Here is a 179266-nt window from a genome sequence, read left to right as displayed (position 1 = left end):
CTATAGTAACCTGAATTTTGCAGTTGAATTGATGAAAAAACAGCCTTGAATCTATGTGAATACTGGTTTCTTGGCTGTTTCTGTTTGTCATAAAGTTGTTGTGTTTTCTACCCCTTTTTGACCTCACCTAAAATTTTTTTAATTTCCCCTAGAGACATGTATTTCTTCCCAAAATCTAAATTTAATTCTTTTCCAATAGCTGCAAGTATTTCGTCATAATGATCAAACAGATAGTAATTTTCCTGGATATGGCTACACGATGCCTTTTTCAGGCTTTCTATTATAGCTGTAATGGAATGTTTTCCTTTCAGGCGATGTTCCAGTACCCGTGCAATTACGAGTGATACGAAACAAGTAAGGAAATGGGCTTCAATATGTTCCGGTCTTGATAGGTATACCGGTCGGCTTTCCAAATCGCTTTTAGTCACTCTGAATGATTCTTCTATTTTCCAGAGACCTCTATATATTTCAATGATTCGCTCATCCGATTCTTCAAACTCACTGGTTATGATGGCATAATAACCGTCAAATGCTTCTTCCTTTCTTAGCTTTTCTTCATCAAGAAGCAGTGCCTCTTTGGCATCTTTCAGTATCTCGCCTGTTTTCTTGTCAAAGGTCAAATTTTTCACGTATTTGGCAGCACCAACAGATGTCGCCTTATTAAACCTAGAAGGAGAATCGATAAGATCTTTCGCCTTTTTCAGCGCAGGAGCACGATCTGCTTTTGCTTTCTGTGCATATTTTTCGCTATAGAAAATAACTTGTTTTTCATCGACTCTTTTCTTCAGTTTCTTCCCATTTCTTGATGTGACGGTAATCTCTCGTGGATAGAGCCTTGATTTGATTTTGAAACCTTTACCAATAGTGCGGTAATTATTCTGATCAAGGACATAATCTTTGAATTTCTTATTGGCACCACGGACAGAATAACTAAGGACGTATCCATTTTTGGCCGAAAGGGTGTACCAAATATTGTCACCAGTAGTCATTCCTTTATCTGCCACTACAATTGTCCGACCAAGTGAGAAATGACGTTGGATATTTCCAAGCATCGGGATTAACGTTTGTTTGTCAAGCATGTTTCCTGGATGAAGACCGTATGTAATGGGAATACCGTTCGTGTCTATAAATAATCCCATCTGAACAATTGGATCGGGGCGGTGTTCTTTAGAAACTCCCTTTTTTCGTAAATCATCAGGATCATCAATTTCAAAGTAATAATTTGTCACATCATAATAGACAAGGCTTGTATTTCGGTCATATTGTTCCTTTATCCGTTCATGAATCCATAATTGTAGTGCATCTTTATGTTTGTTGAAGAAGGGTAAGCACCGATAGACATCATCCAACGAGAAATTAGTATTTTCAAAGAACGTGTCCTTGTTTTCGTATGTTTTCTTTTTGGAGCCAGGATAAAGTAATCGGGCAAATACAAGAAGTTTCATAATGCTGTTCGCATCGTAGCCACTTTTGATATGGCGCTGACGATTTGTAAGAAAGGTATGGATGCCAAGCTCGTGATAGATCTTACTTAACGCGGCATAGCCAAAGTTCTTTCGGTTGGATTCATCCTTTTCGAGCCTATCCTCATTACTGACGCGAAAGGTCATCGTGAACTTATCTTCATTTTGTTGTTGATTCATCTGTTTTACCTTTGTTTCAAAAAAGGCAATTGGATCATCGTACTTTTTTTCCAATTCATCAAGATACCCAAGGGATTCAATCGTTTTGGACTTTGATTTTTTGGTAACCTTGTCACGATAGCCATGAACAATGGACAAATAAGTACGACCCGTTCTTTTGTTTTTCACTTTTTTGAGAAACATCCACGCACCTCCTTCTTGTCGATTCCTTATGTATACTACCATTATATCGTTATATACAACCATAGTCAACATAAATATGACAATAAAATAAAATAAAAACACCCGTAATCATCAATAAAATCAATGATTACGGGTTAGCGATTGATTAGAGGTTCTGCAAAACTAGGGTGTAATCTTAGAAGAGCAAAATTAACTTGCTTTACTTTACACCATATTGCCATCTGTTATAATAAAATAATCGAATGGTCAGACCACTGTGTGTTGAAATGATTTACAATACTTGTGCTAAGGGAGCGGATGATCTGTGGCGAATTTGAGAGAAGAAGCATTACATATGCATAAAAAAAATAAGGGGAAATTGTCCACGCAATCCAAGGTACCGGTGCGTAATGCAAGAGATTTAAGCTTGGCGTATTCACCATGGGTTGCCGAACCTTGTAAAGAAATACATGACCGGAAAGAGTCAGTCTATGATTATACGATGAAGGGGAATATGGTTGCAGTTGTTAGTGATGGCTCGGCTGTGTTAGGGCTTGGCAATATTGGACCCGAGGCAGCATTGCCTGTTATGGAAGGAAAATCTGTTTTGTTTAAAACATTCGCCGGTGTTGATTCATTTCCAATTTGTTTGGATACGAATAAAATTGACGAAATTGTACAAACAGTAAAACTGATGGAACCAACATTTGGCGGCGTTAATTTAGAAGATATTGCTGCCCCGAATTGCTTTATTATTGAAGAAAAGCTGAAAAAAGAAACGAGTATCCCAATTTTTCATGATGATCAGCACGGCACAGCGATTGTCACCGTTGCCGGGTTGATTAATGCTTTAAAATTGGTAGGGAAATCATTTTCGGAAATTAGAGTTGTGGCAAATGGTGCAGGTGCAGCGGGTATTGCGATTATAAAACTGCTGTATCATTTTGGTGTGCGAGAAATGATCATGTGCGACTCGAAAGGTGCTATTTTTGAAGGACGATCATACGGGATGAATGAAGTGAAAGATCGAGTTGCAAAAATGACAAATAAAGATAAAAAAGAAGGAAAATTGGAAGAAGTGCTGGAAGGTGCAGACGTCTTTATTGGTGTTTCCGTTGGTGGTCTATTATCAAAAGAAATGGTAGCGAAGATGAATGAGGATCCAATTATTTTTGCGATGGCTAACCCGGAACCGGAAATAATGCCGGAAGATGCAAAAGCGGCTGGTGCAAAAGTGATTGGTACGGGAAGATCTGATTTCCCCAACCAAGTGAATAATGTTTTGGCTTTCCCTGGTATTTTCCGTGGCGCACTTGATGTACGAGCTACCAGAATAAACGAAAAGATGAAAGTAGCAGCAGCGGAGGCAATTGCATCCTTAATTACAGGTGATGAATTAAATGCTGATTATGTTATTCCAGCCCCGTTCGACGGTCGTGTTGCACCGTTAGTGGCGTCCAGTGTTGCTAAAGCTGCAATGGAATCCGGTGTTGCCAGAATCCAGGTTGACCCGGAAGCGGTTGCCGAAAGAACAAGAAAACTGACAAAAATTGATGCTGATTGATGGTAGAAAGGATATTGAAAAGGTCTGGTATATTGTTTTTGATCCTATAGGAGTATAACAGGGTTGTGTAAGAATCACGAATACAAAAAGCATATCAAGTGTATTGCAGGAAATTGGCAGGTTTATTTCGCATCAACGTACGGTAATACCCTAGCCTCTAAGCGTAAGTATACCGAAAACATGAAAGTAGGGGATAACAGCCCGTTTTAGGAACAAAGGCGCTGGAGCCGGACGTGGCCTACCCTCACATGAGCGGAATAGAGCCTGGATTCTTATACTTTCTTACCTAGGAACAAAGACTAAAAACGCCACGTCCTTATGTCTTCGTCTTTGTGACGCACATCGTGTAGGCTTCAACTAAGATTTAGTGGGGGGTCCTACACTGAATGAAGTTTCACTTTATTTGCTCAGGTATCTAATTTTGGAAATAGTAAATAATTGAAATCGACGACTTATGACACCTTTTTTATTTCAACGTTATTATACTATATTAGATTGGTAACAAAACTACCAATGGTTAGGAAAAGGGCGCTTTTGGTGTCAAAAGGGGGAATAAACCTTGCTTAAAGATTTTTTTGGCAAGAAAAAGAAATATGCAACCATTCCAAGTGAACAAGGAAAACTGGATGTTCCAGAAGGTTTAATGAAAAAATGTGATAGCTGTCATAAAATTTATTACCGCAAAGAGATGAAAAAAAATAATAATGTTTGTCCGAATTGCGGATATCATCACCCGTTAACTGCATGGGAACGGATCGACAGTTTGTTTGATGAGGGAACCTTTCAGGAATGGGACAAGCAGCTGACTTCAGGCAATCCGCTAGAATTTCCAGGTTACGAAGAAAAGCTGGAAAAGGATCGTATTAAAACAGGATTGAATGAGGGTGTCGTAACCGGAAAGGGCATGATAGACGGACAAGGTACTGCGTTTAGTGTCATGGATTCAAGTTTTAGAATGGGTAGTATGGGATCTGTGATGGGAGAAAAAATTACCCGAGCGATTGAAAACGCCCAGCAGGAAGCATTGCCATTTATCATTTTCACCGCTTCTGGTGGTGCCAGAATGCAAGAAGGCGTATTAAGCTTAATGCAAATGGCCAAAACATCTGTTGCGATCAAACGATTCAGTGATGCGGGAGGGCTGATGATTTCCATTATGACGCATCCAACAACTGGTGGTGTCTCGGCCAGTTTTGCATCAATCGGAGATTATACTTTTGCCGAACCAGGTGCCTTAATCGGATTTGCTGGAAGACGCATTATTGAACAGACCATCCGTGAGAAACTGCCGGATGATTTCCAAACGGCCGAGTTTCTATTCAAGCATGGGCAATTGGATCAGGTTGTTCATCGGCACGATTTGAAACAATTGCTGGCAGCATTGCTGATGATGCATCAAAAAGGTGGGAATAACACGTGAAACAGGTGCTGGAATTTGAAAAACCAATTGTAAATCTAAAAGAAAAAATAGCGGAACTTAAAAAATTCACAAAGGATAGTGAAATAGATTTATCAGAGGAAATCAGGACACTGGAACAAAGGCTGGCAACGTTGGAAGAAGATATATATGCTAACCTGCAACCGTGGGATCGTGTGCAAATGGCACGCCATCGGGAACGTCCGACGTCACTCGATTATATTGATGAACTATTCACAAACTTTATCGAATTTCATGGTGACCGCTATTATGGTGATGATGAGGCAATTGTAGCCGGTATTGCGTACTACAAGGATAAACCCGTTACCGTCATCGGCCATCAGCGTGGGAAAGATACGAAAGAAAATATTCGCAGAAACTTTGGCATGCCGCATCCGGAGGGTTACCGCAAGGCACTAAGGCATATGAAGCAGGCAGAGAAATTTAATCGGCCGATTATTTGTTTAATTGATACAAAGGGTGCTTACCCTGGTAAAGCAGCAGAAGAACGTGGACAAAGTGAAGCAATTGCCAAAAATCTAATGGAAATGGCAGGTTTGACCGTACCAATCGTTTGTATTGTTATTGGGGAAGGTGGAAGTGGCGGTGCATTGGCATTAGGCGTTGGCGATCATATACATATGCTCGAAAACGCAACCTATTCGGTTATCTCGCCTGAAGGGGCAGCGGCATTACTATGGAAAGACGCTAACCTTGCTCAAAAAGCAGCAGAAACAATGAAAATTACTTCATACGATTTAAAACAGCTTGGTGTAGTGGACAATATTATTCCGGAACCTAGAGGTGGTGCACACCGGGATATTAAACAGCAGGCAGTTAATATTGATAAGGTTCTAAAGGCTTCATTGGATCGTCTGACAAGCCTGTCTGTTGATGATTTATTAGAAAAAAGATGGGAAAAATATAAACGTATCGGTGACTACACAAAGATGGAATAGACGTATTACTAATCTTGAGATTGACTGTTGTCAATCTCAAGATCGTTTTTGGGGAATGATTAGCATAAAAGAAGTTCGATAAAAGTCAGACATTGATGTTCTATTGGCCCTGTTTCTAAACTCCTGACGAGTATTATCACGTTTCCTCTGTACGATGCATATCCAGAGATGCTTTCCTTTGTGTTCCAACTGTACCGCCGTGAACTTCAACATACAGGACATGCTATTGCAGGCGTTATCACAGGACGTGACGGTTTTAGCCTGCTCTTCTCCCCTCCTTCCCGTTTTTGGTTACTCACGTATAGTGGCGGGATATTACAGCCCGTTAATGCATGATAAAATCTAATAATTGATATTTTGGGTTATTAGGATTATCTTTATAGTAGGAATGACAGTAATAATATTAATTTTGTACATCCTGAGGTGAAGAAATGGAAAAGATAGGAGTATTAACAAGTGGCGGCGACGCACCAGGCATGAACGCAGCAATTCGCGCAGTGGTTAGAAAGGCTATTTACCATGGTGTCGACGTCTATGGAATAAAAAATGGTTATCAAGGGTTAATTGATGGCAATATGGAAAAGATGGAAATTGGCTCTGTTGGCGATATCATTCAACGGGGAGGTACCATATTACGCTCTGCCAGATGTGATGAATTTAAAACAGATGAGGGACAGGAAAAAGGGATCGCTCAATTGAAAAAATTTGGTATTGATGGGCTGATCGTTATTGGCGGAGATGGCAGCTTTCGTGGGGCTCAAAAACTGACGGAAAAAGGGTATCCGTGTGTTGGGGTTCCAGGTACAATTGATAATGATATTTCTGGCACAGATTTTACGATTGGCTTTGATACCGCGCTAAATACCATTATTGAAGCAATTGATAAAATCAGGGATACAGCAACATCGCATGAACGCACGTATGTTATTGAGGTAATGGGCAGAGATGCCGGGGATTTGGCTTTATGGGCAGGTCTTGCTGATGGAGCGGAAAGCATATTGATCCCTGAGAAGTCCGATGACTTTTCAGAGGTTATTGACCGGCTGACGCGTGGCCATGAACGTGGGAAAAAACACAGTATTATCGTTTTAGCTGAAGGTGTTGGCAGCGGCTTTTCTTATGGTCAACGTATTCAGGAAGCGACGAATCTGGAAACACGTGTTACTGTTTTAGGGCATATCCAGCGCGGCGGATCACCAACCGCTCAAGATCGTGTTCTGGCTAGTCGATTAGGAGCCCAGGCGGTAGATATATTGCTATCAGAGAAAGCAGGCCGTATGGTTGGTATAGAAAATAATATGCTGGTTGACCACGATATACAGGAAGTGCTATCAAGCAAGCACCACATTAATTTTGATATGTACAAACTATCAAAAGAGCTATCAATTTAAATTGAAATGAATAATGGAGGAGCTTTTTTATGAGAAAAACAAAAATCATATGTACAATTGGACCTGCTTCCGAATCGGTTGAAACGTTGGAACAATTGATTGAATCAGGTATGAATGTTGCCCGCTTGAATTTTTCTCACGGTGATTTTGCCGAACATGGCAGCCGGATTAAAAACATTAGAGAAGCTGCGGAGAAAAAGGGACAGACGGTTGCCATTCTTTTGGATACAAAAGGGCCGGAAATTAGGACTGGTACGTTTGAAAATGGTGAAGCAGAACTACTCGAAGGGAACACTGTATATGTGTCAATGGAAGAAGTGGAGGGTACTGCTGAACGTTTTTCTATTACATACCCCGGTTTAATTGACGATGTGCATAAAGGATCAAAGATTTTACTTGATGACGGGCTAATTGAATTGGAAGTAACAGAAATTGACAAAGAGCAAAATGAACTGAAAACGAAGGCATTAAATTCCGGTACAATCAAAAATAAAAAAGGCGTTAATGTGCCGAATGTTAAGGTGAATTTGCCTGGGATAACAGAAAAGGATGCGAAAGATATTGAATTTGGCATTCAGGAGGGTATTGATTTTATTGCCGCATCATTTGTCCGCAGACCGTCAGATGTATTTGAAATAAGGGAATTGCTGGAGAAGCATAATGCAACCCACATTCAAATCATTCCTAAAATCGAAAACCAGGAAGGTGTTGACAATATTGACGGTATCCTGGAGGTATCTGATGGTATCATGGTTGCACGCGGTGATTTAGGTGTCGAAATACCTGCTGAAGATGTTCCACTTGTACAAAAAGAATTGATTCATAAATGTAACACTGCAGGTAAACCAGTTATTACGGCAACACAAATGCTTGATTCGATGCAGCGTAATCCACGTCCGACACGGGCAGAATCATCAGATGTGGCGAATGCGATATTCGATGGTACGGACGCGATTATGTTATCTGGTGAAACAGCAGCGGGTCATTATCCGGTTGAATCGGTAGCAACGATGAGCTGTATCGCATTAAAGGCAGAGACCGCATTAGATCACAAGATGATTTTAACAAATCGCTCGAAATCGGTTGATATGACGATTACGGATGCAATCAGCCAATCGGTAACACATACAGCAATGAATTTGTCCGTTAGTGCGATTATTACTCCGACAGAAAGCGGTCATACAGCAAGGATGATCTCAAAATACCGTCCGAAAGCTCCAATTGTTGCTGTTACATTCGCAGAACGGGTGAACCGCCAGTTAGCATTAGTATGGGGTGTTTATGCCGTTATGGGTGGAAAGGCGCACTCTACTGATGAAATGCTTGATGTTGCAATTGATCGTGGCTTAAGTACCAATTTGTTTAAGCGCGGCAGCAGGGTAATTATTACGGCAGGTGTTCCCGTCGGAGAATCCGGTACGACGAATTTGATGAAAGTGCATGTAATTGGTGATGTGGTTGCCAAAGGACAAGGCCTTGGCCGCCGCAGTGCATATGGAAAAGTTGTGGTAGCTAAAAATGCCAAAGAAGCTTTAGAAAAGGTTGATGAGGATGATATAATTGTAACTTATGGTACGGATCGAGATATGATGCCTGCAATTGAAAAAGCCGGTGGGATCATTACCGAAGAAGGTGGGTTAACCTCACATGCTGCAGTGGTTGGGCTTAGTCTCGGTATCCCAGTTATCGTCGGTGTGAAAAATGTATTTGATTTACTAAAAGATGGGGAAGATATTACAATCGATGCTGCGAAAGGTGACATATATAGAGGACATGCAAGTGTATTGTAAAAATGGAGGGGAATTCCCTTCATTTTTTTACAAAAGTTTGGAAAGGGTGAACGATCTTGCGCTGGATATTACTTGCATTATTAATTATCCCCGCAATGGAAATAGGTGTATTCGTCTGGGCAGGCGGTATCATTGGACCATGGTGGGTTGTTTTTATCATCTTAGTAACCGGGATTGTTGGAGTTACGATCGCTAAACAACAAGGGATGGAAACATGGAGACGCGCCCGGAAGTTAGTGAGTCAGGGGCAAGCACCTACCTCAGAAATTGTTGACGGAATTTGCATTTTTATTGGGGCAGTGTTTTTGTTTACTCCCGGTTTTATTACGGATACAATTGGTTTCCTGCTGGTGCTGCCGTGGACCAGAACCCCATTCAGGAACTGGCTGCAACGTTTCATTAAGGACAAAATGAACAAAGGCACGATTATCTATCGCAAGTGGTAAAAGTTACCCTTTAATAAACAAGCCTAATTGCCGGAAAACCCCTGATTGCTGAAGTGCATTCAATAATACTAACACGATTGGGGCAATGATAAGTCCAAATACCCCCCATACCTGCATTCCAAGAAAAACTGCAATAAGTACTGCTAACGGATTAACGCCTATAGAAGCAGATAATAATTTAGGCTCCAGAAATTGGCGACCAACGATAATAACCATATAAAGTATCGATAAACTGATAGTCATCGAATAATTTTCAGTTAAAAATAGATAAATAATCCATGGAATAAATATGATACCAGTTCCAATGTATGGAAATAAATCTACAGCAGCAGCGATGAAGGCAATCGTCAAGGCATGGTCAATACGTATCAATTGCAGACCAACGAAAATGGTGATTCCCGTGATCGTGATAAGAATGATTTGTGCCTTGAAAAAACCGGAAAGTGCATGTTTTAAATGATTCCATACTTCCCTGCCTGAGTCACGTGCATTTAACGGAATTAATTTCTGGAATGTTTGCTTTAAAGAAAACCAATCCTTTGTAATAAAAAATGTTGCTAATACAATAAATGTTAATATGGCAAATGATGTTGGCAGCATCCGTAAAGCGGCTGGTATTTTTAGCAGTAAATGCTGGAGTATGGCAGTGCCGGATGAAGCAATTTCGCTTGCTAGTTGCTGGATGTTTTGCTGGATTGCCTGTTGCTGATCTGGATCCAATGTATGAAAAAAGGATGCAATTTTATGATAAAGTGGCAGAACTTCGGTTTCTAAAAAATTCTCTATATAAGTAATGAATGTTATAAAGTGGGCAGGAATAATTTCTGCCAAATAGGTAGTCCCTTGGATAATTTCGGTAATGATAAGAATAATACTACTAATAATAACCGTAAAAAATCCAATCATCACTGCAGCCACAGCAATTGCCCGTGGAAGCCTCCCCTTTTTTTCCATAAAGGTAACAACCGGATTAAACATAAATGAAAGAATGATGGCAACAATAATTGGATACAGATACACCATTGTGTATTTTAAAAAGAAATATGCAGAAAGAATCACCGCAACAACAAGGAAAAGCCGCATTACCTGAAAGATTCGCTGCTTGTACACTTTTTCACCTCATTACAATCGATTACCACCTGTACTTATTTATTTATGTGTCGGGAACAAAAAATAGACTGGAAATGTACAAGTAATTCCAAAAAGTTGTTAACAAATGGTTTGCCAACCGTAATTTTGTGTAAAAGAAGACCAACTGATAAGCGGCGAACGCTGGAATTGGCCCACGTCTTGTGCAACGTGCAGGCAAGGCGCTCGGGATCTACGCCACCTCAACCTTCAAGCACAGATTCGGCGACTTTTGAACACACATTAAAATGAACGTTTTGTGAAAAATTTTGCGGATTTCAATCGCTTTCGATTCACAATAGTTTCGGAATACTTTATAATTGTGCATGGGGGATAACAATGTTGTATTTTTATAAGGGATGCTGTCAAAAATATTTCATAACTATTTGTCATAAGCAGCAAATTATAGAAAAGGAGAGGGTTTGTTATGACAACAACGAAAGGTCTTGAAGGGGTTGTAGCAACTCAATCGTCAATTAGTTCCATTATAGATGATCAACTTACATATGTTGGTTATAGAATTGATGATCTAGCCGAGCATTCCAGTTTTGAAGAGGTAGTTTATTTGTTATGGAATTTAAAACTCCCGACAAAATCGGAATTGGACGCATTCAAAGCAGACCTTGCAGCAAATATGGAACTTCCGGAAGCAGTTATTGCCCATTTGCGCTCATATGATTTATCTACTGTCCATCCAATGGCTGCACTACGGACGGCTGTATCTTTATTAGGATTATATGACGATGAAGCAGATGTAATGGAAGAAGCTGCAAACAAGCGTAAAGCAGTTCGTCTGCAGGCGAAAATGGCTACAATTGTGACGGCCTTGGCCCGGATTCGCCAAGGGAAGAATCCGGTTGGACCGAAGAAGGAATTAGGATTCGCCGCCAATTTCCTCTATATGCTGAATGGGGAAGAAGCAAACGATATCGAAGTGGAGGCCATCAACAAAGCACTTGTATTACATGCAGACCATGAGTTAAATGCATCCACATTCACTGCCCGCGTTTGCGTTGCAACATTGTCCGATATTTATTCTGGTGTGACCGCTGCGATCGGCGCTTTAAAAGGGCCACTTCATGGTGGTGCGAATGAACGTGTGATGAAAATGCTAACGGAAATTGGCGAAGAAGAAAATGCTATTCCGTACATTAAAGAAAAGATTGCCAACAAAGAAAAAATTATGGGGATGGGACACCGAGTATACCGTAATGGCGATCCACGTGCAAAACATTTAAAACGGATGTCAAAAGAATTGACAAAAATTACTGGTCAGGCAAAGTGGTATAACATGTCGGTGAAAATTGAAGATTATATTAAAGAAAATAAAGGCCTTCCAGCAAATGTGGATTTCTATTCTGCATCGGTTTATCACAGCCTGGGTATTGATCATGATCTTTTCACACCGATTTTTGCAACTAGCCGTGTTTCCGGATGGTTAGCACATATTCTTGAGCAATACGACAACAACCGGCTGATTCGCCCACGCGCGGAATATATCGGACCTAAAACACAGGAATACGTTGCAATTGAAAATCGCTAAGCTGTGTAACTTAGGGGGCAATTATCATGCGCTTTTTTGCACGTTGAGAATGAAGTTTTTCTAAAAATCCTGCTACCCTAATCTTATCGGAAATCCTGAATGTAGCCGGTTTCTGCCGGCTATTATCACGTTTAGATTTAAATATGATAGAATAGAAATGTATGAAGATGAACTAGGAGGTTTTTTTATGTCACAGGGAGAAAAAATTACTGTCGAAAATGGGAGAATGAACGTACCGGATCGTCCGATTATTCCATTTATTGAAGGAGACGGAATTGGGCCGGATATTTGGTCTGCCGCAAGTAAAGTGATCGAAGCGGCAGTAGAAAAGGCATACAATGGTAAAAAATCCATTGAATGGAAAGAAGTATATGCAGGTCAAAAAGCATTCGATAAAACGGGGGAATGGCTGCCGGACGAAACACTTAAAACAATTGACGAATATAAAATCGCAATTAAAGGACCACTTACAACACCAATTGGCGGCGGCATCCGTTCACTAAATGTAGCATTGCGTCAACAACTGGATCTATTCACATGCCTTCGTCCGGTCCGCTATTTTAATGGCGTACCATCGCCGGTAAAACGCCCGGAAGAAGTGGATATGGTTATTTTCCGTGAAAACACAGAAGATATCTATGCAGGAATTGAATGGCAAAAAGGTACTCCAGAAGTGAAAAAAGTGATTGAATTTCTTAAAAAAGAAATGGATGTACATAATATCCGCTTTCCGGAAACTTCCGGTATCGGTATTAAACCAATTTCTGAGGAAGGTACAAAACGCCTTGTCCGTGCAAGCATTCAATATGCGCTAAATGAAGGGCGTAAAAGTGTCACACTTGTTCATAAAGGAAACATCATGAAATTCACTGAAGGTGCTTTTAAGGCTTGGGGTTATGAGGTTGCAGAACAAGAATTTGGTGACAAGGTATTTACATGGGCTGAATATGACCGTCTTGTCGAAAAAGATGGAAAGGAAGCAGCTAACCAAGCTCAAGATGCAGCAGTTGCTGCTGGCAAAATCATCGTGAAAGATGCGATTGCCGATATCTTCCTGCAACAAATCCTGACTCGACCTAGTGAGTTTGATGTTGTGGCAACAATGAACCTGAATGGGGACTACATTTCTGATGCACTTGCAGCACAGGTTGGCGGAATTGGTATTGCACCTGGAGCTAATATTAACTATGATACCGGCCATGCCATTTTTGAAGCGACACACGGTACTGCACCAAAGTATGCCGGACTTGATAAAGTGAATCCATCATCAGTTATTCTCTCAGCTGTATTAATGCTGGAACACTTGGAATGGAGAGAAGCTGCAGATTTAATCGCCAAGGCAATGGATAAAACAATTGCGTCTAAAGTAGTAACCTATGACTTTGCCCGCTTAATGGACGGAGCAAAAGAAGTAAAATGCTCCGAATTTGGCGAAGAGCTAATTAAAAATATGGAATAAGTACAAAAACGGGAGCCCCGTTTTCAGGGAGACTTGTTAAAACCAACACGTCCTGTGCCAGGTGCATATGCATGCTGCGTATGGGCTATACCCTGGAGCTGGACGTGGCTCCATTCTGCTATTCAGATAGGAATTGTTTTCATTCTGTCAGATGTAAGGAAGGGGATTATAATGGCTATTAAACGTAATAAAATTTCTGTGATCGGTTCTGGTTTCACTGGTGCTACAACTGCACTGATGCTTGCCCAAAAGGAACTTGGGGATGTTGTGCTTGTAGACATTCCAAACATGGAAGATCCGACAAAGGGAAAAGCATTGGACATGTTTGAAGCGAGCCCTGTACAAGGCTTCGATGCGAAAATCACCGGTACTTCAAACTACGAGGATACAAAAGATTCAGATTTGGTTATTATTACAGCTGGTGTGGCACGTAAACCGGGTATGAGTCGTGATGACTTGGTAAATACAAATGCAAAAATCATGAAAACTGTAGCAAAAGATGTTGCAAAATATTCACCACACTGTCTGATCGTTGTATTATCAAATCCGGTTGATGCGATGACGTACACAGCATTCAAGGAATCAGGATTTCCGAAAGAACGGGTTATTGGGCAATCCGGTGTGCTTGATACAGCACGGTTCCGCTCATTTATCGCTGAGGAATTGAACCTGTCTGTCAAGGATATTACCGGATTCGTTCTAGGTGGCCATGGGGATAACATGGTTCCGTTAATCCGTTATTCATATGCTGGTGGTATTCCATTAGAAAAATTAATTTCCAAGGACCGCTTAGACGAAATTGTTGCGCGTACTCGCACAGGCGGAGGAGAAATCGTCAGCCTTTTGGGCAATGGCAGTGCCTACTACGCTCCAGCAGCATCGCTTACGGTCATGGCTGAAGCAATTCTAAAAGATCAACGTCGTGTGATCCCTGCAATTGCATATCTTGAAGGGGAATACGGCTATTCTGATATTTATCTTGGAGTACCAACGATTCTTGGTGCGAACGGTATCGAAGAAATCATTGAATTAGATTTAACAGACGAAGAAAAAGCTGCATTAGATAAATCAGCAGATTCAGTGAAGAACGTATTGAAAGTTTTGCAATAAGGATTTTAACAAAGGCGCAAGCACCCGTTTAGCGACGTATGGACTGCGCCCGCGCAATGCGGGTGGTTCGGTGTTGCCGCGCAAAGCGGCGGTTTTAACCGAACATTCCTACCGTAGGAGATAAAGGAAACATGCCCCTGCAAAAGGGGTAGACGTGAGTTGGGCGCAAAGCCCGTTCTTAGTCGGCCTTCCTTCTTACCCGAACCGATGTTGACTTATCGTACGGAGGTGAGGGAAGTCCACTACAGCTTTAGCGCTGGAGCCGGACGTGGCTTACCCTGCTTAGAGCAGAATAGCGCCTAAATTATATACCTTCTTATCTTATAGCAAAGGCTCCTGTTTACGGAAGGAATGGTAAACAGGAGCCTTTTCCGTATCGTCAATGTGTTTGAGTGGGCTTTCTCCCATGTCATCGGTTATGCTTACTATAGAAAAATAGGATAAGATCTGTTATAATAGTAAACGCTTACATATACATTGGAGGTGGGGAAGGTGATTGATAAAAAGAGGCGTCTGGGCAAAAGAATTAACGAGTTGCAAATTGGCGATTCCTATACAGCTGAACATATAGTAGAAGATCGTGATTTATTGTTATATTTAGGGTTAACGGACGACGCTAATCCATTGTACATTCAACATGATTATGCAACGCAAACACCATATAAGCGGCCAATCGTTCCATCTGTTATGTTATTTGGCATGGTTTCTTCAATTATTTCCATGCATTTGCCTGGCCCCGGCAGCCATATCGTTCAACACGAAATGGCCTTTCCTAAACCTGTTTATCATCATTCAGAAGTGAAATTTACAACTGAAGTTATTGCAATCGATTATGACAACCATCATATAACATTATCCGTAATCGGTTATGATGTTGATGGCGATCAAGTGCTTAACGGTAAATTACTTGTCTGCCCTGCCTATAAACCAAAATCAATTACCGCAAGTTCGCTTGAGAATTTTTTCTAATTGATTAGTGCCGTTATAGACGGTGACATTTCCCCAAGGGAGAAAATATTCACTTGGGGAACAAGAATACCAGCTTACATTCACTTTGTAAAAAAATCTTTACGTTTCCACCTGTTCACATTTCGAGCACTTCACGATAAGATAAACTTATCACAGGTTATTCACCGGAATGGAGACTGTTTAATGGCAAAAAGAATTTTGATTGTCGATGATGAACAATCGATTGTCACGTTACTAAAATTTAATATTGAACAGGCAGGGTTTCAAACGGAGGTTGCTTATGATGGTGTTACAGCTGTCCAAAAGGCAGGAAAGAATGCATTTGATCTTATCGTGCTTGATCTAATGCTGCCTGGAATGGACGGAATGGAAGTCTGCGCATTTTTACGGGAAAATCAAGTGGACACCCCGATTTTAATGTTAACAGCAAGAGATGATGAAGTAGATAAAATATCTGGCCTTGAATCCGGCGCAGATGATTATTTAACAAAACCATTCAGCCCCAAAGAAGTAGTAGCAAGGATTAAGGCGATACTCAGGAGGACGGCAAAAGACAACAATTCCTATCAATCCTTTATCAAAGTGGGGGATCTGCTTATTTTTCCAGAACGATATGAAGCCGAAATGAATCAGGAGACTTTAACATTTACCCGCAAAGAATTTGAGCTCCTGCACTATTTAGCCAGTCATAAAGGAAAAGTACTATCGAGGGATCAGCTGTTAAGTGCGGTCTGGAACTATGATTTTGTTGGGGATACACGAATTGTTGATGTCCATGTCAGCCATTTACGTGAAAAAATTGAACCGGATTCCAAACGTCCAATCTATATCAAAACGATAAGAGGCCTGGGATATAAAATGGAGGAGCCACAGTGAAAAAATCGCTTTTTTCCAAACCGCTGATTTCGTACATAATTGGAATTTTTTTAATCATCTTTGCAACCGGTGCTGTGATTAGTCAATTAACATCAGAGTATATTATCCTGTTTTCTGTGCTTATCATTGAATTTATTGTGTTAATAATTATGCTGCTGCATGTTTTTGAGAAATACGTGAAGCCAATTAAAGCGGCTACGAAGACGGTCGACAAGCTTGTGAAAGGGAATTACCGGGCACGTATTCACCACCCGGAAATTGGCAGTGTTGGAGAATTAAGCAGAAAAATAAATATATTGGCCCGTAACCTAAGTGAGTTGTCGTTTCAGGAAGAGATGCAGGAGAAACAGCTGGTTACCGTAATTGATAATACGCAGAGCGGTTTGGTACTAATCGATGAAAAGGGATATGTACACCTGGTAAACCGGAAATTCATCTCCATGTTTGGCAAAAATCCGCGAGACTATGTCGGTTATCTCTATTATGACGTTTTAGAAAACGAGAGAATTCATCAGACCGTACAACAAACATTTCTTTATGAAAAAACAGTTAAAACATCGATAACGCAAACGAAAGAGCTTGAAAAAAAATATATTGAAATTGTTGGTGCACCTATTTTTAATGAAAAAAAAATGCTTAAGGGCGCCGTACTCGTGTTTTATGATATTACAGAATTAAAGAAATTGGAGATCATGCGGAAAGATTTCGTTGCTAATGTTTCCCATGAGCTGAAGACACCGATAACATCAATTAAAGGGTTTGCCGAAACGTTATTGGATGGTGCTGCAAAGGAACAGGAAACAAGAGAAAAATTTTTAGCGATTATTTTTGAAGAAAGTAAGCGATTAAATTTATTGATAGATGATTTATTGACGTTATCGAAATTGGAAAAGGATGAGTTTCGCCTGCATGTAACCGAAGTAAATGCTGCGGAATTGCTTCGTGATATTATTCCTATGTTTAAACAGCGCGCGGAAAATAAGCAAATTCAATTATCCGTAAATGTAGAACAAGGATTATCGATGAAGGTGGATGCCGATCGTTTCAAACAAGTAATCATTAATTTACTGGCAAATGCAATCAGTTATACACCCGAACATGGCGAAATAACGGTAACGATGGACGAAACAGACCAATCTATCCATGTTTCGGTTGCAGATACCGGGATCGGAATTCCACAGGATGCATTGCCTAGAATATTTGAACGTTTTTACCGGGTTGACAAGACCCGGAGCAGAAATACAGGCGGAACCGGTTTGGGACTGGCAATTGTCAAACATATTATGGAAGTACACGGCGGGAAAATCACGGTTGACAGTGAGCTGAACAAAGGTACAACTTTTCATGTTTATTTCCCAAAAGCTTAAATCTGGGCTATCTTTATAGAAGATAGCCTTTTTATATTAAAAAGCTAAACGAAACTGGTATAATAAAACTAACTGTTGTTGATGGGAACTGTTCCATTATTGTAATGGATGGGTTAGGAATCATTATTATCTTCATTGTATAGTTACCGATTATATTAATTTGTAAAAGTGTATCCGTCCGTACCGTGTGAATAAATTATAGTAGCGCTTGTAATCGAACAATAGTAAATAAAAATAAGGGAGGCATTATCCGTGTCCAAAAAACTAGTATTAATTGATGGTAACAGTATTATTTATCGTGCTTTCTTTGCTTTACCATTACTAAATAATGATAAAGGTGTATATACAAACGCAGTATATGGATTTACAACGATGTTATTAAAAATTTTAGAAGATGAAAAACCTACCCATATGCTGGTGGCGTTTGATGCAGGGAAAACTACTTTTCGCCATCAGACCTATCAGGAGTATAAAGGCGGCAGGCAAAAGACCCCGCCCGAGCTGTCTGAACAGTTTCCTGTTTTAAAAGAATTGCTTGATGCATTTCATATTCCCCATTACCAGCTTGACCAATATGAAGCGGATGATATTATTGGTACATTATCGAAAAAAGGCAATGAGGAAAATTGGGATGTTACTGTTATTTCTGGAGATAAGGATTTGTTACAGCTTGTTTCCGATAACGTTACCGTAAATTTGACGAAGAAGGGGATTAGTGATGTGGACTCCTATACCCCAGCTTTTATGATGGAAAAAATGGAAATCAATCCGGAACAGATTATTGATTTAAAGGCGCTAATGGGCGACAGTTCCGATAATGTTCCAGGTGTCCCTGGTGTAGGGCAAAAAACTGCAACAAAATTAATCAAGCAATATAAGACAATAGAAGAAGTATATGCGCATATCGATGAGATCAGTGGAAAAAAGCTAAAGGAAAATCTAGCAAACCATAAAAAAGACGCCTTTATGAGTAAAGAGCTTGTTACGATAAATTGTGATTCACCAATTGAAGTCACGGTTCATGATATTACGTATGATGGTTATGAACAGAGTAAGGTAAGTGCCATTTTTAAGGATCTTGGATTCCAATCCTTATTAAATAAACTGGCCGGTGAATCAGATGAAGCGGCAGAAACGGCAGAGCTTTCGGCGATTGATTATTCAATAGTCAACGAAATAAACCCGGACATGTTTACGGGAAATGAGGCAATTGTTGTAGAGATGCTCAGTGATAACTATCATCAGGCACCAATTGAGGGAATTGGCATCGTTAACGAAGAAAATAACTATTTTATTCCGACCGATATCGCTGTCCAATCGGAAATTTTTAAAGAATGGGCAGAGGACAGCTTGAAGAAAAAGTATGTGTTTGATGCAAAGAAAACATTAGTTGCTTTATTGAACCATGATATAAAGGTAAACGGGATCGTATTTGATATGCTCCTTGCTTCCTATTTGCTTAATCCTGCCGAAAATCATCACGATATACCGGCAATTGGACATCGAATGGGACATACAGCTATTTTATTTGATGAAGAAGTATATGGAAAAGGTGCAAAAATAAAAGTACCCGAACAAGAGAAAGTAGCAAACCATGTTGTTCGTAAAACGAGTCTATTATTTCAAGTGAAAGAAAAGATGGAAGACGAACTAAAGCAAAACGAGCAATACGAATTACTGAAAGAACTGGAAATGCCGCTTGCGCTTATTCTTGGCGAAATGGAGCATACCGGGGTCCAGGTCGATATCAGACGCTTGGAGGATATGGGGGCCGAGTTAAAACAACGGTTAGCTGAAATTGAGAATGAAGTGTACACACTGGCCGGTGAAACGTTTAATTTAAATTCACCAAAACAATTGGGCCCGGTTCTGTTCGAGAAGCTAGGACTGCCTGTCATTAAGAAAACCAAGACAGGTTACTCCACTGCAGCAGATGTTTTGGAACAGCTTCGCGATGAACACGAAATCATACCCAAACTACTGTTATACCGGCAATTAGGCAAGCTGCAATCCACCTATGTGGAAGGGCTATTAAAGGTAGTCGATCAGGACACTCATAAAATTCATACACGGTTTAATCAGGCTCTTACGCAAACAGGCCGGTTAAGCTCGATTGATCCAAATCTGCAAAATATCCCGATTCGCTTGGAAGAAGGAAGAAAAATTCGTCAGGCTTTTGTGCCAGCGAAAGAAGATTGGATTATGTTTGCTGCTGATTATTCGCAAATCGAACTGCGCGTCCTGGCCCATATTGCGAAGGACGATAAATTGATCGATGCATTTCAGCATGACACGGACATCCATACGCAAACGGCAATGGAAGTATTTCATACTGGAAAGGATGTTATTACCGCAAATATGCGGCGGCATGCGAAAGCTGTTAACTTTGGCATTGTTTATGGCATAAGTGACTATGGACTTTCGCAAAGCCTGGGGATCACTCGAAAAGAAGCACAGCAATTTATCGACCGTTATTTGGAAAGCTACCCGGGTGTAAAAAATTACATGGAGGAAATTGTTCAGGATGCAAAACATAAGGGCTTTGTAACAACGTTGATGAATCGCCGGAGGTATTTGCCCGATATTACAAGCAGAAATTTTAATAAACGAAGCTTTGCCGAACGAACGGCTATGAATACACCAATTCAGGGAAGTGCAGCGGATATTATTAAAAAGGCAATGATCGATCTTCATCAAACATTAATCGATGAAAATCTGGAGGCAAGAATGCTGCTGCAAGTACACGATGAACTTATACTTGAAGCGCCAAAAGAAGAAGTGGAAAAGCTGAAGGAAATTGTACCAGCCACAATGGAGCACACTGTCGAGCTTGACGTACCACTCAGGGTGGAGTATCAATATGGAAAAAGCTGGTTTGATGCAAAATAAGATCAAAAACCTGGAAGCGGTAGATGGACTGTACCCGTGCAACACGGCTAGTTCCGATGTACCTGATATATGGATGCTGATGCTGTCCTTCAGGTGCCGGAGCTAGCTGATCAAAAACAGAAGTGCCCCTATCTGTAAGGAGAAAAGAAAAAATGCCAGAATTACCAGAAGTAGAAACCGTAAAAAATACCTTAAAACGTTTTGTAATGGAAAAAACAATTGAGCATATCGATGTTTTTTGGCCAAATATTATTAAACTGCCAGATGATGTCGAACAGTTTAAACATATTTTAGCTGGTCAAACGATTCATGATATAACACGGAAAGGGAAATTTTTATTATTCCAGCTTGACGAATATGTACTTGTTTCTCATTTGCGGATGGAAGGGAAATACAGTGTACACCATCACTCGGAGCCCCGCAAAAAACATACACATGTCATCTTTACTTTTTCTGATGGGGAAGAACTGCGCTACAATGATGTTCGCAAATTTGGGACGATGCATGTGTTTAAAAAAGGAGAAGAATTTGAACAGAAGCCACTTGATCAACTAGGCCCTGATCCATTTGATAAAAGCTTTACATTTGATTATTTTTATAAAAAATTAAAGAAAACGGAGCGCAGTATAAAGGCTGCATTGCTTGATCAGACAATCGTTGCCGGTTTGGGTAATATATATGTTGATGAAACGTTATTTAAGTCGGGTGTCCATCCGCTAAAGAAAGCCAGTAAACTAACGAAAAAAGAGATTAAAGCGATTCAAAAGGCGTCGATTACGACATTAAAAGAAGCCGTTGCCCAAGGTGGAACAACTATCCGCTCTTATGTAAACGGACAAGGGGAAATGGGGATGTTTCAGCAAGAACTGTTTGTTTACGGACAGGAAAACAAGGCATGTAAAAATTGCGGCAAACCGATTGTGAAAATGAAAGTCGGCGGAAGAGGTACACACCTTTGTGTCTCTTGCCAGAAATAGAATTTATCAAATTGAAAATAAGCAGGCGCCTGAGTTATCACGCATTAACGGGCTGTAATACCCTCTACTGAATGAAGTTTCACTTTATCATTTAGTGGCTAATGGAACAGCCCTATGAAAGGAGATGCTGCTAATATGGCATTAATCATTGGTCTGACCGGGAGCATTGCAAGTGGAAAGAGTACCGTTTCCTTAATGTTTGATGATTATCAGATCCCGGTAGTTGATGCAGACAAGCTGGCACGTGAGGTTGTACGTCCAGGGGAGAAGGCGTATGAAAAAATAATTGAAGCATTCGGTCAGGATGTCTTACGGGATAACCAAACAATTGACCGCAAAAAATTGGGAACCATTATTTTTGCTGATGAAGCGAAGCGGGATCAATTAAACGGGATTGTCCATCCGGCTGTTCGGGAAAAAATGCTTAAGCAAAGGGATGCATTACAAGAAGCAGGAGCTACCTGTGTTGTATTGGATATACCGTTGCTTTTTGAAAGTAAACTAACTCATTTTGTGGATAAGACACTGGTTGTATTTGTTGATGAAGAGGTACAATTGGAACGGCTCATGAAACGAGATAATTATTCAGAGGAAGAAGCAAAACAGCGGATCGCAGCCCAGATTCCAGTTAAGAAGAAGGCAGCAATGGCTGATGCCGTTATTAATAACAATGGGACAAAATATCAGTCGTATGCGCAATTGGAGAAAATACTTAAAGAATGGAATGCGATATAATAGCCTTGGGTACTCGCCCAAAGGTTTTTTTATGTAATAAATAATCACATTTCTGCATAAATGTGTTATACTATTTACAACAATTAAGTTAATGAGTATAACATATTGGGAGGACTACAAATGGACAAAACCCGAATTGCTATTAACGGATTTGGTCGTATTGGACGGATGGTATTCCGTCAGGCGATTAAGGATGAACAATTAGATGTTGTTGCGATCAATGCAAATTATCCTCCAGAAACACTTGCGCATTTAATTAAATATGATAGTGTTCATGGAATTTTTGACGGGGAAGTGAAAGCGTTTCATGACAAGCTTGAAGTAGATGGGAAAAAGGTATTGCTGGTCAATTCCCGTGAACCGGAAAAGCTTCCATGGCATGAATTGAACATTGATATTGTTATTGAAGCAACTGGCAAGTTTAACTCAAAAGAAGGAGCAGGATTGCATCTTTTGGCAGGGGCTAGAAAAGTCGTCATCACTGCACCGGGCAAACAAGTCGATAAAACGATTGTCATGGGGGTAAACCACGACACCTATGACCCTGATAGAGATCATGTTATTTCGAATGCCTCCTGTACAACAAATTGTTTAGCACCGGTTGTAAAAGTACTGGACGATCAGTTTGGCATACAAAATGGTCTAATGACAACCGTTCACGCCTTTACAAATGATCAGAAGAATATTGACAATCCGCATAAAGATTTACGCAGAGCCAGGGGCTGCACACAGTCAATTATTCCAACTTCGACAGGTGCAGCGAAAGCTCTGGGTGAGGTGCTGCCACATTTAAACGGAAAATTGCATGGGATGGCATTAAGGGTCCCAACACCAGACGTCTCTTTGGTAGATTTAGTGGTCGATTTGCAGCAAGCGGTTACAGTAGATAAAGTCAATAGTGTATTTATAAATGCAGCAGATCAGGAGCTTGCCGGAATTATTAAATACAGCAGAGAACCACTTGTTTCGGTTGATTATACGACAACAGATTATTCTGCCATTATTGACGGACTTTCAACGATGGTGATGGATGATAATAAGGTAAAAGTATTAGCCTGGTATGATAATGAATGGGGTTATTCACATCGGGTAGTGGATCTGGCAAAATACGCCGGAAGCTACATGCATCAAAAGCAAATGAAAATATCCTGATGGTATTTGTGCACAAAGGCGCAAGCGCCCGGTTAGCGACGTATTAACTGGACTGAACCGCAGGAGATAAAGGAAACATGCCCCTGCAAAAGGGGTATGCCGACGTTGGGCGCAAAGCCCGCTTTTAGTCGGCCTTCCTTCCTACCCGAGCCGATGTTGACTTATCGTACGGAGGTGAAGGAAGTTTACTAGTCGCTGGGTGCTGGAGCCGGACGTGGCCTGCTCTGCTGCACGCATAATAGCGCCTCAAATTCTATACTTTCTTTACATACGTAGAACAAAGGCGCTTGCACCTTTATTCACATTCTCTAATACTTTCCCCCACTAAAACTGATCATGATAGATGTATGATCAGTTTTTGTGTTGATTTTCAGAAGAGCCGGCCATGAATTAAATTTGTTTGTAGCATTAGTGGAATTACTAAAAACATGTTAAAATGAAAGATATAATATTTTTGCGTATTTAATACATAAATGATTTTTCGGGTGGGGAAATGGATGTCATTAAAAAATATAATCGTAAAGTATTTTAACAATCATGCGGAAACAAGCGAAAATCATCATGATACAACATTACAAACCCATTATTATAAAACAACAAAGGATAAAGGATTGCAGATGGTTGAGGAGTACTTCAGTAAATCTGGTGCTTATCAGGTGAATTCGGTTTCCAAAGAACACGGAGAAATAAGTGCTTATGTAAAAAAGGGAAGAAAAGCATTTATAATCGTAACGATTATCATGGTAAGACCTTATCAAACGGCGATTGATTTTTCGGTAACAACAGAGTCATTATTGCCATTTGACTTTGGATACAGCACGAAGTTAATTCAGCGCTTGTATAACGAATTCAACAAAACATTTCCATTAATTGATTAGGCCAAACATACTAATCAAAATGAACGGAGTTGAATACATGCGGTGTTCAAATTGTCCAAGTAAAAATACGAAGGTTCTGGATTCAAGACCAATTGAGGAAGGACGCACGATCCGCCGGCGCAGGGAATGTGAACAATGCGGGTTCAGGTTTACTACATTTGAACGGATTGAAGAGGTTCCACTAATCGTTGTAAAAAAAGATGGAGCGAGACAGGAATTCAGCAGAGAAAAACTGATTCGCGGTTTAATAAAGGCATGTGAGAAGCGACCGGTGCCACTGGAGAAAATCGAAGGAATTGCTGCGGATGTTGAAAAAGAACTGCGTAATGGCGGCGTCTCGGAAATCCCTAGTAACGAAATCGGTGAAATGGTGATGGATCGACTATCAGATGTCGATGAGGTTGCCTATGTCCGATTTGCATCAGTTTACCGCCAATTTAAGGATATTAGTGTTTTCCTGGACGAGTTAAAGGAGCTAATCAATACAGATAAGAAATAATAACAGGAACTTATAGTGCGTGTTCAAAAAGTCGTGCTTATCATTTGGTGACGTTTTGAACACCCTCTTATAGTGTTTTCATGCGTAATTTGAGGTGAAACGAATGAATTTTATAGGAAAGCTTTTGCCTGTAGAGGGGTATATGGTCGTGCAGAAGGGTAATCTGCCAGAAGGGTATATGCGGTCATTAACTCATTTGTACCAGCCGTTAATCGGGATAACTGCTGTTATGTTATACCAGACGCTATTGCATGAAATTGAATTGCAGCAAGCTAATGAACCACAGACCCATCATACGTTAATGAACTATTTGAATTTGCCCCTGGATGATATTTACCGGGCAAGACTTAAGCTGGAAGGAATCGGTCTGTTGAATACATACAAACATCAGACAGATAAAAACGATTATTATACGTACGAATTATTGGAACCATTTGCCCCTGGAGATTTTTTTGAGGATGCGATGCTTACACAGTTATTGTACCATCATGTAGGCGATGAGAAGTTTACTGTTTTAAAGAATCATTACGTAACTAAACCTCGGCTGCATGGCGGGAACAACGTAACTGCTGCATTCCATGATGTTTTCCAAACATTTCAACCGCAAATGGAACCATCTGATCCTGTTAAAGCATCACATGAGGAAAGTAATGTACAGATTGATTTTACCTGGATGAAACAAATGCTAAAACAACGAATGATCCCAGAAAAATATATTTTAACCGCCGACAACCGTAAATTAATTTCACAAATGATGGTCTTATATGATTTAGCGGAACATGAAATCGAAAAAGCGGTAATGTGGGCACTTACTGCGGAAAACAAGCTGGATACAGATGAATTTAAAGTAGCCTGCCATGATCTATTCAAGTCCACTCACCAGCAGTCAGTCATTAAGTTAACTGATATAATAGCCAAGCAGGGTAAAACTCAAGTGAAAACAAAACCAGCTACGAAAGAAGAGCAGTTGATTTATGAACTGGAAACAATTTCGCCAAAACAACTGCTGGAGGATCTGTCAAGTGGAAACCATGCGTCTGAACAGGATATGAAAATCATCCGGGATGTTATGACAACACAAGGGCTGCCATCTCCGGTTATGAATGTACTGATTCATTATGTATTGCTGCAATCGAATATGAAACTGTCTAAAGCTTATTTAGAGAAAATCGCCAGTCATTGGTCACGAGCCAATTTACAAACGGCAAAAGAAGCGATGGAATTTGCCAAAAAAGAGAAAGCGAAGTCGCAAGCAGGATATGTAAAAAAACAAAATTACCGGAAGCCTGCTGCCAATGAAGTAGTACCTGATTGGTTTAAAGATCGGAAAAAGAAGCCGGCACAACCGGCAACAACAATAAATCACACAGAAACAGAAGAGGAAAAAGCGGAATTTGAAGCACTTTTACGTGAATTTACAAGTAAAAATAATCATTTGCAAGGATGATTTTTGATGGAACCAATCAAATCGACATTAAAAAAATGGATGCAGGATAATAAGAATTTCAAGGAAAATTACCTGTCTATCAAACAGCAGGTTCTTCACGATCCCGAGATAGCTGAATTTCTTGCCTTGCATCCGCAATTAACAGAAAACGAAATCGATAAGAATCTGATAAAGTTATACGAGTATACAACCCAATCAAAGCAATGCGAAAAATGCGCCTCATTTGGCAAGTGCATCAATATGATTCAAGGATATTCTCCAATATTAAAAGCAGATAATAATGAATTACATTTAACATATGAAAAATGCCATAGTCGTGTAGCATATGAAAAACAGAAAGAACAGGAAAATTTGATTAACAGCCTGTACATGCCCAAGGATATATTACATGCGAATCTGGACAGTTTGGATATAGATGATACGAGAAGGCAAATTGTCCGGGAATTGATGCTTTTTTTAAAACAGGCACAAACCGAATTACCAGCGAAAGGGTTTTATTTTTCCGGCCCCTTTGGTGTTGGGAAAACCTATCTTCTTGGGGCGATCGCCAATGAACTAAAGAAATTGCACATTTCATCCATGCTTATTTATATGCCGGAATTTGTCCGTGAAATGAAAGGGTCAATCAAGGATGATTCTATCAACAGGAAAATAGATTATTTTAAGAAAACAGAAGTTCTGATGTTGGATGATATTGGTGCAGAAACACAGTCTGCCTGGTTCCGTGATGAAATCCTCGGATCAATTTTGCAGTACCGCATGATGGAACGATTGCCTGTCTTTTTTACTTCCAATTATAGTTTGGAGCAATTGGAGGAGCAGTTAGCTATATCAAATCGCGGTGGCGTTGAAAAAGTAAAAGCCGGCAGAATTATTGAGCGAATTAAACAAGTAAGTAAAGAGTTTCTCATGTATGGGGAGAACCGACGCAACTAAATAAGGAAGCTAACAGGATTAGTGCTATTCTGTTAGCTTCTTTTTAAACTTTCGGAAGTGTCGGTTTTACTATTGTTGGTAGTTTATCCGGATCATACATTTTTTCACCCTTTTGTCCATATAATGTAACAGTTTGGTTCTGGATGAGGGTGATATTTGTTGCTGGAAGTTTATTTTAGTTCTGACAAAGAAGTGATCAGTTTTTGTGAGTATTTATTTCGTTATAACAAGCAAATTGAATTGCATTGGAAAACAGATGAGGATTGGGGGAATCTACTACAACTGCAATACCAACTGCCAGGCAACAAGACGATGGATTCAATTGCAAAGGCGATGACCGATGTGTTTATCAATCATCGATTAACCAATATGATCAAACATATTATGGAAGAATACTATTACTATACGAATACGGATGAGATGGAACGCATCCTGGATTTAACGCATTGGATTTTTTCTGGTGAGGATGATGACAGCCTCCAAGTAAGAAAAAACAAGGATCCCAATCAATTATTGCAGTCCTTGTTCATTGCTAATATTAAAAACACAACAACGATCCATTATGATTCAATCGTTAAGTTTCGCCTGAAGGTTTTTAAAGATCAATTAATCCATTACGTTGGACTGGCAATCGACGAATTTAAACGGGAAGAGGATCATCAGGCATTTGTAAACATGTTGCGTGAATACATTGCAAAAAAAGAACCAACCTATAATCTGATTCATGTATTGCAAGGAAGTACATTTTCATTTTTTAAAGAAAATGGCAAGCCGTTTTCAAAAATGGAATTACGGATGCTGATGCAGAAAGAACCGTTATATATTGTCGGACTGGATAAAGATGAATTAAATTTGGCACCTTTAGTCGCGATGGCACCGAAGAAAATAAAAATTTATGGTGACCATCCGTCAGAACCGAAAACGTTAACCGTGATTAATGTTTTCGAGGAAAAAGTGGAGTTCGAAGCCTATAAAAATTTTCCATTTGCTTATTATTTGAAAAATCAATGAGAAAAGGCTTGATTTTCATATCGTGAGAGGCTATAATACGACTTATATTATTATTTATTAGGATAATAAGTAAGGATAAGGACAAGATCATTTGCCTATTGTATAAACAAGAGATGGAAGCCCGCTGGCTGAAAGCTTCCAATATACAACCGGATGATTACCACCTTTGAACTCTGCTGTCGAACAGATCCAGTAGACAGTAGCGTACCATCTGCGTTAAAGATGATGAGCCGTAATAATGATTTACGGGAATTAGGGTGGAACCACGTGTTAAGCGCTCGTCCCTTTGCATAGATGCAGAGGGGTGGGTGTTTTTAATTTTTTTAAAAATGGTTTTAATAAATGATAAGGAGCGATAATCATGGCAGCAGACATTGCAATTATTTTCCCTGACGGTGCTGAAAAAGGATTTCCTTTTGGGACAACTGGAGAGGATATAGCAGCAACTATTTCCCCCGGATTAAAAAAGCAGGCACTTGCCATTAAGCTTGATGGCAAGCTGTACGATTTAAAGCGAGAATTACCTCATGGTGGGGCAATTGAAATTATTACGTATAAAAACAAAGAAGGCATTGACATTGAACGGCATTCCGCAGCGCACTTAATGGCACAGGCGATTAAACGTTTGTACGGAAAGGTTCAATTTGGTGTTGGCCCGGTCATCGAAGAAGGGTTTTATTACGACATGGACATGGAGCATACGATTACCCCAGAAGACCTGCCAAAAATTGAAAAAGAAATGCGCAAGATTGTCGATGAGAACCTGGAAATTGAGCGAATCGAGGTTACCCGTCAAGAAGCGAAGGATATGTTCCGGGGAATTGGTGATGAGCTGAAGCTCGAATTGATTGATGCCATTCCGGAAGATGAACAGGTAACGATCTACAAGCAAGGAGAGTTTTTTGATCTTTGCCGGGGTGTACATGTTCCATCGACAAGCAAAATCAAGGCATTTAAATTATTGACTATCTCGGGAGCGTATTGGCGTGGAGACAGCAATAATCAGCAACTGCAGCGGATTTATGGAACTGCTTTTGAAAAACAAAGCCAGGTGGACGACTATTTGCGGATATTGGAAGAGCGAAAAGAACGCGATCATCGTAAACTTGGAAAAGAATTAGGGATTTTTACCGTTTCCCAAAAGGTTGGTCAAGGACTGCCGTTATGGCTGCCAAAAGGCGCGACGATTCGCCGCCAAATTGAGCGTTATATCGTTGATTTGGAAGAGCGGTTGGGCTATAACCATGTATATACACCGGTATTGGGCAGTATCGATTTATATAAAACGAGTGGACATCTGGATCATTATGATGACGACATGTTTCCGGTAATGGAAATGGACAACGAAGATTTGGTTCTCCGTCCAATGAACTGCCCGCACCATATGATGGTATATAAAAATCAGTTGTATAGCTATCGGAATTTGCCAGTCAGGATTGCGGAGCTTGGTACAATGCATCGGTATGAAATGTCCGGGGCTTTGGCAGGTCTGCAACGTGTGCGGGCAATGACGCTGAATGATGCCCATATCTTTGCCCGTCCAGATCAGTTAAAGGACGAATTTATTCGTGTAGTTGAACTTGTTCAAAAAGTGTATCAAGATTTCGGTATTGAAGACTATTACTTCCGCCTCTCATACCGTGATCCGGAAGATAAAGAAAAGTATATCGATAATGATGAGATGTGGGAAAAAGCCCAATCCATGCTGAAGGAAACGATGGAGGAGATGGGCGTCGACTATGTGGAAGCAATTGGAGAGGCAGCTTTTTATGGTCCAAAGCTTGACGTACAGGTAAAAACAGCCATTGGTAAAGACGAAACATTGTCGACTGTTCAGATTGATTATCAGCTACCGGAACGCTTTGACTTGACCTATATTGGTGAGGATGGAAAAGAACATCGCCCAGTTGTCATCCATCGTGGTGTCGTTTCCACAATGGAACGATTTGTTGCCTTTCTTCTTGAGGAATACAAAGGTGCCTTTCCAACATGGCTGGCACCAGTACAGGCAAAAGTTATTCCAGTTTCTCCACAGGCACATTTGGACTATGCGAAAAGGGTTGCGGATAAGCTGAGACTTAGCGGTGTCCGGGTTGAAGTAGACGAGCGCGATGAGAAGATTGGCTACAAAATCCGTGAAGCCCAAACACAAAAGATTCCATTTTCCTTAGTATTAGGTGATAAGGAAATGAATGATGACGCTGTTAATGTAAGGAGATATGGGGAAAAACAGTCCGAGACGATGTCTTATGAAGCGTTTGAACAAATGATAACGGAAGAAATTACCGAGAAGAAATTGCGGAAATAATAATGATACCCTCTTTCCAAGTGAATAGGTTAGCGTATTTACTTGGAAGGGGGAAGCTATGTATTGACATATACATTATTCGATGTTATTCTATAAAAGCTGAATCAAAACTTAATGATCGATAGACAAGTAGAAGCACCCGCTTCTCACCTGTTCGACGCTTTATGCTGTTGACTGGTCCGATAATTTTCAAATAGACTATTGGGAACGTGTGGGTGCATCTGTGTACCGACACATTTTTTATGTAAATGAATCAACTTGTCAACGATTATAGTTAAAAAATTTTGGAGGTGGCTGGCTATTAGCAAAGATATGAACGTTAATGAGAAAATTCGTGCTCGAGAAGTGCGATTAATTGATTCGAATGGTGATCAACTTGGAGTGAAATCACGTAATGAAGCATTGGATATTGCTGCAAAACGGAATTTGGATTTAGTTCTGGTTGCTCCAAATGCGAAACCACCAGTGTGCCGAATCATGGATTACGGGAAATACCGCTATGAACAACAGAAGAAAGACAAAGAAGCACGTAAAAAACAAAAAATTATTAACGTAAAAGAAGTTCGCTTTACACCAGGAATCGGTGATCATGATTTTAATACCAAATTAAAAAATGCTCGTAAATTCCTTGAAAAAGGCGACAAAGTAAAGGCTTCGGTTCGCTTTCGCGGTCGTGCCATTACGCACAAGGAGCTTGGCCAAGAGGTTTTAGATCGTTTAGCTGAAGAGGTGAAAGATATTTCAACAGTGGAATCCAAGGCTAAAATGGAAGGCCGTAACATGTTTATCATGCTTGCTCCAATTAACGATAAATAATTCTGGGAGGAAATTTACATGCCTAAAATGAAAACCCACAAAGGTTCACAAAAACGCTTTAAACGAACAGGTTCTGGAAAACTGAAACGTTCACATGCATATACAAGTCATATGTTTGCCCATAAATCACAAAAACAAAAACGCAAATTACGTAAATCTGCACTTGTATCCTCTGGAGACTATAAGCGGATTAAATCAATGCTTCCGTATAAATAAGGGAGCCGGACGTGGCCTACTCTGCCGAGAGCAGAACACAGCCTAAAGTTGTATATTTTCTTAGCTTGTGAAAAGCGTGCAATTAAACTATTTGAGATACAGGTACTTGTATTAGGAGGGAATTATTATGCCACGTGTAAAAGGTGGAACGGTTACGCGCAAACGTCGTAAACGCGTATTAAAATTAGCTAAAGGTTATTATGGTTCAAAAAGAACGTTATTTAAAACAGCAAAACAGCAAGTAATCAAATCAGGTCAATATGCATATCGTGACCGCAGACAAAAGAAACGTGAATTCCGCAAGCTTTGGATTGCACGTATTAATGCTGCAGCACGTATGAATGACATTTCATACAGCAAACTAATGCATGGTCTAAAAGTAGCTGGTATTGAAGTAAACCGTAAAATGCTGTCAGATCTTGCTATCAATGATGAACAAGCATTTACACAACTTGCTGATAAAGCAAAAGCAGCATTAAAATAGATTGGAAAATGATGGCCAAATCCAAAACGGGTTTGGTCATTTATTTAAAGTAAAGAAAGTATATAATTTTAGCGATATTAATTCACGATCAAGAAAGGCCATGTCCAGCTCCAGCGCCCAGCAACTAGCAAACTTCACACTCCTTCACTACGATAAGTCAACATCGGTTCGCTTCCAGCTCACCGTGTTTCCTTTATCTCATTGCGGAGTGCTCCAGTTTGTACGTTGCTAAACGGGCGCTTGCGCTTTTCTTATTACGTACTGGAGGAAATGCAATGCATATATCTATTTTGTATTTAACCCTAATAAATGTAATCGGGTTTGTACTGATGGGAACGGATAAGCAAAGGGCGATAAAGCATAAATGGCGGATTTCTGAAAAAACATTGTGGATTACCGCGATTATTGGTGGAGCTCTCGGTTCATATGCCGGAATGAAGACGTTTCATCACAAAACAAAACACCGGAAGTTTCAAATAGGTATGCCATTGATTTTGTCCCTTCAGGCAGTACTATTTATCTTTCTTACAGTGTCATAAAGGCTCGTCTCTTGTCATATACATGTACTAATCGTTATGAACAAAGGCGGAAGCGCCCGTTTAGAGGCGTATGTGCTGGATTGAACCGTAGGAGATAAAGGAAACACGGTGAGCTGGAAGCGAACCGATGTTGACTTATCGTACGGAGGTGAAGGAAGCACACTAGCCTCTGGGCGCTGGAGCCGGACGTGGCATTTTCTGGTAAAGACTTCATATAACTATAAATTATATACTTTCTTTACAATGGAAAGAGTTTGCCCACAGACACTAGCTAAGAAGGAGGAATATCATGGAACTGTTTGGTAATTATCTCATGACGATTATCGAAACAGGTGGATTATTTGCACCAATTTTATTTATTAGCTTTCATTTATTACGCCCATTATTCTTTCTTCCTGTTGTATTTATTTGTGTATCCGGAGGTATTTTATTTGGGACAGTGGCTGGTACCTTGTATTCCCTTATTGGTATTACATTATCCAGTGTACTGTTTTATGGAATTATTCGCTGGATGCCAAAAACGTACAACCGACTTGTCAGCATGAAGCAGAAGATTATTGGGAAACAAACCGATTTTACGACCTCACAAATCGCCGTATTAAGACTTGTGCCATTTATTCATTTTCATCTGTTATCGTTATGTTTAATCCAAATAACTGCAGGTTTTAAAGATTATGCGAAGTCATCATTATTCTCAAACATTCCATTGGCGTTTGTCTACACGTCCATCGGTCAATGGATTGCAAGCTTGTCCCCTATCTATATCTCCATGTTTTTAATCGCATTATTGCCGCTTATCTATCTGCTTAGGAGAAAAGAAATTATTATTAAATGGCAGGACTTTTTCCAGGCAAGTACATGAACAAAAGCGGAAGTGCCCGGTTAGCGGCTAGAGGACTCTCGCCCTGCCAAGCAGGGTGGTTCGGTGTTGCTGCGCAAAGCAGCGGTTTTAACCGAACATTCCTACGTAGGAGATAAAGGAAACATGCCCCTTCATAGGGGTAGACGTGAGTTGGACGCAAAGTCCGTTTTTAGTCGGCCTTCCTCCTTCCTCGAACGAGGGGATGTTCGACTAAGAACGCCACGTCCTGTGGCAACGCCGAACTGACCTACATCCTGTAGGCCCGACTTATCGTACGGAGGCGGGTGTTGTCCACTAGCCGCTGGGCGCTGGAGCTGGACGTGGAACAAAAGCTCTATTGGACGGAAAAGACGCTCATCTTAAATGAAGGTGAGCGTTTTCACTTAACAGGCGTTATCAACAACTTGTTAATCGGGTGTTTCCATTCGATTTGCGCATACGGGTAGCGAATTAATAGTTCTTTTTCCAGAAAATATAAATCATCTCGTGTCAATCCACGCAAATCAAGTGGCTCTGGAGCAGTGATTTGAATGGTAACTACTTCAAATGACTGCTCAGTTGTTCCCAAATATTTTTCTCCTTCAAATAAACATCCTTTATAAACAAATTGTAAATTCTTCTTACTATTTTGTTCCTCATCCAGTAAGAAGAATTCCATTTGTTCCTTGGCAATCTGTAATTTTCGCCGCGGATTCCGAAAGTATTGAAATATTGTATATAGAATGCAGGCAAGCGCAATGAAAATCAGCACACGAAACAATAATACAATCATGTTAAACCGTCTCCCCGAAACTTGTTATTCCCTTATACGTATTACAATTCATTTAGGTTTCACTATATTTCATTTTTTCATGGTACAATCGTAGTAAAACAAAAAGGAGTATTACCAGTGTGTGTTATTAGAGGCTAAAACTTTCCTTCATGCTTGTGAAAAAGTTATAATAATAGTGAGATAAATAGAAGGAGGCATTCATACATATGGCAAAGTTGGATGAAACATTAACAATGCTAAAAGATTTAACTGATGCCAGGGGAATTCCAGGCAACGAAAAAGAAGTGCGAGACGTGATGGAAGGGTATATTAAGCCGTTTGCCGATGAGGTTTTCACAGATAATCTGGGAAGTCTAATTGCGAAAAAAACGGGGGACGAAAACGGACCGAAAATCATGATTGCGGGTCATTTGGATGAAGTTGGCTTTATGGTAACCCGAATCGACGACAATGGCTATGTTTATTTTCAAACTACTGGCGGCTGGTGGAGCCAAGTTATGCTTGCTCAACGTGTTACCATTATGACGGCAAAAGGCGATGTTACCGGAATCATTGGTTCAAAACCACCACATATTTTATCTGCCGAAGCACGAAAAAAGCCGGTGGAAATAAAAGATATGTTCATTGATATTGGTGCAAAGAGCAAAGAGGAGGCGACTGATTTTGGTGTTCGTCCAGGTAATTCGATTGTACCTTACTTTGAATTTACCCCATTAAAAAATGAAAAAATGCTGTTAGCGAAGGCCTGGGACAACAGGATTGGTTGTGCAATTGCCATTGAAGTACTTAAGCAGTTAAAAGATGTCGATCATCCAAATGTTGTATACGGGGTCGGTACGATTCAGGAAGAGGTTGGCCTGCGTGGTGCACGTACAGCAGCACATAAAATCAAGCCTGATATTGGTTTCGGTGTGGATGTTGGTATTGCTGGAGATATGCCAGGTATTTCGGATAAGGAAGCAGACAGCAAGCTTGGAGATGGTCCGCAAATTGTTTTATATGATGCATCAATGGTTTCACATAAAGGAGTTCGTGATTTTATTGTTGATACAGCGGAAGAACACCATATTCCATATCAGTTCACTACTATACCAGGTGGCGGGACAGACTCGGGTTCCATTCATCTGACCGCGAGTGGTGTGCCATCCCTTTCCATTACGATTGCAACCCGGTATATCCATTCCCATGCAGCTATTTTACACCGGGATGATTTCGAAAACGCTGTAAAATTAATTGTAGAAGCAGTTAAAAAATTAGATCGGGATAAAGCGAATGAGATTATTTTTGCTTGAATAAGTAAAAAGCGGCAGCAGTTACAATACTGCTGCCGCTTTTTAATCGTCTAGGAAATTACACTAGCGTTGCATAAAAAATAAAAGATCTAGTCAACCATTTTGATTTGTAACTTATTTACATTTATCAATTATAAAGAATATTCAGTCTCACCTTCTTCGTGAATCAGAGAAAAAAAGATAATAGGGCTATAAAGGTAGTCCTTCATCCATTTTTTGGAATTCATTAGTTATTTAAACGAGTGGATCGTACGTTAGATCATCTAAATGTAAAACATCTCCTGATTCATATTGTGCTAAGGTTTCTTCAAATATTCGCTGATGCTGCATCTTTCGGCGTCCGTTGGATGTTCGATCCGGTTTTTTGAAAAGTTCTTTTATGAAGCTCGAAAGACTTTTAGACCAAAAATCACTTACCCAATTGAACATTTCCAGTAATGTACCTTTATATCCTAATTTGTTTTTCATTAACAGATTTAAGCAGAATGTAATCATCGCGATGTAAATCTGGTTGAATACGGCATTTTCGCTTTGTCCGTAAAATTTTATCAAGACCAAATGCTGCTTTATCCATTTGAAAAACAATTCGATTTGCCAACGTGTACGGTAGAGGTCACTAATTTCTTGCGCGCTCACTTTTGCATCATTGCATACAATCGAAATGAGGTTGCCTTTACTATCCAATGTTTCTACCAAATGTAAAGGATGTTTCATATTTCCGATTTTCACCATCGCATCACGAATGATTGCAGAGGATGGATCTACAGGTAGTTCCTCTATCACGTGAACGATCGTATTTGCTTTAATTCTGGTGACAAATCGAATTCCGTTTGCACAATAATACTCAAATTTGCCAAAGTCGAAATAGCCGCGGTCGAATACGTGAAGCGCATCTTTACCCAAAATTAATGGGTCTAACTGTGTGACATCTGCTGGCTTTGCAGGAGTAAGAATCACGTCATTTGGATAAGAAACACCATCACAAAAATTGACGGAAGTATGTAGCTTTATTCCAGCTTTTGTCTCTCGGAAAACGGCCCATTCATATTGGCTAAGGCACATCGAGATCGTTGATGAATCGATTAAATGTATCTTTCCAAGTGCCTTATCTGCTTGCTTGGAACCGAGTTCTTGATGCAATTTTTGAACCAGATGATGCAGGATAACCTGAAAAATTTCAGGCGGTATTTCACCCAGCTTTCGTGAAAGCTGAGATTTACTAATACGCTTTATGCCAACAAGTCTTTGTACCATTTTCTTGCGTTTTACATTATCGCTTATCCGCCCAAGACTCTTTAATTCTTTCAGCTGAGCATAAATGAAAGTTCTGATAAACGTGAGTACACCAAGCTTTTTTACATATTTATCGATTTGGGCATGGTCAATCATTTTTTGTATAACTTTTGTATCCAGTGGATGAATGTATTCCTTAAATACATGTTTTATGGTATTATTGTCCATGTTAGCTCCTTATAGTTAGGGATTTGGACTGGACTACCATACCCTAATTATAAGGCTTTTTTTATGACTTTTAAAGGTTAAATTGCCATTATTGCCAAATTTCACATAAAATATATTTCTTGACTTTTATATTTTATTTTCCTGCAACGCTAGTGAGGAAATTATAAAATTTTGCGGCTGTGGATAACTTAATAACCGGATAAGCCACGTCCGGCTCCAGCGCCCAGCGGCTAGTATGCAACACCCGCCTCCGTACGATAAGTCAACATCGGTTCGGGTAAGAAGGAAGGCCGACTAAGAACGGGCTTTGCGCCCAACGTCGGCATACCCCTTTTGCAGGGGCATGTTTCCTTTATCTCCTACGGCTCAGTCCAGCATATACGCCGCTAACCGGGCGCTTCCGCCTTTGTTCTTTATTTGTTTTGCAAGATTCGCCACATGCAAGCTTTTCTAGGCTAAATATGTATTCATCACTTTCTGTACATACTTTTTTGTTTCGGCAAATGGCGGGATTCCTTGATATTTATCAACATTTCCGGGTCCTGCATTATAGGCAGCAATCGCTAATTCCAAATTGCCATCATAGCGGTTAAGCATTTGACTTAAGTATTTTGTACCGCCTTCAATATTTTGTTGTGGGTCATATGGATTTGTCACTCCTAGACCACGGGCAGTTGCTGGCATCAGTTGCATCAGCCCCAGTGCGCCAGCATAACTTTTAGCATTCGTATTGTAATTTGATTCTGCTTTGATAACCGAATGAATAAGCCTTGGATCAATACCAAATTTTTCCGCAGCATTGGAGATGATTGCTGTAAAACCTTCATCCATTTTTTTACGTGTGTTTGCTGTATTCGTATGCATGTATGGTGCGGGATGACCAGCCGGCTTACTGGATAGCTGTCCCTCGTTGTTTAATGATGCTGCTTGATTTATTTTTTCCTGCAGCATTTGCTTGAATGCTAAATCAACGATAGGGGAGTTATCAGAAAATGAATTATCCGTTGACGTTAAAATCGACATTGCCTGATATTGGATCATCGTTTGTAAATCTTTTATCTCCATTGGAAATCTCCCCCTTCTCTCTCCAGTATTAGTTTACCCGTAAATGGCTGTTATGGCAATAGCTTCCTAGAGTTTGAATACTTCTTTTCCGGATTCCTGTAATACCTCCTGATAAAACGGGTCATTACCAATACAGAAAACACGGTCACATAAACTGATAATTTCATCCATATCATGCGAAGTATAAAGAATCATCATGCCTTCTTTTTTTGCTCGCCTGTATAAATAGGAACCAATTTCTTTCCGCGACTTTAAATCGATGCCAACAGTCGGCTCGTCCAGTAATAATAGCAGGGGGTCATGGATAAGCGTGATCGCCAAATTTAATTTTCGTTTCATTCCCCCTGATAAGGTTTTTACCGAGTCCTGCCAAATTTCCAATTTCATATCCAGGCAAAGCTGTTTTAATTCTTCTTTGCTTTTTTTCTTCCATGCCAGCTTTTCAAAGAAGACCATGTTCTCCTCTACGGTGAATTCATCCCATAATGCGATATCCTGGGGGACAAATCCGACCAGTTTGCGAACCTTTTTCCGATTTTCTTTATATGTCAGATTATTTAATGCAATGGATCCATCTGTTGGATGTAATAGGGTTGCCAGTATTTTCAGCATAGTTGATTTACCTGCGCCATTTTCCCCCACGAGCCCAACAATTTCACCCGGTTTTACGGAAAATGAAATGTCCTTTAAGATTTCTTTTTTGCCATAATGTCTTGATAGAGAATTGATGTTAAGCATGGATCTCCTCCTTCCTGAAATACCAAATTATGGAAAACAACATAATGATGCATGTGGCCAGGTTTGCGCTTCCACCTGACAGAAATGGCTGAAGCGGATTAAGCATATCCACCCAAGGCCATTTTTGTATCATCCCAGTATTTGGGATAATTGCCCCGCTGGCAACCGCCATAATTAAGGCGATGGCGAATGCAGTGGTATAGTAAAGAAATTGCCTTCTAAACAGGTTTGCCATTAAAAAAGCCGCTATGCTTAGGGTTAGCCGAAAACTTGTTAGACTCCAGATGGATATTTGCTCCTGGAAAATAATTGAAAATATACTAACACTCAGTAAATCCACTATAAAGCACAAAACAGTATAAATAATAAAATTAAAAACGAGATAGTGTTTGAACGAATAGCGCATAAAAGCAAATCGCACGTTGACACTGGCGTGTTTTTCATGAATTATCCAGTCAAACAGCAGCAGGGTTGATAAAAGGGAGAAGATCGCCCACAACCCCCATATATGGAACAATTGCGCGTCATTATTCTGTGACGAATTTTCTGTATCACCGAAAGAAAAAGATGTTTTCAGCAAATCTTGCTCCGATTGAATCTCCTTCGATTTTGCAACGATTTCATCCCATGTCCATTGTTTAGTTGACTGGTAGTGGCCGATTAGCTCCTGAACGGTATATGCCGCTTTCGACCGCCCAGTTTCTTGCTGGATATAGGATAATATCATTTCTTTTACCGGTGTATACGCGAATGAAAGGTCTGATCGATAACTTGTGAGTAATCGGTTACGGCTGCCTTCACGAATTTCTTCCTCATAGCCATCATGGATAACAAAGACACTATCCAGTTGATGCTTCTTTAACCGATATAAAGCAACATCCTCTTCAAGCTGGTAGACCCGAATGAATGGTGTTGACTTGATCTCGTTTCGCAATTCGCTTGCTGCATCTGATTCGTCTTCCATAACAATACCAACAGGTACTTTGCTATCATCGGTAACGGCATTGGCTGCTTTTGCAATCCCGATTGTTGCGATCAATGGAATCAACAGCCAGAACAGGAGACTTGGCCAGTGTCTTTTCCAATGGAGAAATCGTGTTTCTATAATATATTTCACGATCGGGCACGCTCCTTCCACAATGAAAAACCCGCAAAGATAAAAAATATAGCACTAGAAAGTAGGATAAGTGGCAGGTAGTCCGCATAAAACCGTTCATTTAAAATGATCTCCTGCAGCCAATGGAATGCTTGATTGGCAAAACTGTAAGGCAAAAATGCCTGCACATACATCGGAAAATATAATACTGGTATAATTGCTCCACTTATCAACAATAGGAGCAGGGTAAATAGCGATTGAATAAGTAAGCGCAATTTTTGCGATCGGAAAATCGTTTCGATAATGGCTAACACTCCCAAAAAGCTAAACCCGTATAATAACGTAATGATCGCAATCCGCCCATAGTCCACCCCATACAGTGGTATAGCTGTAATTTTTTGAAATAGAACCAAGGCAAATCCAGAAAGAAACATGGTAACGGAAAGAGACACTATTATTTTTGCCAGGATTTGCTGGAGCTCGATAACACCGTAAAGCCGCATCCGCTGCTCCATCCGTTGATGTTCATCGTTTGTTAATAATGAATAGAAAGCAATCAGCCAAATGGTGACGATAATAAACCAAGCTGCAAGTGTATAATAGTGGATCGGTGAACTTGTAGCATTGTTCATTATCGTTTCCTCATCCAGGATTTTGTCCTTGCCAATTGTATAAAAGATAAAGCTGGTAAATTGGTCAAATAACAGGTCATTTCTTTCATCAGTTGCAATCGGTAATTGCTTGGCAAAGTAATTAATCGTTAAAATATTTGCTTGTGCTGCCCGGATATGCCGGGAAATGCTGTCCAATAGTTCTTTGATGAGATAGCTTTCCGTTTGCTTTGCCGGATTTCCGGCAATATGTAATGTAACTGAATTTCCATTATATAAATCACTGGTAAATCCTGCTGGAAAGGTTATATACCCACTAATCTTACTCCGCTTCAGCTGCTCAAGGGCCTTGTCCTCGGGTAATGCATGGATCGTTATATAGCTGCCCAATTGGGATGACTCCTCAATTAATTTCACGACCAGCTGTGTTTCTTTTGATTGATCTAAATCGACTAATCCTACTTGAATCGCTTCGTGTTCATCTTGATCTGTAAATGTAATCATAAGTATGGCGCTTAATGCAATAATGATAATTGGAAAAAGCAAAAGAAGAGGAAGTGATGGCCACTTCCTCCAAAGTTTCTTCGCATCATTTCGGATAAATAGAATGATGTGTTTCATAAAAGACATGCTGTCACTTCCTTGTAGCTAGGAAAATTGGCCAAATCATATCGTATTCTTTATAGGCCGTTCAGATCTCCACCGCCGCCAGCTCCAAGAATGCCCATTAACCATTGCTGATATTGGGGCGCTACATCTGTTTCAAAATAATTCATAATCTCATTTACAGACATGCTGCCAATATCTTTTACGTTAGAATCATCAGGTGTGTTAACCTTTTTAATTGTTTTGGCGTCTTTCTTAACGTGAAGGCTGGCCATATCTTGGGTAACATTAAGAGCAGGTGCATCAATTGCAAATGTATTTTCCGAATTCATTTTATCTTTGTCATAGGATGCTTTGCCTGACCAATTGAAGCTAATGTCTCCACCTGGTTCCGATACGGAAAATACTCGTTCATAATCACGTCTGTCATCCTTTAATGTCTCGGTACCTTCATATGAATACTCGACATCTTCAATTGCAAGTTTAATAGAGTCATTTGCTTTATTATCTTTCCATGATAAATCACCTGTGAATGTCACGGTTCCTTTGTTGATAGAATCATCAGCGGTTATCTCGTAATCGAATTTTTGAGTTGTGTCATTCAATAGGTGGGTACCCTTTATTGTAAGTGTATTAATCTCATCTTTGCTTCCGCCTGCACCAATCGAGAAATCGCGTTGTACAATCAAGTTGTTTTTCACCCAAATAATGGATGTTAAACCGTTTGGAATATGCGAATCTTTTATGTCCTTAATCAGTTTATCAAGATCCTCTCCAAATAGTTTATCGATATCTTCGTTAAAATTGAGATCCATTGCTTCTGGGCTAATTCCAAATAGGCGAAGTTCCATTTGTTCCTTGAAAAGCTTTTGCAATTTCTTATCATCTTGCATTTTCTCCAGAATAGATACGAATAAATCCTTCGTCTCCTGCTCTGAGAGATGCATGGTTATTTTTTCTGTATCAAAATTTTTGTTATCAACCTTGATTGTTTCTTTTGCTGAATCAAAGGCATCACCAGGAATTTCATCGAAAATTTTCGTTGCATATTCTTCTTTTAAGTAGTTTAGATCTTCTTCCGGCAGCCCTTTTACAAGCTCAAAGAATGTATTGAAATCAATTGTTTCTCCTTCAGGAAAAGATGGATCTGCTTCATGCAACAGTTTTCCAATGTCCTTATCTTTTATTTGTAAGGATTCTTTCAGAAATGGAAGTCCAAGTAATAATTTATCAGCATCAATGTAAAATTTCATATCTTTCATTTCCATTTCTCCAAAGTTCGCTTGGATGTCTGTTACAAGCTGTTTTTCCTTCAGATCGGTTTGTGATGTTAATGTAAGTGTTGCGTTATTGATGATTTCCTGCGGGTCCATCATCCCGTATCCACCACCATAGGGATCATTGTATTCCCCCGATAATTTAAAAGTAGTTTCAATTGGATTCTCTTCCGTTTGTTCCCGCCATGCCAACTCAGGTTCATAGCGCTCTGTGATTTTATCCTTCATAAAATCAATTGTGTTTTTCTCTGCTTTGAAATATTGCGCCTTATCGGAACCTGTTACCGTTACGTATGCTGCAACACCACCACCTACAAGCAATACAGCAACTACGATAATGGCAATAAGCTTTTTGGATAAGCCTTTTTTTGTCTGCTCTCCGTTTTGCGTTTCATCCATCTTGCAAATCTCCTCTCAGTCTAAGTCTTTTTAAAAGATATGTATTATTAAGAAACAAGCTTAATAACAACAATGTCACGAATAATTATATATCATCCACAGAAAAAATAGTCAAATGGTTATAAGAACTTTAAAATTTATTTAATTCTATATACCTATATTTATTCTTAATTAAAAATAGATTAATGGGTATATATACATTTAAATAAGGCAAAAAATGGTTTATGGTTTATGTATATTTCGATTTAAAGCGAGAAAAGCAACGTGTGAGTGAATTATACAGGACTTATTAATTATTTTATTGCATAAAAAAGATAGATGCTTGTTTATGCATCTATCCTTCGTAATGCTTCGGGCTTGTTATAGTGAGGTTGTTGCTTTTTTTACCCCTTGCTCCAGACTATTGACCATTTCCTGTTTTTCCTGTTCATCGGACTGTTTCCAGATTAATTCAAAAAGCACCCCTAACCCGGGCAGCATTTTTTCTTCGCCATTTTGAATAGCATCGACAATCGTTGCTTCCAATTGCTCCTGATCATTTGCTGCAATATTCGTTACTATAGCTTTCCGCAAATTTAAATCCAAGCAGATCACCTCTTCGTATATAGTAGGATTAACGTTAGTTTGACCGGAACAGGGGGAAATATGTATGATGGAACAAGATAAAATGAACCCGAGGATGTGTGCTTATGATTACTTCTATTCAAAATGATAAAGCAAAACAATGGCATAAACTAAAAAAGAAAAAAGAACGCGTACGATCAAAAACCTTTTTAATAGAAGGCTTTCACTTAATTGAGGAGGCACACGCAAGTAATTGGAAAATTGAAGAGTTCATTTTACAGGAAGGAAGCGATGCACCTGGTTTTTCAACGGATTATCCGGTTTTTATCGTTTCCCCCTCCGTTTTTAATCATATATCCGAAACGAAAACACCACAGGGAATTGCAGCAGTTGTCCGTATGAAGGCTTCTGTGTGGGAATCATTCGAAAAAGTGCTGCTTGTTGATGCCGTGCAGGATCCGGGTAATTTGGGAACAATGATCCGAACGGCTGATGCTGCTGGGTTTGATGCCGTCATTCTTGGGGAGAATACGGTCGATATGTACAATAATAAGGTAGTTCGTTCTACACAGGGATCCCTTTTTCATATTCCGGTTTTTCAGGAAAGCTTATTGGCAAAAATTCCTGTGTTAAAGGATGAAGGATTCACCGTTTGGGCATCAGCATTAATGAATTCAGTCCCTTTTACGGCAATTACCCCTGACAGAAAGGTAGCATTAATTATCGGGAATGAAGGTGCAGGTATTACGGAAGAAATCATCCATTTAGCAGACCATTGTGTAAAGATCCCGATTTATGGAAAGGCAGAATCATTAAACGCCAGTGTTGCCGCCGGAATATTAATGTATTATATCAAAGCAAAGGCGTAAGTGCCCGGTTAGCGGCGTATGGACTGCGCCCTGCCATGCAGGGTGGTTCGGTGTTGCTGCCGGGAGCAGCGGTCTTAACCGAACATTCCTGCCGTAGGAGATAAAGGAAACATGCCCCTGCAAAAGGGGTAGACGTGAGTTGGACGCAAAGTCTGTTCTTAGTCGGCCTTCCTCCTTCCCCGAACCGATGTTGACTTATCGTACGGAGGCGGGTGTTGTCCATTAGCCGCTGGGCGCTGGAGCCGGACGTGGCCAATCCTGGTGTAAGTTAAATAGAGCTAGAATTTTTTTGATTTCTTTCTTGAAGGGCTAACTATTGCAACATGTCACGATTTTATCTATAATAGAAGCAATTTCTATAGTATGCTATGAAAGAGACGATTAGCAATATAAAAGTGGCCAAGGGAGGAAATGTCCTGGACTGAAAGCATTTCTGCCACGTCATTGTTAATTTTTCACTCTGGAGCCGACACTTGGACCTTGGGTAACAGAAATGTATGATGTTGAATTCTTCTGCTATTGCAAGTAAAGGTGTTCCGGATTTTTCCGTTATCAAGTTTAAGCAGGACACAGAATAATTGTGTCAACAAGGGTGGTACCGCGACTCGAAAGCCTCGTCCCTTATTTAGGGGATAAGGCTTTTTTTGTATTTCATAAAGGAGGTTTATTAATGAAGGAGCAATTGGAGGCACTAAAAGCAGAAGCGTTAGCACGTATTGCCGAAACAAATGACAGAAAAGAGCTGCAGACGATCCGTGTTGCCTATTTAGGGAAAAAAGGATCGATTACCGGGATTTTAAAAGGTATGGGAAAGCTGCCCAAGGAAGAACGACCAGTAATAGGTGAGGTTGCCAACCATGTCAGAGAATCGATTACCGAAGCAATCGAACAAAAAAATGAAACACTTGAACAACAGGCATTGGAACAGCAGCTCATGAACGAAACGATCGATGTGACATTGCCAGGACGCCCTGTTCCAAAGGGAGGAGCGCATTTATTAACGAAGATCGTGGAAGAAATTGAAGACCTGTTTATCGGCATGGGGTTTGAAGTAAGAGAAGGCCCAGAGGTCGAAACAGACTATTACAACTTTGAGGCATTAAATTTACCGAAACATCACCCTGCACGGGATATGCAGGACACATTTTATATTACAAATGAACTGTTATTACGGACACACACATCCCCGGTTCAGGCCCGAACAATGCGAGAGTATGAAGGAAACAAGAGTGTAAAGATGATCTGTCCAGGGAAGGTTTACCGCCGTGATACAGATGATGCAACCCATTCCCATCAATTTACACAAATTGAAGGTCTATATGTCGATAAAGATGTGCGCATGAGTGATTTAAAAGGAATATTGGACGTATTTGCGAAAAAATTGTTCGGTATTGATCGGGAAATTCGTCTGCGACCAAGCTTTTTCCCGTTTACTGAACCGTCAGTTGAAATGGATATTTCGTGCAAGGTTTGTCATGGAAAGGGATGCTCGGTATGTAAGGGAACAGGCTGGATCGAAATTCTTGGTGCCGGTATGGTACATCCCAATGTATTGTCCATGGCAGGTTACGACCCGGAAGTGTACACGGGATTTGCTTTTGGCATGGGTCCCGAACGGATTGCGATGCTGAAATACGGTGTTGATGATATTCGTCAATTTTACACAAATGATAAGCGGTTTTTGAAGCAATTTCATACGATTTAAGTTAAGGGGGTATAGAAACAGTGTTAGTTTCTTTAAATTGGCTAAAAAACTATGTTGATCTTGGAAATATTTCACCTGAAGCACTTGCTGAGAAAATAACGAAGAGCGGTATTGAGGTGGATGGAATTGAATATATTGCGGAACAGAGTAAGGATGTCGTTGTCGGGCTTGTTACAGAATGTGACAAACATCCGAATGCCGACAAATTAAATCTTTGCCAGGTGGCCATTGGTGAAGATGAGACGTTGCAAATTATTTGCGGAGCACCGAATATTAAACAGGGGCAAAAAGTAGCTGTTGCCAAGCCAGGTGCAGTATTACCGGGGAATTTTAAAATAAAAAAGGTAAAATTACGGGGAATCGAATCGAATGGCATGATCTGTTCGCTTCAGGAATTGGGGATTCAAGATAAGTATGTGCCAAAAGATGTAGCGGATGGAATATTCGTTTTCCCGGATGATGTTGAAGTTGGTCAGGATGTGACACCACTCCTGAACCTCGATGATGCCATTTTGGAATTTGACCTGACACCTAACAGGGCTGATTGTTTAAGTATGTTAGGAGTTGCTTACGAGGTGGCAGCAATCCTTGATCAAGCACTAAATTTACCAGAAGAAAAGGTTACACCAGCCAGTGAAAATACTGCTGATTATATATCTGTTCAAGTAGAGGACAAGAATTTAAATCCATTTTACGGTGCTTTTATCGTAAAAGATATACAAGTTGGGCCATCACCATTGTGGATGCGCAATTATTTGATGGCAGCAGGAATTCGCCCAATTAATAATGTGGTTGATATTACCAATTACGTGTTGCTTGAATATGGTCAGCCATTACATGCGTTTGATTATGATCGCCTGCAATCAAAGGAAATTGTTACGCGTCGTGCTGATGAGAACGAAACAATTGTCACTTTGGATGGCCAGGAACGTCAATTGTCAAACCACAATCTGGTTATTACAAATGGAGAAGAACCGGTTGCACTTGCCGGTGTAATGGGTGGTGCCAATACAGAAGTTCATGACGGAACACGTACAATTATGCTTGAAGCTGCTTATTTTGATCCGTCCTCCGTCAGAAGAACGGTAAAAGATACCGGATTGCGTAGCGAGTCAAGCACGCGATTTGAAAAGGGCATTGACCCAAATCGTGTAAAGCATGCCGGAGAAAGAGCATGTCAGCTACTTGAGAAATATGCCAATGGAAAAGTTTTAACTAACCCGGTTGTTGTGGATGTACTCAATTATACGGAAAGAGAAGTTACCGTTAATCGAGACGAGATTAACAAACGGCTTGGCACGGAAATCACAACAGCAGAGATTGCCGATATTTTAACAAAATTACGTTTTCAATACGAAGAAACGGATGATAAATTCCATGTACAAGTTCCAACGAGGCGTGGCGATATTGCCATTTTTGAAGATATGCTGGAGGAAGTGGCGCGAATATATGGTTATGACAATTTACCATATACGCTGCCAGCAGGAGCCTCGCAAGCTGGTGCCCTTACAGAGCGACAATTACTAAAGCGTGAAGTTAAAAGCTTTATGCAGGGAGCTGGACTTTTGGAAACGATCACTTATTCTCTGACGCGTGAAGCTTATATTGCAAAGCTGATCAGTCCAGAGGTAAAGTGTGATAATTTGTCGCCGGTAAAGCTTTTTATGCCTATGAGTGAAGATCATAAATATTTACGATTAAGCATCCTTCCAGAATTGCTGCATGTTGCATCGTATAACCAGGCTCGAAATCAGGAGGATATTGCTTATTATGAGCTAGGCTCCATATTCGTTTCCCATGAAAAACAATTAACAAAGCAGCCTGATGAGCGATTACGCTTGGCTGGTGTATTATCAGGAAACTGGCTGGTACATGAATGGCAGCAGGAAAAGAAAGCAGTTGACTTTTATGTTGCAAAAGGAATTGTTGAAGGGTTATTTGATCTTTTGGAAATTCCTGTTACATTTAAGCAAGCGGTACTACCTGACATGCATCCGGGCAGATGTGCCACCATTTCGATTGATGGGGAGATCATTGGGTTTACCGGACAGGTTCACCCATTACTTGCAAAGCAGCTTGACTTGAACGAGACATATATCTTTGATATCAACATGGAAAAAGTATTTGCTGCACACAAAAATGTTCCAAGCTACAAGCAAATTCCGAAATACCCATCGATTGTACGTGATATCGCGTTTGTTCTGGATGAACACGTGCAAGCAGGGGATGTCAAGCGAGTTATCCAGCAAACTGGAGAAGACCTTGTTAAGGATATTCAAATTTTTGATGTTTATATAGGTGACCATTTACCTGAAGGAAAGAAATCAGTTGCATATAGACTGCTTTATCAGGATCCTTCGCGAACGTTACAGGACGAAGAGGTGGAGGAGTCGTATCAAGCGATCATTTCAGCCGTAAATGAAACGTTTCATGCATATGTAAGGTCATAATTGAAATCCCTGTTCCCCAGGAGTGTTTCCTGGAACAGGGATTTTTTATAGTGTTTTAGACGCCAGTAGGGAGAGAAGGAACCATTATCATCAACCGGAGAGTGAGGAATATCGGCTCGAGAGTAGAAACATCAACCGGAGAACGAGGAACATCGACGGGAGGGGGGAACATCAACCAGAGAGCGGGAACATCAGCCGGAGAGGAAAAACATCGCCCCGAGCTCGGGAACATCAGCCGGAGAGGAAAAACATCGCCCCGAGCTCGAGAACATCAACCGGAGAGCAAAAATATCGCCCCGAGATCAAGAACATCAACTGAAGAGTCTCTATGCGCGAGTAAACAACAAGCGTGCAGGTGGGGAATAAACAGCCAGTAGATTCCTGATTTTAGGAATAAAGACTAAAACTGTCACGTCCGCATGCCTTCGCCTGTACTAACACGTCCTGTGCGTCGGAATCCCCCTACTGAATGAAGTTTCACTTTATAAATATTTCTCCGCCTTCTTCGTATTAACAAAATGTGTTTTTGCACAGGTATTTAATATTGTTTTCCCCTTCATGTTGATTATTTTAGCGATTGCTTGATCAACCAAGTTGGAAGCTCCTTTTGGCAGGGTTATTCCCAGCCGATCAGAAAGCAGATCCATTTCGTTTAAAAAACTTGTCCGGGCAAGTATAGATGCCGCAGCAACAGCGATGGAATAGCTTTCAGCTTTTGTCATGAAATAAGTCTTTTCCGCGATCTTTTCCTGCTCACTGGCCAGATATTTGTTATACAATCCTGGTTCACAAAACTGGTCCACTATAATCCCTTCAATTGCTTTCGGATCAAGCTTTTTCAAGACGTTGTTAATTGCGTGATGGTGCAGCATCGCCTTCATTTTCCCTTGCGACCAGCCTTGATTTTTCAGTACATTATATTTTTCATTACGTAATACTAATAGCGAATAGGTAATATCAAAATCTGCTATTTTTTTAGATAGATGCCGGATTGTAGTATCTGTAAGATTTTTAGAATCCTGAACACCTATTTGCTTCAATGTTTGTATTTGTTCTGCTTTTACATATGCACAGGCGACAGTAACCGGTCCAAAGTAATCTCCAGTTCCCGCCTCATCCGAGCCTAGATGTGAATTATTAAATAAATTGGCTGGCGGCGTGTACTGGTGCTTAGCATTTGTGACCGGCTTCTTTTTTAATAGGGGCCGTTCACCGGTATTTTCTTTTAACCATTTTGCTGCTTCTTTTTCAGGTGACTTTCCTTGAAATAGCACTTTTCCCGAACGGTATGCTGTTATCACGGCATCGGCTGTTTTTGCTCGAAAAATTGCGCCCTGTGGGGTGGGCGTTGTAAAATCTGCATAATATTGGTGCATTTCCTTTATTATCGAAGCCGGTATAACATGAACACGCTGTGGCATTAGTATCTCTCCTATCATTCGTTATTTCTACTATAGCAAAGGATTTACCATTTAAAAAGGTTAATAATTACAGTTTCCTAATTAACATCTTCATGTTAAGATAAAGGGAAGAGCAAAAGCGGAAGCGTCCGGTTAGCGGAGCTACTGGGGGCTGGAGCTGGACATTGCTGATGCAGATGTTCAGTTATCCTTAGGTTTCAAGTATGATACTTTCCTAGATAACAATTTTTTGAGGGGGTAGCCGTGTGACCCAGAATGGTAAAACACGAATAACGGTTGAAATACATAATAAATCCTATACAATTGTTGGAACGGAACCAGCTCATCACGTTCGTCTCGTTGCAAGTCTGGTTGATCAGAAAATGCATGAAATCCAGGAAGCAAATAAAGACCTGGATACAACAAAATTAGCGGTTTTAACAGCCGTAAATTCCATGAATGATTATTTAAAATTAAAAGAAGACTACGCAAAATTGCTAGGTTCAATAAATAAGAAAGAGGACAAATAACGTATGGTTGATTTAATTATCATTGTTTTATTGCTTTTTGGTTTTTTAATGGGGTTAAAGAGAGGTTTTATCCTGCAGGTGTTTCATTTAATTGGTTTTATTGCAGCATTTATTGTTGCTGTCATTTACTACGACAATCTGGCAGCAAAATTAGCACTTTGGATCCCATACCCGGACTTGTCAGGTGACAGCTCATGGGCCGTTTTTCTGCAATCACTTCCGCTTGAGACGGCTTTTTATAATGCCATTGCCTTTGCGATTATCTTTTTCGCGACGAAAATTATTTTACAAATCATTGCATCTATGCTGGACTTTGTAGCTGAATTACCGATTTTGCATTCAGTTAATCGTATTCTGGGCGCAGTATTGGGGTTCGTTGAAGTTTATCTGCTCCTGTTCGTGATTTTGTATATTTTAGCGCTGACACCTTTAGGCAATGTACAGACATGGATAGGTGATTCATCCTTTGCCCAGCTGATCATTGAACATACACCAATATTGTCTGCCAAGTTGAAAGATTTATGGTTTACAAATCCGGAAAGTTTACTTGATATGTAGTGTCTGACTGATTCAAACGAGTAGAGTATACCTTGTATCTCGTGTACAATAGGTATCAGCTTGCACGAATCAGTCTTTTTATTAAGTAAAGTAAAATATTTGAGGCGCTATTATAATTACAGTAGAGTAGGCCACGTCCGGCTCCAGCGCCCAGCGGCTAGTGTGCAACACCCGCCTCCGTACGATAAGTCAACATCGGTTCGGGGAAGGAGGAAGGCCGACTAAGAACAGACTTTGCGTCCAACTCACGTCTACCCCTTTTGCAGGGGCATGTTTCCTTTATCTCCTACGGCAGGAATGTTCGGTTAAGACCGCTGCTTTGCGCAGCAACACCGAACCACCCTGCATGGCAGGGCGCAGTCCATACGCCACTAACCGGGCGCTTACGCCTTTGTTCTTGAATAGGTTAAGGAAAGTCGAGTGAGTCGATGATGACAATAAATAAAAAAGATGTTTTAACATTACTGGAAAAAATTGCAGTTTATTTGGAATTAAAAGGGGAAAACCCCTTCAAAGTTTCTGCTTATCGTAAAGCTGCACAAGCACTTGAACGTGATGACCGCTCATTATCCGAGATGGACGATTTTACGAAAATAAAAGGGATTGGCAAGGGCACGGGAGCAGTTATTAATGAATTTTTGCAAAATGGTGAGTCGGATACACTAAAGCAATTGGAAAAGGAAGTTCCTCCAGGTTTGATTCCGTTACTAAATCTTCCGGGACTTGGTGGAAAAAAACTGGCGAAGTTATACCAGGAACTAGGTGTAACGGATGCCGCTTCGTTACAAACTGCATGTAATAGCGGGGCAGTTGAAAATCTGGCTGGCTTTGGGAAAAAATCAGCTGAGAAAATAGTAAAGGCCATAAACGACGCAAATAAACGGCCGGAGCGATTACCGATCGCCACCATGTTACCGTTGGCCGAAAAAATAGAGGCATCATTAGCGGAAATCCCTGCAATTAAATCCTTTTCACGTGCTGGGAGCTTACGGCGAATGCGTGAAACAATCAAAGATTTGGACTTTATTATCGCAACGGAAGCCCCCGTTGAAGTTCGGGATGCGCTTTTACAACTGGAGCATATTAAAGAAGTGATTGCCAGCGGAGAAACAAAAGTATCGGTGACTCTGGATGATATTTTCGCTATCAATGTCGATTTCCGGATTGTCAAACCAGAGGAGTTTGCTGTAGCCTTACATCATTTCACAGGGTCAAAGGAACATAATGTTGCGATGAGGCAGCTTGCCAAAACCCAGGGTGAGAAGATTAATGAATACGGAATTGAAATCGACGAAACAGGTGAAACACTAACGTTTGATAATGAGGAGAAGTTTTTTAAGCATTTCGGTTTAACTTACATTTCCCCGGAAGTAAGGGAAAATACCGGTGAAGTAGAGGCATTTAAAAGTGCAACCGAGCTTGTGCAATTACAGGATATCCGTGGCGATTTGCACATGCATACAACATGGAGTGATGGGGCACAGTCCATTGAAGAGATGATAAAACAGGCTCGGGGTAAAGGGTATGAGTATATTGCCATTACCGATCATTCTAAATTTTTACGTGTTGCCAACGGGTTAAATGAAACAAGACTGAGGAAGCAGCGTGAAGAAATTGCCAGATTGAATGAAAAGTATTCGGATATTCATATTTTTGCTGGTGTGGAAATGGATATTTTACCAGATGCAACACTTGATTTTAATCATGAATTTTTACAGGAGATGGATTTTGTAATTGGCGCGATTCATTCCAGTTTCAGCCAGTCAAAAGATAAAATAATGAAACGATTGTACACTGCATTGGAGTGTCCATACGTAACGCTTATTGCCCATCCAACCGGCAGGTTGATCGGACGGCGCGATGGTTATGCAATCGATGTTGATCAATTAATTGAGCGAGCTGGTGAAACGGGAACAGCTTTAGAAATAAATGCGAATCCCAACCGGCTGGATTTATCAGCAGAATGGGTTCGAAAAGCACAAGATGCAGGAGTCGCCATTGCCATCAATACAGATGCCCACAGCTTCCAAATGCTTGAACATATGGTTTATGGAGTAGGTACCGCTAGAAGAGGCTGGCTAAGGAAAGAAACGATTTTAAATACATGGGAAAAAGCGAAACTTATTGAGTTTATCAACCGTAAAAGGTAGTAATACGGGTTTACTGCCATCTATATCCCCGGAACTTCGTAAATCTTTGCAGCAACTAAGAGAAGTTCCATTTAATGATAAAGGAGCAAGAAGGTATGAATGAACGGATTCTTCGTGTACTGGAATACAATAAAATAGTGGAACAATTAACGAAACAGGCAGCAACATCCTTGGGTAAGGAGCTTGCCTCTTCCTTAAATCCAGCTACTGATTTAGCGACGGTAAAGGTACTTCAACAGGAGACTGACGAAGCGGGACTGGTAGAACGGCTAAATTTATCCATCCCGCTCGGCGGCATTTCCGATATTAGGGCAAGTGTAAAGCGAAGTGTAATTGGCGGAGTTTTAAACACCAGTGAATGCCTTGATATTGCCAATACTATATATGGCGGCAGACAGGTAAAAGATTTTATTGAGAAGCTGGAAGAAGATGTTCCGATACTAAGAGCACTTGTGCAGCGGATTACACCACTCCGTGAATTGGAACGCCGAGTTAAAAGCTGTATCGATGATCACGGACAAGTGATGGACAGTGCATCTGAAAAATTGCGGGGGATAAGGTCCCGGATCCGTACATGTGAATCAAGAGTCCGTGATAAACTGGACAATTACATTAAAACAAAAAGTAATATGCTTTCCGATGCACTTATTACGATCCGGAATGACCGGTACGTTCTGCCAGTAAAGCAGGAGTATCGCGGATCAGTTGGCGGAATTGTTCATGACCAATCTGCTTCAGGGCAAACATTATTCATGGAACCGAAAGCAGTAGTTGACGTCAACAATCAGCTACAGGAAGCAAGAGCAAGTGAAACCCAGGAAATCGAACGTATTTTACGGGATTTAAGTGCACAAATAGCCGGTGCTGAAACCTTTTTACTTGAAAATACGACCGTTTTAGCAAAAATCGATTTTATGTTTGCCCGTGCCAAATTAGGCAAACAAATGAAAGCAGCGATGCCAAAAATGAATGATCAAGGTCTGATCAAAATGAAGCAGGCACGCCATCCACTAATACCGGAAGATGAAGTTGTTGCGAATGATATCGAAATTGGGGAATCATTTACATCCATCGTCATCACCGGACCGAATACCGGGGGCAAAACTGTGACATTGAAGATGGTTGGTTTATGCACCTTAATGGCACAATCCGGTCTGCAAATACCAGCATTTGATGGCTGTGAACTGGCTGTTTTTGAACAGGTTTTTGCCGATATTGGTGATGAACAATCGATCGAACAAAATTTAAGTACCTTTTCATCGCATATGACAAATATCGTCAACATTATGAAACACGTCGATGATAAAACATTAGTACTATTTGACGAGCTTGGGGCAGGAACCGATCCACAAGAGGGTGCAGCACTGGCCATGGCGATTTTGGATGAGGTTGTTTCCCGAAATGCACGGGTTATTGCAACAACACACTATCCGGAATTAAAGGCATATGGCTATAACCGGGAAAATGTGATCAACGCCTCTGTCGAATTTAATGTTGAAACATTACAGCCGACATACAGATTATTGATTGGTGTGCCAGGGCGGAGCAATGCCTTTGAGATTTCAAAACGGCTAGGGTTGAACGAGTCCATCATCGAACATGCGAAAGACCACATTGGGGTAGATTCTAAAAGTGTTGAGAACATGATCGCCTCCTTGGAGCAATCACAAGTTCAGGCAGAAAAGGATTATGAAGAAGCGCATCAGATTTTACTTGCAAGTGAAAAGTTGCGCAATGACCTGCAAAAAGAATGGCGGCAGTTTGCAGAGAAACGCGAAACATTATACAAAAAGGCTGAAGAAAAGGCGGAAAAGGCATTACAAAGAGCGCGCGACGAAGCAGAAAAAATCATTGATGAAATCCGTTCAATGAAATCTGCCGCCAATCTGAAAGAACATGAGTGGATTGAGGCAAAGAAAATGCTGGAGGATGCGAAGCCGAATCTGTCTTCCAAAAAAAATAAGGAATTTCCACATGAAGCGAAACAAGCGAAAAAAGAACTTCATCCGGGTGATGAAATAAAATTATTAACTGTAAACCAGCAAGGAACTGTTTTAGAAAAAATAAGCGAAGAGGAATACCTTGTCCAGGTTGGCATAATGAAAGTGAAAGTAAAGCGTGGTGACCTAATGGCACTTAAAAAGCAAAAACAAGTAACAGACAAGCCATTAGCAATGGTCAAAGGATCAAGCTATCATGTCAGTCCTGAGCTTGATTTGCGTGGGGAGCGTTATGAGGATGCGTTACTTCGCTTGGAAAAATATATTGACGATGCATTACTGGCTGGTTATCCGAAAGTATCGATCATTCATGGGAAAGGAACCGGAGCGTTAAGATCAGGTGTAAAAGAATTTGTCAAGAAACATCCGCGGATTAAAGACAGTCATCAAGGTGCAATGGGTGAAGGTGGAAGCGGCGTAACAATAATTGAGCTGCAGTAAGGAAATGCAAACGTGTATTTCCAAAAGAGCGGTTAGCGGTTGGACGAAAGAGCCGGTTTTCTGTATTAGATCCATAAGAACTGAAAGCTTGGGAGATGGGGTGTCATGAAAATGGGAGCTTTTTGGGAAAATATCTTTGTCGAAACAGCCGCACATTATAGTGTAGTTATCTTATGTACGATCGTATTCTTAGCCATTTTTGAGCTAGTCACATCGTATAAAAACTGGGAGGAGATTAAAAAGGGAAATTTTGCAGTGGCAATGGCTACAGGAGGGAAAATCTTTGGAATTGCTACGATTTTCCGCTATTCCATCGAACACAATGATACATTGCTGCAGAGTATCGGCTGGGGCGTGTTTGGTTTTGTTTTGCTATTAGCAGGCTATTTTATTTTCGAGTTTTTAACACCAACGATAAAAATTGATAAAGAAATCGGTAGTGGAAATAAAGCGGTTGGATTTATTTCCATGCTGATATCAGTAGGATTATCTTTTGTAATTGGGGCAAGTATAAGATAAGGGGAGAACAAGAGTGGAAACGCTAGCGAAAGTACTAATTGTTGTCGCAATCATTTTTGTCATTGTTGGCATTGTTTATCTAATTTAATTAGCAATTTCTCCCCTGATTTAATCATAAATATTTCAAAAAATAAAAATAAACCTTATAATGGGAAGTAACAAGGTAGTGAGGAGGAGATTAGATGGGGGAAGAAAAACGGTGGCATGCTCATTATCCAAAAGAAATACCTGCAAGCATAGCCTATGATGAAAAGCCATTACATGCTTTTTTGATGGAGGGTGCCAAACGTTACAAGGAAAAGAAAGCGCTTCACTTTATGGGGAAGGAACTGTCATTTGAAGAAGTATGTGTGCAGGCAAAAAAAATGGCCTGCTACATGCAAGCATTAGGGCTGAAAAAAGGGGATCGTGTTGCTGTTATGTTACCCAACAGTCCACAATCCGTTATCAGCTATTATGGTGCCCTAATGGCAGGTGCGACAGTTGTACAAACAAATCCCTTGTACAAAGAGCGTGAATTGGAATATCAGCTGAATGATTCCGGTGCAACGTTCATCGTCTGTCTGGATATTCTTTTGCCAACAGTAACAAATGTACGGGAATCGACAGCTGTCAGACACACTATTGTTACCGGTATTAAAGATTACTTGCCATTTCCCAAAAACCTTATTTACCCGTTTATTCAAAAGAAACAATATAAAATGGTTGTTAAACCTGAACAAACGGATGATACCCATATATGGTCCCGGATTATGGCAAATACGTCAGATAACTACACCGAAATTGACGTTAATCCCAAGGAAGATCTGGCATTATTACAATACACCGGCGGCACTACAGGATTTCCAAAAGGCGTAATGCTGACCCATTACAATCTTGTCGCCAATGTACAAATGTCTCAGGCCTGGCTGTATAAAGCAGAACGAGGCAAAGAGGTTGTCTTAGGTGTATTGCCGTTTTTCCACGTTTACGGGATGACAACCGTCATGAATATGTCCATTATGTTTGGAGCAAAAATGGTGCTGCTGCCAAAATTTGATGCAGAAGAGGTATTAAAAACGATTCAAAAACAAAAAGCAACGTTATTTCCGGGAGCACCAACAATCTATGTTGGTCTATTAAACCATCCCAACTTAAAAAAATATGATCTAGCTTCAATTGAGGCATGTATCAGCGGCTCTGCTCCTTTGCCAGTTGAGGTACAAGAGCAGTTTGAAAAAGTAACAAATGGCCGTTTGGTGGAAGGATACGGTTTAACCGAATCATCTCCGGTAACCCATGCCAATTTCGTTTGGGAAAAACGGGTGAATGGAAGTATTGGAGTTCCGTGGCCGGATACAGATGCTAAAATTCTCTCGCCCGATTCCTTAGAGGAAGCAGATATAGGTGAGGTTGGCGAACTTGCAGTTAAAGGGCCGCAAGTGATGAAGGGATACTGGAATAAGCCGGATGAGACGGAGAGTGTACTGAAGGATGGCTGGTTACTAACAGGTGATCTGGGGTATATGGATGAACAAGGCTATTTTTATATTGTTGACCGGAAAAAGGATATGATCATTGCCGGAGGATATAACATTTATCCTCGTGAGGTTGAAGAAGTCCTTTATGAACATGAAGGCGTGCAAGAAGCTGTTGTTGCCGGCATACCGGATGCATATCGCGGGGAAACGGTAAAGGCTTATATTGTATTAAAATCCGGCTATCAGCCAGATGAAAAAGAATTAAACAAATATTGCCGGAAACATCTGGCGGCATATAAGGTACCACGCATATATGAATTCCGTGATGAATTGCCAAAGACAGCAGTTGGGAAAATCTTAAGAAGAAAATTAGTTGAAGAAGAAAAAGAGAAAAACACGGATAACAGCAAAACCGTTTGAGCAGCTCGCTCTCTTTTACCTGCTTAGTGGACAAGTACAATATTGACAGAATCCATTTGTCCCGGTACAATAAATATGAATGATTATTCATTCATTTTATTAATGGGTAGCACTAAGGGGATAGACATGAACAAAAATAAACCGAAATTCAAACAAATTATTGAAGCAGCTGTTGAAGTGATTGCAGAAAACGGCTATCATGCTTCACAGGTCTCTAAAATTGCCAAAAAAGCTGGTGTCGCTGACGGAACAATCTACTTATATTTTACCAATAAGGAAGATATTCTTGTCTCGTTATTCGAGGAGAAAATGGGACAGTTTATCGATCAAATTGCAAATAGCATTCACAAGAAACAAAATGCCAGTGAAAAATTGTTTACATTAATTGAAATGCACTTTCGTCAACTGGCAGATGATCATCATTTGGCAATTGTGACTCAACTCGAATTGCGCCAGTCAAACAAGGATTTGCGTTTAAAGATTAATAATGTCCTTAAGCCTTACTTAGCTGTTATTGATCACCTCATTTTAGAGGGGATTGAGGAAAAACTCTTCCGTGAGGACTTAAATCTTCCGCTGGTGCGGCAAATGATTTTCGGAACTTTGGATGAAATTGTGACAAATTGGGTAATGAAAGATCAGAAGTATGATTTATTGGATCAGGCTTCACAAGTACACACATTACTAGTTAATGGATTAAGTATGAAATAGGAAAAGCGCTTACACGTTTTTCTAGTTACCTGTTCCATTTTCTGCTATTATATTGATATAGAGGGGGTAATAAATTGTGGGAACGTTATCGTATGAGGCGGCAAATCATGTTGCGACTCTGACTATTCAAAGTCCGCCGGCAAATGCTCTATCCAGTGCGTTATTACAAGATTTATCCGAAAAATTGGATGAGATTGAAAAGAATGAAACAATCAAAGCTGTCATTTTAAAAGGAGAGGGAAGGTTCTTCTCAGCTGGTGCTGACATCAAAGAGTTTACATCCTTGCAAAAGGCTTCCGATTATCAATCGCTTTCGGAAAAAGGACAGCAATTATTTGCGCGTGTTGAACATTTTCCTATACCGGTAATTGCTGCAATCCATGGTGCTGCACTGGGCGGCGGATTGGAACTGGCAATGTCATGCCATATCCGTATCGTCGCTGAAAACGCTAAACTGGGTTTGCCGGAATTAACACTGGGAATTATTCCAGGATTTGCAGGAACCCAGCGCCTGCCACGTTATGTCGGTACTGCAAAGGCTTACGAGATGATACTAAGTGGTGAACCGATCAGTGGAAAAGAGGCAAGCGGTTTAGGGCTTGCTAATCAGGCGGTCGCGGAGGCTGACGTTTTATCAGAAGCTACTAAACTAGCAGAAAAAATTGCTGCTAAAAGTAAACCATCGATTACCCGTGTAATGAATTTAGTTCCGTATGCCATTACAGATCAGTTTACAGCCGGAGTGAAAGCAGAAGCAGCTGCATTTGGCGAAGTTTTTGGCTCAGAGGATGCAAAGGAAGGCGTACAGGCGTTTATTGAGAAGCGTAAGCCTGATTTTCAAGATAAATAGACGAGGAGGATTTTACATGAATATCTATGTATTACTAAAAAAGACGTTTGATACCGAAGAAAAAATTGCTGTCTCAAACGGACAAATTGAAGATGATGGTGCAGAATATATCATTAATCCCTATGATGAATATGCAGTTGAAGAAGCGATCAACCAGCGCGATGCCCATGGTGGAGAAGTAACAGTAGTGACGATTGGGGATGAAGATTCAGAGAAACAGCTGCGCACAGCACTTGCAATGGGGGCTGACAAGGCAGTTTTGATTAATACAGAAGATGATTTGGAAGATGGTGACCAGTTTACTACTGCAAAAATACTGGAAGCATTTTTTGATGAAAAGGATGTTGATTTAATTTTAGCTGGAAATGTTGCGATTGATGAAGCAAGTGGTCAGGTCGGTCCGCGACTGGCAGAGCGTCTGGACATTCCGTACGTCACGACCATTACCGGTCTGAAAATCGATGGTAATACCGTCTACATTGATAAAGACGTAGAAGGTGACCTTGAAAAAGTGGAAACAACCTTACCAGTGCTTGTCACTTGTCAGCAAGGATTAAATGAGCCGCGTTACCCTTCACTTCCGGGTATTATGAAAGCAAAGAAAAAACCGCTGGAAGAATTAGAGATTGATGATCTTGACTTGGATGGAGACGAATTAGAACCAAAAACAAAAACAATTGAGATATTCTTACCACCGGAAAAGGAAGCGGGAAGGGTGCTTGAAGGTGAACTGGATGCCCAAGTGAAGGAACTAGTTTCTTTGCTTAGAAATGAAGCAAAAGTACTGTAAACGTTTATGTGCGTGTTTAAAGAGCCGCTTATCATTTGGTGACTTTTTGAACATCATCTTAATGAAAGAAAGGGGAAATACTGATGAGTGATAAACTATTAGTTATTGGTGAAACAAGAGATGGTTCATTACGTAATGTGACATTTGAAGCAATCGCTGCGGCGAAAAAAATAAATGCTGATGGAGAAATTGTTGGTGTAATCTGTGGTGACGATGACCTGGAATCACAAGCGAACGAAATGATTCACTTTGGTGCTGACCGGGTTGTTACTGTTAAACACGACAATTTAAAAACGTATACATCTGAAGGCTATGGCCAGGCTGTACTGGCGGTGATGAATGAAGAATCCCCAGACGGAATTGTGATGGGCCATACGGCAATTGGAAAGGATTTAACACCGAAGCTTGCCAGCAAATTGGAAATTGGTCTGATTTCGGACGCGACAGAAATTGAAGCTGACGGTGATAAAGTCGTATTCACAAGACCAATTTATTCCGGGAAGGCGTTTGAAAAGAAAATCGTAACGGATGATGTTACGTTTGCTACGATTCGTCCAAATAATATTCCAGCGCTTGACCGTGATGAATCCAGGACTGGAGATATTACCGCAATGGACGTTGATGTAACAGATATTCGTACGGTTATTAAAGAAGTAATCCGAAAAGCATCTGAGGGTGTTGATTTATCTGAAGCGAAAGTCATCGTCTCTGGTGGTCGTGGCGTGAAAAGTGCGGATGGTTTTAAACCACTGCATGAGCTTGCAGACCTATTAGGCGGAGCAGTCGGTGCTTCACGTGGTGCGTGTGATGCAGAGTATTGTGATTACTCCTTGCAGATAGGTCAAACCGGTAAAGTTGTAACGCCGGATTTATATATTGCTTGTGGCATTTCTGGTGCAATCCAGCATCTGGCAGGAATGTCCAACTCAAAAGTAATTGTGGCAATTAACAAGGATCCGGAAGCAAATATATTTAATGTAGCCGATTATGGAGTTGTTGGTGATATATTTGAAGTTATTCCGCTATTAATTGAAGAGATTAAAAAAATGAAAGAAGAAGTTAAAGCGTAAAGTGTTTTCTGGTTGTGGCCAAACTAAAGCATAATTGTCTGAGGGCAGCCTGATCAATAAAAAGATCAGGCTGTTCCCAATATGTAATGAATAGGCTTCATGTTTTGTAAGCAGACTATTGGCTAGGAAAACGTAACGATGGTATACTCATTAAAAGCAGGATATGAGGAGGGAATAGAATGGCGATTGCACATGTAACAGATCAAAACTTTGCAAAAGAGACTGCTGAAGGTTTAGTTTTAGCTGATTTTTGGGCACCATGGTGTGGACCTTGCAAAATGATTGCTCCAGTTTTAGAAGAAATTGATGGAGAAATGAGCGATAAAGTACAAATCGTTAAACTGGATGTGGATGAAAACCAGGAAACAGCAGGTAAATTTGGTGTTATGAGTATTCCGACATTGTTATTGTTTAAAGATGGCAATGTTGTTGATCAAGTTATAGGTTTTCAGCCTAAAGAAGCTTTGGTTGAATTAATTAATAAACACGCTTAATTAGCGAATAGCGAGGTTACACTTATAATCAAAGATTATCCCTTGTTACTATTGTGACAAGGGATTATTTCTGGTTTATAATTAGTGTGGGGGAATGAATATGAATCAGACAATTAAAGAGAAATTAGCTGTACTCCCTGCGCTGCCAGGCTGCTATTTAATGAAAGATAAACATAATACGGTTATTTATGTTGGTAAATCGAAATTGTTAAAAAACAGGGTCAGATCCTATTTTACAGGTGCCAATGATCGTAAGACACAGCGTTTGGTTCAAGAAATTGAAAACTTTGAGTACATTGTTACATCTTCAGAAATCGAAGCACTTATTTTGGAAATGAATTTAATAAAAAAATATGACCCAAAATACAATGTATTGTTAAAAGATGATAAATCCTATCCGTATTTAAAAATAACGAATGAACGACATCCGCGTTTACTTATTACAAGACAAGTTAAAAAGGATAAGGGTAAATATTTTGGTCCATATCCGAACGTATTAGCGGCGAGAGAAACAAAAAAACTGCTTGATCGTTTATATCCACTAAGAAAATGTAATAATCCGCCAGGCCGCTTTTGTCTGTATTATCATATGGATCAATGCCTGGCATGCTCGGAAACACCCCCGTCAGAAGAAACGTATAAAGAAATTGTGCAGAGTATTACTTCGTTTTTAAATGGGGGACATAAAGAAATTAAAGCCGATCTCAAACGCAAAATGGCCGATGCCAGTGCAGAGCTGAATTTTGAACGGGCGAAAGAAATGCGTGACCAGATTCAGCATATTGAAGCGGTGATGGAGCAGCAGAAGATCACCTTAAATGATCAAGTGAACCGTGATATATTCGGGTACAGCTATGACAAGGGCTGGATGTGTATTCAAGTCTTTTTTGTCAGGCAGGGAAAACTTATTGAACGGGATGTAGCTATCTTTCCGTTTTTCGATGAGCCTGAGGAAACATTTGTTAGCTATATTGGCAGGTTTTATTTGCATCAACATCACCCGAAGCCAAAACAAATTCTTGTTCCGGTCGGCAGTAATGCAGAGCTATTACATCAGCTTTTGGAAATTGATGTCCATGTGCCACTAAGAGGACGGAAAAAGGAATTGGTTGAATTGGCAATGAAAAATGCTTCTATTTCACTGAAAGAGAAGTTCTCACTTATCGAGCAGGACGAGTCACGGACAATTAAGGCTGTTGAACAATTAGGGGAAGTATTGAACGTAGAAACGCCGCATCGCATTGAAGCATTTGATAATTCGAATATTCAAGGAACGGATCCAGTTTCAGCAATGGTTGTTTTTATTGATGGGCGTGCAAATAAAAAAGAATATCGAAAGTACAAAATAAAAGATGTCCAAGGTCCGGATGATTACGAGACAATGCGTGAAGTTATCCGCCGCCGCTATTCACGGGTATTGAAGGATCAGCTGCCACTTCCGGACTTAATTATCGTTGATGGTGGAAAGGGGCAAATGAGCGCTGCATTGGATGTGCTGGAAAATGAATTGGGTCTGGATATTCCCTTATGCGGATTAGCAAAGGATGACAAGCATAAAACAAGCGAACTGCTTTATGGATTCCCGCCAGCTATCATTCCTTTATCACGTAAATCCCAGGAATTTTACCTTGTTCAGCGCATTCAGGATGAGGTGCATCGGTTTGCAATATCGTTCCACAGACAACTACGCGGGAAAAATCTATTTCAATCTGAATTGGATAAAATACCTGGCGTCGGTCAAAAAAGGAGAAGGTTGTTATTGACTCATTTTAAATCGGTCGGAGAAATTAAACAGGCATCGATTGAGGATATAACGAAACTGGGCATTCCTAAAAATATCGCAGAACAGGTAATTACTTATTTAAACGAGGACAAAGATGAAGAAATTGGGGAATCTCCCGATTGAGCGTATTTAAAAAAAGGTACTGTCACTCTTCTTGAACAGTACCTTTTTATGCTGGTTATGTATAAATGACCGAAAATTCAACTTGGAAGATTTTTTTATGAATTTCTTCCAGACATTCGCAGGACACGCCCTTTACCAGCTGGAGGGATTCGGCCAGAAACCCTGCTTCAATCCGGAATTCTGCTGGAAACGGGGCATTTATTCGATTGGCTACGGGATCAGCCATCAGGTGAAAAATGAGTTCCTTTCTTTTTTCCTTTACCAATTCCAGTCGTCCCCACCCAAGCTTTTCAAAGGTATGATATACATCGTCAAGTGATGCAATATCCAGTTTTCTCGCAAGATTTCTCCCGATAAAATATAATAATGTGTCCGCCTCTGTTCCTAGTAATTCAGGTAAACTTATGTATCTGAGAACATCATAACCGGCACCAGTAGACTTTAGTTCGTCCAGCTTGGAAATGGATAATAATTTCGGCTCTTTTGCCATTGTATTCACACCCTTTCTATTAGAAAACAAAACAATCTACTACATTTGGATGTTAATAGACAGGTTAAGTCGGTTAGTTTTATTATCCATTTTCTTAAGCGGTTGTGCAATACCCATTTACGGTTTTTTTATTTCATTTCAAATTAAATACCATGCCTTTCTGCTTTTAACTTAATGGAAATAAAAACGGAGGGGTGTCACTATGTAAAAATTTCTAGCTTGTTTTCTTGACGCTAATTGTAGATAGAAGTACAATGAATGTGTCACAAATTGTACATTTTTAGGCAGTAAAGGGAACAACTAATGGATAATGGATTACTGTTTAGAAACCCGTGCAACTCACAAAATAATACAACATAAGTTAAGGGGGGTAATACATAGTGGAACATCGCGAATTTGGGTATCGCAGACTGCACTCGCTGTTAGGGGTAATTCCAATTGGTCTCTTTTTAATTGTACACTTGGTAGTGAATCATTTTGCTGTGTATGGGGAGGAGAACTTTAATAAAGCGTCAGAGTTCATGGAAAGCTTGCCGTTTTTGATTGTTTTGGAAGTATTGATCATCTATCTTCCCATTTTATTTCATGCGATTCTAGGCGTGTATATTGTCTTTGTTTCCAAAAATAACTATACAAAATATGGTTATTTCCGTAATTGGATGTATTTTTTTCAGCGTGTATCCGGAATCATCACGCTCGTTTTTATTGCTTGGCATGTATGGGAAACTCGTATTCAAATCTGGTTAGGCAATGCATCGCTGGATTTTGGACTAATGGAAGGTATCCTGACTAATCCATTTATGTTCTGGTTCTATATTGTAGGACTGATTTCAACTACATTCCATTTTGCCAATGGCCTGTGGAGTTTCTTAGTGTCCTGGGGATTCACACAATCACCAAGATCACAGAAAATAGCTACATATGCTACATTAATCGTGTTCCTGGCAATCAGCTATATCGGAGTTCGAGCAATCATTACATTTGCTTATGGAGTTTAAGATAATTATTTAGGGAGTGAGCATTAATCATGAGTAATCGCAAAGTTATTGTTGTCGGCGGGGGTCTTGCCGGTTTGATGGCAACAATCAAAGCAGCTGAAGCAGGTGTCCATGTAGACCTGTTTTCAATTGTGCCAGTAAAACGTTCTCACTCTGTATGTGCCCAAGGTGGTATTAATGGTGCAGTAAATACGAAAGGTGAAGGAGATTCACCTTGGAAACACTTTGACGATACAGTATACGGCGGTGACTTCTTGGCTAATCAGCCGCCGGTAAAAGCGATGTGTGAAGCAGCACCAGGTATTATAAATTTGATGGATCGTATGGGGGTTATGTTCAACCGTACTCCAGAAGGTTTACTTGACTTCCGCCGCTTTGGCGGTACCGATGTTCACCGTACAGCATATGCTGGGGCAACTACAGGACAACAATTGTTATATGCACTTGATGAACAGGTTCGGCGTTTTGAAGTAAATGGATTAGTAACAAAATATGAAGGCTGGGAATTTGTTGGTGCAATTATCGATGAGGAAGGCGCAGGCAAAGGTATTGTTGCACAAAATATCAAAACACACGAGATCAAATCGTTCCCATCTGATGCAACCATATTCTCAACCGGTGGACCCGGGATCATTTTTGGTAAATCAACTAACTCCATGATTAACACCGGTTCCGCAGCAAGTATCCTTTATCAGCAAGGTGTAAAATATGCGAACGGGGAGTTTATCCAAATTCATCCAACCGCAATTCCAGGGGATGATAAACTGCGTCTCATGAGTGAGTCCGCTCGTGGTGAAGGGGGCCGTATTTGGACTTACAAAGATGGTGAGCCTTGGTACTTCCTTGAGGAGAAATATCCTGCCTATGGAAACCTGGTTACCCGAGATATCGCAACTCGTGAAATTTTTGACGTGTGTGTGAACCAAAAACTTGGTATCAACGGTGAAAATATGGTTTACCTTGATTTGTCTCATAAAGATCCGAAAGAATTGGATGTTAAGCTTGGCGGTATCATTGAAATCTATGAAAAATTTGTCGGCGACGATCCGCGTAAAGTACCAATGAAAATTTTCCCTGCAGTACATTATTCCATGGGCGGTATGTGGGTTGATTACGATCAAATGACCAATATACCGGGAATATTCGCATGTGGTGAATGTGATTATACACAGCATGGCGGAAACCGTCTAGGTGCGAACTCGCTATTGTCAGCGATTTATGGTGGCTCTGTAGCAGGTCCAAACGCAATTAAATATATTGATGGTCTCGATAAACATGTTGCCGATTTATCCTCGAAAATGTTTGATGACAGAGAAAAAGAAGAACAAGAAAAATTTGAGAACATGATGAAGATGGATGGCGATGAAAATGCCTATCAGCTCCATCAGGAATTGGGTGAATGGATGACGGATAATGTCACCGTCGTGCGCTACAATGACAAGTTGCAGAAAACGGATGAGAAACTTCAGGAGCTTCAGGAACGCTGGGAAAATATTAATGTGGAAGATACATCACGCTGGAGTAACCAGGGGATTATGTTCACGAGGCAATTAAAGAATATGCTGCATTTAGCCCGTGTCATTACATTGGGTGCATACAACCGTAATGAAAGCCGCGGCGCCCACTATAAACCGGATTATCCGGATCGTAATGATGAGGAATGGCTAAAAACAACGATTGCTACGTTTGATGCAGAGAAAGATGCACCGGATATATCATATGAAGAGGTAGATACTTCTTTAATTAAACCAAGATTACGTGACTACACGAAAAAACACTGAGGAGAAGGGGATAACAATGGCTGAACAAAAAACAGTTACGTTTATTATAACACGTCAAGACAGCCCGGATTCTGCTCCTTATGAGGAAACATTTACTATTCCTTATAGACCAAATATGAACGTTATATCCGGGTTGATGGAAATACGGAAAAACCCAGTTAATGCAAAAGGCGAGAAAACAACACCGGTGCAATGGGATATGAACTGTCTGGAAGAGGTTTGCGGGGCTTGCTCGATGGTGATTAACGGTACAGCTCGGCAATCTTGTGCTGCACTGGTCGATAAGCTGGAACAGCCGATTCGTCTGGCACCAATGAGTACCTTTCCAGTAGTTCGCGACCTTATTGTTGATCGTGAGCAAATGTTTGATGCGTTGAAACGGATTAAAGCTTGGATTCCAATTGACGGTACGTATGACCTGGGGCCTGGGCCACGCATGCCGGAGAAAAAACGGCAATGGGCATATGAATTGTCAAAATGCATGACTTGTGGCGTGTGTGTAGAAGCATGTCCAAATGTAAACGATAAGTCAAACTTCATTGGACCATTCGCTCTTTCTCTGCCCCGGTTGTATAATGCGCACCCAACAGGTGAAATGAATAAAAGTGAACGTCTGGAAGCATTAATGGAGGATGGAGGAATCTCCGGATGCAGCAATGCGCAAAACTGTGTTCAGGTTTGTCCAAAAGGAATCCCGTTAACTACTTCAATTGCAGCAATGAATCGCGATACAAATATACAGGCATTTAAAAGTTTCTTTGGCAGTGACCACATATAGATTTTTACATTTGTATATAACGATAAATGGTCCTTACCCGTTTGTGGCAAGGACTATTTTTCACTTTAAGTGCGTGTTCAAAAAGTCGCCGAATGAGAAGCAAGAAGGTCGAGGCGGCGTAGCTTTGAGCACCGGAGTGTACATAAAAAAGGTACATGAGGAGCGGAAAAGCAAGCGGGCGACTCGATTCGCCGCTTATCATTTGGTGACATTTTGAACATCCTCTTTAAGAAGTTTACTCTGTTAAGTTATTCTAATCAAGGAGGTTATTTCATTTTCATGAAGAAAATAACGTATATCGATAATATGGAGAAATGGCAGAAGGAATTTTCCTTTTTCATCCCGATTAAAATCCGTTTTTCGGAAACGGATATGTATGGCCATGTAAACAATGTTTCACCATTTATTTACTTTGAGGAAGCACGTATCGAGTTTTTGAAGTCGGTCGGTCTATTCACCGATGCCAAGCGTGAAGATGGGATGCCAATCGTTGCGGATTTGCAATGTGATTACCATAAGCAAATGTTTTTTAATGATACATTAAAATTATATGTAAAGGCGAATCATGTTGGTAATACTTCAGTAGACATTCATTATATGGCTTTGAATGAAGCTGGGGACATAACGCTAACAGGGCGTGGCAGATTAGTACATATCAATCCATCAACTGGCAAACCAATTCTCCTTACGGATACAATGAAGGAGAAATTGTCCAGAAATGGATAAAGTGAAACTTCATCAGTGGGGGTTTCCGACACATAGGAAGTTCTAGTGCAGGTGTTATCACAGGACGTGGCATTTTAGTCTTTGTTCTCGTCTAGGAAATTATAAAATTTTGCGGCTGTGGATAACTTAATAACCGGATAAGCCACGTCCGGCTCCAGCGCCAGCGGCTAGTGTGCTTCCTTCACCTCCGTACGATAAGTCAACATCGACTCGGGTAAGAAGGAAGGCCGACTAAAAGCGGACTTTGCGTCCAACTCACGTCTACCCCTTTTGCAGGGGCATGTTTCCTTTATCTCCTACGGTAGGAATGTTCGGTTAAAACCGCTGCTTTGCGCAGCAACACCGAACCACCCTGCTTGGCAGGGCGCAGCACATACGCCGCTAAACGGGCGCTTGCGCCTTTGGCGTGCCCAGCACGCTGTTAATTGCGAGTTGGTGAAAGTCCAACCCAAGTAAGTACCAAGACGCTTGGTAGCTGACAAGTGACTGGTGGAGAAATCCTAAGGTTGAAGCCTTGTGACAAAGCACACTCAGTAGTGCGAGCAACCTAACAGGTCGTAACATAAAAGTGAATCCTGCCGCCTCGTCAGCAGACCCACACGTGGACAAGGAGAAGTCGATCCTGGCAAAGGAAGGAGAAGACCATGGAAGGTGTCAAGAACTTGGAAGAGCAGCACTGAAGAATCTCTCGGGGTAAGGGGAGCGACATGTTAGGAAAGTAATTAACGGAACTGGGGATACCCTCCTCGGTCACTCTACGGAGTAAAACAGAAACCTATAAGCCGATGGTGAAGTGGTGGAAGGGCTGAGAGGGAGTCGGAGGGGGTCATAGTACCGATGATGACGATGACAACACAACATTGTCTAGGGAAGGACGGCATAAGCCAATACCCTACTTCGTTCACAAGTTTGAAAGGAGGTACGAGTAAGTGAATGCCGGAAAACTGGCTAACTACACCAATGGAAAAGCTCAACGACTCCGATCAACTTTATATCTTTGTGCCAAGGAAAGTCCTACGAGACGATTTCACGCACTATATGATAAGATCTATCGTCCTGATATACTGGCGGAAGCATGGAAAAGAGTCAAATCCAAGAATGGAAGTGGTGGAATCGACAGGCAAACAATCGATGAGATTGTATATGACTATGGGGAAAGGGAATTCTTAAATGAGTTATACCTTGAACTAAAGGAAAATCAATTCCGTCCAAATCCAGTCAGAAGAACCTATATTTCAAAAGGAAATGGGAAAACAAGACCACTGGGAATCCCAACCATTAAGGACAGAGTGGCACAGATGGCAACAAAACTGGTACTAGAACCCATATTCGAAACAGATTTTCAAGATTGCTCGTATGGATTCAGACCAAAACGCAATGCCCATCAAGCCATAGCGAAAATCAAGAAAGCCAGTAAGAAGTCTGCTTGGGTGGTAGATGCCGATATTAAAGGGTATTTTGATAACATCAACCAAGATAAACTGATGAGGCTAGTGAAAATGAGAATTAGCGATAGAAGAGTACTAAAACTCATTCGCAAATGGTTGCGAGCAGGAATCATGGAAGATGGCCATTTTCGTGATTCTGTAACCGGGGTTCCGCAGGGTGGTGTGATCTCGCCACTATTATCGAACATCTATCTAAATGTATTGGACTCACTCTGGAATAAGAAGTTTGCACACCTGGGGCAAATTGTTCGCTATGCAGACGACTTTGTTATTATGTGCTCTACGAAGCAACAAGCGTTGGAAAGTATTCAGGTATTAAGAGGTATCATGAAGAAACTGAACCTTACACTTAGTCCTGAGAAATCAAGGCTTGTCAATATATGGGATAATACAGATGGATTTGACTTCTTGGGACTTCATCACAGAAAATTCCCTATTCTTATTAAAGGCGGTTACAAAATACATGTGATGTCGCACATACCGAGTAAAAAGGCAATGAAGAAAATGCGAGAGAAGATCAAGGAATATGTGGGAAAGAACAATAAATTGTCCCTAGACATAGAAGATCTCATAATAGGGCTGAATCGAAAGCTGCAAGGGTTTAAGAACTACTATCTTACTTCCCCGATAGCTAAGAAATGGCTTAATCGTATCGACTGGTATGTACTTGAACGACTTACAATATTTTGGAACAGGAAACGAAATAAACGCCACAAACACAGTAAAATGGGCGAGGTAATAGAAATGACCAAATATAAATTAGTGAAATTGGCGAGTTAGACAAGTACGTAATGCCAAAGAAAGAAGAACGTCGGAAAGCCGTATGAGGGAAAACCTCATGTACGGTTTGATGAGGGGGAACAGGAAGAGGAATTGCCCTCAAGTCTGGCTTAGTAAGGTGGAAAACCCTGAAACCCGAGGACAAGAAGGCAATATCTAACTCCTGTTTTCTACTCTACTTCCTAAAATCAGGAATTTATGGTTGTTTATTCCCGGCCTTCACGTTTTTTTACTCGCGCTCAGTGGTGAGGTATTACAGCCCGTTAATGTCTGACAAAGCAGAAAACCGACTTTCAAGGAATGAAAGTCGGTTTTCGTTAGAGCTTTAATTCCCCCATACGAAGGAGCTCTACTACTGCTTGTGATCGCCCCTTGACTCCTAATTTTTGCATAGCATTTGAAATATGGTTACGGACAGTCTTCTCAGATATAAACAATTCCTGGGCAATTTCTTTTGTTGTTTTGTCTTGTACTAAGAGTTCAAATACTTCTTTTTCCCTTTTTGTTAATAATTGCTTCGGTTTATACTCGTTGTCCTTCAAATGTTAACCCCTCCTTACTGTCATAGAGATGCAGAACGAAGGGAAATTATTTAGTCACTATAGCTTATGAAAGTAGAGTAAATCGGTGAGTACAAAATCAGTAGAGGAGATCAATTTGAATAATGCATACAAAAGTAATGATCAGCCAATAACCAATAAAGCTTAAATGAAATATCCATTTTACTTTAGTATTGTATTTACAAAAAAATACATTTATCAGAGATTCACTTTGTAATGTCATTTTTATGTTCGCTATTAGTACCATAGCATTTAAAAATATGGTTACGGACAGCCGGTTCAGAAATAAACCATTTCTAAACCGCAAAGGCAAATAAAGAAACACCTGAATATACTATGAAAAGGAAACTATATAGGAGCAAAATGTGACAAAAAGGTTACAATCAGACAAGGATTGACAGTAAAGGTGAGATATCTCGACTGATTCTGTGTTAAAATAAGCTGAGGGAATAGAGGATATCATGGGAGGTTGCCCACTTGGAAAACGAAATCTCAGCAGAATCAATAGCCGATTTAGAAAAAAGACTACGTTATATATCGGGAATAATCAAACAAAACGGACGTAAAATATTGGAAAATTATCCAATTACCGCACCACAATTTATTGCACTGCAGTGGTTAGTTGAAGAAGGTGATTTGACGATCGGAGAGCTTTCCAAAAAAAATGGTTTAGCATTCAGTACAACTACTGATTTGGTCGATCGGATGGAAAAAAATAAACTTGTGGAACGGGTACGTGATGTAAACGATCGCCGTGTTGTTCGCATCCATGTATTAAAAAAAGGCCGAAGTATTATTGAAGAAGTAATAACAAAACGGCAGGAGTATTTAGGTGAGATATTGCAAAGCTTCTCACTGGAGCAGACAAGTACGTTAAATGAATTATTGTCTTTACTTCACAAGCAAATGAAGAGCTTTCATGATAAATAACAGCAAAGAAGAGGCGATTTTTTTGGATTCAGCAATTGGGGTCATTGATTCAGGGGTTGGCGGTCTGACAGTAGCACATGAACTTATTAGACAACTGCCAAAGGAGCACTTGATTTACCTTGGGGATACACTAAGATGCCCATACGGACCACGGTCAAAAGAAGAGGTAAGGAAATTCACCTGGGAAATGGTGGAATACCTACTACGAAAAAAGATAAAAATGCTTGTTGTGGCGTGCAACACAGCTACCGCCTTTACGCTAACAGAACTACAGGAAGAATTGACGATTCCGGTTATCGGTGTTATTCAGCCAGGAGCACGGGCAGCAATAAAGAATACGAATAATGGCCATATCGGTGTAATTGGAACAGAGGGAACGATCAGCAGTAATGCCTACCCTGAAGCTTTAAAAGATATCAGATCGGATATTCATGTTAATGCCCAAGCCTGTCCAATGTTTGTACCAATGGTGGAGCAGGGGATATTATCCGGGGACGAGGCGAAACAGGTAGTGGAAGAAACCCTAAGGCCAATGAAAGAAAAAAATCATCTTGACACATTAATTCTGGGATGCACCCATTATCCATTAATTAAAGATACCATACAAGAGGTCATAGGCAGCCATGTCACCGTGATTTCTTCAAGCGAAGAGACTGCCCGCGAAACGAGTACTATTCTCGAATTTCATAATGCTTTATATAAAGGAAAACGGATACCTAACCATCAATTTTATGCGACTGGCGAGCTGGCAACATTTAGTAAAATTACCGAAGAGATTTTTAAGACTTCTACAGCCAATTTTCAAACGGTATCAATTGAAAAGGCAGTCATTTGCTAATAAGGTGTTCATAAATCGCCACTTGTCTTTTGCTCATTTTTTAAACATCCTCTTAGATCAGAATGACAGCATCCTGATATTTTTTTCTGCATTGGTTGGTCTAATTTTATGATGGGCTCGTATATATAGTAGTACAAACCATCGTAGGAGGGAATAACATGCAGAAGCGCGGTATATTACTTGTGACTGGGATCATGAGCATTTCCATTATATTGACAGGGTGTTTTGAGGGGGAGCAATCGTTAGAGGACAAAATGGATCCACCACAGGGGGCGGAAGAGGTAGACAACCTCGATAATTCAAAGTCCGGGGATAAAGCTGCTAATGAAAAAGCGAAGACTGATGAGGAAGAGGGTACGGCCGAGGAAACGGTGAAGCGGCAATTATTTTTAATTGATGCCAATGGAATGGTAGCACCGCAAACATTAGAAATACCAAAGGATGACTCGATGGAAGTAGCAGCCCAGGCTTTACAATATTTAGTAAAGGATGGACCGGTTCAGGATATTCTGCCAAATGGATTTCAGGCGGTACTCCCCGCTGGAACAGAAGTTTTAGGGCTTGATTTAGAAGATAATGGTACACTGGTCGTGGACGTTTCAAAGGAATTTGAAAATTACAAAGCAGAAAAAGAATTGAAAATCTTGCAGGCAATGACATACACACTAACACAATTTGATAGTGTCAACAAAATAAAATTACAAATAAATGGGTATCCACAAGATGAAATGCCGGTTAATGGCACTCCGATCGGGAACGGCTATTCAAGGACGAATGGGATTAATCTAACTGAAACAGATACGGTAGATCTGATTGACAGCAAAGCAGTGACAATGTATTATCCAACCGAATACAATGACACAAACTATTTTGTACCAGTTACCCAGCACATAAAAGCCGACGGCGAAGAAGTTTATGACTCGATTATCCAAGCGCTAGTCAATGGGCCGGGATATGATGTTAATGCAAAACAAGTTTTTAATTCCGATGTAGCGTTAGCAGCGGAACCAACGTTAAATAGTGGTGTGCTGGAATTAGTTTTCAATAAAGAGATATTAAAAGACGCGGATAAAACCACAATTTCCGACGATGTAATGGAAACGCTGGTTCGAACATTAACAGAACAAAAAGATGTGAAAGCTGTTAACGTCAAAGTAGAAAATGTGGAGAAATTGTTCAATGAGAATGGGAAAGAATATACAGAACCGGTAACTAGGGAAATGGTTACGAACACGGAAAAATTATAAACAGAGCGGCTGGATTGTACAGCCCCTCTTTTTGTTTGAAGGACTTTTTAGAATGATTTATACAGAGCTCAATGTATGAACGTGTTGCAATAGCGAAAAATATGTTACGATTAGGTTTGACATAAGGAGGAATTTAGAATGAGAAATGATCAACGTTCAACAAATAGTTTACGCCCCATTACGATTACCCCCAATTTTGTTAAACACCCTGAAGGATCTGTGTTAATTCAAGTTGGGGATACCAAAGTGATTTGTAATGCCAGCATTGAAGATAGAGTTCCTCCATTTATGCGTGGACAGGGAAAAGGATGGATAACAGCTGAGTATGCGATGTTGCCGCGTGCGACCGAGCAGCGAAATATTCGTGAATCGTCCAAAGGGAAAGTAAGCGGAAGAACGATGGAAATTCAGCGTTTGATCGGACGAGCATTACGAGCCGTAGTTGATTTGGACAAAATAGGCGAGCGTACCGTTTGGGTAGATTGTGATGTCATTCAAGCTGACGGCGGGACAAGAACAGCATCAATAACTGGAGCTTTTGTAGCGGTTGTACACGCTTTTGGGAAACTTTTGGAAAAAAAGGTATTATCGAAAATGCCAGTTACCGACTTTTTAGCTGCCACATCTGTTGGTGTCCTGCCAAATGGAACAGAGATATTGGATTTGAACTATGAGGAAGATTCCAAAGCACATGTTGATATGAATATTGTGATGACAGGTTCCGGTGAATTTGTTGAACTTCAGGGAACCGGTGAAGAGGCAACTTTTACAGCAAATCAGCTACAGACAATGCTTCAGCTTGCCAATGAAGGTATCGTAACTATAATTGACAAGCAAAAAGAATCGCTTGGTGATTTAGTGAACCGGATTGGAGAAACAATTCCCAGAAATTCTGTGGAGGAAAAAGGATGAATCAACTGATCATTGCAACAAAGAACCAAGGAAAAGCAAAAGAATTCAACGTTTTTTTCGGGCAGTTTCATATCAATACCATTTCTTTACTGGATTTATCCGAAACGATACCAGATATTGAAGAAACAGGGACAACCTTTGAAGAAAATGCCGCGATAAAGGCTGAAACAATCGCAAACAGAATGAGAATACCTGTTTTAGCGGATGATTCCGGTTTAATGATTGATGCATTGGACGGAAGACCAGGCGTCTATTCCGCACGATATGCAGGGGAACCCAAAAGTGACGAGGCCAATATAATGAAAGTGCTGGGCGAGCTGGAGGGTATTCCGGCTGAACAGCGACATGCGCGTTTTGTCTGCGTGCTCGCAATCGCTATACCGGAGCAGGAAACAACTTATTACAAGGGTTTCTGTGAAGGCAGTATTGTCGTTCAGCCCCGAGGAACACACGGTTTTGGTTATGATCCAGTCTTTATTCCTGATGGTTATACGAAAACAATGGCCGAACTTGCTCCAGCTGAAAAGAATAACATAAGCCATCGAAAAAACGCCATTTCCCGATTGGAAAAAGATTTACCTTATGTAATGGAACAGCTTGCAGATTAAACTATCATGTCAAGTTGTCTAATTTTTTGAGATCCCTTTTGCGGCTGATATAATGAATGAATAAACATCAAAAGAGGGGATTCCATTGCCTAAAGTATTAATTGTAAGTGATAGCCATGGTTTAACAGCTGAATTGGACCAAATTAAAGAAAAGCACCAGACAGACTACATGTTCCATTGTGGCGACGCTGAGCTGGATATGGATGCAGCCGAACTTGAGGGATTTATCAAGGTAGCCGGGAATTGTGATTTTGATACCCGATTCCCTGATGAGCAGCTGGCAGAAATGGAAGGGGTAAAATTCTTTATTACGCATGGTCATCTATACAACGTGAAGGCGAATCTGATGACTTTATCCTATCGGGCACAGGAGAACAATGCCCAGGTTGTCTGCTTTGGCCATACACACATTGCGGGTGCGAAGAAGATTGGCGATCTATTGTTTATTAATCCTGGCAGTATCCGTCTGCCAAGGAACAGGCCGGAAAGCACTTATGCAATTATGGACTGGAAAACGAAAGATGATGTTCATGTATTTTTCTATACGATGAATGGTGAGCAGGTAGACGAACTTACATACGATACATCATTATAAAGTGAAACTTCATTTAGTGGGATGGCCCTTTCTCCTCTCCCTAATGTTAGTTGAGGCCCTACGATGTGTCACAAAGACGATGACATAAGGATGTGGCGTTTTTAGTCTTTGTTCCTAAAATCGGACATTACGGCTGTTTATCCCCCACCTTCTGAGTTTTTGGTTTACTCACACATAGAGGTGGGGGTATTACAGCCCGTTTGAGTGATAAAAGTTGTACAGACCTTATCCATCAAGAACAGGTTTTGTACAATAATTTTTATTCTGGTATTGACAAAAAAATTCCTAATGACTATAATAATTGTTGTCTGTTAAAAAATGCATATTCGAATTACATAATGGCGACTTGCTCTCGCGGGTGTAGTTTAGTGGTAAAACCTCAGCCTTCCAAGCTGATGATGAGGGTTCGATTCCCTTCACCCGCTCCATATATATGTGCATGTCCCAGTAGCTCAGCTGGATAGAGCAACAGCCTTCTAAGCTGTGGGTCGCAGGTTCGAATCCTGCCTGGGACGCTAGATTCTGATAAGAAACCTATACCGAATGAAATAGGTTTCTTTTTTTACATACATGTTTGATTATTTTACATTGGGGGTATGTATTTCTTATGACAGATTACCATAGTAAATAATGAAAGGAGTTAAGAGATGAAGGATAATCATAATATTATTCTTTTTCCTAAATGGAAAACAGTACTCGAAGAAGAGAGTCTCGCAGCTCTCAAAGAAAAACGGTACGAAGAAGCATTGAAGAAATTAAACAAATTAATTAGTTATCACGTTCATAATCATGAAATAATGATCGGGAAGCTAATATGCTTAATGGAATTGGGCTATCATGACGAGGCACAGGATTTGTGTGAAACGTTACTTGTTGATAAAGATCAGAACTATTATCAATATCTACATATTTATTTAACGCTACTATTCCAGACAAGCCAATACGAATTATTAATGGAACAGGTAGATTATGAACTGCAAACGGGAAAAATACCGAGTCCATACAAGAAGCAGTTTGAACAGTTGTATAATATGAGCCGAAACATGCACGACCAACTGCAGGAAGAGAAGACGACAAAGTACATAAATGAATTACTCAAAGCAGTTGAAACCGAGGATCATACGAAGCAATGGTTTTTGATAGAAAAAATAAGAAAGATTAAAGCCAAGCCGCCATTGAAATTTGCGGATCCGCTTTTACACAATGAGCTGATCCATCCAGTTATAAAAACAGCAATTTTTCAATGGCTGCAGGAGATGAATGTTTCGGAACAGGTAGCTATACATAAATTAGATTTACGGTTAACCACTGATCCAACAAAAATAACGAAAATAACGGAACATGGGGTTGTTAAACAAACAAAACTATTAATTGGTGATCTGGAACAGGAAAATCCGACCTTATACCTGCTGTTGGAAAAAGTGTTTTATCGATATGCATATGTCCGTTATCCAATCATGCCACCAAGTGAGGATGTTACGGCAATTGCTGAAGCTTTAACTTCTGTTGGAAAAGAGTATTTAAATTTGTCCGCTGAAAATGAAATGGAAAGTGAAAAGGTCTTACATTATAAGAAAGAAATTAAAATGTGTGAAGCATTATATTTGTCCGTCATAGATGAGTAAAGCCCGGAAATGCTTGAAAGGGCTGTTAATTATGTTATAATAAGATGGTTGTAAATTTGCAGTACATCGTGCAGCATTCTGATAAATGAATGATTGTGAACAATTAATTTTAATGGAATTAATAGATTTTGGAGGGAATAGCATGACAGCAAAATGGGAAAAACAAGAAGGTAACGAAGGAGTTCTGACATTTAACGTCAGCTCAGATGATTTTGATCGTGCATTGGATCAAGCGTTTAAAAAAGTAGTAAAAAAGGTACAAATTCCTGGTTTTCGTAAAGGAAAGGTACCGCGTAAAATCTTTGAAAAACGTTTTGGTGTAGAATCTTTGTATCAGGATGCAGTTGACATTGTGCTGCCGGATGCATACATGAAAGCTGTCGAAGAAACGGGTATTGAGCCTGTTGATCAGCCGGCAATTGATATTGAAGAGATTGAACAAGGGAAAGATCTTGTTTTCACTGCAAACGTAACGGTTAAACCGGAAGTAACCCTCGGAGAATATAAGGGGCTTGAAGTAGAAGAACAGGATACGACAGTTACCGACGAAGATGTCGACCATGAAATCGAGCATCAAAGGGAGCACCATGCCGAGCTTATCGTTAAAGAGGATGGAAAAGTCGAGCAAGGTGACACCGTAGTGATGGATTTTGAAGGTTTTATTGATGGTGAGGCATTTGCTGGTGGAAAAGGTGAAAATCATTCATTGGAAATCGGTTCCGGACAATTTATTCCGGGATTTGAGGATGAACTGATCGGTAAAGAGTCCGGCGAGGAAACCGAAATTAAGGTAACTTTCCCGGAAGATTATCATGCCGAGGAATTAGCTGGCAAGGATGCGACATTTAAAGTAACAATCCATGAAATTAAAACAAAAGAATTACCAGAACTTGATGATGAATTTGCCAAAGATGTCGATGAAGAAGTCGAAACACTGGATGAACTAAAGGCAAAGAAAAAAGAACAATTGGCAGCACAAAAGAAACAAGATGCTGAGAATCAAAAACGTGAAACATTAGTTGAAAAAGCATCGGAAAATGCGGAAGTTGATATTCCATCTGCAATGGTTGAGACGGAATTGGATCGCATGGTAAAAGAATTTGAGCAGCGTCTGCAAATGCAAGGCATGACAATGGAAATGTACTCTCAATTTTCTGGACAGGATGAAGCAGCGTTGCGCGAACAAATGAAAGAGGATGCGGAAAAGCGTGTCAAAACAAATCTTGTTTTAGAAGCAATTTTCCATGAAGAGGATTTGGAAGTAACTGATGAGGATGCAGATGCAGAACTGGAAAACATGGCGTCCATGTACGGCAGCGACGTTGACCAGATTAAGCAAATGCTTGGTGGAAATACGGATGCTATCAAAGAAGATCTCAAATTTAGAAAAGCAATCGATTTTCTGGTTGAGCAGAGTAAAACTGCATAATCTGGGGTTTGGGGTTTATTTATAACCGAATATGGTAACGACTAACAAGGTGCGATGTGTTCGCGCCTTGTTTTGCTAACGTAACTTTCTGCTTTAATAGCGATTTTTCAGGTGGGTTTGATCATACACTAATAATGGCCATTCAAATACATGAGCTAATAGTTATGATTTGACTTTTTTATTAATTTCTCCATAATAAAAAAATAAGCTAAAATGAAGGTGGAAACACATGAAAAGAGATATTGTTTTGTTTTCCATTTATGTTTTGATATGATGGGCATGAAAGTTGAAAACAAAGTATGTCTATCATAGATGTAAAGTGAAGTGAATTTTTTAGGGGTGAAAATATAATGTTTAAATTTAACGAAGAAAAAGGGCAATTAAAATGTTCATTTTGTGGAAAGAGTCAGGATCAAGTTCGAAAGCTTGTGGCTGGGCCTGGTGTTTATATATGTGATGAATGTATTGATCTTTGTACAGAAATAGTCGAAGAGGAACTTGGTACAGAAGAAGAAACAGAGTTTAAAGAAGTGCCAAAGCCGAAAGAAATCTGTGAAATTCTTGATGATTATGTAATTGGGCAGGAAAAGGCAAAAAAGAACTTGTCAGTCGCTGTTTACAACCATTATAAACGTATTAATGCACCAAAGAATGCGGATGATGTTGAATTATCCAAAAGTAACATTGCGATGATTGGTCCTACAGGGAGTGGTAAAACATTACTCGCACAAACATTAGCGAGAATCCTTAATGTACCATTTGCTATTGCAGATGCTACATCGTTAACCGAAGCTGGATATGTTGGTGAAGATGTGGAAAACATTTTACTTAAGCTGATTCAGGCGGCTGACTATGATGTAGAGAAAGCGGAGAAGGGGATTATTTATATCGATGAAATAGATAAAGTTGCCCGCAAATCCGAAAACCCGTCCATTACCCGTGATGTTTCCGGTGAAGGGGTGCAACAAGCTTTGCTGAAAATTCTTGAGGGCACGGTCGCAAGTGTGCCTCCTCAAGGTGGCCGTAAACATCCACATCAGGAGTTTATCCAAATTGATACAACTAATGTGTTATTTATTTGTGGTGGTGCTTTTGACGGGATTGATCAAATTATCAAACGGCGCCTCGGCAAAAAGGTTATCGGCTTTGGAGCTAATGAGAAACAAGAAGATTTGGAGATGGGTCAATTATTGTCCAAAGTATTGCCTGAGGATCTATTGCGCTATGGTCTCATTCCTGAGTTTATCGGAAGACTGCCGGTTATCGGGGCATTGGAACCATTAGATGAAGATGCATTAGTAGAAATTTTGACAAAACCGAAAAATGCCCTAGTTAAACAATATGAAAAACTGTTCCGCATGGATAACGTTGAACTGGAGTTTGAGGAAGATGCACTAGTTGAAATTGCCAAAAATGCGATTGAACGAAAAACAGGTGCACGTGGCTTACGATCCATTATCGAAACGATCATGCTTGATGTTCAGTTTGAATTACCATCACGCGAAGATATTGAAAAATGTGTCATCACAAAAGATACAGTAGAACAGGAAAATGCCAGTCCTAAACTTGTATTCAGAGATGGGACTGTTACAGAGGGGAATGAAAAATTCCCAAAAGAGAGTGCATAACGGATAAAGGGAACTTTGATTCAACCGGGGTTCATCATCCCTGTGTTTTCCACCTGTATAGAGATACGGGAAATTAATTTGAGACTAGCTTAAAAGCCCATCCCCCTTTATGATGAAAACGAACTTGCGGGAGTATGGAGCTTTTTTGCTGGTCTCTTTTTAACAATTAATGTGGTGTCGAAAGCACAGGAAAGCCTCCTCTTTGATTTGCATGATTGTAAAACGAAAGGCCATACTAAATTACAGCAAATATCGTAATTCGTTTACAAATGGGTAAGTTTTCTATAAAATTTAAGGATATAAAAAGCATTACATAGCAGGAACATTTAAGAAAATATGGAGGTACATATTAATGACAAACGAAACAAAACAGCTCCCCCTCCTACCGTTACGTGGATTACTGGTTTTTCCATCAATGGTGCTCCACCTTGATGTTGGCAGAGATAAATCGGTTGCAGCGCTGGAAAAAGCAATGATGGGTGACCAGACTATTTTTCTTGCTGCCCAGAAAAAGGTAAGTATCGATGACCCGGATCCCGCCGATATTTATCGGGTCGGAACACTGGCAAAAGTAAATCAGATGCTGAAGCTTCCGAATGGAACAATCCGTGTTCTGGTTGAGGGATTATATCGTGGTGAAATAATCCGTTTTGTCGAGGAAGAAGATGATTTTTTAGTTGAAATAAATAAGCTGGAAGAGATAAGTGGAAAAACGACCGAAGAAGAAGCATTAATGCGGTCGCTGTTAGCGCAATTTGAACAATACACAAAGGTTTCAAGAAAGATAACAAAAGAAACGTTTGCGACTGTCTCGGATATTGATGAACCCGGTCGGCTGGCTGACATTATTGCCTCACATCTTTCCTTAAAGCTGAAGGACAAGCAGGAATTACTGGAAATGGAAAACGTTAAAAGCCGTTTGCAGCATTTAATAAAGCTGATTTCCAACGAGAAAAAAGTCCTTGATTTAGAAAAGAAAATTGGGCAGCGTGTAAAAACATCGATGGAAAAGACACAAAAAGAGTATTATTTACGGGAACAATTAAAAGCAATACAAAACGAACTTGGTGAAAAAGATGGAAAAACAGGTGAGGTAAGTGAATTAAGGGAGAAGATTGATAATGCTAATATGCCGGAGCGAATTAACGAAGTTGCATTAAAGGAATTGGACCGGTATGAAAAAGTACCGCAAAGTTCTGCTGAAAGCTCTGTTATCCGCAATTATTTGGAGTGGCTGCTTGCTTTGCCATGGACAAACAAAACAAAGGATACAATTGAAATTGCCAAAGCACAACATGTGTTGGATAATGATCATTATGGTCTAGATAAAGTAAAGGAACGGATTCTGGAATATTTGGCCGTGCAAAAGCTGACACAATCCATTAAGGGACCAATCCTATGTCTTGTTGGACCACCAGGTGTTGGGAAAACATCATTGGCGAAGTCTATTGCCAAATCGGTTAATCGTAATTTTGTCCGGATATCACTTGGGGGTATCCGGGATGAGGCGGAAATAAGGGGACATCGCAGGACATATATTGGTGCTATGCCGGGGAGAATTATTCAAGGTATGAAAAAGGCCGGAACCATTAACCCGGTATTTCTTTTGGATGAAATTGATAAAATGTCGAATGATTTTCGCGGGGATCCTTCTTCCGCGATGCTTGAAGTACTTGATCCGGAACAAAACAGTAATTTCAGCGATCATTTTATTGAAGAGACATATGATTTATCAAATGTTTTGTTTATCGCGACAGCAAATTATATTAATAACATACCCGGTCCGTTATTGGATCGTATGGAACTAATTTCAATTGCAGGTTATACCGAAATCGAAAAGCTGCATATTGCGAAGGAACATTTATTGCCGAAACAATTGAAAGAGAACGGACTAAAAAAAAGAAATCTGCAAATCCGTGATGAGGCCCTCCTTAAATTAATCCGCCGGTATACGCGTGAAGCCGGTGTACGGGGACTGGAAAGGCAAATTGCCAAATTATGCAGAAAGGCCGCTAAAGTTATCATTTCCGAGAATAAAAAACGGGTTGTTATCACCGTGAAGAACATAGAGGATATGCTTGGCAAACCGGTATTTCGTTACGGGCAAATGGAAGCAAATGATTTGGTTGGTGCTGCTACAGGTCTTGCTTATACAACAGCAGGTGGGGATACACTATCCATTGAGGTTTCCCATTATCCAGGAAAAGGAAAGCTGACACTTACCGGAAAGTTGGGAGATGTTATGCAGGAATCAGCCCAAGCAGCTTTCAGTTATATTCGGTCAAGAGCAGAAGAACTTGATATTGATCCGGATTTTTACGAAAAATATGATATTCATATCCATGTGCCAGAAGGAGCAACACCTAAGGATGGTCCATCTGCCGGGATTACGATGGCAACAGCACTTGTATCGGCATTGTCAGGCAAGGCGGTAAAAAGGGAAGTAGCGATGACTGGAGAAATAACATTGCGTGGCCGTGTCTTGCCGATTGGCGGGTTAAAAGAAAAATCATTAAGCGCTCATCGGGCTGGAATTACAACGATCATAATCCCGGAAGAAAACAAAAAGGACATTGACGATATTCCGGAAAGTGTCAGGGAGGATTTAACATTTATTCCAGTAAATCACTTAGATCAGGTATTAAAGCATGCACTTGTAGGGGAGAAACATAATGAAGGTAACAAACGCTGAGATTGTCATTAGCGCGGTAAGTAAAAAACAGTATCCAAACGACCGACTTCCTGAAATAGCTCTGGCTGGTCGTTCCAATGTCGGGAAATCATCGTTTATTAACAAACTAATCAACCGTAAAAATTTAGCCAGAACTTCATCAAAACCGGGAAAAACACAAACGTTAAACTTTTACAAAATTAACAATGCGTTTTATTTTGTTGATGTGCCCGGGTATGGTTATGCCAAAGTTTCCAAAAAGGAACGGGAAAAATGGGGCGGCATGATGGAAGAATATCTTCAATATCGGGATACATTGAAGGCAGTTCTGCTTATTACCGATCTTCGGCATGAGCCAACCAGGGATGATGTACAAATGTACGAGTTTTTAAAGTACTTCGAGCTCCCTGTAATCGTTATTGCTACAAAGCTTGATAAAATCCCGAAAAGTAAACGGGCAAACCATCTGAAACGGACGATTCAGACGCTTCACATCGAATCTAATGATCTTGTCCTGCCATTTTCTGCAGAAACAGGAGAAGGAAAAGAGGAAGCATGGGGCGTTTTGCAATCGTTTCTATGATGTTGAACACTATTAAGAGGAAAGCCTCCTGCCGAATGTGCAGGAGGCTTATTTTTTTCTTTTCAACAAAAAAATACCGATGATAATAATAGCAATTGGCCAGTACCTTTCCAAATAATCAACTATAATATAAATCCAGTTAAACCAGGCAGGCAATTGGATGGAAAAGATCAACAGCAGTGAACCGCCAATTAGAATCACACCTGGTAATAATCCTTTCTTTGTTTTAAGCGAACGTACGATAAAAGCAATTCCGACAATAAGCGGATAAACAGCCCAATGATCAATCCAAAAAGCATAATGATTCATACCATGAAAGTGAATACCCAGGCCTAAAATAATCGTTCCGACGAATAAGTTTTGATAATCTTTGGAACTATAGCTATGAATAAGTAAAGCTAAACCGATAATAATTAAAAGTGTTGTCCAGGAATAAAAATCAGTAATGATCGGTACCTTCAGTTCACGCAGCAGGAAATATCCTCCAATACCGATCAATAGATACCCGGCGAAAGAGTTTTGTTTCTTCATAAATGGCTTCCTTTCAAAAGGTTATTCTGATAGTGTCTAAACAGGTTGATTTCTTGCTTCCTATGTATCGTTGTGATAAAGTACTAACGAGTTCAATTCAAGTAAGGTGTTATTTTTACTTAAACATCCTATACGTCTTATCGTATCATATTGTTTCATAATCTGTTCACAATTTGAAAAAATAAGCGGGATTGTTCATGTTATAATGGGTGTTAGTATTAAGAAGTGTGGATAGTATATAGATAAGAACTAAGCGTATTGTTGGGTATCGTGGTTTGGCCACGTCCAGCTCCAGCGCCCAGCGGCTAGTGTGCTTCCCTCACCTCCGTACGATAAGTCAACATCGGTTCTGGGAAGGAGGAAGGCCGACTAAGAACGGGCTTTGCGCCCAACGTCGGCATACCCCTTTTGCAGGGGCATGTTTCCTTTATCTCCTGCGGTTGTTTGTTCGGTTAAAACCGCCGCTTTGGGCGGCAACACCGAACCACCCTGCTTGGCAGGGCGAGAGCACTCTAGCCGCTAACCGGGCACTTCCGCTTTTGAATTTTGGGGGTAAATACAGTGCATATTATAAAGGTTGGCTTCAATTATAAATCAGCCCCGGTGGAAATTAGGGAAAAACTGACATTTTCGGAACAGACGATTGATCATGCGATGGAACTTCTAAAGGAACGCAAGAGTATTCTCGAAAATGTCATTGTTTCGACTTGTAACCGCACGGAGATTTATGCGGTAGTTGATCAGATTCATACAGGTCGTTACTATATTAAACAATTTTTGGCAGATTGGTTTCAAGTGGGTAAAGATGAATTTACCTCCTACTTGCGAATTGTTGAAGGGGATGCCGCAATTGAACATCTTTTTCGTGTAGCATCAGGTCTGGATTCCATGATCCTTGGAGAAACACAAATACTTGGTCAGGTAAAACAAGCATTTCAAACGGCCCAAAGGAAGAAAACGACTGGAACTATTTTTAATGAGCTGTTTAAACAAGCGATTACCTTTGCTAAACGTGTGCATAAGGAAACAACAATTGGTGAACAGGCCGTATCGGTCAGTTATGCTGCTGTAGAGCTGGCAAAGAAAATATTCGGCGATTTGGAAAACAAACATGTGGCAATTCTTGGTGCTGGTAAAATGGGTACGTTAGCGGCCAAAAATCTTCATGGTTCAGGCGCAACACATATAACGGTAATGAACCGGACAATCGAAAAAGCCGAATTGCTTGCGGAAAAATTTCAGGCGAAAGCGGAACAGTCAGCTAATTTATTAGATGTCATGCACCATGCAGACATTCTGATCAGCTCAACCGGCTCGGATTCGGTTGTTTTGACAAAAGAAGAACTGGAACCGATCCAGAAAAAACGGAAAGGCAGTCCACTTTTTCTGGTGGATATTGCCGTACCAAGGGATTTAGATCCAAAAATTAGCGAGTTAGACAGTGTGTTTCTGTACGATATTGATGACTTGCAGCATATTGTGGATGAAAATTTAGCTACCCGAAAAAAAGCTGCCGAATCGATTGAAATCATGCTGGAAGCGGAAATTGTGGCATTCAATGAATGGCTGCAAACATTGGGTGTCGTCCCGGTTATCACGGCACTAAGAAAAAAGGCATTGGCAATTCAAGCCGAAACGATGAAAAGTATTGAACGAAAGATACCGGACTTAACGGTACGCGAGAAAAAAGTTTTAAATAAACATACGAAAAGTATTATCAATCAATTGTTAAAAGAGCCTGTTACCCAAGCGAAGGAATTGGCAGCGAGCGAGAAAGCTGATGAATTCTTGTCACTATTTATCGACATTTTCGGGATTGAAGATGAAGTGAAAACCGAATTGCAGGAACAGCAAAAGAAAAATATCAAAACCAACCAAATTAATAATGTATCCTTTCCCAAACTGGAAAACGTAAATTCAGTAAGATGAAAGGAACTTTCGTATGACAGAATCAAAATGGCTTTACGAAATTATTCTTATTATTTATGGTCTTAGTTTAGTCGGATACTTTATTGATTTTATTCAGCATAACCGGAGGGTAAATAAAATTGCCTTCTGGTTACTTAGTATGGTTTGGGTTATACAAACCGTATCTCTGTTAAGCGAAATACTTTTTAAAGCGACGTTTCCTGTATTTACAATCTATGACAGTCTTTTCTTTTATTCATGGGTGCTCGTCACTTTCTCGCTAGTAATTAATAAATTATTTTCCATACATTTCATTGTGTTTTTTACAAATGTATTCGGATTTTTTATCTTATTATTATACATTTCAACAAAAGCACAGGAATCAATCGGGCAGCGCGGAATTGAATTGGTTAACGAGCTTTTGATCGCCCACATTACGTTGGCAATCATATCGTACGGATTTTTTACAATTTCTTTTTTGTTATCGATCATGTATATTGTTCAATATCGGTTTTTAAAACAAAAGAAAGGGTTAAAGTGGATGTGGCGTTTTGGCGATTTAAAACGGCTTGACATCTATTCCTTTATGGCTGTCACATTGGGTGTACCGCTTCTCTTAATTGCAATAATATTAGGTTTTGTCTGGGCAAAGGTGGCGGGTGCCGAGTTTTACTGGTTAGATTTAAAAACGATCGGTTCGCTGTTTGTCCTGTTTATTTATATTCTCTATTTGCTTTTGCGGCTGATAAAAGGGTATCAAGGTAAAGCAATATCAGTTTATAATACCGCGGCCTTTTTGATATTATTAGTTAATTTCTTTCTGTCAAGTATCTTATCGAATTTTCATTTTGGATCATAGGAGGATATGATAATGCGTAAAATTGTTGTTGGGTCCAGAAAAAGTAATCTGGCGCTAACGCAGACGGAGTGGGTTATCGAGCAATTAAAAAAAACAGGTGTGCAAAATGAATTTGAAATCAGGAAAATCGTTACGCGAGGAGACCGTATTCTGGAGGTCACATTGTCAAAGGTTGGCGGCAAGGGCTTATTTGTAAAAGAAATTGAGCAAGCCATGTATGATAAGGAAATTGATTTTGCTGTTCATAGTATGAAGGACATGCCGGCTAAGCTTCCCGAGGGACTGATAATAGGTTCGATCCCGGTTCGTGAGGATCATCGGGATGCGTATATCGCAAAAAATCATCTCCCACTAACCGATTTACCAGAAGGTGCAATTGTTGGGACAAGCAGTTTACGCCGGGCCGCACAGGTTTTGGCAGTAAGACCGGATGTTACAATCAAATCGATACGAGGTAATATTGAAACACGCCTGCGTAAATTGGAAGAGGAAGATTACGATGCTATTATTCTGGCAGCAGCCGGACTGAAACGGATGGGCTGGAGCGAGGATTTGATCACCGAATATTTGGATCCCGATATGTGTGTACCGGCAGTAGGACAGGGTGCGCTGGCGATTGAGTGTCGGGAGGAGGATCAGGAAGTAAGAGATTTATTGCAAAAATTAAACGATGAATATACGACAAAAACAGTAACAGCAGAACGAACCTTTTTACATTTACTCGAGGGCGGCTGCCAAATACCAATTGCCGGTTATGCACATTTGGCAGGAGAGGAAGTAGTCTTAATTGCTTTAGTCGCTACAGCAAATGGCAAAACGGTTTTAAAAGAAGTTGTCCGTGGTACCGACCCAGTCGCAGTGGGCAAGGAAGCATCCGAAAGATTGATCAAACGGGGAGCAAAGGATATCGTTGAAGATGTAAAAGAGGAGCTTGACGAGTAATGCCTTTTTCATTGCATGGAAAACGTATTTTAATTACCCGGGAGAAAAATCAGGCGAAGGAGCTATCTGAAAAGGTTAGCCAATTTGGCGGGCAGCCGATTGAAGCCCCACTTTTAAAAATTACATGTAAAAAAGAAGCAGGACATATGGAAATGCTGGAAAATTTACCTATGTATCGCTGGATATTTTTCACCAGTGCAAATGGTGTGCGCTGCTTTTTTCAAATCATGAGCGAAAATAACGTTTCGTACAATCTGTTAGAAAAAACGAAGCTTGCAGTGGTCGGTCATAAAACAGAGGATGCACTGAAAAAGTACGGTTATGCGGCTGAATTCATTCCCTCCACCTATAATGCGGCTGTGATGGCGGAAGAGATCTTGACTCGTTTTCCTTCCATTAGTCCAGTTCTGCTTATCAGGGGGAACCGGTCACGTCAGGTGCTGCCAGAGCAATTGGCTGAAAACAATATTTCCTTTGATATAATAGAAGTGTATGAAACCATTTTTAATCAGACGATCAAAGATAGATTAAATGAATTGATCAGCAATCATCAATTTGACATGATTACATTCACAAGTCCCTCAACAGTGGAAGCATTTATCGAAATGAATGAGGCCCATAAAGAAGAAGTAAAAAAAGTTCCGTGTGCCTGCATTGGAACAACGACCGAACAAAAAGCGAAGTGGTACGGATTCACGAATACGATCGTACCGGAGCAATTCACGATCGAAGGTATGGTAGAAAAAATGTGTACGTATATTTCCCAGAAAGGATAGATTGACATGACTGAAACATTACAGTTTAAACGCCATCGCCGGCTGCGTTCGTCAAAAGCGATGCGTGATTTAGTAAGAGAAAACCAAGTAAATAAAGATGATTTAATATACCCGTTATTTGTTGTCGAAGGGGAGCATGTTAAAAACGAGGTACCGTCCATGCCCGGCGTTTTTCAGCTTTCCTTGGATTATCTGGCTGCTGAAATGGCTGAATTACAAGCGCTTGGCATTAAAGCCGTTATCCTCTTTGGTGTGCCAAATGAAAAAGATGAATCAGGTACAGGTGCATTCGTTGATCAAGGGATTGTCCAAAAGGCAATTCGCGAAATTAAAGATAAGGCACCGGAAATGCTTGTCATTGCTGATACATGTTTATGTGAATTCACTTCACATGGGCATTGTGGTGTTATCCATCATGAAGATGTTGCAAATGATGAATCACTTGAGTTATTGGCGAAAACAGCATTATCACAGGCAAAGGCAGGAGCGGATATTATTGCACCGTCTAATATGATGGATGGTTTTGTTGCGGCGATCCGGCGTGCATTGGATGAAGCAGGGTTCAAGAATATTCCGATCATGTCCTATGCAGTAAAATATGCCTCTGCATTTTATGGACCATTCCGTGATGCTGCAGACAGTGCCCCACAATTCGGTGACCGCAAAACTTATCAAATGGACCCGGCAAATCGACTGGAGGCATTAAGGGAAGCGGAATCGGATATGGAAGAGGGAGCAGACTTTCTTATCGTAAAACCGGCAATGTCCTACCTTGATATTGTCCGTGATGTCCGAAATCAATTTAATGCGCCAATTGTTGCATACAATGTCAGCGGGGAATATTCCATGGTTAAAGCGGCGGCACAAAATGGTTGGATTAATGAACGAGAATTAGTCATGGAAAAATTAACGGCGATGAAACGTGCTGGTGCGGATTTAATCATTACGTATTTTTCTAAAGATGTAGCGAAGTGGCTGGCTGAATAATACTATTTAGATGGGGTGATAAAATGAATTTTGATACGTCAATTGATGCCTACAAAGAAGCGGTTGACCTGATGCCTGGCGGAGTCAATTCCCCTGTTCGGGCCTTCAAGTCGGTTGGGATGTCCCCGATTTTTATGGATCGTGGCAAAGGATCGAAAATAATCGATATCGACGGTAATGAGTATATTGATTACGTCTTAAGCTGGGGCCCGCTCATTTTAGGACATGCAGATGATCGTGTTGTGGAAAAATTGAAGGAAACAGCTGAAAAAGGGACTAGTTTTGGTGCACCAACAGTGCTGGAAAATAAATTGGCCCAGCTGGTGATTGATCGTGTACCATCGATTGAAATGGTACGAATGGTGAACTCCGGTACTGAAGCAACGATGAGTGCATTACGACTTGCCAGAGGTTATACTGGCCGCGATAAAATTCTCAAATTTGAGGGTTGTTACCATGGGCATGGCGATTCTTTATTGATTAAAGCTGGGTCTGGTGTCGCTACGCTAGGATTACCTGATTCTCCCGGTGTTCCGGAGTCAATTGCGCAAAACACGATTACTGTTCCCTATAATGATGTAGAAAGTTTACGGTTGGCTTTTGCGAACTACGGTGATGAAATTGCCGCGGTAATCGTTGAACCTGTTTCCGGAAACATGGGTGTTGTGCCACCACAGGAAAACTTTTTACAAGAATTGAGAAAAATCACGGACGCCAATAGTACACTGCTAATCTTTGATGAAGTCATGACCGGCTTCCGGGTCGGCTACCATTGTGCACAAGGTTATTTTGGTGTTACTCCCGATTTAACCTGTCTAGGAAAAGTAATTGGCGGTGGCTTGCCAGTCGGTGCTTTCGGAGGAAAAAGAGAAATAATGGAAAGTATTGCACCTACAGGAACCATTTATCAAGCGGGAACGTTATCGGGTAACCCGTTAGCAATGACTGCTGGTTACGAGACATTAAATGCCATGAGCGAGAATGAATACGAAAAACTGAATCAGAAAATAGATCGTTTAGTCGAAGGATATAAACAAGCTGCGATTGACTTTTCGATTCCATTGCATATTAATCGTGCAGGATCAATGGTTGGCGTCTTCTTCACGAACGAACCAGTTATTAATTATGAAACTGCGAGGCTCTCCAATCTGGATTACTTTGCGCAATATTATCGTGCCATGGCTGAGGAAGGAATCTTTTTACCACCATCACAATTTGAAGGATTATTCCTTTCAACAGCACATACGGATCAAGATATTGAAAAAACGATCCTAGCAGTAAGGAATGCATTTGCAAAAATAAAAAAATGAGTTAAAGAGCTGCTCTTGAATGGGTAGCTCTTTTCTTTATGGCTCCCGTGCAGATTATCTCCGCTTTGCTTTTTCCCTCTTAACATCGCGCCAATGTTTTTCTTAGCATATCTTTATATCCTTTTTCATATAGTGAAGTAAGACATATTAGTAGATTGGATATATATGTTGAAGGGAGGAAGTCATTTGTCAAATGATCATGTTTTTAGTTTTGAGTTAAATGAGTCCCTTTATTTTGAAAGGGGACAGGAAGTCGCGGAGATGCGGGGGATTGCGTTAGATCCGGAAATTTCCATTCAAGCATTTAATGAGTATATTTCGATCAGGGGAGTTATCGAACTTCGTGGAGAATATGTCAAGACAGATAGTGTAACCCAGGATGATACAGTTGAATTTGAGGATGATTATCATGCGAGGCGTTTCGTAGAGCGGGTTGTTGATACAGAAGAGGGGGGGACTGAATTTTCCCATCGGTTTCCGGTAGAAATTTCCGTGCCGACTTATCGGGTAGATGATTTAGATGATGTAACGGTTAGTATTGATTCGTTTGATTATGAATTACCAAGCGAAAATCAGCTTAAATTTGTTTCAACCATTGCAATCCACGGTATTAGTGAGCAAGATGAGAGGCCAAGTGATAATTCGACGGAGACAGACTACCAATTTGTAGACTCGAACGATCATACATTTAATTTCGACATAAAAGAGAGTCCTGATTTGGAGCTTCCGGAGGAGTCAGAATCAATTGGTTATACCGACACGCCGATACTATCTGCCGGTCAGGATGAAACCGCATCACCCGATCGATGGAAAAGTAAAAAGTCGCAAAGCTTTACGGAATTTTTTAAAAAGGAGCCGGATCCCGAGCCGGATCCGTCGGTTGAGGAAAGCTCACATATGGAATCCAGTCATTATGCTTCAGTGGAATCTGCTAATTTTGTGGAGTCCAATGATGTTTATGAAAGTAGTCGGGAAAGCTCTCAAAGCTACGAAAGTCATGCAAGCTACGAAAGCCCTGAAAGTACAGTGATTGAAGAAAGCAGTAAAAGTACCGAAAGGCCGGAAATTCATGAGAGTGGGGAAAGCCGTGAAGATGAGGTAGCAGATGTTCGGTATTTATCTGACATGTTCCGTGATGACGAAGAGCATTTTTCCAGGATGCGGGTATGCATTGTTCAGGAAAAGGATACATTGGAAACAATTGCCGACCGGTACAAAATTACAACATTGCAATTAATAAAACAAAACCGGCTGCAGGATGAAACGCTATCAGAAGGGCAGGTATTATATATTCCAGTTAAGAAAAAGTAATGCGTGACATACCCCTTGCATATGGTGCCAAGGGGTCTAATTTTTTAATAGTGGAGCTGTTTTCAATGGATAGAGTTAAGAAGGTATTGGCGTCTTATCGAATTCATCCGGTTACGGTTGAACAAAAAACAGAAAATCTTTACCGGATATGGGATGGAAAACATTATTTTGCCCTTAAGGAAAGCAGGATGACAGACGAAACGATATCCGGCTGGGAAAATGTTTACCACCAGGCGTACAGACAAAATTTATCAGCGATTCTTCCGGTGTACGTAACCGAACAAGGAAGCCTATATAGTAAAGACGACCAATCGTTTTATTATATGACACCATGGCTTCCGATTAAAAATATAACGGAGCAGAAACAACAGATAGAGCGATTGTATCAAACTTCAGGAACCATTCATGCTATAACAAAACAGTCATTACCCATGGAGCAGGAGAAGGTCATGAACAACTTTAAGCGATACAGGACAAACCTTGCAAAAAACAGATCCGAATTATTGTCAACTGTGGAGAGGTTTGAAAAAAACCGTTATATGTCGCCTGTTGAATTGCTGGTTTGTACCCAATTCCGTGATCTTGATTTCGTGTTGCGGGTATTACAAGATCAGGTTGATCGATTTATCGATGACATAAAGCAAGAGTCCGATTGGCAATACAGTTTATGTCATGGCCAGCTTGACTTTTCCCATGTTATTTTTGCTCATCAAACCTATTTGCTAAACTGGGAAAGGGCGCACCACGATAATGCAACAAGTGATTTGGCAAACTTGTTTACTAATGTGGTGACCGATTATGATGATCCGATGGATGATCTTATTGAATTGTTTCCTGTCTATCTCAAAGAAAATAAGCTGACGGAGACCGAATTATCTTTGCTTGCCATTTATTTATTAGACCCAACGGAGTACATAACACGATTAGGGCAATATCGCAAAAACCCATCGGAATATCCACAGGTTGATCAGGTAGTGCAATTACAGCGTTGTCACCGGAAATTATCATTTGCAGTAAAATGGACGGAAAATGTTGATATATGGCTGGAATCAGATGATGAGCAGGAAAGCTAAATCCATTCTAAATAAAATGCGATAAATAACCCCACAATAATACCCAGCAGGAAAACATCGAACGTTGTCGGGAAGAACAGTGTACGACATAATTGAAAAATCAGGATAGGCAAGGTACATTTTTCAATCACAAACAAACAGTTTCGTGCCCATGGTGGAAGTCTGTAACGATAATAGCGAGCCATAGCAATCACCTCTTTTGAACACTTTTTCGATAGATAAGAAAGTATAAAAATCAGCTCTATTCTGTTCATACCAGAGTAGGCCACGTCCGGCTCCAGCGCCCAGCGGCTAGTATGCAACACCCGCCTCCGTACGATAAGTCAACATCGGTTCGGGGAAGGAGGAAGGCCGACTAAGAACGGACTTTGCGTCCAACTCACGTCTACCCCTTTTTTAGGGGCATGTTTCCTTTATCTCCTACGGTTGTTTGTTCGGTTAAAACCGCTGCTTTGCGCAGCAACACCGAACCACCCTGCTTGGCAGGGCGCAGCATATACGCGGGCCTGCAGGATGCAGGTCATGCCGACGTTGGCACAGGACGTGCCGGTTTTAGTCGGCCTTCCCTAACCGGGCGCTTGCGCCTTTGTTCTCAACTTTAATATAATATATGTATAATCCAAGCTGTTTTGTGCAATAGGTATAATTAATATTGCTTTTTTCGCCTTTTACCAGTAAAATAATGAATAACAAAATGAAATGCGATGATAGGGAAGAGTACAGGATAATCGCCTAAAAAGAGAGGGAAATAGTTAGCTGAGAATTTCCCAGGAAAGATTACCTGGAAGGTCGCCCTTGATGCAGCTTTTTTGAATTTGGGAACAAACGTGCACTAGCTTGATGCTGGATATGCCTTATAATCCAGGTGCATATATTTGTTTATTCCCCAAAATTAGAGAAAGCCGGATCTTGTCCGTTATCAAGGCCGAGTGTACAAGAGTTTGCTTGTAAACAAAGGTGGTACCACGGAAATCTATCCTTTTCGTCCTTTACTGGATGAAAGGGATTTTTTGTTTTCTGAAAAGGTCAGTTCAAAAGGAGGAGTAATTTATGAGTAAAGATCAAGGGTCATCATTACCACCGAAGTATAACCCGCAGGAAATTGAGAAGGGGCGTTACCAATTTTGGATTGATGGCAAGTTTTTTGAAGCAACCGGAGATGAAACGAAAGAACCGTATACGATCGTCATTCCGCCGCCTAACGTAACAGGAAAATTGCATTTGGGGCATGCGTGGGATACAACCATGCAGGACACGGTTTCGCGGATGAAACGGATGCAAGGCTATGATGTGTTATGGTTACCTGGGATGGACCATGCAGGAATTGCTACGCAGGCTAAGGTAGAGGCAAAGCTTAAGGAACAAGGGAAAAGCCGTTATGATTGTGGCCGTGAGAAATTCATCGAGACGGTATGGGAATGGAAGGAAGAATATGCTGATTTCATCCGAAAACAATGGGAAAAGCTTGGCCTTGGCCTTGATTATTCAAGGGAACGGTTCACAATGGATGATGGGTTATCAGATGCGGTTCGCGAAGTTTTCGTTACCCTTTATGAAAAAGGATTGATTTACCGGGGAGAATATATTATTAACTGGGACCCGCAAACGAAAACAGCACTTTCCGATATCGAGGTTATTTATCAGGAATTACAGGGACATTTTTATCATTTTCGTTACCCGTTGAAGGATAGCGACGAATCTATTGAGATTGCCACGACACGTCCGGAAACCATGCTTGGGGATACGGCTATTGCTGTTCATCCAGATGATGAACGTTATCAGCATTTGATCGGTCGGAAAGTAATTTTGCCTATTGTCGGTCGAGAAATCGAGATTGTAGCGGATGATTATGTAGATATGGAATTTGGTTCGGGAGCGGTAAAAATTACCCCGGCACATGACCCAAATGACTTTGAAGTAGGAAATCGCCATAACCTGGAACGCATTCTCGTGATGAACGAAGACGGAACAATGAATGAAAATGCAGGTAAATATGAAGGAATGGACCGTTTTGCATGCCGGAAGCAAATTGTAAAAGATCTGCAGGATTCTGGCGTTTTATTTAAGATTGAAGATCATACCCACCAGGTTGGCCATTCTGAGCGAAGTGGTGCTGTGGTTGAACCGTATTTGTCAACGCAATGGTTTGTCGATATGCAGCCACTAGCTGATGCAGCAGTTGCATTACAAAACAGTGAAGAAAAGGTCAATTTTGTACCAGAACGTTTTGAACGAACTTATTTGCATTGGATGGACAATATTCGTGATTGGTGTATCTCTCGTCAGCTATGGTGGGGCCACCGTATTCCAGCATGGTATCATAAAGAGACAGGGGAAGTATATGTTGGAAGAGAGGCACCTGAAGATGTAGAAAACTGGGATCAGGATGAGGATGTTCTAGATACTTGGTTTTCATCCGGGCTCTGGCCATTTTCAACCATGGGCTGGCCAGATACAGATTCGGAGGATTTTAAGCGTTATTTTCCTACCGATGTACTTGTAACTGGTTATGATATTATTTTCTTCTGGGTTGCACGCATGATTTTCCAATCAAAGGAGTTTACCGGGCATCGCCCATTTAAAGATGTGCTGATTCATGGCTTGATTCGTGATGCAGAAGGACGCAAGATGAGTAAATCGCTTGGTAATGGTGTCGATCCAATGGATGTTATCGACAAATACGGTGCCGACTCATTACGCTACTTTTTACTAACAGGCTCATCCCCAGGGCAGGATTTACGTTTTTATTGGGATAAAGTAGAGGCAACGTGGAACTTTGCCAATAAGGTATGGAATGCATCCCGTTTTTCGTTGATGAACATGGCGGACTTTTCGTATGAGGATATTGATTTAACTGGTGAATTGTCACTGGCTGATAAATGGATTCTAACCAGGCTGAATGAAACAATTGAACAGGTTACGAAAAACACCAACAAATATGAATTTGGTGAAGCCGGCCGTCATTTGTATAATTTTATATGGGATGAATTATGTGACTGGTATATTGAAATGGCAAAGATTCCACTATATGGTGATGATGAAGCGAAAAAGCAAACAACGAGATCGGTTCTTGCCTACGTTCTCGATAATACGATGCGGATGCTGCACCCGTATATGCCGTTTATAACAGAGGAAATCTGGCAGGCTCTGCCACATCAGGGTCCATCGATTACCGTAGCGAAATGGCCAGAATTCCGGGGTGATTTTCATGATGAAAAAGCATCGCAAGAGATGAAGCGGCTCGTATCGATTATTAAAGCAGTGCGAAATATTAGGGCAGAGGTGAATACACCGATGTCCAAACCAATCAGCTTGTACATTCAAACGGAGGATGAAGCTGTGTTAAAGGAATTGGAAAATGAACGTGAATACTTGCAGCGTTTCTGTAATCCAAGTGAACTTCTGATCGCTGGCAAAATAGATGTTCCGGAAAAAGCCATGTCGGCCGTTGTTACTGGTGCTGAACTGTTTTTGCCATTAGAAGGGTTAATCGACTTCGATAAGGAAATCAAGCGGCTGGAAAGTGAGTTGGACAAATGGAACAAAGAAGTGGAACGTGTCCAGAAAAAACTGGCTAACGAAGGTTTTGTAAAAAAAGCACCACAAATAGTTGTAGATGAAGAGAAGCAAAAAGAGCAGGATTATCTGGAAAAGCAGGCTAAGGTAAAAGCACGATTAAGTGAATTAAAAGGATAACGAAAAAGCGGAATTCCATCATAAAATGGAGTTCCGCTTATATTTGTTTCGTGCTAATCTGTTGTTTTATATGTTCCGTGTATTTTTCTAATATATTTATATCACTGACAGCACTTAGTGTACGTGAGCCGACGACATCCTCGATTTCATTAAAAAGCAGTTTTCCATTCTTATCTAGTAAAAAGTCAATCCCAACCATATCAAATTCAAAATGTTGCACGATCTTATTGATTATTGCTGTTTCCTCAGGCTTTAAGGAATACCATTTCGCTGAGCCACCAAGTTTATAGTTCGCCCGAAAATCGGTATTGCTTTCTCTAATTACGGCGCCAACAATTTCTTTGCCGACCACGAATACCCGAACATCTTTTCCGAGTGAAACATTACAGGCCTGAATAACGATGTCGGTTGCCGCAATGGCTGATTTTCGCTTGCCCCACTCCGCTTGATTACGAATGAGATAAACCTGCTTACCTCCTCTGCCAAGAGCCTCCTTTACCACAAGGGGATAGGTAATTGGCGGCTGTGATGGCAGATTATCGGTTTTTAGAAAAAAGGTATCTACCATCGGAATTCCAAGGGAATTGATATGATGATGGGTTAATGCTTTATTATTGCATATCACCGCAATCCTGGATGAATTAAACACGGGTACGCCGAGTGCTTCCAGATGCAGACTTAATAATGGCTCTATTGTCCGAATAACAGCGAAGTCCGGCAATTTTACTTGTTTCTTGTTGTACAGGACAGTTCGCTGATTGCTGGCAATACCGATTGTCAGATCTTCCCGGAAAATAAGCCTGAGTGACATATCTTTTTGCCCAGCTTCTTCGATAAACCACTGAATATATGCTTCATTCTGGACAGCATCTTTTTTACTGTATAGCAGCCAACCGCTATATTTCATCACGATCGCCCCTCATTCGTCAACGTTTCGCTAATATAGCGGATGATAAAATCGGCAGCATTAATGTGCGTACAGTCGTACATATTGCGGATATGAGCGTTCGAGTTAATTTCACAGATGATTGGTGTATGGTCCGGTCCGAATAATAGATCCACCCCGGCAAAATCGGCACCAATCGCTTTCGTTGCTGCTACGGCGATTTTCCGTTCGATCGCTGATGGCTGGTATGCCTCCATCGTACCGCCAGCTGTTACATTCGCCCGGAAATCATTCGAGGCATACCGGGTCATTGCTGCAACGACGTGATCACCAACAACTTGCAGCCGCATGTCTTTTCCTGAACTTGCTGCAATAAATTCCTGAAATACAAATGGTCGCTCCTGAATTTCCTTTACCTTATCCATCATCTCCTTTTCGGTATGAACCAAATAGACTTGTTCACCAAAAGATCCAAAGGCTTCCTTTATTATCATGGGAAATCCTAATTGATCAATGATAGAGCGAATATTTTCCAATTCAACGGTCGCTGATCCTGGGAAAATCTTGGGAGCAGCTATGGTCTTCGGGATTGGCAGATGATGCTGGGCTAAAACCTGATAAGTGGCAATTTTATCATCACTAATGGCAATCGCGTTTGCCGGATTAAATACACGAATCCCCAGCAATTCCAATTGTCTTGCCAAATAAATATCCTTGTCGGTAAAAATGACGAAATCGGGTAAACTATTTCCGCCTATTAGTGAAAGCCGCCGATCGTCAAGATATGTAAGTAAATCATTATTTTTGTACAAATTCGTTTCGATTCCTTGTTTTTGCGCAGCCTCATGGAACCATTCCGCAAAATCAAGGAACTTATTTCCAGATAAATGGCCATTATAAATAATCCATCCGTTTACGTTCACAAGTATGTTCCTTTCTATGTACCAGTTTAGTATTTTTCGGTCAATATTCCTGCTATAATAAGGGTATATTTTTTGCACTTTAAGAACTATAGATTTTTTAGGGTTATAGTATCAGAAAAACTTCAGCATCCGCTATTATGGACGAGGCGAATGCCAAGTTTTTTCAAGAAAAGCGGTGTACATATGTTTGACAATTTTCAGCAAGCGACAGTATTTTTTGCAAACAGGAAAATGTTCGGGATCAAACCGGGACTTGATCGAATGCACCGATTGTTGCAGTTGCTTGATTGCCCGCAACATAAGTTAAAAGCAGTCCATGTTGCCGGTACAAACGGAAAAGGATCAACTATTCATTATTTAAAAGCTGCATTACAAGCAAATGGCAATCGCGTTGGTGTCTTTACCTCTCCAAGCCCTATTGGGTTAACCGGTCATATATTATTCGATGACCAGCCGATCTCTGAGACAGCCTTTGTACATTTATTAAATGAGATGTATCCTGTCATCCAAAAACTCGATAGCATGAATAATCATCCTACTGAATTTGAAATTATTACAGCAATGGCCTTTGTTTATTTTGCTGATCAGGTCGATATAGCACTAATTGAAACGGGAATGGGTGGCAGGGAAGATACGACAAATTGCTTTACCCCCATTATCTCTATTATAACAAATGTAACACGGGATCATATGGCTTTTTTAGGAAATACCGTAAAAGAAATCGCCTTTCATAAAGCGGGAATTATTAAACAAGACAGACCTGTTGTCATTGGTGATATGAACCCGGAAGCATTTGCAGTTATCGAACAAGAGGCATATAGAAATAACGCCCGTATTTATCAATTCGCGCAAGATTTTACAACTACGAGTATGGGACAGGTAGAAAACAACCAACATTTTATGTGGTCCTGTGGCGGTAAAAAAATGACCGTTTCTTTAAAAATGAGGGGGAAACATCAGGAAATCAATGCATCGGTTGCAATAATGGCGTTATCGTTACTTAAGATGCATGGTTACCCCGTTTCCTGGGACAAAGCAATAGCCGCGATTGGCAGGTCACAGCTGGCAGGGCGGTTCGAGCTCATTTCTGACAATCCGTCCGTTATTATTGATGGAGCACATAATGTAGCTGGTATTCAGTCGTTCATTCGAACAGTTTTGCGTCATTATCCAGATCGGGAAAGACATCTGATTTTTGCGGGCTTTAAAGATAAAGAATTAACAATGATGCTGAATCTGTTATGTGACCACTTTGCATCGATCACAATTACAACATTCGATCATCCGAGAGCAATAAATGCGGAATCGTTATACCGGGCAGTCTCATGCAGGAATAAATTGCTAGAACCAGACTGGCATCATGCGGTTAAGCAAATTTGCAACGAAACGGCTCGGCGGGATAAAGTTTTTTTTATTACAGGGTCGTTGCATTTTATTCTGCAAGTCAGGAAATATTTTAGGGGAAAATAGGTATTATGGTCAGAGAGGAAATAAAGTCGCTGTTCATGAGGATTTACACACTATAACAATAGAAGATGGGTCCTTATTCTTTTTTCCATGTTATAGTACTTGTTCAAACTCTCGCCGCTTATCATTTGGTGACTTTTTGAACATCCTTGTACAGCCTTCACTTTTGACATTTCTTGAAAAATTATGTTGAACGTTTTTTTTACAAGAGTGACAAAACTCGTCTTACTTTGCAGTTTAGCTGTGCTAGAGTTAAAAAAAGAAGCAGCAAAGTGAGGGGAGAACGTGAGCAAAAAGAAACCAATAGTCATATGGATGAACGGAAAAAAAACAAAGATTGGACAAGATATGACCAATGAAAAAAGACCATTTCATGATGAACAGGCTTCAGCATTGGAGGATTCAGAAAAAAATGAACAGGTTCCAACTTTTGATCGTTATCACTCCCTGGATGACAAGTATGATCACTACGGAAAGGCTAAAAAAAGAACCGGAAACTATAAAACAATTATTATTTCTGCAGTATCGGCTGTACTGATCGGTATATGTCTAGGTATTATTATGTTGCATATGTTTGATGGAGTTGGTCACGAAGCAAACAGCGGAATGGATAACAGCGGACTGGCCGATACAAGCTCCGTGAGTAATAATACGGACGACAAGTCTGATCAGAATGGTTCCAGTTATTCGGTGGAACAATTAAACGCCTTTGTGTTGCAGGCTGGTATTTTTTCATCTAAGGAAAATGCCGCAGAATGGTCCGGGAAATTTAAAAATGCCGGGTTTCCAACGGTAATTTGGAAACGGGACGGTCAGTTTTTTCTTCTGGCAGGTATTGCCGATACAAAAGAACAAGCAGATCTGTTTTCTGCTGAATTCACCGATTTCGAAATTTACGCAAAGGAATGGAATACCAAAAAAACGGAAATAAAGGTAACTGCCAAAGAACATGAATGGCTCCAGTCCTTTACTGACCTGTGGCGTGATTCTGTTAAAAAAGTTGGTGCAGGTGAGGCGTTATCGGCCGACGCATGGCAAAAATTAGTCAATGGTTTTCCAAAAAAGGGAGAAGGCATAGCACCATTTCATAAGCAGTTAACGAAGTCGCTTCAGCAGATGGAAGAAGGAAATGCTGTGAGCGGTCAAGTATTCCTTTTGGAGCAATGGTCGCAATATGAAGAACTGATCCTGAGTAAATAAATACGGACGGTAGACGATAGCGTCAATAAGCCGTTTTGCTGCTATTATCGTAGATCAGAAAACAGGTATTTTGCAAATACCTGTTTTTACATTTTAACGATTAAATGAGGCCGCAAAATCCATTTTTCCTCTAAGAGAAAATTGGATTTTAGTAGAGAAAAAGCAGCTGAAAATACTATTTTACCAGTTTGTCGAAAAAGGCCATAACCGCTACTATGGAAATTACGAAAACAAGGAGGGGAAAATAATGGCAACATCATCCATCATGATTAAGGACGTGCCGAAAGCAGATCGGCCGCGCGAACGCTTATTAACGTTTGGAGCGGGCCATTTATCAAATCAAGAGCTGTTTGCAATTTTACTTGGAAGCGGCACGAAAGAGGAATCGGTTATGGCATTGTCACAACGTTTATTAACACATTTTGAAGGATTGAAGTTATTGAAGGATGCTACAATAGAGGAGCTTACAGCGATCAAGGGAATTGGCACCGCAAAGGGAGTTTTACTGCTATCGGCAATTGAACTGGGAAAGCGGATGAATCAGTATAAGCCGGACGATCGTTACATTATCCGTTCACCAGAAGATGGAGCGGATTACATTATGGAAGAGATGCGAGGGCTTAGCCAGGAGCACTTCGTTGTATTATTCCTCAACACCAAAAATCAGATTGTTCATCGGCAAACGATTTTTGTTGGCAGTTTGAATGCTTCCATTGTCCACCCTCGTGAAATCTACCGGGAAGCAGTAAAACGGTCAGCTGCATCAATCATCTGTGCCCATAATCATCCTTCAGGCGATCCTTCCCCATCACAGGAAGATATTCATGTAACAAGACGGTTAGTCGAGTCCGGGAAAATGATTGGCATTGAACTGTTGGATCATCTCGTTATCGGCGATCGTAAATTTGTATCACTGAAAGAAAAAGGTTATTTATAAGTGAAATCTCATTATAACACTATCTATTTTTTTATTTTTTTCGTATAATATGATAGACAACCGACAAATTGGCGCCATTTTTCAATCTGATTATTGAAATTGGCGCTTATTATAATTTGTAATAAGAAAAGCGCAAGCGCCCGTTTAGCAACGTACAAACTGGAGCGCTCCGCAATGAGATAAAGGAAACATGCCCCTGCAAAAGGGGTAGACGTGAGTTGGGCGCAAAGCCCGTTCTTAGTCGGCCTTCCTTCCTACCCGAACCGATGTTGACTTATCGTAGTGAAGGAGTGTGAAGTTTGCTAGTTGCTGGGCGCTGGAGCTGGACGTGGCCCCTTTCGACTATCCAGTTATCCACGGCGTATAAATTTTATAGTTTCCTAGTAGACAATAAAAAAAGCTACTTATGAAGGATAATAAATGTTAAAATATAAGGGTTGGATTACATTGCAATATGTAGAATAAATCGATATAGTTAAGCTACATACAACTTACGAGTGGTTATTTTGGAAAGGAAGATTTTTTTGGGAAGATTTAGCTTGTCACAAGATTTGGGAATAGACTTAGGCACTGCGAACACACTTGTTTTTGTTAAAGGTAAAGGCGTTGTTCTAAGGGAACCATCGGTCGTTGCGAAAAATGTTATTACCGGGGATGTTGAGGCGGTTGGGAGTTCAGCTCGAAATATGATTGGCAGAACGCCGGGGAATATTTCAGTTATTCGGCCAATGAAAGATGGCGTCATTGCTGATTATGATACGACGGCTGTAATGATGAAATATTATATCAAAAAGGCAATGCGTAAACGATCTGCATTTGCCAAGAAACCAAATGTGATGATCTGCGTTCCATCAGGGATTACAATGGTTGAGGAGCGGGCAGTGATCGATGCTACAAAGCAAGCGGGTGCAAAGGATGCATTTCCGATTGCAGAACCATTTGCAGCTGCAATCGGCTCAGGGCTGCCTGTTTGGGAACCGACGGGAAGCATGATTGTTGATATTGGCGGTGGTACCACAGAAGTAGCAGTCATTTCGTTAGGAGGCATCGTTACCAGCCAGTCTATTCGGATTGCTGGTGATAATATGGATGAGTCTATTACACAATATGTCCGAAAAACATATAATTTGATGATCGGTGAGCGATCAGCTGAATCGATTAAGTTGGATATTGGAACAGCTGGTGAGGTTGCAGAAAATGAAGAACTGGATATTCGTGGACGGGATATGCTGACAGGACTGCCCAAGACCATCACGATAACAGCGCAGGAGATTGCCGAATCACTGGCTGACACGGTGGAAGAAATAATCAATGCCGTGAAATACACGCTGGAAAAAACACCTCCAGAACTTGCAGCGGATATTATGGATCGTGGCATCGTCCTTACAGGTGGCGGTTCCCTTTTACGGAATATAGATCAAGTGATAAGTGATGAGACGAAGATGCCTGTATTTGTAGCTGAAGATGCGTTGGACAGTGTCGCAATCGGAACAGGTAAATCATTAGAATACATTCAGCATTTCCGCAACCATCCGAATGTATCGACTCGTCCTACTGTAGAATAAGGTTGTGTTTTTATGCAGTTTCGAAAAAAAAGGTTATTTATTATTCTAATTGGGTTTATCATCCTTGTTGCCTTGATTGGCTATTCACTCAGGGATAGGGAAAATTTATCTACCCCTGAACAATTTATTAAGGACTCTGTTGGATGGGTGCAGAGTGTGATACATGCCCCGGTTAAATTTATGACTGATATATTTACAAACATTGATGATTTAAAAAATACGTACGAGGAAAATCAACTGTTAAAAGAAAAGTTATCGGAATATAAAGGCTTGATTTATGAGGTTCAGGAAATTAAAGAAGAAAATGAGGAGCTTCGAAAAACATTAAAAAAGACAGAATCATTGCGGGATTTTAATCCTATACAAGCAACGGTTATGTCGCGTACACCGGAACGCTGGGTTGACCAGGTAACGATTAATAAAGGAATGCAAGCCGGTGTTAAACAAAATATGGCTGTAATAACCGGTGATGGAATGATTGGGAAAGTACAGTCTGTATCCCAGTTTTCATCAACCGTTCAACTGCTTACCGGGTTTGATCAGTTCAATCGTATTTCAGCAACCATTTCACGCAAGGACGGGAAAGATATTTTTGGATTAATTGAAGAATTTGATGAAGAAAGCAATTCACTATTGTTTAAAATTATCGAGGAATCGGATAAAGACCTAAAAAAAGGAGAATTGGTTGTTTCATCCGGGATGGGCGGCGTCTTTCCTGAAGGTCTGCCAATTGGAACGGTTAAGGAAGTAGTTCCGGATCAGTATGGGCTAACCCGTACAGCACTAATTAAACCGGCAGCCAATATGTATGAAATAAATCATGTAATAGTGGTGGATCGTGATCTTACTGACAGTGATGAAGCCAAAAGTGATCTGGAGGGTAAAGAATAATGAAGCGATTATTTTTGCCTCTGATTCTTTTTCTGATTGTGATTCTGGAAGGTGTATCACTGGAATTATTGCCGACCCGCCTAGTAACCGGAGAATTACTAATTATTCCGCACTGGCCCCTTGTCTTTTTAGTGTGTATCTCGATTTTTTATGATAAAGAGAATACATATACATCTGTCTTCTATGCGATTATATTTGGAATGCTGATTGACGTTGTGTATACAGGAATTCTCGGCGTCTACATGTTCACATATGCATTGGTTATTTACATTGTACGCGGATTGAAAAAACTATTGCATGCCAATTTTTATGTAACACTTTTATTGGGATTTCTTGGAATTGCGATGGCAGACTTTATCATTTATATCATTTTTTCAGTAATTGACCTGGCGGATATGACACTTGTTCATTACTTGGTTTACCGGTTACTACCAAGCATTTTGGCAAATCTGCTATTTTTACTGGTGTTGTATCCATTGGTAAGAAAACCACTTATAAAATGGGGCGATGAGCAATTGCACAGCTGATCAAATTGTCTTGTAAATGGGATTAATGAGGTGAACATATCGTGCGTGAGAATAAGCAATTGATAACGATTAAAGGGACAAGGGACGGTCTTACACTGTTTATCGACGACTCGTGCTCATTTGAAGATGCGTTCATCGAGTTAAACGAAAAACTTATTGAGCATCATGCAAGTAGGGAGGAGCCAAGGGTACCTGTGACGATAAAACTCGGCAACCGCTATTTGGATTTGGAACAGACAACACGCTTACAGGAATTAATTGAGCGAGATAGTCATTTTTATGCTCAGGAATTTGAATCAAATGTCATACAAAAGCAAGAAGCTCTTTTGTGGAAAGAAGAAAGTGAAGTAAAGGCTTTAACTAGAATAATAAGATCTGGACAAGTCCTGGAAGTAAAAGGTGATCTGCTTTTGGTTGGTGATGTAAACCCGGGAGGCAAGGTTGTCTCAACAGGCAATATTTACATTATGGGCAATCTGCGAGGTATTGCCCATGCCGGGTCAGATGGTGATCGAAATGCTATTATTGCGGCATCCTACATGAAGCCCAGCCAACTCCGAATAGCAGATTATATCAGCCGTGCCCCAGACTATGAATCTGATGGTGTGTACATGGAATGTGGTCTCATTGATGAAGAGAAGGATAAAATTGTTATTGATCGACTACAAGTTCTTTCACATAGACGAAAAGATTTAAGCGGGTTTGAAAGGAGAATGCTAAATGGGTGAGGCAATCGTCATTACTTCCGGTAAAGGCGGGGTTGGAAAAACGACTTCGACCGCCAATATTGGTACAGCCCTGGCTTTAATGGAGAAGAAGGTTTGTTTGATTGATACAGACATAGGCTTACGTAACCTTGACGTTGTGATGGGACTGGAAAATCGGATTATCTATGACATTGTCGATGTTATCGAAGGACGCTGTAAGTTAAAGCAGGCACTGATAAAGGATAAACGCTTTGATTGCTTAGCCTTGCTGCCAGCGTCACAGACAAGCGATAAGTCTGTAGGTACGACGGAACATATGAAAAAAATTATCACGGAATTAAAACAAGAATATGATTACATCATTATTGATTGTCCTGCAGGTATTGAACAAGGGTTTCAAAATGCTGTGGCAGGAGCTGATAAAGCAATCGTTATTACCACACCAGAAAAATCAAGTGTAAGAGATGCTGACCGGATTATCGGACTGCTGGAAAACAAAGAAATAGAAGATCCGAAATTAGTAATTAACCGCATTCGCAACCATATGATGAAAAGTGGTGACATGTATGACGTTGATGAAATTCTGCAAATTTTATCAATTGATTTAATCGGAATTGTGATTGACGATGATGAGGTAATTAAAGCTTCGCATAAAGGTGAACCTGTAGCATTTCATCCAAATTCAAAAGCCTCCATCAGCTACCGCAATATTGCTAGAAGAATTTTGGGTGAAACCGTTCCTTTACAATCGTTAGAGAATGAAAAAGGAGTGTTTCAAAAAGTTAAGAAATTCTTTGGCATCCGATCATAAACATCTGAAAAAATGCAATGGGATGATTATCTCCCGTTGCATTTTTAACATAACTTGTCCTTCCTTCACATACAATTGTAAAAAAAGTCTGATGAAGGAATGAGGATCATGGATAAAGGTGTTAAACAAGTTCGGAAATCGATCGCACAACGTAAAAATCAGCGTTTCCTGAACACCAAAGAGCTCCCCCGACAAAATCTGCACCCCAACTTACCACAAGAAGAGGAAAAGCACGGGTACTTCCCGGCCTTTCCAGATGATACCGGACAGAGTAATGATCCGAATCGGGGCAGGTTAATTTCCGGAATGATGTTGAAGGGTGTATTATCGGTCATATTATTTTTTGGTGCAGCATTTTTATTCCAGACTAATGCGGAAATTTTCCGTAAACCAGCAGAACTGGCAACCACTGCTTTAACCAAGGAGTTTCCCTTTGCGCGGGTTAACCAATGGTATCAGGAAACATTTGGATCTCCTTTGGCATTTGCACCAAAAGATAAGCAGAAAACAAGACATGATCAAGCATTGGCGCTTCCGGTTAACGGAAAACTTGCTGAGTCCTTTCAGGCGAATGGCTCAGGAATCATGATTGCACCACAGGACACGGCTGATGTATTTGTATTACGTGACGGGGTGGTTATTTTTGCCGGTAATGACCGGGAAACAGATAAAACAGTTGTGGTACAGCATGCTGACGGCAGCACATCAACATACGGCTACTTGGACTCCATTAATGTTCATTTATACCAATATGTTGAAGGCAATCAGCGACTTGGAGAATTTGTTCCGGATGAAGCTAATAAAACGGTATTTTTTGCTATTGAAAAGGATAACAAATACGTTGATCCCGTACAGGTAATTAAAGTCGATGACGGTCCATAAGTATTTGCCAGCCGTTCATATTCACCCAATTCTCCTGGTATTTATCGCAATTTCCTTCTTTACAGGTACATTTGTGGAATTATTTGTTATTTTATCGATTGTGTTATTACATGAGTTTGGCCATTATACGATGGCGCTGCTCTATAAATGGCGGATTAGAAGCATTATGTTATGGATATTTGGTGGCGTGATGGATACGGACGAGCATGGTAACAGGCCGTTACGGGAGGAAATGCTCGTTACAATTGCCGGGCCGTTTCAGAATATCATCCTCTATGGGATCATATTTGTCGTTTCTGCGGGTGAGGTACTCCCCCCGTCCATCATAACCATGCTATTACATTATAATACTTTGATTTTACTTTTTAATTTGTTGCCAATATGGCCGCTTGATGGCGGGAAATTTTTATTTCTATTGCTCTCATCCTTATTGCCATATCAGAAAGCATATCATTCCGTAATTATCGTATCCTTGCTTGCGTGTACAAGCCTTTTGCTGTTGCAGCTGTTCGTGTTTCCTTTTACCTTAAGTTCCTTCTTGCTCATTCTCTTTTTGCTAAAAGAAAATAGAATGGATTGGAAGCAGCGGTATTATGTGTTTATGCGTTTTTTATTAAATCGATATCAGGGGAGCGCGCCAGTAAAGGGGATACGTTCCATCGTTGTACCGTATGACTGTACATTAATGGATGTGTTTGCACATTTCCATCGGGAAAAGAGGCATTCCATCTATATTCAATTTCCGGAAAATCAACGAAAACTAATCGAAGAAAACGATTGTTTGCAGCGTTTTTTTTACGATAAGCAATATAATAAACCTATCGGTGAAATTGCCCGTTATAGTTGAAATACTTGATTTGGACACTTGACAACTAATAGGTAAACATGCTAACATCAATACGTTATTCATCGTAGCACCATTTGCTACAACCGCACAGAACAGGTTTTAAACTCATATTATAATTGCCCGTATCCTTCTTAACGATTGGTAGTTGGACGTGGCTTAAAAGAGTACCTGAATGGCGAGTCTGAGTCTATTAAGGAGGTGCAGGAAATGTACGCAATTATTGAAACAGGTGGTAAACAAATCAAGGTTACGGAAGGTCAGGAAATTTACGTAGAGAAAATAGCTGCAGAAGCAAATGATTCGGTGACATTTGATAAAGTACTTTTCGTTGGTGGCGACGATGTGAAAGTTGGCGCACCATATGTTGATGGTGCTAGTGTAACTGCAAAAGTTGAAAAACAAGGCCGTCAAAAGAAAATAACTGTTATTAAATTTAAGCCTAAGAAAAACTACCATCGTAAACAAGGTCATCGTCAACCGTATACGAAACTTGTAGTTGAGAAAATTAATGCATAAGGGTATATGCTATGATTGATGTAACGATATTCAGGTTAGGTGAGCAAATTGCGGCATTTGAAATTTCCGGACATGCTGGCAGTGGTCCATATGGATTTGATCTGGTATGTGCAGGTGTTTCAGCTGTATCCTTTGGTGCAGTTAATGCGGTACTTGAATTATGCCAAATTAACCTCGAAATTGAACAGGGGAATGAAGGTGGTTACCTTCATGTTGCACTTCCTGCCGATCTGGATGACAGATTAACGGCAAAAGTACAGCTCTTGTTTGCGGGCATGATCGTTTCATTAAAAACGATTGCAAGTGAATATAGTCAGTTTATTACAATAGTAAATAAGGAGGTGTAGTGACATGCTACGTCTGGATTTACAGTTTTTCTCACAGAAAAAAGGTGTTGGTAGTACCAAGAACGGTCGTGATTCTGAAGCAAAACGTCTTGGTGCAAAACGTGCAGACGGCCAGTTTGTGACAGGTGGATCAATTCTTTTCCGTCAACGCGGAACAAAAATTTATCCAGGTGAAAATGTCGGCCGCGGCGGAGACGACACACTTTTTGCCAAGACGGATGGTGTTGTGAAATTTGAACGCTACGGCCGTGATCGCAAAAAGGTAAGTGTTTACCCGGTGGCTCAAGAAGCGTAACACAAATTTCGGATGCAATAGAAGCAGGATTGAATTAACGGGAAATTTGATTTGTGCTTCAGCTTTTCATCTGGTTCAAAACCCTAGCCTGATTTATCGGCTGGGGTTTTTTATTTAGAATGAAATGAAGTTTTTCCTTATTTCTGCTATAATCTTGTTAATAATAGGGGGGCTTAAAGTTGGGCGAGAAAGAAATGGTGGATTTGCTTAGGCTATATCGGCATGACCTGATGAATGACTTGCAGATAGTCCAGGGATACGCATCTATGGGGAAATTGGATAAAGTCAAAACAAAAATTGCGGAATGTATGGATCGGTTTTATGAAGAAAGAAAACTAATGAGTCTTGGTGCTCCAAAATTTGCTCTCTGGCTGATTCAAGTTAATTCCATACATGCGAACATTAGATTGACATATTATATAAATATGGAAAATATTCATCTGCAGGCGATTGATGATACATTGGTAAAATATTGTCAATCGGCTATTGATCTGCTGGGGGAGCTGCTTGACAATATGGAATTATATAATGGGGAGCTTCACTTGGAAGCTACGCCATCAACTATCGATGCCCGCTTTTTGTTAGCTGGAAATTTTCCGAAAGAGCCAGTTTCCAAACTAAACAAAAAACATCCTAATAAAATGAGTTGCAGCAAAACGGATAACGGTGTAAGTTGTATCGTATCTATTCCGTTTTCCAGAATGAGGTGAGCAAGTAATGTTTGTAGATCAGGTTCGTGTATACATAAAAGCCGGTGACGGGGGTAATGGGCTTGTTGCCTACCGGCGCGAAAAGTATGTACCAAAAGGAGGTCCCGCCGGCGGAGATGGTGGAGATGGTGGAGATGTCGTTTTTGAAGTGGATGAAGGACTGAATACATTAATGGATTTTCGCTACAATCGCCATTTTAAAGCAAAACGCGGAGAAAACGGCATGAGTAAAAATCAGCATGGTAAAAATGCTGCACCGCTGATTGTGCCGGTTCCACCTGGGACAACTGTGATGGATGAGGATACGCAGGAAATAATCGCTGATTTAACATACCACGAACAGCGCGCAATCATCGCACACGGTGGGCGGGGCGGCCGTGGTAATTCCCGTTTTGCCACACCTCGCAATCCTGCACCAGAGTTTGCTGAAAATGGTGAACCAGGTCAGGAACGTAATGTAAAGGTGGAATTAAAACTGATTGCGGATGTCGGTCTTGTTGGTTTTCCAAGTGTAGGTAAATCTACATTTATTTCCGTAGTAAGTGCAGCAAAGCCAAAGATTGCTGATTATCATTTCACCACATTATCACCAAACCTGGGTGTAGTCGACACAAGTGATCATCGCAGCTTTGTTATGGCTGATTTACCTGGTTTAATTGAGGGTGCCCATTCAGGTGTCGGATTGGGGCATCAGTTTTTGCGGCATGTGGAGCGAACGAGAGTAATTGTCCATGTCATTGATATGGCGGGGACAGAGGGACGCGATCCATACGACGATTATGTAAAAATCAATCAAGAATTAAAAGAGTATGACCAAAAGCTTATGGACCGCCCGCAAATCATTGCGGCCAATAAAATGGACATGCCTGGTGCAGAGGAAAATTTACGATTGTTTAAGGGGAAACTGGAAGATGATTTCCCGGTTTTCCCAATTTCCACGTTGACAAAAGAAGGACTTCGCGATATTTTATTCGCAATTGCTGATGCATTGGATAGCATACCAAAGGCTGCGCCGAAAATGGAAGAAACGGAAGAAGCGGTTGTTTATCGTTATCAACGGCCACAAGCATCCTTTGCGATTTCCCGCGATGATGACGGTGCATTTGTGCTGTCAGGTGTTAAAATTGAAAAATTGTTTAAAATGACCGATTTTAATCGCGATGAGGCGGTACAACGGTTTGCCCGCCAGCTAAGAGGAATGGGTGTTGATGAGGCATTGCGCAAGCGTGGCGCCAAAGATGGCGATACGATAAGATTACTGGATTATGAGTTTGAATTTATTGAGTAATGATGCAAAGTTAAATTGATAAGGGAGTAGGTTTGATTGACGGTAAAGATAGGTTACTTGGGGCCAAAAGGAACATTTACCAAATTGGCCGTTGATGCTGCATTTAATGGGGAAGATAAACAAGCTTTTGACACGATACCAGCATGTATTGATGCCATTGATGGGGATGAAATTGATATTGGTGTTGTACCGCTGGAAAATTCTATTGAAGGGACCGTACATTTGACTGTCGATTATCTTGTCCATCAGGTGCGGCTGCCGATTGTTGCTGAAATCGTTGTGCCGATTCAGCAGCATCTGCTAGTTCGACCAGATTTTTCTGGTGATTTAGAAGAAATTAAGGAGATTCATTCACATAGACAAGCTATTGCACAGTGCCATCAATATATTCATGAATACATGCCAAAAGCATCGATTCACTATACTTCGTCTACAGGTAAGGCTGCCGAAATTGTCAGCACCCGTAATACAAGCATAGCAGCCATTGGTAATAAACTGGCAGCAGCAGAATTTGGTCTTTCGATCTATAGAGACAATATCCATGATTACCCGAATAACCATACACGGTTTGCAGTGTTAACGAAGGATAAACATAACATCCATATTCATCATGAGGTGAATGCAGAGAAAACAAGTCTTTTAATCACATTGCCGAGTGATTATGCTGGTGCCCTTCATCAGGTACTTTCAGCGTTTGCCTGGAGAAAAATGAATTTATCAAAAATTGAATCCAGACCAATGAAAACAGGACTTGGGAATTACTTCTTTATTGTGGACGTCAACCAGCCCTATGATGATGTACTATTCCCAAGTGTAAAGGCTGAATTAGAAGCATTGGGATGTAGTGTAACAATTTTAGGTACATATCCGGTCTACCAGTTGAATATATAAGAAAAATGGCGTTAGGAAATGGAGTGATGATTTTATTACGCATTAAACGTGTAATATGAAGTTTCACTATTTTACTATTGGTTTGCCATCAAACCGTCTATTATGATAGGCGGTTTTTAATTTAGTTTTCAACTTTTCCAAACTTCGTGCATATGTTGTAAATGAGTGATTAGCCCAATTGTAACTTTAAATGAAGGGAGTTTGGTTAAACTTGAAAATTCACGTTGTGCAAAAGGGTGATACATTGTGGGAATTAGCCAAAAAATATGGCGCTGATTTTGAAGAGTTAAAACAGCTTAATCCACAATTATCAAGCCCTGATATGATTATGCCGGGTATGAAAATAAAAATACCTGGTTCAACGAAGGCTGTACAAAAAGAAAGCATGAAACCGAAAGAGACACAAAAACCACTGGTCAATCAGCCATATAAAGAAATGTCACCAAAGCCAATGCCGGTTATTAAGGAAGATGTAAAGGAGAAACAGAAACCGATGCAGCCACAAATGCCGATGCAACCGCATATGCCAATGCAGCCGGAAGCATCCGTAAATCAAATACAACCGATCATCCAAATGCCAATTATGGAACAGGAAATGCAGAATTACACATCGATTAATTTTCCGGAAATGCCACATTATCCGGAGCCAAAGGAAAAGCCGGTAAAACATGAAAAGCCAATGCCACAGCCGCAACCAATGCCGCAGCCAGTAGCAATGGTGCCAATGTGCTGTCACGTTGTTCATCCGTGCCATCCGCCAATGCCGCATGATTATTTTCCAGTCATGGGAACTTTTGCTGGGGGACATATGCCATATCACCAGCCAATGAATTATGATCCAGCGGCGTATCCATCCTATCATCATCACGATCATCATGATCATGGCCATATGATGGAGTCACCAAGTATGGAGATGCCAGTTAAACCAGTTCAGACAAAAGGGGAAAAAGATTGTGGCTGCAAGGATAAAAAACCATTTCCGAAGCATTATCCAGGATATCAGATGAATCAGCCACCTGCATATGGCGGGTACCCAAACGATTTTCAGCCGTATCACGGATTTAACCCTAACCCACAACAAGCTTATGGAGAAAATCCAGCTTACGGGCAAATGTATCCACCACATATGACTCCAACCAATCAACCATTTCCTGCACCACCAGGGTACCCCGATTTTTCCGAATTTGATTACCGGTCCGACGAGGATGAATCTTCAGGTGAATAAGCTTAACCAAGGAGACGAGATGCGAATTGATCGCTTCTCTTCTTTTTTATATCAAAAGGGCAGGTTGGATTGTACGGAGATGAAGCCGGTCAAATCACATGTTTTCCGGATAAAAACCCCTAAAGAAGAGGAATATATTTTAAAAAAGCATGCTAAGCCAAAGATCCTGGAACAGCAATGGGATTTTTTTGAGCAATTGCCTGCGTCAGTCGTTGTTCCTTTCGTACGTTTTCCAAACGGCAGAAAGTATATAAAACATAACCAGTACTTCTGGACGCTTGCTCCATTTATTGATGGTGATAAGCTGAATTATGCGACAGCAGACGATCGCCAGGCAGCTTTGGTTACATTGCGCCAGTTTCATCAGGATGCGAAATCAATTACGGTGCAAAATCCGATTAAGCAGCAGCTTTTTTATATTCGCTGGTCCCGCAGGCTTTCAACATTTAAAAAAACGGAACATCATTTTCTGAAATATGGTTTTGAAACATTATTTCGCGATATTGTCCGAACAACAAAGCTGCATTTAGAACTCGTTAGTCAGTTGCCCTGGAGAGAAATAGAACAAAGGGCAGAAGAAAAAATGGAATGGGTACATGGTGATGTTGCCAGTCATAATTTTATTCGTAATTCAAGTGTCTATATGATCGATTTCGATTTGCTTTCACGCTCGCCTGTGCTTTATGATTATATTCAATTAGGTCAACGCTTTTTACCTTATTTGAATTGGGATTTTGACAAATTGCTGGCATATCAGATGGTGAGTGAGCGGCAATTGAAATTATGGATCAACGCTATCCTTGTTCCAACTGATGTATTGCGGGAATGGCTCCATTTTCTAAAACGGGGATCTGCTAATTCCGTTTATCATTACCTGTCCAGGATGGAAAGAGAATGGCTTATGCGGCATAGCTTTTTTAAAAAAGCGAAATTAATGCTAAAATCAATTTAGAAATGAATGCATATTAAATGGAGGAGCGATCATGATGCAGGAAACAGTAGACAAAATTGTACAGTGGTTACAACAACAGGTGAAAGAAACAGGTGTAAACGGGCTGCTGGTTGGAGTAAGCGGGGGAGTTGATTCAGCGGTTGTTGCCCATTTAATAAAGCGGGCCGTTCCACATCAATCGTTGGGAGTAATCATGCCTTGTAAAAGCAGTTCTGCTGATATAGAGCATGCCAAAGATGTAATTGAGAGCTGTGGTATTAATGCCCTGACGGTTGATCTGACGGAAACACACAATGTACTTTTTCAAACCATTCAACAACAAGTAACACATAAAAAAGAATGGCAGGAAAAAAATCATTCAATGGCGGATGCGAATTTGCGGGCCAGGTTACGGATGAGCACATTATATACCTTGGCGACGAATTATAACTATTTGGTTGTTGGGACAGATAACGCTGCCGAGTGGTATACAGGTTATTTTACAAAATATGGAGATGGTGGAGTGGACATCCTGCCAATAGTTGAATTTACGAAGCAGGAGGTCAGGGAAATGGCACGTTTTCTTGGTGTACCTGAACAAGTTGTTAATAAGAAGCCAAGTGCGGGCTTGTGGGAAGGGCAAACCGATGAAGCGGAAATGGGTATAAGCTATGCGGTCATCGATGCTTATTTGAGAGGTCAGGAAATCCCGGAGAAAGATAAGGAAACGATTGAAAGGCTTCATAAACGGACAGAACATAAACGGATCGGTGCAGAGCATTTCCAGGTTGATAAAGAAAGTATCTAATTGGAAATGGCCGTGCTACAGGCTTAAGAGAATGCATGCTTTTCCTGCTAAGGGATAATTTAACTGATTAAAAACACCTCTTTCATCCAAGCTAATTGGTAAGGAGGTGTTCTTTTATGAAACTTCGTGCAATCAGTAGTGCAGGTATTGGCTTCATGATGTTAGTTGGATGTTCGAATGTAAATACAAATAATGATGAAAACGCGCAAAATAATGCACCAAACCCCCAATCAATCCACTATGAGACCGACAATGAACATGCTGATCGATTAGGTGAGCGGGATAAATCGATTGGCGAACGTGGCGGTTATCCTCAAAGTGATCAAAGTGGTACGAATGCTTCAAATGGTCAGCAAGGTAATTTTACCGACAATTTTGTAAATGAAGAATCGGATAAGATCTACCAGCAGCTGATTAATTATCGGGAAATTAAACAGGCGCAAATCGCCATCACGGATGATAAAGTTATTGTAGCTTTAATGCTAAACGATTACCATGACCAAAATGTTCGTGATCTGGTTGTTAAGGAAGTTAAAAAAGTTGAACCGAATAAAGAAATTGTCATTTATACCGATGATATTCATTGGAATCGTGTAAAAAATATGAACTCGCGAGGATCAACCAATGGACATGCAAACCAACCGGGGGGAGAAAATGATTAACCTTTGCTTTACAGGCAGAGGTTTTTTTGATCACTTTGCGTATATTAACTTCTAGTAAACATCCACCAGCTAAAGCCAGCTATTACAATACTAACCATCAGTGGAAGCCCGCCACTGAATGAAGTTTTACTTTATATATAAGGAATTTTTTGTTATAGTAAGGAAGGAAATTTCTAGAGAGGAGAATGTCCTATGGCTGGTCATTCTAAGTGGAAAAATATACAACGCAGAAAAAATGCACAGGATGCAAAAAAAGGAAAAATTTTCATGCGCCATGCAAAGGATATTTATATGGCTGCTAAAGCAGGTGGTGGGGATCCGTCGACAAATGCAACACTCCGCTTGACTATAGATAAAGCAAAAGCTGACAATATGCCGAATGATAATATCGATCGTGCGATTAAAAAGGCAACAGGTTCACTTGATGGAGCGAACTATGAAGAATTCACATATGAAGGTTACGGCCCTGGGGGTGTAGCTGTTATCGTAAATATTTTAACAGACAACAAAAACCGTACTGCTGCTGAAGTCCGCCACGCTTTTAAAAAGAATGGCGGCAATTTAGGTGAAAATGGCAGTGTCTCGTTCATGTTTGATCGTAAGGGTTATATTGTTATTGAAAATGAAGATGGTTCTATTAGCGAAGATGAAATCACTTTGGAAGCGATAGAAGCAGGGGCAGATGATATCGTAGTTGAAGAAGGTGCCTATGAAATATATACTTCACCTGAAAACTTTACTGCCGTTTGTGAGCATTTGCGTAAAAATGATTACGAATTAGCGGACGCTGAAATCACCTTGATTCCCCAAACATACAGCAAGTTAGCTGCTGATGACGAACAGAAAATGCTGAATTTGATAGATGTGCTGGAGGATAATGAGGACGTTCAGGACATCTACCATAATTTAGAGGAATCAGAGTAATGTTTACTGATTCCAAGTAAAAACACCAATTGGGAACTCCCCTCTGTTGGTGTTTTTTTGTTTACGGGTATGAATGTGGTAAAATAGTGTCAGGACTTGCAGGAGGGGAAGATTCGAATGATCGCATACATAAAGGGGATTGTTGCATCTATTCATGAAGATTCTGTTATAATGGATGTTCAGGGGGTTGGGTACGAAATAATCTGTGCCAATCCTTTTGTGTTTCAGACATTGCTAAACAAGGAAGCATTTGTTTATACATATCATTATGTTCGGGAGGATACACAAGTATTGTATGGGTTTAAAAATCAGGACGAAAAATCGCTTTTTCAAAAGCTGCTTCAAGTGTCAGGTATCGGGCCTAAAGGGGCGCTTGCCATATTAAGTTCGGTAAATGTTGGGGACTTTGTCGCAGCAGTTGAGCGTGAAGATGATAAATTTTTAACAAGTTTTCCGGGAATAGGTAAAAAAACCGCAAGACAGGTTATATTAGATTTAAAAGGAAAATTGACAACGATGCTTTCATTGGAAGTACAACCAACCACGTTGGAAGTTATAGAAGCAACGGGAAAGGGATTAACGGATGCACAGGAAGCATTGAAAGCACTTGGCTATTCCGATCGGGAAATTAGAGCAATCATGCCAAAACTGCGAAATGAAGAAACAGAAAATACAGATGAACTCATTCGTAAAGCATTAGGATTATTAGTGAAAAGTTAAGGGGGGCTAAAGAATGGATGAGCGAATGGTAACAGGTGAGTTACAAGCGGAGGATTCGACTGTTGAGCTTAGTCTTCGCCCCACAACATTAAATCAATATATTGGTCAGCAGAAGGTAAAAGAAAATTTGCGTATTTTTATTCAGGCAGCAAAAATGCGTGAAGAACCACTTGATCATGTACTGCTGTATGGACCACCTGGTTTAGGAAAAACAACCCTCGCGGCAATTATTGCCAATGAAATGGGAGTACAATTTCGCTCAACATCAGGACCGGCAATTGAACGGGCGGGTGACCTTGCTGCTATTCTTTCGTCACTTGAACCTGGGGATGTGCTGTTTATTGATGAGGTTCATCGTTTGCCACGTTCGGTTGAGGAAGTATTGTACCCGGCAATGGAGGACTTTTTCCTTGATATCGTGATTGGTTCAGGACCAAGTGCAAGATCCGTTCGCATTGATTTGCCGCCCTTTACGTTGGTTGGGGCTACAACCCGTTCTGGCCTCCTGTCAGCACCGTTGCGTGACCGGTTTGGGGTACTCAGCAGATTGGAATACTATGAAACCAAGGATTTATGTGCGATTGTCGAACGGACGGCTGATATTTTTGAAACAATGATTACCAAAGATGCAGCTAATGAGGTGGCAAGAAGATCGCGGGGGACACCACGTATTGCCAACAGGCTGCTAAAACGAATTCGCGATATTTCCCAGGTAAAAGGGGAAGAAGCAATTCGTTTAGAAACAACGGATCTCGCTTTACAGATGCTGCAAGTTGATGATGTTGGGCTCGATCATATCGACCATAAACTGTTAAAAGGCATTATTGATGGCTTCCAGGGTGGTCCGGTCGGGCTGGATACGATTGCTGCAACAATCGGCGAAGAGGCACAAACAATTGAAGATGTCTATGAACCGTATTTATTACAAATTGGTTTTATTCAGCGTACACCAAGAGGAAGAGTAGTAACCCCGAAGGCCTACCAGCATTTCGGATTAAAAGGAAACGATAGCGAATGAATATGGGAAAACTATTTATTATTTTAGGGATTGCGTTTATTCTAATTGGTATTATTTGGACATTTATTGGAAAACTTCCCGGTGACATTAGTTTTAAAAGGGGAAATTTCTCCTTCCATTTCCCAATCATGACATCGATTGTCGTTAGTATTATTTTGTCGCTTATTTTTTATCTGTTGGGCAAATTTCGTTAAGAGAACAAAGGCGTAAGCGCCCGGTTAGCGGCGTATATGCTGGACTGAGCCGTAGGAGATAAAGGAAACACGACGACCGGAGGAAGTCGATGTTGACTTATCGTACGGAGGTGAAGGAAGTATACTAGCCGCTGGGTGCTGGAGCCGGACGTGGCCTACTCTGGTATGAGCAGAATAGAGCCTGGATTTATATACTTTCTTATCTATCAAGTAAGGAGCTTCATACACCATGAACATTGAAGATTTTGATTTTGATTTACCAGAAGAACTAATCGCGCAAACACCGTTGAAAGATCGGGCGGCTTCAAGGATGCTGGTGTTAAATCGTGACGCTAAAACTATTGAACACAAGCATTTTACCGATATTAAAGACTACCTGAGAAAAGGCGACTGTCTCGTTTTAAATGATACACGTGTCCTGCCTGCCAGATTGTATGGCATTAAAGAAGATACCGGGGCTAAAATTGAAATCCTGCTTTTGCACCAACAGGAGGGGGACAGCTGGGAAGTGCTCGCTAAACCAGCTAAAAAGGTAAAAGCAGGAACAAAGCTCATTTTCGGTGATGGAAAACTAACGGCGACGTGTTTGGATACGTTAGAGCATGGCGGCCGGATTTTACAATTTGCATACGATGGAATCTTTTATGAAGTTTTGGATGAACTTGGTGAAATGCCACTGCCACCCTATATAAAAGAACAATTGCCGGAAAAGGAACGGTATCAAACGGTATATGCAAAAGAGGAAGGTTCCGCGGCGGCACCGACGGCAGGTCTGCATTTTACCAATGAGCTTTTGGACGAGATCAGGGAAATGGGTGTTACTATTGCCTTTATTACATTACATGTTGGATTAGGTACATTTCGGCCCGTGAGTGTTGAAAAAATCGATGAGCATAAAATGCATTCCGAGTTTTATCACATGACAAAAGAAACAGCTGCAACATTGACAAACGTAAAAGAAAATAATGGCCGGATTATCTCGGTTGGTACCACATCAACGAGAACACTGGAAACGATTGTCCGTGACCACGGTAAATTCCAGGAGGCGAGCGGCTGGACCGATATTTTTATTTATCCACCATATCAGTTTCGGGCAATTGATGGACTCATTACCAACTTTCATTTGCCAAAGTCGACGCTAATTATGATGGTAAGTGCTTTAGCAGATCGGGTAACAATTATGCAGGCGTATCATGAGGCTGTAAAGGAACGATATCGTTTTTTTAGTTTTGGCGATGCGATGTTAATTATTTAGGAGGATGTTCAAAAAGTCACCAAAAGCGAACTCGGGCGCTTACTTGTTTCCCATTTGGCAACTTTTTGAACATAAACTATTTGTGAAGGACGAATATAATGACAGCAATAACATATGAATTAATAAAAACATGTAAACAGACCGGTGCTAGGCTTGGTAAGGTGCATACCCCGCACGGTTCATTTGATACACCAATGTTTATGCCGGTTGGGACACTGGCGACGGTAAAAACCATGAGCCCCGAAGAATTAACGGAAATGAATGCGAAAATTATTCTTTCCAATACGTATCATTTGTGGCTAAGACCAGGTGAGGATATTATTCGGGACGCTGGCGGGCTTCATGCGTTTATGAACTGGGATAAGGCCATTCTTACTGATTCAGGCGGGTTCCAGGTTTTCAGTTTAAGTGACATGCGTGAGATAAAGGAAGAGGGTGTTCATTTCCGCAACCATTTAAATGGCGAAAAGCTATTTCTTTCTCCGGAAAAATCAATGCAGATTCAAAACGCGCTTGGTTCCGATATTATGATGGCTTTTGATGAGTGCCCGCCATATCCGGCAACACATGACTACATGAAGGCATCTGTCGAGCGGACATCACGCTGGGCTGAACGCTGCTTGGAAGCACATAACCGAAAAAATGATCAAGGGCTATTTGGCATCATTCAAGGCGGTGAGTTTGAAGATTTACGTAAACAAAGTGCTGAGGATTTGGCGTCATTGGATTTTCCAGGATATGCGATCGGCGGTCTTTCGGTTGGTGAACCGAAAGAAGTGATGAATCGGATGCTTGAATATACAACACCGCTCATGCCGAGTACGAAGCCAAGGTACTTAATGGGAGTAGGGTCACCAGATTCATTAATCGATGGTGCAATACGTGGGATTGATATGTTTGATTGTGTATTGCCAACAAGAATTGCCCGGAATGGGACATGCATGACATCAGCCGGCAGACTTGTCGTTCGAAATGCTGCATATGCCCGTGATTTTGGGCCGATTGATGACCAGTGCGACTGTTATGTGTGTCAAAATTACACACGAAGCTATATCCGTCACTTAATAAAATGCAATGAAACATTTGGATTTAGACTTACTACTTACCATAATTTATATTTTCTGTTAGAATTAATGGAGAAAGTACGAAAAGCGATACGTGAAGATCGACTTGGCGACTTTAAGGAAGCATTCTTTGATCAATATGGTTTTAATCAACCGAATGCAAAAAACTTTTAAGGAAGGGAGGAATCCATAAATGGACATGCTTATACAATTGTCACCAATTATTTTAATGTTTGTTATCTTCTATTTCTTGCTTATCCGTCCACAGCAAAAGCGGCAAAAACAAGTAAGACAAATGCAGTCTGATTTGAAAAAGGGAGATAGTATTGTAACAATTGGCGGTTTCCATGGTTCGATTCACCAGATTGATGAAAACATCGTTGTGATTGAAGCGGGTGATGGTACAAAACTGTCATTTGACCGTTCAGCAATTCGTGAAGTTAAAAGTTAGACATTTTTTCAGTTGGATGAGCAATGGACTATTGTTGAATAGGTATATCTGCCGAGTCTATTGCTTAGGCCACCAATCTTTATACATAGCAGTATAAAAGAGGAAAAGCGCTGCGAAATCCGTCAGCGCTTTTTGCTTTTTGCCAGAAATTAGTAAACTATTTAATGATTGCAGAATCGCATCCGCACCAAACATAAATGGGAGCATTCGCCTATTTTTCATCTGCAACAACCATGTTCACCCCGATTACCCCACCAAAAAGGGCTGCTGCAATAAATCCTAAATGGTGAAGTGACTGCTCTAGCGAAAAAGTTTGTTCGTACCCCAAATATTGAACCAGAAACGTGAAAAGTGTAAAACCGAGTCCGGTCACAGAGCCGATTACCCAGCCTTTTTGTTTTCCCTTTGCCCCGGCAACAATTCCACCAGTAAATAATGCTAGTAAACCGACTACTAATGTTACCCAGGATAATGTGTTTTCATTCATACCGGTAAATCTTAGCAGTAGTCCCAAAATAAAACTTGTGACCAGAATAAGTCCGAGTATTACAATCCAGCCATACAGTAAAGCAATAAATTGTTGTTTTTTCACGACGTTTACCCCCTTGTCCAGTTACTGTCATTCTATTCATGGAATAAAAAAATAGACTGAAAATATTTTTCTTTTCTCTGGCATATATTTTTAGGAGAAATGAATCGTGTATGGGGGAAGTGTCAAATGAATGTCATACTCGCATCACTTATTTTTATTGTCAGTTATATTTTAATAATGACGGAGAAATTGAATCGTGCTATCGTTGCCTTATTTGGCGGTGTCTTATTATTGTTATCGGGTATTTATACAGCGGACGATGTTTTTATGAATTATATCGATTGGAATACGATTGCACTGTTGTTTTCGATGATGGTGCTGATCTCGATAACGGAGAAGACTGGACTATTTTCCTTTATTGCGATTCGTTTCGCCCAGCGGGTAAAAGGTGCACCGATTCCATTACTGATTGGGGCAAGTGTGTTAACCGCTGTCGGATCTGCGCTATTGGACAATGTTACGACTGTCCTAATTTTTGTACCGATTATCTTAAAGATAACCAGGTTGTTAAACCTCCCTTCGTTTCCATATCTACTGGCAATCATTTTTAGTTCCAATATAGGTGGTACAGCTACTATGATCGGTGACCCTCCTAATATAATGATCGGACAGGCAGTAGATCATTTGACATTTTTATCGTTTTTACAGCATTTGGCACCGGTAGCTTTGATTGTTTTTTTAGTCATGTTACTCGCCATTGTGCTTCTCTTCCGCCGCACATTACAACATGACAAAGCAAATGAAAAAAAACTAATGGAAATTGATGCTGCGGAACAATTGATCAAAACACCAATGCTGTATAAATCGATTGTTGTATTAGGTCTAACCATTACAGGTTTTTTGTTTCAGTCTCTTTTGCATATTGAGTTAACAGCGGTTGCTTTATCTGGTGCCATTTTATTGCTGCTGTTAACCGAAAACGAAATTTCTGCCGAACAAGTTTTCAAAAAAGTGGAATGGGTAACATTGCTTTTTTTTATTGGCCTGTTTACACTTGTTGGCGGATTGCAGGAGGTTGGAATTATTGACGAGCTAGCTAAAGCGATCATCGTGACGACGGAGGGGGACTTTTCCAAAACGGCACTTTTAATATTGTGGGTTTCCGGCCTGTTCTCTGGTATTGTGGATAATATTCCGTTTGTTGCCGCAATGATTCCGGTTATACGTGAGTTTGAGAGTTATGGGTTGGTGTATCTTGACCCGATTTGGTGGTCACTGGCTTTAGGAGCCTGCTTAGGGGGGAATGCCACACTTGTTGGTGCTTCTGCTAATGTGGTCGTAGCGGGACTCGCGGAGGGGGCAAAGGAAAAAATTCCATTTATCCGCTTTCTGCTTTACGGAATCCCGTTCGTATTATTCTCGTTGGTTATTTCATCTATCTACATTTATATCCGTTATTTAATTCCATATATGGGACAAGCATTTTAAGAAACCGGCTATTTCAGATGTCAGAGGTCAGAAGTCAGAAATCAAATCTGATCCCAGACCTCTGACTTTTGACCCTCTGAAGTGGCAGGTTTTTTATTATCTCTTCACCGGAACACTGAGGGGTGATTTAAACCCATTTCTGAAGGAACGGAATCTGTTTCAGTTCCTCCTTGGTAATAAACCTTAAAACAAATAACAGGACAATATAGATACATGTTAAGATAATGAAGATAGAAAGCAAACCAAAAATATTTGACTCCATTAAACCATATATGTTCTTAAAAAAGTCACCAATAACCCATGTGATGACAAGCAATAAGATCATTTTAACAAGGTCTTTCAGTGGGATTGTAAAACGTATTGCCTTTCTTAGTGAGGCTAAGTGCAGCAGTGTAACTAAAACTACACTGACAACCATTGCCAAGGCAACACCCATGATTCCAAAGTTTGGATTTGATGCCAATAAAATGAGTACAGTAAATTTGCAGATGGCGCCAATTAAACTGTTCCACATTGCAGGTCTCGCTAAATCCAATGCTTGTAATGCCGCCTGAAGCGGGGCTTGAATGTAAAGCAATAAGTAAAATGGCGCCATGAGTACTAAAAATTTACTTGCATTCCCTGTCCCATACATATATGTTAAAATCGGTACGGAAAAAAGGGTCAGGACAATTGTTGCAAGGGCTCCGGAGGCAAATGATATGCGAATGGATTGATGAATCCGATAATGAATTAACCGGTTATGTTTATTCGCTTCTGCCTCTGATATTGACGGGACCAAGGCGATAGATAAGGAATTTGTAATAAATGTTGGCAAAAATAATAATGGAAGGGCAAAGCCGGTCAGTTCTCCATATTGTTTTGTTGCCAAATTGCTTGAAATTCCGGCAATCGCCAAGCTTTGCGCAACCAAAATTGGTTCTAAAAAATTGGAAAATGAACCAATTAAACGACTGCCTGTACTAGGCAAGGCAATTGAAAACAATTCTTTAAGTGTATCTTTGCTTGCTTTTAAATACTTGAAAAACCGATAGCGAATTTTCACCGTTTTTTTTCGCTTGAAAATTTGAATTAACACGAGTAACGAGATAAATTCACCAAGAATAACACTGAACATTGCACCAGCTGCGGCATATTCGATACCATAAGGGAGAAGCAATTTGACAAAGAAGGCAACACTTGTGATCCGTACAACTTGTTCGATTACCAGTGTAAAGCTTTGCGGTTTCATGTTTTGTTTTCCTTGAAAATATCCTTTGAGCACTGCTGAAATTGCCGTAATCGGGATAATCGGACTGATTGCCAATAAAGGATAAAGTGTCCGTTTATCCGTTAATGATGAAATAAAGGGAGCGGAAATAATCATAGCAGTTGTAAAGATAACGCTTGATATCGCGGTAACAATTAACGATACAGTGAGAATTTTTTTGACTTTAACCCGATCATTTCGCGCTTCCGCTTCCGCAACACGTTTTGATATAGCGACTGGCAAACCTAATTGTGTCAATGTCATAACCAGAAAAAGTGTCGGCAATGCCATCATATACAGACCAACACCTTCTTCGCCCATGAATCGTGCGAGCACCATGCGATTTATAAAGCCGAGAAAACGGGTTATCATGCCGGCGATAATCAATATTAATGTCCCTTGCAGAAATGATTGTTTGGTCATTTCGTACGACCTGCCTTCTCAAAAAATAAAATTTCGTATACAATGATATATATGCTATCGAGTTGGCCAAGCATGACAAGAAAGCGAATTTAACATTTTACGAGGAAACCAGGGAGATGGGGAGTCATACATAGTGTTTGATACGGTAATGGTGTAGAATAATAATAAATCCTGAAGGGTAAACAGGAGGTTGGGGCTTGGAAACTTTACGAAATGTTGAAGAATGGAAGCCTATGATGAAACCGGCTTTGGACAGTAAAACAAGTGAATTTAAGCTGTTGGGGTATGCACAGGCGACAAACGATGATATTTGGAATTGCTTAGTCCAGAAAGTCTGGAAAGGGAATCCCTCAAAACGATTATACGAGGTAGCACAGGATATTTTTCATCTTGCAGCAAATATGTATATGAGTTATTTAACGCTTCACGCTTATCAGGATGATGATTTGATGGCATCAATTGCCGCGTTAACCGGAGGCAGTGAAGCGGAAAGAACGGATCAATAACAAGGTTTGAAAGAACGTTTTACCGCTATAAAAGGGAGGCAATTTGGTAGATGAAAAGTAGAGGCAGGATCGTTGCCTTTTTTCTAATCGTATTACTATTCGCAGGATTGATTGGGACAACGATTACCGGAATCACAAAAAATATTAATTTAGGCCTGGATCTGCAAGGCGGTTTCGAAGTTTTATATGACGTTAAACCGGTGGATAAGAGCCAGAAGATTGACCGGGATGCACTGGAAGCAACGGTACGTACATTAACTGAACGTGTTGACCGGCTAGGTATTAGTGAAGCGAACATTGATATTGAAGAGCCGAATCGCATCAGAGTTCAGCTTGCAGGTGTACAAAATCAGACAGAAGCGAGAGAAATGCTGTCTACATCCGCACGTCTATCATTTCGTGATGTTAACGATAATGAATTGTTAAACGGGGCAGATGTAAAGGAAGGAAGTGCCAAACAAGACTTCCATCCGGATACGAAACAGCCAATTGTAACGTTATCTTTGAAGGATGCGTCCAAATTCGGCAAAGTAACAAGTGAAATTAAACAAATGAATGACCCGGATACACCATATGATGATAATTTGCTTGTTATTTGGATGGACTATCAGGAAGGGGATTCATTTGCCGAGGAGACAAAAAAGGATGAGCCAAAATATATCTCCGCACCACAGGTATCAGAAACACTTAATACATCCAATGTAATGATCACAGGCAACTTTACAGCTGAATCAGCGCAGCGGTTAGCGGATATTATTAATTCCGGGTCACTCCCCGTTAATTTAACGGAAAAATACTCAACGTCTGTAGGCGCTCAATTCGGGGAACAAGCGCTGAATAAAACTATTCTTGCCGGCATCATCGGTATTGGCATTATCTTTTTGTTTATGATCGTTGTCTATCGTTTTCCAGGCTTAATTGCAGCGATCAATTTAAGTATTTACATTTACCTGATTTTATTATGCTTTGAACTGATGCATGGTGTTCTGACATTACCGGGTATTGCCGCATTAATCCTTGGTGTCGGGATGGCGGTCGATGCGAACGTCATTACATTTGAACGATTCAAGGAAGAGCTGCGTGAGGGCAAGTCGCTTCAAGCGGCATTTAAGGCAGGGACAAGTAATTCCTTACGGGCGATTATCGATGCCAATATAACAACGATATTAGCGGCTGCTGTTTTATTCGTATTTGGTACAAGTTCGATTAAAGGTTTTGCGACGATGCTGATTCTAAGTATCGTAATCAGCTTCCTTACGGCTGTTTACGGTTCGAGACTGTTATTACAATTATGGATCAAGGCGAAATTACTGAAAAACCGACCAGGCTGGTTTGGTGTGAAAAAGCAGGACATTCGCGATATCAGGGATAAAACAGAAGTGGAACCGACACTGTTTCATCATGAGGTCGACATTGTAAAACATCGGAAAAAGTTTTTTACTGCATCCATCATTATGGTCATTCTTGGTGCCATCTCACTTGCGATTTTTCAATTGAATCCGGGAATTGATTTCACCAGTGGATCAAGGATACAAATTATGGCCGACGATAGTTTGAATGCAGATGAAATCGTTCAGGATTTAGATGAATTAGGGATAAAGCCAAACGCTGAACCTGTTCTTTCAGGTGATAATAAAAATGTTGCGGTGATTCGCTATGATTCAGTAATAAATGAAGATAAAATCGCGGACCTGAAAGCATTCTTTAATGAGAAATATGGAGTTGAACCTAGTGTAAGTGTTGTGTCACCAATTGTTGGGCAGGAGCTTGTTAAAAATGCCTTGTACGCACTTGGAATTGCCTCTATTGGCATGATCATTTATGTCGCATTCCGGTTTGAGTTTTTCTTTGCGATCACAGCGATTATTGCGTTGATTCATGATGCGTTCTTTATATTGGCTGTCTTCAGTTTTACGAGGATTGAGTTTGATGTTACGATTGTTGCTGCTGTTCTGACCGTTATTGGGTATTCCATTAACGATACAATTGTAACGTTTGACCGGATCAGGGAGAACTTGCAGAGGAGAAGAAAACCAGTCAAATCAGTTAAGGAACTCGCTAAAATTGTCAATCGGAGTTTGGTGCAAACACTAACTCGCAGTATTAATACTTCCTTAACGACGATGATTGCCGTTCTGGCCTTCCTGTTTTTAGGTGCTGAATCGATAAGAGGATTTGCAATTGCTTTAGCGGTCGGTCTGACTATGGGAACCTATTCATCCATCTTCCTGGCGTCCCAGCTTTGGTTAGTCTGGCGCGGCAAAATGATCAAGAAAAAACCTGTAGTATTTGCGAAGAAGAAACGTACAGAAGGACCACAAGTTTAAGAAATGCCGTTTCAGGGAAGATTAGTGATAAAAAGACCCCCTTGTTACACAAACTGGTAACAAGGGGGTCTTTATGACAGGATTAGGGGAATGATATTGGAAGGAGGGGTTGTAATGCGTAGTCAAACGTATGTTATTTTTGCTATTATTTTTGTTATTATTGTTGCTGTATTTGCGGTAACAAATGTTGATGTGGTTGAAGTGAATTACTTGTTCTGGTCAGGTGAATCACCACTTATTTTAGTGATTTTGTTTTCTGTCCTGATGGGTGGAATCATCACCGCTGCTGCTGGAGTTGTCCGAATGTTTCGTTTGCAGCGGGAAATCCGTCTGCTAAAAACGGAAAACGAAGAAATGAGCAACTTACTAAAAAAACATGGGTTGGCAGATCAATTTCCTCTACATACGAATGGCAATGGTAAACGTAACGAAGCAGACGGAAAAAATCAATCGACAAAATAATTCTAATTGCGACCCCTGCCGCTATTTGTGTATAATAGGTGAGTCAGGGGTGAATTTATGTTACAAAGTAAGGCAAAATGGAAGTTTGCAACAAATAACGAATCTTTACAATGGATGGACGATACCATACAATTATCTCCTGTTACGAAAGAACTGCTATTACAACGAGGAATAACAACGGCAAATCAGGCAAGGGAATTTTTATCGCCCAGCCTGACAAATTTACATAGTCCGCATCACCTGGCATCAATTGAAAAGGCTTCTTTACGTGTACATAAGGCAATTGAACAAAATGAAAAGATTCTTATTTATGGGGATTATGATGCGGATGGCGTGAGCTCTACTACTGTTCTATTAATAGCATTACGGAAGCTTGGTGCTGCTTGTGATTATTATATTCCGAACCGGTTTACGGAAGGGTATGGACCGAATGAAGCTGCTTTCAGGAAAGCATATGAAGATGGATTCCGGTTGATCATTACCGTTGATAACGGAATAGCAGCTGTACATGAAGCGAACATAGCAAAAGAGCTTGGACTTGATTTGATTATCACTGATCACCATGAACCGCAGGAGCAATTACCGGATGCTTTTGCTATTATTCATCCAAAATGTTCACCTGATTATCTGTTCCAGGAGCTTGCAGGAGTTGGGGTCGCTTTTAAATTTGCTGAACAATTACTAGGTTATTTTCCCGAGCAGTTATTGGATTTGGTCGCGATTGGCACCATTGCCGATCTCGTACCGTTAGTTAACGAAAATCGTATCCTTGCCTATTATGGGCTTAGAAAACTCACGACAACAAATCGTCAAGGGCTAAAAGCATTGAAAAAATGGTGTAAAATAGAAGGAACCGTTACTGAAGAAGATATCGGGTTTCTGATTGGCCCTCGCTTAAACGCGGTTGGCCGGCTTCAGGATGCTGATTTAGCGGTCCAGCTTTTACTGACGGATGACCAGGAGGAAGCCGAAGAATTAGCCGAAATGGTAGAGCAGTTAAATCGGCAGCGCCAGCAAATTGTCGCCGATATTGTAAAAGAAGCAGAAGGCATGGTACAACCAGCAGATCAAAGTGGTGTGATTGTCGTTGCAAGGGAAGGTTGGAATGAAGGAGTCCTGGGGATTGTTGCATCAAGACTTGTACAAAAATATGACCGGCCTGCAATCGTGCTTGCTATTCATCCGGAGGAAGAAAGGATCAAAGGTTCCGCACGAAGTATTCCAGCTTTTGACCTGTTTAAAAATTGCATGCGGATCAGGGAACTATTTACGCATTTCGGTGGACATGCGCAAGCAGCGGGTATGACATTGCCACTGCACAATCTTCACGACCTTAAAAAGCATTTAAATGAATTAATCCACCAGCAGTTAACCGCTGAGGATTTTAAACAGGAAATTGTCATCAGCAAAACACTGAAAATATCGGAAGCGACCGAGTCCTTAGTGAATGAACTGGAGCAATTGGCGCCATTTGGCATGGCAAATCCAAAGCCAATTTTTCATATCAAACAAGTCCCTGCAGAAATACGCCAGCTTGGTAATAACAAGAAGCATTTAAAATTGCACTTTAGGGAGGACACGTGTCAGCTTGATGGCATTGGCTTTGGGTTAGGTGATTTGTATCCGAAGATTTCCCAGCAGGCAAATGTATCTCTTGTGGGGGAAATCGGAATTAATGAATGGAACGGGATGAGAAAACCGCAAATGGTTATCCGGGACTTAAGAATTGATGAATGGCAATTGTTTGATCATCGTGGGAAGAAGCAGCTGGATTTAACGCTATATGATTCAAATCCGGAAGTTGATTATGCAGTTTGCCGGCAGATTACCGAACGAATTCCAAAAGATCTCGGGATAGTTACGTATGACATGGATTTTGCAGCATTGGACAAAGTATCATCCTTGTTTATTTTTGATTTGCCACCCGATTTAGGAAAGCTGGAAGACCTGATCAAAAAAACAAAACCGGCAACAATACATGCATGTTTCAACGTAGAAAACAGCATGTATATGCAGGTGTTCCCCTCAAGGGACGATTTTAAATGGTTTTATGCACAAATTTTAAAACGGAAGACTATTGATTTGAACGGGGAACTGGAAATGCTTATGCGCGCAAGAGGGTGGACGAAAGATCGGATCGTTTTTATGTCAAAGGTGTTTTTTGAATTGGGATTTGTTAAAATAGATAATGGTGTTATCGATTATAATCCAACCCCAGTAAAAAGTGATTTACGGGATTCCAAGGTTTACCAGAAGCGATTAAGACAAGCTGATATTGAAAAGACATTATATTACTCCAATTATAAAGTGTTAAAAAAATGGTTTTCATTTTGTATGGCAGATGTGGAAGTACCCAAGGAGGAAGAAGTAACCCATGGAATATAAAAACTATATTAAAATAGTTGAGGACTGGCCAAAAGAGGGAGTACAATTTAAAGATATTACCCCACTGATGGATAATGGCAAAGCATTTAAATCTGCAGTTGACGAGATTGTTGATTACGCCAGAGCAAAGGATATCGATATTATTGTTGGGCCGGAAGCGCGGGGGTTCATCATTGGCTGTCCTGTTTCATATGCACTGGAAATCGGGTTTGCACCCGTACGTAAAGAAGGCAAACTTCCAAGGGAAGTGATCAAAGTTGATTACGGACTGGAATACGGCAAAAATGTTCTGACGATTCATAAGGATGCGATTAAACCTGGACAGCGTGTATTAATTACCGATGATTTACTTGCCACAGGTGGTACAATAGAGGCAACGATAAAATTGGTAGAAGAGCTTGGCGGAATTGTTGCCGGGTGTGCATTTTTAATCGAACTTTCTTATTTAAACGGCCGGGAAAAATTAAACGGTTATGATGTATTGACATTGATGCAATATTGATTGGCGAGTACTCAGGGAAAATATGATCAAGGGTCTGACGATGGAGGAAATGCTCGTCAGGCCTATTATTTATAATATAATTAGGAATTGGATAGCAGTCGAAATAAACTGGCGGTTTAGAGGTTTTTTCTTTACAATTGTACTAAAATTTTCGATACTAGTACAAAGGTAAAAGCGAACCGATTTGACTTATCCTACGGGCGGGCGTTGTCCACTGGTAACTTGGTGCTAGAGCTGGGCGCAGCCTGTTCTGGTATAGTGTTATACGATGTTTCAGTTTTATGTGTGTTTACTATAAAAAAGCTTATCTACTGAATTCTAAAGCAGCGAATAAAGGTGATTACATGGCAAAGGAAGCGATTATGACAGTTGAAGATGTGATAGACAAGGCAGAACAGTATCTGACTGAAGACGATACTGCGTTTATTCGCCGCGCATATGAATTTGCATATGAGGCACACCGTGATCAGTACCGGAAATCTGGTGAGCCTTATATTATTCATCCGGTTCAGGTTGCCGGGATATTGGTGGATCTTGAAATGGACCCGGAAACAATCGCCGGTGGATTTTTGCATGATGTCGTGGAGGATACAGATGTTACGCTAGAGCAAATCGAGGAACAATTTAATCATGAAGTAGCAATGCTCGTTGATGGTGTAACGAAGCTGGGTAAAATCAAATATAAGTCACAAGAGGCTATACAAGCAGAAAATCACCGTAAAATGTTCGTAGCGATGGCGAAGGATATACGTGTTATTTTAATAAAGCTTGCTGACCGTCTGCACAATATGCGGACATTAAAGCATTTAAGACCGGAAAAACAGCGGCGGATTTCAAATGAGACATTGGAGATTTTTGCGCCGCTCGCACACCGTTTAGGGATTTCAACCATTAAGTGGGAATTAGAGGATACAGCATTACGGTACTTAAATCCACAGCAGTATTACCGGATTGTTCAATTAATGAAGCAGAAAAGAGAACAGCGTGAAACCTATATTAAAGAGGTCATGGACGAGGTAAATGGACAGCTGGAGGAAGTAAACATCAAAGCAGACATCTCCGGAAGACCGAAGCATTTGTACAGTATTTACCGAAAAATGGTAAAGCAAAACAAACAATTTAATGAGATATACGATTTACTTGCTGTTCGGATTATTGTGCACAGCATTAAGGATTGCTATGCAGTACTCGGAATCATTCACACGTGCTGGAAGCCGATGCCGGGCAGGTTTAAAGACTATATCGCCATGCCCAAGCCAAACCTTTATCAATCCCTGCATACAACAGTAATTGGCCCAAAAGGTGATCCGCTTGAAGTGCAAATCCGGACAAAAGAGATGCATGACATTGCTGAATATGGAATCGCTGCCCATTGGGCTTATAAAGAAGGTAAGCAAGTAAATAAGGATAAGCGGTCGTTTGAGGAAAAATTGACATGGTTCAGGGAAATTCTGGAGTGGCAAAATGAAACGCATGACGCCGAAGAATTTATGGAATCCTTAAAGGTCGATTTGTTCTCCGATATGGTGTATGTTTTTACCCCGAAAGGTGATGTAATCGAATTGCCGTCCGGGTCTGTTCCACTTGATTTTGCGTATAAAATTCATACAGAAATCGGTAATCAGACGATTGGTGCAAAAATTAACGGAAAAATGGAACCACTTGATTATAAGCTCAAAAATGGTGACATTATTGAAATGATGACCTCGAAGCATTCGTATGGTCCATCACCAGATTGGCTGAACGTTACACAAACATCACAAGCAAAAAATAAAATTAAACAGTTTTTTAAAAAACAGCGTCGTGAAGAAAATATTGCCAAAGGGAAGGAATTGGTTGATAAAGAGATTAGGGCATTGTCGTTTGCACCTAAGGACGTGTTAACACAGGAAAATTTACAGCGTGTTTTCGAAAAATTTAATTTTACAAACGAAGATGATATGTACGCTGCAGTTGGTTATCAAGGGATAACAGCAGCCTTAATAGCAACACGTCTAACAGATAAAATCAGAAGAACGCAGCAAAAGGAACAGGAACTTGCGCAAACGCTTGAAGAAGTAAAGACGGAAGTGAATGAGAAAAAGTCACATAAGCGTGATTCCGGCGTAAAGGTAGAAGGGGTTGACAATCTGTTAGTTCGTTTATCCAAATGCTGCAACCCTGTTCCAGGTGATCGAATCGTTGGCTATATTACCAAGGGGCGTGGTGTCTCGGTTCATCGTGCTGACTGCCCAAATGTACAAACAGAAGAAGCGAAGCAGCGTTATTTAGAAGTGGAATGGGAAAATAACCAGACAGAAAGAAAACAATACCATGTTGATCTTGAAATATCCGGTTATGACAGAAGAGGACTATTAAATGAGGTATTACAGGCGGTAAATGAAACAAAGACGAATATTACCCAGGTGAACGGAAGATCGGATCGAAATAAAATGGCAATCATTAATATAACAATACTCATTCACAATACGAGTCATTTACGAAAAATCGTGGAACGAATTAAACAAATTAAAGATGTTTATACCGTAACGCGAACTTTGCAGTAAAGGGGTTTTATCATGAAAGCTGTTGTTCAGCGGGCACGTGATGCAAATGTAACTGTAAATGGAGAAATAATCGGTGAAATTGACCATGGTTTGGTTGTACTGCTTGGGGTCGCCCATGAGGATACAGAAGCTGATGCAGCATATTTGGTTAACAAAATTGTCAATTTGCGTATTTTTGAGGATAAAGATGAAAAAATGAATTTTTCATTGAAGGACGTTGGTGGCAGTTTGTTGTCCATATCGCAATTTACCTTGTATGGTGATACAAGAAAAGGAAGAAGGCCGAATTTTCTCCAGGCAGCAAAACCTGATGCAGCAGATAATTTATATCAATATTTTAATGAACTGGTAACACAGCAAGGCATTACAGTCGCTTCAGGAAAATTCGGTGCAATGATGGATATAACGTTAACCAATGTTGGCCCGGTTACAATTATAGTGGATAGTAAGGATAAATAAGCGTAAAGGAAGAAGTTCCCGTCCTGGTTTCTTCCCCTTTTACTCTTATTATTGTTCATGCGAAAAATATTTCGTTAATCCCGCAACAATGCCATTAACAAGCTGTTTTTGGTACCAATCAGTCCGGAGCAGTTGTTCTTTTTCATGATTTGAAATGAACCCTAATTCTACCAGTACTGCCGGCTTAAAATTTTGTCTGATTACTTGAAAATCCTCAAACGCTGCACCCCTATCGTTGGCTTGTGTTTCTTTGATCACCTCTTTTTGAATGTAGTTCGCTAAGCTTTTATTTCGATCATCATAATAATAGGTTCCAATCCCGGTAACATCAGGTAATTCCGGCACACTATTATAATGGATGCTGACAAAAGCATCTGTATTGGCAATGTTGGCTAGGCTTGTCCGGCTGGCTAAGGAAATATAGTCATCTTTTTCCCTGGTTAATATAACATTTGCTCCAAGTGTCGAAAGCTCCTGCTGTAATTCCAATGCCGTTTTATAGGTAAGATTTTTTTCATATATCCCTGTAGCGCCGATTGCTCCTGTATCTTTTCCACCATGCCCAGCATCGATGACAATTGTTTTGTTGTTCAGATTGTCATTTATCCCGGAATTATGTCTATCGATTAGTTGTTTAAAAACAAATCCTTTGATATCTTTACCCGAGATTTCATACCATTCGGTGTTTTCTGAGACCACTTTAAATACTGTACCTTTTTTAGCAAAATGAACGATTTCGTAATCAGTCGAAGGCCCATTGCGGATTTGCGTATTGTCGTATGAAATGGTGATGGTTTTTACCGTTTCTTTACTTGAATCATTCGTATTTGTTTTCTTATCCTGTTTAAGTGTAACAAATTCAGTCGTGATCCAGCCTGTTCCGTCAGTTAACTGTATTTCTACCCACTCACCTTGTTGTTGGATAACCGGATATGCTTCACCCGTGTTGACAGAACCGACTTTTTGGTAATCTGTTCCGGGACCAGTTCGTACGTTTAGCTGGTTTCCATCGATGATCGCTTCGTCAGCATGGACAGTTGTTAATAGAGTAAGCAATATGCTACAGCTAAGCAGAATCATTTTTAGAATATGCAACTATATTGTCCCTCCTTATTAGATACGTTTTATTTAGTTTAATAAAATTTTCCCAATAAGGCAAAACTAGGCTTATGGGAGGAATGATCAAATGCGATTTTCGGAAAAGCATTGGAATACGGCGCAAAATAAAGATATCTTTGGTGTCAATCTTCACCGTTTTATCGAACTGGAAAACGAAGCAACCCACATGGAAATAGCGCAGGAATTTGGAATTTCGTTAGGTGAAGTGAAAAAGTTGAAGAAAAAGATTACTCGCACTTGACTTTCCATTTTAGACCGATTATGATTATAATCATTCAATAATTTCGTAATTATACGTAAAACCGTTGAGGGAAAAAGTAGTTAGAACTCAGGTGGAAAGAGAGAAAATGTCATCGGCTGAGAACATTTTCACATTGTGACCTAATGAAAGACATTCCTGAGGGTTGAGACTGAACATAACAGAAGTTAGATGTCAGAGGTAAGAAGTCGTTGGAGTTTGCCGATTTCTGTTATCCGGCATCCGATGCAAATTTCTGCTAAAAGTAGGTCTTGACGTTTTGCAGGCGTTAACTGTGAAAGAGTGGATGTATTCTTTATACATCAATCAGGGTGGCAACGCGGGTTAACTCTCGTCCCTTTTTTACAGAAGGGACGGGAGTTTTTTATATTGAAAAAGGTATGGAGGGTTGACAATGAATATGAAGGCGCCACGGGGGACAAATGATGTTTTACCGGGAGAAGTGAAAAAATGGCAATATATTGAAAGTGTCATCAAAAACATTTGCGATCGATTTCATTATGAAGAAATCCGTACACCATTGTTTGAACATACCGAAGTGTTTCAACGTGGTGTGGGGGATTCGACCGATATCGTACAAAAAGAAATGTATACGTTTCAGGACCGGGGTGGAAGAAGCATTACGCTGCGCCCGGAAGGAACTGCTGCAGTTGTACGCGCTTTTGTGGAAAATAAGCTGTACGGTTCTCCAATCCAGCCGGTTAAATTATTTTATTTCATGCAAATGTTTCGTTATGAACGGCCGCAGCAGGGCCGGATGCGTCAACTAAATCAGTTTGGCGTCGAGGTATTGGGAAGTGCTGATCCCGCTGTGGATGCTGAAGCTATTGCACTAGCCATGACTGTTTATCAGGAGCTTGGACTGAAATCCTTGAAACTTGTTATCAACAGTTTAGGGGATAAGGAAAGCAGGAAAAGCTATCGACAGGCGTTGGTAGAGCATTTTTCACCACATAAAGACAAATTATGTACCGACTGTCAAACACGGCTTACGCAAAATCCGTTACGCATTCTTGATTGCAAAAAGGATCGTGATCACCCTGCAATGCAAACAGCTCCATCGATACTGGATTATTTGAACGAGGCGTCAGCACAATACTTTGAACAGGTGAAGGAATATTTAACGCTGATGGACATTCCATTTACTGTTGATAAAAATCTTGTCCGTGGTTTGGATTATTACAACCATACTTCATTTGAAATTATGAGTGATGCTGAGGGCTTTGGTGCCATAACGACATTGACTGGTGGTGGACGGTATAACGGTCTTACAGAAGAATTAGGCGGCCCGGATACCCCTGGAATTGGCTTTGGAATGGGGATAGAACGATTACTATTGGCATTGGAAGCGGAAAACATCGAAATTCCTGTGGATAACAATTTGGAATGTTATTTCGTTTCAGTTGGCGAAGAGGCAGATAAACAAGCTGTTCGTCTCGTTCATGATTTAAGGAAGCATGGGATCCAGGTGGATAAAGATTATCAGGGCAGGAAAATGAAAGCCCAATTTAAATCTGCTGACCGATTGCATGCCAAATTTGTTATCATTTTAGGTGAAGAAGAATTGGCAAAACAAGTCGCGACGATTAAATCAATGGAAACTGGTGACCAACATGAAACACCGCTTTCCCGATTGGTCGAACAAATGAAAGAATTGCTTCAGGGAGGAAATGCTTGATGGACAAACGAACACATGCTGGAACACTAACAGAAGAACATATTAATCAAGACGTTTTACTGAATGGATGGGTGCAAAAACGTCGTGATTTAGGCGGGTTAATTTTTATCGATTTACGGGATCGATCAGGTGTTGTTCAGGTTGTATTTAACCCGGCTATTTCGGCTGAGGCACTGGCCATTGCAGAGAGCGTCCGAAGTGAATATGTTGTAAAAATAAAGGGTAAGGTTGTCCGCCGTGATGATGCAACAGTTAACGAAGCAATGTCAACAGGCCATATCGAGGTTTTGGCTGAGGAACTTATTATTTTGAATAAGGCGAAAAATCCGCCGTTTATGATTCAGGATGTGACAGATGTCAGTGAGGATTTGCGGTTAAAATACCGGTATTTGGATCTCCGTCGCAGGACATTGCAGGAAACGTTTAAGCTTCGCCATCAAACTGTACAGGCAATAAGGAATTTCTTGAATGATGAGGGTTTTTTGGAAATGGAAACACCTATTTTGACAAAAAGTACACCAGAGGGTGCACGTGACTATCTTGTTCCCAGCCGAGTACATCCAGGTGAATTTTACGCGCTGCCACAGTCGCCGCAGCTGTTCAAACAGCTGATTATGATGTCAGGCTTTGAAAAGTATTACCAAATTGCCCGCTGTTTTCGTGATGAGGACTTGCGTGCAGACCGGCAGCCGGAATTCACGCAAATTGATATAGAAACATCATTTATGACAAGTAATGAAATTATGGAAATGACGGAAAATATGATGAAGCAGGTGATGAAGGAAGTCAAGGGTATTGATATTTCCTTGCCATTACCACGACTTACGTACGATGAAGCAATGAAACGGTATGGTTCAGATAAACCAGATACGCGATTTGCAATGGAACTGGTTCATGTATCGGATATTGTTGAAAATTCTTCCTTCAAAGTGTTTCAGGGAGCAATAGCAAACGGTGGTACGGTTTGCCTGTTAAATGTAAAACATCAGGCAGCAAGTTTTTCCAGAAAAGATATTGATAAGCTGACTGATTTTGTCAAAGTATATGGTGCGAAAGGTTTGGCATGGCTGAAACTGGAAAATGGAGAATTAAAGGGACCAATCGCCAAATTTTTGACAGATGATGAAAAGGCTGGGCTTATTCGGCGTACAGACGCTGCTGATGGGGATTTATTACTGTTTTGTGCAGATCAGACTTCGGTTGTTTACGATAGTCTTGGTGCGTTAAGATTAAAGCTTGGTAAGGAATTAAACTTGATTGACGAATCACAATTTCATTTTCTTTGGGTTACCGATTGGCCGTTATTGGAATATGACGAGGATGAGGACAGATATGTTGCTGCTCATCATCCATTTACAATGCCACGAGAGGAGGACTTGGATAAGTTGTCTACTGATCCTGCCAGTGTGCATGCAATTGCCTATGACCTTGTATTAAATGGTTATGAACTTGGGGGTGGATCGTTGCGTAATTATAAGCGAGATCAGCAGGATAAAATGTTTGAAGTATTAGGATTTACAAAAGAAAATGCCGAAGAACAATTTGGCTTTCTGCTTGATGCTTTGGAATATGGTGCGCCACCGCATGGAGGAATCGCATTTGGGCTGGATCGGATTATTATGCTGTTAGCTGGCCGTTCCAATTTACGCGATACCATTTTGTTCCCGAAAACCGCCTCTGCGTCTGACCTGTTAACCGATGCACCAAGTGAAGTGAGCTTAAATCAATTGGATGAGCTAGCTATTCAGCTCCAGGAAAAATATGAAGAAAAACGTGAATTGTAGTAAATCTGTAACAGATGTAACGTATTTTTCACATTGTTAAATATTGAAAAAATTAACTGCCTGTGATACGATTATTTTACAGTAAAAAAACGATTAGAGAATATGAATCACTTTTGCTTAACTATTCTGTTAACAATCCTGATGTGTACGTTTAGTATATTCGTTTTGACCGAACATTATATACTTGGGAGCTTGAAATGTTTCTATGTTGCGTGCATGCCTCTACTTACTTTTACCGGGGACGTACAAAGTTTAGAACAGGGCACCCACCTGCCAGGAGCGGGATCAAAACTGGAAATTAAACGGCACAATTGGGATTGTATGATACATAGCAAAATAAAAAAACTCTTCCATAATGGAAGAGTTTTTTTATTTTAGTATAATATTTTATTTATAAATATACGACTGGTAAGACAAGAAAAGCCACGTCCAGCTCCAGCGCCCAACGGCTAGTGGCCAACACCCGCCTTCGTACGATAAGTCTACATCGGTTCGCTTCCAGCTCACCGTGTTTCCTTTATCTCCTACGGTAGGAATGTTCGGTTAAGACCGCTGCTTTGCGCAGCAACACCGAACCACCCTGCTTGGCAGGGCGCATTCCATACGCTGCTACTCGGGCGCTTCCGCTTTTGCTTATTGATTCGAACTCTGGGCGATTTGCTGGAGGTTTCCGTTCTTATCCATTCGGAATGCTGGTGGCTTCATGTTGCCTTGATCTTCAAACACGGTCATTTTTCTGGCACGATCCATTATTTGCATAAATACTTGATAATCCTCCTGAATGCTAGCCAGTTGTTCCTCGGTTTTAGCTAATTTTTTTTCCAGTTCACTAACCTGATCCCTAAGTATCGTATTCTCTTTTTGTGTTTCTTCCAAGCTTTGTTTTGATTGATTGGAAGCATAATAGTCTTTTTTAACTTCCTTTAAATAGCGGATAACCATATCCATTGTAAGGGATGGTTCATCAGCATGTGCTTCTGCTGGAACAGTTTCTATAATCGTTTGCGTTTCCTCGTAGTTCTGTGGCAAAGATACCACAGTCTTCCTCTGTTGTTGCGGGTTTTTGGCCATAGCCCGTTTCTTTTCTTTCCGTTGTCTTTTTGCAAGATCGATTGCATGGTCATATTTTCTTCTTACCTCAGCGTTCCAGCGAAACCCGCATGCAGCTGACGTACGATTTAATTTATCACCAACTTCTTCAAATGCGTTCAGTTGGGTACTACCTTCGCGGATATGACGTAATACTGTTTCTGCCAATAGTAGATCATCTTCATGGGACCATGCATCCTGTCTAACTTTAACCAAATTGTTCATCTCCTTTTTCGATAACGCGGTTTACATTATTCCATAGATTCATTATCTAGTACCTATTGTGACCGCTCGAAAAAGGAATTATACCTGTCTGATTCGTTTAATTGCGTTCATTCCGGATTTTTTCATATACTTGCTTTAACGATTGTTCAAATTTACCCGAACTTTTCGGCTGGTAATAGTGTTTGTTTTTTATAGAATCAGGCAAGTACTGCTGGTTGACCCAGCCGTTATCATAGTTGTGCGGGTATTTGTATGCTACACCCCGGCCGAGTTTTTTGGCACCCTGGTAATGGGAATCCTTTAAATGTATTGGTATTTCGCCGCCTTTTCCACTGCGAATATCTGCTAAAGCTGCGTCCATTGCTTGATAAGCAGTGTTTGATTTCGGCGATAAAGCGAGCTCCACAATTGCAACCGAAAGCGGAATACGTGCTTCCGGAAAACCTACCCGTTCCGCAGCCTCCACCGCCGCAACCGCTCTGGGTCCTGCCTGTGGATTGGCAAGGCCAATATCCTCATAGGCACAGACAATCATTCTTCGTGCTATACTATCCAGATCGCCTGCTTCAATTAATCGGCCTAAATAATGCAGGGCCGCATCGACGTCACTTCCTCTGATGGATTTTTGAAAGGCAGACAGGACATCATAATGCGCATCTCCATCCTTATCGTGGGAGAAGCTTTTCTTTTGCATGCATTCTTCGGCAATCGCAAGTGTGATGATAATTTTGTTTTCGTTATTTTTCGGGGTTGATGATACGGCTAATTCTAACCCGTTTAACGCGGAACGCATATCCCCATTAGCCGAAAAAGCGAAATGTTCTAATGCCTCATCAGTTATCTCAATGTCTTGTTCACCCAACCCATTTATTTTATCGGCAGCAGCCCGGGTTAAGGCCGTCTTGATGTTTTTTGCTGTCAAACCATGCAATTCAAAAAGGTGACATCTGCTGCGGATCGCTGGATTAATAGAGTGGTATGGATTACTTGTTGTACAGCCAATTAAGGTTAGCAGATTGCTTTCCACATGAGGCAATAAAAAATCCTGTTTCGCTTTATCTAATCGATGAACCTCGTCAAGAATCAGGACAATTTGTCCCGTCATTTTTGCCTCTTCTACAACGATTTCCATATCTTTCTTTTTATCTACCACTGCATTAAGCATTTTGACGGGGATGCCTAGAGTTTTGGCTATTGCTACAGCCAATGATGTTTTCCCTGTGCCTGGGGGACCGAACAGGATCATTGAAGCAAGCTGCTCGGCATCTACCATCCGGCGTAAAATTTTACCCTCTCCAACGAGATGCTCCTGCCCAATGATGTCCTGAATATGTGTAGGGCGCATTCGGTATGCAAGTGGTTTCTGTTTCATTTTAATCTCCCTTTATATATAATAATGGTTTGTACTATAAGACTAATCATGAAGTTGCTAAAATGCAAGGATCAGCTTATTCATGCTATAATAGCATGTGGTAACTAATAGAGGATGTTCAAAAAGTCACCAAACGATAAGCGGCGAACCAAGTCGCTGGCAGCAGGTGATCTTCTGCTAAAACCGCCCACCACGTCAATTGCCAACAGGAGTCAGTACGTCCTGTGCAAGTCCGGCGGCAGGAGCTACAAAGCCGCGACTTCCAAGCCCCTATTCGGCAACTTTTTGAATACGTACTAGTTAAAATTATTTGAGGAAGTTCAAAGGTCAGCAAATAATAAACTCAAGCTCTGCGCTTGCTTGTTTCTAATTTGGCCGTCTTTTGAGCATACTATTTTTTAGATGAATTGATTTGAGGTGTCCAAAATGAAAATTTCTACAAAAGGCCGCTATGGCTTAACAATTATGATTGAGCTCGCTAAAAATTTCGGGGAAGGGCCAATATCATTGAAGCAAATTGCTCGTGAAAAAAACCTGTCAGAACATTACTTGGAACAGCTGGCATCACCACTTCGCAACGCCGGGTTAGTAAAAAGCGTCCGGGGAGCATACGGTGGTTATATTTTAGCTAGACTGCCGAAAGAAATTACTGCTGGTGATGTTATTCGTGTCTTAGAGGGACCGATTACTCTTGTTGAAGGTATTGAGGATGAGGAACCTGCGAAACAGGCATTATGGCTAAGGGTCAGAGACGCTGTCAAGGACGTATTGGACACAACAACATTAGACGACTTAAAAAACCATGATAATGATCAGCAGCAGGAGTCCTATATGTTTTATATTTAAACAACTAACCCATTGCGCACAGGAAGGAAAGGTAAAAATGGAACACATTTATTTGGACCATGCTGCCACAACCCCGGTTGCAAAAAGCGTTATGGAAGCAATGTATCCAATTTATGAGGAAGTGTTTGGCAACCCGTCCAGTGTCCATTCATTTGGCCGCAAAGCAAGGCACTATCTGGATGAAGCAAGACATGTTTTAGCAAAAAGTATCGGTGCAAATGAAAAAGAAATTGTTTTAACAAGTGGCGGGACAGAAGCGGATAACCTGGCTATCATTGGAACAGCGATGGCTAATCAGGATAAAGGAAATCATATCATTACAACTGCCCAGGAACACCATGCCACATTGCATACAGCAGAATATTTAGAGGGTAAGGGGTTTCGTGTAACGTATTTACCAGTCTATCAGGATGGAAAAATTGCCATAAACGATTTTAAAAATGCGCTGACGGATGATACGATTCTGGTGACAATGATGACGGTTAACAATGAAACAGGGATCATTCAGCCGATAGAAGAAGTTGGCAAGCTGCTTGATGGACATCAAGCCTATTTTCATACCGATGCAGTACAAGCTTTTGGATTATTGGAACTGTCGGTAAAAGAGCTTGGTGTTGATTTGCTGTCCGTTTCCGCCCATAAGATTAATGGTCCAAAAGGAATCGGTTTTTTATATGTACGAAATGGCGTTAACCTGAACCGGCTGCAATTTGGCGGTGAACAGGAAAGGAAACGGCGGGCAGGAACAGAAAATGTTATCAGTGCGGTTGGATTTCAGGCTGCGGTAAAACTGGCAATGGAAAACCGGGAAAACCGTCTTCAACAGTATCAGCATTTTAAACAGTTGTTTCTTGATACACTTCTTGATGAGGGAATTTCTTTTCAATTGAATGGTGACCAGGAATCGGCGATTGCATCGATTGTAAATATTAGTTTTCCCGGCACGAATGTTGAAGCACTACTAACCAATTTTGATCTGGCTGGAATCGCAGCATCAAGTGGCAGCGCATGTACCGCCGGGTCGATTGAGCCATCCCATGTGCTTTCTGCGATGTTCGGGAGTGAAAATGAGCGTACGAAAAATTCGATCCGATTCAGTTTTGGAGCGTTCAATACAACGGAAAATGTATCGGAAGCAGCCCAGCGTGTTGCAGCAATTGTTAAACGGTTAACGACTTGAACAAAGTCCACTAGCCGGTAGGCACTGGAGCCGGACGTGGCTCTTTCTGCCAAGGGCTCTAAATAGCACAAAATTTATACTTTCTTTACTGATAAAAAGGTGGTGAACAGCATGAAAAGAAAAGAGGATACCCGAGTAGTTGTCGGGATGAGTGGAGGCGTTGATTCATCTGTTGCTGCGCTGCTTTTAAAAGAGCAAGGCTATGATGTTGTCGGTATTTTTATGAAAAACTGGGACGACACAGATGAATTTGGTGTATGTACGGCAACAGAGGATTTTGATGATGTTGTCCGGGTGTGCAATCAAATTGGCATACCTTATTATGCGGTTAACTTTGAAAAACAATATTGGGATAAAGTGTTCACGTATTTCCTTGACGAATATAAAGCTGGGAGAACACCAAACCCTGATGTGATGTGTAACAAAGAAATAAAATTCAAAGCATTTCTTGACCACGCGATGTCACTCGGTGCTGATTATTTGGCAACAGGGCATTATGCACGGGTCCAATATCGGAATGGCCACTATGAAATGCTGCGTGGTGTTGATGACAATAAAGATCAAACGTATTTTCTTAATCAATTAACAGAAGACGTATTGGCTAAAGTTATGTTCCCGCTTGGGGACTTGCCAAAAGCGAAAGTCCGGGAAATTGCCAAACAACATGACTTAGCAACGGCAACGAAAAAAGATAGTACGGGTATATGCTTTATCGGCGAACGTAATTTCAAGGAATTTTTGAGTGAATATTTGCCTGCGCAGCCCGGGGAGATGCGGACGTTATCCGGTGTTGTCAAAGGGAAACATGATGGGTTGATGTATTATACAATCGGACAGCGGCAAGGCCTTGGAATAGGCGGTTCCGGTGATCCATGGTTTGTTGTTGGAAAGAATCTTGAAGACAATGTGCTCTATGTTGAGCAAGGCTTTGCGCATGATGCACTGTACTCAGACGGTCTGATCGCTTCAGGAGTTAATTGGATAAGCAAGGTTGATTTATCGGAGCCATTAACCTGTACAGCAAAGTTCCGTTATCGCCAAAAAGACAGTGGTGTAACGGTTAGATCGATCGGAAATGGCAAAGTCCGGGTTGAATTTGCTGAAGAGGAACGTGCGATAACTCCTGGACAATCGGTCGTTTTTTATCAAGGAGATGTTTGCCTTGGCGGTGGTACGATTGATGAAATTATAAAAGACGACCAATATCTTGATTACGTCGGCTAAATGGCAGATCAGAGCCGAATTTTGCAAAAGGGTGTTTGGAAATGGATAAAAATCAGCAAGCAATCGCATACATGAAAGAAGGAAAATACGAGGAGTCTGCGAAGCTTTTCAATAAACTGATTGAAGAAAACCCTCGGGATCCGGTCGGCTATATTAATTTCGGAAATGTACTGCTGCATATCAATGAACTAGCCCGGGCGAAGGTATTTTTTGAAAAAGCAATTGCGTTGGATGAATATGCTGCGACAGCATATTATGGGCTGGGGAATTTATATTTCGAACAATCTGTGTACGGAAAAGCACAGGAAAACTTTCAAAAAGCGATTGAATTAGGATTGGAAGAAGCAGATGTATACTATATGCTTGGGTTAACATTGCAAAAACAGGAACAATTCAAGCTGGCATTGCCCTATCTGCTCAGGGCGACAGAGCTAGATCAGGGGGATGACGAGCTGCTGTTTCAATACGGACTGTCCCTGGCACAAAGCAATCATATTACGGAAGCGGAAGCCATTTTTAAAAATGTATTAAAGCTTAACGCGAAACATAGTGATGCCCATTACAATTTAGGTGTGATCGATTTATACTATGATAAACCGGAAAAGGCTTTAACTCATTTTGATGATGCATTACAGATACAGCCGGAACATGTATTGGCGGCAAACGGCAAGAAAAAAGCAGAGGAGCTCATCAATCATAACGAAACGTAAGATAGTGAGGTAGTTGTGATGGCAAACGAAATGAAACCTGATCAAAACGGTGACCAAGGGTATATAACGGGTGAACTTTTATATACCATTTTTCATAATGAAGCAGAGCATTTTTCGATTGCAAAAATAAAAGTTCGGGATACAAATGAAGATTTTCGCGAAAAGGATGTCGTTGCTAAAGGATATTTTTCCAATCTAATGACCGGGAAAGACTATTGTTTTTATGGTCAATTTGAACGGCATGCCAAATTTGGTTTACAATATCGAGTTACCTCCTATCAAACGATTCTTCCCAATACGAAGGACGGTTTGATCACCTATTTGTCCAGTAATTTGTTTCATGGAATTGGTAAAAAGACCGCAAAAAAGATCATTCATCACTTAGGCGAAAATGCGATATCTTCCATTTTAAACAAGCCATCTGTGCTAGAGTCCATTCCCGGACTAAAAAAGGAAAATCGGGAAGCACTTGTAAAAAGCTTGCAGGAAAATGAGGGGTTTGAACATGTCGTCGTCCATTTGGCAAAATACGGTATTGGGTTGAAAATGGCCCAGAACATTTATCAGGTATATCAAGAAAATGCTGTCACACAGCTTCAGAAAGATCCTTATCAATATGTTTTTGATGTGGAAGGGTTTGGTTTTCAAAAAGCCGATGAAATCGCCCGGCAAAATGGGTTGTCTTTAACCCATCCGAATCGGATCGGTGCCGGGTGTATTTATGTCCTGCAAAAAAGCGTACAGGATGGTCATGTTTATTTGCCGCTGACTACTTGTGTACGACAGGTTATTCAGTTGCTGCATCATGCCAGCACCCCTTTATCAGAGGCTGATATTATAAACCGACTAGAAGGGCTGAACAAGGAAAAGAAACTCATTTTGTATAATGGAAATGTTTACTTGCCATCACTATATTATGCAGAGGATGGATTTGTTTCCCAGTTGAAACGGCTGATGGAAAAACCAATCGAGCATAAAACAACGCTGGCAGAGTTAATGAAAATTATTGGGGAGATTGAAGAAGAGGAAGTATTGAGCTATGGTAAAGAGCAATTTAATGCCATTAACCAGTCACTTGATGCAAAAATAACGATTGTCACCGGGGGGCCTGGTACAGGGAAGACAACAGTTATTAAAGGTATTTTGAAAGCATACGCAGCCATTTATGATGTTTCACTTCATCCGAAAGATTATGATAAAAAAGCGGATTTTCCATTTGTTTTAACCGCACCAACCGGGAGGGCAGCAAAACGTTTGAACGAGTCAACCGGCCTGCCAGCGGTAACGATTCATCGATTATTAGGATGGGATGGCAACAATGGATTTGAAAAAGGTCAGCACGACCCATTAACGGGCAAATTTATTATTATTGATGAGTTTTCCATGGTGGACATCTGGCTTGCCAATAGTCTGTTTAAGGCGATTCCGGACGATATGCAAGTATTGCTGGTTGGGGATGAGGATCAGCTTCCGTCGGTAGGGCCAGGCCAGGTGCTAAGTGATTTACTGGGAAGTACACTAATCCCTTTTGTTAGCTTAAACGAAGTATATCGCCAAAAAGAAGGCTCCAAGATTATTCAGCTTGCTCATCAAATTAAACGTGACACATGTACGAAAGCATCACTGGAAAAGGATAAAGATTTCAGTTTTATCCCTTGTAATGAACAGCAAATGATTGATTGTGTGGAGAAGATTTACAAAAAAGCAAGGGACAAAGGAATCGATTTGAAAAATATGCAAGTACTTGCACCAATGTATCGTTCACAGGCAGGAATAACGATAATTAACAAGCATTTGCAGCAATTGATCAATCCAAAAACAAAGCAGAAACGGGAAATAAAGGTTCAGGATGGTTTGTTTCGGACCGGCGATAAAGTCATTCAACTGGTGAATCAGCCGGAGGATCATGTGTTTAACGGCGATATCGGTGAAGTTGTAGCCATATTTGAGGAAGACGAAAATACGGAACATGTGGAACAGTTAGTTGTTTCCTATGATGGAAGAGAGGTTGTCTATGAACGAAAAGATTGCGTGAATATTATGCTAGCCTATTGTATTTCGATTCATAAGTCACAGGGGAGTGAATTTCCTGTCGTTATTTTACCTGTTGTGTCTGGATATCATCGCATGTTGCGGAAAAATCTGCTGTATACCGCAATAACACGAAGTAAGCAATCCCTCATTATCTGTGGCGAAGTCAACGCTTTTCTCCGCGGGATCCGTACATTGGATACAAATATCAGGTATACGTCACTAAAGGAACAAATGCAGGAAAGGCTAGCAAACCTTTCGGACAAGCAAATAGCGGAGGATGAGGCGAAAGAAATCACACCATACGATTTCATGTAGTATTTATGTATATTTTTGATTATTCGGGGTCATTCTAACGTAATAATGTTATTTTTGCCAGAGAGGTGCATTAGCTATGTTACAATGCCCGAATTGTAGAGGAAAAGATATTGGGAAAATTGGTTCACAGCAGTATTATTGCTGGAATTGTTTTATAGAACTATCGATCTCGGACAACAATGAATTGGCAGTACACCAGATTGAAGCGGATGGTTCATTGAGTTCCTTGAATGATTTATTTACCGATGATGAAAGAAGAATACAGTGGTAGTGCTTCGTTACAAATCCATTTTCATGCGAAGGAGCACAAACGATGTTTAAGGAAAAATCTCCACTGCCTTTTCTTTATTGGATCATCACCGGTATCTTTGTATTTTTATTCATCTATTTGCTTGTTAAACTGTTTCCGATCTATGGAGCCGTTTTCTCTTTTCTTTGGCATCTTCTTGCTCCTTTTATCATTTCCTGTTTCATCGCCTATCTTTTATATCCTGTTGTTAAAAAAATACACACTTATCGTGTCCCAAAGGGTATTGCCATTTTATTGATTTATCTATTATTTTTTGGCGGCGCAGGCTATTTGATTTATCGGGTATACCCTGCAGTCATTCATCAGCTTAATGATTTGACCGAACAGCTGCCAGAATTAACAAATATGTATCAGGATTTAATTTACCGGTTATACGAATATACATCTTTTTTGCCTGAAGTGGTACACGATAAGATGGATCAGTTAATCGCCGGTATCGAAGCATCAATGGAGAATTTGCTTGGGAGACTGGTTGCCGGGTTCACAAAGATCTTTGATATGATCATATTTCTTACGGTGATCCCTGTTTTAGTGTTTTACTTTTTAAAGGATTTCACGAAAATAAAAGCCTATGTGAAAAGATGGGTACCAGTAAAATATCATAAAGATACAAGTGTTGTATGCCATGCGATTGATAAAAGTCTGGGAAACTACATCCGCGGACAATTGATTGTTTGCTTATTTGTAAGTCTGGCGACGTTTGTCATTTTTCAGCTTTTACACATTAAATACGCCTTATTACTTGCCATTATTATGGGATTAACGAATATTATTCCATATTTTGGACCAATCATAGGGGCGATACCAGCAGTTGCCATCACCTTTACGATGTCTGCAAAATTAATTATTTTTGTATTACTGGCTATATTTGTGATCCAGCTGATTGAAAGCAATTTATTATCGCCTTACATTGTTGGAAAAAGTATTGCTATCCATCCAATCGCGATTATTTTTGCCCTGCTTTTAGGCGGCGAATTGGGTGGGGTAATCGGTATGATAGTAGCTGTACCGAGTCTAACGATTTTAAAGGTTATTGTAACCTATATTATCAGGGTAAAAGCACATCGTTGACATTTGCCTGGAATTTTTATATTATATGGTGACTACTTGTATAATAATGAACACGCTGAAAGTTCCAAGTACATGAAACCCGAATCTACAAGAGATGGATTCCATTAGCTGCGAGGAATCCTTGGAAGAGGCTCATGGAAGCTAAACTGGAGTGCGGGTAACCCCCGCCGGTACCCACGCCGTTATCGTGAAAAGTGATAAGCGAATAAATTCGTGTATTATAATCGTTTATAATTAGGGTGGTACCGCGAGCATCTCGTCCCTGCATCTGCAGAGATGGGATTTTTTGTTTTAATAAAAAGTTGGATACGGAGGAAAGTAAGATGAAACAATTAAAATCAGAGCAGGTACGTAAGCTTTTCCTGGATTTCTTTAAAGAAAAAGGGCATCGTATTGAACCAAGTGCTTCATTAGTTCCAAAAAATGATCCAACATTACTTTGGATCAATAGTGGAGTCGCAACATTAAAAAAATATTTTGATGGAAGTGTTATCCCGGATAATCCAAGAATTGTCAATGCACAAAAAGCAATCCGGACAAATGATATTGAAAACGTAGGGTTTACCGCAAGACATCATACGTTTTTTGAAATGCTTGGCAATTTCTCCATTGGGGATTACTTTAAAAAAGAAGCAATCGAGTGGGCATGGGAATTTTTAACCGCTGAAAAATGGATTGGGTTTGACCCGGAATTACTATCGGTAACCGTCCATCCGGAAGATGATGAAGCTTACGATATTTGGCTTCATGACATTAAACTTCCGAAAGAACGCATCATCCGTCTTGAGGAAAATTTTTGGGACATCGGCGAAGGACCGAGTGGACCGAATACCGAGATTTTCTATGATCGCGGAGAAAAGTACGGGAACGATCCAAGCGATCCTGAATTATATCCAGGCGGGGAAAATGACCGTTATTTGGAGGTTTGGAACTTGGTATTTTCCCAGTTTAATCATAATCCTGATGATACGTACACACCGCTTCCTAAAAAGAATATCGATACTGGAATGGGTCTGGAGCGGATGGTTTCCGTTATCCAGGACGCACCAACAAACTTTGAAACGGATTTGTTTATGCCGATTATAAACAAGATTGAAGAGCTGGCCAACATTCCATATGGCAAAGCCGAAGCAAGTGATACGGCTTATAAAGTTATTGCCGATCACATTCGGACAGTTGCTTTTGCAATCGGGGATAATGCTTTGCCATCCAATGAAGGAAGAGGATATGTTTTACGTCGATTGTTAAGAAGAGCAGTCCGGTTTGCCAAACAAATTGGCATTGATAAACCATTTATGTACAAGCTAGTAGCGACGGTCGGAAAAATTATGAAGGACTTCTATCCGGAGGTTTTACAACAAAAGGACTATATTGAGACAGTCATTAAAACGGAGGAAGAACGTTTTCACGAAACATTGCACGATGGCTTGGAAATCTTGACTGCCATTATCCAAAAAGAAAAGGAAAATGGCAGTACCGTATTTCCAGGTAAAGAAGTGTTCCGATTGTATGACACGTACGGCTTTCCTAAGGAACTAACCGAAGAGTACGTGGAAGAAGAAGGATTCACGATTGATGAAGCCGGTTTTCAGGAGGAAATGGACGGACAACGGGAACGGGCACGAAACGCCAGGCAAAAGGCAGATTCGATGCAAGTGCAGGATGAGATGTTAAGTAAAATAGATGTGGAAAGTGAATTTGTCGGATATGATCGATTAGCAACAGAAACGACGATCGAAACGATGATAAATGGAAATGCATTGATTGATACCGCAAAATCCGGCGAGAAAATCATGCTGTTTTTAAGAGAAACCCCTTTTTATGCGGAAAGTGGCGGACAGATAGCTGATAAGGGTTGGATTTATTCGGATCACGGCACGGCCTTTGTTGAGAATGTACAAAAAGCACCAAAAGGACAGCACCTTCATCGCGTTACGATAAAGGATGGAGAATTCTGCACAGGGGATAAGGTAAAGGCTGTAGTCGATACCGAGTTCCGCAACATGATTGTCAAAAATCATACCGCGACACATTTGCTGCACCAAGCCTTGAAAGATGTACTTGGTGGTCATGTGAATCAAGCTGGATCACTTGTAACACCGGAGCGGCTAAGATTTGATTTTTCCCATTTTGGCGCAATCAGTGAGGATGAACTGCAGAAGATTGAGCAAATCGTCAATGAGAAGGTATGGGAAGAGCTACAGGTCGTCGTCGATATTATGAAAATTTCTGAAGCAAAAGAAATGGGAGCAATGGCATTATTCGGTGAAAAATACGGTGATATCGTCCGCGTCGTCCAGGCGGGTGACTATAGCATCGAACTTTGTGGTGGCTGTCATGTTCGCAATACGGCAGAAATCGGGATGTTTAAAATTATTTCCGAAACAGGAATAGGTGCAGGGACACGGCGAATCGAGGCGGTAACAAGCAAGTATGCCTATTACTTTACAAAACAAAAGCTAACACTGCTGGATCATGCTGCACAGCTGTTAAAAACGACGGATGAAAAGATTCCTGAACGGATCGACGGATTGTATAAGGATATAAAAGCAATACAAAAAGAAAATGAATCATTAAGCTCGAAATTATCAAACATGGAAGCTTCGTCAATACTGGATAAGGTAGAAGAAGTGGAAGGAATTTCGCTACTAGCACAAAAGGTCAGTGTGAAGGACATGAATCAGCTGCGCAATATGGTTGACGATTTGAAGCAAAAGCTTGGCTCAGGAGTTATTTTACTTGCAGCTGAAAATAAACAAAAGGTACAATTGGCAGCAGGTGTTTCCAAAGATTTAATCGAAAGCGGGTTACATGCAGGAAACTTGATTAAACAGGCAGCAAAGGCTTGCGGCGGTGGTGGTGGCGGACGCCCCGACATGGCCCAGGCTGGCGGAAAAGATCCGCAAAAAATCGCTGATGCATTACAAACTGCAGCACGATATATTAGCGAAAATGTACAATAGGTAAACATCCCGTCTTCAATCTGTTAAAAAAGATATATTATTAACCGCAAACATGTTAGAATAATGATTAAGGTAAAACATGGAACGAGGTGTCACTATGAGCTCTATTGATAAAACGATGAAGTTTAATTTTTCGGAAGAACCATTTGATCAGGATATTAAAGAGATTTTGCTGACGGTTCATGGAGCACTGAAAGAAAAAGGGTATAATCCGATTAATCAAATTGTTGGTTATTTATTGTCCGGTGACCCTGCGTATATACCAAGGTATAACGATGCGCGAAATTTGATCCGAAAAGTCGAGCGCGATGAAGTAATTGAAGAATTGGTTAAATTTTATTTGGAACAGCATCAAGAGGCTGAATAGATGAAAATGATCGGCTTGGATGTCGGCTCCAAAACAATTGGTGTTGCTGTTAGCGATGCTTTCGGCTGGACAGCACAGGGATTGACTACGATTAGATGGAATGAAGAGGACATTGATTCAGCAGACGAGGAACTGGGCGCTATCATCCGTGAACATGAGGTTAATAAGGCAGTTATCGGATTGCCGAAAAATATGAATGGTACAATTGGTGAACGCGGAAAAGCATCTGAACTGTATGCAAAGCATGTTGAGAAGGTTCACCAAATACCTGCTGTGCTTTGGGACGAACGATTAACAACGATTGCTGCTGAGCGTGTGCTGCTGGAAGCAGATGTAAGCCGGAAAAAACGTAAGAAAGTAATCGATAAAATGGCTGCAGTAATGATTTTACAAGGGTATCTTGATCAAAGTAAATAAGGAGGGAAGACATGGCGCTGGAAGAAAAGGAACGAATTATTATTCCTGATGAAAACGGGGAAGAACACTTATTTGAAGTATTGTTCACTTTTGACGTTGATCAAACGAATCAATCCTATATTGCTGTTGTACCCGTTGAACAAAAAGATGATGATGAAGTGGAAGTATATGCATTTCGCTACGAAGAAAAGGATACTGACGAAAATGACCTGTCACTTTTTCCTATCGATTCTGATGAAGAATGGGATATGGTCGAGGAAATGCTGAATACATTGGCGGACGAAGAGGATGATCAATAGTAATTACAAGAGCTGATGTTTTAGAAAAAGACATCAGCTTTTCTATGCTTTCCCTTTTACTTTTGCCATTTTTTATCGAATCATGGCATATTTATATTTTTTTTAGTATAATATACCGGATGGGAAAGGGGGATACTGTATGTTCAGGAAAAAGAATAATGGTAAATATTCGGACAAGCTGATGGAACGCAGTGAAGAAGCGAGGACAGTCCGAAAAATCGTCGCCATAATTATTATCGCGATTGTTCTTATCCTTCTAGTCGGTGGTATCTCAGGGTATATGTATGTTAAATCAGCATTGAAACCGGTTAATCCAGATAGTGAAAAAGAAGTTAAGGTGCAAATTCCAATGGGTTCTTCCACTTCCGATATTGCATCGATACTTGAGGATAAAGGAATAATTAAAGATGCACGTGTATTCCGCTTTTACATAAAGTTTCAAAATGAATCAGATTTTCAGGCAGGGGATTATACTTTTTCGCCATCCATGACATTGGATGGTATTATAGAGTCATTAAAAAAAGGAAAAGTATTGAAAGAGGCAATTTATACAGTTACGATTCCAGAGGGGAAAACAATTGATCAAATTGCCGACATTTATGCTAAAAAACTGCCGATTTCTAAGAAAGATTTTCTAAAAAAAGTAAATGATCCCGACTATGTCAATCAATTAATCGATTTATATCCAGAGGTACTATCAGAGAAAATTTTGGACCCGGATATTCGAACACCTTTGGAAGGCTATTTATTTGCAGCAACCTATAATTTTTATGATGAGGAGCCAACTATCGACTCCGTTGTGCAAAAAATGCTGAAAACAACTGTCAAAGCTGTTTCACCTTATTTAAATGAAATTTCCGAGCAAGATTTTACCGTTCATCAAGCAATTACGATGGCGTCATTGGTGGAAAACGAGGCCCGAACAGAGGAGCAGCGAAAAAAAATTGCCGGGGTTTTCTATAACCGGTTAGATGCTGGAATGCCTCTGCAAACAGATCCGACTGTTTTATATGCACTTGGTAAACATAAGGATAAAGTATTACTGAAGGATCTGGAAGTTGAATCACCATATAACACGTATTATGTTGACACATTACCGATTGGTCCGATATCGAATTTTGCTGAAAGTTCATTAAAGGCTGCACTGGAACCAGAAAAATCGGATTATAAATATTTTTTGCATGATGGTAACGGACATATTTATTACGCTAAGACGCATGAAGAACATTTACAATTAAAAGAGAAATATATTAAGTAAAACTTCATTAGAGCGGGTCAATCGGGCCAGAGAGAAAGATACCAAGGAAATACCATACAGCGGAAGTGTGAACCCAGATTTCACATTTCCTGTTTTTTTACTGATAGAGGATGTTCAAAAAGTCACCAAATGATAAGCGGCGAATCGTGTCGTTGGCAGTGAAGGATCTTCTGCTAAGCAGAAGTCAGCACTTCCTGTGCAAGCCCGCTCTTCATGTACCTTTTTATGTACACTCCGGTGCCGGGAGCTACTCCGCCTCGACCTTCAAGACTCAGGTTCGGCGACTTTTTGAACACGCACTGATAGTAATTTATTAACAGGAATGGCGATACCAGCTCCAGCGCTCAGCGGCTAGTGTGCTTTTCTTGTTTGGAAATGAGGGTTTGGAATGATAAATGAGAACCTGACCAACTATTTAATACAATTATTACCTGCTCAAGAAAATTGGGTGGTCGAATTGGAACGGCAGGCAACAGAGGAACATGTTCCGATCATGGACCCGGTTAGCATGCACTTATTAACACAAATCATCCGGATACAAAAGCCGGAACGGATTCTGGAAATTGGAACCGCTATTGGCTATTCCGCATTACGGATGCTCCAAGCTAATTCTGAGGCAACGGTTGTTACAATCGAACGGGATTGGTCTCGTTATCGAAAGGCAATTGCCAATATAAAAAAATTGGAAAAACAGGATAAAATAGACGTTATTTTTGGAGATGCACTTGAAACAGCAGAGAATATAACAGCGAAAGGTCCATTTGATTTGTTGTTTATTGATGCTGCTAAGGGACAATACGAACGCTTTTTTACGTTATACAGTCAAACAGTTGCAAAAGGTGGCCTAATTATTACTGATAATGTATTATTTAAAGGGTATGTCGAAGAACCAAGCAAAGAACATCCCAGGTTTACAAAGCTTGGCCAGAAAATACGGCATTACAATGATTGGCTAATCAAAAACCCCGATTATATGACATCCATTGTTCCGATTGGTGATGGAGTTGCCATTAGCATTAAAAAATAGGAAGGGAGCATGTTAATCCATGCGTGAAAGACCAGTTGTTATCGGGGTTGCCGGGGGGAGCGGCAGCGGGAAAACCACTGTAACCCGTTCCATTTGCCAGCGCTTTTCCGATAAAACAATACTTGTTATTGAGCAGGATTATTATTATAAAGATCAAAGCCATCTGCCGTTCGAGGAACGTTTAAACACAAATTATGATCATCCGCTCGCATTTGATAATGACCTGCTTATTCAGCATATACACGATTTAATGAAGCAAAAGCCGATTGAAAAGCCTGTATATGATTACAAGCTCCATACCCGGTCCAATAAGGTAATACCGGTAGAACCGAAAGAAGTTATTATTTTAGAAGGTATTTTGATACTGGAAGATCCACGGTTGATTGACTTGATGGATATCAAAGTATTTGTTGATACAGATGCCGATGTCCGGATTATTCGTCGTCTCCTAAGGGATATTAAGGAACGGGGGCGAACACTGGATTCCGTTATTGATCAATATATTAACAACGTAAGACCGATGCATTTGCAATTTGTTGAGCCAACAAAGCGCTATGCTGACATTATTATTCCAGAGGGTGGCCAAAATCACGTTGCAATCGATATTATGGCTACCAAAATAGAAACGATTTTGTCGAGGAATCGTTTAAACAAACAAGGGAAAAGTATTGAAAATTTACATTAAATCTGCCATAGTAATGGTTAGCATATTATTTTAGATCAACTGGTAACTGCCAATAAGGCGTTAATACTTGTCCATTTCCAAACAGACAGGTAAACGGATGCGCATTATTCTGAAGCTTTACCCATATGGGTACACCAAACATATCTGTGTTACCGATTTTTCCATTGCAGAATAAAAAGGAGTGTTTTCAATGGCTATAGAGAAAAGTTATTACATGACACAAGAGGGGAAAGAGAAGTTAGAAGAGGAATTACATTATTTAAAAACGGAAAGAAGACAAGAGGTTGTCGAAAGGATCAAAGTAGCACGAGGTTTTGGCGATCTGTCGGAGAACTCTGAATATGACGCCGCGAAGGATGAGCAAGCATTTGTTGAATCCCGGATTACCCAGGTGGAAAAAATGATCCGTAATGCTGTAATTATTGAAAATGATAATGACAATCCGAATATCGTTTCATTAGGGAAATCTGTTACGTTTGTTGAATTGCCGAATGGCGAAGAAGAAACATACCAAATTGTTGGAAGTGCTGAAGCAGACCCGTTTGAAGGAAAAATTTCCAATGATTCGCCAATGGCAAAAAGCCTGCTTGGACACGAAATTGGCACAGAAGTTACCGTCTCAACCCCTGGAGGCGACATTCAGGTTAAGATTACTAAAGTTGAATAGGTGGAATATACAAAAGCGGGACAGCCCCGCTTTTCTTAAATTATCATATAAATTTCTCATACAAAATATGATATGATAGTAGGGATAAGTGTGGGAGGTTGAGTTTTTGGTTAACAGTAATAAATATTCACGGGTTAATAAATTTGAAAAACGGCGAAAAAATACGAAGCTGCTGTCCATTATGCTGGTCATTGGGGCATTATTAGTAATTGTGCTGATCGGCACGTTTATTTTTGGTGGCAACGATGAAGCGGAAGAGCCAAATGACAAGACTAATCAAACAAATGAGGAACAAGCGGACAAGCCTGGTGATAGCAGTGCAGATGATGAATCGAATACCGAGGAACAAAATCAGTCTGACGATGAGGAATCGGCTGCAGATGATTCAAATGAAAACGACTCGGATAATCAAAATGTTGAAACAGAACAAGTTGAAACGGATGATGAAAACGTAGTAAAAGCTTATACAGGTAATTGGCAGCCAATTGGCACGGAACAACAGGGTCCACATACAACAAATTATAATGAAGGAACTCAGGATCGAGCGGAGATGGAAGAAGCGGCCAGAGTAGCAACAGGTCTGGAAGAAGGAAATATGACGACATGGTGGCTGGAACGCGGTGGTGAACAGCAAGTCATTGCTACCGTTTCTGATAACGACGAAACGAAAACGTACCGTGTATATTTAACATGGGTTGATAATGAGGGCTGGCAGCCGACAAAGGTTGAAGAGTTAAAAGAAAATGATCAAAAACACCGATTTCAGTAAGCAGGAATCACCATTTTAAGCTTTGTTAAGTGGACATAATTAAAAAAACAGCCGACGATTAATAGGAGGTGTCCTGGTGACAATTGGTATCATCGGAGCAATGGAGGAAGAAATTGCGATTTTGCTGGGAAATATGGAGGATCAGAAAGAAATAACAGTTGCCAATTGCTTATTTATCGAAGGAAAATTATGTGGCAAAGACGTTGTTTTATTGAAGTCAGGAATTGGTAAGGTTAACGCTGCAATGGCGACTACCATTATGCATGAGCGCTTTCAGCCATCACATGTGATTAATACCGGATCGGCTGGTGGGTTTGCCAGTGATTTGGAAGTTGGTAACGTTGTTATTTCAACTCAGGTAGTACATCATGATGTTGATGTAACGGCATTTGACTATGCATATGGACAGGTTCCGGGGATGCCAGCGATGTTTGCTGCAGATACTGGATTGATCACATTAGCTGTAAAAGCAATGAATGACTTGGATATAAAAGCAAAAACGGGGATTATCGCGACTGGAGATTCATTCATGGACGATCCTGAGCGTGTTGCATTTGTAAATAAAAAATTTCCAACTATGATTGCTGCTGAAATGGAAGCCGCTGCAGTAGCACAGGTTTGTCATCAATATAAAAAACCATTTGTTATTATCCGGGCGTTATCAGATATTGCCGGAAAACAATCATCCATTTCTTTTGATGCTTTTTTGGAACAAGCTGCAAAGCATGCATCTAAATTAGTCATGATGATGGTTAGCCAGTTATAACGCAATCCATGATTTACCTCCCTTGTTCCCTATTAATCTATGTTATGATGCATAATAGAGGATGTTCAAGAATGCACCAATTGATAAGCGGTGACTTTTGAAAGGATAGGGTATAAAAACCGGCAGGTAGTAAATATTTAAATCGGCTACCTCGCCGATTTCTTTCAATCCGACCTCTGGCTTCTGACATCCAGAAAGACGCGTCAGTGTTTTTCTTACACGTACTAATAGGGAAGGGGAATGTATGATGGATCCTAAAATGAAAGAACTTGAAATAAAACTAAAAGACTATCGACGGTTTATTATGACACTGCTGATCGTAAGTATTTATTTATATATGGGTTCGGTAATGGATACGTATATTCAATCAAAAGGTGATGGTGCGATTTTAACCGGACTTTCCTTTGCAATGACAGCAGCCGCAACATTATTTGTTTTAAAATATCGAAAGCTGAAATTACAATTAGAGGATAATAAGCGCGTATGATTTTATGATCAACGCGCTTATATTATCGTCTTGAAGTTACAGCCAGGTGAGCTGTGGTACAAGCTCTGGCGAGAAAGAGATAGTCTGCGCAAAGTGGATGTGGAAGACTCTTTTATCCACGTCGTTCATTGCGGAAATATTCATGAAAGACTTTCATTAAGGCCCTCTTTTCAATCCGTGATACATAACTCCTCGATATATTTAATTTTTTTGCTATTTCCCTTTGCGTTAGTTCCTTATAGTCGTTAAGCCCATACCGATAAATGATCACTTCTTTTTCTCGGCCGGTGAGGATAGACAAGTAATCTTTCATTTTGTCAATCTCCATATTTAATTGAATATATTCAATAACGTCAGTATTTTCAGCTTCTAAAATGTCGATTAAGCTTATTTCATTTCCTTCTTTATCCTGGCCAATAGGATCGTGTAATGACACATCTTTTTTCACCTTTTTCAAAGCACGTAAATGCATCAAGATTTCATTCTCAATGCATCTCGCGGCATAGGTAGCAAGCTTTGTTCCCTTTTCTACAGAAAAACTTTCAATCCCTTTAATTAATCCAATTGTTCCGATTGAAATCAGATCCTCCATATCCTCGCCGGTATTTTCAAATTTCTTGACAATATGAGCAACCAGCCGTAAATTATGTTCAATTAATTTGTTTCTCGCATTTTCATCTCCATCTTGCATTTGTTTAATGTACTTCGCTTCGTCCTCTGGCGGAAGCGGTTGTGGAAAGGCATGATTTTTCACATAGGATACAAAAAATAGTGCCTCTTTAACAAGTAAAGCTAGCACACTCAGAATTCCTGACAAACACATGCACCTCCTAAAATGATGGCTGGGCTTTTGCCTATATAACATCCATATGAGGATTGCAGTTAAATAGTGTCTGTCCTTAAAGGAGAAAATTAAAAAGCGGCTTTCCAAAAAGCCGCTTACGATGTCCAGCTCCAGCGCTCAGCGGCTAGTGCAATATGGCCCAATTCACCAAACTACCTGCTTGGCAGGGCGAGAGTCCTCAAGCCGCTAAACGGACGCTTCCGCATTTCTTCACGAATGCTCCTTCTTAATTTGCTGGATAATTTCTTCATATGCATCATTTCGATTATGTGTAACTGGTTTTACCCCGTTATGGTGCGCAGCTCTTGATATCATATGTCCGGAAACCGGCGCCGTAATCAAGGTGAAAACAATCGCTAACAGCAGCTTGCCGCTGACAAGGGAATGGCTAACATACAGGAATATAAATGCTCCGATCAATATTCCGGCTATTCCGAGCGTTGATGCTTTTGTCGCTGCATGCAGGCGCGTATATACATCCGGAAACCGAATGACACCAATTGACCCTGACAGCATAAAAAAGGTGCCACTTAATAAAAGAAAAACGATAATAATATTTAAAATGATGTTAATCCACGTCTCGATCAATAATAACACCCTTCTCCAGATATTTGGCAATAGCCAGTGTTCCGATGAACAGCAGGATTCCAATTAACAATACAACATCATTCAATTTCGTTGTCACGATGATAACAGAAAGTAGTGCTGCAATCCCCATTAAATTAATTCCAATACCATCAAGAGCAACTGCCCGATCCGCATTGGACGGGCCAACCATAACCCGAATCAACAGCAAAAGCAGGGAAATAGATATGCCAATAGTACAGATAATTGCCGAGATGTTAACAAGCTTTTCGGTTATGTCCAGAAGGTTGTTCATCGTGTCACCTCCTTAATCGCCGTTTCAAATGTATCCTTAATGGACTTGATCGAGTCGTCAATTGTATCGATATCCATCGCATGTATATAAATATGGGAATGATCATTTGCAACCGCAACAGATAAGGTTCCTGGTGTTAACGTAATTAAATTTGCCAGGAGCGTAATTTCCCAATTGCTGTTTAGATCAATTGGCAATGCAAAAATGCCTGGTTCAAATTCGGGCTTTCGTTTATAGACCAATTTTACGATATCGATATTGGATGAAATCAGTTCCCTGATAAATAAAAGAACGAGCTTGCCGATTTTGTATAGCCGGTTCAAATAAAATGTATCGGGAACAAAACGGTTCAGCAACAGTAATAAAAGAATTCCCAGAATATAGCCTGCAATAAAACTTGTCGTGGAATAGGACTCACTTAGAAACATCCACATGAACGCGATAATAAAATTAATGACAATTTGAAAGGCCATCATCCACTACTCCTTTAAAACAGATTTTATATAAACTTCCGGATCAAGTAAATAGGTTGAAATCGATTCAATTGACGGATATATAAATTCAGCGCCTAAACCCAGAATAACAGAAAAGGCTAATAGGAATACAATTGGCCCAATTAATCCTTTTACAGGTTTTCTTTCAACAATAATAGACTCATCCTTTTTGCCCCAAAACCCGTTAATAAAGATTTTCATGATGGAATAAAGGATAAGTAGGCTTGAAAGCAAGGCCAAAATAACAATAGCTACTTCATTAGCCGACAATGCTCCTTTTAGTAACAGCAACTTGCCAATAAAACCACTGAATGGCGGTATTCCGGCGAGCACAAATGCGGAAACAAATACAAGCCAGCCAAGTAATGGATAATAGTGAATTAATCCGCTGAACTTGCGCAGATCCGATGTGCCTGCAACGTATGCAACTGTACCAACCAATAAGAACAGGGCACATTTTATTATCATATCGTGAACCAAATAATAAATAGAACCACTAATGCCATCTTGATTGAACACACCGATCCCCATCATAATAAACCCGATAGCTGGAATAATATTGTAGGCAACAATTAATTTTATATTCGAAGTTGACAAGGCGCCAATTATTCCGAATATCATGGATAAACCGGCTATCCAAATAAATGCCTGGTGGGTTAAATCCAGTTTATAGATGAAAATGAGCGAAAACACGCGCAGAATCGAATAGACTCCCACTTTTGTCAAGAGTGCACCAAACAGGGCAGAAATAACCGGGTTTGGCACAATATATGATTTTGGCATCCAATAATATAATGGAAACAGTGCTGCCTTCGTTGCAAAAACAAAGAAAAACAGAACCGCAATGGTTGTTAAAATACCTTTCTGATCAACATCCTGAACCCGCTCAGCAATATGAGCCATGTTTACTGTTCCAACGACCGAATAAAGAAAGGCAACAGATGTAACAAACAATACGGAAGAAAACAGATTAATCAATACATATTTAAGTGATTCACGCAATTGAACCTTTCCGCCCCCTAAAACGATCAGTGCATAGGAAGCCATTAATAATACTTCATAAAAGACAAATAAGTTAAATAAATCTCCTGTGATAAAGGCTCCGGATACCCCTGCAATTAACAAGAAGAAAAACGTATAAAAATAATGTGTTTCTTGCTTTAAATCCATGGAATGTGGAGTATAGAAAGCACATGCTGCAGCAATAATGTTTGTTGTTAACACAAGGGTTATTGCGAGCGGATCGGCAACTAGAACAATACCATATGGTGCTTTCCAGCCACCGGTTTCCAGGACAATCGTTCCATTGTGAAATACAAACCATGTAATGTAAGAGACAACACCAAGGTTAACCAGAATGAATACTCGGGTCAGCCAGCGTGCTGTGTTTACTTTATTATGGAAAAAAGCCAGAATTATCCCGGATATCAATGGGATGATGATTGGCAATACCGCTAAATTACTCATGTTCGTCACCCCTTAATTGTGCCATATCATCACTATTATTTTCATTAGCTGTCCGGTAAGCAAGAACTAATAGTAGACTTGTAACACCAAAGCTAATAACGATTGATGTCAAAATTAATGCTTGTGGTAAGGGATCAACATAATCCGAAATACCCTCCATTATGATTGGCGGCTGCCCGCGCTTTAATTTTCCCATGGTTAAAATAAATAAATGGGCGCCATGGGACAAGAGAGCAGTTCCAATAATTATGCGAAGTAACTGTTTTTGTAATAGGTTGTAAATTGCTGTTGCAAACAATATACCTGCCAAAATTAAGATGATAATTTCCACTTATTTTGCCCCCTTTTTCAGTTTGATGAGGCTATAGATAGCAAGTGCTGCTAAACCTAGTACGGTGATTTCAAATAGTGTATCAAAGCCACGCATATCGACCAGTATGACATTAACAATGTTGTGCCCACCGCCGAGTGGCTTAGATGTTTCGATAAAATAATCCGCAATCGAATCAAACCATTTGCTGCTGTGGGCGGAAATTCCAACTAATGTCAATAAAGCTCCAAAGCCGATCGAAATAATTAAATTAATCGTTTTCGTTCCAGCCGATTCATTACGTTTCCGTAATTTAGGCATATGATAGAAGCAAAGTAAAAACAAAACAACGGTAACAGTTTCGATTACGAGTTGCGTTAAAGCCAGGTCTGGTGCACGGTACAGGACAAAAAGAATGGCTACTCCATATCCGACAACGCCTAGAATTAATATCGCTGAAACATTGTTTTTTGCAACTATCGTTCCGAGTGCAGCAATCACCATAATCACCACTACAGAAACCTCAATCGCGGTCACATCGGCCAAATCATTAAATTGGATGTTGAAGCCGCCAGTTACAAGCATAACAATTGCCGTTACTACAAGCGTCGCCCCAATGATGATTGCGACGTACAGCCGTAATGATCCAGTCATATAAGATTGTGTTACATCTTTTGTCCAATCGTCCAGTTTATCCAATATGGCATTATACAATCTGTTTAAGCTTAATTTGCCAGGCAGGATATGATAAGCACCTGCCCATTTTTTTCGGGTCAAAACAAGTACAAGACCAAGTCCAACAACAATCAATGTCATTTGCAGTGGGGTGTAATTAAATCCATGCCAAAATGTAATATGTTTCTCAATCGATACACCTTTGATTGCTTCCGCAGCATGTGCCAGGAATGTTCCGTTTACGACATTTGGAAACAGACCGATTAAGATGACACCCAGTACAAGTATAATCGGAGAAACGAGCATGCCGAATGGTGCTTCATGTGGTTTTTTCGGCAGCTTGGCAAGGTCGGCTTTTCCTGCAAATGTTCCGAATAAGAAGTATAAGGAATAAACAAAAGTGAAAATACTTCCGAACACAGCAAGGTATGGAATTGCCTGTGCCAAAAGATCGGCAAATGTGCTGGCGCCTGCCAAATCAAGACTGGATTCAAAAAATAACTCTTTACTGTAAAAACCGTTTAAGAATGGCAATGGTATTCCTGCCATTGAGAACGTCCCAAACAAGGCGAGCGTGCCCGTGATTGGTAGAAATGTAATAAGTCCGCCAAGCTTACGAATGTCACGGGTTCCTGTTTCATGGTCAACGATACCCGCAACCATAAAAAGACTTCCTTTAAATGTTGCATGGTTTAAAATATGAAATACGGCAGCAAATACAGCGATTTCGGTACCAAATCCGAGCATTGCCATAATCATCCCCAACTGGCTGATCGTGGAAAATGCCAGGATTGCTTTCAAATCAGTTTGTCTTACAGCCATGTAGGAGCCCCAGCATAATGTCACAATCCCTACAAGACTAACAATAATGAAGAACCATTCATAGGTAGAGAAAACCGGTGAAAAACGCGCCACCAAAAATAGCCCTGCTTTTACCATCGTTGCTGAATGGAGATATGCACTAACTGGAGTCGGAGCTTCCATTGCATCCGGGAGCCAGATATGGAAAGGAAACTGTGCTGACTTTGTAAATGCGCCAAGCAAAATGAATCCTAAAATTAGTGGTAAATAAGTACTATTTAAGATTACATCTTTCTGTTCTATCATTGCTTGGATACTTGTTGTATCTGTAACGACTGTAAGCAGCACAAAACCACCAAACATGCTTAACCCGCCAAAAATAGTAATTAGCATCGATTTTAATGCCCCATAGCGGGACCGTTCGTTGAAGTGCCAGTAACCGATAAGCAAGAAGGAGGAAATTGATGTCAGCTCCCAAAATGTATACAGAACAAAAACATTATCGGATAAAACAACACCAAGCATGGCCGCCATAAACATTAACAAGTATACATAAAAATGCCCCAACCGCTCCGTTTTATTTAAATAATAAATCGAATATAAAACAACCAGAGCACCGATACCGCTTATTAACAAAGCAAATAAAAGGCTTAGCCCATCCAAATAAAAATCCAGGTTGATTCCAAGTGATGGTATCCATCTAAATGTTTGCCGGACTGGAGAAAAGTCATTGCCGACAAATTGGATAAAATAAAGAAAAATAATAAAAGGAATGAAAAACACAAAAACACCAGTATGTATTTTTTCTTTGATTTTGCTAAGTAATGGGATAAAACATGCAAGTATAAGTGGTATTAAAACTGTGAAAATCATCTAGTGGAAGTCCTCCTTTTCTAATTTAGCCTACCATCTAATTCTACACCGAAAGATACATTTGAGGATAGAAAAACCGTTGCGCGGGTGCGGCTAGTGGTTCCTGAATCAAGTCAAGCAGTAAGTAATCAGTAAGAAAATAGAACTGGGTCCTGTTTATGTATGGTATTCCAACGTTAGTTTATCATACTATCAGGTTCAGAAAAATAAAAAACCCCTATCATTCATAAAAATGACAAGAGTTAGCAAAAAGTTGCATATTATTCATGTTTTCATACTATTTATTAACTTGGACATTTTACTTTGTGCAGTAATGATCTTCTATGAATTTCCTGTTCAATTAAATGGATAAAATCAGGGCTTAAATTTAATTCATTTGCTTTGCGATAGGATTCCAGCAATAGCTCATCTGACAAATGCTCCATAAATACAGCCCTCCTGGTAAATTAGTAATACTTCCATTTTGAAGTTATTAATAATTTACCACGAATAATAGAGTTGGGCAAGGCGATAGTTATCTACAATCACCTGTAGATAACTTGTGCATAAAAGCAAAAAAGTATGCCTAAAATACCATTCTATAAATGTGGATAATGTTAGTAATGTTATCCACAAGGCGAAAAATGGAGGAATTTGTCGAACGGTTTTTGCAAGAAACTGTCTGAAATCAAGCATATCTTTAATAAATTGACATAAACATACAAAAATATTCAGAGAAGATGGAAAGAAGAACCCTTTTCGTTCCCCATTACACTTTCATATAACATAAACTAAGTGTATAATTTTTCTTTATTAATTCATTACCGAAAACGGCCATGTCCAGCTCCAGCGCCCAGCGGCTAGTGGACTTCCTTCACCTCCGTACGATAAGTCAACATCGGCTCGGGAGACGAAGGAAGGCCGACTAAGAACGGCCTTTGCGGCCAACGTCGGCATACCCCTTTTGCAGGGGCATGTTTCCTTTATCTCCTGCGGTTCAGTCCAGTCCATACGCCGCTAACCGGACGCTTCCGCTTTTCTTCTCTGGAAAGTTATTATAGGATTAAGGTATAATATAAACTTGCAGTAAGGGAATAGAGTAATGAGGTGTGACAGTTGCTGAAGAAGTTTTTACCGAATGAGCACGTGAAGAGTATATTTGATATTCATCCTGGCGTACTAAAGCAAAAAGGGATAAAGGGAATCATTACCGATTTGGATAATACGCTTGTCGCCTGGGATGTGAAAGACGCAACACCCGAAATTGTTCAATGGTTCAAATTGATGAAGGAACACGACATCAAGGTGACGATTATTTCGAATAATAACGAAGAACGAGTGAAAATTTTTTCAGAACCACTCGCTACACCATTCGTATATAGTGCCAGAAAACCGCTTGGACATGCATTTAAAACAGCTGCAAAGCAAATGAATTTAAAAAAAAATGAAATTGTTGTAGTCGGTGACCAGCTAATGACAGATGTTCTTGGTGGTAATTTTGCCGGATTTTATACGATATTAGTTGTGCCGATCGTCCAAACCGATGGAAAAATGACAAGGATAAACCGGAAAATTGAGCGACGTATCTTACATTATATGCGGAAAAAAGGAAAAATTACCTGGGAGGAATAGTAGTGGAAAAAATACGTTGTCAGGGCTGCGGCATTTCAATCCAAACGACAAGCCCGAAGAAACTAGGTTATACGCCGGAAACAGCATTACAAAAAGATACCACTTTATGCCAGCGTTGCTTTCGTTTAAAACATTATAATGAGGTACAACCGGTTTCGATTCGCGATGAGGACTTTTTAAATTTGGTTAGTCGAATCGGGGAAACAAGCGGACTTGTCGTTCACATTGTTGATATATTTGATGTTAGTGGAAGTCTTATTAAAAGCCTCCCACGGATTACTGGTAATAACCCGATCATTTTAGTTGGAAATAAAATGGATTTATTACCAAAGTCAACGAATCAAAGAAAACTTATCAAGTGGCTTCGGGCATCTGCAAAGGAAATGGGTATCATCGTAAAAGACGTTTTTCTGATTTCATCGGCAAAAGGCCATGGAATTGCCGAATTAACAGAGGCTATTGAGCATCATCGAGACGGGAAGGACGTTTATATTGTCGGAACAACGAATGTCGGGAAATCCACTTTTATCAACCGGTTAATCAATCGATCAACAGGTACGAATGATGTCATAACGACTTCCTACTTTCCTGGAACTACGCTTGGGTTTATTGAAATTCCGTTGGATGATACGGCTGTATTAATTGACACGCCAGGAATTGTCAACAAACAACAGATTGCCCATTACGTATCCAAGCATGATTTAAAGATCATTACGCCGAATAAGGAAATAAAACCGAGAATTTACCAGTTGAACAGTGGTCAGACCCTATTTTTCGGTGGCCTTGCCCGCTTAGACTATGTAAAAGGGGAAAAGCAATCATTTGTCTGTTATTTTGCCAATGGGTTACCGATTCACCGAACAAAAATGGACAACGCCGATACATTATACGTTGAGCATAAAGGTGAACTTCTATCACCACCAGATCAAGAGACGATGGAGAAACTGCCAGCACTTACGGAAACAACCTATCGTGTACAAGGTGACAAAACCGACATCGTCTTCCCGGGTCTAGGCTGGGTGAGTGTCGCGGGTCAGAAAACGACAGTAACGGCCCATAGTCCTAAAGGCGTTTCCGTTTCCATACGAAAATCATTGATTTAAAGGGGAAATCTAAATGAGTTTTCAATTTGCATTGATTGGTTATCCAATTCAGCATTCGTTATCACCATGGATTCATGAACAATTTTTAAAGAAAGCAGGATTAAGCGGCAGCTATTCCATTGTAGAAATAACACCCGACGAATCATTTGAACAAAGGTTAACTGACTTAAAAAGGGAACATATCAATGGCTTTAATGTAACAGTTCCTTATAAACAGAAAATTATTCCTTATTTAGATGACCTGGACGTTGAAGCAAGACGTATTGGTGCAGTTAATACGGTCGTTAGCCGAAACGGAAGATGGATCGGCTATAATACAGATGGCAAAGGATATACACGGTCATTAAAACAACATTATCCAGCTGTGTTTGCTGATAAAGATATAAAAATAGCGATCATTGGTGCTGGCGGGGCAGCGAGAGGGATTTATGATGCACTTGTAACAGCAGGGTTCCATTATGTTGATATTGCCAACCGTACGGTATCAAGTGCTGAAGCGATCACGGAATTGCAGCAGGATCAAACCAATACGGCGGTCTTATCATTAGCTGGCTTGGGGAACAAACTGGATCATTATGACGTGATTATTCAAACGACTTCAGTCGGAATGAAACCAAATCAGGATAAATCCATTATCCAGCTTGCTCCTTCTTTAAAAAAGGACAGTGTTGTGAGTGATATTATCTATCAGCCAATCACAACTGAATTCCTGAAACAAGCAAAAAACAGGGGAGCATACACCCATTATGGTCATACCATGCTCCTTTACCAGGCGCAATATGCATTTGAATTATGGACAATGAAGCATGTTCCAATCGATGATATGGAAAATCAATTACAGCAAATTCTGGAGGGAAGATAATATGTTGACCGGAAAGCAAAAACGCTATTTACGTTCAGAAGCGCATCATCTGAAACCGATTTTTCAGGTTGGCAAAGATGGTGTAAACGAAAATATGATTGAACAAATGAAAGAAGCATTGGAAAAAAGAGAATTAATAAAGGTAAGCGTTCTACAAAATTGTTTAGAAGACAAAGATGATGTCGCAGTAAAATTAGCAGAAGGTACGGAAGCAGAAATCGTTCAAATCATTGGGAACAACATTGTTTTGTACAAAGAGTCAGAAGAAAATAAACATATTCAACTACCTTAAAAAGACTGTTCAAAAAAGCCAAAACGATTAGCTGCCATTCCGGGCGCCTTATTTAAATTAATGCTTCCTGCGTATAACGTAAAGGAGTTTGTCATGAAACGTGTTGGAATTTTAGGAGGAACCTTTGACCCACCGCATTTGGGACATTTACTGATTGCGGAAGAAGTAAAAAATAAGCTTGCACTAGAGGAAGTCTGGTTTATTCCATCCAATGAACCACCACATAAGCATAAAGCCAGAACAAGTGCAAACAATCGGATTGCCATGCTTGAAAGAGCGATTGCATCGAATGATACATTTAAAATCGATACAATTGAAGTAGAGCGTTTAGGGAAATCATATACGTTTGATACAATGAAAGTATTGATTGATACCTATCCTGATACAACCTTTTATTTTATTATCGGTGCCGATATGGTCGAATATTTACCGAAGTGGGATCGGATCAATGAATTAATAAATATCGTGAAATTTGTCGGTGTGAGACGCACAGGATACCACTTGCAATCAGATTTTCCAATTATTGCATTAGATATTCCGATGATCGATGTATCCTCAACCCTAATCCGAGAGCGGATTAGCAGAAACCAGTCAACACGATATTTACTTCCGGAAGATGTGGAAAGTTATATTAAAGGGAAGCGATTATATGAACAGGAATGAATGGATTGCAGCCGTTAAACCTCATTTAACGGAACAGCGGTTCGAACATACATTGCGGGTTGCCCGAACAGCGGTTCAACTAGCAAAACGATTTCATGTCTCAGAAGAAAAAGCAGAACTCGCTGCTATTTTTCATGATTATGCAAAATTTCGTTCATTAGATGAAATGCGTCAGCTGATTTTGTCAAGTTCACTTCCGAATGATTTATTGCTTTATCATCATGAACTATGGCATGCGCCTGTTGGGGCGATTTTGGTACGTCAGGAGCAAGCCATTCACGATACGCAGGTGCTTGGTGCTATCCACTATCATACAACAGGGAAAGCACATATGAATAAACTGGAAATGATCGTACTGTTAGCCGATTATATCGAGCCAGGCAGATCGTTCCCTGGCTTAGAAGAAGTAAGGGAAGCGGCACAGGACGATTTAATCCGCAGCTGCTGGCTAACACTGCGAAATACCATTCAATTTTTAATGGGAAAAGGTTCACGTATTTATCCGGATACTTTTCATGCTTATAATGATTTGACGAAACAAATAAATGGAGGTTACTAATTTGAAAGACACCCTGGAAATTGTGCAAAATGTAGCAGAGGCTTGTGATGATAAACGAGCTGAAGATATTATAGCTTTAGATATGAAGAATGTTTCATTGGTGGCAGATTACTTTCTTATATGTCATGGGACGAACGAACGGCAAGTACAAGCGATTGCCCGGTCGATTAAAGATACGGTTGAGGAGGCCGGAATTACTGTCAAACGATTAGAAGGTTTTGAACAGGCACGTTGGATACTGGTCGATATCGGCGACATTGTATGCCATATTTTTCATAAAGATGAACGTAGTTATTATAATTTGGAACGTTTGTGGGGCGATGCTTCCCGTGTGAACCTTAGCTACGGACAGGAAGGGTAAACAATGGCATACAGACAAATGGCAAATTTTTACGACCAGTTGATGGATGATGCACCATACGATAAATGGCTTGAATTAACAATAGATGTTTTCCAGCAATCCGGTAAAACGATTCGGTATGTAGCGGATTTAGGCTGTGGTACAGGTCGAATCACAACAGGACTAGCCAAGCTGGGGTACAACATGACCGGAGTAGATTCTTCTGAAGAGATGTTAAGCTATGCCCAGCAGCATGCAATCAGTGAAGGTACTGAGATTCTCTGGATTCATCAGGACTTGCGGGAATTGGAAGGCATTAACGGTATGGATGCGGTTATCAGTTATTGCGATGTAATGAATTATATTACAACGGAAAAAGAGCTAAGGACGGTTTTTCGCCATACAGCAAAAGTGCTTCAAGCTGGAGGATTATTTCTTTTTGATGTGCACTCCCTATACCATGTGCAAAACGATTTAGCAAATATGACATTTTCAGAAGTTGATGAGGATGTTTCTTATATTTGGTTCTGTACGCCGGGTGAAGTAGAAGGAGAAATGCATCATGACTTAACCTTTTTCGTTGCAGATGCGAACGACAAGTATATTCGATTTGATGAATATCACCATCAGCGGACATTTCCGATTGATGTTTATAAAAAATTATTACACGAAGCCGGGTTTGAAATTCGCAATATATACGGTGATTTTTCCGTAAAACAGGATAGTATAGAGGAAAACACCGAGAGAATCTTCTTTATTGCTGAAAAAAGGGCAGGAAAATAGAATTTTTCTGCTTTTTATTTTGGTAGCAGGATTTTCAAGACTTTTGTCGAATAGAAAGAGTAAGAAGCTAGACCCTCATTTTTCTCCACACTACGCCGGGTTCGTAATACCAGTACCTTGATGTTCGCCGTTTCCGGTTATCGGAAACGGCGAACATCAACAATAAACCAGCGAACATCAACAATAAACCAGCGAACATCAACAATAAACCAGCGAACATCAACAATAAACCAGCGAACATCAACAATAAACCAGCGAACATCAACAATAAACCAGCGAACATCAACAATAAACCAGCGAACATCAACAATAAACCAGCGAACATCAACAATAAACCAGCGAACATCAACAATAAACCAGCGAACATCAACAATAAACCAGCGAACATCAAGGAAGGGAGATGTGATTTCATGCTGATTGAGGTCCTGAAAAAGGGCGCATTTTTTATTATAGTCGGGCTTGCACTGATTATTTTCTTTGTGATGAACAATGATGATCATAAAGCTGAATCCCCCGAAGATTTCACCCCTGTTACTGACTCCGAAAATAAAAAGAGCCAAACGAAAGAAACGGAAAATCAGCTAGTCATGGTTGATATAAAAGGAGAAGTTCTTCGTCCCGGTGTCTATGAAATTTCGGGTGATGCCAGGGTGAATGAAGTGATTGAACTGGCAGGAGGTTTTTCTAAAGAGGCTGATCAGACAATGGTAAATCTGGCACAAAAAGTACAAGATGAAATGGTTATTGCCATTCCAAAACTCGGTGAAGCACCTTCCAATACAACCGCCGCTTCAGGGCAAGCGGATGGAAACGGTAAGGTTAACCTGAACTATGCTACACAAGAAGAAATGGAAACACTAAATGGCATTGGTCCTTCCAAGGCACAGGCAATTATCCAATATCGTGAGGAAAATGGCTTTTTTCAGACTGTTGAAGATTTACTTAACGTTTCCGGAATTGGTGAGAAGACAGTTGAAAACCTCCGGGATGATATTCAAGTACCATAGTGGATTGACGAATCAGAACAGATGCATGTAAACTTAATTACAAGAGGATGTTCAAAAAGTCACCAAATGATAAGCGGCGAACTCTAGAGTTGGCAGTGAAGAATCTTCTGCTAAAACCGCCCACGTCAATCGCCAACAGCAGAAGTCAGCACTTCCTGTGCAAGCTCGGTGCCCGGGGCTCCGCCGCCTCGACCTCCAATGCCCAATTCGGCGACTTTTTGAACACGCACTACAAAAGAGATAAAAAAGGAGAATATTTTTATGGAGAGGATTTCCTGGGATCAATATTTTATGGCACAAAGTCATTTACTTGCGTTAAGAAGTACATGTACCCGATTGATGGTCGGTGCAACGATTGTCCGAGATAAACGAATTATAGCGGGCGGATATAATGGGAGTGTTTCGGGAAGTGTACATTGCATTGATGAAGGCTGTTACGTGATTGACGGACATTGTGTCAGAACGGTTCATGCAGAAGCGAACGCATTACTGCAGTGTGCGAAGTTTGGTGTGCCAACGGATGGTGCCGAATTATATGTCACACATTTTCCGTGCCTGCAATGCTGCAAGCAAATTATTCAAAGTGGAATCAAGTTCGTTTATTATGCTGCCGACTATAAAAATCATCCATATGCAGTTGAGCTGTTTAAAGAAGCAGGTGTACAAACCAAAAAAGTGGAATTAGCTTCTTTAACAATAGATGAAAATACGAATGAAAAGATAAATCTGGTGAAATCATTGCTCGATAATCTGGAACAGTCAGAGGCTGCTGGTCAGCTCAAAAAAGAAGCCAAGCGATTGTTTCACATTTAGATGACGTTTTGGTCTCCGGTTAGCATATGGGAAGCCATTTGCTAACTTTTTGAACACGTGTGAAAGGCAGGTGATGAATATACGTGAAGGGGTATTGGCATTTTCCGGCTATTTCAGTCGCAATTTGTGTTGTCGTAATTATTTTTCAAGACAAAAGCTTGATTACTGGTTTTATTTTATGGTTGCTAATGCTATATGTATTTAAACGGTTAGGGAAGATACCGATTATGGTTTCTTTAGTTCTGTTCTTTTTCTTTTATACCTTTATACCAGTTTTAACTCCTATTGAATCGCCCCCGGCGAGTGAAACTGCTACTTACTCCGGGACGATCGCCGGATCTATCAATAAAACACCAAAAAAAGTCGATTTCGTTCTCCAGGATGATTCCTCTAAAGCAAAACTTCTTGTTGTTTACTTTCCCGATAAAACAGATAATTTAATCGATAAGCATGTAAAAGATTGGAGGCACGGTGCAACATGTCAATTACATGGAAAACTTGAATTGCCTGATTCAAGTACAAACCCCGGTCAATTCGATTATCAGCGGTATTTACTGACGAAAGGGATAACGTATCAGGTAGTCCTTCATTCACCTGATGATATTTCCTGTACCGGCGCGACTAAAATGGCTCTGTTTTATGATATGCGTACGAAGCTAATCCAGTATATCCGGCACGAGGTAAGTCCGGAGACTGCCGCCTGGTTAACTGCATTAGTACTTGGGGATGATTCGTCCATTAATGAAGATACAATTACGTTATTTCAGCGCTGGGGATTGTCGCACATCTTGGCTATTTCCGGGCTGCATGTAGGGCTGATTGTGGCATTAGTATATTTTATGCTAATCAAATTGAATATCCTAACAAAGGAAAAAGCCCAATGGGTTATGCTTTTCTTCTTGCCGTTATATGCAATCATCGCTGGTGGAGAACCATCTGTATGGCGTGCATGTGTGATGGTTATGTTGTTTATCATCCTGCAGAAATTAAAACTTCGGTACAGTATAACAGATGCATTGAGTATTGTGTTTCTTTTATTAATTCTTTCAGATAAATACATTGTATATCACATCGGGTTTCAATTATCATTTTTGGTGACATTTGGTTTACTGTTATCAAGACGCTTGCTGCTTCAGACCGAATCTTCTCTTTATCAGCTCCTGTACATAAGTTTTGTTTCCCAAATGATGATTTTTCCACTACAGATTGCTTATTTTTATACTTTTCACCCATTATCGATTTTGCTGAATCTGATGGTGGTACCTTATTTTTCATTTTTTGTGATTCCATTTATGTTTTTAATGTTGGTGTTATTACCGATCTCAGGATTTTTTACAACGGTACTAGATACACTATTTAGCAAAATTCACACGATTTTCATCTTTGTTATGCAAGCAATTGATCACCATTTTTATTATCCGCTGACAGTAGGTTCGATATCCATTACAGGTGCGATACTGTACTTAGTCCTGTTTTTCGTATTCATGAAACAACTGCAGAAAAAGCGGTTATGGAGATCTTTTTCATATGGCTGTTTAATTACACTTTTTATCATTGGTACTACATTGAAGCCATATTTCAATCCTGCCGGTTCGGTAACGATGCTTGATATTGGCCAAGGGGATGCGTTTGTCATTGAACTGCCATACAGAAAAGGAGTTGTAATGGTAGATGCAGGTGCAAAGGTAAATTTCGGAGACGAAAAATTATCCGATAAAAATTATCGGCAAATCATTAAACCCTATTTATTATCCCGAGGAATCAGCAAAATTGATGCCATCTTCCTGTCTCATGAAGATATTGACCATGTTGGCAGTGTCCCATTTATGATCGAGGATATAGATGTTGGAAAAGTAATTATTAGTGAGTATTTTCCATTACCCGATAACCTGAGGATAGATTGGAAAAGAAACGGAACTGAAATAAAGCAACTTGAACAAGGTCAGACGATTACCATTGGCAATCAGGTATTTTCCGTTGTTTCCCCTGTCGTGAATCGTAATTCAGCAAACGCCAATTCACTTGTACTGTATACGGAACTGGGTGGATTATCGTGGCTTTTTACCGGCGACATTGATGCGGATGTAGAACGGGATCTGATTGCTGAAAACGCTGATTTGACAGTTGATGTTTTAAAAGTAGCCCATCATGGTAGCAAAACATCAACCGAGCAAAGCTTTCTGAAAAGTATTGATCCAACGTATGGGCTGATATCTGTAGGGCGCAACAATTCATATGGCCATCCCGCTGAAGAAGTTTTGCAGCGAATGGAAACAGCAGGTGTTTTTCTGTTTAGAACTGACTCGGATGGTGCGGTTACGTTTCGTTTTAAGGATAATCGAGGCACATTTTTTAAGTACCTGCCATAAGTTATTGTAAAAACATAACGGGATTTTTCAAACAAAAATAAAGGCGCTGGAGCCGGACGTGACCTACTCTGGAATAAGCAGAATAGAGCCTAGACTTTTATACTTTCTTATCCAAAAACAAAGAGACGGTTACGACCAGCCTCTTTGCTTTTGGAACATATTCTAAGTATACAGAAAGCTTTACGATCCGGCGACACTAATTACTACACCAATTACAAAAATTAGGACAAAGAATACAAACGAGAATCCAAATCCCTTTATAGAGTCGACTACATCATTATTTTTTGACTGGACGTCATTTTCGAATTCGTTCACATCTACCCCTCCTGTATTATTTTTAGTATAAAGGAATTACAGAAAAAAATCCACTTTTGTTTGGAACAAGCACAAAATTTGCGTCTCCATTTCTAGAAAGAGTTAACATCTATACTTTTGTGTTGAATGGTCATTCTATAGGTAAGAGCAAACATCGTTTAAAGCACAGTTTTCCCGGGGCTGTGATTTAAGCGTTTATATAGATCCTGACAGGGAATTGCCTTGATGAGCAATTCCCTTTATTTTTACAAAATTTACGTATGTGAATAATTTGATTATCATAATGGGCCACGCTCAGGGTCGTCACGGCTAGTGTGCTTGCTTTCGTGGCTTGAATTGCGATAATATATACATAATTGGAGTGAACTACATGGGATATATGGACGTTTTAAAACAGGTGAAGGACAAGCAAATTTCACCAATATATTTATTATATGGATCTGATTCTTATTTTATACAAAATTTTAAAAAGCATATTACAAAGGCTGTCCTGCCAGATGATGATGTTGAAAATCTGGTTTCATATGATCTGGAAGAGACACCGATACAGGAGGTTATAACGGACGCCGAAACATACCCTTTTTTTGGAGAAAAGAAGTTAATTATTGTTAACAATCCAGTATTCCTAAAAGCGAAACCGGATAAATTGCCGTTCGAACATGATTTAGTGGTATTACAGCAATATCTGGAAACACCAGCAGACTATTCAGTAGTTGTCTTTATTGCCCAGTATGAAAAAATTGATGAACGTAAGAAAATAAGTAAATTATTAAAAAAGAATGGGGCAGTAGCTAATTGCAGCCCAATAAAAGAACAGGATGTCAGCAAATGGATTAACGATCAAGCAAATCAGTTAAAGATCGTAATTGAGCAGGATGCATACGAAATTCTGGAAGGAGAAATTTCCACGAATCTTTATTTGCTTAAAAATGAGCTGGCGAAATTAGCTTTATATGTTGGAGAAGGCGGAACAATCACAAGGGAAATAGCTGAAAGATTAATTTCCCATACATCGAACAGTTCATCATTGCGACTTGTGGACGCTGTGATGGAACGTGATATCTATAAAGCGATGACCATTTATAAGGATCTGGAAAAAATGAAGGAAGAACCAATTGCACTCGTTGCACTTTTAGCTTTTCAATTTCGCACCATTTATCGGGTTAAACTGTTGAAACAAAAAGGGTATACTCAATTTCAAATGCAGAAACAGCTGGGAGTTCATCCGTATGTGATAAAGATTGCTTCCAGTCGTGAAGACAAGTTCAGCCATGGTGCATTGCAGTCTATAATAAATCAACTAACAGAGGCCGACACTGCGATGAAACAAGGGAAGATGGAGAAAGAGCTTGCGTTTGAATTATTATTATTCGAACTAATCCAAACAAGATAATAAAGAACAAAGGCGGAAGCGGCCGTTATATACTTTTTTTGGCTGGGAAAGAACAAAGGCGCAAGCGCCCGTTTAGCGGCGTATGTGCTGCGCCCTGCCAAGCAGGGTGGTTCGGTGTTGCCGCGCAAAGCGGCGGTTTTAACCGAACATTCCTACCGTAGGAGATAAAGGAAAAATGCCCCTTCAAAAGGGGTAGACGTGAGTTGGACGCAAAGTCCGCTTTTAGTCGGCCTTCCTTCTTACCCGAGTCGATGTTGACTTATCGTACGGAGG

The 179266-nt window shown here is 40.4% G+C and carries 169 protein-coding genes, 2 tRNA genes, 1 other RNA gene and 6 other annotated features; of the genes, 139 read left to right on the top strand and 33 right to left on the bottom strand.

What is annotated here, in order from left to right; translation table 11 throughout:
- Positions 1 to 107: 107 nt before the first annotated feature.
- Positions 108 to 1826 carry an IS1634 family transposase gene (locus tag CZ382_RS09085; protein ID WP_088049902.1) on the bottom strand — a complete coding sequence of 573 codons (1719 nt, stop codon included), beginning with the start codon at positions 1824 to 1826 and terminating at the stop codon, positions 108 to 110.
- Between the two features lie 334 nt (positions 1827 to 2160).
- Here CZ382_RS09085 and CZ382_RS09080 point away from each other — a divergent pair, with 334 nt between their 5' ends.
- From CZ382_RS09080 to CZ382_RS09055, 6 genes are all read left to right on the top strand, one after another.
- The gene (locus CZ382_RS09080; protein WP_088051023.1) at positions 2161 to 3369 is read left to right on the top strand and encodes an NAD(P)-dependent malic enzyme; all 1209 of its coding nucleotides are present in this window, start codon (positions 2161 to 2163) and stop codon (positions 3367 to 3369) included.
- A 559-nt stretch (positions 3370 to 3928) separates the two neighbouring features.
- Positions 3929 to 4789 (top strand): acetyl-CoA carboxylase, carboxyltransferase subunit beta, encoded by an 861-nt coding sequence (gene accD, locus CZ382_RS09075; RefSeq protein ID WP_088050850.1) that lies wholly within the window; start codon positions 3929 to 3931, stop codon positions 4787 to 4789.
- Positions 4786 to 5745 carry an acetyl-CoA carboxylase carboxyl transferase subunit alpha gene (accA, locus tag CZ382_RS09070; protein ID WP_088050849.1) on the top strand — a complete coding sequence of 320 codons (960 nt, stop codon included), beginning with the start codon at positions 4786 to 4788 and terminating at the stop codon, positions 5743 to 5745. Before accD ends, accA begins: the two co-directional genes overlap by 4 nt.
- 431 nt (positions 5746 to 6176) lie before the next feature.
- Entirely contained in the window at positions 6177 to 7136 is a 960-nt protein-coding gene (pfkA, locus tag CZ382_RS09065; protein ID WP_088050848.1) for a 6-phosphofructokinase, read from the top strand.
- Positions 7137 to 7165: 29 nt separating this feature from the next.
- A complete protein-coding gene (gene pyk / locus CZ382_RS09060; RefSeq protein ID WP_088050847.1) occupies positions 7166 to 8926 on the top strand; it encodes a pyruvate kinase in 1761 nt (586 codons plus the stop codon).
- 56 nt (positions 8927 to 8982) lie between these two features.
- Positions 8983 to 9372, top strand: coding sequence for an FxsA family protein (locus CZ382_RS09055; protein WP_088050846.1), 390 nt, complete (start codon positions 8983 to 8985; stop codon positions 9370 to 9372).
- Positions 9373 to 9375: 3 nt separating this feature from the next.
- Here CZ382_RS09055 and ytvI read toward each other — a convergent pair whose 3' ends face one another.
- Entirely contained in the window at positions 9376 to 10482 is a 1107-nt protein-coding gene (gene ytvI, locus CZ382_RS09050) for a sporulation integral membrane protein YtvI (RefSeq protein WP_088050845.1), read from the bottom strand.
- Positions 10483 to 10927: 445 nt separating this feature from the next.
- On the opposite strand from ytvI, the gene citZ reads away from it, so the two are divergent.
- The 21 genes from citZ to CZ382_RS08945 all read left to right on the top strand — a co-directional run bounded on the left by citZ (position 10928) and on the right by CZ382_RS08945 (position 33573).
- Positions 10928 to 12043: a citrate synthase gene (gene citZ, locus CZ382_RS09045; protein ID WP_088050844.1), complete on the top strand. Its 1116-nt coding sequence runs from the start codon at positions 10928 to 10930 to the stop codon at positions 12041 to 12043.
- A 187-nt stretch (positions 12044 to 12230) separates the two neighbouring features.
- Positions 12231 to 13502: an NADP-dependent isocitrate dehydrogenase gene (icd, locus tag CZ382_RS09040; protein WP_088050843.1), complete on the top strand. Its 1272-nt coding sequence runs from the start codon at positions 12231 to 12233 to the stop codon at positions 13500 to 13502.
- A 171-nt stretch (positions 13503 to 13673) separates the two neighbouring features.
- The gene (mdh, locus tag CZ382_RS09035) at positions 13674 to 14612 is read left to right on the top strand and encodes a malate dehydrogenase (RefSeq protein ID WP_088050842.1); all 939 of its coding nucleotides are present in this window, start codon (positions 13674 to 13676) and stop codon (positions 14610 to 14612) included.
- A 492-nt stretch (positions 14613 to 15104) separates the two neighbouring features.
- A complete protein-coding gene (locus CZ382_RS09030) occupies positions 15105 to 15581 on the top strand; it encodes a MaoC/PaaZ C-terminal domain-containing protein (RefSeq protein WP_088050841.1) in 477 nt (158 codons plus the stop codon).
- Between the two features lie 183 nt (positions 15582 to 15764).
- Positions 15765 to 16457 carry a response regulator transcription factor gene (locus CZ382_RS09025; RefSeq protein WP_088050840.1) on the top strand — a complete coding sequence of 231 codons (693 nt, stop codon included), beginning with the start codon at positions 15765 to 15767 and terminating at the stop codon, positions 16455 to 16457.
- Positions 16454 to 17824: a two-component system histidine kinase PnpS gene (pnpS, locus tag CZ382_RS09020; protein ID WP_088050839.1), complete on the top strand. Its 1371-nt coding sequence runs from the start codon at positions 16454 to 16456 to the stop codon at positions 17822 to 17824. Before CZ382_RS09025 ends, pnpS begins: the two co-directional genes overlap by 4 nt.
- Positions 17825 to 18076: 252 nt before the next feature.
- On the top strand, positions 18077 to 20713 hold the full coding sequence (gene polA / locus CZ382_RS09015; RefSeq protein WP_088050838.1) for a DNA polymerase I: 2637 nt from the start codon (positions 18077 to 18079) through the stop codon (positions 20711 to 20713).
- A 152-nt stretch (positions 20714 to 20865) separates the two neighbouring features.
- A complete protein-coding gene (mutM, locus tag CZ382_RS09010; RefSeq protein ID WP_088050837.1) occupies positions 20866 to 21690 on the top strand; it encodes a DNA-formamidopyrimidine glycosylase in 825 nt (274 codons plus the stop codon).
- 135 nt (positions 21691 to 21825) lie between these two features.
- Entirely contained in the window at positions 21826 to 22425 is a 600-nt protein-coding gene (coaE, locus tag CZ382_RS09005) for a dephospho-CoA kinase (protein WP_088050836.1), read from the top strand.
- 120 nt (positions 22426 to 22545) lie between these two features.
- Complete coding sequence (locus tag CZ382_RS09000) at positions 22546 to 23577, top strand: glyceraldehyde-3-phosphate dehydrogenase (protein WP_088050835.1); 1032 nt, start codon at positions 22546 to 22548, stop codon at positions 23575 to 23577.
- A 497-nt stretch (positions 23578 to 24074) separates the two neighbouring features.
- A complete protein-coding gene (locus CZ382_RS08995; RefSeq protein ID WP_088050834.1) occupies positions 24075 to 24455 on the top strand; it encodes a cytosolic protein in 381 nt (126 codons plus the stop codon).
- A 37-nt stretch (positions 24456 to 24492) separates the two neighbouring features.
- A complete protein-coding gene (nrdR, locus tag CZ382_RS08990) occupies positions 24493 to 24954 on the top strand; it encodes a transcriptional regulator NrdR (RefSeq protein ID WP_088050833.1) in 462 nt (153 codons plus the stop codon).
- A 103-nt stretch (positions 24955 to 25057) separates the two neighbouring features.
- Positions 25058 to 26401, top strand: a complete 1344-nt coding sequence (locus CZ382_RS08985; protein WP_088050832.1) for a replication initiation and membrane attachment family protein — start codon at positions 25058 to 25060, stop codon at positions 26399 to 26401.
- A gap of 6 nt (positions 26402 to 26407) precedes the next feature.
- Complete coding sequence (dnaI, locus tag CZ382_RS08980; protein ID WP_088050831.1) at positions 26408 to 27337, top strand: primosomal protein DnaI; 930 nt, start codon at positions 26408 to 26410, stop codon at positions 27335 to 27337.
- A gap of 159 nt (positions 27338 to 27496) precedes the next feature.
- A complete protein-coding gene (gene ytxC, locus CZ382_RS08975; protein WP_088051022.1) occupies positions 27497 to 28348 on the top strand; it encodes a putative sporulation protein YtxC in 852 nt (283 codons plus the stop codon).
- A 63-nt stretch (positions 28349 to 28411) separates the two neighbouring features.
- Positions 28412 to 28637 (top strand) — a binding site (T-box leader).
- A 72-nt stretch (positions 28638 to 28709) separates the two neighbouring features.
- The gene (gene thrS, locus CZ382_RS08970) at positions 28710 to 30656 is read left to right on the top strand and encodes a threonine--tRNA ligase (protein ID WP_088050830.1); all 1947 of its coding nucleotides are present in this window, start codon (positions 28710 to 28712) and stop codon (positions 30654 to 30656) included.
- A 121-nt stretch (positions 30657 to 30777) separates the two neighbouring features.
- Positions 30778 to 30903 (top strand) — a sequence feature (ribosomal protein L20 leader region).
- A gap of 65 nt (positions 30904 to 30968) precedes the next feature.
- Positions 30969 to 31472: a translation initiation factor IF-3 gene (gene infC, locus CZ382_RS08965; protein ID WP_106427348.1), complete on the top strand. Its 504-nt coding sequence runs from the start codon at positions 30969 to 30971 to the stop codon at positions 31470 to 31472.
- An 18-nt stretch (positions 31473 to 31490) separates the two neighbouring features.
- A complete protein-coding gene (rpmI, locus tag CZ382_RS08960; RefSeq protein ID WP_088050829.1) occupies positions 31491 to 31688 on the top strand; it encodes a 50S ribosomal protein L35 in 198 nt (65 codons plus the stop codon).
- A 127-nt stretch (positions 31689 to 31815) separates the two neighbouring features.
- A complete protein-coding gene (gene rplT, locus CZ382_RS08955) occupies positions 31816 to 32172 on the top strand; it encodes a 50S ribosomal protein L20 (protein ID WP_088050828.1) in 357 nt (118 codons plus the stop codon).
- Positions 32173 to 32447: 275 nt separating this feature from the next.
- A complete protein-coding gene (locus CZ382_RS08950; protein ID WP_088050827.1) occupies positions 32448 to 32711 on the top strand; it encodes a DUF1294 domain-containing protein in 264 nt (87 codons plus the stop codon).
- A gap of 289 nt (positions 32712 to 33000) precedes the next feature.
- Complete coding sequence (locus CZ382_RS08945) at positions 33001 to 33573, top strand: TVP38/TMEM64 family protein (protein WP_088050826.1); 573 nt, start codon at positions 33001 to 33003, stop codon at positions 33571 to 33573.
- A gap of 379 nt (positions 33574 to 33952) precedes the next feature.
- Here CZ382_RS08945 and CZ382_RS08940 read toward each other — a convergent pair whose 3' ends face one another.
- Complete coding sequence (locus CZ382_RS08940; protein ID WP_088050825.1) at positions 33953 to 34345, bottom strand: sigma-w pathway protein ysdB; 393 nt, start codon at positions 34343 to 34345, stop codon at positions 33953 to 33955.
- Positions 34346 to 34551: 206 nt separating this feature from the next.
- Here CZ382_RS08940 and CZ382_RS08935 point away from each other — a divergent pair, with 206 nt between their 5' ends.
- Positions 34552 to 35637, top strand: a complete 1086-nt coding sequence (locus tag CZ382_RS08935) for a M42 family metallopeptidase (protein WP_088050824.1) — start codon at positions 34552 to 34554, stop codon at positions 35635 to 35637.
- A gap of 234 nt (positions 35638 to 35871) precedes the next feature.
- Here the strand turns inward: CZ382_RS08935 and CZ382_RS08930 are convergent, their stop codons facing one another.
- The 7 genes from CZ382_RS08930 to sspI all read right to left on the bottom strand — a co-directional run bounded on the left by CZ382_RS08930 (position 35872) and on the right by sspI (position 43475).
- Positions 35872 to 37098 (bottom strand): IS4 family transposase, encoded by a 1227-nt coding sequence (locus tag CZ382_RS08930; protein WP_088049366.1) that lies wholly within the window; start codon positions 37096 to 37098, stop codon positions 35872 to 35874.
- A gap of 450 nt (positions 37099 to 37548) precedes the next feature.
- Positions 37549 to 38163, bottom strand: a complete 615-nt coding sequence (locus CZ382_RS08925) for a lytic transglycosylase domain-containing protein (RefSeq protein WP_088050823.1) — start codon at positions 38161 to 38163, stop codon at positions 37549 to 37551.
- A gap of 66 nt (positions 38164 to 38229) precedes the next feature.
- A complete protein-coding gene (locus tag CZ382_RS08920) occupies positions 38230 to 38901 on the bottom strand; it encodes an ABC transporter ATP-binding protein (RefSeq protein WP_088050822.1) in 672 nt (223 codons plus the stop codon).
- On the bottom strand, positions 38894 to 40018 hold the full coding sequence (locus CZ382_RS08915) for an ABC transporter permease (RefSeq protein WP_159457780.1): 1125 nt from the start codon (positions 40016 to 40018) through the stop codon (positions 38894 to 38896). The genes CZ382_RS08920 and CZ382_RS08915 overlap by 8 nt, the downstream gene beginning before the upstream one ends.
- Entirely contained in the window at positions 40015 to 41238 is a 1224-nt protein-coding gene (locus CZ382_RS08910; protein WP_088050820.1) for an ABC transporter permease, read from the bottom strand. Before CZ382_RS08910 ends, CZ382_RS08915 begins: the two co-directional genes overlap by 4 nt.
- A gap of 50 nt (positions 41239 to 41288) precedes the next feature.
- Entirely contained in the window at positions 41289 to 42890 is a 1602-nt protein-coding gene (locus CZ382_RS08905; RefSeq protein WP_088050819.1) for a flagellar basal body-associated FliL family protein, read from the bottom strand.
- A gap of 360 nt (positions 42891 to 43250) precedes the next feature.
- A complete protein-coding gene (gene sspI / locus CZ382_RS08900; protein WP_088050818.1) occupies positions 43251 to 43475 on the bottom strand; it encodes a small acid-soluble spore protein SspI in 225 nt (74 codons plus the stop codon).
- A gap of 104 nt (positions 43476 to 43579) precedes the next feature.
- On the opposite strand from sspI, the gene CZ382_RS08895 reads away from it, so the two are divergent.
- The 3 genes from CZ382_RS08895 (at position 43580) to pheT (ending at position 48478) form a co-directional block, all read left to right on the top strand.
- Positions 43580 to 44323: a TrmH family RNA methyltransferase gene (locus CZ382_RS08895; RefSeq protein ID WP_088050817.1), complete on the top strand. Its 744-nt coding sequence runs from the start codon at positions 43580 to 43582 to the stop codon at positions 44321 to 44323.
- Positions 44324 to 44993: 670 nt separating this feature from the next.
- The gene (gene pheS, locus CZ382_RS08890) at positions 44994 to 46028 is read left to right on the top strand and encodes a phenylalanine--tRNA ligase subunit alpha (RefSeq protein ID WP_088050816.1); all 1035 of its coding nucleotides are present in this window, start codon (positions 44994 to 44996) and stop codon (positions 46026 to 46028) included.
- 20 nt (positions 46029 to 46048) lie between these two features.
- Positions 46049 to 48478, top strand: a complete 2430-nt coding sequence (pheT, locus tag CZ382_RS08885; RefSeq protein ID WP_088050815.1) for a phenylalanine--tRNA ligase subunit beta — start codon at positions 46049 to 46051, stop codon at positions 48476 to 48478.
- A gap of 482 nt (positions 48479 to 48960) precedes the next feature.
- Here pheT and rnhC read toward each other — a convergent pair whose 3' ends face one another.
- A complete protein-coding gene (gene rnhC, locus CZ382_RS08880; RefSeq protein ID WP_088050814.1) occupies positions 48961 to 49899 on the bottom strand; it encodes a ribonuclease HIII in 939 nt (312 codons plus the stop codon).
- A 245-nt stretch (positions 49900 to 50144) separates the two neighbouring features.
- Here rnhC and zapA point away from each other — a divergent pair, with 245 nt between their 5' ends.
- The 12 genes from zapA to uvrC all read left to right on the top strand — a co-directional run bounded on the left by zapA (position 50145) and on the right by uvrC (position 63777).
- Positions 50145 to 50408 carry a cell division protein ZapA gene (gene zapA / locus CZ382_RS08875; RefSeq protein ID WP_088050813.1) on the top strand — a complete coding sequence of 88 codons (264 nt, stop codon included), beginning with the start codon at positions 50145 to 50147 and terminating at the stop codon, positions 50406 to 50408.
- A gap of 3 nt (positions 50409 to 50411) precedes the next feature.
- Positions 50412 to 50966, top strand: coding sequence for a CvpA family protein (locus CZ382_RS08870; RefSeq protein WP_088050812.1), 555 nt, complete (start codon positions 50412 to 50414; stop codon positions 50964 to 50966).
- A gap of 431 nt (positions 50967 to 51397) precedes the next feature.
- Positions 51398 to 53116: a DNA polymerase/3'-5' exonuclease PolX gene (polX, locus tag CZ382_RS08865; protein WP_088051020.1), complete on the top strand. Its 1719-nt coding sequence runs from the start codon at positions 51398 to 51400 to the stop codon at positions 53114 to 53116.
- A 95-nt stretch (positions 53117 to 53211) separates the two neighbouring features.
- On the top strand, positions 53212 to 55557 hold the full coding sequence (locus CZ382_RS08860; protein WP_088050811.1) for an endonuclease MutS2: 2346 nt from the start codon (positions 53212 to 53214) through the stop codon (positions 55555 to 55557).
- 111 nt (positions 55558 to 55668) lie between these two features.
- Positions 55669 to 56076, top strand: coding sequence for a DUF350 domain-containing protein (locus CZ382_RS08855; protein WP_088051019.1), 408 nt, complete (start codon positions 55669 to 55671; stop codon positions 56074 to 56076).
- A 182-nt stretch (positions 56077 to 56258) separates the two neighbouring features.
- The gene (locus CZ382_RS08850) at positions 56259 to 57956 is read left to right on the top strand and encodes a long-chain-fatty-acid--CoA ligase (protein WP_088050810.1); all 1698 of its coding nucleotides are present in this window, start codon (positions 56259 to 56261) and stop codon (positions 57954 to 57956) included.
- Positions 57957 to 58082: 126 nt separating this feature from the next.
- Positions 58083 to 58667, top strand: coding sequence for a TetR/AcrR family transcriptional regulator (locus CZ382_RS08845; RefSeq protein ID WP_088050809.1), 585 nt, complete (start codon positions 58083 to 58085; stop codon positions 58665 to 58667).
- Positions 58668 to 58743: 76 nt separating this feature from the next.
- Positions 58744 to 59517 (top strand): enoyl-CoA hydratase, encoded by a 774-nt coding sequence (locus tag CZ382_RS08840; RefSeq protein WP_088050808.1) that lies wholly within the window; start codon positions 58744 to 58746, stop codon positions 59515 to 59517.
- Between the two features lie 16 nt (positions 59518 to 59533).
- Complete coding sequence (locus tag CZ382_RS08835; protein ID WP_088050807.1) at positions 59534 to 60307, top strand: electron transfer flavoprotein subunit beta/FixA family protein; 774 nt, start codon at positions 59534 to 59536, stop codon at positions 60305 to 60307.
- A gap of 83 nt (positions 60308 to 60390) precedes the next feature.
- Positions 60391 to 61377, top strand: a complete 987-nt coding sequence (locus CZ382_RS08830; protein WP_088050806.1) for an electron transfer flavoprotein subunit alpha/FixB family protein — start codon at positions 60391 to 60393, stop codon at positions 61375 to 61377.
- 179 nt (positions 61378 to 61556) lie between these two features.
- Positions 61557 to 61871, top strand: a complete 315-nt coding sequence (gene trxA, locus CZ382_RS08825) for a thioredoxin (protein ID WP_088050805.1) — start codon at positions 61557 to 61559, stop codon at positions 61869 to 61871.
- A 100-nt stretch (positions 61872 to 61971) separates the two neighbouring features.
- Positions 61972 to 63777: an excinuclease ABC subunit UvrC gene (uvrC, locus tag CZ382_RS08820; protein ID WP_088050804.1), complete on the top strand. Its 1806-nt coding sequence runs from the start codon at positions 61972 to 61974 to the stop codon at positions 63775 to 63777.
- A gap of 55 nt (positions 63778 to 63832) precedes the next feature.
- Here the strand turns inward: uvrC and CZ382_RS08815 are convergent, their stop codons facing one another.
- Positions 63833 to 64267: a YslB family protein gene (locus CZ382_RS08815; protein WP_088050803.1), complete on the bottom strand. Its 435-nt coding sequence runs from the start codon at positions 64265 to 64267 to the stop codon at positions 63833 to 63835.
- A 377-nt stretch (positions 64268 to 64644) separates the two neighbouring features.
- Between CZ382_RS08815 and CZ382_RS08810 the strand changes: the two genes are divergently transcribed.
- From CZ382_RS08810 to ltrA, 5 genes are all read left to right on the top strand, one after another.
- On the top strand, positions 64645 to 65265 hold the full coding sequence (locus CZ382_RS08810; RefSeq protein WP_286170819.1) for a succinate dehydrogenase cytochrome b558 subunit: 621 nt from the start codon (positions 64645 to 64647) through the stop codon (positions 65263 to 65265).
- A gap of 29 nt (positions 65266 to 65294) precedes the next feature.
- Positions 65295 to 67046, top strand: a complete 1752-nt coding sequence (gene sdhA / locus CZ382_RS08805; RefSeq protein WP_088050801.1) for a succinate dehydrogenase flavoprotein subunit — start codon at positions 65295 to 65297, stop codon at positions 67044 to 67046.
- A 16-nt stretch (positions 67047 to 67062) separates the two neighbouring features.
- The gene (gene sdhB, locus CZ382_RS08800) at positions 67063 to 67824 is read left to right on the top strand and encodes a succinate dehydrogenase iron-sulfur subunit (protein ID WP_088050800.1); all 762 of its coding nucleotides are present in this window, start codon (positions 67063 to 67065) and stop codon (positions 67822 to 67824) included.
- 279 nt (positions 67825 to 68103) lie between these two features.
- The gene (locus CZ382_RS08795; protein ID WP_088050799.1) at positions 68104 to 68550 is read left to right on the top strand and encodes an acyl-CoA thioesterase; all 447 of its coding nucleotides are present in this window, start codon (positions 68104 to 68106) and stop codon (positions 68548 to 68550) included.
- Between the two features lie 929 nt (positions 68551 to 69479).
- A complete protein-coding gene (gene ltrA, locus CZ382_RS08790) occupies positions 69480 to 70778 on the top strand; it encodes a group II intron reverse transcriptase/maturase (protein WP_088049344.1) in 1299 nt (432 codons plus the stop codon).
- Positions 70779 to 71095: 317 nt separating this feature from the next.
- Here the strand turns inward: ltrA and CZ382_RS08785 are convergent, their stop codons facing one another.
- Positions 71096 to 71320 carry a helix-turn-helix domain-containing protein gene (locus CZ382_RS08785; RefSeq protein ID WP_010651078.1) on the bottom strand — a complete coding sequence of 75 codons (225 nt, stop codon included), beginning with the start codon at positions 71318 to 71320 and terminating at the stop codon, positions 71096 to 71098.
- A gap of 495 nt (positions 71321 to 71815) precedes the next feature.
- Between CZ382_RS08785 and CZ382_RS08780 the strand changes: the two genes are divergently transcribed.
- The 13 genes from CZ382_RS08780 to yihA all read left to right on the top strand — a co-directional run bounded on the left by CZ382_RS08780 (position 71816) and on the right by yihA (position 84404).
- Positions 71816 to 72268 carry a MarR family winged helix-turn-helix transcriptional regulator gene (locus CZ382_RS08780; protein WP_088050798.1) on the top strand — a complete coding sequence of 151 codons (453 nt, stop codon included), beginning with the start codon at positions 71816 to 71818 and terminating at the stop codon, positions 72266 to 72268.
- 22 nt (positions 72269 to 72290) lie between these two features.
- Positions 72291 to 73106 (top strand): glutamate racemase, encoded by an 816-nt coding sequence (gene racE, locus CZ382_RS08775; protein WP_088051018.1) that lies wholly within the window; start codon positions 72291 to 72293, stop codon positions 73104 to 73106.
- A gap of 158 nt (positions 73107 to 73264) precedes the next feature.
- Positions 73265 to 74353, top strand: coding sequence for a GerMN domain-containing protein (locus tag CZ382_RS08770; protein ID WP_088050797.1), 1089 nt, complete (start codon positions 73265 to 73267; stop codon positions 74351 to 74353).
- Positions 74354 to 74491: 138 nt separating this feature from the next.
- Entirely contained in the window at positions 74492 to 75265 is a 774-nt protein-coding gene (rph, locus tag CZ382_RS08765) for a ribonuclease PH (RefSeq protein ID WP_088050796.1), read from the top strand.
- On the top strand, positions 75262 to 75873 hold the full coding sequence (locus tag CZ382_RS08760; RefSeq protein ID WP_088050795.1) for an XTP/dITP diphosphatase: 612 nt from the start codon (positions 75262 to 75264) through the stop codon (positions 75871 to 75873). Before rph ends, CZ382_RS08760 begins: the two co-directional genes overlap by 4 nt.
- Positions 75874 to 75958: 85 nt before the next feature.
- Positions 75959 to 76468 (top strand): metallophosphoesterase family protein, encoded by a 510-nt coding sequence (locus CZ382_RS08755; RefSeq protein ID WP_088050794.1) that lies wholly within the window; start codon positions 75959 to 75961, stop codon positions 76466 to 76468.
- 354 nt (positions 76469 to 76822) lie between these two features.
- Positions 76823 to 76896, top strand: a tRNA-Gly gene (locus CZ382_RS08750).
- Between the two features lie 13 nt (positions 76897 to 76909).
- Positions 76910 to 76983, top strand: a tRNA-Arg gene (locus tag CZ382_RS08745).
- A gap of 132 nt (positions 76984 to 77115) precedes the next feature.
- Positions 77116 to 78093 carry a tetratricopeptide repeat protein gene (locus CZ382_RS08740; protein ID WP_088050793.1) on the top strand — a complete coding sequence of 326 codons (978 nt, stop codon included), beginning with the start codon at positions 77116 to 77118 and terminating at the stop codon, positions 78091 to 78093.
- A gap of 142 nt (positions 78094 to 78235) precedes the next feature.
- Positions 78236 to 79522 carry a trigger factor gene (gene tig, locus CZ382_RS08735; protein WP_088050792.1) on the top strand — a complete coding sequence of 429 codons (1287 nt, stop codon included), beginning with the start codon at positions 78236 to 78238 and terminating at the stop codon, positions 79520 to 79522.
- A gap of 350 nt (positions 79523 to 79872) precedes the next feature.
- The gene (gene clpX, locus CZ382_RS08730; protein WP_088050791.1) at positions 79873 to 81150 is read left to right on the top strand and encodes an ATP-dependent protease ATP-binding subunit ClpX; all 1278 of its coding nucleotides are present in this window, start codon (positions 79873 to 79875) and stop codon (positions 81148 to 81150) included.
- Positions 81151 to 81502: 352 nt separating this feature from the next.
- On the top strand, positions 81503 to 83842 hold the full coding sequence (lon, locus tag CZ382_RS08725) for an endopeptidase La (RefSeq protein WP_088050790.1): 2340 nt from the start codon (positions 81503 to 81505) through the stop codon (positions 83840 to 83842).
- On the top strand, positions 83823 to 84404 hold the full coding sequence (gene yihA, locus CZ382_RS08720; protein WP_088050789.1) for a ribosome biogenesis GTP-binding protein YihA/YsxC: 582 nt from the start codon (positions 83823 to 83825) through the stop codon (positions 84402 to 84404). The genes lon and yihA overlap by 20 nt, the downstream gene beginning before the upstream one ends.
- Before the next feature lie 48 nt (positions 84405 to 84452).
- On the opposite strand, the gene CZ382_RS08715 is transcribed toward yihA, so the two are convergent.
- Positions 84453 to 84935, bottom strand: coding sequence for a LiaI-LiaF-like domain-containing protein (locus CZ382_RS08715; protein ID WP_088050788.1), 483 nt, complete (start codon positions 84933 to 84935; stop codon positions 84453 to 84455).
- Between the two features lie 561 nt (positions 84936 to 85496).
- Here CZ382_RS08715 and hemA point away from each other — a divergent pair.
- The 8 genes from hemA to CZ382_RS08675 all read left to right on the top strand — a co-directional run bounded on the left by hemA (position 85497) and on the right by CZ382_RS08675 (position 94101).
- Positions 85497 to 86864 (top strand): glutamyl-tRNA reductase, encoded by a 1368-nt coding sequence (hemA, locus tag CZ382_RS08710; RefSeq protein ID WP_088050787.1) that lies wholly within the window; start codon positions 85497 to 85499, stop codon positions 86862 to 86864.
- A gap of 13 nt (positions 86865 to 86877) precedes the next feature.
- Positions 86878 to 87702, top strand: a complete 825-nt coding sequence (locus CZ382_RS08705; protein WP_088050786.1) for a cytochrome C assembly family protein — start codon at positions 86878 to 86880, stop codon at positions 87700 to 87702.
- A gap of 12 nt (positions 87703 to 87714) precedes the next feature.
- Complete coding sequence (hemC, locus tag CZ382_RS08700) at positions 87715 to 88644, top strand: hydroxymethylbilane synthase (RefSeq protein WP_088050785.1); 930 nt, start codon at positions 87715 to 87717, stop codon at positions 88642 to 88644.
- On the top strand, positions 88644 to 89420 hold the full coding sequence (locus tag CZ382_RS08695; protein ID WP_088050784.1) for a uroporphyrinogen-III synthase: 777 nt from the start codon (positions 88644 to 88646) through the stop codon (positions 89418 to 89420). Before hemC ends, CZ382_RS08695 begins: the two co-directional genes overlap by 1 nt.
- Positions 89421 to 89426: 6 nt before the next feature.
- Complete coding sequence (hemB, locus tag CZ382_RS08690) at positions 89427 to 90407, top strand: porphobilinogen synthase (protein ID WP_088050783.1); 981 nt, start codon at positions 89427 to 89429, stop codon at positions 90405 to 90407.
- A 23-nt stretch (positions 90408 to 90430) separates the two neighbouring features.
- Complete coding sequence (gene hemL / locus CZ382_RS08685) at positions 90431 to 91717, top strand: glutamate-1-semialdehyde 2,1-aminomutase (protein WP_088050782.1); 1287 nt, start codon at positions 90431 to 90433, stop codon at positions 91715 to 91717.
- 186 nt (positions 91718 to 91903) lie between these two features.
- Positions 91904 to 93028 (top strand): stage VI sporulation protein D, encoded by a 1125-nt coding sequence (spoVID, locus tag CZ382_RS08680; protein WP_159457779.1) that lies wholly within the window; start codon positions 91904 to 91906, stop codon positions 93026 to 93028.
- Between the two features lie 65 nt (positions 93029 to 93093).
- Positions 93094 to 94101, top strand: coding sequence for a phosphotransferase (locus CZ382_RS08675; RefSeq protein ID WP_159457778.1), 1008 nt, complete (start codon positions 93094 to 93096; stop codon positions 94099 to 94101).
- Here the strand turns inward: CZ382_RS08675 and CZ382_RS08670 are convergent.
- Positions 94098 to 94286, bottom strand: a complete 189-nt coding sequence (locus CZ382_RS08670) for a hypothetical protein (RefSeq protein ID WP_088050779.1) — start codon at positions 94284 to 94286, stop codon at positions 94098 to 94100. The genes CZ382_RS08675 and CZ382_RS08670 overlap by 4 nt on opposite strands.
- A 510-nt stretch (positions 94287 to 94796) precedes the next feature.
- Positions 94797 to 95094, top strand: a binding site (T-box leader).
- Positions 95095 to 95151: 57 nt separating this feature from the next.
- On the opposite strand from CZ382_RS08670, the gene CZ382_RS08665 reads away from it, so the two are divergent.
- Positions 95152 to 97797 (top strand): valine--tRNA ligase, encoded by a 2646-nt coding sequence (locus CZ382_RS08665; RefSeq protein ID WP_088050778.1) that lies wholly within the window; start codon positions 95152 to 95154, stop codon positions 97795 to 97797.
- 37 nt (positions 97798 to 97834) lie between these two features.
- On the opposite strand, the gene CZ382_RS08660 is transcribed toward CZ382_RS08665, so the two are convergent.
- A complete protein-coding gene (locus CZ382_RS08660) occupies positions 97835 to 98704 on the bottom strand; it encodes an ATP-grasp domain-containing protein (RefSeq protein ID WP_088050777.1) in 870 nt (289 codons plus the stop codon).
- Positions 98704 to 99606 carry an ATP-grasp domain-containing protein gene (locus tag CZ382_RS08655; protein ID WP_088050776.1) on the bottom strand — a complete coding sequence of 301 codons (903 nt, stop codon included), beginning with the start codon at positions 99604 to 99606 and terminating at the stop codon, positions 98704 to 98706. Before CZ382_RS08655 ends, CZ382_RS08660 begins: the two co-directional genes overlap by 1 nt.
- A gap of 150 nt (positions 99607 to 99756) precedes the next feature.
- Here CZ382_RS08655 and CZ382_RS08650 point away from each other — a divergent pair, with 150 nt between their 5' ends.
- The 27 genes from CZ382_RS08650 (at position 99757) to yajC (ending at position 122739) form a co-directional block, all read left to right on the top strand.
- Complete coding sequence (locus CZ382_RS08650) at positions 99757 to 101076, top strand: bifunctional folylpolyglutamate synthase/dihydrofolate synthase (protein ID WP_230855985.1); 1320 nt, start codon at positions 99757 to 99759, stop codon at positions 101074 to 101076.
- A gap of 282 nt (positions 101077 to 101358) precedes the next feature.
- Positions 101359 to 102273 carry an SPOR domain-containing protein gene (locus tag CZ382_RS08645; protein WP_140392723.1) on the top strand — a complete coding sequence of 305 codons (915 nt, stop codon included), beginning with the start codon at positions 101359 to 101361 and terminating at the stop codon, positions 102271 to 102273.
- A 247-nt stretch (positions 102274 to 102520) separates the two neighbouring features.
- Positions 102521 to 103210: a RadC family protein gene (gene radC / locus CZ382_RS08640; RefSeq protein WP_088050774.1), complete on the top strand. Its 690-nt coding sequence runs from the start codon at positions 102521 to 102523 to the stop codon at positions 103208 to 103210.
- A gap of 524 nt (positions 103211 to 103734) precedes the next feature.
- Complete coding sequence (locus tag CZ382_RS08635; RefSeq protein ID WP_088050773.1) at positions 103735 to 104775, top strand: rod shape-determining protein; 1041 nt, start codon at positions 103735 to 103737, stop codon at positions 104773 to 104775.
- Between the two features lie 12 nt (positions 104776 to 104787).
- Positions 104788 to 105666, top strand: a complete 879-nt coding sequence (mreC, locus tag CZ382_RS08630; RefSeq protein WP_088050772.1) for a rod shape-determining protein MreC — start codon at positions 104788 to 104790, stop codon at positions 105664 to 105666.
- Positions 105666 to 106193, top strand: coding sequence for a rod shape-determining protein MreD (mreD, locus tag CZ382_RS08625; RefSeq protein WP_088050771.1), 528 nt, complete (start codon positions 105666 to 105668; stop codon positions 106191 to 106193). The genes mreC and mreD overlap by 1 nt, the downstream gene beginning before the upstream one ends.
- Positions 106194 to 106234: 41 nt before the next feature.
- Positions 106235 to 106921 carry a septum site-determining protein MinC gene (minC, locus tag CZ382_RS08620; protein WP_088050770.1) on the top strand — a complete coding sequence of 229 codons (687 nt, stop codon included), beginning with the start codon at positions 106235 to 106237 and terminating at the stop codon, positions 106919 to 106921.
- On the top strand, positions 106914 to 107711 hold the full coding sequence (gene minD, locus CZ382_RS08615; RefSeq protein WP_088050769.1) for a septum site-determining protein MinD: 798 nt from the start codon (positions 106914 to 106916) through the stop codon (positions 107709 to 107711). Before minC ends, minD begins: the two co-directional genes overlap by 8 nt.
- Positions 107712 to 107819: 108 nt before the next feature.
- The gene (locus CZ382_RS08610; protein WP_088050768.1) at positions 107820 to 108593 is read left to right on the top strand and encodes a M23 family metallopeptidase; all 774 of its coding nucleotides are present in this window, start codon (positions 107820 to 107822) and stop codon (positions 108591 to 108593) included.
- Positions 108580 to 109440, top strand: a complete 861-nt coding sequence (locus CZ382_RS08605; RefSeq protein ID WP_088050767.1) for a site-2 protease family protein — start codon at positions 108580 to 108582, stop codon at positions 109438 to 109440. Before CZ382_RS08610 ends, CZ382_RS08605 begins: the two co-directional genes overlap by 14 nt.
- 71 nt (positions 109441 to 109511) lie before the next feature.
- Positions 109512 to 109633: a sequence feature (ribosomal protein L21 leader region), on the top strand.
- 14 nt (positions 109634 to 109647) lie between these two features.
- Positions 109648 to 109956 carry a 50S ribosomal protein L21 gene (rplU, locus tag CZ382_RS08600; protein WP_088050766.1) on the top strand — a complete coding sequence of 103 codons (309 nt, stop codon included), beginning with the start codon at positions 109648 to 109650 and terminating at the stop codon, positions 109954 to 109956.
- Between the two features lie 11 nt (positions 109957 to 109967).
- Complete coding sequence (locus CZ382_RS08595) at positions 109968 to 110303, top strand: ribosomal-processing cysteine protease Prp (RefSeq protein WP_088050765.1); 336 nt, start codon at positions 109968 to 109970, stop codon at positions 110301 to 110303.
- A 4-nt stretch (positions 110304 to 110307) separates the two neighbouring features.
- Positions 110308 to 110598, top strand: a complete 291-nt coding sequence (gene rpmA / locus CZ382_RS08590; protein ID WP_088050764.1) for a 50S ribosomal protein L27 — start codon at positions 110308 to 110310, stop codon at positions 110596 to 110598.
- Positions 110599 to 110777: 179 nt separating this feature from the next.
- Entirely contained in the window at positions 110778 to 111308 is a 531-nt protein-coding gene (locus tag CZ382_RS08585) for a Spo0B domain-containing protein (RefSeq protein ID WP_088050763.1), read from the top strand.
- Positions 111309 to 111315: 7 nt separating this feature from the next.
- Complete coding sequence (gene obgE, locus CZ382_RS08580; protein WP_088050762.1) at positions 111316 to 112596, top strand: GTPase ObgE; 1281 nt, start codon at positions 111316 to 111318, stop codon at positions 112594 to 112596.
- Positions 112597 to 112632: 36 nt separating this feature from the next.
- Positions 112633 to 113487 carry a prephenate dehydratase gene (pheA, locus tag CZ382_RS08575; protein ID WP_088050761.1) on the top strand — a complete coding sequence of 285 codons (855 nt, stop codon included), beginning with the start codon at positions 112633 to 112635 and terminating at the stop codon, positions 113485 to 113487.
- A 211-nt stretch (positions 113488 to 113698) separates the two neighbouring features.
- Positions 113699 to 114712, top strand: coding sequence for a SafA/ExsA family spore coat assembly protein (gene safA / locus CZ382_RS08570; protein ID WP_088050760.1), 1014 nt, complete (start codon positions 113699 to 113701; stop codon positions 114710 to 114712).
- Positions 114705 to 115664 carry a phosphotransferase gene (locus CZ382_RS08565; RefSeq protein WP_159457777.1) on the top strand — a complete coding sequence of 320 codons (960 nt, stop codon included), beginning with the start codon at positions 114705 to 114707 and terminating at the stop codon, positions 115662 to 115664. Before safA ends, CZ382_RS08565 begins: the two co-directional genes overlap by 8 nt.
- A gap of 34 nt (positions 115665 to 115698) precedes the next feature.
- Positions 115699 to 116451, top strand: a complete 753-nt coding sequence (nadE, locus tag CZ382_RS08560; protein WP_088051016.1) for an NAD(+) synthase — start codon at positions 115699 to 115701, stop codon at positions 116449 to 116451.
- 116 nt (positions 116452 to 116567) lie between these two features.
- Entirely contained in the window at positions 116568 to 117113 is a 546-nt protein-coding gene (locus tag CZ382_RS08555) for a YhcN/YlaJ family sporulation lipoprotein (protein ID WP_088050758.1), read from the top strand.
- A gap of 192 nt (positions 117114 to 117305) precedes the next feature.
- Positions 117306 to 118037, top strand: a complete 732-nt coding sequence (locus CZ382_RS08550) for a YebC/PmpR family DNA-binding transcriptional regulator (RefSeq protein WP_088050757.1) — start codon at positions 117306 to 117308, stop codon at positions 118035 to 118037.
- A 117-nt stretch (positions 118038 to 118154) separates the two neighbouring features.
- Positions 118155 to 118757, top strand: coding sequence for a Holliday junction branch migration protein RuvA (gene ruvA / locus CZ382_RS08545; protein WP_088050756.1), 603 nt, complete (start codon positions 118155 to 118157; stop codon positions 118755 to 118757).
- Between the two features lie 13 nt (positions 118758 to 118770).
- Positions 118771 to 119775 carry a Holliday junction branch migration DNA helicase RuvB gene (gene ruvB, locus CZ382_RS08540; RefSeq protein ID WP_088050755.1) on the top strand — a complete coding sequence of 335 codons (1005 nt, stop codon included), beginning with the start codon at positions 118771 to 118773 and terminating at the stop codon, positions 119773 to 119775.
- Positions 119772 to 119969, top strand: coding sequence for a DUF2905 domain-containing protein (locus CZ382_RS08535; protein WP_088050754.1), 198 nt, complete (start codon positions 119772 to 119774; stop codon positions 119967 to 119969). The genes ruvB and CZ382_RS08535 overlap by 4 nt, the downstream gene beginning before the upstream one ends.
- 229 nt (positions 119970 to 120198) lie before the next feature.
- On the top strand, positions 120199 to 121224 hold the full coding sequence (queA, locus tag CZ382_RS08530) for a tRNA preQ1(34) S-adenosylmethionine ribosyltransferase-isomerase QueA (protein ID WP_088050753.1): 1026 nt from the start codon (positions 120199 to 120201) through the stop codon (positions 121222 to 121224).
- Between the two features lie 98 nt (positions 121225 to 121322).
- Positions 121323 to 122462, top strand: a complete 1140-nt coding sequence (gene tgt / locus CZ382_RS08525; RefSeq protein WP_088050752.1) for a tRNA guanosine(34) transglycosylase Tgt — start codon at positions 121323 to 121325, stop codon at positions 122460 to 122462.
- Between the two features lie 19 nt (positions 122463 to 122481).
- On the top strand, positions 122482 to 122739 hold the full coding sequence (gene yajC / locus CZ382_RS08520) for a preprotein translocase subunit YajC (protein WP_088050751.1): 258 nt from the start codon (positions 122482 to 122484) through the stop codon (positions 122737 to 122739).
- Positions 122740 to 122796: 57 nt separating this feature from the next.
- On the opposite strand, the gene CZ382_RS23700 is transcribed toward yajC, so the two are convergent.
- Positions 122797 to 122970 carry a hypothetical protein gene (locus CZ382_RS23700; RefSeq protein ID WP_159457776.1) on the bottom strand — a complete coding sequence of 58 codons (174 nt, stop codon included), beginning with the start codon at positions 122968 to 122970 and terminating at the stop codon, positions 122797 to 122799.
- Positions 122951 to 123331 (bottom strand): TIGR04086 family membrane protein, encoded by a 381-nt coding sequence (locus tag CZ382_RS08515; protein WP_088050750.1) that lies wholly within the window; start codon positions 123329 to 123331, stop codon positions 122951 to 122953. The genes CZ382_RS23700 and CZ382_RS08515 overlap by 20 nt, the downstream gene beginning before the upstream one ends.
- Before the next feature lie 126 nt (positions 123332 to 123457).
- On the opposite strand from CZ382_RS08515, the gene CZ382_RS08510 reads away from it, so the two are divergent.
- Positions 123458 to 124759 (top strand): ArsB/NhaD family transporter, encoded by a 1302-nt coding sequence (locus CZ382_RS08510; protein ID WP_088050749.1) that lies wholly within the window; start codon positions 123458 to 123460, stop codon positions 124757 to 124759.
- Between the two features lie 127 nt (positions 124760 to 124886).
- Here the strand turns inward: CZ382_RS08510 and spoVB are convergent, their stop codons facing one another.
- Entirely contained in the window at positions 124887 to 126431 is a 1545-nt protein-coding gene (gene spoVB / locus CZ382_RS08505; RefSeq protein WP_088050748.1) for a stage V sporulation protein B, read from the bottom strand.
- A 197-nt stretch (positions 126432 to 126628) separates the two neighbouring features.
- Between spoVB and CZ382_RS08500 the strand changes: the two genes are divergently transcribed.
- The 7 genes from CZ382_RS08500 (at position 126629) to dtd (ending at position 135618) form a co-directional block, all read left to right on the top strand.
- A complete protein-coding gene (locus CZ382_RS08500) occupies positions 126629 to 126937 on the top strand; it encodes a post-transcriptional regulator (protein WP_088050747.1) in 309 nt (102 codons plus the stop codon).
- Between the two features lie 50 nt (positions 126938 to 126987).
- Positions 126988 to 129264 carry a protein translocase subunit SecDF gene (secDF, locus tag CZ382_RS08495; RefSeq protein ID WP_088050746.1) on the top strand — a complete coding sequence of 759 codons (2277 nt, stop codon included), beginning with the start codon at positions 126988 to 126990 and terminating at the stop codon, positions 129262 to 129264.
- 114 nt (positions 129265 to 129378) lie between these two features.
- A complete protein-coding gene (locus tag CZ382_RS08490; protein WP_088050745.1) occupies positions 129379 to 129726 on the top strand; it encodes a LapA family protein in 348 nt (115 codons plus the stop codon).
- Between the two features lie 57 nt (positions 129727 to 129783).
- Positions 129784 to 132111, top strand: coding sequence for a single-stranded-DNA-specific exonuclease RecJ (recJ, locus tag CZ382_RS08485; RefSeq protein WP_088050744.1), 2328 nt, complete (start codon positions 129784 to 129786; stop codon positions 132109 to 132111).
- Entirely contained in the window at positions 132101 to 132613 is a 513-nt protein-coding gene (locus CZ382_RS08480; RefSeq protein ID WP_088050743.1) for an adenine phosphoribosyltransferase, read from the top strand. Before recJ ends, CZ382_RS08480 begins: the two co-directional genes overlap by 11 nt.
- Positions 132614 to 132957: 344 nt before the next feature.
- Positions 132958 to 135159: a RelA/SpoT family protein gene (locus tag CZ382_RS08475; protein ID WP_088051015.1), complete on the top strand. Its 2202-nt coding sequence runs from the start codon at positions 132958 to 132960 to the stop codon at positions 135157 to 135159.
- A gap of 12 nt (positions 135160 to 135171) precedes the next feature.
- Entirely contained in the window at positions 135172 to 135618 is a 447-nt protein-coding gene (gene dtd, locus CZ382_RS08470) for a D-aminoacyl-tRNA deacylase (protein ID WP_088050742.1), read from the top strand.
- Positions 135619 to 135666: 48 nt separating this feature from the next.
- On the opposite strand, the gene CZ382_RS08465 is transcribed toward dtd, so the two are convergent.
- Complete coding sequence (locus CZ382_RS08465; RefSeq protein ID WP_088050741.1) at positions 135667 to 136713, bottom strand: N-acetylmuramoyl-L-alanine amidase; 1047 nt, start codon at positions 136711 to 136713, stop codon at positions 135667 to 135669.
- Between the two features lie 91 nt (positions 136714 to 136804).
- Between CZ382_RS08465 and CZ382_RS23945 the strand changes: the two genes are divergently transcribed.
- The 4 genes from CZ382_RS23945 (at position 136805) to ssrS (ending at position 140780) form a co-directional block, all read left to right on the top strand.
- Entirely contained in the window at positions 136805 to 136978 is a 174-nt protein-coding gene (locus tag CZ382_RS23945) for a sigma factor-like helix-turn-helix DNA-binding protein (protein ID WP_188724567.1), read from the top strand.
- A gap of 55 nt (positions 136979 to 137033) precedes the next feature.
- Positions 137034 to 137338, top strand: a binding site (T-box leader).
- A 52-nt stretch (positions 137339 to 137390) separates the two neighbouring features.
- Positions 137391 to 138674, top strand: coding sequence for a histidine--tRNA ligase (hisS, locus tag CZ382_RS08460; RefSeq protein WP_088050740.1), 1284 nt, complete (start codon positions 137391 to 137393; stop codon positions 138672 to 138674).
- Positions 138674 to 140458: an aspartate--tRNA ligase gene (aspS, locus tag CZ382_RS08455; RefSeq protein WP_088050739.1), complete on the top strand. Its 1785-nt coding sequence runs from the start codon at positions 138674 to 138676 to the stop codon at positions 140456 to 140458. Before hisS ends, aspS begins: the two co-directional genes overlap by 1 nt.
- 132 nt (positions 140459 to 140590) lie before the next feature.
- Positions 140591 to 140780: non-coding RNA, 6S RNA (gene ssrS / locus CZ382_RS08450), on the top strand.
- A gap of 311 nt (positions 140781 to 141091) precedes the next feature.
- Here the strand turns inward: ssrS and CZ382_RS08445 are convergent.
- Both CZ382_RS08445 and CZ382_RS08440 read right to left on the bottom strand, forming a co-directional pair.
- Entirely contained in the window at positions 141092 to 141763 is a 672-nt protein-coding gene (locus CZ382_RS08445) for an RsfA family transcriptional regulator (protein ID WP_088050738.1), read from the bottom strand.
- Positions 141764 to 141869: 106 nt separating this feature from the next.
- Positions 141870 to 143144, bottom strand: coding sequence for a replication-associated recombination protein A (locus CZ382_RS08440; RefSeq protein ID WP_088050737.1), 1275 nt, complete (start codon positions 143142 to 143144; stop codon positions 141870 to 141872).
- A 426-nt stretch (positions 143145 to 143570) separates the two neighbouring features.
- On the opposite strand from CZ382_RS08440, the gene cymR reads away from it, so the two are divergent.
- The 18 genes from cymR (at position 143571) to CZ382_RS08350 (ending at position 160539) form a co-directional block, all read left to right on the top strand.
- Positions 143571 to 143990 carry a cysteine metabolism transcriptional regulator CymR gene (cymR, locus tag CZ382_RS08435; RefSeq protein WP_088050736.1) on the top strand — a complete coding sequence of 140 codons (420 nt, stop codon included), beginning with the start codon at positions 143571 to 143573 and terminating at the stop codon, positions 143988 to 143990.
- Between the two features lie 37 nt (positions 143991 to 144027).
- Complete coding sequence (locus tag CZ382_RS08430) at positions 144028 to 145170, top strand: cysteine desulfurase family protein (protein ID WP_088050735.1); 1143 nt, start codon at positions 144028 to 144030, stop codon at positions 145168 to 145170.
- Positions 145171 to 145281: 111 nt separating this feature from the next.
- Entirely contained in the window at positions 145282 to 146394 is a 1113-nt protein-coding gene (gene mnmA, locus CZ382_RS08425) for a tRNA 2-thiouridine(34) synthase MnmA (protein WP_088050734.1), read from the top strand.
- Positions 146395 to 146435: 41 nt separating this feature from the next.
- Positions 146436 to 147104 carry a tetratricopeptide repeat protein gene (locus tag CZ382_RS08420; RefSeq protein WP_088050733.1) on the top strand — a complete coding sequence of 223 codons (669 nt, stop codon included), beginning with the start codon at positions 146436 to 146438 and terminating at the stop codon, positions 147102 to 147104.
- Positions 147105 to 147122: 18 nt separating this feature from the next.
- Entirely contained in the window at positions 147123 to 149453 is a 2331-nt protein-coding gene (gene recD2, locus CZ382_RS08415) for an SF1B family DNA helicase RecD2 (RefSeq protein ID WP_230855984.1), read from the top strand.
- Between the two features lie 76 nt (positions 149454 to 149529).
- Entirely contained in the window at positions 149530 to 149724 is a 195-nt protein-coding gene (locus CZ382_RS08410) for a hypothetical protein (protein WP_088050732.1), read from the top strand.
- Between the two features lie 42 nt (positions 149725 to 149766).
- The gene (locus tag CZ382_RS08405) at positions 149767 to 150834 is read left to right on the top strand and encodes an AI-2E family transporter (protein ID WP_088050731.1); all 1068 of its coding nucleotides are present in this window, start codon (positions 149767 to 149769) and stop codon (positions 150832 to 150834) included.
- A gap of 46 nt (positions 150835 to 150880) precedes the next feature.
- Positions 150881 to 151101, top strand: a binding site (T-box leader).
- A 56-nt stretch (positions 151102 to 151157) separates the two neighbouring features.
- Positions 151158 to 153797, top strand: a complete 2640-nt coding sequence (gene alaS / locus CZ382_RS08400; RefSeq protein ID WP_088050730.1) for an alanine--tRNA ligase — start codon at positions 151158 to 151160, stop codon at positions 153795 to 153797.
- Between the two features lie 97 nt (positions 153798 to 153894).
- Positions 153895 to 154164, top strand: a complete 270-nt coding sequence (locus tag CZ382_RS08395; RefSeq protein WP_088050729.1) for an IreB family regulatory phosphoprotein — start codon at positions 153895 to 153897, stop codon at positions 154162 to 154164.
- The gene (gene ruvX, locus CZ382_RS08390; RefSeq protein WP_088050728.1) at positions 154165 to 154581 is read left to right on the top strand and encodes a Holliday junction resolvase RuvX; all 417 of its coding nucleotides are present in this window, start codon (positions 154165 to 154167) and stop codon (positions 154579 to 154581) included. It abuts the gene before it with no gap.
- A gap of 11 nt (positions 154582 to 154592) precedes the next feature.
- Positions 154593 to 154880, top strand: coding sequence for a DUF1292 domain-containing protein (locus CZ382_RS08385; protein WP_088050727.1), 288 nt, complete (start codon positions 154593 to 154595; stop codon positions 154878 to 154880).
- A 139-nt stretch (positions 154881 to 155019) separates the two neighbouring features.
- On the top strand, positions 155020 to 156138 hold the full coding sequence (gene mltG, locus CZ382_RS08380; RefSeq protein ID WP_088050726.1) for an endolytic transglycosylase MltG: 1119 nt from the start codon (positions 155020 to 155022) through the stop codon (positions 156136 to 156138).
- 388 nt (positions 156139 to 156526) lie between these two features.
- Positions 156527 to 157165: an O-methyltransferase gene (locus CZ382_RS08375; protein WP_088050725.1), complete on the top strand. Its 639-nt coding sequence runs from the start codon at positions 156527 to 156529 to the stop codon at positions 157163 to 157165.
- Positions 157166 to 157184: 19 nt separating this feature from the next.
- On the top strand, positions 157185 to 157850 hold the full coding sequence (udk, locus tag CZ382_RS08370; RefSeq protein ID WP_088050724.1) for a uridine kinase: 666 nt from the start codon (positions 157185 to 157187) through the stop codon (positions 157848 to 157850).
- 190 nt (positions 157851 to 158040) lie between these two features.
- A complete protein-coding gene (gene greA / locus CZ382_RS08365; RefSeq protein ID WP_088050723.1) occupies positions 158041 to 158517 on the top strand; it encodes a transcription elongation factor GreA in 477 nt (158 codons plus the stop codon).
- A 106-nt stretch (positions 158518 to 158623) separates the two neighbouring features.
- On the top strand, positions 158624 to 159286 hold the full coding sequence (locus tag CZ382_RS08360; protein ID WP_088050722.1) for a YrrS family protein: 663 nt from the start codon (positions 158624 to 158626) through the stop codon (positions 159284 to 159286).
- 76 nt (positions 159287 to 159362) lie between these two features.
- Positions 159363 to 160052, top strand: a complete 690-nt coding sequence (mtnN, locus tag CZ382_RS08355) for a 5'-methylthioadenosine/S-adenosylhomocysteine nucleosidase (RefSeq protein ID WP_088050721.1) — start codon at positions 159363 to 159365, stop codon at positions 160050 to 160052.
- Positions 160053 to 160296: 244 nt separating this feature from the next.
- The gene (locus CZ382_RS08350) at positions 160297 to 160539 is read left to right on the top strand and encodes a YrhC family protein (RefSeq protein ID WP_088050720.1); all 243 of its coding nucleotides are present in this window, start codon (positions 160297 to 160299) and stop codon (positions 160537 to 160539) included.
- Positions 160540 to 160651: 112 nt separating this feature from the next.
- Here CZ382_RS08350 and sigK read toward each other — a convergent pair whose 3' ends face one another.
- From sigK to CZ382_RS08310, 8 genes are all read right to left on the bottom strand, one after another.
- The gene (gene sigK, locus CZ382_RS08345; protein ID WP_088050719.1) at positions 160652 to 161356 is read right to left on the bottom strand and encodes an RNA polymerase sporulation sigma factor SigK; all 705 of its coding nucleotides are present in this window, start codon (positions 161354 to 161356) and stop codon (positions 160652 to 160654) included.
- A 237-nt stretch (positions 161357 to 161593) separates the two neighbouring features.
- Positions 161594 to 161971, bottom strand: a complete 378-nt coding sequence (gene mnhG / locus CZ382_RS08340; RefSeq protein WP_088050718.1) for a monovalent cation/H(+) antiporter subunit G — start codon at positions 161969 to 161971, stop codon at positions 161594 to 161596.
- Positions 161952 to 162263, bottom strand: a complete 312-nt coding sequence (locus CZ382_RS08335; protein WP_088050717.1) for a Na(+)/H(+) antiporter subunit F1 — start codon at positions 162261 to 162263, stop codon at positions 161952 to 161954. The genes mnhG and CZ382_RS08335 overlap by 20 nt, the downstream gene beginning before the upstream one ends.
- Positions 162260 to 162736 (bottom strand): Na+/H+ antiporter subunit E, encoded by a 477-nt coding sequence (locus CZ382_RS08330; RefSeq protein WP_088050716.1) that lies wholly within the window; start codon positions 162734 to 162736, stop codon positions 162260 to 162262. The genes CZ382_RS08335 and CZ382_RS08330 overlap by 4 nt, the downstream gene beginning before the upstream one ends.
- A 6-nt stretch (positions 162737 to 162742) precedes the next feature.
- Positions 162743 to 164224: a Na+/H+ antiporter subunit D gene (locus CZ382_RS08325; protein ID WP_088050715.1), complete on the bottom strand. Its 1482-nt coding sequence runs from the start codon at positions 164222 to 164224 to the stop codon at positions 162743 to 162745.
- Complete coding sequence (locus CZ382_RS08320) at positions 164217 to 164555, bottom strand: Na(+)/H(+) antiporter subunit C (RefSeq protein WP_088050714.1); 339 nt, start codon at positions 164553 to 164555, stop codon at positions 164217 to 164219. The genes CZ382_RS08325 and CZ382_RS08320 overlap by 8 nt, the downstream gene beginning before the upstream one ends.
- Entirely contained in the window at positions 164556 to 166883 is a 2328-nt protein-coding gene (locus CZ382_RS08315; protein ID WP_088050713.1) for a Na+/H+ antiporter subunit A, read from the bottom strand.
- Between the two features lie 284 nt (positions 166884 to 167167).
- Positions 167168 to 167308 (bottom strand): sporulation histidine kinase inhibitor Sda, encoded by a 141-nt coding sequence (locus CZ382_RS08310; RefSeq protein ID WP_088050712.1) that lies wholly within the window; start codon positions 167306 to 167308, stop codon positions 167168 to 167170.
- 670 nt (positions 167309 to 167978) lie between these two features.
- Between CZ382_RS08310 and CZ382_RS08305 the strand changes: the two genes are divergently transcribed.
- From CZ382_RS08305 to CZ382_RS08270, 8 genes are all read left to right on the top strand, one after another.
- Positions 167979 to 168494 (top strand): YqeG family HAD IIIA-type phosphatase, encoded by a 516-nt coding sequence (locus tag CZ382_RS08305; protein WP_088050711.1) that lies wholly within the window; start codon positions 167979 to 167981, stop codon positions 168492 to 168494.
- Between the two features lie 2 nt (positions 168495 to 168496).
- Positions 168497 to 169597, top strand: a complete 1101-nt coding sequence (gene yqeH, locus CZ382_RS08300) for a ribosome biogenesis GTPase YqeH (RefSeq protein WP_088050710.1) — start codon at positions 168497 to 168499, stop codon at positions 169595 to 169597.
- A 13-nt stretch (positions 169598 to 169610) separates the two neighbouring features.
- Positions 169611 to 170459: a shikimate dehydrogenase gene (gene aroE / locus CZ382_RS08295; protein WP_088050709.1), complete on the top strand. Its 849-nt coding sequence runs from the start codon at positions 169611 to 169613 to the stop codon at positions 170457 to 170459.
- Position 170460: 1 nt separating this feature from the next.
- Positions 170461 to 170751, top strand: coding sequence for a ribosome assembly RNA-binding protein YhbY (yhbY, locus tag CZ382_RS08290; protein ID WP_088050708.1), 291 nt, complete (start codon positions 170461 to 170463; stop codon positions 170749 to 170751).
- Between the two features lie 93 nt (positions 170752 to 170844).
- Complete coding sequence (locus tag CZ382_RS08285; RefSeq protein WP_088050707.1) at positions 170845 to 171414, top strand: nicotinate-nucleotide adenylyltransferase; 570 nt, start codon at positions 170845 to 170847, stop codon at positions 171412 to 171414.
- A complete protein-coding gene (gene yqeK / locus CZ382_RS08280) occupies positions 171401 to 171973 on the top strand; it encodes a bis(5'-nucleosyl)-tetraphosphatase (symmetrical) YqeK (RefSeq protein WP_088050706.1) in 573 nt (190 codons plus the stop codon). The genes CZ382_RS08285 and yqeK overlap by 14 nt, the downstream gene beginning before the upstream one ends.
- A 1-nt stretch (position 171974) precedes the next feature.
- Positions 171975 to 172334, top strand: coding sequence for a ribosome silencing factor (rsfS, locus tag CZ382_RS08275; protein WP_230855983.1), 360 nt, complete (start codon positions 171975 to 171977; stop codon positions 172332 to 172334).
- 3 nt (positions 172335 to 172337) lie between these two features.
- A complete protein-coding gene (locus CZ382_RS08270; RefSeq protein ID WP_088050704.1) occupies positions 172338 to 173096 on the top strand; it encodes a class I SAM-dependent DNA methyltransferase in 759 nt (252 codons plus the stop codon).
- A gap of 137 nt (positions 173097 to 173233) precedes the next feature.
- On the opposite strand, the gene CZ382_RS08265 is transcribed toward CZ382_RS08270, so the two are convergent.
- Positions 173234 to 173596, bottom strand: coding sequence for a hypothetical protein (locus tag CZ382_RS08265; RefSeq protein ID WP_140392722.1), 363 nt, complete (start codon positions 173594 to 173596; stop codon positions 173234 to 173236).
- Between CZ382_RS08265 and CZ382_RS08260 the strand changes: the two genes are divergently transcribed.
- The 3 genes from CZ382_RS08260 to CZ382_RS08250 all read left to right on the top strand — a co-directional run bounded on the left by CZ382_RS08260 (position 173579) and on the right by CZ382_RS08250 (position 177285).
- On the top strand, positions 173579 to 174103 hold the full coding sequence (locus CZ382_RS08260; RefSeq protein WP_235000410.1) for a helix-hairpin-helix domain-containing protein: 525 nt from the start codon (positions 173579 to 173581) through the stop codon (positions 174101 to 174103). The genes CZ382_RS08265 and CZ382_RS08260 overlap by 18 nt on opposite strands.
- 261 nt (positions 174104 to 174364) lie before the next feature.
- Positions 174365 to 174916, top strand: coding sequence for a ComE operon protein 2 (locus CZ382_RS08255; RefSeq protein ID WP_088050702.1), 552 nt, complete (start codon positions 174365 to 174367; stop codon positions 174914 to 174916).
- 83 nt (positions 174917 to 174999) lie between these two features.
- Positions 175000 to 177285 carry a DNA internalization-related competence protein ComEC/Rec2 gene (locus CZ382_RS08250; protein WP_088050701.1) on the top strand — a complete coding sequence of 762 codons (2286 nt, stop codon included), beginning with the start codon at positions 175000 to 175002 and terminating at the stop codon, positions 177283 to 177285.
- Between the two features lie 180 nt (positions 177286 to 177465).
- Here CZ382_RS08250 and CZ382_RS08245 read toward each other — a convergent pair whose 3' ends face one another.
- Entirely contained in the window at positions 177466 to 177600 is a 135-nt protein-coding gene (locus CZ382_RS08245) for a YqzM family protein (protein ID WP_088050700.1), read from the bottom strand.
- A 370-nt stretch (positions 177601 to 177970) separates the two neighbouring features.
- Here CZ382_RS08245 and holA point away from each other — a divergent pair, with 370 nt between their 5' ends.
- Positions 177971 to 178993 (top strand): DNA polymerase III subunit delta, encoded by a 1023-nt coding sequence (holA, locus tag CZ382_RS08240; protein WP_088050699.1) that lies wholly within the window; start codon positions 177971 to 177973, stop codon positions 178991 to 178993.
- The last annotated feature ends 273 nt before the right edge of the window (positions 178994 to 179266 follow it).

The organism is Virgibacillus dakarensis, assembly GCF_900155625.1.
In the GTDB taxonomy this organism is placed as follows: domain Bacteria; phylum Bacillota; class Bacilli; order Bacillales; family Amphibacillaceae; genus Lentibacillus_C; species Lentibacillus_C populi.
The sequence above is the reverse complement of the archived record's forward strand: the minus strand, read 5'-3'. Positions and strand labels throughout refer to the sequence as shown.

Coding starts and splice junctions, on each gene's coding strand:
- CZ382_RS08815 (WP_088050803.1), bottom strand. CDS start 64,267: ATGGCAAAAGAGCCGAAATTATTATCCATTTCCAAGCTGGACGAACTA.
- CZ382_RS08510 (WP_088050749.1), top strand. CDS start 123,458: ATGAATGTCATACTCGCATCACTTATTTTTATTGTCAGTTATATTTTA.
- CZ382_RS08395 (WP_088050729.1), top strand. CDS start 153,895: ATGAGCTCTATTGATAAAACGATGAAGTTTAATTTTTCGGAAGAACCA.
- CZ382_RS08945 (WP_088050826.1), top strand. CDS start 33,001: ATGGAACTGTTTGGTAATTATCTCATGACGATTATCGAAACAGGTGGA.
- CZ382_RS08265 (WP_140392722.1), bottom strand. CDS start 173,596: ATGATCATCATTGTTCATCACAAAGAAAATAATCAGTGCAAGCCCGAC.
- CZ382_RS08695 (WP_088050784.1), top strand. CDS start 88,644: ATGCCTTTTTCATTGCATGGAAAACGTATTTTAATTACCCGGGAGAAA.
- CZ382_RS08480 (WP_088050743.1), top strand. CDS start 132,101: ATGGAATATAAAAACTATATTAAAATAGTTGAGGACTGGCCAAAAGAG.
- rpmI (WP_088050829.1), top strand. CDS start 31,491: ATGCCTAAAATGAAAACCCACAAAGGTTCACAAAAACGCTTTAAACGA.
- yhbY (WP_088050708.1), top strand. CDS start 170,461: ATGTTGACCGGAAAGCAAAAACGCTATTTACGTTCAGAAGCGCATCAT.
- CZ382_RS08705 (WP_088050786.1), top strand. CDS start 86,878: ATGACAGAATCAAAATGGCTTTACGAAATTATTCTTATTATTTATGGT.
- pheS (WP_088050816.1), top strand. CDS start 44,994: ATGAAGGAGCAATTGGAGGCACTAAAAGCAGAAGCGTTAGCACGTATT.
- nrdR (WP_088050833.1), top strand. CDS start 24,493: ATGCGGTGTTCAAATTGTCCAAGTAAAAATACGAAGGTTCTGGATTCA.
- mnmA (WP_088050734.1), top strand. CDS start 145,282: ATGAAAAGAAAAGAGGATACCCGAGTAGTTGTCGGGATGAGTGGAGGC.
- CZ382_RS08855 (WP_088051019.1), top strand. CDS start 55,669: ATGGGAGCTTTTTGGGAAAATATCTTTGTCGAAACAGCCGCACATTAT.
- CZ382_RS08285 (WP_088050707.1), top strand. CDS start 170,845: ATGAAACGTGTTGGAATTTTAGGAGGAACCTTTGACCCACCGCATTTG.
- CZ382_RS08325 (WP_088050715.1), bottom strand. CDS start 164,224: ATGAGTAATTTAGCGGTATTGCCAATCATCATCCCATTGATATCCGGG.
- hemL (WP_088050782.1), top strand. CDS start 90,431: ATGAATTTTGATACGTCAATTGATGCCTACAAAGAAGCGGTTGACCTG.
- CZ382_RS09080 (WP_088051023.1), top strand. CDS start 2,161: ATGCATAAAAAAAATAAGGGGAAATTGTCCACGCAATCCAAGGTACCG.
- CZ382_RS08670 (WP_088050779.1), bottom strand. CDS start 94,286: ATGGCTCGCTATTATCGTTACAGACTTCCACCATGGGCACGAAACTGT.
- CZ382_RS08920 (WP_088050822.1), bottom strand. CDS start 38,901: ATGCTTAACATCAATTCTCTATCAAGACATTATGGCAAAAAAGAAATC.
- clpX (WP_088050791.1), top strand. CDS start 79,873: ATGTTTAAATTTAACGAAGAAAAAGGGCAATTAAAATGTTCATTTTGT.
- mltG (WP_088050726.1), top strand. CDS start 155,020: ATGTTCAGGAAAAAGAATAATGGTAAATATTCGGACAAGCTGATGGAA.
- mreD (WP_088050771.1), top strand. CDS start 105,666: ATGAAGCGATTATTTTTGCCTCTGATTCTTTTTCTGATTGTGATTCTG.
- trxA (WP_088050805.1), top strand. CDS start 61,557: ATGGCGATTGCACATGTAACAGATCAAAACTTTGCAAAAGAGACTGCT.
- ruvB (WP_088050755.1), top strand. CDS start 118,771: ATGGATGAGCGAATGGTAACAGGTGAGTTACAAGCGGAGGATTCGACT.
- mutM (WP_088050837.1), top strand. CDS start 20,866: ATGCCAGAATTACCAGAAGTAGAAACCGTAAAAAATACCTTAAAACGT.
- ruvA (WP_088050756.1), top strand. CDS start 118,155: ATGATCGCATACATAAAGGGGATTGTTGCATCTATTCATGAAGATTCT.
- spoVB (WP_088050748.1), bottom strand. CDS start 126,431: ATGACCAAACAATCATTTCTGCAAGGGACATTAATATTGATTATCGCC.
- CZ382_RS08715 (WP_088050788.1), bottom strand. CDS start 84,935: ATGAAGAAACAAAACTCTTTCGCCGGGTATCTATTGATCGGTATTGGA.
- CZ382_RS08850 (WP_088050810.1), top strand. CDS start 56,259: ATGGGGGAAGAAAAACGGTGGCATGCTCATTATCCAAAAGAAATACCT.
- CZ382_RS08895 (WP_088050817.1), top strand. CDS start 43,580: ATGATTACTTCTATTCAAAATGATAAAGCAAAACAATGGCATAAACTA.
- cymR (WP_088050736.1), top strand. CDS start 143,571: ATGAAAATTTCTACAAAAGGCCGCTATGGCTTAACAATTATGATTGAG.
- CZ382_RS08405 (WP_088050731.1), top strand. CDS start 149,767: ATGTTTAAGGAAAAATCTCCACTGCCTTTTCTTTATTGGATCATCACC.
- CZ382_RS08740 (WP_088050793.1), top strand. CDS start 77,116: ATGAAGGATAATCATAATATTATTCTTTTTCCTAAATGGAAAACAGTA.
- CZ382_RS08475 (WP_088051015.1), top strand. CDS start 132,958: ATGGCAAAGGAAGCGATTATGACAGTTGAAGATGTGATAGACAAGGCA.
- nadE (WP_088051016.1), top strand. CDS start 115,699: ATGCAGGAAACAGTAGACAAAATTGTACAGTGGTTACAACAACAGGTG.
- coaE (WP_088050836.1), top strand. CDS start 21,826: ATGGCATTAATCATTGGTCTGACCGGGAGCATTGCAAGTGGAAAGAGT.
- rnhC (WP_088050814.1), bottom strand. CDS start 49,899: ATGCCACAGCGTGTTCATGTTATACCGGCTTCGATAATAAAGGAAATG.
- sdhB (WP_088050800.1), top strand. CDS start 67,063: ATGGCTGAACAAAAAACAGTTACGTTTATTATAACACGTCAAGACAGC.
- CZ382_RS09085 (WP_088049902.1), bottom strand. CDS start 1,826: ATGTTTCTCAAAAAAGTGAAAAACAAAAGAACGGGTCGTACTTATTTG.
- secDF (WP_088050746.1), top strand. CDS start 126,988: ATGAAAAGTAGAGGCAGGATCGTTGCCTTTTTTCTAATCGTATTACTA.
- tig (WP_088050792.1), top strand. CDS start 78,236: ATGACAGCAAAATGGGAAAAACAAGAAGGTAACGAAGGAGTTCTGACA.
- recJ (WP_088050744.1), top strand. CDS start 129,784: ATGTTACAAAGTAAGGCAAAATGGAAGTTTGCAACAAATAACGAATCT.
- CZ382_RS08535 (WP_088050754.1), top strand. CDS start 119,772: ATGAATATGGGAAAACTATTTATTATTTTAGGGATTGCGTTTATTCTA.
- rph (WP_088050796.1), top strand. CDS start 74,492: ATGAGAAATGATCAACGTTCAACAAATAGTTTACGCCCCATTACGATT.
- CZ382_RS08420 (WP_088050733.1), top strand. CDS start 146,436: ATGGATAAAAATCAGCAAGCAATCGCATACATGAAAGAAGGAAAATAC.
- radC (WP_088050774.1), top strand. CDS start 102,521: ATGGCAACATCATCCATCATGATTAAGGACGTGCCGAAAGCAGATCGG.
- CZ382_RS09025 (WP_088050840.1), top strand. CDS start 15,765: ATGGCAAAAAGAATTTTGATTGTCGATGATGAACAATCGATTGTCACG.
- hisS (WP_088050740.1), top strand. CDS start 137,391: ATGAATATGAAGGCGCCACGGGGGACAAATGATGTTTTACCGGGAGAA.
- CZ382_RS08310 (WP_088050712.1), bottom strand. CDS start 167,308: ATGGAGCATTTGTCAGATGAGCTATTGCTGGAATCCTATCGCAAAGCA.
- polX (WP_088051020.1), top strand. CDS start 51,398: ATGACAATAAATAAAAAAGATGTTTTAACATTACTGGAAAAAATTGCA.
- CZ382_RS08830 (WP_088050806.1), top strand. CDS start 60,391: ATGAGTGATAAACTATTAGTTATTGGTGAAACAAGAGATGGTTCATTA.
- CZ382_RS08795 (WP_088050799.1), top strand. CDS start 68,104: ATGAAGAAAATAACGTATATCGATAATATGGAGAAATGGCAGAAGGAA.
- CZ382_RS08770 (WP_088050797.1), top strand. CDS start 73,265: ATGCAGAAGCGCGGTATATTACTTGTGACTGGGATCATGAGCATTTCC.
- CZ382_RS08375 (WP_088050725.1), top strand. CDS start 156,527: ATGATAAATGAGAACCTGACCAACTATTTAATACAATTATTACCTGCT.
- minD (WP_088050769.1), top strand. CDS start 106,914: ATGGGTGAGGCAATCGTCATTACTTCCGGTAAAGGCGGGGTTGGAAAA.
- CZ382_RS08440 (WP_088050737.1), bottom strand. CDS start 143,144: ATGAAACAGAAACCACTTGCATACCGAATGCGCCCTACACATATTCAG.
- dtd (WP_088050742.1), top strand. CDS start 135,172: ATGAAAGCTGTTGTTCAGCGGGCACGTGATGCAAATGTAACTGTAAAT.
- obgE (WP_088050762.1), top strand. CDS start 111,316: ATGTTTGTAGATCAGGTTCGTGTATACATAAAAGCCGGTGACGGGGGT.
- CZ382_RS08870 (WP_088050812.1), top strand. CDS start 50,412: ATGGTTGATTTAATTATCATTGTTTTATTGCTTTTTGGTTTTTTAATG.
- CZ382_RS08335 (WP_088050717.1), bottom strand. CDS start 162,263: ATGAACAACCTTCTGGACATAACCGAAAAGCTTGTTAACATCTCGGCA.
- CZ382_RS08935 (WP_088050824.1), top strand. CDS start 34,552: ATGGCAAAGTTGGATGAAACATTAACAATGCTAAAAGATTTAACTGAT.
- pyk (WP_088050847.1), top strand. CDS start 7,166: ATGAGAAAAACAAAAATCATATGTACAATTGGACCTGCTTCCGAATCG.
- CZ382_RS08610 (WP_088050768.1), top strand. CDS start 107,820: ATGGATAAAGGTGTTAAACAAGTTCGGAAATCGATCGCACAACGTAAA.
- CZ382_RS08330 (WP_088050716.1), bottom strand. CDS start 162,736: ATGGCCTTTCAAATTGTCATTAATTTTATTATCGCGTTCATGTGGATG.
- queA (WP_088050753.1), top strand. CDS start 120,199: ATGAACATTGAAGATTTTGATTTTGATTTACCAGAAGAACTAATCGCG.
- CZ382_RS08410 (WP_088050732.1), top strand. CDS start 149,530: ATGTTACAATGCCCGAATTGTAGAGGAAAAGATATTGGGAAAATTGGT.
- CZ382_RS08845 (WP_088050809.1), top strand. CDS start 58,083: ATGAACAAAAATAAACCGAAATTCAAACAAATTATTGAAGCAGCTGTT.
- CZ382_RS08550 (WP_088050757.1), top strand. CDS start 117,306: ATGGCTGGTCATTCTAAGTGGAAAAATATACAACGCAGAAAAAATGCA.
- rplT (WP_088050828.1), top strand. CDS start 31,816: ATGCCACGTGTAAAAGGTGGAACGGTTACGCGCAAACGTCGTAAACGC.
- CZ382_RS08910 (WP_088050820.1), bottom strand. CDS start 41,238: ATGTCTTTTATGAAACACATCATTCTATTTATCCGAAATGATGCGAAG.
- CZ382_RS08595 (WP_088050765.1), top strand. CDS start 109,968: ATGATTGATGTAACGATATTCAGGTTAGGTGAGCAAATTGCGGCATTT.
- infC (WP_106427348.1), top strand. CDS start 30,969: ATGAACGTTAATGAGAAAATTCGTGCTCGAGAAGTGCGATTAATTGAT.
- citZ (WP_088050844.1), top strand. CDS start 10,928: ATGACAACAACGAAAGGTCTTGAAGGGGTTGTAGCAACTCAATCGTCA.
- CZ382_RS08835 (WP_088050807.1), top strand. CDS start 59,534: ATGAATATCTATGTATTACTAAAAAAGACGTTTGATACCGAAGAAAAA.
- lon (WP_088050790.1), top strand. CDS start 81,503: ATGACAAACGAAACAAAACAGCTCCCCCTCCTACCGTTACGTGGATTA.
- CZ382_RS08660 (WP_088050777.1), bottom strand. CDS start 98,704: ATGAAATATAGCGGTTGGCTGCTATACAGTAAAAAAGATGCTGTCCAG.
- mreC (WP_088050772.1), top strand. CDS start 104,788: ATGCAGTTTCGAAAAAAAAGGTTATTTATTATTCTAATTGGGTTTATC.
- CZ382_RS08650 (WP_230855985.1), top strand. CDS start 99,757: ATGCCAAGTTTTTTCAAGAAAAGCGGTGTACATATGTTTGACAATTTT.
- CZ382_RS08905 (WP_088050819.1), bottom strand. CDS start 42,890: ATGGATGAAACGCAAAACGGAGAGCAGACAAAAAAAGGCTTATCCAAA.
- CZ382_RS08490 (WP_088050745.1), top strand. CDS start 129,379: ATGCGTAGTCAAACGTATGTTATTTTTGCTATTATTTTTGTTATTATT.
- yqeK (WP_088050706.1), top strand. CDS start 171,401: ATGAACAGGAATGAATGGATTGCAGCCGTTAAACCTCATTTAACGGAA.
- ruvX (WP_088050728.1), top strand. CDS start 154,165: ATGAAAATGATCGGCTTGGATGTCGGCTCCAAAACAATTGGTGTTGCT.
- alaS (WP_088050730.1), top strand. CDS start 151,158: ATGAAACAATTAAAATCAGAGCAGGTACGTAAGCTTTTCCTGGATTTC.
- CZ382_RS08270 (WP_088050704.1), top strand. CDS start 172,338: ATGGCATACAGACAAATGGCAAATTTTTACGACCAGTTGATGGATGAT.
- rplU (WP_088050766.1), top strand. CDS start 109,648: ATGTACGCAATTATTGAAACAGGTGGTAAACAAATCAAGGTTACGGAA.
- holA (WP_088050699.1), top strand. CDS start 177,971: ATGGGATATATGGACGTTTTAAAACAGGTGAAGGACAAGCAAATTTCA.
- mdh (WP_088050842.1), top strand. CDS start 13,674: ATGGCTATTAAACGTAATAAAATTTCTGTGATCGGTTCTGGTTTCACT.
- CZ382_RS08260 (WP_235000410.1), top strand. CDS start 173,579: ATGAACAATGATGATCATAAAGCTGAATCCCCCGAAGATTTCACCCCT.
- CZ382_RS08430 (WP_088050735.1), top strand. CDS start 144,028: ATGGAACACATTTATTTGGACCATGCTGCCACAACCCCGGTTGCAAAA.
- yihA (WP_088050789.1), top strand. CDS start 83,823: ATGAAGGTAACAAACGCTGAGATTGTCATTAGCGCGGTAAGTAAAAAA.
- sdhA (WP_088050801.1), top strand. CDS start 65,295: ATGAGTAATCGCAAAGTTATTGTTGTCGGCGGGGGTCTTGCCGGTTTG.
- CZ382_RS09000 (WP_088050835.1), top strand. CDS start 22,546: ATGGACAAAACCCGAATTGCTATTAACGGATTTGGTCGTATTGGACGG.
- greA (WP_088050723.1), top strand. CDS start 158,041: ATGGCTATAGAGAAAAGTTATTACATGACACAAGAGGGGAAAGAGAAG.
- CZ382_RS08985 (WP_088050832.1), top strand. CDS start 25,058: ATGAATTTTATAGGAAAGCTTTTGCCTGTAGAGGGGTATATGGTCGTG.
- recD2 (WP_230855984.1), top strand. CDS start 147,123: ATGGCAAACGAAATGAAACCTGATCAAAACGGTGACCAAGGGTATATA.
- uvrC (WP_088050804.1), top strand. CDS start 61,972: ATGAATCAGACAATTAAAGAGAAATTAGCTGTACTCCCTGCGCTGCCA.
- thrS (WP_088050830.1), top strand. CDS start 28,710: ATGGCAGCAGACATTGCAATTATTTTCCCTGACGGTGCTGAAAAAGGA.
- CZ382_RS08665 (WP_088050778.1), top strand. CDS start 95,152: ATGAGTAAAGATCAAGGGTCATCATTACCACCGAAGTATAACCCGCAG.
- CZ382_RS08255 (WP_088050702.1), top strand. CDS start 174,365: ATGGAGAGGATTTCCTGGGATCAATATTTTATGGCACAAAGTCATTTA.
- CZ382_RS08925 (WP_088050823.1), bottom strand. CDS start 38,163: ATGGAGATAAAAGATTTACAAACGATGATCCAATATCAGGCAATGTCG.
- CZ382_RS08350 (WP_088050720.1), top strand. CDS start 160,297: ATGATGGATCCTAAAATGAAAGAACTTGAAATAAAACTAAAAGACTAT.
- CZ382_RS08930 (WP_088049366.1), bottom strand. CDS start 37,098: ATGGACAATAATACCATAAAACATGTATTTAAGGAATACATTCATCCA.
- CZ382_RS08950 (WP_088050827.1), top strand. CDS start 32,448: ATGCATATATCTATTTTGTATTTAACCCTAATAAATGTAATCGGGTTT.
- yajC (WP_088050751.1), top strand. CDS start 122,482: ATGGACATGCTTATACAATTGTCACCAATTATTTTAATGTTTGTTATC.
- aroE (WP_088050709.1), top strand. CDS start 169,611: ATGAGTTTTCAATTTGCATTGATTGGTTATCCAATTCAGCATTCGTTA.
- udk (WP_088050724.1), top strand. CDS start 157,185: ATGCGTGAAAGACCAGTTGTTATCGGGGTTGCCGGGGGGAGCGGCAGC.
- CZ382_RS08315 (WP_088050713.1), bottom strand. CDS start 166,883: ATGATTTTCACAGTTTTAATACCACTTATACTTGCATGTTTTATCCCA.
- CZ382_RS08675 (WP_159457778.1), top strand. CDS start 93,094: ATGGATAGAGTTAAGAAGGTATTGGCGTCTTATCGAATTCATCCGGTT.
- CZ382_RS08385 (WP_088050727.1), top strand. CDS start 154,593: ATGGCGCTGGAAGAAAAGGAACGAATTATTATTCCTGATGAAAACGGG.
- icd (WP_088050843.1), top strand. CDS start 12,231: ATGTCACAGGGAGAAAAAATTACTGTCGAAAATGGGAGAATGAACGTA.
- rpmA (WP_088050764.1), top strand. CDS start 110,308: ATGCTACGTCTGGATTTACAGTTTTTCTCACAGAAAAAAGGTGTTGGT.
- CZ382_RS08995 (WP_088050834.1), top strand. CDS start 24,075: ATGTCATTAAAAAATATAATCGTAAAGTATTTTAACAATCATGCGGAA.
- CZ382_RS08940 (WP_088050825.1), bottom strand. CDS start 34,345: ATGATTGTATTATTGTTTCGTGTGCTGATTTTCATTGCGCTTGCCTGC.
- CZ382_RS08605 (WP_088050767.1), top strand. CDS start 108,580: ATGACGGTCCATAAGTATTTGCCAGCCGTTCATATTCACCCAATTCTC.
- CZ382_RS08555 (WP_088050758.1), top strand. CDS start 116,568: ATGAAACTTCGTGCAATCAGTAGTGCAGGTATTGGCTTCATGATGTTA.
- pfkA (WP_088050848.1), top strand. CDS start 6,177: ATGGAAAAGATAGGAGTATTAACAAGTGGCGGCGACGCACCAGGCATG.
- dnaI (WP_088050831.1), top strand. CDS start 26,408: ATGGAACCAATCAAATCGACATTAAAAAAATGGATGCAGGATAATAAG.
- CZ382_RS08860 (WP_088050811.1), top strand. CDS start 53,212: ATGAATGAACGGATTCTTCGTGTACTGGAATACAATAAAATAGTGGAA.
- CZ382_RS23945 (WP_188724567.1), top strand. CDS start 136,805: ATGCGATTTTCGGAAAAGCATTGGAATACGGCGCAAAATAAAGATATC.
- hemC (WP_088050785.1), top strand. CDS start 87,715: ATGCGTAAAATTGTTGTTGGGTCCAGAAAAAGTAATCTGGCGCTAACG.
- tgt (WP_088050752.1), top strand. CDS start 121,323: ATGACAGCAATAACATATGAATTAATAAAAACATGTAAACAGACCGGT.
- aspS (WP_088050739.1), top strand. CDS start 138,674: ATGGACAAACGAACACATGCTGGAACACTAACAGAAGAACATATTAAT.
- CZ382_RS08760 (WP_088050795.1), top strand. CDS start 75,262: ATGAATCAACTGATCATTGCAACAAAGAACCAAGGAAAAGCAAAAGAA.
- hemB (WP_088050783.1), top strand. CDS start 89,427: ATGACTGAAACATTACAGTTTAAACGCCATCGCCGGCTGCGTTCGTCA.